The following is a 230686-nucleotide window of genomic DNA, read 5'->3' on the forward strand; positions in this document are numbered from 1 at the left end:
AACTCAATTATAGCATATTGAGAATTTACTAGGAAGTATAACTGACTTTGAGTACGTGAATGATCCGTCTACATTATAGTATGTCAAAAGTTTACTAGGAACTATAAAGTTTAGTAGTAGTTAGTGCCTGTTTTATAATTATAGCATATCGAGAATTCACTAAGAACTATAACCTGGTACCTTCACCCATAAATTACGCTTTAATTATAGCATATCAAGAATTTACTAAGAACTATAACATTATATCCATATTCACACCTCTTAAAATTGTTATAGCATATCGAGAATTCACTAGATGCTAATATCACTAAATTACGATTTATAATTTAGTTGAATATAATAATAATAATTTTTATTTCTTTATAAAGATATTATTTTTATTCATATGCATCGCGAGTACTTGATTTTACTTTAAGTAAAGGAAATGTGAGCGGTAAATTTTAAAATGCCAACATTTCGCTTATCATCAGTAAGATATGATTAAGTATTATAAAATACAATATGCAAAGATATGATATTTTTAATCTAAGGTTTTAAGTATTTTCAATTATGAATAGACATAATAGAATACACTAAGTTAAGGCTTGGTAGAATGCTTCAACACGCGCTTCATGCTGAAACAGTTGTTAAGCTAATTAAGCAATAAAGCGAAAGAAGAAAAAAGGGCGTTGAATGTAAATGAAATAAATAGCTTTAATGCTATTAGAGGAGAAATAAAATCCATTGACGAAACTTTAAAGATGGAAGAAGAACAAAGAAAACATATTGAATGGGTACTGGGGAAAAAAGAGGGCTATGCCACAGAAGAAAAGGAATTAAGAGTATTTAAAGAAGGCAAAAAGATCGATATTGAAGCTAGAGGTAAAGACGTTAATTTAAGCATTGATAAATTAGTCAGAGCAATGATAAGAAACAATTACAAGTATATAAGGACGGTATTAATTAATTTAAAGTAATATTCTTTTATGCGTAAAATTGTCTATTTTACACAAAATAAATAAAAACATAATAAGGTGTGATTACGTTGAAAAAACTTATACTATTATTAATTTTTGTGTTGAGTTTAACAAGCGTATTTTATAAAGATAACTCCTTTGCTATAGAGACAAAACAATATTCAAAAGAAGAAATCTCTAAACTGCCTGAAGATTCGAAAGAGAAAAGATATCAAGATGTAATTATTTGCTTATTTATTCCGTATATGCAAAAGGAAGTAAATAACTATTATCAAGAATATCTAACTGAAATGCCAATAGTTTTCCCGGATAGCGTTGATATAGTAAATATTAAAAGAGAAAGTGGATTTGGATATTTAATTCAATCAGAACTTATAGTTCATCCATTTGTTGGGCCTTACAACACTGTTGGAGATGACAGAATAATAATTGAAACAGGAGCCTATGGATCAGTTAAGATTATTAAATTTGAACATCTTAAAAGTTATGAATTGCCTTGGAATTGGAAACATATAATAAAAAAAGCATATTAATTCTTATATGAAAGTAAATTTGCTATGAATCTATTGCTTTGATAAAGATTATATTCAATTCGTAATTCATTTCTTTCTCTAGTAAATTTATTGCCTATATAAGTTATTATAACACCAGTGCTAGTTTTACTAGAATCGAGCACATATTTAATATTTTTACCATCATAGGTTATCATTCTAATTTGAGGTTCACCTTCAATGGTAAATACTATAACATTAATATGATCTGGCTTGCCTAGTAAGACATTATTAAAAAAAATTAATACAGGTTCTTCATAATCAATTATACCAAATGAATTTATAATTGAACTTATTGTGTATTTAAACATAGGTTCTAACATAATAACCTCTTTTAATTTTAATCATGATTCAATATATATTATTAATACTTTTAATGTGCATAATCCAATAAAGATTATTTTAATCCCCACATATTTAGGTGTATTTTTTTATTGGGGAGGTTGACACTCACAGCCGCTATGTAAACACACAATTTTCCCTAAATGAATTTTTAAGAATAAATTACTTATAAAATATAACATATGTAATATATTAAAGACACTTTATTGTTAAGATATTATAAATAGGGGTTAAAATGAAATCCAAATAGCTTTACCGTCTTCATTATAAATTTTTTCTTTTGAATAAATTATCTTTCCATTGGTTACATCAATATCAACATGTGCAAAATTACCTTTTGGTGATATTCCAAATGCTTCGATTACTAAAAATTCCTTATCGGGTATTTCATAATAAGAAACATAATCAAGGTTAAAATGATATCCTATTGCCCAATCTTTATTGGGAATTCCAGGCTTTAAATTTTTGTGCTCTTTTGCAATTTTTAGTACATCAGTTGAATCAATTTTTATATCAGAATCGTTAATTCCCTTTTTAGGGGCTCTATTTTTATCTTCCATTATCTTAGCTTTACCATGTACTACAAATATATTATATTCAGCATTGGATTTAGTGTCTGTAAAAGCTACATTCCATACAGCACACATTCTATCAGATCCTGATTCTTCTGATGGCTTGACTATTGCGTCAGTACTAATGATTTTTATTAGCTTTGCGTCTGGAGATAATTCATTTACTTTTGCATATGCTATAGAAATTGATTTCTTCAATGTGGTTTTTTCATTTTGTGGTAGTGTTTTAGAAATTAAATTTATACTAATTATTATAGATATGACTAAAATACATATGAAGATCAGGGGACATATATTTTTTCTAGCTTTAAATTTAAACAAAATATCTCATCCAATAATTCAATATTTAATAATTGTTATATATATGTAATCTGTTGAGTTTTATATGATTTTTTATGCAAAAAATTCAAGAAGGGATGGAGGAGCATTTGGCAAGACTAAGTAAAAGTGTGGCGGTTATGAGTAAGAATTGAAATTTTATTTTACAGGTTTTTTGTATATAATTGAGGGTGCAGTGGTGTTGTTATACTTTAGGAAATATAACAACAAATATTTGGGATTAAAATATGTATTATAATGAAAATTATGTGACCGATCAATTTGTCCACTTGAAAGTATCGATATAACTAATGTTAGGACTATATAACAAGGTCACAACTAATTATGTAGTTTTAATTGATAATTACTGATTTTTTAGACCATCTTAATTTATATAATGTAATAAATATTTATATGTGGTGGCAAAGCATTATCATGTCAATAATTTGCCACCAGTTTACAAGTTGTATAAAAATATAGTTTGATTTGTTATAATATAAAATAGTGTTTAGTTTCCCTAAAGGTAGCCATTTCAAAGTGTTAATACGATATAATAAGTTTTAGAATAATGCACTTTGATAATGGTGTTATTAACACGCCTTACGCTGAGACTAATAGTCAACATGAGGAGCGCGTTGTAATACTTTGGAAATTATTTGTATTTGTATAATTTATAAGAGTTTTAATATTTAAATATTGCGGAGTAGATTTAGTTCGGATCTAAATGAAATTTCCCTCAACTTTCCCTTAAGGGAAAAACACAATAAAATACAGTAAATTATGATTTAGTACAAGCTGGCGCTAATACAGAAGAAACTTAGGTATAATAATGAGATTTGATGAAATAAAATATGATTATTATCCACCTACATTTGTATTTCATGCAGATGTAGGTGCAGATTGAGCATCGGAATTGTCTTCGGTATATAATTTTTAAAAAGATTTAAGTAGTATGGGAAAAATGCCTTTAGGGGTGTATAAGATATCTGAGAAACAATTTTCAGAATTATTTAATGGAAAAGTATATCAAGGTTCTGTAAAAAATATCAGAAAGAATGGTGTCAATATTTATTAGATGATTTTATTGATTTAGACAATTCAGAAGAAAAAAAGAAACAATATTTAGATTGGTATGGAAAAGTGTTTGTTGATTGCTAGTATCTAATAAAGAATATGATTTCTAAATAAATACATCTATTTGATAACAAAATCTTAGAAGAAGTGTTAAATTAATAATAAAAGTATTTATTTAAAATTAGCATTTAGATTTATAATAATTGTTTACAATACATTAGAGTATACCCAATATTAAATCCAAGGTCAAAAAATGCCTTGAATTTTTTAGATGGTTGTATTTGCACAATAACAAGAAATATTATTAAGGATTTTCTTTAGAAGGTTTTTCTTTTTTACAATAGCAGTAGAGTAGCACATATTTTTCAAATAAGCATAATCTCGAACTGTGTAATTTCTAAAGAATACAAAATTTATAAGTTCTAGTTCTTCTGTATTTAAATCCTTAAGATCCAACGTTAAATCTTCATAATCACACATTTCACATAACGATGTTTCAGTGGAGAATTCAAGTGAAAAATAGTATTTTTCAACATCATCATGTAAGCTTAGAACATCATTACCTTCAGTAGATCTTTTGGTTTTAACTCTCTTGATTAGATCATTCATATTATTTTTAGTAGCATAGGCAACGAATCTGTGCTTCTCTAAATTATACGTAGAAGCAGATTTAAAAAGTGATTGGTAATATTCTTGGCTAATATCATAAGCGGTATACCCATCAATGAAAGTTCTTTTAAAAATATTATAAATTAATAGTATAAATTCCATAGCTAATCCAGCATTGTCAACTAAAGTTTCAATATAATTAAAATCCATATAAACCTCCCTCTTCAACTAAGAGTTATGAATTAAATAATTAATTTGCATATATTGTGTTTATTATTAAGTTTACCACTACATATAGTATATATGGCTAGATTACATATAACTTATATAGGAGTATAAAAATAATTATATAAGTTAAGATTTTAGGAGTAAATTGTCAAAAGGAGCTTCAGAAGTTTATGAATAATCTCAATGTAAAAATGCTTTATATTGTATTAATTTTTGCATTATATTCTAAAATTTGATACTTTATATCAAATACAATAAACTGTATTATATTTCAAATTTGCAGATCTTTTGTTTCAGGAATATAAACATTATGTTTTTGTAATGCAAGCATATATGTAAATGAAATGATTTATGATGTATAAATGTACTTTCTTTGCCTGTCCATAAAACTATACTAGCACCATAGGTCGACTTCTCTACAATAGGTATTTTCATATTTTTAAATAATTTTTTAAATATATCTATAAGAAATTTTTATAAATATGTATTTTTCAAGTTATACTTTAAAAAAAATAAAGGGAGAATGAAGAATATGATTTATGGTAAAGAATTTTATAAGTATATGAATAAAATGATTAAGTGGAAATTTGGAATATTATATAGAGTAATTCGAAATAAGTATGTTTTTAATAATCATTTAAATATATTTGAAAAATTAGGTGAGTATAGAGATAAGGCTAGAAAAGAAAATGAAATGTTAGAATTACATTTTAATAAACTAAATTTTAATTATGGGACTATGTGTATGGCTGAAGGTGTAGAGGGGGGTGACGAAATAATACTTTGCACTGATTATTATGATGATACAGAATATGAAGTGATTACAATACTTCTTAAGGATAATAAAACATATAAAATTAAAAAATGCAATATAAAAGGTTACTTTTTAGAACTAATTGAAAAATAATATTTATTTATGGAGTAATAGATTGTTAAATAACTAATTTTTACAAATAATTTTTCAAGAAAATACTCTTAGGAATTATAGATTAAAAGGATATTTTCCTGATTTTATTATGTGCTTTAGAGTTAAAGGAAAGCTACCTGAATGAGATCATGACTTCATATTCAAGTTACCAAAGAAGTGGACTACGATTAGATAAAGTAAAGTTATTAAAGATGATTTCGAGAAAGAAGAAATTCAGTGAAAATTTTAGTAAGTTATTTGTAAAAGAAGAAGTATTGAAAGATAATTTATGATTATTTTTCAATACTTCTTTAAGTTATTTTTTTATATAGGTCACTAACAGATATAGAAAGTGCATTACAGATACTCAAAATTTCATAATCATATAATATTCTAGTTTGATTTTCGATTTTTGAAATCATTGTTCTATCAAATTTAAGTCCATTAGTTGACAATCTAGCAGCCAAGAAGTCTTGGGAAATACCTAGCTTACATCTATAAAACCGTATAGATGGACCTAAAATATTTTTTGTTTCTATAATAATCCTCCTTTAGCTATTTTTTTAGTACTATGTATTAATTTTAGTAAATAGGAAATAATAAAGTGTGCTCATTCAGCACACTTTGCAATATTATAAAATTAATTTGGAGGTCATATATGAATGTTTTTATTCCAAAAGTAAAAGAGGCATCAATATTTAAAGAAATTGCACATAATATTATTAATCCGTTAGAAATAATAAGAGAGGCTATAAGTAATTCATTTGACGCAGAAGCACTGAATATACACATAAATATTTGTAGAAATAATAATGGAGATTTTTTAATAATAATTAAAGATGATGGAAAAGGCATGGATATTGATGCGATTCATAAATTCTTTAATTTAGGAGATTCAAATAAGAATAACTTAGGAATAGGTGAAAAGGGGTTGGGAACAAAAACATATTATAAGAGTGATTTAATAACAGTGTTTACTAGGATAAAGAACAAAAAGGTTTATAAAGCAGAAATGGCAAATCCGTGGCAAAAGCTAAATGATTGTATAATACCTCAATACACTATTGAGGAATATAATGAAAAATTTGAATTTAAAAGTGGAACTATGGTCATAATGAAAAATTATAAGATAGATAATCCCGAAAAGTATTTTAATTGTGAAACAATTAAAGATTACATTCAATGGTTTACAGCAGCTGGAAGTTTTAAAAATATATTCGCTAGTATCCCAAGTCTTTATAAAAATATTAAAAATATGCAAATAGCTCCCAAAGTATTTATAAATGATTGTATCTTAAATCAAAATGAAGAAATAATAGGCGTACATATATTTGCTCAACCACAAGAATTACCTGATGAAGACATAAATCAAAAAATATATAGGAGAACAGTAAATTATTGTAGGCATTTTGGACCATTTCATTTAGAAACCAATATAAATGGGGAATATGTATCAGTTGAGGTATATGGGGAAATAGCAGGTATAAATCGTAGAAAGGAAATTTCTAAATTAAAAAAAGGTGAAACTTATAAAGGAAGATTTGGATTATATTTAGCGAAAGATTTTATACCATTTTTAAGAAGAGTTGATTTGCTAAATGATGAACAATATTATCATTATCATATTTTGGTTAATTCACAATGTTTTGAATTAACTGCAGACAGAAATAATTTAGCAAATGAAAATGATCCAAAAGTTAAATGGGTATTGGAAAAAACAAAGGAGATTATAAATACAAAAATAAAACCTATAGCACAAGAATATTATTTTAATTTAAGAAAGAAAGAGGAAGAAGAATATGCAGCAAGGCGTAAGTTCGAATCGATAAATAAAAACTTAAATAACCTTGAAAAACTTGATGATATTTTAATAGACTACATTCCGATTATTAAAAAACCAAATTCTGAATATGAAGTGGCTATGTTGTTCGTTTCATTGCTTTCTAATGACAGAACTAAAGCGTTTATTGGATCCATATTGAAAGTAATTACATATTCCAAGATTGCAGCAACAGATATGATTTGTTTAGATAAAAAAAATAATAATGTTCTAGTAGAAATAGAAAATAAATTAAGTAGTTTGCTTAAACATAAGCACCCTGTAAATACAATTGATTATGTAGTATGTTGGGATGTAGATATTGACTATAATAAGATCATAGAGTTTAACGAAAAGAAAATCATTTTAATGAGTAAAGGAGAAAAAAGTATAATTTTGTGTGATAACAATAAAACAATTGAAATTATTAACTTAAAGAGTGTAGTAAATAAAATATTAACTAGAGATTTAAGAACAAGTTAAAAATGTTTCAATATTATATATTTGTAATTAGTCCTACATGAAGCAATTTTGATAATAAATTCATTGAAAGAGGCAGAGCATTTGTTACTATTGCATATGCTTTTGTTTGTGGCATACAAGGGAGTGATTAGAATATGGCTGATGACAACGAATTATTTAATTTAATCTGTAAATTGCGTTCAAATATGCAAGTAGGTTTTTGAAAAGTATATGAAGAAATGGATAAGTTAGAAGAAGAAATCACTAAGAGTGCTGAAATTATTGCAAATATAGATGTAAAGGTTAGATTACTTGTAGATGGGCAGGTACTATTTAAAGAGTAAGAAGGACATAATAATGATGAAAATAGAACTGTTTATGAATTATGGATTCTCTAAAACGAACTTCTATTGAGGTAAGGAATCTTGTTGAAATTGTTGAAGTTCTCAAAAAAGATACTGGTGAGAATAGAGTAGACATCAAGGTATTAAAAAAACATCAATTTAGGAATAATTAAAGTATTCTACAAAATAATAACCAGAAATATTATCAAGTTTAGTATATAAACAAAGACGGCAGCTGGAACTCCCTAATTCAAGGGAGTTTTTATTGTGTTTAATAATATCACAAGTTTGACTTGTGGTTCGGGCAAGATTTTAGATATAAGTAGAAAGAATAAACTAGATTTGCCGACCAAAACTTAGGAGATAAATTATATATGGACAGATAAAAACTGATATAAGTAAAAAGTGATTGAATATGTACCTATTGAAAAATATAATACCAATTAAGTATGGACTTCAATATTTAGCATTAATTTCATCTTTATATTTCATAGAAAACTAGAAATGAAATATAATATATGAAATAAAATTCTTAGCAAAGCTTGCTTCTGAATGGAATAAGCCAAATGGAATTAAAGAAATAAGAAAAGAAATGATTCCTGACATACTGTTTCCTCTTCCAATATCTAAGGTCCATGGGTTAGGTAAAGTGTCAGTAGCAAAGCTAAATAATATGGGGATATATTATATTAAAGAATTATATAAGATGCCCAAAGAATTTTATATAGAGTATCTAGGCAAGAATGGTATTGAGATATACGATAGAATAAGAGGAATTGATGGTAGAAAAGTTGAGTTAATTCGCGAAAGAAAATCTATAGGAAAAGAAAGGACTTTAAAATTCGACACTAGAAATAAAGAAGAATTGAGAGAATACATTAAAGAATTTTCTTTTGAAATTGAAGAGATTTTAAGCAGAAAAAATGTCAGTGGGAAGACTGTTACACTTAAGTTTAAAACCAAGGATTTTGAAAATCATACAAGAAGTAAAACATTGAATTATTATATTGGTGCTCAGTTTGAAATATATAAAGTTGCAGAGGAACTATTAGATAGTGAGGAATTGAAAGAAGAAGTAAGGCTGATTGGAGTCAGCATATCTTCATTCAAAGAAACAGAAGTGCAGCAAATGAGTTTGCTATAATGAAGTTCGCGCTAGATACTATAGTTAGGTATATAAACAGCGAAAGGAAGGTCATGCATTTGTTCCGGTTGCCAGAATATTTAACCGTGAATTTCCAATAGCAGAAGTTGTCACATTTATGCATGCTCCCGAGACAAGCTCGTGACAGGCAAAAATAATACAACTTCTACTAAGGAAATGTCTGCGGTTAAATATTCAATGCAACACTTTCACAAAAGCATGACCTTCCTTTCTGGCATATACTACATATATAAGATAGTGTTTAACTTTACACTCGTTATCTAGGCGCGAAATAATCAAAGGTATATGTGAAATACTTAAAGTGATAGCCAAACAAAGAAATAGAATACATATATGTGGAGTCAGGCATTGAAAAATGAGCTGTTGGTATGTTTTAATGAGACGTTGTTACATTTTGCTTGTCCAAATAAATTTGGAGCACGCATAAATGGGCACAACGTCCCATTTAGACATACCTAGCGAAGTTTTTCTAGTCCTGCGGAACATATATGTATTCTATTTCGGGTGTTTATCGCTTCACTTTAAGTTCTGCACAATATCAATACCTTATGATTGTGCTTAAAGAGCATATTCAAGAATTGCTCTTAAAACTCCATGCTCTACATTACTTGTAGCTATGTATTTACCATATTGTTTCATGTCTTCTGGAGCATTTTCCATGACAAAGCTATACTCAGCTTCAGCAAGCATTTCTATATCATTGTAATAATCTCCAAATACCATAGTTTCTTCTTTTGATATATTATCAGTATCCATAAGACTCTTTAAAGCAACGCCTTTGTTAACGCCTTTATTTGAAATATCAGTCCAAATTGCAGCTGTTGATACTATATTAAGATCATTGGTTAATTCACTGTCAGTTATATTATTAGTACCTTCTAAATTACAAATACTAATTTTAATTATATCATCATCAATTTTACTTAAATCATCTACAATTTCTAAACTTGTATAATATTTCTTTATTTCAGTCAAATATTCTTCAGAATAATTTTCAATATATGCACAATTTGGAGAGCATACTACCAATGCATTTGCTTTGACTTTTTTAGCTTCACTGATCACATTTTGAACCATATCTTTAGATAAAACACTTTTATAAATTATCTGATTATTATCAACAACTAAAGCTCCATTTTCACAGATAAAAGATAAATATCTTCCTATAGGGCCAAAGTTAGTTTGTAGCGTATAATAAGGTCTTCCGCTAGCAGCAACAAGTTTTATATTTTTTGCTCTTAAACGGTCCAGAATATCAGTAAATCCATCTGGCAAGTGACCATTCTCATCTAGTAAAGTTCCATCCATATCTGTTACAACTAATTTAATCATAAAATCTCCTTCCGATACTTTGAATTTAAAAATATATACATATAGAATGATAACATATATTTGAAAACTAATAAAGTCAATGATTCTACCATGGAAGAGATGTACATATAGATTACATTTTAAAGAATAATTTATAACTTGTTTCACATCCTATAATTAAAGGAAAATCAAATTATTATTTATGAAGGAGAAAGATGAAAAATATTTTGAATAGAAAAAATAGTATTTTTAAAAATATCAATTATCCATTAGCAGCTTTTTTCCTAGTAATAATAATAGGCATATTTACTTTATTTGTTAAACCTATTATTGGTATGGCAGATAATGGGGATTTCTATAGAGTGATAAGTTCAAATGGGGTATATGAATTAAATCCCAATGATAGTGATTTATATAATGGATATTTTTATAGGTATTATGGAATTTATAAATACAATAATGATATAGAAAAAAACTTTATATCAACTCAGGGAATTTTTATTAAGATAGCAGTTTACATAAGCCAGATGTTTAATAAGAATTTCATTTTAGATATAAGATTCATGTCATGGATGTTTTTACTTGCAGAGGCAATCGGAATTTATTTAATTGTAAAAGTATTAATAAATCAAGTTACTGAAGAAAAATATAAATTAATAATAACATTAGTAACCATCTTTATATTTTGTGATACAGCATATTTAGCTTATTATAATTCCTTTTATGGGGAAGCTGTTAACATAAGTTTCTTTCTGCTTAGCATAGGCATTTTATTAAATATGGCAGAATTTAATAAGTTTAGCAAGCTGAATATATTGCTATTTGGAATTTCTTCTTTTATATTTTTAGGTTCGAAGCAGCAGCTTTCACCAGTTGGTATTTTAATTGCAGTATTATGTCTTAGAATAGGATTTAGAAATAAGGAAAAATTATTTAAAGGATTAACTATAGTTTTAGCTATTGGATTTGTAATAAGTTCAATATTGTTCTATAAGCAGATAAGCGGGGATTTTCAATATATTAATGGATATCATGCAATGAATAGAGGAATTTTATTATATGAAGAAGATCCAGATGAAGTCATGAAATTTTTTCATTTAAATGAGCAATATTCATTATTAAAAGATACAACCTTCTATGATGATGTGACTTTAGTTAATTTATATGATAAACAGCTTATAGAGGATTATTATAAAAAATTTACTACAACAAAAATAATATCTTATTATACGACACATCCAAGAGAATTTTTTAAAATGTTAAAAATAGCTTTTGATAATGGATATTCCATAAGGCCTAATGCAATGGGGAATTACGAGAAATCTGAAAACAAAGGCTTTGGGGCTAAATCATACTTTTTTGCAGTATATAGCACAGTAAAAGAAAAGATATTCACAGGAAATATTGTGTTATCAATTATTTTGATAATAGGGTATGGTTATTCTTCAGCTATTAGATATATAAAATCAAGAAAAATCAAATGTCATACTATGATTTTTAAAGAAGAGGTATATTTTTATATATTTCTAGTTGGAGTATCTCAAATTATAATATCTGTTGTAGGCGCAGGAGATGCAGACTTAGCTAAGCATGTTTTCATGTATAATATGAGTTTTGATTTAATCTTAATATACTCTATATCTGTAAATTTACAAAAGCATCAAGTTAAGATAAAATCAAAAAACAATAAATAGATATATATTTTTCAATTCACAATTCATAGTTACGACTAAAATTCTTGCAATATTTTTAGAATTATGATGAAGAATTATTTTTGTAATATATATATTTAAGCTATGAAATTATTTATAAGGCATATGAAAGAAAACAATAAGTAAAATTTGATTTTGCATTCTCTTTCAAGTGTTTTGAACTGGAGGAATGATATGTGGAACCAGTTAATGTAAGAAAAAAGGTTGATATATTAATAACTATACTTATAGCATATTTCTTTGTTTTATGTTTAAGCTATAAAGTTTTTGAATTAGATAATTCTTTTGAAAATTATATTATGCTCGAAGTTGTAATGATAATAGCTCTTGTAAGTTATTATACTAATGTTACCTTAGCATTGGTTGTTACTCTTGCAGTCGATTTTATTTATATGAGTTACAAATTATATTTAAATTTCTGGGGAAATATAAATATTGATTTTTACTCATATTACTGGATTTTTCTAATTCCAAGTACAGCCATTTTAATGTCATTAGTTTCAAGAAATATTTTTGCTCTTCAAACAGAAAATGAAAGCTTAATAAATGAAAATTCAGAATTAGTCATGATAGATGAAGAAACAAATATTAAAAATCAAAGAGCTCTTTTAATAGAGCTGCCAATATATATGAAGCTTAGCACAAGACATAAAATTCCTGTTACCTTACTTATTGTAAAGATTAAGTTTGCAGAAAAACTTAGAAGTATATTAGGAAAAGAAGGGTATAAGCTTTTGCTGATTCAGGCAAGTCAGGTTCTTGAAAAAAGCTTAAGGGAGGAAGATATTAAATATATAATAGATGATAAGACTTTTGGTTTTTTGACAATTACTGATATGAGTGGAGCTAAAGTTGTAAAGGAGAGATTTAGAGAGAACATTAATAAATATGATTTTACTAAAGGATCTCATTATAAGAAAGTAAAGCTAGATATTCAAATTGGCAGTTATACATTTGATAATTCTATAAAAGATCCGTTAGAGCTCATTAGACTGGCAGAGAAGGAATTGGAATATGATATACATGAATAAATGCTTTATTTATAGAGTCATAATAATTTTGATTTGCTTTATAGGCGCTGAGTATTTTATTAACACCATGAAATGTTATGGCGAAAACAGAAAAGTACTTATTTTGTATGATAAAAGTAAGGAGTATGGTAGTGAAAAAAACTTATTGAGTGCGTTAGTTAAAAGTCAGTTATCAGAGGAAAAGGAAATTAGCATATATAAAATAAATATCGATAATCCAAAAGATTTTCAGCAGTATAATGAAATATTCATTTTAAATATAGGAGAAGAAAATCATAGCATAGAGGCATTAAAGGAGAAATTAAAATCATATAACGGAAAGATTAACTGGATAAAAAAATCTTCTGAACTTTTAAATAAAGAAGATTTTAAATTAAAAGCTGAAACTTATTTATATCTTGATAATGTAACTCCATTTAATGATTTAAACAATTTAATCGACGAAGTAGATTATTTAAAAGATAAGGGGATCAAATTTTTTATAGAAGCAGCACCGGTATTTGTAAATGAAGATTTGAAAGCCATGGGCAGATTTTCAGAAGCCTTAAGATATGCACAGGCTAATGGAGGAAAAGTAATACTTAAGTTTCCTATAATTAATTCTAAAGGAGTAAATGGCACAGATACAGGAGGAAAAATAATTGGAGATAAACTTAAAGAAGCCTTTAATAATTATACTAATTATTGGATTTATCCAGTTGGAATAAATGCTGATGAAGATTTGCTTTATAGAAAAGATTTGAAAAATATTTTAGAAGGCACTGATACTTTATTTCTAAATTACAGTGAAGATATTGACGTTGATATAGATAATTATGAAATCAAAGCTTATAGAAATTTTATTCAAAAAGTTGACTTAGACGACTATATTAATAATGAAAAAATAAGAAGTAAAAACGCAATAAAAATAGAAAGTAACTGCAATTTAGAAGAATTTAAAAATAGTGTTAATAAAGTTTTAAGTAAAGAAATTAATCTTATTCCAAGTAATAAAATAAGTTCTTATATAAAGTTTGAAAGTGAAATTAAGAATGATTATGGAAGAGTTTTTCTTAACAATCAAGAGGTAACTCAGGATAGATTTATTAATGCAGAAGAATATGAAAATGCTGTTAACAAAACAATCAATAAAGAAAATCCAATTAAAGAGGATTTAACTCTTACAAATAGAAGACTGGAAGTATTCAGTGGAGCAGCTTTAATAATATTTATAGGAATACTTATAATAAGCAGAAATATAGAAAGAAAAAGGTTTTTTAAATAATGATATGAATATTTTAGATTATTTAGTTATATATTCGCTCGTAGTAATATGGATAACAATTTTTATGAATGTAATATTAGTAATAGCAGGATATATGTATTATTCAAAAGTAAACAAGGAAGATATGGATGAAGAGCTTGAAAGCTATCCATTTGTATCAATATTAGTTCCAGCTCATAATGAAGCTGTAGTAATAAAAAAGACAGTAATTTCTTTATTAGAACTAGATTATCCAAATGATAAATATGAAATTATAGTAATAAATGATAATTCAAGTGATAATTCTAAAGATGTACTTGAAAATCTTCAGAAAACTTATTATGGTAGAAATCTTATAATGATTAATACTGATAATATAATAGGGGGAAAAGGAAAATCAAACGCTTTAAACATAGGTCTTCAAAAAAGCAAGGGAGAAATTTTGGCAGTTTATGATGCAGATAATACTCCTGATAAAAATGCTCTTAAATATTTAGTGCAGACTTTAATAAAAGATAAGAAATTGGGAGCAGTTATTGGAAAGTTTAGATGCAGAAATAAGGATGTAAATTTGCTCACTAACTTTGTTAATATAGAAACTCTTACATATCAATGGATGGCGCAAGCAGGAAGATGGTATATGCTTAAACTTTGCACTATTCCAGGAACAAATTTTGTAGTTAGAAGAGAAGTAATGGAAGAAATGGGAGGCTGGGACACAAAGGCTATAACGGAAGATACAGAAGTGAGCTTTAGAATTTATAGAATGGGATATAAAATAAAATTTATGCCTCTTGCAGTAACTTATGAACAAGAACCTCAAACTATTAAAGTATGGTTTAAGCAAAGAAACAGATGGGCAAAAGGAAATATATATGTGGTGATAAAAAATCTGAAATATTTATTTGGACTAGAGGCAGGAGTAACAAAATTTGATATTCTATATTACACTTTGGTTTATTTCTTTTTTTTATCTGCAAGCGTAATATCAGACTGTATATTTTTGCTTGGAGGAGCAAATTTAATTGAGGTTCATATTGGAGGATATGAGACGATTTTATGGTTTATGGCATTATTAGTATTTGCATTATCTGTAATGGTGGCAGTTTCAACAGAAAAAGGAGAATTAAACGTAAAAAATGTATTGATTATATTTTTAAGCTATTTTACTTATTGCAAAATGTGGGCTATAGTTTCGGTGGCTGGTTTTTACAACTATATAAGGGATGTTGTATTGAAAAAGGAAGCAAAGTGGTATAAGACAGAAAGATTTTCTTAAGGAGGAGCAGCATGAAAAGAGATATTCTAAATAAAGTCATAAGGAACAATGAAAAGCACATCTTTGGGGTATTATTTTTTTTCATGTGTTTTATTCTTTCTACAGCGATTTTGATATTTAATACAGGTGTTGAAGTATTTGCTGCATCTGAAGGAAATAATATAGAAACAACTGAAAGTATAAAAACTTATAGTTTAAGCAATGACATATCCTTTAATGGAACTTTTTCAAGTCATAGTATATATTTTAATGTGGATAAATGGTGGGAAAATACTAAAGCTCAAGTCCAAATAAACTTTTCTATAAATCAATTAATTGATAAAAGTAAAGATTCATATATAAAATTATCCGTTAATGGAACTCCTTTTTATTCTCAAAAAGTTTATTATAAAGCAGATTCAGAGGTTCAGCAGTTAACGGTATCCATACCAAAGGAGCTGATAAAAACTGGATCTAGTGAATTGAAAATAGAAGCTTACTTAAGATTATCAGAGGAGCCATGTGTAGATGATGTCAATTCAGCTAATTGGTTTGTAATAAAAGGTGGTACTAATATAAAAACAACTTTTAACAATATTATTTCTAATAATAAAATAGCTGATTTTCCATATCCATTTTTAAAAAATCAGGATAATGATAGTGATTCAGAAGACTTATTAATTGTAATTCCAGATGATTACACTGATTCAGAGCTTAGTGCTGCATACATCTTAAATTCATATTTACAAAAACTAAATGATACCTATAAAAATAAAATAAGTATAACTAAATATGGAGACTTTCAAAAAGGAGAAAATACCAATACTATATTTATTGGAAAATTTAATAGTTTTCCTAATGAGTATACAGAAGAAAATAATCAAAGTGATGAATGTCTTATAAAAATATCAAATTCATTGTATTCAAAAAATATAAATATTAAAAACATGATGATTTTGTGTAATGATAATGACAACTTAATAAGAGGAGTTAAAGCGCTAGAAAACCAAGAGTTAATATTTCAGTTGAGTAGTGATACTTATAAAGTAAATAAAGATTTAAAGGTAGAGACAGTTCCTGACACTAAAAGTGGAAAAATTACTTTTGACAATATGGGAATTGGTGAAATACAGTTAAAAGGTGTTTTTAGAAGAGAAGCTGGAATAAGCTATAGAATTCCTAAAAATAAGGTTTTTTCTCAAAGCGATAAGCTTAAAATTTTTATGAGATATTCAGATAATCTTGATTTTGATAAAGCTTTAGTTACAGTGTACGTTAATAATACACCTATAGGAAGTAAAAAACTTGATAAGAGTAAGGCTTTAAATGATGAATTGGAGCTTAGTTTACCAAGTGATATAAGTTATACAAACTATTTAGATATAAAGATTGGTTTTGATTTAATTTTAAAAGATACATATTGTGAGAAAAGAGAAGAGGATATGCCTTGGGCTCTTGTTACAAGAGATTCGTATTTATATATTGGTGATAACGATACGGAAGGATATTATTTTTCAAGTTACAGTGCACCATTTGTAAAAGATGAAATGTTTAATGATACTGCAATGATTGTGACTGATAGTCTAAGTTCTAAAGAGATAAATTCATTAGGAAAAGTCATTGGCTTTTTAGGAAAAGATGTTACTTACAACAATGGAGAGTTTAAAGTTATCAGTAATTCAAATGTGACAGATGATGATAAAAAGAAGAATATAATAATCTATGGAACACCAAAAACTAATAAATTGATTCCTGAGGTAAATGATAGATTATGGTTTAAGTATGATGAAAGCTATTCAAAATTTTTATCAAATGAAAAGCTTCAATTAACAGAACCTTTTAGCTATAAGATTGCAAACTTCCAATTTGATATCTCAAAATATAATAGTCAAAAGGCAATGATTGTATTGACCTCACCAGATAATAAAGTATTAGAGGATTCACTAAATTACTTAAGTGTAACGGAGATGTTTCAAAAACTTAATGGAGATTGTGCAATAATAGATGAAGATGGTAATATCAAGACATATAAAATGAAAAAAGAAACTACAAAGCCAGTTTACGAAAAGGTAGAGGAATTAGGTGGCAATGCCAAAATAATGCTTATAATAATAGGTTTGTTTATAATATTTGCAGTAATTGCTATAGTTCTATATTCATATAAAAACAAAAGCAAAGATAGAAATAATGAAGTTAAAATAGAAAATAGAAGAAGACGATTCAATAAAAAATAACAAGTCTATATATTAAGTCTATTTTTCAGCATATAAGTATATTGACTAATAGAACCTATACGAGACCAATATACTTATGATGAAAAATAATTATAGTATTTTGGAGTTGTTATTTTATGTGCCTAAATGCACTCGATTTTTAATTATTTTCAGGTAAATGTTTTCAAAGTGTTGATCGTATTTGAATAAAAATTTAAATATGATAACATAGTAATTGAGGAAGATAATAGTTAAATACTTTATAAACTATATATAATTTACGCCAAAGATTTTATATTATAAGCTTGTAGGATTAACAATGAGATAAATTGATTATCGTAACTTATATAGTTTTACCAAAAATAGATAAATGGGGTGATATAATGAAATATGCATTAGATGTGCATACTCATACTATAGCAAGCGGCCATGCTTACTCAACCTTAATGGAAAATGCAAAAGCAGCTTCGGAGAAAGGAATAAAGGTGCTTGGTACTACAGAGCACGGAATTACTATGCCACATTCTCCACATATATGGTATTTCAATAATTATAAGGTGCTACCAAGAGAACTTTTTGGAGTTACAATGCTTTATGGAACTGAGGCTAACATAATTGATTATGATGGAAGCTTAGATATGGATGATTCAACATTAGAGAAATTGGACATTGTAATCGGAAGTATACATGATGAAGTTTACAAAGTTGGAGATATTACAGAAAATACGAAAGCTTTTATAAACGTAATAAAGAGTGGAAAAGTTGATATAATAGGTCATCTTGGAAATCCAGGAGTTCCAGTTGACTTTGAAGAAGTAATAAAGTGTGCTAAAGAGAATGATGTTTTAATAGAAATTAATAATAGCTCATTTACAACATCTAGAGTTGGAAGTCTAGGAAATTGTACCCAAATAGCATCTTTATGTAAAAAACATAATACTAAGTTAATAATAAATAGTGATGCACATTTTTGTACTCGTATTGGAGAATTTGATGAGGCTATTAACATGCTAGAATCGATAGAATTTCCAGAAGAACTTATAATAAATAATGATCCAAAGGAATTATTATTGAGATTGAAGAAAAAAGGTAGAATAAAAGATTTAGAAGTAGAACAATTGCAATAGAAATTAAACAATAGAATGTATGATAAGCTAAATTCTTAGTGGTCATATAGGCATCTAATTTAAGAATTAGACTTATTAGATGAACCTATTTACAAAGTTGCTAAAACTTTAAGCCCATATCTTCACTAGAAATCATAAATATATTTGTGGAGAAAACATTTGAAAATGAGCTGTTAAAGGTTCTTAGCTGTAGGTTGTTCCGATTTAGCTTGTCAAACTGAAAGTTGGAGCATGCTAAAGTGGATACAACCTGATGCTTAGAACCTTCAGCGATATTTTCATAGCTTTTCGGAACAAAATATTTATGATTTCGGTAAGTTACCACATAAATTTAGTTTTAGAGCTGGATATCTATACATTCTATTTTCTTCATCAATATTTAATTGAAAACTTTTTTTCACCATCTAATATTGGAAGTATATCCAAGTTTATATCGGAAACTCTGGCAAATCCATTACCTTTTTTTACTTCAGACACGAAAGATAAGACATTATTTTCTAGTCCTTGAACTTCAATTTCTACATTGCCATTCATAAGATTTCTACACCAACCAGTTAAATTTAATTTACAAGCTGTAAGTTGAAGAAAATATCGAAACCCAACACCTTGTACTCTTCCTTGTACTATTGCTGAATATCTAATCATGTGTTTATCCTCCTAATTCCTTTATAAGTCTATATTTTTAATCAAATATTATAGTCTAAAAAATAGTGTATATGTTTATATTAATTATATATATTGCAATTAAGTTTTTACATTCTAATCTCAATTAAATAATTGGCTTGTTGAAGTTTTAAATCTAAAATTATTACTTCAGTATATATAATTTAACATATATGTTATGTTTTATTTTTTTATTATATCATAAGGTATCCCAAAATTAGATGAAAATTATAAAAGTATTTATAATTTTCCGAATTTTTAGTATAATGTATATGTATTAGGAAATAATATGAACTGATTACACTATATGGAGGTCTTTACATGATTGAAAAAAGCGTAGTATTAATTAAACCAGATGGAGTTGAAAGAAATATAATAGGAAATATTTTAAGTTGTTATGAAGATAATGGTTTGAAAATAGTATCATTAAAGCTTATGAGAGCCACAAGAGAAATTGCTGAAAAACATTACAGCCAACATAAAGGAAAAGACTTCTATGAAGAGCTTATAACATTTATAACAAGAAGTCCGCTATGTGCACTAATACTACAAGGTGAAGATGCTGTAGCAAGAATAAGAAAGATTAATGGAGCAACTAGTCCAACAGATGCAGAAGAAGGAACAATAAGACATAGATATGCTAGAAGTAAGACAGAAAATTGTGTTCATGCATCAGACACTATAGAAAGTGCAAAAGAAGAAATCGCTTTATGGTTTCCAGAAATATAAAAAAGAGACTTTAAATGAATGAAGAATTGAATATTAGATCTTAAAAGGCTTACTTAGAATATATTTATTCTTTAAAGTAAGTCTTTTTTATATATAAGAGAAGATAGGAATTCCAACCATAAAACCTTAGTATATATAAGTTCTAAATAATATAATTCATTCGCAGTAGAATTATTTGGTTTGCAGTACCTGATAGTTCAATATAAACCCTGATGAATTGAACTTTTTAGAACTTATATGAATAATTGGCTGGTAAATAGACTTGTTATTTTTTTGAATGTGCCTAATATAAAAAATATGATATAATAAAATGGAAAACAGAAATGTTAAGTTTGCAAGGGAGGTAATTAATGAAATTAAGGAAGGCGAGTATTATAGGGGGAGTAGTTTTAGTTTGTCTTATTATAATAATAGTCATAATACTGTATAATTTTATTGGTCCAGGTGCAAAAGATATTAGGGCATCTAAAGCTTTTATGACTAGGTTATATTTAATTAATGCAATAAATACTGAACAAAATTTAGAATCTATAAAATATGAAAGAAGAAGAACACTAAATAGTCAGAATGAATTAGTTCATAGAAGTATAGTAACTCAAGGTTTTGGTATAGATTTAGATAAAGATAATAATGTAATAGGTTTTGCTAAAAAAGAAATTCCGGCAAATGCAACCAAAATTAATTTACAAGATGCTAGAACTTTAGCAGAAGGGTACTTAAAGAATATATATTACGGAGATGTGGTTTTAAAGACAATAAATAGTAATGAGGACTCTAAAAAGCTGCCATATTACTCATTCATATATACAAAACAGGAGAATGGATATCCATTTTATTTCGATGAAATAAAATTAAACATTGATAAAGAAAACGGTTTTCTAGATGGGTACTCTAACTCTACAATGCAAAGGGAATGTAAAGATCCTGTAATAAATATTTCTAGTGAAGAAGCTAAAAAAATATCCGTGGAGTCTTTTGAAAAATATAACAAAGAAACTATAGTTAAAGATGAAACTGATTTAGTTTACGCAGATGATAGAATGGAAAAAGAAAAAAGCCCAGTATATGAAGTATGTTACATTGTAACTATAGATGGTAAAAATGATAAGGGTGCAAATATTAGTTGGAAGTTTTTTATTAGCGCCGAGAGTGGTAATATTTTAAATATATTAAAAGATGGCGCTGAAAAAGAAGTGATTACAAATAAATAAAAAGATAGAGGACAATCTGTGATTTGATTATCCTCTATCTTTTTCATTTTATAGAAATTTAAAATTTAGCAAACTAATAAGTTTTACAATACTTAATTTGTTGTTGGAGGATGCTGGATATTACTACCAGGTCCAGAGGAATTATGAGTATTAGTCTTGTTACTGCCATTACTAGCATTATTAGAATTAGTGTTAGTATTCTCACTACCATTTTCAGCTTCATTTTTTTGCGACGGTTCTGTACTGCCAACGACAGGAGGAGCTAATGTATTATTATTAGTTACAGGAGGAGCTTCGGAATCCCCTGAAGTATCACCTGAACCATTATCTGCCGAATTTGAACGCGTTGAAGACCCGTTATTAAAATTATATCGATTAGTACCAGAGTGTATTGTACAATTTGAAGTTGGTTGCGTTCCATCGATAAATAATTCTTCATAAACCCTGCTTCCTCTGAGGTCAAAATTACAGAAAAGGGTTGAAAGTTCACCAGAATCCTTACAAACGCTAGCTTTTACTATTCCGCTAGGTTCTTCTATATCTTTTACTTCTAAATTTTCATGAGCTTTAGCCATTAATTTTCCCCAAACAACAGCGCACCCACTTGAACTACCATGAAGTTCTTGAGGCTTATCATATCCAATCCAAACAGAAGCTGATAAGTAAGGTGAAAGTCCTGCAAACCATAAATCTGTGGAATTAGAGGTAGTACCAGTTTTACCAGCAACAGGCATATTACCCCACTTTGCACCAGTAGCATTATATTCATTTACTGGTCCTTTTAACATATCATATAGAATATATGCAGCTTGTGGTGAAAAAACTTTTGTTTGTTTTGGTGAAGTATTATCAAGTAAAACTTTACCTGTAGAATCAACTACTTTTGTGTATAGCATAGGCTCTGTATATATACCGTTATCACCAAAACTACCATATGCTGCGGCTAAGATAGATGTATTACCACCGTCTCTGTCACTTGGCGAGTTATTGAATTGTCCTAAAGCAACAGATGCCATTGATGATTTAGAAGCCGCATTAAACTTTAGACCAAGTTTTTCACCGTAGGCAATACCAGTTTTCATACCAATCTTATCTTCTGTTAAAACTGCACCAGTATTCTTTGAGTGAGTAAGAGCATCTCTTGAGGTCATAAGTCCTGAATATTCATTAGGAGAATTTAGAGGATTATAAGGACCATCTTTTGATGGAGAATACTTCTTTCCGATTTCAGGAGGTATTGGTGCATCATTTATAGGTGTTGCAGCTGTTATGATTTTTTGATCAATACCAGGACCATATACTGTTAATGGTTTTGTAGACGATCCGATAGGACGCAAATCATTATAAGCTCTATTTATTGATTGCGGACCTTGTTTACCACGTCCCCCAACCATTGCAAGAACATGACCATTTCTGTAATCCATTATTGTTGCTGATGCTTGTAATAAAGGAACACCATCTTTATCGTAGCTTTCCTTGTTATTAATTCCTAAGTTTTTATAATTATCTAAAGTAGATTGTGTAAAATCTTGAAGCTCTTTATCCATGGTTGTATAGATTTTAAGACCACCATTAACCATTAATTTAGATACTTCTTCATCTGAATATTTGTATTTTTCCTTTAAGTCTTCTTTTACCTGAGATACAGCTGGATATACAAACCATTCATAATTTAATCTATAGTCCTTTTTACTTGATTTAAATACTAAACCGCCATTTTTGACATCGTTAGCTGCCTTGTCATATTGAGCATCGTCAATATATTCAAGTTTATGCATCTGACTTAAAACCGTAAGGGTTCTATTAATGTAAGGGGTTGGATCTTTTTGATTGTTATAAGCGCTATATGAACTTGGAGCCTGAGTAATTCCAGCAAGGTATGCACATTCAATTAAAGATAAATCAGATGTACTTTTGCCAAAATATAATAAAGATGCAGCCTCTACTCCATATACATGACCGCCTAGCGGGATTGTGTTCAAATAAGCTGTTAAAATTTGATCTTTTGTTAATGCCTTTTCTAAATTAATAGCTAAATAAGCTTCCTTTATCTTTCTTTCAAGGGAAACATCATTAGTTAAAATTGTGTTCTTAAGTAATTGCTGAGTTAGCGTAGACGCTCCGTGTAGTCCCTTTTGTCCAGTAACAAATCTCTTTGCATCTAAAAAAGCTGCACCTACAATTCTCTGAATGTCTATTCCATTATGTTGGTAGAATCTTTCATCCTCGATGGATACAAAAGCATTTTTTAAGTTAGATGGTATTTTGCTCGAATCTATAACATAACGTTCCTCGTCAGTCTGCATATTATCCATAAAGTCCCCAGCACTATCATATATACTGGAAGGTTGGTTTAACGTTAATACAGCATCGACATTTAGAGGAGGCGTAGTTTTTATAATAGCAAAAGCATAACCTGCGGATACTACTAACATTGCAAGAAAACAAAATATAAAACCAAAACATATGCCCCTAAAAATTTTTCTTGATTTCTTCTTTTTCTTTTTAGATGGCTTTTTTTTTCGTGGAGCATTGTTTGGGTTTTTCACGTTATCATTAATTGCCATTTTATCCTCCTAAAATTACAAGGTATATAATTTAATAATATTCTATATCATTATAGCATAATTATAGTATGATTAAATAAATAACTCAATAATAAAGGTGTTGACAATGCAATATTATACAAGACGAAAAACGCATAAATACATATCATTTATAGTACTTATTATAGTTATTATTGTCATTTTAAACATAAGCGTAGTATTTTTTGATCAAAGGGTCATGCCCTCTGTGACAGAAATAGCGACAATAATGGCAAAGTCCCAAACATTAGATATAATAAATAAAAAAAGTGTAGATATTTTATCACAGGATTTTAAGTATGATGAGATGGTAAAAATTCAAAAGGACAACCAAGGCAATATAATTTTAATTCAAGCGGATACTGTGAAATTAAATTATATAGCAGCTGAATTATCTACAGAATGTAATAAAGAATTAAGTGATATGAAGAACGCTACAATAAAAGTTCCTTTAGGCTGGATGAGTGATAAAAGTGCCTTTTATAATATTGGTCCTAAGATAAGTGTTGAGATAGAGCCTATAGGAAATATAAGTACAAGTTATGAATCTAAATTTGAAAGTGCTGGAATTAATCAAACTAGACATAAGATATACTTAAATGTTACAGCTAAAATTAGACTTAGATTGCCACTAAGGAATCAAGATGCTGAAGTAAGCACACAGGTTCCTGTTTCAGACACAATCATAGTTGGAAAAATACCAAATACAACTCTTGGATTTCCTACCAATGACCAGAGTAAGAGTGGAGATACAAATTAAAGGTGTAGATAAACAGTATATCTATAGAAAAAAGGTTATAAGAATTCGCCTTATAACCTTTTTTCTTAAAATTAAATTAAACAGTTTGACTCTTGAATTTTATTCCCAATTAAATACGTAAGGAACATTTCTGTAATAATCACCGTAGTTTAATCCGTATCCAACTACAAATACGTCTTCAATTTCAAAACAGCAGTAATCAGGTTGAATATCTACTTTTCTACGAGAAGGTTTATCAAGAAGAACACAAGTCTTTACAGAAGCTGGGTTCAAATCTTTTATGTAATTATAAACGAAATCCATTGTGATTCCAGTATCAACTATATCATCAACTATAAGAACGTCCCATCCTTCAATATTATCAGATACATCATTAACTACTTTAACAGATCCAGAAGATGTTTCGCTATGTCCGTAGCTTGATGTAGTCATAAATCCTATTTTAGCATCTAAATCGATAGCTCTAGCTAAATCAGCAGCATAGATAAAACTTCCACGAAGTAAAGATAAAATGTAAAGTTTTTTACCTTTATAATCCTCAGCAATAGTTTTTCCTAATTCCTTTATTCTTGTATTAATTTGTTCTTCAGAAAAAAGAATGTTACGTTTCTTATCTTCCATGTTAAAAAAACTCCTTTTATATTTATTTTTCAATGCACACATTTACTTAAAAACACACAGCTTATTATTAATAACATATAAGTTCTTAATAACGTAATTCATTCTATTTGGTTTACAAATAACTGATAGTTTAATTGATTTTTGATGAATTAAGTTTTTTTGGAATATATGATATGACCTTAGATAAAGTATTTAAAGGCATTTATATATTGTTGCATATTTTTCAAGTTATGTGATAATTTACTCTAAATTTATAAATTGTATATTGTCAATTGTAGATTATTAAAGTTATAATTAATGAATTAATAGTATAAAATTATATGAAAGTTGTCAAGATAGGGATATGAGGTAAAATAACAAGTTAAAGATGTGAAGAAAAGTTCTTATATGCAGAAAAGTTCAGTATTGTAGCATAGCTACTCTTTTTATAAGTGCATAGCTGTTTTTTATAATGTGTATATTTTGAGTAAAGCAGAGGAAGGTTCACCTCATAGAGAGATATGAGGTGAACCTAACGACGCAGTATGGAACGAAATAGACAACACAATGACTTGCTATTTTCTTTAATATCCCTTGGCTAATGTGAGGTGTTTATTATGATATATGGAAATATTGAAGGAATAAGAAAATCTTTAATAGAAGATTTAGAGAGTATTTATTCTATAAAAAATCTAAAAGATGAAATATGTAATGAAGAAATTTTAAATATTATTTCTAGAATTTCTAGTTTCATTGAAAGAGAAATTAGTGTAGGTATAAATAGAAAAGGAAATGTTACATCTGTTGCAATTGGAGATTCTACATCTGTGGAGGTTCCAATAATTTACATTGAGGAAAAGAGATTATCGGGTGTTAGAGTTATACATACTCATCCAAATGGTTATTGTAATCTTTCAGCTCTAGATTTAACAGCATTATTGAAATTAAAACTAGATGCAATTGTATCAGTAGCTATAGTAGATGGAAAGATAATAGATTTTTCTTTGGGAATGCTTAGTTTATATAATAATAAATTAGAAACAGAAGAAAAAAGTAATCTTTCATTAAATGAAATTATGTCTATAAATATTTTAGATAAAATAAGATTTATAGAAAATTTAATTAAGATTAACGATGTTATAGAGGAAACAGAAGAAAAAGCAATATTAGTTGGTTCTGATACAAAGGAAAGTTTAGAGGAATTAGCAGAGCTTACAGAAGCTTGTAATATACCTGTTTTAAAAACTGTATTCCAAAGCAGAAGTAAAATTGATGCAGCATACTTTATTGGAAGAGGTAAGGTATTGGAGATTGCTTCTATGAGACAGATAGAAAGAGCTAATGTAATAATATTCGATGATGAACTTTCAGGATCTCAAGTTAGAAATCTAGAAGCTGCATTAGGTGCTAAAGTAATAGATAGAACAACGCTAATATTGGAAATATTTGCAACAAGGGCTAAAACTAAGGAAGCAAAAATTCAAGTAGAGCTTGCTCAATTGAAATATAGATTAGGTAGATTACAGGGATTAGGAACTATATTATCCAGAACAGGCGGTGGTATAGGAACTAGAGGTCCAGGAGAAAAGAAGCTTGAAACAGATAGAAGACATATAATGGAAACAATATATGATTTAAAAGATGAACTTAAAAAAATTAAAAGAACTAGAGAAGTACAAAGAGAGAAGAGAAGGAAAGAAAATATTCCTAAAGTATCTTTAGTTGGATATACTAATGCAGGAAAATCAACTTTAAGAAATACACTTTGCGATTTAGCAGCTAAAAAGGAAAATAAGACAAAGGAAAAAGTATTTGAAGCAAATATGCTTTTTGCAACATTGGATACTACAACAAGAGCCATAACACTAAATAGAAAAGGAGTAATAACTCTTACAGATACAGTTGGTTTTGTAAGAAAACTACCTCATGATTTAGTGGAAGCTTTTAAGTCAACTTTAGAGGAAGTGATATTTTCAGATCTTCTATGCCATGTAATAGATGTATCTTCAGATAGTGCAATAGATCAATATAATGCTGTAAATGAAGTTCTAAGTGAGCTTGGGGCTATAGATAAGGAAACGATATTGGTTTTAAATAAAATAGATAAAGCTACTGAAGAACAGAAAGCACGAATTAAAGAATTTGCAGTTGGAAATTTTGATATAATAGAAGTTTCAGCTAAAGAAAAAACAAACTTAGATCAATTACTAAGTTTAATCGAAGAAAAATTGCCATATAATTATAGAAAAGTAGAGTATTTAATACCTTATGAGAAAGGTGATATTCAGTCTTTCTTACATAGAAATGCTAGAATACTTGAAGAAGAATATAAGGATAATGGAACATATATGGTAGCAGAAGTAGATGATGAAGTTTTTAATAAAACTCAGGAATACGCTAAGGTATAAGGTTAACTAATTAAATATAATAATAAATATAGTCCTTCTGTAATATACTTAAAATAAGTATTGTTATAGGAGACTATATTTTATGGAAACAGGTGGACCATTAGATCAGAGAGATCCGAGAAGTGCAAGATCACTAAGAACTGCCCAAAGAGTATTGAATCAGGGAAGTACAGGTGCTAATGCGACTCAAGCAGATGGTAGTGCAAATAATGAAAATGTATCATCAGATTTAAATGATGAATTAAAAGATATGCAGAATCAAGTATTAGAACAGTTATCAAACATGAGTGCAGCAATAGCTCAAATTAGTACAGCTCAAACCAATGTTGCTTCAATTAGAATCGAGCAGATAAGCTTAACTTATTTTACCAGAGAAGTACGTCCTTTACTTGATGCATTATACTTTATTTCTATATCATCTTTAAATATAGCAGGAGTTGCACAGGCAATACAAAATAATACTTTTGGTGAAAGAAAAGAACTGAGGGAATCATTGGAGCTGGTTTATGCAATGAATCATGAACTTAGTCATATATTAGAATCATTAAGCAGACGCATGAGAATTTACATACATCAGATAAAAAAGATGGATAAAGATTGTCCGCCATTTGTAAATAGAACAGAAGATTCTTAAATATTATATTTAAGAATCTTTTTTTGTTCTCTAGGAATTTATATTCCAATAAAATCTGTGGACGAGGTACTCCTTGAGGGTATAACTTAAAAAAGGTTGATTGACTAGTTTTTGTATTTTAAAAAGAATAAAAAAGAAATTGTATTAGCCTGTGATTTTGTTCTTCAAATCTATAGATTTGAATAGTACTGTAAAGTAGTACCTTTAAATAAATATTTCTTTACGTTATAATGTTAATAAGTTTGATGTAAAGTGAAACTAGTTTCAGATGGGGATTAAGTTTTTATCTAAATCCTAATAATTGAACTTATGATCTAAAGGGAACAATCTAAAGAAGCATGCAGCTGTATTTTTCACTTAAATGAAGCAGAAGTGTTACAGATGCTAGCTATCGGATAAATAAAGTGTACAATGTCTTGGTAGAAGAAGGTGAAGTGAAATGTCAAAATCCATATTGGAATATCAAAAATCCTCTGAAAAATTAATAAATGCATTGAAGACTAACAAAAAGGTTTTAGCTGTATTTGCATTTGGAAGTATAGTTAGCGGTGATCTTTGGGAAGAATCCGACATAGATTTATTTATTGTATATAAGGATATATTTGATAATGTTAGGGATATATATTCAGAAATACTAGGAATACCGGTACATATAAAAGTTTTGAATAAGGAGAACTTTTTAGAACTATACGAGAGTAATGGAAATAAGGGAATTATAAGGAATCTACTAATATCTTCTAAAATAATATTTTCAAGAGATGATGAGATTGAGAGTATTTTTAATAAAGCTAAATATAGTTTAGATAAATATAGAGAAACTTGGAACTTGGTGTATTTAGGTAATGTCATAAAAGATATTAGAGTAACTAAAAAGTATTTACAAAATAACAGCGTTTTTACATCTTATGAAGTTTTAATTAGAGCATTAGATAGTTTTGCTAAATTATATTTAAATTTAAATGGATATACTGTAAGTAAAGATGCGGTAAAAATGGCTATAAATTTAAATAATAGATTTAATGTTATAGTTGATAAGTTATTTAATGATAAATGCACAAAGGAAAATATACAAAATTCTGTAGATTATATCGAGAATTTTTTAGATGAAAATATAAATGAGGCAGCTAAGTCTTTATTAGATTATTTATATGAAAAAAATGCATTTTTAAGTTCCTTTGAAATAAAAAATAGTGATAAGTTCAAAGAATTTAATATAAAAATAGAAGACATACTAAAGGAATTATACAAGAGAAATTTAATAATGAAAGATACTAAAAATTTGGATTTGACTTCTAGTGAAAAATTAGTTAGTGAGAATGTGTATTCATATAAGAGTTATGAGGCACAATCAAAAAAATAACAAGCCAATCAGTTAGCCTATTTTCTATCATTGGAAGATAGACTTGCATGCGCTCACTGAGTACTCACAGAGTAAGCAACCATCATCAAAGCACAGATTTGGATGTCTGCTTAACTGATTCACACCAAATTATAGATTTGGGTTCTCTGCTCATCAGAAAAATGCCATAATAGGCCCGCTATGATGGCATTTTACTTTCTTGTCCTATGAAAAATATTCATGGTAATTTTGGACTTGCTATTTGTTTTATGTGCCAAAATAATCTTACAATCAATTAAAGGAGAGTTTTATGGATATTTATAAAGACTTTATGTTTAAAGATGACGATATTCCTAAGTATATTCAAATAGCTAATTATATAAAGAGTTTAATTGATAAGAGGAAGATAAAGGAAGGAGACAAACTTTTAACCATAAGAGAATTATCAAAAAAATTAGGAGTAAATAATGTTACTATAGTTAGTGCATATAATAAACTTAAATCAGAAGGGTATGCCTATCAAAAGGTAGGAAGCGGAAGTTATGCAAAAAGAAAAGAAGTAGCCTCAAATTTTAGAAGAGAATATTCAAATACACTAAAAAAGATATCTGTGGGAGATTTGACAAACGTAATAGATTTTACTGGGGAAACTACAGGAGAAGTGTTATTCCCTATTGATGATTTAAAGGGAATTATAAATGAAGTTTTAGAAAGAGATGGTGCAAATGCATTACTTTCAGATAATAGAAATGGATATACTAATCTTATTTATACTATAAATAAAGTATTTTGGAATAATAAATTAAACAATGAAGACATAATAATTATATCAGGTGCTCAACAGGGAATTGATATTGCATCTAAAGGAATATTAAATATAAATGATAATATAATAGTTGAAAAGCCAACATATGTAGGAGCACTATCAGTATTTAAATGGAGAAAAGTTAATTTGTTTGAAGTGCCAATTGATGAAGATGGGATAAATTTAAATAAATTTGAGAAGATATTACAGAAAAACGAAATAAAGTGTTTCTACACAATGAGTTATTTTCAAAATCCAACTGGAGTAAGTTATAATATAGAAAAAAAGAAGAGAATTTTAGATCTTGCGGAAATTTATGATTTTTACATAATTGAAGATGATTATTTATCGGAACTTATATATGAAAATTCATTGGAATATGTGCCGTTTAAATGGCTTGATAAAAATGATAGGGTTATTTATATAAAAAGTTTTTCGAAAATATTTCTTCCAGGAATAAGATTAGGATACTTAGTTGCACCAGAAGTATTCAGTGAAACTCTTCAAAATTCAAAGCACAATACAGATATAACTACTTCAAGTTTAATGCAGAGAGCCTTGGAATTATATATTTCAAGTAATAAGTGGAAAAAGAATATTAAAAATCTAAATGATGAATATATAAAGAGATATATGCATTTAAAAACAATTCTAGATAGTGAATTTAAAGATATGCTAACATACAAAGATCCCAAAGGTGGATTGAATTTTTATATAACTCTAAAAGATGAATTTAAGATTAATACCAAAGAACTTTTTATGAAACTTAAAAAAAGAAATGTATATATTACTCCAGGAACTATGTTCTTTACATCGCAAAATGATGGACAAGATTCTTTTAGGATAGCTTTTTATCAAACAGATAAAGAAAAGATTGAGAAAGGTATGAAAATACTTAAGGAAGAATTGCTTTTAGCCAAAGAACATAGAGGGGCGGAGTTAAATTAATTAGTGAGAGATTTTTTTCTAATAGTTTTATCTGATGTCTAGTCACTGTAACACTCCTATCTTCTATTAAAGAGGGAGATAACAGTGGCACGACCCTAGACAAGTTCAACTAACCTTCAGTGGGAGATTTACCCTCAAGGGGCACCTAGAAAACTCCATTTGAGGCTAAGTTTCACTTTGTGTTAATATTCTAATATTCTTAAGAATTTTAGAATATATATTTTAAACAATATTATAATATATATTCTGTACAATATATTCTTTAGAATATGCAGTAAAAATGCAGCATGGGAAAGTATTATAATATTTTAAGTATTCAAGTATCTATAAAAATATTTTAGATTAGTATACGTACTATATATGCTGATGATTTAAAATTGAAAAGGAGCTAGATTGATATGTCGTATATTACAGTAAAAGACTTTGGTGAAGATAGATTTGAAGAAAAGAAGTCGGAGTTTATTGGTTATGCAAAAAGGGTAGAAAATGAAGAAGAAGCTAAAGCTTTTATAAATGAGATAAAGAATATGCACAAGCAGGCAAGACATAATTGCTCAGCATATATAATCGGCAGAGACATGAATATTCAAAGATACTCTGATGATGGAGAACCACAGGGGACAGCAGGAATACCAATTCTTGAAGTGATGAAAAAAAGTAGAGTAACAGATTGTGTGGTGGTTGTTACAAGATATTTTGGCGGAATACTTTTGGGGGCAGGTGGTTTAACTAGAGCTTATACAAAAGGTGCCAGTATCGCAATAAAATCAGCTGGCGTTGTGGAAAAGGTTGAAGGTTTGAAATTAAGTTTTGAGATGGAATATGATTTGTTTGGAAAAGTTCAATATACATGCGGTCAAAATTCTTGGCATATAGAAGATACAGAATACAGCGATAAAGTAGTTGTAAATATATTAGCAGAAAAGTTAATGGCTGAAGATGTGGAAAATGAGATTGTAGAAGTTACTAACGGAAAAGTGATAGTTAGAAAAAGTGAAGAGGCTATATATTTTAAAGAAGGAAATAGACTATACTTGAAAATATAATTAGTATACATTTAAATTCTAATGAGATAGATGTTCAGTTATGGCAAAAATCCATAAACTTAATTGCAACATAATATTATACTTTGATAAAGCTTATAAAGAGAATTATTGGCAATAAGATAATTGTGAACTTATGTAAAATGTGGTATAATAGCTGTTGAATTTTGTATTTAAAAGCAAAGATCATTAGTTAAATGAATAACTTGTAATAATAATCGTTACAAATAGATACTATATATATTGCAAGTAGTAAAGCTATATTTAGAATTCTAGTAGATTAAGTGCTAAAATAAGATGAAAATGTAGGAACTTAATTGCAATCTATATTTATAACAATATAGATAATTATTACAAATAAAGTAAGGAGGAAAACATATGTCAGGACACTCAAAGTGGCATAACATTCAAGCAAAAAAAGGCAAGACAGATGCAAAAAGAGGTAAGATTTTTACTAAGATAGGTAAAGAAATTGTGATGGCTGTTAAAAATGGTGGAGCTAACCAGGATATAAATGCAAAGTTAAGAGATGTAGTTGCAAAAGCCAAGGCAGTAAACATGCCTAATGATACTATTTCAAAAGCAATTAAAAAGGCATCTGGGGAATTATCATCAGTTAATTATGAAAATATAGTTTATGAAGGTTATGGACCTAGTGGAGTAGCTGTAATAGTTGAAACTCTTACTGATAATAAAAATAGATCTGCGGGAAATGTAAGAAGTGCATTTACAAAAGGCGGCGGAAACATGGGTACATCAGGTTGTGTATCATTTATGTTCCAAGAAAAAGGTGAAATTGTCATTGAAAAAGAAGATAAAGATGAAGATGAATTAATGATGATTGCCTTAGATGCTGGTGCTGAAGATTTCGCATCAGAAGAGGAAGTATTTGTAGTAACAACTGCACCTGAAGATTTCGGAACAGTCAGAGAAGCATTAGAAGAAAAAGGTATTGAATTCTTAGAAGCTGCTGTAAAGATGATCCCAGATACTTACACAGCAATAGATGAAGCAGATGCTAAGAAGTTCCAAAAGATGTTAGACTTACTTGATGACGATGATGATGTTCAAGAAGTTTACCACAACGCTGAATTCCCTGAAGGATGGGATGAATAGAACATTTTAAGTTACTATAAAAGTGAAGAAATCGCTGGATAATAATATATTTATTAAAATAATAACACTTTCAATATTGATATACATAGTTAATTAATATTGAAAGTGTTTTTTGTTACTTGTAGATTTATTAATTGTAAAAGGAAAGGATAGCTTGGCTGGTACAACAAGCTATCCCTAAACGGTTATTATATTTTTAAAAATAGAAGGATAAATAATTAGTAAGAAATTATCTTACAATGTTATTATAGCAAACAAGTATTACGAAATTATGTAATATATGTTAATTGAGTATAAATGATTTCTTAAATAAAATTAAGGTTTGAGCCAAAGTTTGGTGATTGGTTGGGGGAAATAAAAACAATAGTAGGTTGAACTTAATAAAGATAAAATACAGTTATCTTTGCAGTAAAAAGCAATAATACTTAAGCTATTTCACAAATAATCTATTTCCTTGTAAATTCAATTGTCCAATTTTTTTTAGACTAAAAACCAACATTTTCTAGGGTAGATATGTAAAATGTGATTAACAATATTATTCAATAGTTGTAAATTTTTTGTAAACATGATATTATACATATGTTCTGGGAAGTTTAATTTGCATTTATATTAAATTATCAGATAATGCCTTGAATAATTTCCTAGAGAATGAATTATATTATTTGGGGCTTAGTATACATAGAAATATAGATAGTAATTATTCCAAGTGCTTATATAAAAAATGGCCCAAAATGTTGTGCTACTCAGTAAATAATTATTAATATTTTTAGAAGAAAATTTCACACAAGATAGACCAATTAATGATCATTATGGTATAATTACTATGGCATATATTAGCTGTATTTAATATGTTATGTAAGAAATAAAAGAAAGAGCAAGTATATTTTGTTATAAGGAAACTTTGAACCATATATTTCGATTGGGCACTTTATATATGGTGAGTTAGTAGTGCAACCGACCTTTATATTTATAAAGGCCGGTTTTTATCTTTTTTAAGAGATTTTGTAATATACTTACAAATAGAGCGAGGATATATGAAGATGTATTTTAGTTAATTATGACTAAAATAGAGAAAGAGATTTTTATTATTTTGATATAATTTTAATTAAATATTTTTGAAAAAATGAGAATAAAATACAAGTTTATACACAATAACGTTTACAAAAAAGTTAAATAATATTAAAATATACAATGAGAGGTGATTTTTTGGATTATACATTAATATGTATTTTGGGACTAGTTATAGGTAGCTTTTTAAATGTTTGTATTTATAGAATTCCTATAGAAAAATCAATTGCATTCCCACCATCCCATTGTACAACCTGTAAACATAACTTAAATCCACTAGATCTAGTACCTGTATTTAGCTATATATTTCTTAGAGGAAAATGTAGGTATTGTGGTGAAAAAATCTCTATAAGATATCCTCTTATAGAAATCTTAAATGGATTATTGTATTTAATTGTATACTTAAAGTTTGGATTAGATCTAATCACCATAAAATATTGTATTTTAGTATCCCTTTTAATCGTAATTAGTGCTATAGATTTTGATACGCAGTTTGTATTTACAAGTACTACGATTTTTGGAGGAATAACTAGCTTTTTATTTATATTATTACAATATGTTTTATATAAGAATAATGTTCTAGATTTAATTTTAGGAGGATTACTAGGAGCAATAATCATAGGGTTAATAGTGTTTCTAACAAAGGGAATGGGTGAAGGTGATATTGAAATTGCGGCTGTGTGCGGATTATTCTTAGGAGTTAAAGGAATTTTATTAGGCTTATTTCTAGCAATTATACTAGGTGGAATAATAGGAATAATTGTTTTAATATTAAAATTAAAGAAAGCAAAAGAAAAGATAGCGTTTGGTCCTTTTATAGCAATAGGAAGTTTGATTTCAATGCTTTATGGAGCAGAAATATTAAAGATTTACTGGAACTTGTTATTGTAAAGATACACTTTTTTACAATAACTTTACTTGTGTAAATCAAATAGCAAACTTATACTAATTATAAGGTGTTATACCGCATTTTATTTATAATTGATAGGAAAGGTGAGACTCAGAATGGCAACTGAAAAAAGAAGGCTAGGTAACATTCTTGTAAATGCGGGGAAAATTACAGGATATCAATTGCAAGAAGCATTAAAGTCTCAAAGGACACTAGGGAAGAAGCTAGGAGAAATCCTACTTGATAGTAAGATTATAACTGAAGAAGATATAATAGAAGCCGTAGAACAACAAACAGGAATTAAAAAAGTAGATTTAAATACAATAAATTTTGATAGAAAGGCAATTACATTGATTCCTCAAAATTTATGTGATAAGTACTTACTAATTCCATTTGGATTTGATAATAATAAGATTAAAGTGGCCCTTGCAGATCCGCTAAATATATTTGCTATTGATGATGTCGCAATATCTACAGGATTTGAGATAGAGTCATTTATTTCTAGGAAAGCTGATATAAAGAAATTTATAGGAATATATTATAGTAGCCAACAGGTTAATAATGCGGCTATTCAACTGGCAAAAGAAAGTAATAAAACAATAAAAAATAATAAACAAGCTGTAGATGAAATGAGTGAAGTCAACAGTGCACCAGTAGTTAAAATGGTGGACTACCTGTTTAGAAATTCAGTAGAAATGAAAACTTCTGATATTCATATAGAACCATTTGAAAATGAAATAAGAATAAGATATAGAATAGATGGAAAGCTTCAGACAGTTAATACACTTGGAATAGAAAGTTTAGGACCTTTAGTTACAAGAATAAAGATACTTGCGGGACTTAATATAGCAGAGAAAAGAATACCTCAAGATGGAAGAATAATGTTCGATGTTGGTGGAGCTCAAGTGGATCTTAGAGTATCTATACTTCCAGTAGTTAACGGAGAAAAAATCGTAATAAGAATCTTAAATACCAATGGAGGAGTATTAAATACGAAGCAACTTGGAATGAGTGAAGAAAATATTCATAGATTAAATAGAATAATAGGAAATCCTCATGGAATTATATTAGTTACAGGACCTACAGGAAGTGGTAAATCTACAACTTTGTACTCAATATTAAATGAACTGAACTCTAATAGTGTAAACATAATCACAGTAGAAGATCCCGTAGAATATACAATGAATGGAATTAATCAAGTAAGCGTAAATGAAAAAGCAGGATTAACTTTTGCAAATGGACTTAGAAGTATATTAAGGCAAGATCCAGATATTATCATGATTGGAGAAATTAGAGATGAGGAAACTGCAGAAATAGCTACTAGAGCGGCTATAACAGGACATTTGGTTTTAAGTACACTTCATACGAATGATGCCCCCTCATCTATAATAAGACTTGTAGATATGGGAATTAAGCCATATCTGGTTTCGACCTCTGTTGTAGGAGTTATTGCGCAAAGATTAGTAAGAAAAATATGCAACAACTGTAAGGAAGCGTATGGGGCTAGTGAATATGAGAAAGAAGTGTTAGAAAAAAATATAAACACCCCCTTAACTCTATATAAAGGTACAGGTTGTGGATATTGTAATAATACCGGATATTCTGGAAGAGTTGGTATTTACGAGATCATGGAAATAACAAGAAAACATAGAGAAGCTATTAATATAGGATCTAACTCAGATGCAATAAGAGATATATCGATAGAAAGTGGTATGAAAACTTTAGAAAGTGAGTGCAGAGATTTGGTAATTGGAGGTGTTACAACTATAGAAGAACTTTCAACAGTAGCAAGTTTAGAAAGTGATAACTCATAAGAGTGTAAATATAATTATCATATAGTAAAGCATATGGAAAAATTTAAAGGGGGTGATTATATGGCGAAATTTAAATATAGAGCTATGAATGCTGATGGAGAAAAAATAGAAGGAAGCTATGAGGCTGATTCTAGAGATGAAGTTATTGATTTTATTTCAGGTAATGGATACTATCCGTTAAAGGTAGAAGAAATAACAGAAAGTGCTAGCATAACACTAAACTTTAATAAAAAAGTAAAACTTAAAGATTTAGCCGTATTTTGTAGACAATTTTATACAATGTTAAATGCAGGGGTACCGATTTTAACTTGTTTGGAGATATTAAGTGCTCAGATTGAAAATATCAAATTAAGACAAGCAGTAAAAGAAGTTAATGATGATGTTGAAAAAGGTGAGGTATTATCAGATGCTATGAAAAAACATCAAGATGCTTTCCCAGATCTTTTAGTATCATTAGTGGCATCTGGAGAGGCTAGTGGTAATTTAGATGATATAATGCTTAGGATGGCAACTCATTACGAAAAAGAAAATAAGATAAATAACAAAGTAAAAAGTGCATTAATTTATCCAATAATATTAGGCTTAGTTTCAATTAGCGCTGTAATGTTTATATTGACTTACGTAATGCCAACTTTTACTCAGATATTTGAGCAGAGTGGAACGGTTTTACCGTGGTCTACTAGATTTTTGCTTGGACTTAGTAGTGGAATTAAAGAATACTGGATTTATATAATTATAATAATAGGATTAGGTGCATTTGGAATTAATATTTTCTTAAAAAGTGATCAGGGGGTCCTTATTTCGAGTGATCTTAAACTGAAATTGCCAGTACTAAAAAAGCTCAATCAGATGATTATAGTGTCAAGATTTACACGAACATTATCAACATTAATAGCAAGTGGGATATCACTTGTTGAAGCCTTAAAAATAGTATCAGAAGTTGCCGGTAATAAAGTCGCTGAAATTGCACTTTTAAAAATAAGAGATAAAGTGGTTAGAGGAGAAAGTTTATATTCATCAATGCGAGAAAGTGGGATTTTTCCTGAAATGTTATATTCGATGATTAAAATAGGAGAAGATACCGGATCATTAGATGGTATATTGAATAAAACGGCAGATTTTTATGATGAAGAATTAGAATCGATAATTCAAACGTCTGTTGCTCTTATGGAGCCGATTCTAATAGTAGTGATGGGGCTTATAATTGGGTTTATGGTAGTATCAATAATGATACCAATGTTCGATAGTTACAATCAAATTTAAAATTAGCATTTAGTGCATGATATTTTATTCAACGTGCATTAACATAAATTATATAATAAATTAGGAGGGGTTTTTAATGAACCAATTATTAAAAAGAAAAAATAATGAATTATCATTAAAGAAAAAGAAAGGATTTACATTAATTGAATTAATTATAGTTATTGCAATAATTGCAATATTAGCAGCTATAGCAATACCTAAATTTGGAGCAGCTAAGCATAATGCTGATGTAGCTGCAGATCAGGCTAATGCTAAAATAATCGCAACAGCAGTATCCAATGCAATAGCGCATGGTGATATCCCTGAAACTGCTACTAGTGTTGATACAACAAAAATTACACCATATATAGATGGTGGTACTCTACCTAAACCAAAAACAGGTACATCAGGTGGAGCATTTACTATTACTTATAGCCAAGGTACTGGTGTTGTTGTAACAACAACTGGAACAGGTGGAATTAGAGCTTATCCTGTTTCATAGGATTTATTTAGTTTTGTTATAAACACACATTTGATTACGTGTAAGATTTGAAATAGTAATCTTACACGTAGTCTTTAATATTAAAAATATATTATATTAGTGAAATAAAAAATCCTTATCAAATAAGTATTATGAAAAGTTAGCTGTAAATTGAAATGTCTATAAAAACTAAAAGTAGGGGTATAGGGAGTAAGTGAATATGAAGAATTATCCTAAATGGGAAAAAAACAACAAAGAGATAGACTCTAAAGAAAGAAAAAAATTAATTAACTTTAAAGATTTAGCAAATATAGATATAGGAACTTTAAAAAATAAATTATCAAAAAATCTTAAAAAAGCGAATAAAATAAGTGCCCCACAAAAAAAAAGAAAAGTTGTTGCCTTTGATATGGGGAGTTCTATGATAAAGATTGTTGAAGGTATGTATTATAAAGATGAACTAACTGTAGATAAATATATTACTTTAAAGACACCGAAAGATGCAATTATAGATGGAGAAATAAAGAAAGCAGAGGAATTGTTTCTTAGATTGGAACAAGTGATGAAGGAAAATGGAATAAAAGCAAAATATGCTATTTGTACTAATAATTCTACATTAATTATAAATAGAGAAATTTTAATTCCTAAAGTAGAAGAAGAGGAAATGGACACTGTAGTAAGATATGAAATTCAGCAATATCTTCCTATAAATTTAGAAGATTATATATTACAAGTAACAATTTTAGATGAAGAAGAAACAAATTTATCTAAAAAGATTAATGTGCGTGTTATTGCGTATCCGGAGAAAATAGCTAGAGGATATTATAATCTTATAACAAAATTAAATTTAAAGCCATATGCTTTAGATGTAAATTATAATGCGATAAATAAATTTATTAATTGCATAGATAAAAATAATGAATATGAATATAATTCAAAAGATTCAGTGGCTTTCATTGATATGGGAGCAAGCTTTATCGATGTTAATATATATAAAAATGGAAATTTAGATTTTACTAGGATAATAAAGGCTGGAGGAAATGACCTTGACGAAATGCTAGTAGAAAGGAATCTTGTTAGTTCTGATAAAGTTGATAATTTTAAAGTTAGGAACATAGATTTAGAAGAACCTTTTGAACCAGTTAATATATATGTGAGAGAGACTATAGATGATTGGATAGAAAAAATAGAGAAAATAATTCAGTTTTACAAGAATAAGAATATGGGTGATGAAGTAAGCAGTATAATTATTTTTGGTGGGAGTTCTAAATTAAAGGGAATTGATGAATATATGACTACAAAGCTTGGTATAAAAACTAAAAGAAAAAATGGAATTTCCAAAATTGCCTTTAAGTCAAGTGATGATGGTAAATCTATTGATGATTTTATAAATGTTATAGGTTCAGTTATAAGACTTAGTTAGGAGGCGATAGTGATGAAAGATTTAAATTTTTTTAAACCTTATCAAGGAAAAAATAAGGAAAAGATAAATTCCAAGCTATATGTATATGGAACAATGATTGTAGCAGTGCTTTTAATAATTGGAACTTTAGGTGTTAATACTGTCAAAATAATTCTTTTAAACAGAAGTATAAAAGATTACAATGATAAGCTATCTGCTCCAGAAATACAATCACAATTAAAAGAAGCGGAAACTATAAACAAGCAAATAAGCATACTAAAGCAGTATGATAGCGCAATAGCTGATGTTGCAGTATCCGTAAAGGCAAGAGATAATGTATCAGATACATTGCTAATGGATATAAGCTCAACAGTGCCAAGCGAAGTTTCATTTAAAAATTTGGATATATCAGATAACGTAGTGAATATAAAAGGTGTATCAACCAATAGAAGCGCAGTTGCAGAATTAAAGCATAATCTAAGTTCATTACCAATAATGCAGGATGTATATGTAAATTCAATAAATAATTCTGGTGCGGTAGAAGGAGAGTACTCTTTTGATGTAAAATGCGTGTTAAAGGATGTTGAATAGTATGAGAATAAGTAATAAAGAGAAGATAATGTTATATATTCTAGGAATTATAATAATAGGTTTTATATACTACCAATTTGTATACTCATATCAAATGAACATTATACAAGATAAAATGAAAAATCAGAATGAAATTGAGCAAAAATATACTGAAGCTGAGAATACAATAAATTCAATTGAATCCAAAAAAAGTGATTTAAAAATATTAAAAGCTAAGATAAGTGATGAATCTTTATCATTCTATCCAACAATAAGTGAAGAACATATAATATTGGAATTAGATACTCTATTGAAAGATAGTGGATTAAATGGGGGAATTAAATTCAATCCAGTAATTTCTGATGGTGTAGAAAAAGCTAAGGATAAGGATAATAAGACATTACAAAAAAGTTCAATCCAAGGGATAGTTGATCAATATAACAATGTTGCTGATGACAAAAAAGAGAGTAATAGTAAAAGTGAGAAATCAAATTCAAAGAATAATGTAAGTTCAAGTAATTCTAATAATGATACTTCAGGTGATTCAAAAGATAAAAAGAAAAATACGGTACAATATGTTAAATTTGAAGTGAATTTTGAAGGAAGCTACGATGAATTAAATAAACTGTTAAATACCATTGGAAAAAATGAAAAGAAAATGGTAGTGAATTCAATTAAAATAGACGAAGATACTTTGAACTCAGTAAAAGGAACAATTAATATTGAAATTTATTCTATTCCAAAGATAGATGATGAGTTAGAGAGCTATTTGGACTGGAAGTTAAATAATACTTACGGAAAAACTGTTCCATTTAGCACAGGATCAGCGAATGGTAATGTACAAGCTAATAAAGATACTGGTGATTTTATAGCGTCGGTTAAATCTTCGACATCTGACTTACCAACAGTAATGCTAGGTAAAGCTGATGATAGTTTAAGAACTACTTATATTTATGGGGACAGTAATTCTCAAGAAAATGTAGAAATGATATTGACTCAAGATGGAGATAAGTATTATTACAAATATAAAACATCAAAAGGAACATTCCCAGCCAATTATGATGGAATAGGAGAAGAATTTGTTCCTGCATCACAAAACATAGATTTAAAAATCCAAAGTGAAAATAGAGTTACTTCAAATGATAAATCAGAGCTTAAATTGAAAATAGTAAATAAGACAGATAAGCTATTAAATGTAGACATAAGTGGAGATGATTCGGCAGATCCAAGGGTAACGGTTGAAGGTGATGGAAGTAATATAAGCGTTAATCAGAAGTAGGTGAGGACTTATAAAAAAGAATTCCAAAAAAAAACAAGGATTTACGTTAGTAGAAGTAATAATAAGTATTGCCGTTATAGGAATTCTTTCTGTAGGAGTATATGGTTCCTATATGGCAATAATAAAAACTACCAAGGAAAGTGAAAAAAAACAAGTGGCATTAAATGCTGGAAATAAAATTATTGAGCGAATAAAAGAAGTATCAAATAGTGGAGATATTAAAAGTTCTGATACAGCAATTAGTTTAAGTGAAGGTTTAGTACTGAACAAAAATGCAGATAATGTATTTAATGGAAAACAACTATTGGATTCAAATGGAAAGAATACAAGCAGTAACTGTAAGTATATTGCTTTAGTTAATTTATCTAAAAATGATCTGAGTCTTAATAGTGATTCTAAGATTGGATACCTATATGATGTTACAGTGACCATAACGGACTCGAATAATAATTTATTATTTAATGAGAAATATAACCAAATTATAAAGATTAATTAATATTGGTGGTGGTTAAATGAAAAGGAAGAAGCAAGGATCTACCTTAATAGTTGTAATTATAATTTTTACTTTTGTAACAATAGTTATGACTGCGACTTTATCAATGGCAGCTAGTGGATATAAGGCTAGAGTTATAGAGAGCAAGAGAGTTGAAAGCTTATATAGTGCCGAATCAGGGTTAGATATTGCTTATAATATAGTAGGGCGTACATTTAATTCAGCAGTTGCTTACGCCAATGATCAAGTAACTAGGTTAACAGAAGGAAACGGCGACAATTCTGATCCAAACACTGAAAAATATTCTAAATTACAAGAAGATATAGAGTATTGGAAAAATCGTCAAAAAACAGATGAAGAAACTATAGATGAGTTTAAGAGAAAAAATAGAGAAAAGATAATGAGAGATAATGAATATATAGAATTATTAAAAAATGAAGAATTTAAGAGATCATTTAATTTATTTTTATATATACAAAACAATAATATTATAGATAATGAAAATAATACAGATGAGTTAGCGAAAACAATAGTAGGAAAGAAATATGTTAAAAATATCGATGCTGAATTAGAAAATGATAGGTACAAGCATGTAACTTTTAATACGAATGATGGACAGGATCCAGAGTTACTAGTATATGATTATCAACATCCAATTACAAGTGTAGCTGCTAATGAAGATAAAAGTGGAATTATTTATAGTAGTGGGGACGAGAATATTTCGAAAGGAGCACATGATATTCCACTGCAAGGCGATTATAAATTAACCATTAAGGTTTTTGATAAGCAAGAATATATAGTAAAAGTAACCTCAAATTTTGGAGGAAGTAATTTAAGACAGGTTCAAGCGACTTATACAATAAAAGTTCCAGATTATATGCAGTCTATAAAGAGATATCAAGTTTTAGTTGATAAGCCCTTAATTGTTAATAAGTGTATGAACTTAGAAAATTCGGATAATTTAAATATTAATGGGGATATATTTGTTCAAGGGGAAAAGGACGATTCTGCAGGGACTGGAGAAATAACTTATGATAAATACCTAGGTAGAATTAAAATAAATGAGAGTAGTAATGTTACGTTTAATGGTGATGTTATTACCAGAGGTACCCTCAATGTTGAAGATAATACGGGGGTGAATATAACTGGAAATGTATATGCAGGAAATATATATTTAGGAAAAGTAGCAAAAGGGGATTTAGGATTTGCACAAGGATCCTGGCTTCATATTAATTCTGCTGATAAAGGTAAAGTTTATTTAGATAATGATTTAACATTAAAAGCAAAAGATTCAGAAATAAACATGAATGATTTTTATGGTATTAATGATAAAAATATTAATTATGATGACAAAAATCTAGATTCATCAAAGCGTAATATTATTAATAATGGGAAAAGTGGAACTCAAGATTACCCTAGTGATGTATCAAAATCTTCTAGCAGCATTATTGTTAATGGATATAAAGGTGGATCAAGTGATTCTTCAATAGTTATAAATAATTCAGCTTATATTATGGGAACAGCTCATATTGCCACAGATGATAATTATCAAACAGGAGAATCAGGGGCAGTTAAAGGAAATTATATAGCGTATTCTGTTCCAAATCCTACAAACACATCTGAAAAATTTAAGTATGATAGTCCGCTATACGTTTTAGATGAAGATGATGAAGATAATGTTTTTAATAAAGCAAAACATTTTAAAGATTATTGGGCTAATCCTAGAAAGGCAGATCCTGGTGGAATACAATGGCCAATCAATCCTAGTACTGGACAACCTAATGTCTTCTCTGTAGGTGCCTTGGTTTATAAATCAGGTGATGATGTCTTTGTAAAAGAACCTAATTATAGTATGGGATTAGAAGCAGTAAATGGTGATGTGTGGAAGATGAGAAATAAGTTTGCTGGAAAGGTATATAAATTCGGAGAGGAAGTATCAGAAACATCAGTAGAGAACTATTACGCTAATGGAGAAGAGAATGCAGCTAGCGTATCTGAATTAATAGACTTATCTAATATAATGGATGCCAACTATAAGATGAAAGATCAAGAGAAAAAAACAGAAAAAGCTATATTTAATAAAGATAGTAGAAAAATAATAATTAAAAAATCTACAGGTGAAGATTCAATAGATATTCCTAGTGATTCGAGTATGCCAATAACTATAGAGGCAAAAGACGGAATAATAAATGCAGTTATAGCAACTAATGGAGATGTAACAATTGAAGAAGATATTACATTTAATGGTAGCATTGTTACAAATGGAAGTTTGGGCATTGAAGGCGATGGAGTTACTATAAATAAAAATAATGAAATAGTAAATAGTGTCCAAGCTCAGAATCCAGATCTTTTCCAATCAGTATTTAAAGATGGAAAATACTATAATGAGGCAGTTGATTATGATTTATCTAATTATCTAGATAAAAAATTATGGAAACTTATTAAGTAGGATGTGAATGTAGAAATGAAAAAATCAGGTTTTACTCTATTAGAAGTAGTAATTGTAATGGCATTAACATGTGTTATTTTAGGAATTCTATATTCTATATTCCAAGCTGGTAATAAGGTGTTTTCAGATGCAGATGTTAGAGCGACGCTGCAAATGGAGGCTAGAAACGTTCAAGAAGAATTAACTAATCTCGGCATACAAGCGGCAGATGTAACTGGTGTAAAAATAGGATCATCATATAGTGATTCTGACAATAAAGCTTATGTAGAACAAAAATACTCTGGCTTAAGTTCTAGAAATATAAACGAAATAAAAATACTAGGGTATGGTAAGGATAGTGAATATGCCATTGATCATGATAGTGGGGAATATAAGATAAGCAATCCGCTAACATATGATATTAAATTCGAAAATGGCACATTATATATGATAACAGAAACAGAAGCGGGGACAAGATCAGAGAAAGTGATCGCAAAGCATATAATTAGTTTTAATGTGGAGCCAGAAGATACTAATGATAGTTTTGCAGATGCATCTTCGATTAAATTTAATATTGTATTAAGAAGCCAAAAAGCTTTTAGTAAAGTGCCTGATTATCCTATTAATGTTAAGGTTACTTTTAGAAATAAGAGAAAATAGAAATTGCGTTTATAAAAATAATTGTTACTTCTTGCTGTATATATAAAAATAACAATAGGTTAAATTAGAGAAATGCAGAAACTATATTTTCATAAAAAGATAATTTAATAAAAGGATATAACTAGTAGATTGTAAAACTTGTTATTGTAAATATATGATGTGCAATAATTGGAAGGAGAAGTTTATAATGCGAGTTGCTCATAATTATTTAAATATGAAAAATAGAATAATCAAATTAATTAAGAAAAAAGGATTTAAGCTTTTAAGTATTATTTTAGCAATCAGCTTAATATCTACAATGATATTTTTTAATAATGTAAGATCAATGGCAACTACTCCAGATAAACCAGGGTTTACTATAAGTAATATTAGTTTTGATCCGAGTGAGCCAGAAGTAGGAGAAGATATTGCAGTAAGTGGAAGAATTACACCGACAGATTTTGAAATTCCAGTTCCGCCTAAGGAAATAGTGTTAGTACTCGATGTTTCTGGTAGTATGGATGATATAGGATTATGTTCTAATGAACGAATACATTATTCAGGTGAATATTATCAATATAAAAATGGCGCATGGCGTAAAACTAAAGGTACGACAGATGATTATTGTGCTGAGCATCATAAAGTGGGAGAACATGACAGTACTGCAACTACTAATAAAATAACGCAATTAAAAAATGCAGCAAAAGATTTTATTAAAACAATGAATGGCGTGCCTAATTTGAAAATAGGAATAGTAGCATTCTCAAGTAGAGGATTCGTTAATCCAAATGGCCGAAATTATGGGAATTCATATATCAATTGCGTTGATAAATATAATGATGCTGAAATAACAAATTATAAATTTTCAGATAAGACGATGTTAAATTCTAATGACTCCGAATTAAGTACTATTATAGATAGTTTGGTGGCATTGGGTGGAACTAACACTGGAGAAGGATTAAGACAAGCTGCAAATATATTACAACAAGGAGATAAGAATGCAAATAAAAGCATTGTACTGATGTCTGATGGAATACCAACATATTTTTCTGTTGATAGAAATAATAGTAATAATTATAATTATTATTTAGATATTGATGGTAATCAAGTTGGTAGTGACGCAAAACCATATCTGGGGGGGCTTGGTAACGAAAACGATGAAAATAATAATGAAAGATCTAAAGAATATGCAAAACAAATAGGCGGAAAGCTTAAAGGAATAGCGCAAAATGTGTATACTATTGGTTATGGACTTGGAAGCCATAATAGTGATGGAAACAAAAACATGAATGAAATTCATGAATCGATGGGGGGGAAAGCAAATACATTTTTTGCTACAGACGTTGGAGCGATAGACACCGTATTTCAAAATATAGCTACACAAATAATAAATAACTATGATATCAAGGGAGGAATACTTACTAGTAGAATGTTAGACACTTTTGGTTTAGCGCTTGGAGGTCAAACAGTTTCAATTCCTGATATTAATTATAAAAAGGATGATGCAAATAGTACTGCGAGCACGATAAGGTATCATGCAGAACCTTATACATTTACTTTTAAGATCAAGGCTTCAAAATCCGGGGATTATTCCAATATATTTAAAGACTCATATATATCATTTCCTTGGAATAATGGAACATTCAGTACTGCGATGCCTAACTGTAGTATTAAGGTAGTCGATAATAAATTACCTAATATTGAAGCAAATTTAAAAGAAAAAAATCCAATAGTAAGTTTAGGACAAGATGTTACGGTAACTTATGAAATTAAGGCGAATAGCTTTCAATATAAGGATGACTCAAGGCAGCTATTGCCTAAGGATGTGGTAATGTTGTTTGATACATCTGTTGGAATGAAAGATAAAATTGGGCAATTTATAAATGGTTCCTTTAATGATTTATTAAATAATGTTCAGTTAAAGAATACTCATACTAAATATTCAATTATTACGTTTAACTCTGTGGCAACTATTTGTGACCCAACCAAATACCAAAATTTTAGACCTGATTCAAATTATGATACAACGAATTTGAAAACTGATACAACAGCTATAAACGATTATGTAGTAAAAAATTTGAAATCTTCAGAGTCTACAGATAGAAATATTGGATTAGCTCTGCAAAAGGCAGATGGTGTTTTGAGCGAGGATACAGGGAAAGTAAATAAATATATTCTTTTAATTTCATCTGGGCCAGTGACATATACACCAAATGATATACAAGCACTAAAAGAAAAGGGCTATATTATAATAAGCCTTGCAATAGGCACGCAAAATAGTAGTCAGAATCCGCAGACATTTCTATATGATGTTCACAAAGATTTAGCTGGAGAAGTCAGCGCTTCTTCTTCGGCAAGTGGTGGGAATTACTTTATTAGTCCAGGTACAGATAATAACAATGATATTGCAAATTCTATAATGAGCAATATAGCAAAAAAAATAATAGATATTGGAGACAGACAAAGTTATGTATTTGATGATGTATACTTGAACTTTGAGATGGGAGAAAATTTTAAAGATATACAAGGACTTGAATCTATTGGAAATAGTAAATATAGGGTAAAAGTTCCGAAGGTAGTATATAATTATGATAAAAATACAAATCAATACATTGCAGATCCTATAAATGATATAATCTTTAAATTTAAACCAGGAGGTACGAGCCTTTTATTTGGAAATCTACACACTATTACGTATACAGGTATTACTGGTGGAATTGATAAGAATATCTCAGTTCCAATGATTACAGTTAAAAGTGGAGAAGTAAAGCACGGGGTTTATAAAGGTATCGCAGAAGATACAAAAGTTCCTAATATAGAAGATCCACGAGGTCCTTTTCCGAAAGGATCAGCAGTTACTTTTGGTGCATATATTGATGGAGCCATGAATAATAATACAATTACACTTAAATTTGATTACGGTAATGATCCAAATGCAAAGCCAGTTATAGATTCGTCTAAAATTAAAGTTTTAAAGATAGTAAATGGTGAACCAGTTGATACTGGATACACGAGTTCAATTGAGAATGGCATATATACGTATACTCCATTAGATCTTCCAGAATCAGGTGCAAAGATATTGATATTATACACCGAAGTATTATCAAAAAATGCAAATACAGATACTAAGTATACAAATGTTCTAAAGGGGCCTGGTATACCTGATACGAATGCTACAATAACAGTAGGGAGTGATTTACCAGATCTATTTTAGATACTTGGAAATGATGGAATTATGAGTTGGGAAAAGTTTAACATTTGATAAAAAGGTTTAGGATCTGTTTACTTTACAAAATGCAAATAGTACGTAGCTTGCACACAAACTTCACTAAATTCAGGTTTTGTGGAGTTTGTATTTTTTTGCATTGTATGCTGCATATAATACAATTACCAGAACATCTACAACAATAACTGACATTAATGTTTAATGAATATTAAAGCGTTAAATTATTCATGCTTTAATAATAAATTTATATTTATCACTTTGGCAAGTTAAGCAATAGATAAGGCTGAAATAAAACGTAGCAATTTGATTGAAATATAGATATTAATAGTGAATTAGGATTATTATATTAAGATACACAAATTTATTTAAATAATATCAAATACAAAGGAGGCATGAAATTGGAACTATTAACTAAATTAGAAAAAAGGATAAAGTATGTTTATAATGATATACATGAAATGACTAAAATTAGTGAACTTATTGATTATATCCCAGAAGAGTTAATTGAAAAGGTGGCAGTTTTGTTACTCATTATATGGACTATATCACCAATAGCGGTACTATTCTATAATTTTACGATAAAAGACATGGATAAATCGTTTTTAATATTTAAACAGTATCCTTCTTCAATATATTGGTATGAAATACTTCAAACAATTGGTTTTCTAGGCTGTATATTAGGAGTTATCACTTTTTCAAAAAGTATTTTACAAGCAAAAGTAGAGAAGGTATCTTTACAGAACTATATTAAAAGTAACCTGTTTTATCTACTTTTATTTATGATGCTTATTTGGAGTATTATATCATGTTTGAATTCAGATAATATTGATATCTCGCTTAATGGTACGCTGTATAGAAAAGAAGGTGTCATTACATATTTCACTTACTGCGGAATTTTTTGTTGTGGATATGTAGTAAGAAATAGACGATTAATAAAGATTATTTTCGAATTCTTTACTTTATGTGCAGTGGTATTATCATTACTAACCCTTGTTGATTCTAAAGAGTTAAATAATGCATTGGGATTAACCTCTGATTCGTCTATCTTTTCTCAGTTTAATCATTATGCATATTATTTGTGTATGTCTATAATGAGTGCATCTTTGCTATTTATTACAGAGAAAAAGTCAACTCAAAAGTTGATTTTTAGAATCATAATATTTTCTGTTATTACAGCTGTTTTAATCAAGAATGGATCCTTTGGACCTTACATTGCTGTTATAGTAGGATTAATTTTTAGTATTATTTACTCAATTCTGTTAGACAGAAAAATTTTAAAGCGAGTAGTAATAGTAGCAAGCGTTTTTATAGCTATTACGCTAGGTATGAACATTTCAAATAGTCATACTTACAAAGATTTTTGGACATTAGGCGGAGATATATTTAAAATAGCAGAGAAATCTCCAGATGCTAATAAAGCGGGAACGGGTAGATGGATTCTTTGGGTAAATGGAGTTAGATTCATTTCTGAAAGACCTTTATTTGGTTATGGAGCAGACAATCTTGGTGAGCAATATGCTAAAGTTAATGTTAATACAGATCGTGCACATAACGAAATTATTCAATTTGCTGCAAGTCTAGGTATTCCAGCTGCACTTTTATATATTGCAGCACTAGCAACTTATTTTATGTTTTTTATAAAGAAAAGGAAACAATTTTTGAGGCTAGATATATGTATATTATGCATAGTAATTGCTTATTTAACATCATCAATGTTTGGTAATACAATGTATTATACAAGTCCATTTTTCTTTATGATATTAGGAATTTCAAGCGGAAGACAAAAACTGCTTTTAAAAAGTTTCTCTAGTTATTCAAGAGAATCCGAGAATTTATTTTTAATAAAATCTTAATTTCCCTTTACTAAATAATAATGTATAATAACCATATGTTATAAATTAATTAATATGTCGAAAACATATGGGAGGAAAAATATGAATACAGTTACTTATTTGATTGATATATTTCTACATCTTGATAAATATCTAGGATTCATAATAAACAATTATGGATTTGAAACATACTTGCTGCTATTTTTCATAATATTTTTGGAAACAGGTTTAGTTGTAACTCCATTTTTGCCAGGAGATTCGTTAATTTTCGCTGCTGCTGCTTTTGCTGCTATGGGAATGCTTAATATATATGCATTACTAGGACTTTTAATGGTTGCAGCGATCTTAGGGGATACTGTTAATTATGAGATAGGAAGAATTTTTGGTGATAAACTTATTAATATTGCTGGTGGGAAACTTATTAAGAAAGAACACCTAGACAAAACTAACAAGTTTTATGAAAAGCATGGTGGAAAGACAATAATCTTTGCAAGATTTATCCCAATAGTTCGTACTCTAGCACCATTTGTAGCTGGAATAGGAAAGATGCAATATAGACATTTTATTTCATTTAATGCAATAGGTGGAATTCTATGGGTACTAGTAGTTTCAGCACTAGGATTTTTCTTTGGAAACATTCCAGTAGTTAAAAAGAACTTTGAATTTGTAATTATAGCAATCATATTTATCTCTATTGTACCAGTTATAGTTGAATTCTTAAGAAGCAAGATGAAAAAAGCTAATCAAACAGTATAAAAAAAGCCTAATTAGGGAGTTGAAATACTCTTTAATTAGGCTTTTAACTTACCATCTTTATAGAAAATAACATTATTATATAGTTATAAATTAATAATCACATATTAAAATCATACATTATCAGAAAGAAGGATATACTTTTGTGGAGTGCTGCATTGAGAATGTGGCTTTAGGAGTTTCTTCATTAGAACTTGTTCCATTGTTGCTTGTCCTTAGGAACTAAGGATCATGCAGGAATGGGCACAAGTTCTAATGTTAGAAATCCAAAGTCATATTCTCTAGCAACCGGAACAAAAGTGTATCCTTCTTTCGGTTATATCTATTTTCTAATTAAATGCGTTATATATTGCAGCAATTCCTTTTTCAAAATCATCATTTTCTATACCAACTAGTATGTTCATCTCGCTAGAACCTTGGTCTATCATTCTAATGTTGACTTCAGCATTTGAAAGAGCTGTAAAGATCTTGGCAGCAGTTCCTCTTTGTTTAGCCATTCCACGTCCAACAGTAGCAATCATAGCTAAATTTGGATGGATTTCTATACTGTCTGGGTTGCATGCTCTTTTAATTTCTTCTACAACAACATCCTTTTTGTTTTTCAATTGAGTGTCTTGAATTACAAAGCATACTGTATCTATTCCAGAAGGCATATTTTCAAATGAAATATTATGCTGTTCAAGTATTGATAAAATTTTTCTACAGAAACCAAGCTCTGAATTCATTGAAGCTTTAGATATTGAAATAACTGTGAAATCTTTTTTACCAGCTATACCTGTTACAGTTGTTGGCTTCATTGAGCCATCTGTATTTTTTACGATAAAAGTACCTTCGTCTTGAGGTTTATTTGTATTTTTTATATTTATTGGAATTCCAACTTCTCTTACTGGGAATATTGCATCTTCATGTAATACAGAAGCACCCATATAAGAAAGTTCTCTAAGTTCTGAATAAGTTATTTTGCTTATTGGTTTTGGATTATCTATTATTCTAGGATCTGCCATTAAAAATCCTGAAACATCTGTCCAATTCTCATAAAGGTCAGCATTGATGCTTGAAGCAACTAAAGCTCCTGTTACGTCAGAACCACCTCTTGAAAATGTGATTATGTTTCCGTCTTTATCTGCTCCATAAAAGCCGGGAATTACAGCATTAGAAATTTTAGATAATTTATAATAAAGGGCTGAATCTGTCGCCTTAGAATCTAAAGAACCGTCGCTATTAAAAACCATAACGTCTTTAGCATCAACAAATTGAAAGCCAAGATAGTTAGCAAGTATTAGTCCGTTTAAGTATTCGCCCCTACTTGCAGCATAATCACTCGAAGCCCCTTCTTCAAGATCCTTTTTTATGATGTTTAAATGTTCTGTAATATCAAAGTCTAAATTTAAATCTTTAATGATAGTACAATATCTATCTGTTATATGGTTAAAAACATCATCAAAAGATATTCCAGTAGAAACATGGGCGTGGCAAAGATATAATAAATCAGTGATTTTTGAATCTTTAGGATTTCTTTTTCCTGGCGCAGATGGCACTACATATCTTCTTTCTGGATTTGAAAAGATTATTTCTTTAACTTTTTTAAATTGAGTTGCATCTGCTAGTGAACTTCCACCAAATTTTGTTACAATTGTGTTCATAATTATAGCCCCCATATATATGTATTTTTACATATAAGATTGTAGCAATTTATCTAAAAATGTTCAAGTTAATTATTAATAATGCTAAATGTTTATTTTCTCTTGATCAGTTAGTATTATTTATAGAAAAGAACATATAATAAACTGCAAAGCAGATTAAGGAATGGATATAAAATAAATTTATGGTATAGAAGGTGCTGAGTTTTGCAATTATAAATTAAGTTGTTTATTTATTTATCTGTATAAAAACAAATAGAATGTCTTTAAATCATTAATGAAGAAAATTTATTTAATATAATAAATTATATATACTACGAGAAATAATTCTTCATCATAATTCTAAAAGCATTGCAATAATTTTAGTCGTAACTGTGAAATGTGCATTGTAACATATATATTCTATGAAAAAAATTTATCATAGTTAATAATATTGAGTATGTTCAAATAAATAATTTACATTTAAAGTTACAGTAAGCTGAGTTATTAGTTAAAACTAAAATTTAGAAATTTATCTGCAACATATATTATATGTAGAGAAAATAGTGAGTATCATTAATAACGTTTGACAGAGTAAATATTGATTTGTATAATAAAAATACCAAGTTAAACTTGATTATTTCTTGTTTTCATTGAAATTCAGCGTTGAATAAATCAAGAAAAATAATATAGAAGTAAAGTAAGTATTGTTAACATTATGGTACTGATAATTTAATATGCAAATATTTTATTATTAGGAGTTATATGAATTACAAATTTATATATACTTTGACAACGGAGTCATAGAATTAATAATTCAGATTGATTTCGTTTTTTTTGTTATAAGTTATAAAATAATTTTCTGCAGAAGTTATTTTTTATATTTATCAATTTAATAAATATAAGCTTTAATTTTTAAAGAATATGGTATTGATTTCTTTAAAAATTAAAGTTTTTACTACAAAAATACTTACTTTTTTAAAAAATCTATTGATTTGTTAGAAATGGTGGTATATAATTTACTTATTAAATGAATTGAGCAAAGGCGTTCGATAGATGGTATACCGCTTCTATTGTGCGCCTTTTTTTAGAAAAAAAGGGGGTTTGTAAAATGGCAAAGTACACAAAGGAAGATATCATTAACTTAGTAAAGGAAAATGGAGTTAAATTTATAAGACTTCAATTTACAGATATCTTTGGAACATTAAAAAACGTAGCAATTACAGACAGACAGTTAGAAAAAGCATTAAATAATGAGTGCATGTTTGATGGATCATCTATTGATGGTTTCGTTAGAATTGAAGAATCCGACATGAATTTAAGACCAAACTTAGATAGTTTTGTAATTTTCCCATGGAGACCGCAACAAGGTAAGGTTGCAAGATTAATCTGTGACGTTTATAAACCAGATGGAAAGCCATTTGAAGGTGATCCAAGATATATCCTGAAGAGAGCTATAGCAGATGCAGCTGAACTTGGATATACAATGAATGTTGGACCTGAATGTGAATTTTTCTTATTTGAAACTGATGAAAATGGTAATGCAACAACAAACACTCAAGATAAAGGTGGATATTTTGATTTAGCGCCTACAGATTTAGGAGAAAACGCAAGGCGTGACATGACTTTAGCATTAGAAGAAATGGGATTTGAGATTGAAGCATCTCACCATGAAGTTGCTGAAGGGCAAAATGAAATTGACTTTAAATATGGTGATGCATTAACTACAGCTGATAATATTATGACATTTAAACTAGTTGTTAAGTCTATTGCACAAAGACACGGATTACATGCATCATTTATGCCAAAACCAATTTTCGGAATTAATGGTTCAGGAATGCATGTTAATATGTCATTATTCAAGGATGGAAAGAATGTTTTTGTTGATGAAAATGACAAGAATGGCTTAAGTCCAATAGCTTATAACTTTATAGCAGGATTATTAAAGAATATCAAAGGTCTTGCAGCTGTTACTAACCCATTAGTTAATTCATACAAGAGATTAGTACCAGGATATGAAGCACCAGTTTATCTAGCTTGGTCTTGCAAAAACAGAACAGCATTAATAAGAGTACCAGCAGCTAGAGGCGCAGGAACTAGAGTTGAGCTTAGATGTCCAGATCCAAGTTCTAACCCATATTTAGTATTAGCAGCTTTACTGCAAGCAGGATTAGAAGGTATTAAGAACAATCTACAACCACCAGCAGAAGTTGAAGCAAATATTTTTGCTATGACTGACCAAGAAAGAAAAGCTAACGGAATCGATAACTTACCTAATAACTTATATGAAGCAGTTCAATTCATGAGAGAAAGTGAGTTAGCTAAGTCAGCTTTAGGAGAACATGTGTACAATAATTATCTTGAAGGTAAAGCAGCTGAGTGGGATGATTATAGAACTAAAGTACATGACTGGGAATTAGAAAACTATCTTAATAGATATTAATTTAGTAATACCAATTATTATTAATTAAGGTGGGGATTGCAATGGCTCAAGATGGAAGAATTATTATAGCTTTAAGCAATATTGAGACAGCAAAGAAATTAAAGAGTTTACTAATGCAGGAAGGCTATGAAATCATAGCATTATGTGCTTCAGGAAATGAATTAATTAGATTAGTTATGCAACATTCCCCAGACCTAGTCTTAGTAGGATATAAATTCAAGGATATGAGTTTACTAGATGTTTATGAAACACTAGTAGATGTAACTAGTTTTTTAGCTATCGTAAATGAGCCTTATAAATCATTTATAGAAGAAGATACTGATATATATTGTATTGGTACTAAAATCTCTAATGTTCTCTTAACTAATGCTATAAATTTAATTTTTCAAAGCAAAAAGAGAATCAAGAAGCTGAGAGATCAAGTTGAAAAGTTAGAACATACTCTAGAAGATAGAAAGCTTATCGAAAAGGCTAAAGGTCAACTCATGAAAACTTCAGGACTTACGGAGAATGAAGCGTTTAGATATATGCAGAAGATAAGTATGGATTCTGGGAAAAGAATGAAAGATATTGCGAGTTTAATATTAAGTGAAAATGAATAACTTATAAAATGTAGCAAATACGCGAGTAATTATATTTCAAAAAAGGATGTATTTACTCGTTGTTTGCTACACATAAATGCAATATGATTGTTTTAAGGATAAATAGGTGCCTGATAGATAAATATTTAAGAAGGTACAAATGAATATATTATTATCTCAAGGGGGAATTTTAATGGAAAGAAATAATCCGAATGCACAGGGGTTATATAATCCATGTTTTGAACATGATGCTTGTGGAATTGGGACTATAGTAAACATTGATGGTGAGAAATCTCATGAAATATTATCAGATTGTTTAACTATCCTAGAAAAGCTAGAGCACAGAGGTGGTACAGGCGCTGATGAACATACAGGAGATGGAGCAGGAATATTATTTAATATACCACATAAATTCTTTCAGGAAGAATTGAAATCAAAAGGTATGACTCTCGGAAACGAAGGGGACTACGCTGTTGCTATGGTATTTTTACCACAAGAAGAAAAGGCAAGAAAAGAAGCTATGAGCCTTTTTGAAGATATATCAAAGGAAGAAGGACTTGAACTAATTGGGTGGAGAGAAGTTCAAACAAACCCTTCAATACTTGGAAAAGCATCGCTAGAAGCAATGCCTGCAATAATGCAAGCTTTTGTAAGAAGACCAAATGGAATAAAACCAGGAAAAGATTTTGAAAGAAATTTATATATTGTTAGAAGAAATATAGAAAAAAGAGCAGGATGGATAAGTAAATTCCTAAATGAAACTTTCTACATAGCGTCTTTTTCATCAAAGACAATAGTATATAAAGGAATGTTACTATCTACACAGCTTAGAGAATTTTATAAAGATTTAGAAGATGAAAGAGTTGAAACATCTTTGGCATTAGTACATTCAAGATATAGTACTAATACATTCCCAAGTTGGGAAAGAGCTCATCCTAATAGATTTATGATTCACAATGGTGAAATTAATACACTTCGTGGAAATGTTAATAAGGTTTATTCTAGAGAAACAAATGTTAAATCTAGAGCACTTGGAAAAGATTTAAACAGAGTGTTACCTATCATAAATAAAGAAGGATCAGACTCTGCGATATTTGATAACAATTTAGAATTCTTATATATGAATGGAATGGATTTAACTAGAGCCATTATGATGGCAATTCCAGAACCATGGTATAAGAGTAAAACTATGAGTAAAGAAATGAAAGCTTTTTATGAATATAATGCTACACTAATGGAACCATGGGATGGTCCAGCAGCTATCGTATTTACAGATGGTGAAAAAGTTGGTGCAGTTTTAGATAGAAATGGTTTAAGACCATCAAGATATTATATAACTAAAGATAGAAGACTTATTCTTTCTTCAGAAGTTGGTGCATTAGATATACCAGCTGAAATTGTTGAAAAGAAAGATAGATTAATGCCAGGTAGAATGTTACTTGTAGATACAGTTAAAAAAGAAGTTATAGATGACGAAGAATTAAAGAATGCTTATGCTAATCAATATCCTTATGGAGAATGGTTAAAAGAAAATCTAGTTACTTTAGATAAAATGAATGAAAGTAAGAAGTTCAAGATTGAATATGATAAGGAAACTAGAAAGAAATTAGAAAAAGCGTTTGGATATACTTACGAGGAAGTAAAAACAACAATGCTTCCAATGGCTGAAACTGGAGCTGAACCATTAGCAGCAATGGGCGTGGATGTTCCATTAGCAGTATTATCAAAGAATTCTCAGCCATTATTTAATTATTTCAAGCAGTTATTTGCACAAGTAACTAATCCTCCTATTGATGCTATTAGAGAAGAAATAGTTACAGCTTCTAATGTTTATCTTGGACCAGAAGGAAATATATTAGAAGATAAAGCATCAAATTGTGAGTTGATTAAACTTGATTCACCAATAATTAATGATGAAGAATTAGCTAAAATAAAGGCTTATAATAAAGGAAACTTAAAATCAAAGGTAATTGATATTGTATTTGATAAAGGTGGCTCTTTAGAAGAAGCATTAAATGAAATGTTTGAAAAGGCTCAGGATGCATATGAAAAGGGATATACTATATTTATATTATCTGATAGAAATATAAGTGAGGCAAAAGTTCCTATTCCATCATTACTTGCAGTATCAGCACTTCACCAATATCTAGTTAAAAAAGGGACAAGAACTTCAGTTGCGTTAATACTTGAAAGTGGAGAGCCTAGAGAAATTCACCATTTTGCTACATTGCTTGGATTTGGTGCTTCTGCTATAAATTCATATATGGCTTATGAAAGCTTAAGAGGATTAATTGAAGATGGATTACTTGATTTAGAATATGATAAGGCTGTCTACAACTATAATAAAGCAGTGCTTAAAGGTATAATTAAAATACTTTCAAAAATGGGTATTTCAACAATACAATCTTATCAAGGAGCACAAATTTTTGAGGCTATAGGAATTGGAAAAGAGGTTATTGATAAATACTTTACTAATACTATAAGCAGAATTGATGGAATAGGACTCGCTGAAATTCAAAAAGAAGCAGAGATAAATCACAGAAATGGATTTAAAGAAAAAACTTATTCTGCAGACTTTTCGTTAGATTCACCAGGATATGAAAAACTTAGATCAGGAGAAGATAGTGCTGAAGAGCATTTATATAATCCACTAACTATTCATAAACTTCAAGAGGCTACTAAGACATCAAATTATGAATTGTTTAAAGAATATACTTCTTTAATTGATGATGAAAAAGCTGAAATTACTTTAAGAGGATTATTAGAATTTAACTATAATTCTAAGTCAATTCCACTTGAAGAAGTTGAGCCAGTTTCAGAAATTGTTAAGAGATTTAAGACAGGAGCAATGTCTTATGGATCAATTTCTAAAGAAGCTCATGAAGCACTTGCTATTGCTATGAACAGAATTGGCGGTAAGTCTAATACTGGTGAAGGCGGAGAAGATAAGGATAGATGGACTAAAGATGCAAATGGGGATTCAAGAAGATCTTCAATAAAGCAAATTGCATCTGGTAGATTTGGAGTAACTTCAGAGTATCTAGTAAATGCAGATGAACTTCAAATAAAATTAGCACAAGGAGCAAAACCTGGCGAAGGTGGTCAATTACCTGGAACTAAGGTTTACCCATGGATTGCTAAAACTAGACATTCAACTACAGGGGTTGGTCTTATATCACCACCACCTCATCATGATATTTACTCAATAGAAGATTTAGCTCAATTAATATATGACTTAAAGAATTCAAACACTGGAGCTAGAGTATCTGTTAAGTTAGTTTCAGAATGTGGAGTTGGAACTGTTGCAGCTGGTGTTGCTAAAGGTGGAGCAGAAGTAATATTAATTTCAGGGTATGATGGAGGAACAGGTGCATCACCTAAAAACTCAATCAAAAATGCCGGACTTCCTTGGGAACTTGGACTAGCTGAAGCTCACCAAACATTACTTCTTAACGATTTAAGAGAAAGAGTTAGAGTAGAAGTAGATGGTAAGCTTATGAGCGGTCGTGATGTTGCTATAGCCGCACTTCTTGGAGCAGAGGAATTTGGATTTGCAACTGCACCATTAGTAACTTTAGGTTGTGTTATGATGAGAGTTTGTAATTTAGATACTTGTCCAGTTGGAGTTGCAACTCAAAATGAAGAGCTTAGAAAGAGATTTAAAGGGAAACCAGAATATGTAGTTAACTTTATGTACTTTATAGCTCAAGAATTAAGAGAAATTATGGCGAATCTTGGATTTAGAACTATTGATGAAATGGTTGGTAGAGTAGATAAACTTAAGCAGAGAGAAAACATTCATGGTTGGAAAGCTAAGAATATTGATTTAAGTTCAGTACTTTATACTCCAGATAAATATAAGGGAAAAGTTGTTAAGTTTGATGAAACTAAAAAGTATGACTTTAAATTAGAAAGAGTATTAGACCAAAAGGTATTCCTAAGTCAATTTAAAGATGCTATAGAAAAGAAAGAAAAAGTAAATTTTGAAATTGATATAACTAATACTGATAGAACCCTTGGAACTATTCTTGGATCTGAAATAACAAGAATTAATGGGTCAGATGGATTGCCGGAAGATACTATTACTATTAAGTGTAATGGAGCGGCAGGACAAAGTTTTGGATCATTCATTCCAAAGGGATTAACATTTGAAGTTGAAGGAGATGCTAATGATTACCTAGGTAAGGGATTATCAGGTGGTAAGGTTATAGTATATCCTCCAAAGAAATCAACATTTGTAGCTGAAGATAATATTTTGATTGGAAATGTTGCTTTATATGGTGCAACTTCAGGAAAAGTATTTATAAATGGTATTGCAGGTGAAAGATTCTGCGTTAGAAATTCAGGAGCAACTGCTGTGGTTGAAGGAGTTGGAGCTCACGGATTAGAGTACATGACAGGTGGTAAGGTTGTTGTTTTAGGCAAAACAGGAATTAACTTTGCTGCTGGTATGAGTGGCGGAATTGCTTACCTTTATGAAGAGGATCCAAACTTTAGAATAAATCTAAATGAAGAAATGATTCTATTAGAAGAGTTAAGCTTAGAAGATGAAGAAGAATTAAGGAACTTAATTGAAGAACATGTAAAAGTTACAGGCTCTCCTAAAGGAAATAAAATATTATACAACTTTGAGACAGAAAAATCTAAGTTCCACAAAATAATTCCAAAGGATTATAAGAGAGTAATGGAAACTGTTGAAAAGCATAAGAATCTTGGATGTGATGAGGATGAAGCATTAATTAAAACTTTCCAAGAAATTAAAGGAAATTAGGAGGGTTAGAAAAATGGGTAAACCAACGGGATTTTTAGAGTATGATAGAGAAGTAGGTAAAAATAGAGAACCCAAAGAAAGATTAAAAGATTACAAAGAATTTCATTTAAGTCTTCCAGCAGAAAAGCAAAGTATTCAAGGTGCAAGATGTATGGACTGTGGTGTTCCATTCTGTCAATCAGGAGTTCTATTTTCAGGAATGGTATCGGGATGTCCGCTTCACAATCTAATTCCTGAATGGAATGATTTAGTGTATAGAGGAAAATGGGATTTAGCTTATGAAAGATTAAATAAGACTAATCCATTCCCGGAATTTACAGGAAGAGTATGTCCAGCTCCATGCGAAGCTGGATGTACAGCAGGGTTAAATGGGCCTTCAGTTGCTATAAAGGAAAATGAAAGAGCTATAATTGATACTGCTTTTAAAAATGGGATAGTTAAAGCTAATCCTCCGGTTAAGAGAACTGGAAAGAAAGTTGCTGTAATAGGATCAGGTCCAGCAGGACTTGCTACGGCAGATACGTTAAATAAATGTGGTCACAAAGTTACTGTTTTTGAAAGAAGTGATAGACCAGGTGGATTATTAATGTATGGTATTCCAAACATGAAGCTTGATAAAGAAGTTATATTAAGAAGAATAAATCTTATGGCTGAGGAAGGTATTAGGTTTGTAACTAACGCCAATATTGGTGAAAATTATGATACAAATGAAATATTAGATGAATATGATGCAGTAGTACTTGCAACTGGTGCATCTGATCCTAGGGATCTTGTAGCAAAAGGTAGAGATGAAGTTAAAGGGGTACATTTTGCGGTAGATTTCTTAAAAGCTAATACAAAAAGTCTTCTAGATTCAAACCATGATGATAACAATTATATTTCAGCAAAAGATAAAAATGTAATTGTAATTGGTGGTGGAGATACAGGGACAGATTGTGTTGGAACTTCACTCAGACATGGATGTAAATCATTAGTTCAATTTGAAATAATGGGTGAACCTCTTAAGGAAAGAGGAGATAATAATCCATGGCCAGAATGGCCTAAAGTTCTTAAGGTTGATTATGGCCAAGAAGAATTTATAGATATTTATGGCAAAGATCCAAGAGAATATTTAACTACAGTTACAGGTCTTCATGCAGATAAAGATGGAAATCTTGAAAGTGTTGATACTGTAAAAGTTGAATGGAAGAAGGACGAAAATGGAAGATTTGGTCCAGTGCCAGTTGAAGGATCAGAAAAAACTTATCAAGCCGAACTTGTATTACTTGCAATGGGCTTCACAGGTTCACAAAATTACATTAAAGAAGCTTTTGGTGTTGAGTCAGATGCGAGAAGTAATATAAAGGCAAATGAAAAAGATTTTAAAACCAATGTGCACAAAGTATTTTCAACAGGTGACGCTAGACGTGGACAATCATTGGTTGTTACTGCTATAAATGAAGGAATAAGAGCAGGAATAGCTGTTAATGAGTTCTTAAGAAAATAGTATGGTAAAATAGGAGTGATATTCTAAGTATTTAGAATTATCACTCCTATTTATTTTAAAAATAAAATTAAATTTTAAATTTAGATACAGTAGATAATAATAATCAAGTACTTGTATTCTATGAAGAATATTTTTATAACCTACATGTTATGAATTGTCTTAGGAAAGCAATGTAACACTTGCCATAGATTAGAACAAAACAGAGCTTTTAATTAATAATTAAGAATATTTTCATGAATTTATATTAATTAGCCATATATAATATAAAGGTAACTACTTTTTTAGTGGCAAAATGAATAATCTTTTAAGGAGAAATTGATTGGAGGATATTAATGAAAATATTTAGTAATAACTGTAGACAGATAAGATCTGGTTGGAAGATAATACTTGTTTTCGTATGTTTCTTTGTGTCTACAACTATAATATCAGTTGTCTTTAGCAATATATATAGTGCATTTGTTTTTATGACTAATCCAGCATTGCTGTCAAAGCAAGATGAGGGCATAAGTTATATTACTGAGCAGCTTTTAAGTATGTCTTCTTTTCCAGGAGCATTTTTAAATTTAATGCAATGTATACTAATGATATTCTTTGTAGTTTTATTTTGGAGATTTCTAGATAAAAAGAAAGTTAAAGATATTGGATTAATTAATATAAGAAGAGGATGGAAAGATTTATTTTATGGCTTATTATTTGGTGCAATATCATTTACTATAGTTGCAATTATATTGTTATGTACTAAATCAGTTGAACTAGTAAATAGTTTTAATAGTCCAAATTTTTCGAGAGCATTATTTTTACAACTTATTGTTTTTATATTTGTTGGGGTTAATGAGGAACTTTTTGTTAGAGGATACTGCATGACTGTTTTAAAGCAAACTAACATATCATGGATACCTATTTTAGGATCATCCATAATTTTTTCACTAATGCATTCATTAAATAATGGAATCAGTTTACTTGCATATATGAATTTATTTTTATTTGGAATTTTTATGGGATATTTATTCATAAAGACTAAAAATATATGGATGTGCATAGGGTATCATATAACTTGGAATTATTTTCAGGGCGACATTTTTGGATTTCTGGTAAGTGGAAATGTTACAGACTCTATATATACCATAAGAACTATTAATTCAAATATAATTAATGGAGGAAGCTTTGGGCCTGAAGGAGGAATAGTAGTTACAGCATTACTTTTAGTAACAATTTTAATAACATATAAATTCATACCTTATAGAGCATAAAATGCGTAAAAAATCTACACATATGAAAAGAGTGCGAAGCACAATACGGAACTTAAAAAATGAAAAGAGTGCGAAGCACAATACGGAACTTAACCAAAGTCAACTGAGATTTTGTTCTGTACGTTGTAAATTTTATATTCATAGGGTATACTTAAGATATGCTTTTAACTAAATGAGAAACTAAGTAATATAGAGGTTGAGTGTAATGAACAGAGAATTTAAAAGATATATGTATATTATAGGAACAATTTGTATAATATTTTTAGTAGGATCAATAATTCTACATATTCTTCCATGGCTTCTGATAGCAGGAGTAATAATATATATTGTTATGAAGATAGTGGGATTTTTTAGAGAAAAAAAGAGAAAGAAGAATTTAAATAACTATTATAATAATGATAGAGATAAGGAAGTTTATAGCACTCCTGTAGATGACTATACAACTGGAGAAATTATTGATGTTGAATATGAAGATGTAGATAAAAAAGAAAATTAATATTTTATAATTAAAGCTCAGTTTTGGTAACTGAGCTTTTGTTGTTTAAATAAGAATAATGAAATAACACTTTTAAAAGCAAATAATCAAAAATTAAATAGTGAAAATAAAAGTGACCAAAATAGTGGGAGTATTGAGGTAAAGAAGGATATTAGTAAACATAATAATCCTCCTGTAATTTTAGAAGTAAAGAAAAATATAAGGAAGAAGAAGTATAAGGGGAACAAAGAGAGAAATGAGAGCATTATAGAAGTCTATGATGAGGATCTTTCTAATGATTCTACAGATAAAGGACATGGGGACGATGCTATTTGTTGGCTTAGTGATGGAGAAATCACTTTAGGAGAAGGAGAAACTATAATAGCTGAGTGGTCTTTTGATTAATTGCAATATATATATTTCATCGAAAATATATATATTACAATTGAGTTTTGATATTTTGCCTTAATTAAGCGCTTAACTTATTAGAAGTTTAAATGTGAATTTATTATTAAAACGTATATAATAATGCTAATTGTTTGATAATAGGGCGTTAATATTGTATAATTATTTATAGAAATTAAGATGTCTAAAAGAAAAAAGAAAGTTAGTTTCTAAAGATTTTTAAAGTAAATATAAGCAATATAGGAGGCAATAAATATGGAAAAGATAAAAATTTCAACTCCGTTAGTTGAAATGGACGGAGATGAAATGACAAGAATTATTTGGGGCGCAATAAAAGAGGAATTATTAAATCCTTTTATTGAATTAAATACAGAATATTATGATCTTGGATTAGAGTATAGAAATGAAACTAATGATCAAGTTACTGTAGATGCTGCAGAGGCTATAAAAAAATATAAAGTTGGGGTGAAATGTGCAACCATTACACCAAATGCAGCAAGAGTTAAAGAGTATAATTTAAAAGAAATGTGGAAAAGTCCTAATGGTACTATAAGAGCAATATTAGATGGAACAGTATTTAGAGCACCAATTATAGTAGAGCCAGTAAAGCCATATGTTAGGACATGGAAAAAGCCTATTACAATAGCAAGACATGCTTATGGGGATGTATATAGAGATGTTGAAATGAAAATAGAAGGAAAAGGTAAATGTGAACTTGTATTTACCTCTGAGACTGGCGAAGAAAAGAGAGAGTTAGTACATAACTTTGCAGGTGATGGAGTGGTTCTTGGTATGCATAACCTTAATAAGTCTATTGAAAGTTTTGCAAGAGCTTGCTTTAATTTTGCACTAGATACTAAACAAGATTTATGGTTTGCAACTAAGGATACAATTTCAAAGAAATATGATCATACATTTAAGGATATTTTTCAAGATATTTTTGATGATGAATATAAAGTTAAGTTTGATGAGGCAGGAATTGAATATTTCTATACGTTAATTGATGATGTGGTTGCCAGGGTTATTAAATCCGAAGGTGGAATTATATGGGCTTGTAAAAACTATGATGGAGATGTAATGAGTGATATGGTTGCTACAGCATTTGGTTCACTTGCAATGATGACATCTGTACTTGTTTCACCAGAAGGAAACTATGAATATGAAGCAGCACATGGAACTGTTCAAAGGCATTATTATAAACACTTACAAGGCGAAGAAACGTCAACAAATTCTATTGCAACAATATTCGCGTGGTCTGGAGCCTTAAAGAAAAGAGGAGAACTAGACAGTAATGCTGATTTAGTTAATTTTGCAGATAAATTGGAAAAGGCTTCAATTAAAACAATTGAAGATGGAATAATGACTAAAGATTTATCGTTACTTGCTGAGCATAGTAACATTCAAACATTAAATACCTTTGATTTTATTAAAGCTATAAGAAAGACATTAGAGGAAATACTTTAATTTTCTTTAATATGATTTATTTAATATTTAGAAATAAGTAAAGATAATATTTTCGATATAAAAAATTATAAATAAAAATAGGCTGCGTAAAAATAGAATCCTTTTCTATTTTTAGATAGTCTATTTTTTTTGCTTAGAGTTTGAATGAAGTGTGTATAAATCATAATTTTAATAAATGGATTATTCTAATTGCATAAATTTCATAGAATTAAATAATATATGAATAATTATAAAATTGTTAAAATAATTAAGTGAATTTAACAAAATAAAGCAAAGTGATAGAAATAAAACGTTACCAATTAACAAAAGCACAATTTTGAAAAAAAGTTATTGAAAATCATTTTCAATGCTAGTGAAAAGTGATATTATTATATATAGGAAAGCCAATTAAAATCATTATCAATTGATTGTGAATTTAATTGGCGATGAAATGTAAGGAATTATACATAATTAATTTATGAAAAAATTAGTAAGTTTAATTAAGGGGGAAATATTATGCCATTAATATTAGCTAATAAGGGAAATGAAATGAACATTAAAAAAATTACTGGAAATGATGAAACAAAAAGATTTTTAAATAGTTTAGGATTTGTTACAGGTGAAACGGTTAAAATTATTTCTGAACTTGGAGGAAATCTAATAATAAATGTTAAGGATAGCAGGGTTGCATTAGATAAAAGAATGGCAAGTAGAATTATAGTTTAGGAGGATTTTTATAATGAACACATTAAAAGAAATTAAATGTGGACAAACTGTTAAAGTTAAAAAGGTTGATGGTTTAGGACCTGTTCGTAGACGTATTATGGATATGGGAATAACAAGAGGATGTGAAGTGTATGTTCGTAAAGTGGCACCGCTTGGGGATCCAATAGAAGTAACAGTTCGTGGATATGAATTATCACTTCGTAAAGCTGATGCAGAAATGATACTTGTAGAGTAATTTAATACAAAAAAATATATACCCTAGCTTAGATTAATATGGAAAGGTATATATAGTGATTAGGAGGAATAGAAATGTCAATTAAAATAGGGCTTGCAGGTAACCCTAATTGTGGAAAGACAACTATGTTTAATGAACTTACAGGTTCATCACAATATGTTGGTAACTGGCCAGGGGTAACGGTTGAAAAAAAAGGTGGTAAGTTAAAAGGACACAAAGAAGTCGAAATTGTTGATTTACCAGGAGTTTATTCACTATCACCATATACTCTTGAAGAAGTTGTAACTCGTAATTTTATGATAAATGATAGACCAGATGCGGTGATTAATATTGTAGATGCATCTAATATTGAAAGAAATTTATATTTAACAACTCAGATTTTAGAATTAGGAATTCCTACAGTTGTAGCACTTAATATGATGGATATTGTGGAGAAAAATGGAGATAAAATAGATATTAATAAATTATCAAAAACTCTAGGGTGTCCGGTAGTTGAAACTTCTGCACTTAAAGGAAACGGAGTTAAAGCGGCAGCAGAAAAGGCTATAGAAATAGCTAATTCAAAGAAAAAACCAAATTTCCAAGTGCCTTTTTCAAAAGAAGCTAGAGATGCTTTTGAAGAGATAGAAAGAATTGTCAAGGGCAATATCCAAAGTAAGGATACTAATATTAATTGGCTTTCTATAAAATTATTTGAGCGTGATAAAAACATAATAGATAATTTGAAACTTCCAGAAAACATATTAAATGATATAGAAGCAATAACACAAAAGTATGAAAATGAACTTGATGATGATAGTGAAAGTATTGTTACTTCAGATAGGTATGCATTTATAGGAGATGTAGTTTCAAGTGCCATTAAAAAGAGCAGTAATGGAAAAGAAACAACATCAGACAAAATTGATAAAATTGTTACGAATCGTTTCTTAGCATTGCCAATTTTTGTAGTTGTTATGTATGCTGTATATTACATAGCGATAACAATAGGAACAATAGGAACTGATTGGATTAATGATACATTATTTGGAGAGATAATTCAAGGAAGCGCTTCAGACTGGATGGCAAATGCAAATGTAGCCGATTGGTTACAAGGATTAGTAATTAACGGAATAATTAGTGGAGTAGGTTCAGTAATTGGATTTGTACCACAAATTATACTACTATTTTTATTCTTATCTGTGCTTGAAGATTGCGGATATATGGCTCGTGTAGCATTTATTATGGATAGAATTTTCCGTAAGTTTGGTCTTTCGGGTAAGTCATTTATACCAATGTTGATAAGCTCTGGATGCGGTGTACCTGGTATTATGGCAACTCGTACAATGGAAAATGAGAGAGATAGAAAAATGACAATTATGCTAACTACATTTATTCCTTGTAGTGCTAAGTTACCAATCATAGCTCTAATTGCATCAGCATTTTTCAATGATTCTGCTTGGGTAGCTCCATCAGCGTATTTCTTGGGGATAGTAATGATTATCATTTGTGGAATTATATTGAAGAAAACAAAATTATTTGCTGGAGATCCTTCACCATTCGTTATGGAATTACCACAATATCATGTACCAAGTGCAAAAAGTGTAGTTATCCATATGTGGGACAGGGTAAAAGCATTTATAGCAAAAGCTGGAACAATAATTTTAGTATCTTGTGCAGCAGTGTGGTTTTTACAATCATTTAACTGGTCATTCGAAATGGTGGATGCAGATAATAGTATACTGGCAAGTCTAGGAAATATTATTGCACCTATATTTGCACCACTTGGCTTTGGAAATTGGCAATCAGCAGTTTCAACAGTTACAGGACTTGTTGCAAAGGAAAATCTTGTTGGAACATTTGGTGTTTTATATGGAATAACAGATGCATCTGAAACTGATCCAGCATTAATTAATAATGTTGGTGCAATGTTTACAGCAGCAAGCGGATTTGCATTTATGGCATTCAATTTACTTTGTGCTCCTTGTTTCGCAGCAATTGGTACAATAAGACGTGAAATGGGAAATTGGAAGTGGACATTCATTACTATAGGATTCCAGACAGCAACTGCATATATTGTTGCACTTGTTATTAATCAAGTTGGTAATTATATATTGGGAGTTGGAAGCCTACTTGGAGCTGTAGTTTCTATTATTATTGCAGTAGCTGTAGTATTAATAGTTATAGCGACAGGAAGAAAGGAAGCAAAAGAAAAATTAATTAACACTAATTTAAGTTATACAAAATAATGTTTATATAATTAAATTTAAGCATGACAATATACTTAAATTAAGATTTAAGGAGTGATAACTATGATGGCAACAATTATATTAGCTAGTATTATATTTGGGTTTATGGCATTTGTGATAGGAAAACAAATAAAAAAAGCTAAAAATGGAGAAAGTGGATGCGGATGTGGATGCTCTGGTTGTTCATCAGCTAATGCGTGTCACGGAGTAAAGATAAAGCAAAAATAAAATATTAGCATATATATTTTATAAATGAGTTCTTATATTTTAGCCTTGATTGAATGCTTAACTTATTAGCAGATCAGATATAAAATTATTATTACAGTGTGTAAAAAAGTAGTTGTTTAGGACAACTACTTTTTTGTTATTTTAGAATTTTTACTATATAAAAATTTAAATACATAATGGAAATCTTTTGAATAAATGTATTGACAAAGTGAATAGGATAAACTATAGTATAATTCATATAATCCCTATTGAAATAATAGGGATTAAAAAATAAATGATAATATAACTAATAAAATAATATTATTAGACTATTATATAGATGCTATCATGAATTCTTTAAATGAGATTTAGATGGGGGATTATAACTAAAAACCCACTAAACATATATGAAAAATAATATACTTGAAAGGGGCAAATATTATGAAAAAGAGGAGAATATTAAGTGTTACGCTTTCTATAGCTTTAATAATGGGGGCTTTTATAGGGTGTGGAAAGCAAGAAACTAATAGTGAAAATTCAGACAGTAAAAAACATGTAGAACTTTTGAATGTATCATATGATCCAACAAGGGAATTATACACAAAATTTAATGATAGTTTTATAAAATACTGGAAGGAAAAAACTGGACAAGATGTAACAATAAATCAATCTCATGGAGGTTCTGGTGCACAGGCACAATCAGTGATTGGTGGATTGGAAGCCGATATTGTAACCTTAGCACTAGGTTATGATATAGATGCTATAAGTCAAGCTGGTCTTGTAAATAGTGGTTGGCAAAGTAAATTTAAAGAAAATAGTTCACCATATACATCAACTATAGTTTTCCTTGTTAGAAAAGGAAATCCTAAGAATATAAGAGATTGGGATGATTTAACAAAGGAGGGAGTTTCGATAGTAACACCAAATCCAAAAACATCAGGAGGAGCTAGATGGAATTACTTAGCAGCTTGGGCCTATGCATCGAAAAAGTATAATGGAGATGAAAAGGATATAAAAGATTTTATGTCAAAGTTATATTCAAATGTAGTAGTCTTGGACTCAGGAGCCAGAGGAGCAACAACAAGTTTTGTTGAGAGAGGATTAGGAGATGTACTTATAGCATGGGAAAATGAAGCACTTTTATCACTTAATCAACTTGGAAAAGATCAGTATGAAATAGTAGTGCCATCATTAAGTATTTTGGCAGAACCTCCTGTTGCTGTAGTTGATAAAGTTGTTGATAAAAAAGGAACTAGAGAAGTTGCGGAGGGCTATTTAGATTATTTATATACTAAAGAAGGACAAGAAATAGCAGCAGAAAATTATTACAGACCTAGAGATAAGGAAGTTGCTGAAAAGTATAAAAGCATATTTCCAGAAGTTAATTTAGTTACAATAGACAGTGAATTTGGAGGATGGGAAAAAGCTCAGGAAACTCATTTCTCAGATGGAGGAACATTTGACCAAATTTATATTCCTAAAAAATAAGGATTGCATAGGAGAGGTGATTCCATATTAAATTTATAATTATAAAGACGATTTTAGTTAGATTAGAAATATAAGTAAGAGTTAACAAAATAATAATTTTAAAAACTTACTAAGTAAAATTTAACATTTTTATTTAGTAAGTTTGATTTTTGTTAATAATTAATATTTTTGAGTTGATTTTATTGACAAAAACATAAATTTCCCTTATAGTATATTTCATATAAAGTTTATAAAATTAGTAGGAAATAAAAAAGACATCATATATAATTAATTAAGCTGTGTAATTATAACATCAAGTATTATTTTATGTAATAAATGATATATATGATTTAATTAAGTTTTTATATCATAGTCTTAATTAGATCTTTGATTAATAAAACTTGAGGTGTAAATTTATTACTGAAACGTATGCTAAAGCTTGGTATTTGCTAGGGTATTATCTATTTAAAACCCTACTAAACATATATGAATATTGATTTTTACATATGAGCAATAAATATTTATGAAAAAAGATTGGGGAGAATATTGTGAAAAAAACTGGGATTTTATGTTTAATGCTTTCTATTACATTAATTACTGGGGCTTTTGTTGGATGTGGAAAGCAAGGAACTAATGGCGATAATAGCAAAAAACCAGTGGAACTCTTGAATGTATCATATGATCCTACAAGAGAATTATACACTAAGTTTAATGAAAGTTTTATAAAGTACTGGAAAGAAAAAACTGGACAAGATGTAACCATAGATCAATCTCATGGAGGATCCGGTTCACAAGCGCAGGCAGTTATGGGAGGATTAGATGCTGATATTGTGACTTTAGCATTGGGATATGATATTGATGCCATAAGCAAAACTGGCCTTTTGAATAGTGATTGGCAAAGTAGGTTTAAAGAAAATAGTGCACCATATACTTCAACTATTGTTTTTCTTGTTAGAAAAGGAAATCCAAAGAATATAAAAGACTGGGATGACTTAACAAAGGATGGAGTTTCAATAGTGACACCAAATCCAAAAACTTCAGGTGGAGCTAGATGGAATTACCTAGCGGCTTGGGCTTATGCATCAAAAAAATATAATGGTGATGAAAAATCTATAAAAGAGTTTATGTCAAAGTTATATTCGAATGTAGTTGTATTAGATTCAGGATCCAGAGGAGCTACTACTAGTTTTGTTCGAAGAGGATTAGGTGATGTTCTTATAGCTTGGGAAAATGAAGCTATGTTATCACTACAACAGCTTGGAAAAGATAATTATGAAATAGTTACTCCATCGTTAAGTATTTTAACAGAGCCATCAGTTGCAGTAGTAGATGAAGTTGCTGATAAAAGAGGTACTAAAGAGGTTGCTGAAGCATATTTGAATTACTTATATACTAAAGAAGGACAAGAACTAGTAGCTCAAAACTATTATAGACCAAGAGATAAAGAAGTTGCTGAGGAATATAAAGATACATTTCCAAAGTTGGATCTTGTAACAATAGATGATTCATTATTTGGGGGATGGAAGAAGGCGCAATCAACACATTTCTCAGATGGAGGAACATTTGACCAAATCTATATTCCTAAAAATTAAGAATATTAGATTATAAAGTGAAGATTAATTCAAGTGGGGATGCCAAAAGGAATTTTAGTTGGACTTATACCATCAAGGAGAATCAAATCTAGGAGATCGCCAGTTTTATATCCAACCTAAATAATAAGAAGATAAAAGTGGCTAGGTATCAGAGAAATTCTTAAATATGGTAATTATTTTGTTAGAGTGGGGGATGAATATGAGCAAGACAAAAAGAGTTATTCCTGGATTTAGATTGACAATGGGTTTTTCTCTTGTTTACCTAAGCCTTATAGTTTTAATTCCTCTATCAGCTTTAGTAATAAAGTCAGGTGGAATGGGGTTAGATAAATTTCTTAATACAGTAGTAAACGCTAGAACATTACACGGATATTTAGTAAGTTTTGGTGCAGCATTTATAGCAGCGATAATAAATAGCATATTCGGAGTGATTTTAGCGTGGGTTTTAGTGAGATACGATTTTCCATTTAAAAGATTTATAGATGGAATAATTGATTTACCATTTGCGCTTCCAACAGCTGTTGCAGGTATCTCGCTTACTACCTTATATTCTGAGAATGGTTGGATAGGAAAAATACTTTATTCATTTGGAATAAAATCATCATTTTCTATTTTAGGAATTGTTATAGCTTTAACATTCATAGGAATTCCATTCGTTGTAAGAACAATTCAACCGGTTCTTGAAGATTTAGATGGCCAATATGAAGAAGCGGCAGCAATGCTTGGGGCTGGTAGGGTAAGAACTTTTTGCAAAGTAATATTTCCAGAAATATCAGCTCCATTATTAACTGGATTTGGTTTAGCCTTTGCAAGAGGTGTTGGTGAGTATGGTAGTGTAGTTTTTATTGCAGGAAATCTTCCAATGAAAACAGAAATTGCGCCTCTTTTAATTATGTCAAGACTAGAACAATATGATTATAGCGGTGCTGCGGCTATAGCACTAGTTATGTTAGGCGCTTCATTCTTAATATTATTCGTTATAAATGGAATTCAACTATACAATAGTAAATTAAAGCAGATATGAGGTGAATAGTAAATGAAAAAGACATCCATGAATAGAAGTGAAAATAAATTCTTGAAATATGGTTTGATAGGTATAAGCATAATTTTTCTTATATTAATGCTTATTATTCCATTGATATCGATAATTTCTGAAGCTTTGTCTAAAGGATTTAATGCATATATTAAAGCAATTTCAGATGGATATACTCTTAAAGCTATGAACCTTACATTAATAGCTACGTTAATAGCAACAATTATGAATACTATATTTGGTATATGTATTGCCTGGGCTATAACAAAATTTAAATTTAGAGGGAAAAGCTTGCTAGGAACCTTAATTGATTTACCATTTGCAATTTCTCCTGTTATTGCAGGATTAATATTCGTATTAACTTTTGGAAAAGGGAGCTTTTTAGAAAATATTTTAGTCCCTAATAATATAAAAATAGTGTTTGCTGTACCAGGAATAATATTAGCAACAATATTTGTAACATTTCCATTTGTAGCAAGAGAAATAATACCTTTAATGAACGCTCAGGGAACTGATGAAGAAGAAGCAGCAGCAATGATGGGAGCTAATGGATTTAATATATTTAGAAAAATAACTCTTCCCAATATTAAATGGGGACTTATATATGGAGTAATACTTTGTGCGGCAAGAGCCATGGGAGAATTTGGAGCGGTATCAGTAGTATCTGGTCATATTAGAGGAAAGACAAATACTCTTCCATTACACATTGAAATCCTATATAACGAATATCAATTTTCAGCAGCTTTTGCAGTTGCTTCCATATTGGTAATCATTGCAGTAATTGTTTTAATATTGCGTAATATTGTGGAATGGAAAACTAAAAAGGGGGTATAGCATGTATGTATGTGGAACTAAAGAATATTAATAAAAGGTTTGGGGATTATAAAGCATCTGACAATGTTAGTTTTAGGATAGAGCAGGGAAAATTAATTGGTCTTTTAGGCCCAAGTGGAAGTGGTAAGACTACGATACTTAGAATGATAGCAGGTCTTGAAACCCCAGATGAAGGAGATATCATTATCAATGGAGTTAAAGTAAATGATATAGAACCGGGGAAAAGAGGAATTGGCTTTGTATTTCAAAGTTATGCTTTATTTCGTCATATGACAGTTTATGATAATATAGCGTTTGGCCTTGTAGTACAAAAAGCTAAAAAAGATTATATACATGAAAGAGTTATGGAACTTATAGAATTAATTGGCCTTAAAGGTCTTGAAAAGAGGTATCCTGGTCAATTATCTGGTGGACAAAGACAACGTGTAGCATTTGCTAGAGCACTTGCGCCTAATCCACAGCTTCTACTACTGGATGAGCCTTTTGCGGCAATTGATGCAAAAGTAAGAAAAGAACTTAGAAGATGGCTTAGAGAAACAATATCGAAATTAGGAATAACAAGCATCTTTGTAACTCATGATCAAGATGAAGCAGTAGAAGTAGCAGATGAGATAATAATAACAAATAGAGGTCAAATTGAGCAAAAGGGTAGTCCAGTTGAAATATATAAGAATCCAAAGACTCATTTCGTAGCGCAATTTATTGGGGAATCAAATCTAATAGATGATTATACTAAGCTAAAAGGATTTGAAGTTGTAAACCCTAAAGAAACAAAGGCAATAGTACGTCCTGAGTTTATACAAATTGCTAAAAATGACAAGGAGATTTTGACTCCTCTTGCAGCAGAAAAAGGAATTGTAAAAGGTATTGCATTTAGAGGAAATAATCTTGAAATAGATGTACAGGTAGGAAGCCAAATATTTTATGGATATCGCAGCTTGGAAGATGAAGAATTAAAAATTGGTGAAGAAGTTTTCGTTTTAATCCATAGAGTTTATGCATTTGATGAAAAAAATGCAAATGTTGTGGAAAATAAGATTAAGACAGAAGAAATGTCTGTATTTATTTAGTACGGCACAATCAAAAAATATTGACCTTAAAAAAGGAGATATGATATGAGTAAGAACGTTCAAGTGAAAAAATTAGAAACTGATGTATTAATTATTGGAGGAGGTACTGCCGGGTGCTATGCGGCCTTAACCATACGTGAAAATTCTAATGCATCCGTACTTATCCTTGAAAAAGCTAATATTAAGAGAAGTGGGTGCTTAGCAGCCGGAGTAAATGCAATCAATGCATATATAGTAAAAGGAAGAACTCCTGAAGACTATGTTGACTATGCAAAAAAGGATGCAGATAATATTGTGCGTGAAGATTTACTTCTTACAATGTCACAAGGTTTAAATAAGGTGACAAAAAAGTTAGAGGATTTAGGGCTTGTTATTTTAAAAGATGAAAATGGCGAATATGTGGCTAGAGGAAATAGAAATATAAAAATTAATGGTGAAAATATTAAGCCTATTTTAGCAGATGCAGTGCAGGAACTAAACGATGTCACTGTTATGAATCAAGTTAATGTTATTGATTATATTGTAAAAGATAATCAGATACTTGGGGCTTTTGCAGTTGGTGCAGAAGAAGAAATTCTATATGAAATTAAAGCAAAAAGGGTAATATGCGCAACTGGTGGAGCAGCAGGTCTTTATAAACCTAACAATCCAGGTTTTTCAAGACATAAAATGTGGTATCCTCCTTTCAACACTGGTGCAGGGTATGCTATGGGAATAAAAGCAGGGGCTGAAATGACTACTTTTGAAATGAGATTTATTGCTTTGAGATGTAAAGACACAATTGCACCAACAGGTACAATTGCTCAAGGTGTAGGAGCAAAGCAGGTAAATTCAAAAGGAGAAGTTTATGAAGCAAAATATGGTCTAACTACATCAGAAAGAGTTTATGGAACAGTAAAGGAAAATCAAGAAGGAAGAGGGCCTTGCTATTTAAGAACAGAAGGTATTACTTCTGCTCAAGATGAAGAATTAAAGAAAGCATATTTAAACATGGCACCTAGTCAGACTTTAAAATGGATAGAGTCAGGTAAAAATCCAAGTGAGCAAAATGTAGAAATTGAGGGAACAGAACCATACATAGTAGGTGGACATACTGCTAGTGGATATTGGGTTGATACTAAAAGGGAAACAACTATAAAAGGTCTTTATGCAGCAGGCGATGTAGCTGGTGGATGTCCACAAAAGTATGTTACAGGAGCACTAGTAGAAGGGGAAATTGCAGCAAAGGCAGCAGTTGAAGCAATAAATAATAGTGATGAAAATGTTATTACTTTATCAACAGCTGAAGAAGATTTACTTATAAAGAAAAAGAAATCAGAAGTTGAAAAAGTATTAAACTCTGAAAATCAGATATTTAATTTTGAACAACTTGAAGAAGCAATGCAGAAGGTAATGGATACTTATGCAGGTGGAATTGGAAGTAGTTATCAATTTAATGAAAAGCAGCTTAAACTTGCAATGGAGAAAATCGAGCAAATTGAAAAATTAAGTGAAAGTCTTTATGCAGAAGATATGCATGAATTGATGTTTGTATATGAGTTAAAAGAGAGACTTACTCTTTGTAAATCTGTAATTGCCCATTTAAAAGCGAGAAAAGAAACTAGATGGCATAGCTTTGCAGAAAATCTTGATTATCCAGAGAAAAGCGATGAATGGTTAAAATATGTTAATTCAAAACTTATAGATGGAAAGCTTACAATGTTATATAGAGATTTAGTGGGAAGAGGTGAAACATATGAGCATAGCAATTAATAAAAGTAAATGCATAGGATGCAAAAGATGTTTAGCTGTGTGTCCAGGAAGTCTTATAAAATCAACTGAAGATGGAAAGAAAGTGTATATAAAATATCCTAAAGATTGCTGGGGATGTTCTTCGTGTATAAAAGAATGTCCTACAGGTTCGATTTCATTATATCTAGGAGCAGATATGGGTGGAAGAGGAAGTAAACTTACAGTTAAATTTAAAGAGGATATTGCGGATTGGAAAATTGAAGAAACTGATGGAACAGAGCATTCTATTAAGATAAACCGTAAGGATTCGAATCAATATTAATATGAAACACATAATTCACAATTATCAATGAACAGTTAAGCAGGAAAAGCTTATAGGCTTTTAAAAAATATACACATATGAAAAAAGCAGCTATGCTGCAATCAAGATCATTTATTTTAGAAAAAAGCAGCTATGCTGCATATAAAAACATTAATTGTGAATTGTGAATTGTGAACTATTAATTACAATAAATATATTTAAAAATTTAGATTAGCAAATAGGGGGACTAATATATGAGTGAATTATCACATCTTGATAAATTAGAAGCAGAAGCAATTTATATTATTAGAGAAGTAGCTGCAGAATGTGAAAATCCAGTAATGTTATATTCCATTGGTAAAGACAGTTCAGTTATGTTACATCTTGCAATGAAAGCATTTTATCCTGAAAAGCCACCATTTCCTTTCATGCATATAGATACAACATGGAAGTTTAAAGAAATGATCGAATTTCGTGACAATACAGCTAAAAAATTAGGAATAGAGATGATTGTCCATTCAAATGAAGATGGGATAAAGCAAGGTATTAATCCTTTTGATCATGGTTCAGCTTATACTGATATCATGAAGACACAAGCTTTAAAGCAGGGATTATCTAAATATGGTTTTACAGCAGCCTTTGGTGGTGGACGTCGTGATGAAGAAAAATCTCGTGCAAAGGAAAGAATTTTCTCTTTTAGAAATGAAGCACAAGCATGGGATCCTAAAAATCAAAGACCAGAAATGTGGAAGCTTTATAACACTAAAATAAATAAAGGTGAAAGCATGAGAGTTTTCCCAATTTCAAATTGGACTGAAAATGATATATGGCAATATATAAAGCGTGAAAATATTGATATTGTTCCTTTATATTTTGCAAAAGAAAGACCATGCATTGAGCGTGATGGTAATATTATAATGGTAGATGATGATAGATTAAAGCTATTACCAGGTGAGAAGGTTGAACATAAGAAAATAAGATTTAGAACACTTGGATGTTATCCATTAACAGGTGGTTTTGAATCAGATGCAATTACTTTAGATGCGATTATTGAGGAAACCCTTAGTGCCGTATCATCTGAGAGAACAACTAGAGTTATTGATAGTGAAGCAGCAGGTAGTATGGAAAGAAGAAAGAGAGAGGGGTATTTCTAAGATGAAGAGCTTATTAAAGTTTATAACATGTGGTAGTGTAGATGACGGAAAATCTACTCTTATTGGACATATTTTATATGATTCAAAGCTTTTATATGCAGACCAAGAAAAAGCTTTAGAATTAGATAGTAAAGTTGGAAGCAGAGGCGGAGCAATAGACTATTCTCTATTATTAGATGGCTTAATGGCAGAGCGTGAGCAAGGAATTACAATAGACGTTGCATATCGTTATTTTACAACTGATAATAGAAGTTTTATAGTAGCAGATACTCCAGGACATGAAGAATATACTAGAAATATGGCAGTAGGTGCGTCTTTTGCAGAACTTGCTATTATATTGTTAGATGCAAAGCAAGGTGTACTTGCTCAAACAAGAAGACATGCAAGAATTTGTTCTTTAATGGGTGTAAAACATTTTGTATTTGCAGTTAATAAGATTGATTTAGTAGGATACAGCCATGAAAGATTTTTAGAAATTGAAGAGCAAATTAAAGAATTAGTAAATGAACTTTCATTAGAAAATGTTCATATAATTCCTGTTTCAGCTACAGAAGGTGATAATGTTACAAAGAAATCACAAAATACTCCATGGTATGCAGGAGATGCACTTTTAACACACTTAGAAAATGTAGAGATTGATAGTAAATCAGAAGAAGGTTTCTATATGCCTGTTCAAAGAGTATGTAGACCAAATCATACTTTCAGAGGATTCCAAGGTGAAATTGAAGCTGGAAGCATTTCTGTAGGAGATGAAATTACGACACTTCCTAGCAATGAAAAAGCATTAGTAAAAAGCATTCATATTACTGATAAGGAATCACAAAGTGCAGGAAAAGGTCAATCTGTTACAATACAACTTAATAAAGAAGTTGATGTATCAAGAGGCTGTGTACTTACAAAAGGAACTGATATTACTACAAGCAAGCTAATTAGTGCAAAGATTCTTTGGATGGATGACTCAGAATTAACAGCTGGTAAAGAGTACTTTGTAAAAGTAGGAACTAAGATGTTAACTGGTGTTGTTACAGATGTAAAGTATAAAATTGATGTAAACACAGGGGAGCATTTACCAACCGGTTATTTAACAAAAAATGAAATAGCAGCATGTGATATTTTACTTTCTGAAAAAATAGTTGTGGATAAGTTCGATACACATAAAACTTTAGGAGAACTTATTTTAATAGATCGTATTACTAATATGACATCAGCTTGTGGTGTTATAGAAGATGTTCATAATAATGATGCTAAAAATGGAAAATTTGCGTTTGAATATAATGAATTAAAAGCAAGAGGAGACATTTTTGAAGAATTCTATTATGATACAGAAACTTTATCTATCTTCAAATATAAGCCGGAAGAAAAAACTTACACTGTAGGTGATGAACTTCCAATAGAAGGTGATAGCTATAAATATCCAGAGAACTTTGATTTACTAGTTCTTCGTGATGGAGTAGCAATTGAAGTACGTGATAAGAAAATTGCTAATATTAAATCAATCGATGATTATAAGTATCAAGAAGTTACAGTTATTAATGGTAGAGGGTTTGAAGTAAAAGTAAATTCTAATGAGGAAGTTGCAACATTCTTAAATGAATATAAAGAAACTAACGAGAAAACTCTAGGTGATTTCTTAAATAAATGGGTTGTATTTGAAACTTATAGAAAAGTAGTTTTTCATAGTACTAAATAGAGAATATATACAGTTGTTTTCTTAAATATAGAACGTATAAAATAAATTAGAGAATGCCTTAAAAATGATTAAAAAGTCATTTTTAAGGCTTTTTTGTTTTTTGCTAGTTATAATTATTAAGTTTAAAATTGGAAAAATCAAAATGATATAATATATTATTATGTAAATAATATAAGGAAAAATGTACTATATTCATATTTGTTTTGTTGAAAAAGAAATTATTTGATGATAAAGTTTAATGTAGATGAATAGAGGTGATTAATTTTATGAAACAGAAAATATTAGTGTTTGATTGCAAACCAGGTATGATTTTGGCTGAGGATATAATATATAATGGCTTAAAGTTGGCATCCAGAAATACAATGCTTAATGCATATATAATAGATAAATTGATTAGTCTTGGGGAATATAGTGCTCATATCTATGTTTCGGAAGGAAACAATAACTTGGGCAAAAGTAATATTGATAAAATCAAAGAATTTGAAGCGGACTATGACGTAAGTATATACAATATTAAAGAGGTAATAAATGAATTAATTACAACAGATAATATGAATGCTGAGAGTATTTCTAAAATATCTAAATCAATAATAAAGTATTTAGATGAACCTAATATCACAATTAAGTGTTTAGTTGCGTTAAAGGAAGCAGATGAATATACTTATAAGCATTGTATAAATGTAGCAATATATTCAATGCTCATAGCAAAGTGGATGAATTTATCTTCAGACACAGTTAAGGAAATTATTGAGTCAGGACTTCTTCATGATATTGGGAAGATTAAAATAGACAATGAAATTTTGAACAAGCCAAGTAAACTAACTAGAGAAGAATTTGATGAAATTAAGAAACATACTATTTTAGGATATGATATAATAAATGATTATAATTATTTTAGTAGAAATATAAAAGATGCAATACTTATGCATCATGAAAGAATCGATGGATCTGGTTATCCGTTTGGAAAGTTAGGAAGAGATATTACATTAAATGCAAAGATTGTTGCAGCAGCAGATACATTTGATGCGATGACATCAAATAGAGTATACAAGAAAGGCTTAACACCATTTAAAACATTTGAAATGTTCTTAACTGAAGGGGTGAAATTGTATGATACTTCAGTTATTTTCGCGCTTTTAGAAAATATAAGCCCATATTACATAGGGATGAAGGTAAGGCTTCAAGATGGGAAAATAGGTGAAATTATGTATATACCTCCTAACGATATACTAAATCCGATTATAAAAGTTAACAATGAGCTTATTGATTTTTCAAGAAGAACAGACTTGGATATAGAGAATATATTTGTGTAAGTGGCTAATGATATGCGAATTTATGATTTGAAAATTCATAATATATATGTTGCAATTTAAATTATACATTAATATAATGTATAATTTATTGTTTTAAGACTTGTATATTAAAATAAGTAGTTGATATAATATTTTATCAGAAGGAAGGATTTAGTTTATAATGAATTATCATATAAAGTACGTATATATTTAAAGTGATTTTTTTAGAACGGAAGGATAAAATATTATGGAGATTATTTTTACAATAGTTGGACAAGTGAGCATCATGTATATATTGATGGCAATTGGCTTTATAGTCTATCGTAAGAAATTAATTAATGACGATGGAGCCAAGCAAATATCTAATCTTTTAGTGTGGGTTATTAATCCGATGATTATGTTAACTCGCTATCAAATGGAGTTTTCTGTAGATAAGTTAAAGGAGCTAGGAATTTCTTTTTTGGTTTCTTTATGTGCAATGTTAATAGGGTTTCTTGTAGGAAAAATTATTTTTAAGAAAGATCAGAGAATAGATAAATTTGCAATCGGGTTTGCAAATGCAGGATTTATTGGCATTCCATTAGTTACTAGTATAATGGGAATAGAAAAGGTGTTTTTTTTATCAGCGTACTTAGTTTGTTTTAATATACTGAGTTACACTTATGGCATATATACAGTATCAAATAATAAAAGCTTAATTACACTAAAAAGTGTTTTGTTTAATCCTGGAATAATAGCTGTGGCATTTGGATTGCTTGTTTTTATTTCGCCAGTAAAGTTGCCAAAGCTTTTTTATGATGCTTTCAACTTAGTTGGACAAACCAATACACCTATTGCTATGATTTTACTTGGTACGTATATTGCTAAGTCAAAACTAATTACATTGTTTAATGATAAACATGCTTATTTTGTGGCATTTATAAAACTTATCATTATTCCAGTTATAATAATGATATTATTTAAATTTTTACCACCATATTTAATAGAAATAAAAAAAGTTGTATTAATAGCTATGGCTACGCCAGTAGGGCTTACAGTACCAATGTTTTCTCAGATGTATGGAGGAGATTATGAGTATGGAGCTAAATTGGTTGGCTTAAGCACATTACTATCATTAATTACTATACCAATAATTTTGTATCTGGCAAATGTCATTTGGTAATCTTCTAGCCTATACAATATAGTAATTAATTATAGTCATTCTTATTATGCTATTAGTTAAGTTTGTATATGAATGTGGTTTGGATGAATCAAACACTATAGAATCACCAGGAGTTAGAACATAAGTTATGTTATCCACATTTAAAGATAGCTCACCATCATAAACGATTATATATTCTTGAGTCTTTTCACCATGGGAATTGGATTCGTATGTGCTATTGCCATCTAGTTCTACGGTAAAAAGCTCAAAATTCCTATTTGAATTACTTGCAAAATAGCAATAAACTCTATATTTATTATCAGGAGATTCTTGGTGCCTAGAATCTTCTTTTTTTATTAAAATATCATTTTTTATCGGCTCATCAATAAGGGATGTATATGGAACCCTAAGTCCACCAGCGATTTTCCATATTGTATTAATAGTTGGATTAGATTCACCACGCTCGATTTGTCCTAGCATTACTTTACTGACGCCACAAATATCAGAAAGTTTGCCTAAGCTCAATTGTCTTTCAGTTCTTAATCTTTTCAAATTCCCAGCAATAATATTATTTAAATTCATATTTTCACTCCTTGACAAATATAAAGTACAAATGTAAGATATAGCATAATATAAAGTATAACGTACAATGTATATAATATATATTACGTTTTTATACAAAAAGTATCAAGGGGGCATTTTATGGAATTGGGGAAAATACCAAATGATTCTTTAGAAATAAAGAATAAAAACAACTCGTATTATTTTATTCAGGGAGTGAAAGATTGTATTCCAACTATATTTGGGTACATAAGTTTAGGGCTTGCATGTGGAATTTTGAGTAAATCTTGTGGGTTGACGGTGTGGGAAGCAATGGGAATGAGCGCTTTTATATATGGAGGATCATCTCAATTTATAGCTTCAAGCATGATTTTATCAACTTCACCGATACCTAGTATAATATTTACTATTTTCTTCGTTAACTTTAGACATTTGTTTATGAGTGCGTCAGTAGCTCCATATTTCAAAGAGAATTCAGTCTTAAAAAACTTTTTTATAGGATTGCTTTTGACAGATGAAACTTTTGTAGTTGCATCAACAGAGGCATTGAGGAATAAGAAAATTAATAATTTATGGATTACGGGTTTGAATATTACCGCATATATAAATTGGATTCTTGCAACAGGAATTGGAGTTCTTATTGGCGGTTTTATTCCAGATTATAAGGCTTTAGGGTTGGATTTTGCATTAACTGCCATGTTTATAGGTTTGCTAATTTCATCTGTAAAAGGAAATATAAAGATAAGAAAAGCTTTGATAATTATTATTGTATCTGCCATAGTTTTAATAGTAAGTACAATATATGTATCCACCAGTATTGGTGTCATTATATCAGCAGTTGCTGGTGCTTTAATTGGGGTGGTGATTAAAGAATGAATTTTTATGTATGGAGTGTTATTATAGGTGGTTGTATTGTAACCATGTTACCGAGGGTTTTACCAATAACTATATTATCAAAGATAAAATTAAATAAGAAAGTAGAAGAGTTTTTGACATATGTACCCATATCTATACTGGCTTCATTAATAGTGGCAGAACTGTTTATTACTGATAATAAATTTTTTATTCAAGGAAAATCTCTAGAATTGCTTGCAGCAATACCAACGATAATTATTGCTCTTAAGAAAAATAATTTATTATTAACAGTATTAACAGGAGTTATTTCAATAGCAATTTTAAGACTAATATTTTAATCCGTAAAAACTTGAATTGACTTGATTATAATCTAAGCGTATTATGTTCTATAAATAAATTATAGAACATAATGGATTTTCTTATATGGTGAAGGAACAAATATAATGATGTATAAAATTAAAATAACAGAGAGAACTAGGATTTGTTTAAAGAATAGTGTATTATTTTCTGTTCTGATCAGTATTTTGGCGCAAATATATATTTATCCCTTTAATAGTAGGTTTGTTTTGGGAGTTGGAGTCGTTGTAATTGGACTTATATTTTCTATATCGGAAAATATATATCCTGTTCTAATTGGAATAATAACAGGAACTATAACTGCATCTATTCGTAGCATTGGGTTATTAATGTCATCTTCTAGCTATTCAAATGATATTATAATGCAGTTTATGCCAGCAGCTATTTTTTATATTATTTATGGTATTTTAGGAACTATATTTCTACTAGCTAGGAGAAATAAATCTATAATATATTTATACTTTTCATTAGTAAGTTTTGATATAATATGCAATGTAGTGGAAATACTTGTTAGAAATATATTTTCTATATCTACCATAAAAGTTATTATATTAACAGCACTTGTTAGAGCATTTATACAATGTTCGGCTTTTTTAATATATAAATATCAAAAATTATACTTTAAGACACTAGAGCATCAAAAACGTTATGCTGAATTAAATTTAATGGTGTCAAAGATATATGCGGAGGCTTTTTATTTGCAAAAATCAACAAATGATTTAAATGCTATAATGAAGGAAGCTTATAATTTGTATGAAATGAATAAGGATAATGAAGAATTTTCAGTTAAGGCGTTATCACTTGCACAAAATGCTCATGAAATTCGTAAAAATAATGACCGGGTTCTTAGAGGGATCAATCAATTAGTACAAAATGTTGAGAAGGCAGAGTACATGTCTATGTCAGAGATTTTCTGTATAATATCTGATAATACAAAAAGACAAATAGATAATGTAAATTCTAATATATTTATAAAATTCAAGCTAGAAGAAGATTATTCGATAAAAAGGTATTATGATATATTTGCTATTCTAAATAATTTAATTATTAACGCGATTGAGGCATGCAGTGGCGATAATACGATAAATGTGATTGGGGAAATTTCGCAAAAAGAATTACTACTTGATATTTCAGATAATGGGACAGGTATTGATAAAGATGTACTTCCATACATATTTAATATAGGATTTTCAACGAAATTCGATGAGGAGACAGGAGCGATGTCTACAGGGATTGGGTTATGCCATGTGAAAAATCTTTTAGAGAATTTAGGTGGAAGTATAAATGTTGAAAGTGATATTAATAGGGGAACTAAGTTTTTAGTGAAAATACCGTTATCGAGTATATAAATTATTTTCATAATAAGGGGGCTATTTATGGAAACAACGTTTGTTATTATTGATGATGATATGGCAGTATGTAAAATATTAGAGCAAGCAATTAAAAAAAATAACTTCGGAAAAGTATTATCCATTTTAACGACAGGAAAAGGTGCCAAAGATCAAATAATGAAATTAAAACCTGATATCGTATTGATTGATTTACGGCTACCAGAAGTAGATGGAATTGAAATTGTGAAAAGAACCTTTAGCAGTGGATATACTGGTAAGATTATAATGTTATCCCAGGTTGAAGAAGGCAAAATGATTTCGAACGCTTACAAAAGCGGAATACTTTTCTATATTAACAAGCCAATTAATATGATTGAAACAATTAGCATTATTAATAATGCTAAAAAACAGATTGAATTAGAAAAATCTATATCAATGATTAAAAGTGTAGTTTTTGAGGGCAATACCGAGAAAGATAAAAAAGTTGAGAATGAAGCGGAAATTTATTCCCAAGAAGAAAAGCTATTGCGTATATTTTCTGATATTAACATTATTGGTACTGCAGGAATAGAAGAATTAAAACTCGTAATACTGAATATCATTAATAAAAAGAAAATTAATCCATCTAAGCCTTATCAGCTAAAAGAGATTTATATGGAGGTCGCCAGAGAACTATATGGAGATTCATTAGCAGTTATTAATTGCAGATCTATGGAGCAACGTATAAGAAGAACTATTATGAAGGCTATGGATTCAATAGCTAGTTTGGGATGTGAAGATAGCGATAATAGCATATATAGAGAATATTCAGCATCACTTTTTGAGATAAAGCAAGTAAAACAGGAAATCAAGCATTTAAAAAATCCAATATACGGTCAAGGAAAAATAAATACAAGAAAATTCATTGAGGGTATATTAATAAAAATTCTAGGTTAACACATATATAAACTACAGAAAACTACAGAAAACACAGTATGTTAAAAATCATTGACTAGAGTAATGGAAAAATATATAATTTACTCAAGATTTAAGAATAAGCAATGGAGCTTTGGTATATGCCAGGGCTCTTTTTTTGTATCCTAAAATTTACAAAGTTAGAATTGTTATTGAAATGGAGATAATACTATGGATAAGACAAGTAGTAATTTACAGCAAAAAAATTTGAATACTGCTCAATTATTAGTTAAGTGTTTAGAAGAGGAAGGAGTTAAATATATATTTGGTATTCCTGGTGAAGAAAATCTTGAAGTTATGAATGCAATATATGATTCTTCTATCGAATTTATTACAACTAGGCATGAACAAGGGGCAGCCTTTATGGCTGACATTTATGGTAGATTAACTGGTAAAGCAGGTGTTTGTCTGGCCACACTAGGACCGGGAGCAACAAATCTAGTCACTGGAGTTGCAGACGCACATAGCGATGGGGCTCCTCTTGTTGCAATCACTGGACAAGTAGGAACAGAAAGAATGCATATTACTTCTCATCAATTTCTAGATTTATGTAAAATGTTCGAACCAATTACAAAGAGAACAAAGATGATAGTACGGCCTGATACAGTAAATGAGATTGTAAGAATTGCATTTAAATATGCAGAAAGTGAAAAGCCTGGAGCGTGCCATATAGATTTACCTGTAAATATATCTAAGATGCCTGTTGGTATAAATGAAAAACCATTAGTGAAAAAAGTACCACCAAAGGAATTTGCTGAGTTTGAAACCATTGAGGAAGCGGCAGCTGAAATATTTAAAGCTAAAAATCCAATTATATTAGTTGGAAGCAGCGCAGTAAGGGCCCAGGCCAGTGAGGCTTTAACTAAGTTCGCAACAGATCTAAAAATTCCTGTTATTGCAACAATGATGTCAAAAGGAATTATTCCCTGTGACAATCAGTACTTTATATCTACTATTGGTATTCCACAAAAGGACTATGTAAATAAGGTTATAGAAAATGCAGATTTGGTAATAGCAATAGGCTATGACATTGTTGAATACGCTCCAGTAAAGTGGAATACAAATGGGAAAATTGAAATTATACACATTGATAACAGACCTGCGCATATCAACAAATTATATCAGCCTAAGGTTGAGGTTGTTGGTGATATTTCAGATTCTTTATTAAAAGTTGCACGAAGAACTTCAAGAAAGGAAAAACCGATATATGCATTAAAGATAAGAGATAAAATAGAAATGGAACATGAAAGCTATAGAAATGATTTGGCATTTCCAATGAAACCTCAAAAGATTTTATGTGATGTTAGGAAGGTAATGGGACCAGATGATATTGTAGTTTCAGATGTGGGAGCTCATAAGATGTGGATAGCCCGTCATTACAATTGTTATAAACCCAATACATGTATCATATCTAATGGTTTTGCAACAATGGGTATTGGGGTACCAGGGGCTATTGCAGCAAAACTTATTAATCCAGATAAGAAGGTACTGGCAATTACTGGTGATGGTGGCTTTATGATGAATTCTCAGGAGATTGAAACTGCTATTCGTATTGGAACTCCTTTTGTAACATTAATATTCAATGATAGCAATTATGGTCTTATTAAGTGGAAACAGCTTGACCAATATGGGAAGAGTTGTTATGTGAATTTTGCAAATCCAGATTTTGTTAAACTTGCAGAGGGAATGAATGCAAAGGGATATCGTATAGAAAAAGCAGAGGATTTTATACCAACTTTGGAGGAAGCGTTTAGACAAACAATTCCAGTTATCATTGATTGTCCAGTTGATTATAACGAAAATATTAAATTAACTGAACGATTGAGAGAAATTAATAAAGAGATATTTGATTAATCTCCATAGATGCCAGCGAAAATATTATTTGGTAAGTTAAGGAGGATATATTTTAATATCTTTACAAATAAGGGGGGGAATAAATGATTAAATTAGAGAATATAGTCAAGAATTTTGGAGATATCCATGTCTTGAAAAATGTGAATTTAAATATAAATGAAGGTGAAAAACTGGTCGTAATAGGGCCGAGTGGATCAGGAAAATCTACGTTGATTAGATGTATGAATTATCTTGAGGAGCCGACATCTGGGAAAGTAGTCATAGATGAATATGATTTAAGTCTGAAAAAAGATTTAGCTAAAGTTAGACAATCTACTGCAATGGTTTTTCAACAATTTAACTTATATCCGCATATGACTGTGTTGGAAAATCTTACTTTAGCACCAATAAAACTTCAAAAGGTAAGTAAAAAAGAAGCAGAGGAATCTGGATTGAAGTATTTAGAAAAAGTGGGATTAAAGGAAAAGGCCGATGCTTACCCTAATCAATTATCAGGAGGACAACAGCAAAGAGTAGCGATAGCAAGAGCACTTAATATGCATCCTAAAATAATGTTATTTGACGAACCAACATCGGCGTTAGATCCTGAAATGATACAAGAGGTATTGGACGTACTAATAGGATTATCTAAGGAAAATATAACAATGGTTGTTGTAACTCATGAAATGGGCTTTGCAAAGCAAGTTGCAGATAGAATTATATTCATGGATGGAGGACAGATTATTGAAGAGGCTCATCCAGAAGAATTTTTTTCAAATCCTAAGAATGATAGGGCTAAAGCGTTCTTAAATAAAATTATAAGATAAGAAACACAATTCACAGTGCACAATTATTGAAAAAACTTCTATGAAGTTTAAAAAATTTTTAAATAGGGGGATAAATATATGAAATTGAGAAAAGCATTTTTAGCGTTAGGATTAGGTGTATGTATGATGATGGCTGGCTGCAGTTTATCAACACCAACAAATACAGGAGGAAATACTGCGGAGGCAAAAGAAATACAAGCAATAAAAGATAGAGGGGTATTAAAAGTTGGAGTAAAAGTTGATGTGCCTAAATACGGTTACAAAAATCCACAAACAGGTGAGATGGAAGGTTTAGAAATTGATTTATCAAAAGCAATAGCGAAAAAAATATTAGGAGATGAAAGTAAAGTTGAATTTCAAGGGGTTACAGCTAAAACAAGAGGACCTCTTCTTGATAATGGAGAAATAGATATGGTTGCTGCTACATTTACAATAACGGATGAAAGAAAAAAGAGTTACAATTTTTCAGACCCATATATAAAGGATGGAGTTGGATTACTTGTTAAGAAGAGCCTTGGTGCATCTTCGCTTAAAGATTTAGATGGAAAAACTATTGGAGTTGCTCAAAGTGCTACAACTAAAACTGCGCTTCAAAAAGAAGCAGAAAAGGAAGGAATCACTCTTAAATTCTCTGAGCTTGGTGGATATCCTGAACTTAAGGCAGCATTAGATTCGGGCAGAATAGATTGTTTTGCAGTTGATGCATCTATTTTGAATGGTTATGTTGATGATTCGACAGTAATATTAAATGATAGATATGATCCTCAAGAATATGGTATTGCAACTAAAAAAGATAATACTGAACTTGCGAAGGAAGTAAATGAAGTTATAAATGACATGAAGAGTTCAGGTGAAATAGATAAATTAATTGCAAAGTGGGATATTAAGTAATGAATGGACCTTTTGCAATATTTAAGTGGGAAGCACTTTTTAAAGATTTTAATATATTTCTTGAGGGATTCTTAACAACACTTGAAGTATCAATACTAGGGCTTATACTTGCCTTAATGCTTGGAATTATTTTTGGAATACTTTCTACAAGCAAAATAAAAATTTTTGAGATGATAAATAGAATATATGTAGAGGTAATTCAGAATACACCTCTTGTAATTCAGGTATTCTTTCTATTTAACGGATTGCCATATATAAAGGTTGTATTGCCGGTGTCTTTAATTGGAATACTTGGAGTCGGTGTATACCATGGAGCATATATATCAGAAGTTGTGAGAACTGGTATAACATCAATACCAAAAGGACAATTTGAGGCTGCAAAATCTCAAGGATTTTCCCATACTCAAACTATGAGGTATATAATATTACCTCAAACTATAAAGATTATAATACCACCACTTGCGAATCAACTGGTAAATCTAATAAAGAATACTTCAGTATTAGCTATGATTGCAGGGGGAGATTTAATGTATACAGCTGATTCTTGGTCAAGTGCCAATATGTACTATGGCCCAGCATATGTTATAACTGGAGCATTATATTTTATAATGTGTTATCCACTAGCAATGGTTTCAAGAAGAATCGAACTTAGAGAAAGAAAGAAAGTATTAGTTGATATTGAAGATTCTATAACAGAACAATCCGTTGCAACAGAGGGAGGGCTATAATAATGTCAAGTGTATTTAATCAAGCAAATGTAATGTTTCTTTTACAAGGAATGAAATTAACCCTAATTATAGCCATTATATCAATTGTATTAAGTATGTTTTTTGGAATAATTCTTGCCATATCAAGAAATTTCTCTAAGGGAATTGTGGGGAGAATTGCAACAATATATATAGAGACATTTAGAAATACACCTAATTTACTGTGGATATTATCTATTAGATTTTTGGTTCCAATAAAACCGATGTATTCAGGAATCTTATCTTTTACTTTATTTACTTCGGCGGTTATGGCAGAAATATTTAGAGGAGGAATGAATTCTGTAAGTAGAGGTCAATATGAGGCAGCATATTCTCAAGGTTTTTCGAAGTTTCAAACATTACGATATATAATACTACCTCAAAGCTTTAGGCGCTGCATTCCAACAGTTCTATCACAGTCAATTACTGTAATAAAAGATACATCTTTTCTATGGGCTGTTGGTATAGAAGAATTTACAGGCAAAGGTATGATTCTTATGGGAAGTTTTGTTTCATCATCCCAGATATTCTTATTATTTGGGGCTATAGCTGCAACATATTTCATAATAAATTTTACAATATCGTGTTGCGTTAGAACAATTAAAACAGAGTACTAAGTATAACCTAGTTAATAGATTTGCAGATATTCAACTTTAAATCTAGATTTATGATTTCTAGTGAAGATATGGACTTAAAACTTTAGAAAATTTGTAAGTATTTTTCTGATAAGCTTAAATTGAATAGAGATATAATTTTAGAGAATAATTTAAATTAGCCCTTTAAATTATTCTCTTCTATTATTTTTATGTAAATAATGAAAAATATACTAAATAAATTAGTAATTAGTATGCATTTTTGTTATTAGGAATTTTATGCTAGAATTAGAAATAACTAAAATAAGATTTGATAATAAATTAAAGGTATTTTACAAATTATATTTAATTAACGATGAAGCAATAATTTTAAGGAGGATGTATATGCCTAAAATCATGATAATAGAAGATAATGAGAATATAAAAAAAGAGCTTGTAGAGTTTTTAAAAAGATATGGTTATGAAGCTTATGCACCAGCTAATTTTGAAAATATAGTAAAAGTAGCACTAAAGGATGAACCGGATTTAATTCTATTAGATATAAATCTTCCATATTATGATGGTTATTATATCTGTAAGGAAATAAGGAAAGAAAAGAATATACCTATAATAATAGTAACCAGCAGAGATAGCGAGATGGATGAGATTATGAGTATGAATCTTGGAGCGGATGATTTTATAACAAAGCCATATAATACGCAAATACTTCTTGCAAGGATAACTGCTGTATTAAGAAGAACTCTAGGGAATAATTCGATTTCTGAGATAGTTGAACACAATGGTTTAAAGCTAAATGTTTCTAATGGAAGCGTGATATTTGGAGATGAAAAGATTGATCTTACTAAAAATGAATTTAGGATACTGCTTTGTCTTATGAAAAATAAAGAGTGTATAGTTAGCAGAGAAGATTTAATGGATTATTTATGGAACTCAGACCTTTATATTGACGATAATACTTTGTCGGTGAATGTTACTAGATTAAGAAAAAAGCTTCAGGAAATTGGATTTAAAGATGGAATAGAAACTAAGAGAGGAATTGGTTATATATTACTATGAATATAAAGGAATATTCTATTTCAAAGTTGCCATACATAATAATTAATATAATAATATATTCTTTATTTGCAGCTATAATGAGCATAGCTAAAACACCAGTTGTAATACTATTTGTAGTTTTTGTTATTTGGTTTTTACCACTATCAATATATATAATGATTGAGTTTATAGCGAAAAAAAAATTCTATGATGATATTGTAGGAGTTAGTGGCAAATTAGATAAAAAGTATTTGCTACCTGAGGTAATAAAAAGTCCAAATTATTATGAAGGAAAAGTTATTTATGAAGTATTAAGCGATAGTAATAGGGATATGCATGAGCATGTTAACTTCTATAAAAATCTTCAAAAGGAGTATAGAGAGTACATAGAAACTTGGGTTCATGAGGTAAAAACACCAATATCATCTGCAAGATTAATTGTAGAAAACAGCAATATTAATGAAAAGAAATCATTGGAATATGAACTTAAGAAAATTGAAGAATATATAAATCAGGCTCTTTATTACTCGAGAAGTACAGATGTTAAGAATGATTATATTGTTAAAGAATTTGAAATAAAGAACATAATTCAGGAGGTTATTAGAAATAACAGGCGTGATTTTATTAGCAAAAAGATTTCAGTAAGTATTGATAATATTTATGGGACAGTGGTTACGGATCCAAAGTGGGTAAAGTTTATTATAAATCAGATTATTATTAATTCAATAAAATATAGTAAAGATAAAAATGGAGAAGTGAAAATTTACACAAGTAAAGGTAAAGAGAATATAATATTAACTATTGAAGATAATGGTATAGGTATTTCAAAAAATGATTTAAATAGAGTCTTTGATAAAGGTTTTACAGGGGAAAATGGAAGAGTATATGGAAAGTCCACAGGAATAGGATTGTATTTATGTAAGAAGCTGTGTGAAAAGCTTGGACTAGGGATAACTTTAGATTCAATAGCTGGTCAAGGAACTAAAGTTAACATAATATTCCCTATTGGAGGATTCATGAGTTTTAAGTAAGGCGTATGAAATTGTTATTTTTTGATTATGCCTCATAGAGGCTTAGTAGAATTTTATGTATTTCTAAATTATATAAGACACAAAGTCTAGGAGATTGGTTCCTAGGCTATTTTTGATATTGGGAATAAAAAATGTTTTATAAATGATATTTATTATTTGAAGTTTTTAATTAAATTCAATTAATATTTCAAATTGTTATCTAGATCTTACGAAAATGTAAGTTAACTGAAAGATATTTCAATATGAGAAAAATATCAAAAGCTTTAAAATGTAGTCATGAGGTTAAATAAATTTGGAATGAATAGCGATTATAAAAGTTGCTATAAAAATAGGAGGAAGATTATGGAGAACATTTTAAACATTCAAAATGTAGAAAAATATTATGGGAATAAAGATAATGTCACAAAGGCACTTGATAATATAAGCTTTAGAGTAGAAAAAGGTGAATTTGTTGGTATAATGGGGCCTTCAGGAAGTGGGAAGACTACTCTTTTGAATTGTATATCTACAATAGATAAAGTGACTACCGGATCAATTATGATTGATGGAGAAGATATTACAAGGCTAAAAAGTAAGAAACTTGAAAGATTCAGAAGGGATAAATTAGGATTCATTTTTCAGGATTTCAATTTATTAGATACATTAACAGCATATGAAAATATTGCATTAGCATTAACGATTGCAGGAAAGAAAGGTAAGGAAGTTGATGAATTAGTAAGGAATTCAGCTAAAAACTTAGGAATACTCGAAGTATTAGATAAATATCCTTATCAAATGTCTGGAGGTCAAAAGCAAAGAGTAGCATCGGCAAGGGCAATAGTTAATAATCCAAAACTTATTTTGGCAGATGAACCTACAGGGGCTTTGGATTCTAAGTCAGCTAAATTACTTTTAAATTCTATTGAAACCTTAAATAAAGAATTAGAAGCAACAATTTTGATGGTTACACATGATGCGTTTACGGCAAGTTATGCACATAGGATATTATTCATAAAAGATGGAAATATATTTAATGAATTGGTAAGAGGCGAAGATTCAAGAAAAGATTTCTTTAACAAGATAATAGATATTGTTACACTACTTGGAGGTGATTCAAAAGATGTATTCTAGAATTGCTTTTAATAACGTAAAAAAGAGCTTTAAAGATTATACTATTTACTTTTTAACTTTAACTTTTGCAGTATGCATATTCTATAGCTTTAATTCAATCGATTCTCAGTCAGTAATGGCAGATATGAATTCTGGACAAACGGAATATGTTAAGATGATGGCGCAACTTATTTCGTTTATATCTATTGGAGTCTCTGTTATATTAGGTGGTTTAATAATATATGCCACAAAATTTTTGATTAGTAAAAGAAAAAAAGAATTTGGAGTATATATGATTTTAGGAATGGGAAAAAGAAAAATGTCACGGATATTGCTTTTTGAAACTTTATATATAGGCATAATATCATTGGCAGCAGGACTTTTACTTGGAATATTGTTTGCACAAGTTCTTTCTATATTCACAGCTAAGCTTTTTGCGGTGCAAATGACCAAATATAGTTTTTCAATTTCAATAAGTGCTATACTTAAGACTATATTATATTTTGGGATAATGTACTTATTAGTTATGATATTTAATGTGATTATAGTTTCAAAATATAAATTAATTGACTTATTGCATGCAGATAGAAAGAATGAAAAAATTAATATTAAAAATCCATATATAGCTTTATTTATATTAATAGCTGCACTTATTGTTTTAGGTTATGCTTATTATCTTGTTAATTTATCAGGGTTGAATTTTGATGACAGCAGATTTAAATTATCAATAGCATTAGGGATTGTTGGAACAGCATTTTTCTTTTATGGAATTGCATCGGTTGCATTTTCTGCACTTAGGAAAAATAAGAATTTATATCTAAATGGTCTAAATGTTTTTAATATAAAACAAATTTCGAGTAAATTTAATACTAATTTTATTTCTATGACAATAATTTGTTTAATGTTATTTGTTACTATAGGAACTTTGTCAACTGGATTAGGTGTAAAAAATGCTTCAGAAAGTTCATTAAAAAATCAAACTCCGTTTGATGCATCAGTACAAGTATTTGATAAAAATAATAGTAATAGAATTTCAGTTTTAGATGCACTAAATCAGCTAAATTATAATGTTGATGATAATGCTGACTATGTTGTGATTAGACAATATAAGAATAATATGAGTTCTAGAGATGTATTAGCTAAATATGCACTATCTAGCGACCAAAAAGAGATGTTAAATTTTAAAGTGTTCGATACTACAGATATGATTAAAATTTCAGAATACAATAAATTAAGAAAATTGAAGGGTGAATCTAGTATAGATTTAAAAGATAATGAGATATTAGTGTGTTCTAATTATGAGCCCTTAAAGGGATTACTAGAAAGCTTTATTAAAAATGAGAATTCACTACAGATAGATAATAAGGAATTTAAAATAAAAGATAAAAAAATTGAAACTGGTGCGGTATTAACGTCGCCTTCAAGTGATACTATGTTTACCTTAGTAGTACCAGATGATTTAGTAAATGGAATAGATAAATATGACGAGGTCTTAAATTTAAATTTTATAGGTGATAATAAGGAAGATGCGAAAAAAGAATTAACTACTATATTTAATAATTTTAAGTTTAATGAAAATGAATATAAAAATTTAAACTTTAGTCTCTATGGTGGGACAAGAGAAATGGCATATGACGATAGTAGAGGATTATCGGCAATAATATTATTTGTAGCAGTATATATGGGAATTGTATTTCTATTGTCAAGTGCAGCGGTACTTGCGCTTCAACAATTATCGCAGTGCAATGACTCTATAGAAAGGTATAGATCTTTAAGAAAGATTGGAGCAACAAAGAGCATGATTAATAAAAGTATATTTAAACAAGTTGCTGTATTTTTTATATTGCCTCTAGCTCTTTCAATAGTTCATTCATATGTTGGAATTACTGTAGTAAATAAATACTTAATGGTATTAGGTTCTGGGAATAAAATACAACCGATTTTAATGACAGCATTAATGATGCTTATAGTTTATGGTGGATACCTATATGCAACATATGTGGCTTATAAAAACATAGTTGGGAATGAATATAGCTAGAAAGAAACGTATTGATGTTTTTTGGGAAAAGTTAGTAAATGATAGTATTAATATTTTACTATAATTGCTTCGGTAGACAATTATGTTAAGAGATAGTAAAATCAAATTATAATAACTAATAACTTAACGTAAAAGGGGAATGCCGAAGCGATGGAAGAAAAGTGTTTAGGGGAAATATATAAATCATTTTTAAGTAGTATGCCTTGGCCGGTTTGGATTGAAGGAATTGATACGACAATAATATTTTTTAATAAGTATTATGAAGATATGTATAATATAAAATTAGACGATGTTAAAGGCAAACGAAATAAGGATGCTTTTCCTTTAGAGAAAGCAAAAATATATGATGAACAAATAAATGAGTGCCTAAGACGGAAAAGTACTTATGTTGTAGAAGGTATAGTAAATGACAGTTGTGTTGAGTGTTATATATTTCCCATACTAGACAATGACGGAAATCCTAGAGCTGTAGCAGGTATTATAATTGATATAAATGATAGAAAAATAAGAGAAGAAGAAATAGAAAAACAAAAAAACATATTAAGAACAATAATTGATGCAGTGCCAGAATCTATTTTTTATAAGGATAAGGAAAGCAGATTTCTTGGATTTAATAAGAAGTTTGAAGATTTTTATAAAAAGAGGGGCGTAGAAGAAATAATAGGCAAAACTGATTTGGAGATATACGGTAACTACAATGAAGCTAAAAAATTCATTGAGCAAGATGATAAAATTATGGTAACAAAAAAGGCGACTTATTTTGAGCATAGGATACAAAATGAGAATGGAAGGGAAATAGTTGAGGAAAATGTTAAAATACCCGTTGTAGATAAAGATGGACAAGTGTGGGGATTGGTAGGGTTATCTAGAGATATAACGGAAAGAAAGATTTTAGAAGAAAGATTACGATATTTAAGTGAGATAGATATTCTCACAGGTTTATATAATAGATATAGTTTTGAAGAAAAGATTAAAGAATTGAATCATGAGCAGTATTTACCATTGGGAATAATAATGGGTGATGTAAATGGACTTAAAATAGTAAATGATACTTTAGGACATCTAGAAGGAGATAATTTACTTAAAAGCATAGCTAGGGTTCTTAAAGATATATGCCATCCTAATGGATATGTATTTAGATGGGGAGGCGATGAATTCATAATTCTCATACCTAATTGTAATGAGCTAAAATGTGAAAAAGTTATTAGAAAAATAACAAAAAGATGTGAACAAGCAGATTACAAATTTATGCAGCTAAGCATTGCATTGGGTGAAGGAATAAAGTATTCATTACAAGAAGATATATACGATTGTATAAACAAGGTAGAAGAAAAGGTGTATCGTCAAAAGTTATTAGAAAAGAAAAGTATTAGAAGTTCAATTATGGATTCATTGAAAAAAAGTTTGGAAGAAAAAAACATGGAAACTAACGAGCATACTGAAAGAGTAACCCAATATGCGTTAGAAATAGGAAAAAAATTAAGGTTAAAAATTTCAGAGTTAGATGAGTTAGCGTTAGTTGCAAGCCTGCATGATATAGGCAAAATAGGAGTTAATGAAGAGATATTATTAAAGCCAGGAAAATTGACCAAAGAAGAATTTGAAATAATGAAGACACATACAGAAAAAGGGTATAGAATTATAAATGCATCAAGCGAACTTGGTAATGTGGCTAAATGTGTATTGACACATCATGAGAAATGGGATGGAAATGGGTATCCTTTAGGATTAGCAGGAGAAGAAATTCCTTTAATGGCTAGAATAATTAATGTGGCAGATTCTTATGATGTCATGACCAATGATAGAGTGTATAAAAAAGCAATAGGTAAAGAAGAAGCTATAAAAGAGCTGAAAAGGTGTTCGGGAACTCAATTTGATCCTAAAATAGTAAAATGTTTTATTGATTATGTAAAAAATAACATTGTACACTAAGTCCGATGCTTATAATTAGATAACATTAATTTTATTGAAAGCAAAAAGATAGAATTAATATATATAAAGCTTTGAGAATATAAGAATAAAATATGATTTAGAGGGTATTTAAAGAAAAATATATCTTCTAAGTCATATTTTTTTATTTATTGAAGTGAAATCTGTAGAGGCATTTATACCTCTTGTGGATATAAATTATGAAAAGAGTGCGAAGCACAATACTGAACTTAACCATAGTCGTATGGGATTTTGTTCTTAGTGAATCAAAATTTTATATAGAATGCAAGTATTATGGAAGGTAAAAATAATGATATTTGAAAATTTATTAATAAGAGAAAAGATTTAAATTTTAGGTTATTGGGAGATAATTACTAATATATTTGTTTTTGTATAGAAGGCTTATCTCTAAGCAAATTATATTAAATATTCAAAATGCTAAGAGTTTCGTATGAGTATTTAAAATAGATATATTAAATACTACTAAGGTTATATTAAATTTAGGAGGAAGTAATATGGAGAATAGAGCTAAAAAAGAAGATATAGATTCCATGCTTATTAAATCAGGAAAACATTTCATAACAGAAAGAGTTGTAGGAAAACCTGTTATTTTAGAAGAAGTAATTCTTATACCTGTTATAAGTGTTATGGTTGGTTACGGTATAGGGGGAGAAAAATATAATAGATTTAAAGGAATGAAAGGAGTAGATATTGGCGGATGTATAGGGGTAAGTGCATCTATAGATGCAATTTTGATAATTAGAGATAGTGAAACTACGATAATACAAATAAGAGAAATAAATAATCTAGATGATATACTTAGTAGGATTCCAGACAGAGTTGGAAAATTTAATGTTAATAAAGAAAATGTCAAGGAAGAGATGGATTTTAATTCATAGATACGTGGGAGCCATATAAGTTAGAGTTTATAGAAAAAGCGGAAGAAGTTGAAGATAATTTGGGAATAAAATATGCGGAAGGTGTTTATGCAGGATTTACGGGACATTATTATGAAACAGCTAAGAAAGTTTCGGTGATTTATACAGATGGGTATCAGAAGTTATAAAAGAGATTTGATTATGAATTATAATACTAGCACATTTTAATTAACTGATTCATTTTTATGTTTTTCGTTATAGGAATAAAACAGTCTAATTTATGTATGTTATGCAAATTGGACTGTTATTCGTGTTAGAAAATATATATATTCCACTAATAACTCTACAGTTAAAAGTATAATAAGCCAAGCAGTCGATTAAAGATAGAATGTAGAAACTTAATTGAAAACTATATATTATAAGCAATAAAAGAATACAATTAAAAAATATTATATCTAATTATGTATAAAAAAACAAAAACATTATGGTTATATTTAATATATTTAAGGTATAATGGAAGAAAAAAGTAATGGGAGAATAATGATATTTATGTTAATTAAGGATAAGATTTCGTTACGTTTATTGAAGGCTAAATATTCCTTTAAGTATGAAAGTATTAAAATATGCTTAATATATGCGGTAATTGGTTTTGGATGGATTTTTCTTTCAGAGTTAATAGCTAAATTAATTGTAAATAAGCAGGATAGTATGTTAAAGTTTGGTACGTATAAGGAATTTTCATTTATGATTGTAACTACAGGTATTCTTTATATATTGATAAATAAGTTTCTTGAAAAATTATTTAACACTAAGCAGCAACTTAGAAATAGTTATAAAGAGCTAGAAGTATATGTTCAACAATTGGGTGATTATGAGAATGAATTGAAAATTCAGTATGAGCAAATACGAAAAGATGAAGTGCAAATAAAGGAAATTGAAGAGAAGAGTAGAGCAATTATTAAAGCCATACCAGATATTTTATTTACTTTTGATTTGAATGGCATTTTTATAGATACCGAAGCTAAGGATGAGAATCTATTGATGGTGCCCAAAGAAGAGTTTATTGGCAAGACTATATCAGAAGTTATGCCTAGAGAAATTGCTGAATTAGCTTACGAGAACTTGAATTTAGTTTTAGAAACTGGTGAATTACATAGTTTTGAATACAAACTATTAGGTAGATATTGTGAAATTAGGATGGTTAAATGTGGAGAAGATCATGTTTTAGCTGTATTAAGAGATATGACTGTTAAAAAGGAATTAGAAGAGAGATTAGAATACTTATGCTACAATGATCAATTAACAGGACTATATAATAGAAGATATTATGAGGAGGAGTTAAAACGTTTAGACGTTAAAGAGAATTATCCTTTAACTATTGTTCTGGGTGATGTAAATGGGTTAAAGTTGATTAATGATTCTTTTGGACATGTTCTGGGGGATGAATTGATTAAAAAATCGGCACAGATAATAAAAAACGGATGCAGATCCCATGATGTTGTTATTAGATTAGGTGGAGATGAGTTTGTCATTTTATTACCGAAAACAAATACTTATGAGGTAGAGAAGATCGTTGAAAATATTAATAATCTAGCTAAAAAAGAAAAAATACAAGGTTTGGATATATCTATTTCATTCGGTTATGAAACTAAATGTAATGAAGATGAAATGATTCAAGAAATATTCATAAAAGCAGAAGATTATATGTATAAGAGAAAGCTTTTTGAAAGTTCAAATATGAGAGGAAAAACTATTGATACAATAATAAAAACTCTTAATGAGAAGAATAAAAGGGAAGAACAACATTCTGTGAGAGTTGCTGAGCTGTGTGAACTTATGGGAAAGAATATTGGTCTGCCTAAAAGGAAAATCCAAGAATTAAAAAATGCTGGATTGCTACATGATATAGGTAAAATAGCAATAGAGGAAAATATTCTTAATAAGCCAGAGAGACTTACAGAGGATGAGTATAATGAAATCAAACGTCATCCAGAAATAGGGTATAGGATATTAAGTACAGTGAATGAAATGTCAGAAATTGCAAAGTATATACTTTCTCATCATGAAATGTGGAATGGCGAAGGATATCCAAAAGGCATTAAAGATATAGATATACCTTTTGAATCGAGAATTATATCTATAGTGGATGCATATGATGCTATGACTAGTGAGCGTCTTTATAGAAAAGCATTATCAGAAGAATTTGCAATAGGGGAATTAAAAAGAAATTCAGGAAGTCAATTTGATCCTGAATTAGTAAATGTATTTATTGAAAAAGTACTGAACAAATAACAAAATTACATGATTATCAACTTAGGAAGATTCAAATAGTAATTATTAAAGTATAATACGTGTCATAATTATTAATGGCTGTCGATAAAATCGACAGCCATTAATTTTGAATAATATTGTCATTTCTGATGTGCAGATTTTTCTCACATACTCTTAAAAAGGCAGATGCGTAAAAAAATCTACACATATGAAAAGAGTGCGAAGCACAATACGGAACTTATATGAAAAGAGTGCGAAGCACAATACGGAACTTAACCACAGTCGCCTGCTATTTTTTTATTCCTGTGTATACGAAAATTGCATCCCTTAAAAAAGCGGCGAGACCAGGTTGATCTTTGTCATAATAGGCAGTAAATCTTTCATCATCCACATACATTTGAGCAAGACCTGCATGTGCTTCTTTTGAGTAGCCACTCCAAGAATAGGTTAACCACTGGCGATGTAAATCTGCAACCTTTTGGGAAAGTTCACTAGATGGATCATTAGTTTCAAAAGCCTCTTTTAATGTGTCTATAACTTTAGCGCCTAATTTTTCAAATTCTTCATATTGCTCTTTACTCATATTTTTGAATTTTTTGTTTGATTCATTTATTGCATTATCACCATATTTGGATCTTATTTCATTGCCATATTTTTTTTCATTCTCATCTATTATATTTTGTTTAAATCCTTCAAACTTTTCTTTATCATTCATTATAGTTTTCCCTTCTGTTGAGGCTATTGTTTTATCAACATTAGCTATTAATATATCTAGTTGTTGCCTTTTTATAATAAGCTTTTCACGATGTTCTTTCAGTGCAATACTATTATCAAAGGAAGGTGATAATAGTATTTTTCTAATACTATCCAAATCTACACCTAATTCCTTATAAAATAATATTTGCTGCAATTTATCCACTTCTTTTTTACCATAAATCCGATATCCAGATGAATTAATTCTTGCTGGCTTAAGAATTTCTATTTCATCATAATATCGTAGTGTTCTTGTGCTGACGCCTGCTAATTTGCTTAGTTTTTGCACTGTATATTCCATGTGACCGCCTCCTTACAAGATTAATTTACACCTTTACGTAGCGTTAATGTCAATGGTGTTTTTTGTAATTAATTCAAAAAAATAATATTACATAAATTAATTTTTTGAATTTATTGAAAATTACAAAAAATAAGTGCAAAAATGGATAAATTATGGTAAGATTTTAATAAGGATTATTAGTTGATTATAAATATCAACAAAGGAGAGGGTATATATGAGATGGTTCAATAATTTGAAAATAAAATATAAATTACAGCTTAGCTTTTTTATAATATCTATATTTATTGCCGTAGTTGGAATTATAGGTATACTTAGTGTAAATAAAATAAATACTAATTCTAATTCGCTATATGAGAAAGATTTCAAAACGCTTAAAAATCTACAAGATTTTAACTCAAATACATTACATTCTCGATTAGACGTACTGAATTTATTAAGCAGTGAGGATCCTAGTAAAGTTAGCCAAACAATAAGTGACATAGATGGTTATAGAAATGAAAACAATGAAATACTTAGAATATATGAACAATCAGGCATGAATGAAAATGAAAATAAAATATATAAAGAAATAAAAAGCGATTTAACAGATTATAGAAATTCATCAGATAAAATAATAAGCCTGGCAAGTGGTGGAAATTATGATGAAGCTATGAGTTTTAGCAAAGAAAGTGCAAGTATAAGAGAGAAATTAACTAATAATATTGATAAATTAGTTAAAATTACCGAACAAAAGGCAGCAGATAAAAGCGCTTCTAATAATAATGTAAATAATAAATCCTTTTATTTAATGTTAATAATAATAATTTTAGGTTTTACTACTGCAGTTCTATTAGGCGCTATCATTGCTACAATTATATCAAATAATTTAAAGAAGGTATTAGTATATGCACAACACTTAGAAAATGGAGATTTAACTCAAAAAATAGAAATAAACTCCAAGGATGAAGTTGGCAGCATGGGATTAGCTTTAAATAAAGCAAATGAAAACATAAGAGAATTAATAGGGGTAATAATAGCTGGATCTAATGATATAAGTTCATCAGGAGAGGAGCTATCAGCTACAACACATAAGGTTTCCTCTAAGATGAATAATATAAATGAATCAATTGAACAAATATCTAAAGGAGCTCAAGATCTGAGTGCTATAACTGAAGAAGTAGGTGCATCAGCAGAAGAAATTGGAGAGACAACAAATGAACTTGCTAATAGAGCAAGTGATGCAGCCATTTCAGTAGGCAAAATAAAGAATCGTTCTCTTGAAATAAAAAGAAAAGCTTCAGAGAATATAGAACAAGGGAATATTATCTATGAGGAAAAGAGAACGAATATTATAAAGGCCATTGAAGATGGGAAAGTAGTGAATGAGGTAAAATTGATGGCTAATGCTATAGGAGATATAGCATCACAAACAAATTTACTTGCACTTAATGCGGCTATTGAAGCAGCAAGGGCTGGTGAAAACGGAAAAGGGTTTGCTGTAGTTGCAGATGAAGTAAGAAAACTTGCTGAACAATCATCAGAGGCAGTTTCGAGTATACAAGGGATGGTTATACAGGTACAAGCTGCATTCGAGAATTTATCTCAAAGTGGGGAAGATATACTTAACTATATAGTTCGAAATGTAAAGCCAAGTTACGAATTACTCATGAATACTGGTATTCAATATGAAAAAGATGCTGAATTTGTTAATGATATGACTGAAGAATTTGCATCTTCATCTAATCAGATAAATGAAGTTATAGAGCAAATAAATCAAGCTATGCAAACTGTATCTGCAACAGCAGAAGAGTCAGGTGCAGGTTCAGAAGAAGTATTAAATAGTATTAATGAAATAACATTAGCTGTTAGTGATATTGCAAAATCATCACAAAATCAATCAGAACTGTCACAAAAGCTTAATGAGATTGTGTTAAAATTTAAAATATAATCAGATTTTAATTTTAGTATATAATTTAGAATATATGTTGAGCTATATGAAAATGATAGTTTATAACTATCATATGAGAAATTCTATTTACAACATATATTCTTTCTTCATTTAATAAATATATAAATTTAAATTGAAGTTATAAGAAGAATTTGACAATAAATATTCTTTGTTTTAAAATATTTTCTAGAAAATAAGAGGAGGTAATAACATGATAAAAGAAAATGGTAATATTTCAATCGACACAGAAAACATATTTCCTATTATTAAAAAATGGTTATACTCTGATAAAGATATATTCATCAGAGAAGTTATAAGCAATGCCTGCGATGCTATTAGCAAATTTCAAAGATTAGTTTCTCTTGGAGAAGCTACAATAAATGGAGAAGAACAGTATAAGGTTACTGTATCTGTAAATAAGGAAAAGAAAACCCTTAAATTTATAGATAACGGTATAGGTATGACCGAAGAGGAAGTTAAAAAATATATTAATCAAGTTGCTTTCTCAGGGGCAACTGATTTCATGGAAAAGTATAAAGATAAGATGGATGAAGGTAAGGATATAATAGGGCATTTTGGATTAGGATTTTATTCAACTTTCATGGTAGCTACTAAGGTAGAGATTAATACTTTGTCATTTAGAGAAGAGGCAGAAGCCGTAAAATGGGAATGTTCTGGTGGCACTGAATATGAAATTGGATATTCTGATGAAAGAAAAACAAGAGGTACAACAATAACCTTATATATTGATGATGAAAGTGCAGAGTTTTTAGAAGAATATAAGGTTAGAGAAATAATAAAGAAATATTGTTCATTCTTACCTACAGAAATATATTTAGAAGATGAAAACAAACCAAAAGAAGAACCTAAATATGAAACAAAGAAAAAAGAGGATGGAACTGAATATCAAGAATTAATCGAACCAGAAGAACCAAAACCTTTAAATGATACAAATCCTTTATGGGTAAAAGCACCTAAGGATTGTACAGATGAAGAATATAAGGATTTCTACAGAAAAGTATTTATGGATTTCAATGAACCTTTATTTTGGATCCATTTAAATGTGGATTATCCATTTAATTTAAAAGGAATATTATATTTCCCTAAATTAACTCATGAATTTGAAGCGACAGAAGGTCAAGTTAAGTTATATAATAACCAAGTCTTTGTTGCAGATAATATTAAAGAAGTAATACCTGAATTCTTGTTATTATTAAAAGGTACTATTGACTGTCCAGATCTACCTTTAAATGTATCTAGAAGTTTCCTTCAAAATGATAAGGAAGTTTCAAAGATTTCTAATCATATAGTTAAAAAGGTTGCTGATAAATTAGTTGATTTATTTAAAAATAGCAGAGAAGAATTTAATAAGTTCTGGCCTGATATTCAAATATTTATTAAATATGGTTGCTTAAGAGATCCAAAATTCTATGATAAGATTAAAGAAATAGTGATCTTTAAGAATTTAAAGGGCGAATTCGTAACATTAAAGGATTATCTTGAATCCAATAAAGAAAAGCATGAAAACAAAGTATTTTATGCTAATAATGAAAAGCAACAATCTCAATATATAAAGATGTTTAAAGAGTATGATTTAGACGCTGTAATATTAGATTGCTCACTAGATGATCACTTTATTTCATTCTTAGAAATGCATGAATCAGGAATTAAATTCAAGAGAATTGACTCCGATATTTCAGATACATTAGGAAGTAAAGCAGATGAAAATGATGAAACTATAAAAGCGTTAAATAAAGAAATAGAAGAGTTATTCAAGAATACACTTGGAGATAAAATTAAGAATTTATCTATTGAGGGGTTGAAGAATGAAGAAACTCCAGCGCTTATTTTAGTTTCAGAAGAGTCAAGAAGAATGGCTCAAATGAGTAAAATGTATGCAAAATCAGGAATGAACTTCCCAGGTATGTTTGATGAAGAAAAAACTTTAGTTATAAATAATAAGAATGGAATTATTAAGAAACTATTAGAAGTTTCTAAGAATGAAGCTAAAAAGGAAGAGGTTAAGTTTATTTGTGAGCATATTTTAGATTTAGCTAAAATTGCAAATAAAGAATTAGATGCAGCTGAAATGGATGAGTTTATAAAGCGAAATAATATGCTTTTAAACAAGGTAGTTGCCCTTTAATATATTGTTAATAGAGTTCCAAGTTTAAATACTTGGAACTTTATTTATAGATTCTAAGTATAATTTTTACAATAAAGTCTAAATTTGAAATGGAATTTTAAGTATGATAAAATATTCTAATGTAGTTTTTACATACATTTGCTTAAATGAAGGGGTATTTATATATGAAAAATGAAATTTTTAGACCTAAACTATTACATAGAAAGCGTATTGATAAGTTATTGCTAGAAATTTTTAAAGTACCCATATATTTTATATCAGCGTCTATGGGATATGGAAAATCAATTGCAGTCAGAAACTTTATAGAGAAGAATAAAGAAGCGCAAACAATTTGGCTTGATATAACAAATGATGAGATTGATGATGTATGGATATGGAACAAATTTTGTAATCTAATTAAAAATATTAATTTTAAATTAGGCGATATTTTATATAAGCGTGGGGTTCCTAATAATAACAAAGATGTTTATAAGATAATAGATATAATTAGGAATGAGATAAAACAAAAAACGATTATGATTATTGATGATTGGGATGATGAAAAAACAGTTTATATTAATCATTTAATAAAGATTATAGTATTAGAAGATATACATAACTTGCATATAGTTATAATAAGTAGGAAGAAACCAGCAAATGAGTATGTGGAACTTGAACTAAAACAAAAATGCATGATAATGTGCCAAGATGATATTGCTTTTACCTTTGATGAAACAATAGAGTTCTTTAAGATTAATGGAATAATACTGACGGAATCAGAAAAAAAGGAATTATATGAATATACTGGTGGATGGACTTCAGCTATGTATCTTGCATTAATTCAATATTACAGTCAAAATACATTTGATGATATACCAAAAGCAACAGAGTTAATTAAAATAGCTGTATATGATAAATTTGATGAAGTTACTAAGCAGATTTTATTAAAACTCGCATTGGTTGAGAATTTCACGATTGAACAAGCTGTGTATATTACGGAAGATGAAAGATCCAAGGAGGTAATTAGAAGATTATGTTCCAATAATTGCTTTATAAGATACGACAAGAAGGGAAAAATATATAGACTACATTCAATCCTTAAGAATGCATTAGAAGAAGAATTAGCATTATCAAATGTAGATTTAATGAGAATAAATAGTATTTGTGGTGATTGGTATGCTAAAAATTTTAATGATATATATGCAATGGAATACTATTATAAAGCGAAGAATTATAACCGCATACTGGATTTAATAGAAAGAAATTATACAATAGATCTTACTAATTTATATAAAGAAATTATAAAGCCAGTTTTTAATGAGCTCATCATAAGTGAGAAGATAAAAAGACCTATAGCCTATCTGACCTACTTATTTTTTCATATTCTGTACGGGAATCGGATAGCAGGTGCTAAACTATTGCATGAAGCTAAAGCTATTTACGAAAAGGATAAAAATCTTAAAGACAAAAATCAGATATTAGGTGAAATTGCATTTTTAGAAAGCATATTAGTATTTTATAATGTCAGGAAAATGATAGAGTACCATAAAAAAGCCTACGAGCTTTTTAATGGAGGTGTTTCAAGAATAGCAAACAATAAAATGCCAGCAACTTTTGGATCACCTCATTTTTTATATTTATTTCATAGAAAAGAAGGTCATTTGAAAGAGCTAGTAGAATTTTTTCAACAAGGAATAGGTTATTTTATTCATATATCTAATGGTGGAGCAGCAGGTGCAAATTATCTTATGATGGCCGAATATTTTTATGAAACAGGGGATTCTAAAAATGGAGAACTATTTGCATACAAGGCATTTCATAAAGCTAAAACAAAAAAACAGACAAGCATAATAATTTGTTCACTATTTCTCTTAACAAGGATTTGTGTGAATAAAGATTATAAAAATGAGGTTAAAGATAATTTTTATAATCTAATTAAAGAGTATGAAAATCTTAATATTCCAATCTTTCTTAATGGCTCACAGATAGCTATAGGATATATTGACGGAATCACTGGTAATTTAGAAAATTTAAATAAGTGGATTAAAAATATAGAAAGCAATGAATCAAAAGATATTGTGCCTGTTATAGGAATGAATCATGTTATTACAGGTTTAGCGATGATGCTTAATAATAGTTACATAGAATTAGAAATACAGGTAGAAATTATGTTGGAAGTTTATACAAGTAAAAACAGTGTATTTGGAATAATATATGCATACATATTTGATTCAATTGCAAAGTATAAGTTATATGGAAAAGGGACTGCTAAAAAGTCATTGTTAAAAGCTGTTGAACTGGCAGAAAAAGACTACATTATGATGTGTTTTGTTGAGCTAGCACCTTATATATTACCTTTACTCGAATTCATTGAGAAAGAAAATGATTATGTAAAGTATTTAATTCCAAAGTGTAAAGAATATAATGATGTATATATGAAAAAATATTGCAATATAGAAAAAATAGAGCTGACTCCAAGGGAAATTGAGATAATGAAATTAGTACATCAAGGATATAAACAATCTGAGATTTCAGGTAAGCTAAATATAGCTTTAGTTACTGTAAAAAAACATATTGCATCTGTTTATTGCAAGTTAAATGTAAAAAACAAAACAATAGCAATTAATCAGTTAAAAGAAAAAGGTATAATATAAAATGCTATAAATTAAATCAAAATTATACTTTAGTATAATACACAAATTATTTATATGTATGTATAATTTTCTCATGAGAAATTAATATTGCTTAAAAACTGAATAGAGTTATAAAAGCCAGCAAGTTTAAATATTTAGTTTATTGATGTGTTGGCTATTTTTATTATGTAATACTAATTTTAGAATGGGAGAAGAGAGAGATGATTACAGATTTTAGTAAGATAGCAAGGGAACTTTTTAATTTGGTTGGATCAGAAGAGAATATTTTATTTGTAGAAAATTGTACTACTAGATTAAGATTGAGATTAAAAGACACTAAAAAAGTAGATGTTGGAATTTTAAAAAAGATAGAAGGTGTACGTGGGATTGTAGAGACCAGAGAACAATTTCAAATTATTATTGATAGTATCGTTGCAAAGATATTAATTAGTGAGTTTATTAATATCTATAAAATAAAAAAATAATCTTGCGATAATAGTTTGAATGTATAATAATTTAAATAGAAAATTACATAATGTAATTGGGAAAAACGATAGAAAACGTATAATTACAATCTTTCGATAATTTATGATGAGAAATTATTGAAAGATTGTTTTTATATTTATAATTTGATATAAACAGAAATATAAATAAAAAGAGGGCCAGCAAATCTTTTATACTTTAGTATATTATGATATAATATCTAAGGATATATTTAAAATGGAGGATTTTGTAATGAAACATATAAAAACTATAAACAAAGCAAACATTAAAAATAGTTTATGTAAGCCAGGATGCAAAGAATGTGCAAATTCATGTCAATCAGCTTGTAAGACATCTTGCACAGTTGCAAACTTAGAATGTGAAAACTAGTAATCTTCAAGCAGTAACTATATAGTTACTGCTTACTTTATATGTTTAGGAGGAAAAAGAATTGTCTTTAATACATAAATTTAAACAAGGTGAAAATTATTTTGTTTTAGATGTAAATACTGGTGCAGTTCACGTTGTAGATGAGCTAGTATATGATATATTGGATGATGTTAAATTAAAAAATAAAAAGGAAATATTAGAGGATCTTAAAGGAAAATATGAAGAAGAGGAAATTTCAGAAGCTTATGATGAAATTCAAGAATTAGCAGAAGAAGGGACTCTTTACTCAGAAGATCAGTATGAAGAAATAGCACATAGTTCTATGGATGATAGAGATTACATAAAGGCTATTTGTTTGAATGTGATTCACGGATGTAACCTAAGATGTAAGTACTGTTTTGCTGATGAGGGTGAATATCATGGGCATGGTGGAGTCATGAGTGCAGACACAGCAAAAAAAGCAATTGATTATGTGATTAAGAGAAGTGGGCCAAGAAAAAATATAGAAATAGATTTATTTGGTGGAGAGCCAACTTTAATTATGGACACAATAAAAGAAATAATTAAATATGCTAGGGATAACGAAGAAAAATGGGGGAAGAGAGTTAGATTCACTATGACTACCAATGCTACTCTATTAACTCCAGATATGATGGATTATATGGATAAAGAAATGGGAAATATAATTCTTTCTTTAGATGGCAGAAAAGAAGTCAATGATAATGTTAGAATTAAGCCAGATAAAAGCGGTTCTTTTGATGATATAGTTCCAAATATTAAGGAAATGATTAAGAGAAGAACTAAAGGAAAAACTTATTATGTAAGAGGAACGTTTACAAGAGAAAATACAGATTTCTATGAAGATGTAATGGCGATGGTAAATGAAGGTTTTAGAGAATTATCAATAGAACCTGTTGTGCTTGAAGATGGACATCCTCTTTCAATAAGAGAAGAAGATATTAACACAATATTTGAAAATTATGATAAGTTATATGAGGACATGGCAAGAAGAAAAAGAGAAGGAAATGATGAGTTCAAATTTTATCATTTCAATATAGACCTTCAAGGTGGGCCATGTGTTTACAAGAGAATTTCTGGATGTGGTGCAGGATTTGAATATGTAGCTATAACTCCTCAAGGTGAAGTATATCCATGCCATCAATTTGTTGGAAAAGAAGAATTTAAGTTAGGAAGTATATACGAAGATACTTATAATGTGGAACTAGCTAAGAAGTTTAAAAAAGCACATATATACAATAAGCCTAAGTGTAAAGAATGCTGGGCGAAATTCTATTGCAGTGGTGGATGCCAAGCCAATAATTTTAATTTTAATGGTGACATGAATATTCCTTATGAAATTGGATGTAAAATGCAAAAGAAAAGAATTGAATGTGCAATTGCATTGAAAGCTGAAGAAAATTAATTTATATAATAACAGATTAAAAGAAGGGGAACTCTATTGCCTTTGCTACTGAGAGAATCTTATTTGGGACATACTGATAAAAGTTTTAATAATATGTACTTGTTTCTAAAATGAATTAAAGCAGGTACAGATAAAATAACTTCTAATGTTAAGTAAATGTCTGTAGATAATTTTTTTATCTAGCACTTCGCAAAAGAGTTCTCTTTTTATATAATTAAATTGATGCGATAATTTTTTTTTATGAACACATTGGAATTAAATATAATATATGTTGTAATCGAATTTCTACATTTCAGCTATAACTGAGCACTTGTATCAGTAAAGTTTTAAATGTGAATTTACTATTGCAATGTATAAGAATATAAGGAGCGTAAGTACTTGGAAGAATACATTTTGGAAAATGATTTAAGATTAATTTATAAACACACAGATTCAGAACTATCATCAATTTGTATTTCTTTAAATGCAGGAGCTGGAGTTGAAAACGAAAAGTTTGGAGTAGCTCACGCAACTGAGCATATGGTTTATAAAGGAACAATAAATAGAACTGAGAGAGAAATAAATGAAGAGCTAAGCACTATCTTTGGATTTAATAATGCAATGACAAACTATCCATATGTAATTTATTATGGAACTCTTCTCGGAGAAGATCTACAAAAAGGTGTGGAAATTTTAAGTGATATAATCATTAACCCGGAATTTGGAGAAAATGGATTTAAAGAAGAAATGAATGTTATAAAAGAAGAATTAAAAGAATGGGATGAAGAGATAGATCAGTATTGTGAGGATAATTTATTTTTTAACTGCTTCAGTAATAGGAGAATAAAGTATCCTATAATAGGAACTCAAGATGGTTTAGAGAAGATAACTTTAGACGATATTAAGATGTTTCATAATAAATATTATTTTCCGGGAAATACTTCAATTGTCATAATTTCATCAGTGAAATTTGAGATGATTAAGGAAATTATATGTAATTACTTCGCGCTGTGGAAGAAAAGAAATATCATTCAAGAAGAAATAAACAAACTTAGCAATAAAAATTTGATAGAATATGAGAAACCTCAACTGGGCACTTATAAAAATATAAGAGATGGAATAAGAGCGTGTAAAGTTGAAATGATATTTCCAATTGATGATTTAAGTGAAAAAGAAATTAAGGCACTTAGAATTTTTAATCAATATTTTGGAGAAGGGATTAATTCAATTCTTTATGATGTTTTAAGAACCCAAAATGGCTTAGTATATGATGTACTTACTAAAATTTTAAATGAGAATTATATAAAATTATATAAAATCACATTTAGTACAGCGGAAGAAAATGTAAATAAGGCTATATCTTTAATAGAGGGATGTATAGCAAAATTAGATTCATTAGAAAAAAGATTTAATAGTGAACACATAGAACATTTAATTAAAAGTTTTAAATTAAAAACATTATTTAGGGAAGAGCAAAGTATAATACTAGCCAAAGAGCTTGCGACATATGATTCTATGTTTGGAGATTATAAAATTTATATTAATGAGATTAAAGAAGTGGAGTCGCTAACAAAAGAAATGATTTTTGAAGTAGGTAGTAAAGTATTGAAGAACTTTACAACTCAAATAATTGGCAGAGCATAAAAGGAGGCAGAATTATGTATAGTTTTAAAAATGATTATAGTGAAGGAGCACACTCAAGAATATTAAATGCATTAGTTGAAACAAATTTTGAACAAACTGATGGTTATGGTACTGATAAACACACAGAAAGATCAGTGAATTTATTGAAGAAGAAAATTGACAGAGAAGATGTAGATATACACTTGCTAGTTGGTGGCACACAAGTTAATCTTACAGCTATATCGGCTTTTTTAAGACCGCATCAGGCGACAATAGGAGCAGACACAAGCCATATAAATTGTCATGAAACTGGAGCAATTGAAGCAACTGGCCATAAAGTAATTACAATGACAGCCAACGATGGAAAACTTACTCCGGATTTAATTCAAAATGTTGTAGATTCTCACAGCGATGAACATATGGTCCAACCTAAATTAGTATATATATCAAATTCTACAGAGCTTGGAACTTTATATACGAAAGCAGAGTTAATTGATTTACATGATTGCTGTAAGAGGAATAAACTGTTATTATATTTGGATGGTGCTAGACTTGGGTCTGCACTTGTAGCAGAAGAAAATGATTTGACTTTAGCTGATATAGCAAAATTAGTTGATGCATTTTACATTGGAGGAACGAAAAATGGAGCACTTTTTGGAGAAGCTCTTGTAATATGTAATGATGAATTAAAAGAAGATTTTAGATATTTTATTAAGCAAAAAGGTGGATTGTTAGCTAAAGGAAGATTACTTGGCATTCAATTTGAAGAATTATTCAAAGATGACTTGTATTTTGATATTGCAAAACATGCGAATAAAATGGCACTTATGCTAAAAGGCGCAATAGCAGACAAAGGATATAAGTTTTTAACCGAATCTTTTACAAATCAGCAGTTCCCAATATTACCTAATAATTTAATTGAAAAGTTAAGTGAAAAATACTCTTTTAATATTGAAAGAATAATTGATTCTAATTATACTGCAATTAGGTTAGTAACATCATGGGCAACTAAAGAAGAAAATGTATTAGAATTTATCGAAGATTTTAAAAAAATGTAATTATAACTGAATAAATTAAAAGGCTTGGTATAATTTATTTATAATACTAAGCCTTTTAATTTATTCATCAGGCACAAATTCTAAAATATCCCCAGGTTGGCAATTAAGAACTGTACATATTGAATTTAAAGTGGAAAATCTAATTGCTTTAACCTTGCTAGTCTTTAAATTTGAAAGATTAACAGTTGATATACCTACTTGCTCTGCTAAATTATTTAGCGATATTTTCCTATCTGCCATGACTCTATCTAGTCTTAAAATAATAGCCATATGATTAATTCTCCTTACTATAAGGTTTCATCTGAATCTTTTTGTAATTCGCATCCATAACTAAAAATTTTAGATAGCAATAATATAAACGAAGCTGCAAAAATAATAGGAATGCTATTATTTAGATCTAAATATACGCCTTCAGCTATTATATTTAGTGCAGGATAGGCAATTAAATTAGGAACTATAGCATACGCTATCATAAGAATTCCCACTAATTTAATTTTATTAGCATTATCAACTGAAAAAGGAGTATATTTATTTTCTATATTGTTTAAAATTTTACGTATATTATAAAAAATTAGAATAGCAAAACTGAGCTTAATTAAACCCATAGCTTCAGCAATTATAAATGCTAGTTTTATATTAGTAAAAGGTTGATCTGTAAAATGGGTTACTAATGACTTAGAGATATTGCCTCCAGCAAAAAAATGTAAATTTGAAGGTTTAATAAGGAATTCATCTCTAAAAGAGTTGACTTCAAGAGAATTGCCATATAAAACAAGGACTATAACAGTATATATTAATGAAGATGCAGTAACGAATAAAATTATGTATAAAAATAATTTTACAATGTAATTTATTTTATTACAATGAGTACGAATTGAAGAAATTGTTTTGTTGTTGTTTTCCATATAATCATTCCTTTTTAATTTATGAGTAAATACTATCATTATATATTAACTTAGTCAATAATAATTTAATGCTTATCATTAAAATATTATCGATTTTAGTAATAACTCTAGAACTCTAGTGGTGATTGAAGATAAAGTTAGAAATATAAATATGGAAAATTAATCTGCTAATATGTATAATAGTAAAAATACAAAAAATATTTTATAGATCAATTTTTATGAAAATAAAGAAAACAAAAGGAGTTACAAAATAGTATGAAGAAAGAAGTACCATTATTAAAGGAATTACTTAAATACAATGATGAAGAAAATCTACTTCTTTCCATGCCGGGAAACAAAGGTGGGATTGGATTTGCTAGAGATGAAATTGGAAAAAAATTTGTTGATAGAATGGGATTTTTAGATATAACAGAGGTTGATCCATTAGATAATTTGCATTATCCGGAAGGAATAATAAAGGAAGCTCAGGAGTTACTAGCTAAAACTTATAAGGCTAAGAAAGCTTATTTCTTAGTAAATGGAACCTCGTCAGGAAACTTAGCAGCTATGTTTTCAGCATTTGATGAAGGCGATGAAGTTTTAGTTGAAAGAAACTGCCATAAGTCAATTTATAATGGACTGATTATGAGAAAGCTAAAAGTTAAATATATAGAACCTATTATTGATGATGAATTGGGAGTGTTTTTGCCCCCTGATAAAGAAAGTATATATAAAGCACTAGGGCAGAGCTCAGAACCAAAAGGGATTATACTAACTTATCCAAACTATTTTGGTATTACATATGATATAGAAGATACTATATGTAATTTGAAGGAAATAGGATTAAAAGTTATACTCGACTGTGCTCATGGAGCTCATTTTGGAATAAATAAAAGATTACCAAAATCTCTTGCAAGTTTAGGAGATTATGTGATTTTAAGTGCTCATAAAACTTTGCCAGCCCTAACTCAAGGAGCATATCTTTTAGTAAATGAGGATAATAGTATGATAGACTTTTACATAAAGTCATTTACTACAACTTCTCCATCTTATCTAATCATGGCATCTTTAGATTATGCAAGATATTATTTAGATACATACGGAAAAGACGATTATGAGGAATTAATAAATAAATCTGAGAAGTGGAAGAAAAAGATTAATAAACTAGGAAAAGTTTATATATTAAGGGAAAGTGATATGGATAAGCACCAGAATGGAATGGATGGATATAAAATTGATCCTAGCAGATATATAGTTATTCTTCCTAAAGGATATAATGGACATAAATTTTTAGATTATCTAAGAAATAATAAGATACAGGCTGAAATGAGTTTTTCAAGAGGAGTTGTATTAATCCTGTCTCCATTTAATACAGAAGAAGATTTTAAAATTATATATGAAACTGTTTTGAATCTAGATATGAAAAATGTATCTGGAGAAACGGATATAAAATACTTTAGAGATATTCCTGTTAAAAGATTTGAGCCTTATGAGGTTTTTAGATTAAAAAGTAAGTGGTGTGAAATAGAAAGGTGTGAAGGTTTAGTTGCTAAAGAAGCAATAATACCATATCCTCCAGGAATACCTTTGGTTTGTCCTGGAGAAATAATATCAAAAGATATTATAGCAATGGTAAGAGACTATATTATAAATAAAAAAAGTATAATCGGAGTAAAGAATAACAAAATTCAGATTCTAGATATAAGTTAATATAAATGATGAATCTATAATTTACTTATTGGTATAAGTTTAAATATTGTGTTAAAATATATCTATTTAGAATAATATATATGATGATAATATGTGGGGAGGGATAGACAATTATATATGGAAACAAATATTGTAACCAAACCAAAGAATAAAGTTGATGTGAAAAAGCCTAAGAATTATAAAGTTGTTATGTACAATGATGATTATACAACTATGGAGTTTGTTATTGATGTTCTAGTAGTTGTATTTAATAAAAAGTTAATAGATGCTGAAAAGATAATGTTAGATGTGCATGAAAAGGGTAAGGGAGTAGCAGGAATATATAGTTATGATATTGCAGTTACTAAGGTTTCAACTGCAATGTCAATGGCTAAAGAAAAAGGCTTTCCGTTTAAGCTTACTGTAGAGGAGGCGTAGAATATGAAAATTACGAATGAAGTTAATTTGATATTACTTAAAGCATACCAAGAAGCAAAGGAAAAAAGCAGCGAATATATTACGCCAGAACATTTATTATATGCCGCAACTTTTGATAAAAATGTAGAGTGTGCTATTAAAGAATGTGGTGGGAGTTTAGAGAGTTTGAGATATAATTTGGTAACTTACATGAAAACATATATAAATAAAATTGGTCAAGGGGAACCACAAGAGAGTATAGAGTTTCAAAGAGTTATTTTAACAGCAAATGAACAAATTAGGTATAGTGGAAAAGATGCAATTGATGTAGACCATATAATTTCTGCAATCTTTAATTTAGAAGATAGTTATGCACGATACTATTTAGAACAAGAAGGCGTTACAAGAAGAGATTTACTATATTCTTTGTGTCATAGTATAGAGGAAGATAACCAAAATTCCTATGATGATGAAATGCAAGAAAATTTTAAGGAAAATGAGTCTACTGAGAATGAAAGTAAAGAAAAAGTTGAGAAGAAAAAAGAAGATGCATTTCTAAATAAGTTTACAATAGATCTTATTAAAAAGGTTAGAGAAGAAAAAAATGATCCATTAATAGGAAGAAAAGATATATTGGAGAGAAGTATACAAATCCTCTGTAGAAGGATAAAGAATAATCCTATACATGTAGGTGAGTCTGGAGTTGGTAAGACCGCTATAACTTTGGGACTTGCAAAGTTAATAAGTGAAGACAATGTGCCAGAAAAATTGAAGGGAAGTTCTATGTTTTCTTTAGATATTGGATCTGTAATAGCAGGAACTAAGTATAGAGGAGATTTTGAAGAAAGAATAAAAAGAGTTTTAGACTTGATTAGTAAACAAGATAAGCCAATTGTATATATAGATGAAATTCATAATATTGTTGGTGCTGGAGCACTAAATGGCGGTGCGTTAGATGCTTCTAATTTGCTAAAACCTTATCTTACAGAAGGAAAAATTAGGTTTATTGGCGCTACTACTTTTGATGAATATAAGAAATTTTTTGAAAAAGATAAAGCATTAAGTAGAAGATTCCAAAGAATAGATGTTAAAGAACCATCTATAAAAGAAGCTATACAAATATTAGATGGACTAAAGAAGAATTATGAGGAATACCATAATGTAAGTTATACAGATGAAGCAATTTGTGATGCAGTAACTTTAAGCGACAAGTATATTAACGACAGATATTTGCCAGATAAGGCTGTAGATATTATAGATGAAGCTGGAGCTTATGTTCGTATGCATAATGAGGACTTGAGTGAGCAGATTATAGTTGACAGAAAGACCATTGAGGAAATAATATCAAAAATTTGTAATATTCCAAAGCAAACTGTAGAAAGTAGCGAGATAAGTTCCTTAAAACACTTGGAAAAAGATTTAAAGGAAAATATATTTTCACAGGATAAAGCCATTGAGGAAGTGGTAAGATGCATAAAGATGTCCAGATCTGGATTAAACGATGAAGATAAGCCGGTAGCATCTATGCTTTTTGTTGGGCCTACCGGAGTTGGAAAAACAGAGATTGCTAGATGTTTGTCTAAAACTCTAGGAATAGACTTGATTAGATTTGACATGAGTGAATATACTGAAAAACATTCGGCAGCAAAACTTATAGGATCACCTCCAGGATATGTAGGTTATGAAGAGGGCGGTCTCTTAACGGATTCAATAAGAAAGACACCTCATTGTGTATTGTTACTGGATGAAATAGAAAAGGCACATCCGGATATTTTGAGTGTACTGCTTCAGGTTATGGATTATGCTACACTTACTGATAACAAAGGTAGAAAAGCTGACTTTAGAAACTCAATAATAATAATGACTTCTAATGCTGGAGCAAGAAATATAGGTAAAAAGCTTATTGGTTTTGGAGATAGGGAAGTCAAAGGTGAAGCTATAATGGAAGAAGTTAAAAAGTTTTTCACGCCTGAATTTAGAAATAGACTGGACAAAATAATAGTATTTAATGGAATGACTGATGTTATGGCAGCAAATGTTGCTAAAAAGCAATTAAATAACTTTAAAGATAAATTGAGTTCTAAAAATGTTAAAATAGAATTTAGTGAAGAATGTGTAAATCACATTGCTAAAATAGGTACATCAGAGGAATTTGGGGCAAGAGAAATAGCAAGGGTTATAGCTTCGAATATAAAACCATTACTTGTTGATGAAATTCTATTTGGGAAACTAAGCGAAGGTGGAGAGTGTGTAATTGATTTTGTAAATGAAAAATTTGAGTTAAAGATCAATTAAATCTACTTAAAGTAATGTTATTTAATTATTCTATATGAAAAGATAAATGCAAAAGAGTCCTATACAATATTATCTGGAGAGATTACATGATAATTAAATATAAACTGTATAATAATATGTTTTTGAATAAAAATTATGAAGACAGACATAATATTAAATGATAAAAAGAAATTTTAAAGCAAAAAGAGGAGGTGAACTATTGCAAAGTTATTTTAACTTGAGCAATGGAACATTAGAATGGAAGATAAAACATTAATATGCAAAGATTGCGGAAGAGAGTTCGTTTTCACTGTAGGAGAACAAGAATTTTACAAGGAAAAAGGTTTTGAGAATGAACCAGTAAGATGTCCTGACTGCAGGAGAGCTAGAAAGCAACAAAGCAATAGAAGATAGAAAGTAATAAAGTTTCTATTGATTAATTAAGAAGCATAAGAATGATTGAATCTTATGCTTCTTTTTGTTTAAGATAAATATATTTTTTGGGGTCTATTTTAATTAATTCAATAGAATATATTATGATTAAATAAAAAAATATAAAAAATATATTGAATATATTATACTTTTGCTAGTATAATATAAAGAAAGATTTAAATAGATAACAGTGAAAAATTTATTCATATGATTTTTTTATTTAAAATTCTATATTAGATATAGATACTAAATTAAAAATAATATTTTAAAGATAGTGATAAGGAATAGTATATAGATGGTAAACTTTTAAGAGAGCTAGAGTTTGGTGGAATCTAGTAAGTATAATTTATAGAAGCAGCCTTTGAATTTTATAACTGAGAAATAAAAATTCTGAGAAGATAAGAATTTTTAATTAGGTTATAACGTGTTCCTCACGTTATAGAGGTGGAGTATTTATGTACTCTAACTGAGTGAACAATTTTTTAGTTGTTTATTAGGGTGGTACCGCGAAGTAGTTCTTTCGTCCCTTGTGTGGGATGGAAGACTTTTTTTATTTAAATATATTAAAAACAAGGGGGTTATTTTCAATGGAGGAAATACTTGAAATATTAGAAAAGAATAGTAGATACAGTGATGAACAAATAGCAATTATGACAGGCAAAACTGTTGAGGAAGTTAGAGAAGCGATTAGAGACTATGAGGAGAAAAGTATTATAGCAGGTTATACAACACTTATAAATTGGGAAAATACAGGTAGTGAAACAGTGACAGCATTAATAGAAGTTAAAATAACACCTCAAAGAGGCGTTGGTTTTGATAAAGTTGCAGAAAGAATATATAAATTTTTAGAAGTAAAAGCGTGCTACTTAATGTCTGGGGGGTTTGATTTAACGGTTATTGTTGAAGGAAAAACCATGAAGGAAGTTGCTCTTTTTGTATCAGAAAAACTAGCAGTACAAGAATATGTATTAAGTACAGGTACTCATTTTGTATTAAAAAAATATAAGGATCACGGAAAGATTTTTAAAGAAAAGAAATTAGAAGATAGGGAGGCAATATTTATATGATATTAGAAGATATGATTTTAGACAACGTAAAAAATATGCCTCCATCAGGGATAAGAAAATATTTTGATATAATAAATGAAATGGATGATGTTATTTCGCTTGGTGTAGGAGAACCAGATTTTGTAACTCCATGGAATGTGAGAGAAGCTGGAATTTATTCTTTAGAGCAAGGCCATACTCATTATTCTTCAAATGCAGGATTTATTGAGCTTCGTAGTGAGATATCAAAGTATCTTCATAGAAGATTTAACCTTAACTATAACCCAGAAGATGAAATAATAGTTACGGTTGGAGGAAGTGAAGGAATTGATATAGCACTTAGGGCATTAGTTGGACCTGGAGATGAGGTTATAGTTCCAGAACCAAGCTTTGTTGCATATAAGGGGTGCACTGCATTTACTGGAGCAATAGCTAAGGTTTTGAATCTTAAAGCTGAAGATGAATTTAAACTTACTCCTGAGGCTTTGGAAAAAGCAATTACACCAAGGACAAAGGTAGTTATAATACCGTTTCCCAATAACCCAACAGGTGCGATAATGACTAAAGATGAACTTGCAGGAATAGTAGAAGTTCTTAAAGATAAAAATATTATTGCAATTTCAGATGAAATATATTCAGAACTCTGTTATGGAGAGAAACATGTTTCAATAGCATCGTTTCCAGAAATGCGAGATAAGACTTTAGTTATAAATGGATTCTCTAAATCATATGCCATGACAGGATGGAGGCTTGGGTATATCTGTGGACATCCGATCCTAATAGAAGCAATGAAGAAAATTCATCAATATGCTCTTATGTGTTCACCGACAACTGCTCAGTATGCAGCGATTGAAGCTTTAAAAAGTGGTGATAAAAGTGTGGAAGAAATGTGTAAGGAATATAATAGAAGAAGAAGAGTTCTATTGGATGGATTTAGGAAGATGGGGTTAGATTGTTTTGAACCTCTTGGAGCATTTTATTTATTTCCAAGTATTAAATCTACAGGTATAACATCGGATGAATTCTGTGAACAATTGCTTATAAATGAAAAAGTATTAGTTATCCCAGGAAATGCTTTTGGTGATTGCGGAGAAGGATTTATAAGAGTTTGTTATGCGTCATCAATGGAGGATATTATGGAAGCATTGAAAAGAACAAAGAGATTTCTTGATAAACTAAAAGAAAAATAATAAAAAAGGAGTAGTTCATGTATAAAAATACTTTAGACTACTCCTTTAATGTATATTTAGAAAAGAGTGAAATAAAATTATATTAATAAAAAAATTTGTAAATATATATATCATAATTTATACTAATAGGGACATAGAATGGCTTAAACTGAAGATAAATGGCATGTAGTATTGATAAATATTATAGTGAAATCAATAAAACTGTGAATATTGACATCATATTCCTAATATATTATTATAAGTGTGGAAGCGATACCATAAATAGTTGTACTTGAAAATAAATTGGCTTAAGCCTTAGAAAATAAGAATTGAAGCTATAAGTTAATCTAGACTATAATAATAGTATTTCACGATTTAGTTTTAATAATGTAATAAATATAAAAGAATTATGAAAAAAAATTTGACGAGGTGGGGTGTTATGTCAGTTACTATAAATGATATTGCGAAAAGGGCTAAAGTATCCTCGGCAACAGTTTCAAGAGTTCTTAATAATTCAGGTTATGTAAAAGAAGAAACTAGGCAAAGAATAGTAATCGCAATAAAAGAAATGAATTATACACCTAGTGCAATTGCAAGAAGTTTATCGAAATGCGAAACTAATACTATAGGAGTTATCGTTCCAGATATAACTAATGCATATTTTGGAGAAATTATAAAGGGAGTAAGTGAGAGAGCAGAAAGAAATAATCTGAATATAATTTTGTTTAATACAGATAACTATTTAGAGAAGGAAGTGCGTGCTCTTAAATTACTTAAAGAACAAAGAATTAAAGGAATTATAATGACCCCAGGATTTGGTGAAGAAAAGTTCAATGAAAATTATATAAAAACAATAAATACTCTAAATATTCCTATAATATTAGTTTCGGCTGATGTTAAATTTACAAAATTAAATGGGGTTTTTGTAGATAATATAAAAGGTGGATTTGAGGCAACAAACTTACTAATTAAAGAAGGTCATACTAAGATTGGAATAATGACAGGATTACTAAGTTCGGAACCAGTAATGGATAGATTAGAGGGCTATAAAAAAGCATTAAAAGAAAATAATATTGATTTTTGCAATAAATATGTTTTATATGGAGATTTTAAGTTAGATAAGGCATATGAGCTAACTAAAAAATTACTTGAAGAAAAAGATCGTCCTACAGCATTGGTTGTTTGCAGTAACATGATGACAATGGGTGTTATAAAAGCGTTAAAAGAAGATAATAAAGATATTCCTGAAGACTTAGCTATAGTGGGCTTTGATAAAATTGACTTTTTAGATATCGTAGGATTAAATATTACATATATGGAAGATTGTCCAATTGAGTTGGGCAGGGCATCTATGGATATGCTGGTTGATATTATCAGTAGTACTGAGGCTGATTGTGTAAGAAGAAGGATCATTGCACCACAAATTGTAGTTAAAGGTTCAGAGAAAAAGATATAAGTTTATAGACATAGGCACAAATTGAATACATATTCGTAATATTAAAGTCAACATATTATAAATATAATTAATTAGAAGAATATTTATAATAATTGTTTTATTAAATTTAAATTGTGGATATTATCCATGAGTTTAAATATTAATTCTTATATTTTAGGAGGAAGGTTAATGAAAAAGAGATTATTATCATTATTAGCAGTTTCAGCAATAGCAGTAACGTTATTTGCTGGATGTGGATCAAGTGGAAGCGGTACTAGTACTGCTGACAAAGGAAGCAGCAATGCAAAAGAATATCAAGTTGCTATGGTAACTGATACAGGTGGGGTAAATGACCAATCGTTTAATCAATCTTCATGGGAAGGCCTACAAAACTTCGAAAAGAACAATAAGGGTGCAAAAGTTAGTTACTTAGAATCTAAGCAAGAATCTGATTATGCTACTAATCTAGATAAAGTTGTTGATAGTGGCAATAAATTAGTTTGGGGTATTGGATTCGCAATGTCGGATGCAATATTAAAGGCAGCAAAATCAAATCCAGATGTCAATTATGCTATAGTTGATAATTCATATGGAGATGATACTCCAGCCAATGTAACAGGAGTTATGTTTAATGCACAAGAACCTTCATTTATAGTTGGATATGTAGCAGCTAAAACAACAAAAACAGGTAAAGTTGGATTTGTTGGAGGTATAAAAAGTGGAATTATAGATCAATTCCAATTTGGATATCAAGCAGGTGTACAATATGCAGCAAAAGAATTAGGTAAAGATATTACTGTAGATGTTCAATATGCTGAAAGTTTTTCTGATGCATCAAAGGGTAAAGCAATTGCAAATAAGATGTTCTCTTCTGGATGCGATATCGTATTCCATGCAGCAGGTGGAGTTGGTGTAGGTGTAATTGAAGCAGCTAAGGAAGCAAATAAGTTTGCAATAGGTGTTGACCGTGACCAAGCATATTTAGCTCCTGACAATGTATTAACATCAGCATTAAAACTTGCAAATGTTGCAGTTGAAAATCTTTCAAAAGAAGCTATGAGTGGAAATAAAATCGGTGGAAAAACATATACTTATGGTTTAAAAGAAAATGCAGTAGGAATTCCAACTGAAAATAAAAACATGGATCCAGAAGTTTATAAGGCAGCTATGGCAGTTCAAGACAAAATTAAGAAAGGTGAAATAGTTCCACCTTATAATGAAGATACATTTAAAAGCTTCGGTAAATAAGGATAATTAAATAATATATATGTGTGGCAATGATAAATTTACATTTAAGGTTCTAGAAAGCTATGTGCAATGGCTTAAGTCTAAAATGTAGAGAATGAATTGTAATATATATGGCAGATATGAAATAGGGATGGCTTTGCTAGCTAGTGATTCACTGTTAGCAAAGCATATTATTAATTAAGGGAGGACTTGGTATGGAAATTAGCAAACAATATGCAGTGCAAATGCGTGGAATTACAAAAATGTTTGGTTCATTCTGTGCCTTAGATGATATCAATATCGATATTAAAAGAGGTACAATTCATGCACTATTAGGAGAAAATGGAGCAGGTAAGAGTACACTGATGAATATACTTTACGGATTATATCAAGCTGACCGAGGAGAAATATATCTTAATGGTGAAAAGATAAATATTAAAAACCCTAATATAGCCATTGAAAATGGAATAGGAATGGTTCACCAACATTTTATGTTAGTCGAAAATTTTACAGTAACACAAAATATAGTATTAGGTAGTGAAATTACAAGTAAATTTGGCATATTGGACATGAAAAAAGCCCGCGCGGAAATATTAAACATTGTTGAAAAGTATGGATTAGAAGTAGATCCAGATGCAAAAATTGAAGATATCTCAGTAGGTATGCAACAGCGTATTGAAATATTAAAAGCATTATATCGTGGAGCTGATTTATTAATATTAGATGAACCGACAGCAGTACTTACTCCTCAGGAAATTCAAGATTTAATAAAGATTATGAATAATCTTGTAGCAGATGGAAAAACAATAATTATAATTACACATAAATTAAAAGAAATAAAGGAGTCTTCTGATGTCTGTACAATAATACGTAGAGGTAAATATATCGATACTGTTAATGTTAAAGAGATAACAGGATCAGAGCTTGCCACTATGATGGTTGGTCATGCAGTTAAGTTAGTTGTTGATAAAGAGCCTGCAAAACCAGATGGAGTTGTCTTTGAAATAGATAATTTAACTGTAAAAGATGAAAGAAAGTTAGATGCAGTTAAAAACTTATCACTTAAAGTACATAAAGGTGAAATTGTTGGTATTGCTGGAATTGATGGCAATGGACAAAAGGAATTAATTGAAGCAATTACATGCCTAACAAAATGTGAAAGCGGTACCATTAAAATAAATGGAGTAGAGATACAAAATACTACAACAGAAAATGTTATTAAGAATAAAGTATCAACAATACATGAAGATAGACAAAAGCGAGGACTTGTATTAGATTTCAGTGTTGCTGATAATGTAGTTATAGAAAAATATAAAAGCGAGCCATATTGCAAAAATGGTTTCCTAAATAAAGACGAAATTATATCTCATACTAAAGATATGATAAAACAATATGATATAAGACCTGACAATTGTGAATTAATTCCTGTTAGAGGTTTATCAGGAGGAAATCAGCAAAAAGTTATAATTGCAAGAGAAGTAGCTAATGATCCAGACTTATTAATTGCAGTACAGCCGACCCGTGGACTTGATGTAGGAGCAATTGAATATGTTCATAAAACATTAATAAGAGAAAGAGATAAAGGCAAAGCTGTTCTGTTGGTTTCATTTGAGCTTGATGAAGTTATGAATGTTTCTGATACTATAGCTGTAATTTATGCAGGTACTATTGTAGATACATTTAAGCAAGGAGAAGTGGATGAAAATACAATAGGTTTATTAATGGCAGGAGGTAAAAGAAATGAAAACAGTGGCAAAGATTCTTAAAAAACCAGTTACTTCAACATTTATCGCAATATTTTTTGGCTTTATAGTTTCTGCAATAGTTCTTAGTATTGCGGGGTATAACTCAATAGATGCTTTTAGTGCACTTTTTAATGGTATTTTTTCAAAACCTAAATATATATCCAATACAATTATTAAGGCTACTCCTATTATTTTAACTGGTTTAAGTGTTGCATTTGCCTTTAAAACAGGTTTGTTCAATATTGGAGCAGAAGGTCAATATATAGTAGGTACAATTGCATCAACTATAGTTGGGATTAAATTAAATTTGCCAGCAGTATTAGAAATTCCTTTAGTAATTTTAGCTGGTGTAGCTGCTGGAGCAGTGTTTGGTGGCATTGTAGGAGTTCTTAAGGCGAAATTCGGAATACATGAAGTTATAACCAGTATAATGCTGAATTGGATTGCATTATATTTATCTAATTTCGTTGTATCAACAGATGTATTTCACCAACCAGATTCAACAAGCACTTATATGATCAATGAATCTGGGTTTACTACTATACTTGGTAATTGGAAGACATCTGATGCAGGAATAGAATTTCTTTCACACAACAAATGGTTATCAGAAGTCTTATTAAAAACAGATGTTAATATTGGAATTATTGTTGCTATTATAATGGCTGTAGTTATATCGGTTTTATTATATAAATCGGCAAAGGGATACGAATTACGTGCAGTTGGATTAAATAAAGATGCAGCAGAATTTGCAGGAATAAATGTTAATCGTAATATAATTCAATCAATGGTGATTGCAGGTGCATTATCAGGTCTTGCTGGAGCACTAGCTATTACAGGCACAGCACCTCATAAGTTATCAACTATGGCTGCTTTTGAAAATAACGGATTTAACGGATTATCAGTTGCATTAATTGCAGGAAGTTCACCTATTGGATGTATATTTGGAGGATTGCTATATGGAGGATTACTATATGGAGGTCAATCTGTACAATCTGCTATAGGTGCACCATCGGAAATAATAAATATAATGATAGGTACTATTGTATTTTTCGTAGCATTAACCAAGATTGTACCTGCTTTAGCTGACAGACTTTTAAAGAGAGGTGAAAAGAATGTTAAATAGTATTGCACTATTAATAGGTATTACACTAATGTATTCAGCACCGTTGATATTTGGAGCATTAGGTGGAGTTGTTTCTGAGCGTTCTGGAGTTGTAAATATCGGAATTGAAGGTATGATGACTATAGGTGCCTTTACTGGTGCGGCAGTAGGATATTATTCTGGAAATGCATGGCTTGGATTTTTAGCTGCAGGAATTGCAGGTGGAATAATGGCTTTATTACATGCAGTTGCTTCAATAACATTCAATGCGGATCAGACAATATCAGGTATTGCTATAAATTTATTAGGGGCAGGTTTTTCTTTATTTACATGTAGATTATTATTTGAGGGAGCTACTATGACTAAACCAGTAGCTACTAAATTACCTAAGATATTTGGTGTAGATATTACAGTTTTCATAGCACTTTTAATTACAGTAGTTATATGGTTTGTTCTATATAAGACTAAATGGGGACTACGTATTCGTGCTGTAGGAGAGCATCCAGCAGCTGCAGATACTCTTGGAATAAGTGTAACTAGAACTCGCTATGTATGCGTTCTGATTTCTGGAATACTAGCAGGATTTGGTGGAGCATCTATGACACTTGCAATAATAGCACAATTTACTCCAACAGCAATTAGCGGTCAAGGCTTTATTGCATTAGCAGCAGTTATTTTTGGTAAATGGACTCCACATGGTGCATACGGAGCTTGTTTATTATTTGGATTTGCTCAGGCATTAACAGTTGTATTAGGTGGTGGAAGCTTTGCTATTCCTTCACAAATACTTGCAATGCTACCATACATTCTAACAATTGTAGTATTGATTCTTTTTGTTGGAAAATCAGTTGCACCAAAAGCTGATGGAGTTCCATACGAAAAAGGCACTCGTTAATAGAAAGAAGAAACATTGTTATTTCACAGGACTATGAAAATTTCGCTGAAAGTGCTGAGTGTTAATTCAAATTACAGTTATATATATGTTGCCGAATAATTCTACATCATAATTCTAGAAACATTGAAAGAATTTTAGCCGTAATTGTGAAATGTGCATTGTGAATTGCAACATATATAGTTATAAAATAAATTTAAGGAGTAATGAAATATGAATATAGCTAAATATATAGATCATACAATATTAAAACCAGAAGCAACAGTAGAGGATGTAAAAAAATTATGTAAGGAAGCTAAAGAATACAATTTTGCTTCAGTTTGCGTAAATGGATGTTATGCAAAATTAGTAAGTACTGAACTTATGGGGACTGATGTGAAGACATGTGTAGTTGTTGGATTTCCATTAGGTGCAATGACAAAGGAAGCTAAAGCTTTTGAAACAAATCAAGCCATTGAAAATGGAGCTAATGAAATAGATATGGTAATAAATGTTGGAGCATTAAAAGATAAAAATTATAGTTTACTTAAAGAAGATATAGAAGCAGTTGTAAATGCAGCCAAAGGAAAAGCATTAGTAAAGGTAATTATTGAAACATGCCTATTAAGTGATGAAGAAAAAGTTAAAGCCTGCGAAATAGCTAAGGAAGCTAAAGCTGATTTTGTTAAAACATCAACAGGATTTTCTAGCGGTGGAGCAACTAAGGAAGATATTGCTTTAATGAGAAAGACTGTTGGACCAAATTTAGGTGTAAAGGCATCTGGAGGAGTTAGAGATTTTAAAGCTGCTATGGAGATGATAAATGCTGGAGCAAGCAGAATTGGTGCTAGTGCTAGTATATCTATAGTTAGTGAAAGCAAATAAATTATTATTATAAAATAGTTTAAATATATTAATCATTAATTGAAATGATTTGGTTAAAATTATGGAGGTAAAAAATGAGTGTTCATATTAATGCACCTGAAGGTGCTATTGCAGAAAGCGTATTATTACCAGGAGATCCTTTAAGAGCAAAGTTTATAGCAGAAAACTTTTTAGAAAATGTAGTTTGCTATAATGAAGTTAGAGGTATGTATGGATTTACAGGAACATATAAAGGTAAGAAAATTTCAGTTCAAGGAACAGGAATGGGAATACCTTCAATTTCAATATATGCAAATGAATTGATACAAAGTTATGGAGTTAAAAATCTTATAAGAGTTGGAACATGCGGTGGATATAGCGAAAAAGTTAAGGTTAGAGATCTTATAATAGCTATGTCTGCATCCACAGATTCAAATCTTAATTTAGTAAGATTTCAAGGTAGAACATTTGCACCAACAGCAAGTTTTGAATTATTGAAACCAGCATATGATATAGCAGTTGAGAAAGGCTTTGATCCTAAAGTTGGTAGCATATATAGCTCTGATGTGTTTTATGGTGATGATGATGAAGATTGGAAGAAGTGGGCTAAGTTTGGTTGCTTAGGAGTAGAGATGGAAGCAGCAGCGTTATATACAATTGCAGCTAAATTTGGAGTTAATGCATTAGCTTTACTTACAGTAAGTGATCACTTTGTAACTGGAGAAGTTACAAGCGCAGAAGAAAGGCAATTGACATTTACAAATATGATGGAAGTTGCTTTAGATACTATAGCAAAAATAGAGAATTAATATCAAAGAGTTAAAATAGTAATTTGAAAGAGAAGATTCTTACTTGAGGTTAAAGATAATTAAATACTAGTAATTAGTATTTAATTAAGAGTAAGGATTTTCTTTTGTTATAATAAGAATAAGAATGCTAAAGTGTTAGTATAATAGAAATTTTAAATATATTGTGTTTATAATTAAACTATAATTTAGTTATTAATATATGGGAAATTTTAGTCGCTATTAATTGAAAATAATATATATAAATTGTAATATTGTGTAAGGCTATTTGAAGAAAATTAAGAATGAAAATAGGTGAAGTAAAATAATGAATGTGCAAATATTTGGAACTAAAAAATGTTTTGATACTAAAAAAGCAGAAAGATTTTTTAAAGAAAGAAATGTAAAATTTCAATTTATCGATTTAAATGAAAAATCAATGAGTAAAGGTGAGTTTAATAGTATACTTAGGACAATAAGTATTAACGAATTAATAAATACCAAGTCAAAGGAATACGTAAAATTAAACTTTAATAATATACGAAGTGCAGAGATTAAGGCGGAATTATTATTAAAAAATCAAAAAGTTATAAATACTCCTATAGTAAGAAATGGTAAAGAAGCAACAGTTGGATATAAAGCAGAAGAATGGAATAGATGGATAGAAAACAACTAAAATAATTTTTGAAGATGATGCTAATATACCAATAGTTTCTATTTGATGTCATGTATACTATAGAATTTTTTTTAGAATACTAAAATTGAGATTATTTTAGAAAGGATATGAAGTAGTTATGGCAAAAGCAGGAATGAGAAGACCAGATCCAAGTGAACCACATGGAACAGAAAGCAATCATAAAACACATTATAAAAAAAATGATGTAAAAGATGTTCCAATAGAGATACAGGGAAAAGCTAAGACTGGAAATAAGAAAGCGTCTCCAATAGAATAAAGTATGTATAAAAAGATAATATTAATACAAATATAATGTAAGGATGGAATTTGAATTCCATCCTTACATTATATAAGTCCTAAAAATATTTTTCATGAAGCTAAATACTTATTTTTATAAGTAAAATATATTGGTAAAGTAATTTTACAATTTATAAATCTCATTAATTATGGCTGATATATTATGCATAATGGAATTATAAAATTAAAGTTCAGAAGTCTGAAATATGTATATTATAATAATAAATTTACATTAAGAATGTGGCAAACTAAATGCTCAATTAAGATCAAAATTATAAATTAAATTTTAATATACATGTAGTGTAACATTAGATAGTATATAAGGATATTCTCTCCCTATTATGGAAGGAGTAGAATTAAAATAGATTAAAAACTTATTTTGACAAAATATAAAATATATAGAATAATATAAATAATAAATAAGTTTTTAATCGAATATTGTTTTATAAGTTTAATATAATCTTATTTATATATTGTATTATTGTTCTTATATATTTAATTAGTTTTTTTGGTTATGGATATATATATATCCTATTTATACTTAGAAGCATAAAATTTGTTATACGATGGGTGTGAGTATTGTGGAGAAGAGTACAAAGATAATAAGCTTTAATCAGTTAGAAGAGGGAATGGTAATAGCAAAAAATGTAGAGCAGAATGGGAGTGTATTACTTAGAAAAGATATTTCAGTAACTGAACAAATTATAGAGAAAATAAAAAAATTATATGTTATCGGAAATGTAGAGATATATTGTGAAAATACAGCTACAAAAAGTATTAAAATAGAATTAAAGAAAGAGACACAATGTCAAAAGATTGAAGATGAATTTAATCAAATATCATTAGCATTAAGAAAGACTTTTAGACAACTTGTGAATAATAATGAAGAAGCTTTGAGCGAAGTAAGGGAATTTTCTAGGAAGATTCAAAATGAAATACAACCAGGGAGTTTAGTTATAAAGAATATAGTTCTTTATGGAAGCGGAACAGATTCAATATATAGACATGGGGTAAATGTGGCAGCGCTAAGTGCCCTAATAGGAAAATGGGTAGGATTAGAAAAGGCTAAATTAAATTTATTAGTATATTCAGCAATTCTTCATGATTTTGGAAAGACAAAAATAGCCAGAGAATTATTAATGAAAGAGATAGGACTAACACAAAATGAATTTAATACAATAAAAACACATGCTCAGAAAGGATATATGGTAATTAAAGAACTTTCGTTTTTGGACAAGGCTGTGAGTTATGGGGTGTTGATGCATCATGAAAGGTTAGATGGCTCAGGGTACCCACTTGGATTAAAGGGTGAAGCTATACACCCTTTTGCAAAAATAATTGCTATAGCTGATGTATTTGATGCAATTAACTCTGATAGAGGATATAAGAAGAAACGACTTCCGTTTGAAGCATTACAAATAGTTAAAAACGAAGGTTTGGGAAAGTTGGATTACGAATATGTAAAAATCTTTTTAGAGCATATTATAGATTATTATACAGGTGAAGAAGTATTATTAAATACTAATGAAAAATGCAAGATAATACAGATGAATGTAAATAATTTAGAAAAGCCTTTAATTTTGAAGGGCGAAGAGTTCGTAGATTTAGGGAAAGAAAAAAATTTATATATTAAAGAGATATTATTGTAAAATACAAAATAGACAAAACTTATAATTATCACAAAAATATAATTACTATTTACCAGAATTTAACTGGGAATGGTAAAAAATTTAAAATAAAAATCTGAAAAATAGTATATAATAAGGTAGTTGTTTTAAAAATTTTCTAATAAGTAAATTTTATTTAAAATAGTTACCTTATTTTTGTATATAAATTTATAAATAAATTTATATTTTAACTTGAAATTGTAATAGATTTAAAAGAAGTAATTTATATTAATACTTAAGATAAAATTTGATTTCAAAAATTTTGTAGGTAGGGAGGAGAAGATTATGAATGAAGATAACTTAGCGTTAACAGCATCTTCATACTCAAATTTTAAGGATAAATATCTTGAAATATATATTTCACAAGATAATTACAAGGAAGAGATGATAAATATAGTTGAACCTTATCTAAAGAAAAATCTAAAAAATGGTTATATTTTAGGATCAAATAGTTTAAATCTTTATTACGAAAAATTCATTGTAAAAAATCCTAAGGCTAATATAGTTATTTGTCATGGCTTTGGAGAATTTACTGAAAAATACAATGAACTAATTTATTATTTTATAAAAGAAGGCTACTCTGTTTTTATTCTTGAACATAGAGGGCATGGTAGATCACAAAGACTTGGAATGGACAATTATCAGATTAACGTTGAAAAGTTTGATTATTATATAGAGGATTTCAAAAAGTTTATAGATGAAGTTGTTATTCCGGATAATAGGAATAAGAAGTTGCTATTATTCGCACATTCTATGGGAGGATGTATAGGTACTGTTTTTTTAGAGAAATATAGTAATTATTTTAGTGCCGCAGTGTTAAGTTCTCCAATGCATGGAATTAATACTGGGAAAACCCCTAAGATTTTAGCGAGTATTATTTCTAAGGGAATGAAGCTTTGTGGAAAAGGAAGTTCATATCTTCCAGGCCAGAAGCCATATACTGAAAAAAAGACTCTTTATAGCAGATCCACTAGTTGTAAGGAGCGGTACCAATATCTTCTGGAGAAGATTAACAAGAATGATAATTATCATAGCGGTGGATCATCGGCTTTATGGTATATTGAAAGTTTAAAAGCAACTAAAAAACTAATTAAAAGGAATAATGTCTCAAAAATAATGGTGCCAATACTATTATTTCAAGCTGAATATGATACACATGTTATCCCAAAGGCGCAGAATAAGTTTGCTGCTTATGCTAAAGATTGTAAGGTGGTTCATATGAAAGGCTCTAAGCATGAAGCATATTTTGAAAGAGATGAAATAGCGTTTTCTTTTCTTAATAGGTTACTGTCGTTCTACGATAATAACATTTAATAATTATATAACGTTAAAAGAACAAATTCTATTGATTAGAGTTTGTTCTTTTATAAATTTAAGATATAGTTTATCTTAGAAATTGACTAAGTATATCCTTTGTTGAAAGTTTGTCACCATTAATAATATCTGTATAATCTTTTAAACGTGCATTCTCCTCATCAGTTAAATTTTCATTAGAACGCTTTTTTTCAACTAAACTTCTGAAATCTGTATACTCCTTGTCTCCAAGTTTGCCTTTGATTATGCAATCTATAAGTGAATGTAAAGTTTTCTGTTGCTCTTCTGAAAGATTTTGACCTTTATCTTTACATTTCTTTAATTCAAGCAATTTTTTCCTTTGCTCATTGGAAAGATATTTATAATTTTCCTCTCCAAACACATTAAAACCATTAGATTTATCTTTATGAGCATAGTAAGTAGAAAATTTTAAACCCCCAAGTGAATAAGAAGCTGCACTTGCAACTGTCGGTTTAGGAAGAAATGTTAAACAATTTATTGCCAATAAGGAAGTTATTATGTATTTTATAGCTTTTTTATTCATTTTTATACCTCCGTAGATATTTAATTTCAATAACTAGTATGTGATAAAAATAATAATAATATTTATATAAATTTTCTTATTATAGAAATAAAATATATAAAATTCCAATATGTATTCCTAATTATGTAGAGTTTTTATATAATTAGGAAGGATGTAAATATAAAAATATTATTTGAAATGTTTGTTAATTAGAGGAATCTTGTGTTTGCACAAATATAATTTAATAGATATTTTTCATTAATGGTCAATAATGAAAATACCACATAGATTGATTAATAAGGAATATTACTCATGAAAATAAGATCTATTAATTTATGAATAAGTGGTGTAAAAAAATGGAGTCAAAGTGGTATAATGTATATAAGCTAAAGGGGATGAGATTATGAATTTATGGATTAGGGAAAGCATATTTTACCAATTCTATACACTTGGCTTTTGTGGCGTTTTAGAGCCAGGCAAAGAATATGACAAAAGAAATAGACTGAACAAAATTGAAGAATGGATACCTCATTTAAGAGAAATGAGAATTAATGCTGTTTATTTTTCACCGATCTTTGAGTCAAGTTATCATGGATATGATACCAAGGATTATTATAAAATTGATGAAAGGCTTGGGACTAATGAGGATTTCAAAGAGCTATGTGGACAGCTTCACAAGAATGATATAAAAATAATTTTAGATGGAGTATTTAATCATGTAGGACGAGAGTTTTGGGCATTTAAAGATGTTCAGAGAAACGGAGTAAATTCTAAGTATTGTAATTGGTTTGCAGATTTAAATTTTAATAGCAAAAGTCCAATGGGGGATGAGTTTAATTATCAAAGCTGGAATGGTTGCTACGATTTAGTTAAACTTAATTTAAGGAATAAAGAGGTTATAAATCATTTGTTACAAGCTGTAAGTACATGGATAGATGAATTTGATATAGATGGGTTAAGATTAGATGCAGCTGATAGCATTGATTTTGAATTTTTTAAAGTCTTAAAAAACTTTGTAGAAAGCAAGAAGAAAGATTTTTGGCTAATGGGTGAAGTTATTCATGGAGATTATAACAAATGGGCTAATCCTGAAAGCTTAGACTCTGTGACAAATTATGAATGTTATAAGGGGATTTATTCAAGTCATAATGATAAGAATTATTTTGAGATTGCATACTCATTAAATAGATTATTTGGTTCAGGTGGAATTTATAAGAATCTATGCCTATATAACTTTGTTGATAATCATGATGTTAATAGGTTGGCAAGTACCTTGAAAAAGTCAGAATATATATATAATTCCTATATATTGCTTTATACAATGCCAGGTGTGCCAAGCGTATATTATGGAAGCGAATATGGTCTTAAGGGAGTTAAAGGAAATGGGACGGATTTACCTTTAAGGCCAGAATTGGAACTTGGAAGAATAGATGAGCAAGATAATAAATTGTTTGAATTAGTTAAAAAGTTAGGTAATATTAGAATTAATAGTGAAGCCTTAAAATATGGGGATTATGAGCAAGTTATTGTTAAGAATGAACAATTCGTATTTTCTAGAAATACCGATAATGATAGAGTTTATATAATATTAAATTTATCTGATAAAGAAAGTGTTCTAGAATTTAGGTTACCCTTCGAAAAAGGTATTGATTTATTAGATGAAAATAAAATTGTAATTAATGCTGATGAGGCTAGAATAGTAGTTCCAGCACTTTCAGGCAAGATAATCGCGGAATTAGGAAAATGACATGGAGGTAGTGTCCTAGAATTCAAAGGTATATAGGGTAAATATTATTTGGATGTAAAACATTTAATAAAACTAGTAAAAGGGGTAATAATATAATGAATTTATTAGATAATGATTATAATAACTATGATGGAGATCTTGGTGCAGAATATTCTAAGGATAGTACAAAATTTATAGTTTGGGCACCAAATGCAAATAATGTTCGACTGGCACTGTTTGGAAAAGACGAAAAGAATTATACAAATGCGCCAGAAGAAATATTAGATATGAATAGAGGAATGCAAGGAACGTGGAGCATAGAGGTGAAAAGAGATCTTGATGGTGAGTTTTACAATTACTTAATAACTAATAGTGGAAATGAAAGAGAAGTTGTAGATCCATATGCAAAAGCCTTGGGGGTTAACGGAAATAGAGGAATGGTAATAGATCTTGAAAAAACAGATCCAATAGATTTTGGGAAAGATAGAAAACCAGAGTTAAGCTGCGCAACAGGAGCTGTAATATATGAGGTTCATGTAAGAGATTTTTCAATAAACGAGAATTCAGGAATAAGCTTAAATAAAAAAGGAAAGTATACCGCATTTTGTGAACATGTGACTACAATTCCGGGAAAATATGAGAAAACAGGGATAGATTATTTGGTAGAATTAGGAATAACTCATGTCCACTTGCTTCCAGCATTTGATTATGAAACTGTTGACGAAAGTAAACTAGATATGCCACAATATAATTGGGGTTATGATCCTAAAAATTATTTTGCTCCAGAAGGATCTTATTCAACAAATCCTTTTAGTGGAGAAAAAAGAATTAATGAATTTAAGGAAATGGTTAAAAGTATTCACCAATCTGGACTTCGAGTTGTTATGGATATGGTTTATAATCATACCTATAAAAGTCATGAATCTAATCTTAATCTAGCGGTACCTGGATATTATTATAGACAAGATCAAAATGGAAATTTTTCTAATGGGTCAGGTTGTGGTAATGAACTAGCGTCAGAAAGATATATGGTAAGAAAACTTATTGTTGATTCAGTAATTTATTGGGCTAAAGAATACCATGTAGATGGATTTAGATTTGATTTAATGGGTTTACATGATATTGAAACTATGAAGCAAATCAGAACTGAGTTAGATAAGATTGATAAATCTATACTTATGTATGGTGAAGGATGGACTGGAGGATGGACGCCACTAAGTAGTGAAGAGTCATCAGTAAAGCAAAATGTAGTGAAATTTGATAAAATGCAAATTGCAGCATTTAGTGATGATACTAGAGATTCTGTTAAGGGACATGTGTTTAATATAAATGAGAGAGGATACGTAAATGGTAGAACAGGCCTTGAGGAAAGTATTAAATTCTGCATTGTAGGAGCGACTGGTAAAAAAGGCATTAATTATGATAAAGTTATATACTCCCGTTGGGCATGGGCAAATGAGCCTTATCAATGTATAAATTACATTTCGGCTCACGATAATTATACCTTATGGGATAAATTATATTTAACTAATAATGAATCTTCATTAGAGAAACGTAAGAATATGAACAAATTAGCAGCGGCTATAGTGTTAACGTCTCAAGGAATACCTTTCTTTCAAGCTGGAGAAGAGTTTTTAAGAAGTAAGAGAAATGATGATGGAAGCTTTAATCATGACAGTTATAATGCTCCTGATAGAGTGAATAATTTGGAGTGGGATAGAGCTTATGAATATAAAGAAATTGTAAATTACTATAAAGGATTAATTAAATTAAGAAAGAAATATAAAGCGTTTAGAATGAATTTAAGCGAAGAAATTAGAAAGAATTTAACATTTTTAGAATATGGAGAGGATTTCTATAAAGAAAATGTTGTTGCATATAAGATAGAAGATAACAGTGGGAAAAATTTATGTAATACTATAGTTGTAATATTTAATCCAAATGATGAAGAAGCATTTATAGATTTAAAAGAATGTGGATGGAGTGTCCTTGTTAATAAGGAAAGAGCTGGAGTAGATGAAATTTACGCTATAGAAGGTAATAATATAACTGTTCCTTCAAAGTGTGCATATGTATTAATTAAAAAATGATTTTGATGGAAGGTTTTTGGTGATATAAATGAAAAAAGAACAGTATTTAGTATTTTTAAATGAAATCAATAATGATAAACCAAATGAATTTAAAAAAATAAATATGAAGGAATGTCCGTTCTGTAATAGAGAAACACTTACAGACGTTATTGATGAAGACGGGCCATTTGTATTACTAAAAAATAAGTATCCGACAATAAAAGATACTTATCAGTTAGTTATTATAGAAACTTATGATTGTAATACTGATATGGGACAATATTCTGCTGAATATATGGAGAAGTTAATAAGATTTAGTGTTAAGCATTGGCTAAAAATAGAAAGAAGTGGAGAATATAAATCAGTAATATTTTATAAAAACCATGGGCCAAATTCGGGTGGAAGTCTAAAACATCCTCATATGCAGATAGTAGGCCTTGATGATATTGACTATAAATTAAATATAAAAGAAGATTATTTTGAAGGAATAGAAATTCATAAAAGTGATAATTGTTTAGTGAATCTATCGCATAAGCCATTTAATGGATTTACTGAATTTAATATAATTATAAGTGATGATTTATATGCATTAAATGAGTTAGCCTATAATCTCAGAAAGGTAGTTCACTATCTTTTAAATAATTATTTTGTAAAATGCGATAGTTTTAATATATTTTTCTATCACATGAAAAATAAAATTTTATGTAAGGTTATGCCAAGATTCAGTAGTTCACCATTACTTCTTGGATATGGCATCAGACAAATATCAAGTTGTGAAAAAGAAATAGCTGATAAATTAAAAACAATGTATTTTCAGTAGAAATCTTAAGATATTATTCCATACATATTCAATACATGAATATAATTTACGGATTTAATATTGGAATAATTTAACAATATTTACAGGCAAATAGAGAACTATAAAAAGGTAGCATTATAATTTTTTAATTATAATGCTACCTTTTAGATTAAAATAAATTTTAAAGTACACTTATATATTTAAAGTTAATTGCAAATAATTAGATTATAGAATAAACTTTTGAGGTGTGATAGTATGGAGAATAATGAAATTGGAATCAATGAAACTAGAATTAATAAAAAAATAAAATCTAAATCAATTCCACTGAAGATAATTCCATTGGGTGGACTTGGCGAAATAGGAAAAAACATGACTGCCTTTGAATATGATAATGAAATAATAGTTATAGATTGTGGATTAGCATTTCCAGATGAAGATTTATATGGAATTGATATAGTAATTCCAGATGTAACATACTTAATTAAAAATAAAAATAAAGTTAAAGGGATTTTTATTACCCATGGACATGAAGATCACATTGGTGGATTACCATATGTATTAAAGCAAATTAATGTTCCTATATATGGCACTAGATTAACACTTGGATTAATAGAAGGCAAATTAAAAGAGCATACTATGCTTAGTGACTGTACATTAAATGTGGTTGAACCAGGAGAACTAATAAAATTGGAACAAATAAAAATTGAATATATAAGGAATAACCACAGTATACCGGATAGCTGTTCTATTGCATTGCATACGCCTATAGGAGTAATTGTTCATAGTGGTGATTTTAAAGTGGATTTTACACCAATAGATGGGAAAGTCATGGATTTACAAAGATATGCTCAGCTTGGTAAAAAGGGTGTACTTCTATTAATGGCAGATAGTACTAATGCTCTTCATAAAGGTTACACAATGTCGGAAAAAACAGTTGGAGAAACACTAGAAAATCTTTTCAGTAGGGCTACTGGTAGAATTATAGTATCCACATTTGCATCAAATGTTCATAGATTGCAACAAATTAGTGATTGTTCAATAAAATATAATAGAAAAATAGCTTTTAGTGGAAGAAGTATGGAAAATATATCTGAAGTTGCTATGGAACTTAGATATTTACTTATTCCTGAAGATATGATAATAAGTCTAGATGAGATAAAGAACTATCCAGATGATAAGTTAACTATTGTTACAACTGGAAGTCAGGGAGAATCTATGGCAGGATTATCCAGAATAGCAGCTTCAACACATAGGCATATACAAATAGTGGACGGAGATATGGTTATTATCTCGGCAAGTCCTATACCAGGCAATGAGAAGGCAGTGTCAAACTTAATAAATGATCTGATAAAGAAAGGCGCAAATGTAATTTATAAATCTATAGAAGATATACATGTTTCAGGGCATGCCTGTGAGCAAGAATTAAGGTTAATTCAAGCTTTATTAAAGCCTAAATTTTTTATACCTGTTCATGGCGAATATAAGCACTTAATTACTCATGCTAAAATAGCAGAAAGCATGGGATTAGAGAGGGCTAAAACATTTATTTTGGAAAATGGTGATGTTTTTGAATTAACTAGGAACACTGGAAGGGTATCGGGAAAAGTACCATTTGGAAGGGTTCTTGTAGATGGTATGGGCGTTGGTGATATAGGAAGTATGGTTCTTAGAGATAGAAAGAATCTAGCAGAGAATGGAATAATAACAGTGGTTATAGCTATAGATATAAGAAATAAAATTATAATATCTGGTCCTGATATAGTGTCAAGAGGTTTTGTATATGTAAGAAACTCTGAGGAACTAATAGATGAAGTTAGAAACATAGTTACTAATGTTGTAGAAAAGTGTCTAGAGAAAAATATAACTCAATGGGCAGAAATAAAGAATGGAATAAGAAGAGAAGTTGATAATTTTGTTTATACAAAGATGAAGAGAAAACCAATGATATTACCAGTAATCGTTGAGTTGTAATTAAGTAGTTTTATGAAAAAATAAAGATAATGAATAGTTAAGAAGTATTATTTTGTAGAAGAAACTTTTTAATTAAACAACCACCTATTTTTGGCAAAAACTAGTTTATAAATAAACTAGCTGAAAAGGGTGGTTTATTTATTATTTTAAAATAAATATTTTTAACTTGACTCTAACCTAAGGGTGGAGTTTATAATAAGATAAAAGAAATTCTAATGTAAAATAACTTTTTATAAGTTATTTTTAGAGATTCTATTATATTAAAATTTTGTACGTAAATAAGAGAGGATGAATTGTATGAAAAAGATACCATTTTCGCCACCAGATATAACTGAAGAAGAAATAGAAGCAGTAGGTAATGTATTAAGATCTGGTTGGATTACTTCTGGACCAAAACTTGCAGAGTTTGAGGAAGGAATACAAAATTATATAAATGTTAATAAAGCGTTAGCGTTAAATAGTGCGACTGCTGCAATGGAACTAGTTCTTAAAGTGTTTGATATAAAAGAGGGAGATGAAATTATTTCTACCCCATACACATATACTGCTACTTCAAGTGTTGCCATTCATAGAGGAATTAAGCCTATATATGTTGATGTTAAAAAGGATACTTTTGAAATGGATATAGATAAAATTGCTGATAAGATTACAGATAAGACAAAAGTAATTATGCCAGTAGATATTGCAGGAGTACCATTTGATTATGATGCTTTAAAAAAGGTTTTGAAGGATAAAAATAGAGAAGATATCATGATACTTTGCGATTCAGCACACTCTTTTGGTGCTAAATACAAAGGAGAAACAGTTGGATCTCAATGTGATTTTCACTCATTTTCGTTTCATGCAGTTAAAAATTTAACTACAGGAGAAGGTGGAGCAGTTACGTTTAATGATAATAACTTTGGTGATCATGAGGATCTACTTAAATACATGAGATTCACTGCGATGCATGGACAATCAAAGGATGCTCTAAGCAAGCTAAAAGCAGGTGCATGGGAATATGATATTATAAATGATGGGCTTAAATGTAATTTGACAGATATTGGAGCGGCTATAGGTGTAGTTCAACTAAAAAGATATGAAGAAATGTTAGAAAAAAGAAGACAAATATTTAAGATATACAGCGATATTTTATCAAAAGAAGAGTTTTCAATAATTCCATTTACAAAAGATGAGAACGGAACTGAAACATCATATCATTTATATCTTTATAGAATTAAAGGATTTAATGAGGAAAAAAGAAATGAGGCCATTCAAAAATTAGCGAATATGGGAATAGCAACAAACGTTCATTACAAGCCACTTCCTATGTTAACTCTATATAAAAACCTTGGATATGATATTAAAGATTATCCAAATGCTTATGCACAATATGAAAATGAAATCACACTTCCAGTATATACTACATTATCATTAGAAGATGCTGAATATATAGCAAAAGAAGTTATAAAAGTAGTTAAAGAATTATTATAATTATTTTTATAAATATAAAACAGCCCATACCATAAGGTGGGCTGTTAAATTTTTTTTGAATTTGATGCAATATTTTAATATGTTTTTTAGAAGTTAAACTATAGTTTTGGTAGTTTTATTATATGGATTATTATTAGATTCTGCATCTAATTTACTATCAGTTTTATCTTTTGAATTTTTATCTAATTTATTATTATCTGTGTCTTTTGATTCTTCATTTAACTTATTGTCATCTTTATCTTTGATTTGTTTAAGAGCTAGCTCTGTTTTAGCTTGAATACGTTCAGCACTCTTATTTAGGTCTCCAATCTTTTTAGAAATGGTCATGTTTATATTGGCTATGCTTGCGCCTATTTGCGATAAACGATTGTTATCGTAGCTGTTTTCGATATTATTTGGTTTGATATATTCAGCTTCTATTTTTTGTCTATTATTACTATCCTTTAGTAAATGTATAGTTTTTTGTGAGCCATTAATCTTAATAAGTTCACCTAAGCTAGCAGAAATTATTACGTCGCCTTTTGTTTTATTATCATTTTTGTTAGATGTTTCTTCCTTAGCTTTTTTCTTTGAAATTTCATCTTGTTGCTTTTGAAGCTCTTCTTGTTTTTCTTGAATCTTTAGCTGCTGAATCTGAGAATCAACATCTTTTATTTTTTGGTTTAACTCATCCATTTTTGCTTTTTTTTCTTTTGCATCCATTTCCTTAGCCATCAATGCTTGTTTTTCTTCTTTAAGTGCTTGCTTTTGTTTTAGAAGATTTTGCATTAAGGCACTTTCTTTTTTTTCTTGTTTATTAGTAATACTAGAATTACCATTAACAATATTATTGTTTTTATCATTAGCTGTATTAATATTAATATTTTTAAATAAGTTGGTTCGATTTGAATTTATAGTTATACTGCTCATTGTTACCCCCCCCTATAATTATTTTATCGGAATTATATGGGAAAAAATAAGAGCATAACGTATAAAACATTTAACAATATTAATTGAAATTTATTAGAAAGTTTATGAATCATATCATCTCTTTAAAATTAGGGTTGACTCTACCCTAAGGTAATAGATTAGAATAATGTTATGGAGGGAAATGAATTGAAAATTGGTGAATTTGCTAAAAGATCAGGAGTAACAGTGAAAACATTACTTCATTATGACAAAATTGGATTACTTAAGCCTAGTGAAAAAACTGATTCTGGATATAGAATTTACTGTGAAGAAGACCTATTAAAGCTTCAGCAGATTACAACCTTAAAATTCATTGGTTTGTCATTAAATGAAATAAGTCATATATTACATGAAAGTGGAGAAAACCTAGAGAATATGATAAGTATTCAAAAGAAAGCTTTGGAAGAAAAGAAGAAACATATTGAGGCTGTAATTGATGTTTTTAATAAAGCACAAAATACAGCAAAGAAAAATGGTTTTCTAGATGCAAGTAATTTGATTGATATCATAAAAGTAACTAATATGGAAAGTAGGGTTAGGGAACAATATAAAACAGATAAGAACTTAAATATTAGAAGTAATCTTCATAGCTATAATGTAAATAAAATAGATTTTGATAAATGGTGTTTTAATCAGATAAATTTTTCATTAAACGCAAATGTATTGGAACTTGGATGTGGAACAGGAAAGCTTTGGTTTAAGAATAAAGATTATATAGAGAATACTTTAAATATTACAATATCTGATTTTTCTAGAAGTATGATTAGAATCGCAAGAAATAGATTGAAAGATGTATATAATGATTTTCATTATGAAGAAATTAATGCTGAAGAAATACCTTATAATGATGAAACTTTTGATATAATCATCGCTCAACATATGATTTATTTTGTTCCAGATATAGAAAAGGCTTTAGCTGAGATACAAAGAGTACTAAAGCCTAATGGTGTATTTTATGTGACAGCCAATTCTTGTAATTCTATGAAAGAATTAAATAGACTTTCAGAAAATTTTGCGCCTAATTCTGGATTAGATAACAATGGGTATTCAGAAAGATTTGACCTAGAGCACGGAAGAGGAATGCTTGAAAAATATTTTCATAAAGTAGATGTTGAAATTTTAGATGGTAAAATAATAGTAGATAATGCTGAACCAGTAGTATCATATAAAGCTTCAACGATTCAAGGAAGTTCAATACTTGTTGGTGAAAAGAAGAAAGAATTTACGAAATATTTAGAAGAATATATTAAGAAAAATGGAGATATATCAATAACAACAAAAACATGTATGTTTAAAGCAATGAAATAAGAATATTTAGATTTCAAAGTAGAGAATATATTAGAAAAGAATTAATGGGCAATATATTAATTTTATTCAATTATACGATTGACAGAAAGAATAGCACAATATATAATAAATACGATAATTGGAATGGTGTTTTATATATGGAATGATGAGGTGAGCTTTTTGAACACAGCGATTCTAAGAGGAATAGAAATTTTAAGGTTTGTTGGGCAAAGTGATGAACCCGTAACAATTGCTGAAATAAGTAAATATCTTAATATACCTAAAACCAGTGTATTTAATATAGTTAATGCATTGGTAAGTGAAAAGTTTCTATCAATAGAAAATATGAAATTGAAGAGTTATGAATTAGGGGTAGGAGTTTTTGAACTTGGAAGCCTATATTTAAATAAGATGGAATTAACTAAGATATCTAGTACTTTTTTGGAAAAGTTGTCTAATGGTATTGGAGAAACAGTGTTTTTAGCAGTAGTAAATGATAATGAACTTGTATATTTAGATAAGCATGAATCAAAAGGCACTCTAAGAACAACTGGTAATTTGGGATCTAGAACATCAATGTATTCAACAAGTTTAGGTAAGGCTATTTTAGCAACTTATAATAGTGCGCAGTTAAATAATTATTTTGAACAGATTACATTTATTCCTAAAACTAAGAGTACAATAACGAATAAAGAATCATTAATGGAAAACTTAGATTTAATTAGAGAAAGAGGATACTCTATTTCTGATGAGGAAAATGAGGAAGGATTATTTTGTATAGCTGTGCCTATATATAATAGGATGGGTCAAGCAATAGCAGCAGTATCTATTTCTACGTTAAAGATGAAAATTAATGATGAGCGTATTGGAGTGTGTGCAGAACTTATAACCAAAGTTGCACTGGATATTTCAAAAAAATTAGGATATAAAAAAGAAAGTTTATTTTAATTTTTGAGATGATTTTATCAATCATCTCAAAAAAATAATCAATATATAGAATGACGTTTCAAATATGAAACGCAGGGAGGCTTTATGTTTAAAGGAGTTTATACACCAATAGTGACTATTTTCAATGAAGAAGGGAAGATTGATAAGAAAAGTTTAGAGATTTTGATTGAGAAATTAATAAAAGACGAAGTAAATGGGATTGTCATATTAGGATCAATTGGAGAATTTTTTAATTTTTCTTCTTTAGAAGAAAAAAAAGATTATATTAAGTTTGTATCTAAAGTTATAAATGGGAGAACAAAATTAATAGTTGGAACTGGGGATAACAATATAGAAGAAGTTATCGAATTAAATAAATGTTCTAGTGATGCAAAAGCAGATGCTGCTTTAATTATAACTCCATATTTTTTTGGTTTAGATGAAAATTATATATACGAATATTACTCAACAATAGCTAAGAATACGGAATTGCCTATTATAATTTATAATTTTCCTGCTAGGACATCTATAAACGTATCATATGAATTAGTGTTAAGATTAGCAAATGAATTTAATAATATTGTTGGCATTAAAGATACTACAGATTCTATTAGCAATATTAGAAGGTTCGTCCAAAAAGTCAAGAAAGTTCGTAAGGATTTCTGTGTAATTTCTGGATTTGACGAATACTTAATACCTAACTTATTATCTGGAGGAGATGGTATTATAGGTGGATTAACTAATGTAAATGCAAAATTATTTGTAGATACATATAAAGCTGTTTTAGATAAAGATTTTGAAAAATTATTTATACTCCAAGATAAAATAAATAAATTGACTGAATTGTATGATTTGACAAATCCATTTATAGTAGGACTAAAAGAAGCAGTTAATATATCTTTAAAGTTAGATATGAATACATCTATTAGAAATTATAATATTAAAATAAATGATGATATAAAAAAGAAAATACAAGAAATTATTGAGAAATAAATAGATGATTATTTCTAGAATATACTAAATATTTAAAGTAATTAATTTTTGAAAGGAGATTTCTAATGTTAGAGAATTCTATAACACCAAAAAGTATTCTAGAGCGTAAGCTTTGGTCACAATTTGATTCTCTTCAAATGGGAATGGACTGGGATGAAGACGATATAAAAAAGCCACAAATACTTATTGATGATGTATTTGGGGATAGCCATCCAGGAAGTTCTCATCTTATGGGATTAACGCATCAAGTAAGTATTGGTGTGTATGAAAAAGGAGGGCATCCAGGACAATTTCACGTTACAGATATTTGTGATGGATGTGCTCAAGGACATGATGGAATGAATTTTGTATTAGCTTCAAGGGAAGTTATTGCGGATATGGTAGAAATTCATGGATCATTTGTTTCATGGGATGGAATGGTTTTAATTTCTTCGTGCGATAAATCAATTCCTGCGCATCTTAAAGCGGCTGCACGTATGGATATACCAACTATATTTGTTCCTGGTGGAAGTATGAGACCAGCTCCATATATGTCTACATCTATTAAGGCTGGAGATATTTCTTTAAGAGAAAAGAAAAAAGGTGCTATAACCGATCAAGAAGTCCGAGATTTTAAATTGACTGGCTGTCCGTCTGTAGGAGCTTGTCAGTTTCTTGGTACTGCAAGCACTATGCAATGTATGGCTGAAGCACTAGGTTTAGCGTTGCCAGGAAGTGCACTTGCGCCTGCTACAATGAGAGATATAACAGCAATGTCCAGAAAAGCTGGAAGGCAAATTATGAATTTGGTTAAGGCAAATATTACAACAAAGGATATACTTATTCCAGAAGCATTTTACAATGCAATAGTTGTACATGCAGCTATAGGTGGATCAACTAATGTAATGTTACACCTTCCTGCTATAGCTTATGAACTTGGCATAGAATTAAAACCTGAACTATTCGATGAGATTAATCATAAGATTCCACACATAGGAAACATATATCCTAGTGGAGAGTACCCAACTGAAGCCTTTTGGTTTGCTGGAGGTATTCCTATGGTACAGTGGTTATTAAAGGATTATTTAAATCTGGATGTACTAACAGTAACAGGTAAGACCCTAAGAGAAAATCTTGAGGATATAAAAAATGATGGTTTCTTTGACAGAATAGAAGGATATCTTCATAATTATGGATTAAATCGAGATCAGTTAATAAAACCAGTTGAGACAACAAAGGAAATGGGATCTATTGCAGTTCTGAAAGGAAATTTAGCTCCAGAAGGTGCAGTTATCAAATATGCAGCAGTATCAGAAAATATGATGTATCATGTGGGAGCTGCAAGAGTATTTGATTGTGAAGAAGATTGTCATAATGCTGTAATTGAAGATAAGATTAATCCAGGAGAAGTCTTGATTATACGCTATGAGGGGCCAAGGGGATCTGGGATGCCAGAGATGCTTATGACAACAGAGGCCATAGTATGTGATAGCAGATTAAATGGATCAACAGTTTTATTAACAGATGGGCGCTTTTCAGGAGCTACAAGAGGACCATGTGTTGGACATATATCGCCTGAAGCAGCAACCGGAGGGCCAATCGCGTTAGTAAAAGATGGAGATTTAATTGAGCTTGATATAAAGGAACGAAAGTTAAATATTGTTGGAATCAATGGAAAATCATATAAATTGGAGGAGATAGAAAAAATATTAGAAGAACGAAAAGCAAATTGGAGCCTCCCTAAAACAGGACCAAGAAAAGGGATATTTGGACGTTATACAAGGGGAGCTGTATCAGCAATGAAAGGCGCTTATTTAGAGTAATTATATAATAATAAGCATTTTGTAAACGATTATTGATAAAAAATTAATTTAACATAAAATATCTGAATTTTATAGGGGAAAGTTAAAAATCAAAGTCTATTTACAGAGAGGAATACTTATGACAAATGGAATTATATCAGAAGTTCATTAATTTTTATGATTTAGATAAAAATTATAAATAAATATTTAATTAGTTAAAGGAGAGAAGTTAATAATGAAAATTAAAAATCCAATATTAAGAGGATTTAATCCAGACCCAAGTATTTGTAGGGTAGGCGAGGACTATTATATTGCAGTATCCACTTTTGAATGGTTTCCTGGAGTACAAATTTATCATTCTAAAGATTTAATTAATTGGAATTTAGTTGTTCGCCCTCTAAATAGAATCTCACAACTTGATATGAAAGGAAATGCTGATTCGGGCGGTATATGGGCTCCTTGTTTAAGCTATAGTGATAATAAATTTTGGCTAATCTATACAGATGTAAAAGTTATAAAAGGAATTTGGAAAGATTGCTACAATTATTTGGTTACTTGTGAAACTATTGATGGAGAGTGGAGTGAGCCAGTTAAGTTAAATGGTTCAGGTTTTGATCCTTCTTTATTCCATGATAAAAATGGGAAAAAATATTTATTGAATATGCTGTTTGATAATAGGGTATATAATCATAGATTTGCAGGTATTGTAATGCAAGAATATTCTCCAGAAGAAGAAAAATTAATTGGGGAATCTAAATTAATTTTTAAGGGTACAGATCTTAAATTAACAGAAGGGCCTCACTTGTATCAGATTGGTGATTATTACTATCTTTTAACAGCTGAAGGTGGGACAAAATATGAGCATGCTGCAACAATAGCACGTTCTAAAAATATAGAAGGACCTTACGAAATACATCCAGATAATCCTATTCTTACTGCATGGGACAAGCCTATAAATGAATTACAAAAATGTGGTCATGCATCTATAGTACACACTCACACTGATGAATGGTATTTAGTTCATTTAACAGGAAGGCCACTTCCATCAGATGAAGTTCCTGGCACTGAAGTGAGAGGATATGATAAAGAAACTGGAAAACCACTCCCACATACAGCGCCAAGAGGATATTGTCCACTTGGAAGAGAAACAGCTATCCAAAAACTTGAGTGGATTGATGGATGGCCATATGTAGTAGGTGGTAAAGAAGGTTCAATAGAAATTGATGTTCCTAACATGAAAGAAGTAAAATGGGAACCTAGTTTTAAGGAATTAGATCATTTTGATAATGATAAATTGAATATTAATTTTCAATCACTACGTATTCCATTAACTGAGGATATTATGTCCTTAACAGAAAATCCAGGAAATATGAGATTATACGGAAAAGAATCATTATTATCTAAATTTACTCAGGCCTTAGTTGCTAGAAGGTGGCAATCTTTTAACTTTGATGCGGCAACAAGTGTGTCATTCAATCCAGATACTTTTCAGCAATCAGCGGGTCTTGTATGTTATTACAATACAGAAAATTGGACAACAATTGATGTAACTTGGAATGAAGAAAAAGGAAGAGTAATTGATATTATTTCTTGTGATAACTTTGAATTTTCACAACCGCTAGCTCAAAATATGATTCCTGTGCCAGAAAATGTTGAATATGTACACTTAAAAGTAGAAGTTAGAGTTGAGGAATATAAGTTCCTTTATTCATTTAATGGAGTGGAATGGAATGAAATACCTATAAGTTTTGAATCTAAAAAATTATCAGATGATTACGTAGGTGGAGGAGCCTGCTTTACAGGCGCATTTGTAGGTATGCACTGTCAAGATGTTAGTGGAAACAGCAAACCAGCTGATTTTGATTACTTTATGTATAAAGAATTCTAATAGAATTTTGTAGAAAGAAAAAGTTATTATATTAAACATTCATAAGTAAACGATATTATTCACCAATATTTGTTTTGTACTTTTAATTGTTATCAATAATTAAATTTATTGGAGAAAAATATAAACATTTTATTTGAAAAATTTAGAAGACCCATGCTTGCGGAATTCCGCAAGCAGCTATATAAAAACTATTTATAAGGAGGACAATTATATCAAGAATATTAACGCTTACGCGGATATATGAAACAGAGCAACAACTTTATAAATTAAAAATGGGGGAGGAATTTTAAATGAACATTAGTCAAGCAAAATCTAAGATTTCTGAAAAAATTGGTATTAAAGAAAAGGTGGGATATGCTACAGGTGATTTAGCTTGTAACTTTATTTATCAAACAGTAAGCAGTTACCTACTATTCTTCTATACAGACGTTTTTGGAATTTCAGCTGCAGCAGCTGGATTCATGTTTCTAATTGTGAGAATGTTTGATGCTGTAATGGATCCACTTATTGGAACAGCAATTGATAAAACAAATACAAAATACGGAAGATTTCGTCCATACCTTTTATATGGTGCCTTTCCGTTTGCAGGGGTAGCGATTCTTTGTTTCACAACCCCAGCATTTTCAGATCCTATGAAATTAGTATATGCTTATGTTACTTATATATTATTATCAGTAACCTATTCAATAGTTAACATTCCTTATGCAGCACTTACTTCAGCGATTACTCAAGATAACAAGGAAGTTGTCAGCCTAACTTCTATCAGAATGCTATTCTCAAATACTGGAGGATTAATTGTTTCTTTTGGGGTACCCCTTTTAGCTGGAATATTTACAAATATGACTGGAAAAACAAGCACAGGATGGCAAATTACCATGTCAATAATGGGTATTTTGGGTGCACTTCTACTAATCTTTTGTTTCTTGAATACTCAAGAGCGTGTTAAAATCGATCATTCAGAAGATGCAAAAATTAATGTTAAAGATATTTTTATTCAATTAAAGTCAAATCGTCCACTAGTTATCATATGTCTTTTCTTCATTCTTAATTTTGGTGTTAACTCAATCGTTAATTCTGTTGGAATTTATTATGTTACTTATAATGTTGCAAGACCAGATTTAGTAAAGTGGTATGGTTTAATGGGAACTCTGCCTGCACTAATACTTATGCCGTTAATGCCATCAATGTATAAATGGATGGGGAAGAAAAAATTACTATTTACTGCTTTATTTTTGAAGGCAATTGGATTAATAGCTTTATTTGTTATTCCTGCAACAATGGTTCCACTTGTATTTACAGGACGATTAATCGCAGCATTAGGTACCATCACTGCAGGTGCCTTCACATGGGCGCTAATTCCTGAAACTATCGATTATGGTCAATATAAGACAGGTAAACGTGCAAGTGGTGTTATTTATGCATTAGTTGGATTCTTCTTCAAGTTCGGTATGGCAATTGGAGGAATTGTTCCTGGGTTAATTTTAGCAAAATTCGGTTATGTTGCAAATCACGCTCAAACTGCGACAGCATTACATGGTATTTTAATTACAATGACTGCAATTCCAGTAATATTTGTAATTATTGAACTTGTAGCAATATTCTTCTATAACTTAGATGAAAAAGAACATAAAAGAGTATTGAGTGAATTAAATACAAGAGTATAATTTATGAAAATATTCAACGTCTATAAGAATAAATCTACTTTGTTTAATAGAATGTTAACTGTAGTGTTTATATAAGTTGGAAAAGGAGCGTTTTTTTATATTGAAAATGTATATATATTGTATAAAATATAAGCTCAGATTGATGTTTCTGCGATTATATGCTCCATAATTTAATTTAATTTAATTGGAGCTGCGGTGATTGGTGAAATCTTTTATAATTAATAGTGCATTTTTTATTTCTTCATCAAACGTTCATAGGAAATACAAACAAAACTCCCACTCAAATAATAGATTATATATTAAGATACAGAAATTACATTGTAATATATATGTTAATATAAAAATTTATTTTATCTGTAAGATTAGGTATTGAGAAAAAATATTTGTGTAAAAATACTAGCTATGTTCTGAAACTTCACAAATGTGTCTGGATGAGTACACATGATATTGTCAACTTATATAAAATAATAAAAATATTTAATAATAGGTGAAATACAAAACCTCGCTATAGATATTAAATTTATAGCGAGGTTTTGTGTGTTATAAAGAGGCATGGAATTGCTAAAATTTCATATTTTTTCATATATATCTTGAATTTAGTATATAAGTTGATATAATAGTAAATGAAATTCATTATCAATTAAATAATAAACACGGAAATTGATGGTTATGCGATTTTTAATTTCAGTAATTTATTAATCGGAAAGATCAACTATTTGTGAGTATCAAAAGAAAGATGTATTTTATTATGTGGGAGGAAGCAGGTTATGTACCAAAGATTATATGAACTAATATTAGGAGATCCAATAAATAAGAAAATTAAAAAATCATTCTTAATAATTAATATGTTTACAATAATAAGTATGATTATAATAGTAGGTATTCTATATATATTTTCTTACAAAACTAATTTGTTATATAGAAAATCATATGAAATTTCAGATAATATATCAAATATGAGAATTAGTCTGCAAAAAATAGATAAAAATCTTTATAAAGCAATAGCCGAAGAGGATGGGGAGAAAAAGCAGCAATATTTAGAATTAGTAAATGAAGAAGTGGAAAATTTCAATAGCAATTCTAAAACTTTGAAAGAAACATTACCTGATTATGAATTAATTAATGAGATTAACTCATCTGTAGAATTAGCGTCAAAAAGTAGAAGTGATATAGTGGAATTAATGAATAAGAAAGAGACGTTGTTAGCTTTATCGGCAATGGAAAATACATATTCTCATGAAACAGAGGACATAGCTGATAAAGTGATAAAAGTATATACACAATCTCAGAGACAAACATCTGATTTCTTACATAGGGTAGATATAATTAATAATATAATATTAGGATTTATAATCATCATAATGATTAGTATACTAATAATAGCTTCTACAATAAGCAGTGTGTTGACAAATATATTTATTAAAGGAATCAATAATATAAAAGAAATATCCGAAGAATTATTATATGGAAATCTTAAAGTTGAAAGTAGCTATGAATCCGCAGATGAGATGGGGGAAATGGCAAGTAATCTGATTAATGCTATTGAGATGATAGACTCATATGTAGATGATATTACAACAATTTTAGAAAAAATATCAGTTGGAAACTTGAACATAGAGTTAAAGAAAAATGTACAATATAAATGCGATTTTATTCCAATACAAGAGTCTCTTGAAAGTATTATAAATACATTAAATAGTGATTTTTATGGAATATGCAAGGCGGTAGAGTTAACATCTAATAAATCAGAACAAATCTCGCTAATTACAAAAGAGCTTTCAGATGGAGCTACCAATCAAGCAAGTATAATAGAAAAACTTTTAGATAATTTTAATGAAATATTGACTAAAGTTAGTATAAACGCCAAAAATGCAGAAGAAGCTAATAAAGTATCGGAAAGTACTAAGAATATTGTATCTGAAGGCAATTACAAAATGGAAGAGCTGATGAAGTCCATAGAGGAGATTGCTGGATCTTCTGAGCAAATTTCAAAAATTACAAGTGCTATAGAAAATATAGCATCACAAACAAACCTTTTAGCGCTGAATGCAGCTATTGAAGCCGCGAGAGCTGGAGAAACCGGGAAAGGGTTCGCGGTGGTAGCTAACGAAGTCAAGAGTCTGGCTGAACAATGCTCAAATGCGGTTAAAAATACCAATATATTAATAGAAAATTCTTTATTTGCAGTTAAAAAGGGTGAAAGCTTAGCAAAAGAAGCTTCTAATTCATTACAAAATATAGTAGTTAACGTAGATAATAGTGCTAAATTGGTTAACGAAATATCATTAGCATCACAAGATCAAACAAATGAGATAATGAAAATGACAATTAGAGTTAATGAAATTTCTGAAGTTATACAGATTAATACAGCTAAGGCACAAGAAACTGCGGCATCAACTGAAGAATTATCACTTCAAGCCCAAAATATAGCTGAAAAAATGTCCGAATATAATTTAAAATCAAATTAACGAACAGAGATAATTAAAAAATATAGAAGCAATAAATACCAATGAGTTTTGGTTTTGTGAAAATAAGGGGAAAACAATTAGTAGTCTCAAGAAAAAATGGATAGGTACAGGTGTTTATTATCCAGTCCCAATACATTTACAAAAAGCTTATGAAAAGCTTGATTATGTGGAAGGTGGCATGCCAGTAGCTAAATGTTTATCACGCAGAACACTCGCGATATCGATTTATCAAGAGCTAAGTCTGGAGCAAAAATAATATATGATAAAATATGCAATTTCAAAGATAAAATATGCAATTTCAAATTAGTAATTAACAAGCTTTGATTTATGGTATAATTATTTAGAATTTAATAGAATAGGTTTTGGGAAGGTACATGCATATATGAAAGAAGCAATACTTACAGTAAAAAAAGAATTTATTAAGAAATATAAAAATGGATATCCTTTAATCCTTGAAGAAGCGTTTGATAATATAAAAGATTTAAAAGAGGAAGGTCAAATCATAACTCTTATAGATGAAAAAAAGACCTTTTTAGGAAAGGGGTATTACGGAAAACAAAATAAAGGCTGTGGTTGGATTTTAAGTAACAGTAAAAATAGTAATTTGGATTACAAATTTTTCTATGATAAGGTTAGGAATGCATTTTCCAAAAGAATGAAGTTTTATCATTCAAAAGACACGACTGCGTTTAGAGTATTTAATGGTGAAGGTGATGGAATAGGAGGTCTTACAATTGACTATTTCGATGAATATTATCTTATCACATGGTACAGCAGAGGCATATATACATTTAAAGATAACATAATTAAAGCTATAAAAAGTTTAGTTTCTTTTGATGGGATATATGAAAAAAAGAGGTTTGAAGAAAATGGTATGGTTGTGGATGAAGATAGCTATGTTTGTGGAAGAAGAGCGCCTGAACCTCTTATAGTTAAAGAAAATAAAGTTAAGTTCTCGATTTATTTAAATGATGGAGCGATGGTTGGAGTATTTTTAGATCAAAAGGAAGTAAGAAAGTCTATCAAAGATAAATATGCTAATAATAAAAGAGTTTTAAATACTTTTTCCTATACAGGAGCATTTTCAATGGCGGCTGCAAAAGGCGGTGCTATTACTACAAGTGTCGATTTAGCAAGCCGAAGCTTAGAAAAAACAACTGAAAACTTTACTATAAATAATATTGATTTTACAAAACATGAAATAATTGTTGAGGATATTTTCCTTTATTTTAAACGTGCAAAAAAGGAAAAATTAAAATTTGATGTAGTCATTCTTGATCCACCAAGTTTTGCAACATCAAAAGATAATAGATTTAGCGCAGCAAAAGACTATAAAGAATTGGTTAAATCGGCTATAGATATAACAGAAAACGAAGGTGTAATTATAGCTTCAACAAACTGTGCCACTTTTAATATGAGCAAATTTAAGAAGTTTATAGATGAAGCCTTTAAAGAATTGCATAAAAATTATGAAATTCTAGAAGAACATAATCTTCCAGAAGATTTTGCAGTTACAGATAAATTTCCAGAGGGAAATTATTTGAAGGTTGTGATTGTAAGAATGTACTAAAGAAAGTAAAAGAAAAAGCTAATAAATAAGAGATGATTTTGCATAATCAGCTAAGACAACAATAAAAAAAAGATAAAACCAAAAAACAGACTTTGACCTTCTTTGACTTTTGGAATATAATTTATTTGTAAAAACAAATAAAAAATGCAACAAGAATAATAAATATTTTAAGGAGGTCTTAGTATGTTTGGATTGATACCTTTTAGAACTAATGGATTAGATAAGAAAGGAGTTTCAATTGACGATTTTTTCAGTGGATTTTTCAACGATGATTTTTTTTCACCAATGAGTTTTGGCTTTGAAAATAATCAGAAATTTAATGCGGACATAAGAGAAACCCAAAATGAATATTTAGTGAGTGCGGAATTACCTGGCGTTAAGAAAGAAGATATAAACCTTGAGTATAGGGATAATACTTTAATTATTTCGGCTCTTAGAAATGAAGAGATAAATGAGGAAAAAGATAACTATATTAGAAGAGAAAGAGCTTATGGAAAAATATCAAGGGCTTTTCCTGTTAAGAACGTTGATAGATCAAGAATTTCTGCAAAATTTCAAAATGGAGAATTACAAATTATATTACCTAAATTAAACGAAACTATTAGGGATGACAGTAGAATTTTAATTCAATAGGCTTTATTTAAGTAACTATATTAGAGGAAATTTATATATTAAACAAAATAAAATGAGTAGAGAAGTTAGTTAAGAGATAGTTAGAGAAGATTACAATTATTGTAGGTTCTCGGCTATCTCTTTAATTATGTCCGTTCAATAGAATACTATATTTAACCTATAGCATATTTGTAATTACATGATAGTATACATTAATCATGATCTAAATTACGGAAGGGAGTGCTATATGAATATTATAAATAATCTTTATATTAAATATCTGTCAAGATTTGATGATATACCATATAGAATTAGGTTTAAAAATAATAAAGAATATATTGTAGGGAAAGGTACACCTAAATTTGAAATAGATATTAAGGATGAAATAAGGAAAACTGATTTGATTAGAAGTACGTTTCTTGCTATTGGAGAAGCTTATATCAAAGGCAATATAGAAATAAAAGGTGATTTATTTGAAGTTATAAATGCATTTCTTAGCCAAATTAATAAAGTTTCATCAGATAACAAGTTTATAAAAAGTGCAATTTTTCAGCCTAATTCCTTAAAAAAACAAAAAGGTGAGTTTCAGAGCCACTACGATATAGGAAATAATTTTTATAGCTTATGGCTTGATGATACTATGACATATTCATGTGGATATTTTAAGTCAAATAGTGATAGCTTACATGATGCTCAAATTAATAAAATTCATCATATACTAACAAAGTTAAACATAAAAGAAGGCATGAGCATCTTAGATTTAGGATGTGGATGGGGATTTTTGCTTATTGAAGCTGCAAAAAAATACAGAATTCATGGTGTTGGAATTACATCAAGTGAAGAGCAATATAAAAAATTTAATGAAAGAATAAAAGAAAGAAAGCTTGAAAGTTTACTAGAAGTTAGACTCATGGATTACCGAAGCTTAACTGAAAGTGGGTTATCATTTGACAGAATTGTAAGTGTTGGCATGATTGAGCATATTGGAAGAGATAATTATGAGCTGTTTATAAAAAATATTGATTCTGTTTTAAAACCAAAAGGTTTATGTTTATTTCATTATATTAGTTCATTAAAAGAATATTCTGTAGATCCATGGATTAAAAAGTATATTCTTAAAGGGGCAGTTATTCCAAGCTTTAGAGAGATTATAAACATTTGTAGCAATTATAATTTCCATATCATCGATGTTGAAAATCTTAGAAGGCACTATGTTAAGACTTTGTTGTATTGGAGAGAAAATTTCAATAATAATAGAAGCGAGGTTTCTAAAATGTTTGATGAAGAATTTATAAGAATGTGGGAACTTTATCTCTGTTCATGTGCGGCAATATTTAATAATGGGATGGTAGATATTCATCAACTATTAATCTCGAAAGGCATAAACGATGATATTCCTATGACTAGAGAATATATGTATAATAAATAAAAATTATAGATTATTAACATATGGATAATTCTTTGGAGGTAATACAAGATACTAACATAATGTATTAAGAAGAGTAAGGCAAGATAGATATTTTAGATTACGAACGAGAAAATAGAATAATAGAACAGAATTTTATTTAATGCTAAAATAAATATGTAGAAACTTAATCATAACATATATAGTTATAATGATTAAATTAAAAAAGGAATGATTAAAGTGTTACTAATGATAGATAATTATGATTCTTTTGTATACAATCTAGTTAGATATTTTGAAGAGATTGGAGAAGTTGTAGAAGTAGTTAGAAATGACAAAATTAATTTAGAATGTATTAGAAATAGTAAATATTCTGGTATAGTTATTTCGCCAGGGCCCAAGAATCCTAAGCAAGCAGGTTTGTGTTTGGATATTATTGATAAATTCAAAAATGAAATTCCTATATTCGGAATATGCCTTGGACATCAATGCATAGGGCATTATTTTGGTGGGGAAATAGTTAAAGGTGATAGGCCTATGCATGGTAAAATAAGTGAAATAATACATGATGATATGGGAGTGTTTCACAATATTAGGAATCCATTAAAAGTGACTAGATATCACTCACTAATTATTAATAAGAAGAATCTTCCAAGAGAATTGGTGGTTACGGCAGAGACATCAGACGGCGTGATTATGGGTATTAGACATAATAAACTACCTATATATGGAGTTCAATTTCATCCAGAAGCAGAACTTACGGAAGAAGGCCATAAAATCTTAGAGAATTTTATTTTAGAGTGCAAGAGGTTTAGAGATGATAGATTTTAAGATTAAAGAGCTAAATACATATTATAATCCTTTTTATACATATAATCTTTTTAAAGATAGTCAAGATTCTATATTTTTAGATAGCTCGAAAGAAGATAAACTGTTATCAAAGTATTCTTTTATTGGATTGAATCCATATAAAAAATTTATCTCTAGAGGCAGAAAGGTAACGATTGATAATGAAGAATATGATGATATAGATCCATTTGAAAAATTAGACGAAATTATTGCGGGTTATAAAATTACTATTAAGAGCAACATTCCTTTTGTGAGTGGTGCTATCGGCTATTTTTCTTATGATATAGGAAGAGTGCTAGAGAATCTGCCTAATAACTCAAATGAAGATTTTAGTATGCCGGACAGTATTTTTATTTTCTTTGATAATTTAATAATATTTGATTTACAAAATAAAAAGACTTATATAACTTCAGTTGGACAACTTGAAGAGCCTAAAAGCAGTATACAGAAGATAGAAAAGTGCTTAGAAAATTATATTGAGGGTGTTTTAGCAAATTTAAAAAAGTCAAATAATGAATTCTTTTCGAATTTTAATAAAGAAGAGTATAAAAAATCTATAGTATCGCTTAAAGAATATATTAGAAGTGGAGATGTATATATAGCTAATATGACTAGAAGAATATGGTGTAATAATAGTGAGAAGCCATATGAAATATATAGAAGATTGAGAAATACTAATAAAGCACCATTTTCAGCATATATGAATTTTAAGGATTTTCAAATAATAAGTTCTTCGCCTGAGAGATTTTTATCAATTATAGATGGAAAGGTCCAAACAAGACCAATTAAGGGAACTAGGCCCAGAGGAAAAAATCATGAGGAAGATGAGAAAAATAAAAATGAGCTAATGGATTCAGAAAAAGATAAATCCGAGCTTTTAATGATTGTTGATTTGGAAAGAAATGATCTGAGTAAAGTTTGTAAACTTAGATCAGTAAAAGTCACAGAACTTTTTAAGTTAGAGGAGTATGAAACTGTATTTCATCTTGTGGCAACAATAGAAGGAACATTAAGAGAGGATGTGTCTTCAGTAAAGTGCATAAGAGAGTGCTTTCCAGGAGGATCAATTACAGGAGCGCCTAAGATACGGGCAATGGAAATAATAGAAGAGCTCGAGAAGCTGAAAAGAAATATCTATACAGGCTCTATAGGATACTTTGATTTAAGAGGAAATAGTGATTTTAATATAGTTATTAGAACTATTGTAAAAAAAGGAAATAAAGCATATTTAGGAGTTGGCGGAGGAATAACTTGGGAATCTATTGAAGAAGAAGAGTGGCTAGAGACAATAGACAAAGCTAAAGCATTGATGGAGGTATTATAGTGAGAAGTGTAGTTCATGGTGGTGATAAAGTAATACTTGACGATGGAGTATTTTTTGGGAGAGGAGTATTTGAAACAATTCTTTGTAATGAGAAACCAATATACTTAGAGGAGCATTTACAGAGATTAAAAAAGGATATGTTGAAATTAAATTTGCAGCCATTATTAGAAGAAAAATTTTTAAGAGATCATTTAAGTAAATTGAAGATAAAAGATAAAGTCTTGAAAATAATTGTTACACCTTTAAATATTATAATAACCGAAAGAGAAAATCCATATAAAGATGACGATTATAGAAAAGGAATGTCGTTAACAATTTCAAAGGTGAGACGAAACAGTACTTCACGATTATCCTGTATCAAATCTACATGTTATATAGAAAATATAATTGAAAAAGAGAATGCTAAGAAATTAGGATATGATGATGTAATATTTTTAAATGAACAAGGGAATGTTACAGAAACAAGCTGTGCAAATATATTTATTATAAAAAATAATGAAATTTTTACTCCAAAAAGTGAAGATGGATTATTAAAAGGTATAGTAAGAGATAAAATTATGAAAGAATTTAAGGTAACTAAAAAAAGTATTACTATGGATGATCTAACACACTCAGAAGAGGTAATTATAACAAATAGTATAATGGGAGCAATGTCTGTAAAACAGATTGATAAAACTAAATATAATAGCGAAAAATTTAGACATATATTTAATGAAAATTTGAGGGATTAAAATAATACATATAATTAAAATAAAACATAATTTTTTTTGATTTATAGAAATTTGATCTATATATTTATAAAAACTTGAAAGAATACCTAAATATTTCTTTCAAGTTTTTATATTTAGCAAATTAATATAGAGCCTTATTAATTTGCTAAATTAAAATATATAAATAGGAAGGTTTTTATTAATAATGCCTACCATTATGTAAAAAATGGTAGTAAAGTTGTGAAAACTTTATTATTCAGGAAGTATTTGCTTAGATAAGTATGCTTAATTATGATAATATATATTTAGGCATAATCAAAAAATAATAATTCCATCTGTCAAGTCTATTTCCCATTATAGAGGAAATTCGACTCGCTACGCTCACTGAGTAAGCGATTCACACTAAATCATTTTTATAGGAGATTAACTCATAAATGAGTTAACTAAGTTCAAGAAACTAAATCATAGATTTGGACTTTCACTTATCTGTTTATCAGCAGATTGCACTAATGGGCTTGATATGAGTCCAATCTACACTTCTTCGCTTAATGAAAAATAATCATGGCATTTTGGATTTGTTATTTTATTTCATATGCCTTGTCAGAACTATGAAAATACATAAATAAAATATAGCATGAATTAGTCTAATTGTTATGGAGAGTTTTATGAGAAAAGATAAATACATATTAAATATAATTAATGAGATAAATGGAGTTTTAAGTAAAAATAATTATAGAGAGAACAGATATAATAGAGATATAGCATGGTTTGAAGAACGAAAAAGCATTTATGATGATAACATAATAAGGATTGCTATTATGGGAATAACTAGTAGTGGAAAATCTACTTTAGTAAATGCTCTTCTTGGTGAAAAGATTTTACCTATGGCTATAAGGCCTAGTTCAAGTATTATAATTACAGCATCAAAAGGATTAAAGAGACAAGCTATTATTTATTTTAAAGATAGTAAACCTAAAATATTAGAGACAGAAAATTTAAATGAGGATGCTATAGCAGAATATGCAGATGAGAGCAAAAACCCTGGAAACAAGCTTAATGTCACTCAGATTGATATAAAAACACCCTATTTCATGTTAGATGAAAATATACATATAATTGATAGCCCTGGATTAGATGCATGGAACTTAGAGAATCATGAAAAATTGACATTAGAGATTTTACTTCCGACAATTGATATCTGCATATTTGTAACTACAGTTAAGGCTAATAGTGATGCAACAAATGCTGAAAAAATTAAAATCGTAAGTGAAAAAGAAAAGCAGATAATTCTAGTACAAAATATGATAGATTCAATTGAAGAGAAGATTGGTAAGAATGGAATAGTTGAAGAAGATAAAATTACTATATTAAAAAAGCATAAAAAGAGGGCAGAGAAGATTTTAAGAGAAATTACAGATGACAAAAAAATATCGGAAGTTATTCAAATATCAGCGCTTAATGCACTGAAGGGTATTGTAAATAAGGATGATGAAAGATATGCTAATTCTAATTTTGATATGTTTATTAAGACCATAGAAAACTGTGCGGAAAATACTATTCCAAAGCTTAATGGACAAAGAGCTGAAAGCCTAATAGAAAAAATTGATAATATAATTTCAACTGATGAAAAAATCATAAATGGGAATAACTTGGGTGAAATAGAAGCACTAATAAATGTAAATAATAAAGAAATTGATAATCTTGCGAATAAATTTGAGTGTGCCCAGAATGAAATAGCTGAAAAAATAAAAGAAATTGAAAATGTTATTACAAGGATTATGAATGAAATATCATCTGTGTCATCTGAAAATATTGAAGATTATTTAGATATAGTAGATAGAATTAACAATAAAAATTTATATATTGAAAGCGATATTTTAAGCACTGTTAAGAGGTGTGAAAAAGCTAAAAGGAGAATATATGATAGCCTTAATTTAGATATAAGGTCATCTTATGTTTTGCCGAGTATCGAAAGTAGAAATATCGAGATTAAGCATAAATATGAAGAAAGAACTATGTTATTTAAAAAAGAAGGAGTCCTAAATAAGGGAAAAAGATTATTATCTAATATATTTGATAAGGAGTGGGGATATAAGGAAGTAGGATATGATGAAAGAATAATAGATAAAGATGAGACTATTAAAATGGCTCAAAAAATATGTAGTGAAAATAAGGGTAGATATATAAGTATATTAAAGGAATGGAGTAATCAATATACAAAAGTTATAGATACTTTTTATGAGGAAGTAGCAAGAAGAACAGATGAATTTGAAGAAAAAAAAGAACAAAATATAGAGCTTTATGATATAGGAGAAGTAAATAAGGAGCTAATAGCTATTAAAGGCAAGCTCTCCAATTTAAGAGTTGATGTAAAAAGTGAGGTAGCAGTAACAAATGATAATTATGAAAAAAATATTTCATATAATATTTCAAATATGCATTATAATTTTTACATGTTAAGTAATAAAGTTTTAGAAAAGAATTATCTATTAGTTGGAAAGTATATAAATAAAAAGTGTGAGGAAAAGTTTGAAAATAGAGGACTAAAGCTTTTCTGGACATGGGATATAGATTCTTGCAGAGATTTCATTTCTAGAATTTATGGAATTGATTTAGGTTCGGAAGAGTGTGAAGTAATAAAGAGGGAAGGTCTATATAGATTTGGAGATATAGCTATTATTTATGAATCTGGAAAAGGCACTCTTAAGTTTTATGAAAAACTTAGGAATATAAAAGATATGACGTATAGTATGTTTATTATTTTTAATGGGATACAAATTGGAAATTCTAAAAAGCAGATTTTAGAAAGTAGAAATTTAAACTATTTCTTTAAGGATAATAGCAATTTATCAGTTAATTTAGTAATAGATTCATGCAGAGAATTTATAAATGCAAATAATATAGAGGAGCTACTGATAGAAGTTAAAAGTCTAAAAGATAAGGTGATTAGCAGGTTTAACAGTATAAGACCTGAGTATATATTGATTAATTCTAAAAATCCAATATATAATATGGCGCTAATAGAATTACAAGAGATTCATGAATTTTTGATAAGTGATTATAAAGTTATAAAAGAAAAACTGATTGAAAATCCTTTATCAAGAGGAGCGGAAGAACAAGAAACTATTGAAAAGATTTTAAGCTATTTTTTGAATACCTCTAAAGAGGAAGGAGTATGAATACATAATGGAAGAAAGATCAATTTTGATTCAAAGTGATGAAGTTACAAAAAATATAATGAGTGAAATACAAGATGATATGTTAAGTTTACTTTCAAGAGCATCTAGAAATATGACAGAGGAATTAACGGAGAAATTAAAGCCAGTAGAGAGAAAAATAAATGATTTAAGAGAAAACTTTCAAGAGTTTCAGGAAGAAGAATTTGAAGAAAAACTTGAAGATTTAAATAAGAGCATATTGAAAATAAGAGAAGCGACAGAAAAGAGATTGGAAATAGTAATACAAAAGAGTATAGAAGAGCAAAGCAAGGTGCTGTTTAAATCAATAGAAGAAAGATTGGCAATCTTGGGATTAAAAGTAGTAAAAGATGCAGCAAATAATAAAGAAGCGATTTTAAATAAATTAGATAATATTAATTTGAATAAAATAGAAGAAAAATTAGAAGTGGTTGAAAAATCTATTGAAAATAAAGTTGAATCTCTAGAAAAATCGGTGGAGTATAACTTAATTAATAATAAAAATTCAATTTTAGGAAAAATTAAGGATATTGACAGTAAAATTGAAGATAAAGATAGTATAATAGAATTAATAAATAAATTAGAAAATGAGCTTAATAGCAAGATTGATTGCATACAGGAAGAGGTAGAGTGGGGGAATAAATCATTCTTTTCTAAGATTTTCAGAAGAAGGAGATAATAAATAATGACATATATAAATTTAATAGAAGATGAAAGGTTTTATAGTTTATTAGAAAAGTATATTAATAATGGCAAACAAGGTATAGATTATAATAAATATTTTAAACATTTTATTGAGAATTTAAATAAGAAAGAAATAATAGTTCCAGTTTTGGGAATTCAAGGTGCAGGAAAAAGTAGTTTTTTAAATGCCATATTGATGGAGGAAAATATATTACCTACAGATGTTGATGAAACAACTTGTGTACCGGTTGAGGTCAGATATGGAGAGAATATTGATGAAGCTGTAGTATATTATCTTAATGGAAGAAAAGAAGATATACATATAAATGAATTGGAGAAATATGTACATAACGATTATAATGAAGCTAATAATCTTAAAGTATCTAAAATAGTATTATATAATAAAAACGATATTTTAAAAGATAATATAGTACTTGTTGATTTACCAGGAGTGGGAAGCTTAACGCCACAAAATCAGAAAACTACTTTAGAGTATGTAGACAAGCTAACAGCGGGAATATTTTTGATTAGGACAAATCCTCCTATCACAAGATCAGAGAAAAATTTTATAAATGCTTTATGGCCTAAATTAGCTAATACTATTTTTGTTCAAAATAAATGGAATGATGAAAGCATTGAAGATGCAAATGAGGCAAGAGAACATAACTCAGGTGTATTAAGTAGTATAAGTTACGCTCATAATGAAGAGAGAGAGATAAAAGTTGATATAGTAAATGTTTATGAAGCTGTTAAAGGAAAATTCACTGGAGATGAAGCTGCTTATAATGATTCAGGAATAGTTAATGTAATAGAGAAAATTAAAAATATATCGAAAGAATATAATAAAGATTTAATAAATGTTTTAAATCAAAGAATTAACGAAGCTTTAAGGAACATTAATGATAGGATAACTACTTATAAGACTTTAGCATTAAATGAAGACAAGCAAAATACGCTAGAAAAAGAAGAAAGAATCAAAGAGATAAAAACAATATTATCAGAGAATAAAAGAAATTTAAGAAACTTTCGAACTTATGCAGAAGATGAAATGAATAATATCATAGATAATTCATCTAAAATAATAAAAGAAAACATTGAAAATTTAAGAGTAGAGTTAAGAAGAATTATAAATAAAGGAATAGTTGATGGCAATAGGCTTAGCTTAATATATAAAGAAACATCTGATAAAGCGATAAATAATATAATGGATGAGATTTTGAACAGTATTGGTGAATTTATAAAAAATATAAATAGTAAATTTGAAAATATAAAGATAAAAGGTTTTAATGGAACTTATGAGAATATATCTTTTTTTAATAAAAAGAGTTCAATAAAATATGAAAAGTCAATCCCAGCATTACTTGGGGTATCAACCGGAGTAATTGGAACAGTTGGAGCAGTAGGAATGCTTGGAGGTCCTGTAGGAATTCTGGTTGGAATGGGGATAAGTTTAGCCTTTTCTTTGATTGGAGATCATATGCGAAAAAAAATAGTTGAAAGCAGAGCTCACTATACTTTAAAAGATTTGGAGCCAATGATAGAGGATTTAGAAATATATTTAAAAGAAGAAATAACTGGAGATCTAATGGCAAAACAAAAAGAAATAGATGAATCAATAAAGGCAATGAAAGCAAATCTAGAAAATGTATTTAAGCAGGATATGGAGAATTTGGAAGATCAGTATGAAACTACTTATAACGAAGAAAATATTTTAGAGTTCGAAAAAGATTTAAAAACATTGAAGGAATTAATTGAGGAGTATAAGGAGAAATAAATATTATGAATATTTTTAAAAGCTGCGTTGATAGACAAAGCAGGATTGATAAGGTCGTTAATATTCTTGATAATGATGAAATTACAGCAAAGAACTTATTAATAAAAGATAGAATAATTAATCCAGCTCACTATATTGTTATGTTAGGAGAAACTAGCTCAGGAAAAAGTGCCTTAATAAATAGTATTTTTCAAAGGAAAATACTAGTGGAGAGTGTTAAACCAACAACTGGAGTTGTCACAGAGGTTATAATAGATGAGAATTCTGAAGAGACGTTATTTGCTATAAATAACGATTTAAGCATAGATGTTTTGGATGTAGATAAATTCTCCAATCTTACAGTAAAACCATGTAGTAGTCTAAATAGATTGAGGTATATTGGACCATGCAAAGATCCGAGATACTCTGGAATGAGAATTTTTGATACTCCTGGATATGGATCGCTTGTTGAAAGACATGAAGAAGTTTTAAAGAATTTTATACCAGAAAGTGATTTTATAATATACGTTGTGTCTTATAAGAGTGGAATTGGAGAAGATGATTTTCAGTTTTTAAAGTATGTTGGGGAAATTATCAATGATAATGTAGAAGTTGTACTTGCAGTAAATATGTGCCCACAAAATATAGATGTTAATAATAAGAGAATTCATGAAATTAAAAAAAGTGTTTGTGAGTGTATTCATAAAGATATAGAAGCATTTCTTATTGAAAGTAGTATTGAAAAGAATCCTGATACAGATAAGCTTTGGAATTATATTTACAAAAAAGTTAATGATCCAGATAAAGAAGAAGAACTTTCAGAAACTTTGAAGAATTATCAGGATTACTTATTACGTGAATGTGATATAAAAATTAGTTCTAGAATTGCAGAAATAGAATGTGAAAAAGAAGAAGTAGTGGAAAAAGCTAATGTAATTAAGGAATTTTTAGATAAAAAAGAGGCGATACTAGATATCATAGAAAATGGATTTGTAAAAATAAAATTAAAAGCAGTAAGGCTTATAGGAAAATCCGATATAAAAATCAAGGAAAATATTACGAATTATGTATATGATGAAAGTAAATGGTCAATGAAAGAAGAAACCTTCACCTTAATGCAGCATTACTATGTTCCAAAGCTAACAAATGAGGAAACTGAAAATTTAAATGCTTATATTGAAGATGAAGTTATTAATTTAGGTAGAGAAGTTGAGAATATTCTAAATGCAGAGATCATTAAGCTGAGAGAGAATGTTAAAAGAAGCACACCTTCATATAACAAGGTTGTAGAAGATATTATAGAAAAACACAGAGGGGATTCTATTGAAAGAGCCACAGGAGAAATGTTTAGAACGGCATATAAAGGTAAATTCAATAATTCAGAAAATAATTATGCTGTTAGTAAAAACTTAAAGAAGCTTGCTAGCACATTTGAAAGATCATCTATTGGAGAAACTAATAATAACTTGAATCATTTATTAAAAACAATAAAAGCTACATCATTAAAAGGAATTACCGAATCTTTAAATGTTTTTACAGATTCTATATTCTTTTTATACGACTCCCTAACTTGGCAGAAAAATACAATTGAAATATCTATAAATGCGATAGATAATTGGGCAAATAATATTGAAGGGACTCTAAGAAAATACTTAGATGAACTGAAAGAAATAAGTAAAGAAGAAGTATTAGTTTTATTTGATGAATTAAGTGAGGAATTTACTAATACAAAAGATGAATTGAAAAATATAAGTTCTGAAGAATTAGTTAGATTAAAGAAGGAAATAGAATTTCTATTATATAAATGCATGCTTATAAATCTGACCAAATAAAGGTATCTTAAAAAAATGGAGTGTTTAGAGATGTTAAATTTAGATTTTAGTAAAGCTGAATGGATTAACAGATCTAGTAAATTTGATTTAGAAAATCAAAGGATTATTATTAAAACAGAACCGAATACAGATTTTTGGCAAAGAACTTACTATGGATTTAGAAATGATAATGCACCTGCATTATTACTTGAAACTGAAGAAAATTTTTTTTCCTTTACTATTAAAACTGACTTTAATAGTAGAAAACAATTTGATCAATGTGGAGTTATAATTTATCAAGACGATAGTAATTGGTTTAAAGCGTCTGTAGAATATGAAAATGAAAAATACCAGAGGTTGGGAAGTGTAGTTACTAATAATGGCTTTTCAGATTGGGCAACTACCGACATAGAGGCAAATATTAAGACGATGTATTATAGACTTAGCCGTAGAGAAAGCGACTATTGTATTGAAAATTCTACTGATGGAAAAGTTTTTAAGCAAATGAGAATATTTCATTTGTTTAAAGGTGACAGAAAGATAAACTTTGGTTTATATGCGTGTAGTCCATCAAAGTCATCATTTGAGGCCGTATTTTCAGAAATTAGTATATCAGAATGTCTCTGGGATAAACATGAAGATTAGTAGTTGATAATATAAAATTTTAATAAATACAAATAACGATGTCTATACATAAATTTACATAGACATCGTTATTTGTATTTATATAGAAGTGTTTAAATTTTCAACTTAATAACTAACAAGATAGAATAAAAGCATAAAGTTTATTTTTATAAATAAATTTAATCTAGAGATAATTTCTTACATTAAATATTTTTCCGTTTTTAATATAAACCCTTGGAATTCTATATTTAAGCATACAAAGTATTTCGTAATTGATTGTTCCCATTATTTCTGCGAAATTATCTGCATTAAATTTGAGTCCATCTTGTTCGCCAAGAATTATAACTTCATTGCCAACGTTTATATCACCATTAATATCTGTAACATCAATCATACATTGATCCATACATATTCTTCCGACAACAGGAGCAAATTGTCCATTTATAATAACTTTAGCATTTGGGGCTAGTAATCTAGAATAACCATCTGCATAGCCTATTGGTATAGTAGCGATTAAACTTTTTCTCTCAGTCTTAAAAGTTCTTCCATAACTTATATACATGCCTTTATCCATTTCTTGAACGCGAGTTATAATTGCTTTTAATGTTAATGCTGGTTTTAAAGAAAGATTTTCTTTTTTTACTTCATTTGATGGATAATAGCCGTAAAGTATGATTCCAGCACGAACAGCATCTAGGTAAGTTTTTGGCATGTCCATGATTGCGCCGCTATTAGAGACGTGTTTTATAGGAATTTCTATATTAAGATTTGAAAGTTTCTTTAGCAAATCCGTAAATTTTTCAAATTGTTCATTAGTATATTCTTTATCCTTCTCATCAGAAGTAGAAAAATGAGTAAATATTCCGATTACTTCTAGTCCTTCTAAGGAACAGATTTTACAGATATCATCTATTGCTTTTTCAGTTGGTAGAAATCCTATTCTTCCCATTCCAGTATCAATCGCTATGTGGATTTTAGCTTTTTTATTAACGCTTAATGCTGTTTTTGATAATTCTTTCGCATAATCTAAGTCATATACAGTTTGTTCAAGATCATATTTTATTAATTCTTCGTTTAGATACGAAGGGGTATATCCGAGTATCATAATAGGGGCTTTTATATTATCATTTCTGAGTTCAATTCCTTCTGTTAGGACTGCTACGGCAAGTCTTGATGCACCATTTTCAAGTAAAGTTGGAACCACATCTAAAGCTCCATGACCATAACAATCCGCTTTAACGACCGCGATGACATCTTTATCTTTCGCTAAGTTTTTTATATTTTTCATATTATAAGCTATTGCATCTAAATCTATTTCTGCATATACAGGTCTAAGTATCTTTTGCATTTGCCTACACCTCACAATTATTATTTATATTAAAACTATGTTTAGTATCTTAATCGCTATTGATTATAAACTAATTTAAGTATTCTTACAAAATATATTTTAGTTAATAGATAGAAATAAAAAAAGAACCACTAATGTTAGAATTTATATATACAGTGGTTTTTATGCTATTTTTTACTTGTTTAATTAGGAATTTTTAATATTTTATATGTTCTTTTTGCAAAAATTTATATGGATAAATAATTGTAAATTAACATACATTATTTTACATAGCAAGTTATTTGTGTAATCAATGTTAAAACAAAGGAGAAAATGATTACATGTAGAATAATAGATACTAATAAGAGAAATCTTGACTCATAGTGGTCTTGATATAAAAGGTACTTAATTATATATAATAGGAGGGTGGATGATCATGGTAAATCAAAAAGAAATAAAAAAACTAGATGATATTTTAATTTCTAACAATTATGACAAGACACAAATTATTACTATTATGCAGGAAATTCAAAAGGAATACCGGTACCTGCCAGAAGAGGCGTTGTGCTATATAGCAAAAGAACTTAAGCTTAGTGAAGCTAAAGTATATGGAGTAGCAACATTTTATGAAAATTTCTCTTTAGAACCGAAAGGAAAATACGTGATTAGAATTTGTGATGGAACTGCTTGTCACGTAAGAAAATCAGATCCTATTCTTAGTGAGTTTAGGAGTGAATTAGGGCTTTCAGGGAAAAAACGTACAACCGATGATATGAATTTTACAGTAGAAACAGTATCTTGTCTAGGGGCATGTGGATTAGCTCCGGTTTGTACTGTAAACGATGTAGTACATCCGTCAATGACACCAGAGAAAGCAAAGAATTTGATTAAGCAGTTAAAGGAGGATTTAGCAAATGAGAATTAATACAAGAGAAGAGTTAAATTCTATAAGCTCGAAATATAAAGCTGCTTTAGGTACACAACGTAAGCAAATATTAGTATGTGCAGGAACTGGATGTGTAGCAGGTGGATCTCTAAATATTTATAGAAGACTTAAGGAGATAATAAAAGAAAAGGGATTAGAGGTTACATTAGAATTAAAGGAAGAACCGCATGACAATACTATAGGTTTGAAAAAGAGTGGATGTCATGGATTTTGTGAAATGGGACCTTTAATAAGAATTGAACCGGAGGGGTGGCTATATATAAAGGTAAGTATAGATGATTGTGAAGAAATTATTGAAAAAAGTATTATTAGGAATGAAGTAGTTGCTAGTTTAAGTTATAAGGATGGGGACAAGCTTTATAGTAAGCAAGAAGATATTCCGTTTTATAAAAAGCAAACTCGTGTAGCTTTGAATAATTGTGGTCATGTTAATGCAGAATCTATTGAAGAGTATTTAGCAGAAGGCGGATATAGTGCTACTGCGAAAGCTCTTTTTGACATGACTTCTGAAGAAATTATTAATGAAATGTCTGAGGCACATTTAAGAGGCCGTGGCGGTGGTGGATTTCCTACAGGGAAGAAATGGGCTCAGGTATTAAAGCAGGCGGAATCGGAAAAATATATTGTATGCAATGGTGATGAAGGTGATCCGGGAGCATTTATGGATAGAAGTATGATGGAAGGAAATCCACACGGTGTTATTGAGGGGATGATTATTGCAGGAATTGCAATAAAAGCACACAATGGATATATATATGTTCGTGCAGAATATCCTCTTGCAGTAAAAAGATTGCGAATAGCTATTGAACAAGCTATGGAAAAAGGACTTTTGGGTGATAATATATTAAATTCAGGTTTTGATTTTCATATTCAGATTAACCAAGGTGCAGGGGCATTTGTATGTGGAGAAGGTAGTGCTCTAACAGCTTCAATTGAAGGAAACCGTGGTATGCCTAGAGTTAAGCCTCCAAGAACTGTAGAACAAGGTTTGTTTGGCAAACCAACAGTACTGAATAATGTAGAAACATTTTGCAATGTGGCCCCAATAATTAATAAAGGGGTGCAGTGGTATAAAACTATGGGGACTGAAAATAATTATGGAACCAAAGCGTTCGCTCTTACGGGAAATGTAAATAATACTGGATTAATAGAAGTTCCAATGGGCACAACATTGAGAAAGATTATATTTGATATTGGAGGAGGAGTAAAAGGTGGAGAATTTAAGGCAGTACAAATTGGTGGACCGTCTGGGGGCTGTCTATGCCTTCGTGAAAATCATCTTGATTTAACTTTGGATTTTGATTCGTTAAAGAAAGTAGGTGCCATGATTGGAAGTGGAGGCCTAGTTGTTATGAATGATAAAAATTGTATGGTTGAAATGGCTCGTTTCTTTATGAATTTCACTCAAAATGAATCTTGTGGTAAATGTATACCATGCAGAGAAGGTACTAGAAGAATGTTAGAACTATTGAATGATATAGTAGAGGGTAAAGGTACTTTGGAACACATTGATACATTAGAAGAATTAGCAGAAACTATTTCAGATACCGCGCTTTGTGGGCTTGGAAAGAGCGCAGCATTTCCAGTTAGAAGCACATTAAGATATTTTAGAGATGAATATATAGAACATGTTGTAGATAAAAAGTGCTCAGGAGGTGTATGTAAGTCATTAATTTCATATGAAATTGATAAGGAGAAATGTAGAGGTTGTTCAAAGTGTGCTAAGGGATGTCCTGTAGGAGCTATTACAGGAGAAATAAAGAAATCATATGTCATTGATAAGTCAAAATGCATTAAATGTGGTAATTGTATTGAAGGTTGTACATTTAAGGCGATTAGAGTAATTTAAGGAGTTCTTCAATAATATTATTCTCTTTTTCATTATTTATAATATGAAGTTTATAAATTACAGAAAGGATGGTAAAAAAATATGTCAAAATATATGGTTATTGACGGCAATAGGATAGAATTTGATAGAGAAAAAAATATCTTAGATTTAGTTAGAAAAGCAGGAATTGATTTACCAACTCTTTGTTACTATACAGATTTATCAGTTTATGGGGCATGCAGAATGTGTGTGGTCGAGGATGAAAGAGGTAGCATTTTAACATCTTGTTCTACGCCACCAAAAGATATGATGTCAATTAGAACTAATACACCAAAGCTTCAAAAGTATCGTAAGGTAATTTTAGAATTGTTGCTTGCAACACATTGTAGAGATTGCACTATATGTGAAAAGAATAGCAAATGTAAGCTCCAAAAACTGGCATTACGCTTTGGTTTGACAAACATTAGGTTTAAAAGCATTGAGGGAAAAAAAGATTTAGATACATCATCTAAATCAATCATTAGGGATCCAAATAAATGCATTTTATGTGGCGACTGTGTTAGGATGTGCAATGAAATACAAAGTGTAGGAGCAATTGATTTTGCCCATAGAGGTTCAAATATGGTAGTAAGTCCGGCATTTGGGAAAAGTCTTGCAGATACAGATTGTGTGAATTGTGGACAATGTGCTACAGTGTGTCCTACTGGAGCAATAATTATTAGAAGTGATATTAAAAATGTTTGGAAAGCAATATATAACCCTAAGCAGAGGGTTGTAGTACAAGTTGCTCCTGCAGTGCGAGTTGCTTTAGGTGAAGAATTCGGTATAAAATCTGGTGAAAATGTTATGGGGAAAATTGCTGCAGCCATGAGAAGATTGGGATTTGAAAATATTTATGATACTTCTCTAAGTGCTGATTTAACAGTAATTGAAGAATCAAAAGAATTCTTAAAGAAGTTAGAATCGGACGACAATGAGTTTCCACTATTTACTTCCTGTTGTCCGGCATGGGTAAGATATGTAGAAAATAAATATCCAGAATTATTGCCTTATGTATCTAGTTGTAAATCACCAATGGAGATGTTTGGTGCTGTTGTAAAGGCGTATTTCAAAGAAAAAGATTCTTTAGAGGATAGAGAAACAATATCTGTAGCAGTTATGCCATGTACAGCTAAAAAAGCAGAGGCAGCTAGAGAAGAATTTATAAGCGATAATATTCCAGATGTTGATTATGTAATTACTACAGCAGAATTATGTGCAATGATCAAAGAAATTGGAATACAGTTTAATGAAATTGAGGCGGAATCTTCAGATATACCGCTATCTTTATACTCTGGCTCTGGAGTAATATTTGGGGTTACAGGAGGAGTGACGGAAGCTGTTATTCGTGAAGTTATTAAAGATAACGCTCCAAGAATGTTAAAGGATATAGAATTTATAGGCGTTCGAGGTATGAAAGGGGTAAAAATATGTGAACTTCAAGTTAAAGGTAAACCTATTAGAATAGGCATTGTTAGTGGTCTTAGAAATGCAGAAAGTTTAATTGAAAAAATCAAGAGTGGAGAAGAACATTTTGACTTTGTAGAAGTCATGGCATGTCCTGGAGGGTGTATAGCTGGAGCAGGACAACCTTTTGGATTAATGGAAGAGAAAAATGAAAGAGCAAAAGGATTATACAAAGTAGATAAGGCTACACAAATCAAAAGAAGTGAAGAAAATCCAGTTGTTAAATCTTTATATGAAGGAATGTTAAAGGATAAGACAAAGGAATTATTGCATGTTCATTATGGTGAAAGTAAACATTAAAATCTAAACTCGGCAAAAAATTAATATATATTGCAATAATAGATTTAAGTTTAAAAGTTGAGTAATCCAATTACTCAACTAAGTTCAGAATGTACAGACTCAAGCGTAACGTATGCTTATTAAGCATGATTATAAAATATTAACTTGCTACCTTATAATTAAAGCTATACTTCAAATATGAGTATAGCTTTTTAGAATATATAATGATTATAGCTTAATTGTTTTAGGTCCGCTAGTAAAAGAACTAAATGTTACAATTGCATCTTCAAGATAAAATACTTCAAAGATGTTATCATCTAAACTGTACATCTTTTTTAATGATGGAACCGATTCTAACATAGCTGCTTTTGCTTCTGAACTGGAATCAAAAACTGCTTTTCCACTTAAACGAATCCATTCACCTTTAGGAGAAGTTGTAGATAGTTCAACCTTAGGATTTGCAACTAATTGTTCAAAAACAGATTTAGTATTGTTTGTCGTAAAATACAATTTGTTTTCATATTTCATTACTGCACCAAAAGGACGTACTCTTGGTTGATCACCATCCATGGTTGCGACATAGAAGATAGGGTTGCTAAGCAAAAATTCTAATACTTCATTCATCTTAATTGCTCCTTTAATTTTAATATGTTATAATCTCTTTGTACATAATATAGGTTATTACCATAACTTTTTCAAGTAGGATTATTTTAAATACATAGTATCATAAATATACTAAAGGGAGTACATAATGGAGGAAGATTATAATTTATTTGGTAAGTGTCCGTTTGTAACAGCACAAAGAATTATCGCAGGCAAGTGGGCAATAATGATTTTACATACCTTAAGTACAAAAACACTTCGTTTTGGAGAATTACAAAAATTATTACCTGAATTAAAGCAAGCTACATTAACAAAACAGCTTCGTAGTTTGGAGGAATATGGCCTAATAAGACGTCAGGTTTTTCCACAGGTACCACCTAAAGTTGAGTATTCATTAACCGAGATAGGGAAAGAATTTAAATTAGTTTTGGATAGTATATCTATTTGGGGAGAAAAATATATCGAACATATAAAATTAGCTGAGATTTCGCAGAAATAAATATATAATAAATTAAAAGTGCTACAATTTTAAATATTAGATTGTAGCATTTTTAATTTTTTTTGTGATCAATTACCCATCATGTTGTTTTTTAATATTTAGATAATATTAAATGCTATGGTTTTTCTAACAATGATGTTAACTGAAAGTGTAATAACCATAGATATAGTTAATAGGATCTTCAATAATATATTCAATTTGTTTATGTTAATCAAAGTTAAGTGTAGAAATTTTTTGGAACACCATTAGTAGTCCAATTTACTTTGTAAATATTTATTAGTTAAGTCGTATTAAGTGTAACTATGACTATTCAATAAATTAGTATTCATATTTATTAGTCTTTTTGTATATTATTAGTAAGTTTAAGTTTAGAAAAAAGTTTTTCTCTAGGCTGAGATATGAATAGTAATTTAGAAATCACTGTTAACAACATATTGGTATTAAAAATATAGTGAAATTGGATGGTGAAGAATATGGAAAAAAATTTTCATACTGCAAGAGGTTATGAAAATATAAACTTGGCAAGAAAATTGCTTACTCCGTCTATGGAAGATTATTTGGAAATGATTTACAGATGCAGCATGGAAGAAAAAGTTGTTAGGCTAAACAAAATAGCACAAATGTTAAATGTTCGCGATTCATCGGCATCTAAAATGATGAAAAAGTTTGGAGAATTGTCCCTTATAAAGTATGAAAAGTATGGGGTAATAATTCTGACAGAGGAAGGAATAAATATAGGTAGATACTTGTTAGAAAGACACAATATTGTAAAAAAGTTTTTGGAATATTTGGAGTGTAAGCAAGATATTTTAGAAGAAACAGAATTAATTGAGCATATTATTAGCAGCGAAACTATTAAAAATATAGATATGCTCAATATGTTTTTTGCAGAGAATGGAGATATATTAGAAAAATATCGAAATTTTAAAAAGAGAAATAAAGAATAATGACACATATAACTTTGTGATTCTTTATAAAGAATAGAGTACCTTGTAAGTGAAATGGTATACTTTGAGTATTAAGAAGTATTTAGTAAGATAATATAGGATATATTGTAAAAGAATAATATTCTGGAAAAATAAATGGGTAAATAAAGCATACATTATTTATTACATATATTTGTATAATAATAACGGGGTGAGACGTTATTATGGAAATGCAGAAAAATAAACACAAAAAGCTTTTAATAGGCATTATAGTTTCATGTTTTACTTTACTTGCTATATATTTGGGGCTGGCAATATATTTTATGAACCACTTTTATTTTGGTTCTACGGTTAGTTGTATTAATGTTTCAGGTAAGACTATACAAGAAGTTGATGAAGAAATGCCAAATGAAATTGGAAATTATACTTTGAAATTAAAGGAAAGAGGAAATAATGAAGAACAAATTAATGGAAATGATATAAAGCTAGAGTATAATTCAGATGGAAAGGTTAAGGAACTAAAAGATAAGCAAAATCCATTTGAGTGGTTTGTTTCATTATTAGGCACAAATGATTCTAAGATAACGAATGTAGTTACTTATGATGATGAGTTACTAAAAAAGAGCATTGATAATCTTTCATGTTTTAATAGTAATAACGTAAATGAACCACAAAATCCTAGCTTCGAGTATACAGATGATGGGTATAAAATTATTGATGAGGTATATGGTAATAAAATTGATAAGATGGCATTACATGATAGTATTGTGAATGCAATTCTTAATGGGGAAGCAACATTAGATTTAGATGAAGGTGATTGCTACGAAAAACCTCAATATACTTCAAAATCTCAGGAGGTTATTAATACTAAAGATACCATTAATAAATATATATCTTCTAAGATAACTTATAATTTTGGGGATAAGACTGAAGTGATAAATGGATCTATAATAAACAAATGGATTAATGTAAGTAATAATTTAGAAATTACACTTGATGAACATAAAATTAAAGAATATCTAAGTAATATATTAGAAAATTATAATACAGTTGGTAAGGTAAGAAATTTTGTTACATCGTTAGGAACAACTGTACAAGTTAGTGGAGGAGATTATGGTTGGTTAATTAATAATGATGAAGAAGTAAAGGAATTAATTTCAAGTATAAAAGAAGGACAATCTGTAACAAAGGAACCTAAATATACACAATCAGCAATGTCCCCTGGTGGCAATGACATTGGAAAAACTTATGTAGAAGTAAATATGAGCAAGCAGCACGTATGGTTTTATAAGAATGGTTCTCTAATAGTAGATGGAGATGTAGTTACAGGAAATGTAAGTAATAATACTTCAACACCTACTGGAGTATATTCATTAAAATACAAGCAAAGAGATGCTACATTAAAAGGGCAAGGGTATAGCAGTCCGGTTAATTTTTGGATGCCGTTTAATGGAGGAATAGGAATTCATGATGCAAGCTGGAGATCAGTATTCGGTGGAAGAATTTATTTGACAAATGGTTCTCATGGGTGCGTGAATGCTCCATATTATTTGGCTAATACTATATTTAATAATATTGATGAGAAGACTCCGGTTGTTTGTTATTATTAAGCTATTATAGAGTTATTAATGGAAGAGTTACTAAACTAATGTTAAAAATAAGATCAGCTTTTAGCTGGTCTTTTGTAGTTATTAGAATAATATATTTAACTATAGTGATTTTGTTTAAAGGAGTGGGCTTTATTTGCCTAGAGAAACAAATTTTATTCAACCAGATAATCCAACTGATGAAGAAAGGCATGAAATGTTAAGGATGACATTAGAGGAAGCGAATCGTATTGAAGACTTCAATAATATAGTTGAATTATTAAGTCCACCAAAAGATATTACAACAATTTTACCTCCTGGAAGTTGTAAAGGGCTTAAGGTTGGTATAATAGGTGGAGGTATTGCAGGTTTAGCTTCAGCCTTTGAACTTAGAAAACTAGGTTTTGATATTACTGTTTTTGAAACAGAAGAGAAAAGAATTGGAGGGCGAGTTTACACCTACTATTTTGACGAGGAGAAAAGATTTTATGGTGAATTTGGCGCTATGCGTACACCAGTAGGTCATGAAACAACATGGCATTATATAAATACTTTTGGTATAAAAACAAGGCCATTTATTCAAAATAATAAAAATGCATTATTTTATATAAGACATAAGCGTGCGCGAAATGATCCTCAGGGCAAAAGTGTAATGGAAAATATATACCCGGAATTTAAATTGACTGAGAGGGAAAGAAATACTCCATGGCAGAAACTAATTGGAGATGCACTAGCAAGCAATTTATTAAAAATACCCCCTTCTATAAGAAAGGAATTATTAGAGGTAAAAGAAAATTATTCAGATATAATTAAATATGTTGGTAGCCTCGGAATAAGGGAAGTACTTGAAAAGATGGGATTAAGTGAAGGAGCGATAGAACTAATTTCGGGAGTCGCACCTTTTTTAGGTTCATTCTATTATAATAGTTACTCTGAAAATTTAATTGAAGAATATACTGTAGATTATGCATATAGGTATGAAATTGTTGATGGAGCAGTAAATTTACCACTAGCTTTTTATGATTCATTAATGTCAAAAAAACCAAAGGAATACAATAATATTAGGGATGAAGACTTGGGAAAAATATCTTGGGAAAGTGGAAAGACAGTGAAAAGCATATATAAAATTAATGATATAGAGGATAAAGTAGTGCTAGAATATGAAGATGAGAAGTCTTCTAAGCTTTACAGTCAAACTTTTGATTTTGTTATTTGTGCAATACCTTTCTCAAGTCTTAGGAATGTGAATGTATTTCCTATGTTTAGTACTGAAAAAATGCAGTCAATAAGGGAAGTTTTTTATACATCATCTCAAAAAACTCTTTTTATGTGTAACGAACGTTTTTGGGAAAAAGGAAACGCTAATGAGAAGATAGTTGGTGGAGGATCTAATACTGATTTACCAATTCAAACTATATGGTATCCTAGTCATAATTTTAGTACCAGCGATGGTGGGGCGATAAAAAATAATATGAGTGTTTCTGTTGGGAGAAAAAGAAGTGCTAGGGATGATCAAGGGGTTTTGTTGGCGTCATATAATTTAGGCTTAGATGGAATACGCGTAGGAAGCTTAGATGATAATGCACGATTTGAATTGATTAAAAGGCAAGTTGAGGATGTCCAGGGTCTTCCACGAGGATATCTTGATTATGTAGTAGAAGATCATAAAACTGTTGACTGGGATAGGGAAAAAGGATTTTATGGAGCATTTTGCTACTTTATGCCTCAGCAGCAAAAACTTTTTTCTAATGCGATGGTAAAGCCAGAATATAATAATAGAGTATATTTTGCAGGAGAACATGTTTCGTTAACGCATGGATGGATAGAGGGTTCTGTAAGTACTGCGATGAAAGCTGCAAATAAATTAGCAGAGTACTGTAAAAGTATGTGAGAGTGAGCTACCCTTAAATAGAAATGCATTTTCTATTTATGGTGGCTTTTTTTGGTGAAAAATTATATATTAATAATTTAGATTTTTTAGTATAATAGTAGCGAAGGGAGTAGATATAATGAGAAAAAGAAGAAATAAAAGTAGTAACAAGGTTATACCAGGGGTTATAATTTCTCTCTGTACTTTGGGTGCTATATATTTAGGTATGTCATTATATTCTATTAATCATTTTCACTTTGGAACCGTAATTGATGGGGTTAATGTTGGCGGGCAGACCGTTGAGGGAGCAGAAGAAAAGCTAGCTTCCCAAATGCAATCATATGCATTGGAATTAGACGAAAGAGGAGATGTAAAAGAACAAATTAAAGCTAGTGATATTGGATTAAAATATAATTCTGATAAAATCAAAGAATTAAAGAATAATCAAAGTTCATTTGCTTGGCCTAGTACATTTTTTAAGAAAAATAATTCTGAAGCATCCCAGATAATTATGTATGATGAAGAACAACTAAACCAAACACTAAATAAGCTTTCTTGTGTTAGTAACAAGAAGATAACCCAACCACAAAATGCTAGCCTAAATTATAAAGATGGAGAATACGAGATAGTAGATGAAGTTTTAGGAAATAAGATAAATAAAGATGCTTTACATGATAATGTAGCTAATGCGATCCTTGATGGGAAAACATCAATAGATTTAGATTCAAGCAATTGTTATGAAAATCCTAAATACACTTCAAAGTCAGATGAAGTAACTGCAGCGAGAGATACACTTAATAAATACATAGGATTAAAAATTACGTATGATTCAAATGGCAAAAAAGAAGTTTTGGATGGATCTACTATACATAACTGGCTTGGAGTAGATGACAATATGCAAGTTACAATCAATGAAGATAAAGTTCGGAATTATGTATATAAAATATCTAGCATTTATAATACTTTTGGTAGCACAAGAGATTTTGTTACAGCAACAAAAAAAACAGTACAAGTGAGTGGCGGTAATTATGGATGGATTGTTGATAACTCTAAAGAAGTAAAAGATTTAATAGAAATTATAAAGAATGGACAAGATGTGACAAAGGAACCAAAATATGCACAAAATGCATTTGTAAAAGGAACTAACGATATAGGGAATACTTATGTAGAAGTTAATGTTACTAAGCAGCATGTATGGTTTTATAAAAATGGAGCTCTAGTTGTTGATGATGATGTTGTTACAGGAAATGTAAGTAATAATACAGGTACACCAGTAGGTACATATGTTCTAAATTACAAAGAGAAAAATGCAACATTAAAGGGTGAAGATTATAGTTCACCAGTTGATTATTGGATGCCTTTTAATGGAAATGTAGGTATTCATGATGCTAGTTGGAGAAATGGAGTGTTTGGTAAGCAGATATATTTAACAAGCGGTTCACATGGATGCGTAAATTCACCTTATAATTTAGCAAAAACAATATTTGAAAATATTGAGCCGGGAACTCCAATTATAGTATATACTGAATAATGTACTATTTAATTTATATTTGTTAATAAAATTGTAATATTATTGAAATAGTATAAATAAGTAAAGTTATGCTAATATAAAAGCAGGTTTATAGATTAAAAATCTTGAACCTGCTTTTAATTTTAACATTAGAGAAGGTGTATATTATGGATATAAAAATTCTTGTAGCTGAAGATGACAATATATTTCGTGATTTAGTATGTGATATAGTGAGAAAAGAAGGGTACATGCCTATAGAAGCGTGTGATGGGGAAGAAGCTATTAATATGTTTTTTAATAATAATGATATTGATTTGGTCATATTAGATGTAATGATGCCAGTGTACGATGGGTGGGAGGTTCTTAAAGAAATAAGAGAAAAATCTGAAGTGCCAATAATTATGCTGACAGCATTAGGAGATGAAAAACATGAAGTGTTAGGGCTTAAAAAAGGTGCGGATGATTACATTGGAAAACCGTTTAGCTATGAGATATTCGTTGCACGCTTGAATAACATCGTAAAGAAAGTAAAGAAGAAATTCTCAGACGAAATAGCTGTAGGAAACTTAAGGATATATCAAAGAACTCATAAAGTAGTGATTGATGATGAAGAAATTAAATTAAATCCAAAAGAATATAATCTTTTACTGTATTTAGTTGGAAATGTTAATACAGTTCTAAGCAGAGAGCAGATATTGGATAAAGTATGGGGATATAATTTTGATGGTGATATAAGAACTATAGATACGCATATAAAAACTTTAAGGGCTAAACTTTCGGAACAAGGAGATTGGATAAAAACTATAAGAGGAAGTGGATACATGTTTGAGGTAGAAAAATATGAAAACAATTAAGACAAAATTATTTTATATATTTATGGTTCTTATGATTTCATTAGTTTTAGGTGGGATAATTTTAAATTCAGTTTTCCTAGAATCATATTATATTTATAAAAATAAGGGAGCCTTAGTGTCAGTAAGTCAGAAAATTAAGGATGAATATATGGAAGGTGAAAAAGACAATTATCAATATGCAGACACAATACAAAGTGTTGATAACATTAATACAATAATTGTTGATAATAATTATGATATAAAATACAATTCTATTCATCCTAAATCAAATGATGAAGAAAAACGTCTATCCAAGGAGATTAAACAAACTATTATAGAAAATGAAAAAAGACTTTCGAAAAAGTATGTTTACTATATTGATGAGAAAAATAATGATCAAAGGACAAAATTAGTATTTGTTTCACAAATTGAGAATGGAGATTTTATTATTCTAAAGAAGTCTTTTAAGAGTATTCATGAGAGCGTAGTAATTGCAAATCAATTTTATATATTGGCAGGACTTATAGTAATGCTTATTGGTGCTATATTTATTATTATTTTCTCTAATAAAATAACAAAGCCAATTATAGAAATGAGTAAAATTGCTGAAAATATATCTAATCTTAAATTTGACAAGGTTGTTGATATAGATTCGAAAGATGAAATAGGAAGGCTAGGAAATAGTATAAATAAGATTTCTGACAAGCTTAACAAAAGTATAGATGAGCTTAAGCAAGATGTGGAACGTAAGAAAGAACTTGTAAGGAATATGTCCCACGAATTAAAGACACCAATTGGGATTATTAAAGGTTATGCGGAAGGGCTTAAATTTGGAGTGGCTAATGATAAGGAAACAATGGATAAGTATTGCTATATATTAGTTGAAGAATGTGATAGAATGGATAGGCTGGTTAAAGAACTTTTACATTATTCTATGATAGAAGGTGGGATGATTAGTCTAAATGTTATATCATTTGATGTTAATGAATTTCTATGCAAAATTGTAGAACGATTTAAACCAGCAATCGATGAAAAAAATATTACATTTACCTTAGATTGCATGAAAGATTGTAAAATCCATGCTGATAGAGATCTGCTTGAGAAAGCTGTAAACAATTTTATTACGAATGCCATTGATCATGTGAAAGGCAGAAGAATTATTAATATAATTGCCAAGAAAGAAGAAAATAAAATAAAGATAGGTGTTTTCAATACTGGTGATAATATACGTAAGGAAGAAATAGATAAACTTTGGGATGTATGCTATAAAGTTGACAAGTCAAGATCGAGGAAGTATGGAGGTCATGGCATAGGTCTGTCATTAGTAAGATTGATTGCACACCTTCATGGTGGAATTACTACAGTGAAAAATATGGAAGAAGGAGTATTTTTCTATTTGGAAATACCTGAATAGATTTTCAAATATAAGTTTCTCTCTACTAGCATTTGTAAATATTGTTGTTTTTCAAAATTAAGTAACTAATTGAGTTTTGATATATTTTTACCCTAAATAAAGAAAAGATTAAAGTCATGCATAAATATATATGCATGACTTTTTTGAGTAAGGTATAGTTATATTTAAATTACATGTAAATTGCTAAGATATTTTAGCAAAAAGTGTATACGATTTCGAAAAAAATGTATAAATTCATGGAATAATATTCTTGATAACAAGGACAATCTATTGTATAATACATACTGTTAGTATGCGAACAATATGTATAAAAATAATTCGTACATGGAGGGTTAATATGAAAAAGACTATGTTAGTTTGTTTAGTTGTAGCACTAATGTTAAGTGGTTGCGGTTCGACTAATAACGGAAATACAAGCAATAATTCAAAAACTGCTGAAACTACTTCAGAGCAAGCTAAAAATAAATACATAATGGCTGGAAAAATAGAAGCAAATGATCAAGCGAATATAGCTTCAAAAATTTCAGCAAGAGTTTCAGAAGTACTAGTTGATGTTGGGTCAAAAGTAAATGCAGGTGATACTATAGTTAAATTAGATACTCAAGACTTGCAAGCACAAGTGAATCAAGCACAGGCAGCAGTTGATACTGCAAATGCAACGTTAACTAACGCTATGAATTCTACACGTCCAGAACAAATATCACAAGCTCAAGCAACTTTAGATAGTGCAAATGAAGCTTATGATGTTGCTAAGAAAAACTATGATCGTACTAAAGCTTTGGTTGATGCGGGAGCAAATACTCAGCAACAACTTGAAGCTGCACATCAACAGCTTACAACTGCAGAGTCACAACAGAAATCTGCACAAGAGCAACTAAACATGCTTAATAATGGAGCAACACAAACAAGTATAGATGTTTATAAAGCTCAAGTGGCACAAGCAGAAGCTGCTTTAAAAACTGCACAAACAACATTAAATAATGGAACTCTTACAGCACCGATTTCGGGTGTAGTAAATGCCAAAAGCATTAATGTAGGTGAGATGGCATCTCCAGGTGCAACTCTTGTTTCAATATCTAATCCAGATGCTTTAGTGGTAAATGCATATGCACCTTTAGATATTGCAGGTCAGCTTCAAGAAGGACAAGATGTAGTAGTTAAAGTATCAGAAGTAGATAATGTTGAATTTGACGGAAAGATAACTGTAATAAATTCAAAACTAAATTCACAAAGTAGAAATATTTTGGTTAAAGTTAGTTTATCAGACCCAAATTCACAATTAAAGCCTGGTATGTTTGCTGAAATTGGATTAAAGGAATAAGGGAAGAGGTGACTTGAATATGAAAGGAAAGCGTAAAATATTAATTATTGGAATATTGTTGGTAATTGTGGTAGCATTGGGTAGTATAGGATTCTACTATTGGTATGAAAATGCATACTATGTTTCAACTGAAGATGCAAGAGTTAATGCAGATTTTGTTAGTGTAACTCCACAAATTTCTGGTAAATTACTAGAGCTTAATGTTGATGAAGGAGAGAAAGTAACAAAAAATGAAATACTAGCGCGTCAAGAAATGAATAATCTTCCAGACACAAGTGTAGAACAATCTTTAGTAAGAGCACCTATTGATGGAATTGTAGTAAAGAAGCAGGGAACTGTTGGAGAACTTTTATCAACGGGTCAAACTTTAATTACGTTAGTAGATCCAACTAAACTCTATATTTCTGCTAACATAGAAGAAACAAAACTTGAAAAAGTAAAAGTTGGACAACCGGTTGATATTACTATTGATGAATATGATTCACAAAAGTTTGGTGGAAAAGTAAAAACAATAGGGGAAATATCTAATTCTGCTATATCATTATTACCATCATCAACAAGTGGGACCTTTACTAAAGTAGTTCAAAGGGTACCTATAAAAATTGAACTTGATAATTTCGATAGTAAAATTCTTCCAGGAACTAATGCTGTTATTAAGATTCATATTAAATAATGAGGTGATATAATGGAAGAGAATAATAACGAATCATTAGCAAGTAGTTGGTTAGCATTAGGTGTAGTTATAATAGGTACTTTTATGTCTATACTTGATAGTAGTATAGTAAATATTGCTCTTCCTAAAATGATGGCTGTTTTTGGAGTATCTTTAGATGATATAAAGTGGGTGTTAACATCTTATACATTGGCACTTGGTGCGATTATACCACTTACTGGATATTTGCAGGAAATTTTAGGAGCTAAAAGAATATATGTATTTGCTTTAGCGATGTTTACGGTCGGGTCTATGTTATGCGGTCTTTCTTGGAGCAATACAAGTATGATAGCATTTCGTGTTCTCCAAGCTATTGGAGGAGGAATGATAATGCCAGTAGGAATGTCAATAATATATCAAATATTTCCTCGAGAAAAGATTGGATTAGCACTTGGATTTTGGGGAATAGCTGCGATGGCAGCACCTGCAATAGGACCTACTTTAGGTGGATATATTATCGAAAAAATGGACTGGAGACTTATTTTCAATGTTAATGTTCCAGTAGGGATAGTGGGAGTAATATTGGCTTTGATTTTATTAAAGGGCACAGAAAGGAAACCTTTTAAATCATTTGATATAGTTGGATTTTTGTCTTCTACTGTAGGGCTAGTAAGTATACTATATGTTCTAGGTGAAGGCTCGTCAATTGATTGGTCGAAACTTGAAAATCCAATTCTGATGACCCTTGGATGTTTAAGTCTTGTATTATTTATAGTAAATGAATTAACTCATCCGGATCCATTATTAGATTTAAGAATTTTTAAATTATTTGATTTTACAATTAGTCAAATTATAACTAGTGTATTAACTCTGGCAATGATGGGTGGTGTTTACGTATTACCATTATTTTTACAGAATATAAGAGGATATACACCTATGGAAGCCGGATTAATAATGTTGCCGGGAGCTCTGGTAATGGGAATTATGATGCCTCTTAGCGGTAATTTATTAAATAAAGTTGGCGTAAAAGCACTGGTTATACCTGGACTTATAATACTTGCAGGCGCTTCATATGAACTTGCAACAGCTATAAACATGAATTCGAGTAAAGACTATATCATACTTGTTAATTGTATAAGGTCCATTGGAATAGGATTGAGTATGATGCCGATTAGTACTACCGGGATGAACGTTGTTCCAGCACATTTAATTAGTAGAGCATCAGCTCTTTCAAATACCTTAAGACAGGTGGCTGGTTCAGTTAGTGTTACTTTAATGTCTACTCTTATACAAGGAAGAAATGATTATAATTATGCAAAGTTATCAGAACAAATTAATGTATATAATCCAACTTCTAATAGCACAATAAGTACATTAACTAAAGCATTTATGGGAATGGGAATGGATACAAATACTGCTAGAGCTTCTGCAGTATCTTATATAGTAAAGATAATTCAAGGCCAAGCTTATGTAGATGCTATGTCATATTCAGTTATAGTAACTGTTGTTATAGTATTCGTGACTATATTTTTAGCTTTATTTATGGGTGGAAAGAAAGCGCCTAAAAAAGAAAATAAAGAAGGTGAAAAAAATGAACCGACAGGAGGGGCCCTCATCGCCGAATAATGAATTATATCAAAAACAAGCAGATGAGATTATTGATGTATTTAAGAATATTAAGAAGACATTGAATTGTAGGTTTGAAAAGATCGCAAAAGATTGCGGATTTACAGCACCTCAATTAAATGTTATATTTCATTTATATATGATGCCATCGATAACCCTAAATGAATTAAGTGATCATATGGGATTAACTAAAAGTACAGTTTCAGGAATAGTTGATCGTCTCGAAAAACAAGGAGTTGTGACAAGAGAAATACCAAAGGAAAATCGTAGAATTGTAAGGCTGTCAATTTCAGAGGAATTTAGGAAAAACAATGATATTTGCAAAATGAAAAAAGAGTTTATATCAAATCTTATACTAAATTCTATAAAAAATACAGATCCGGAAGAAGTAGAAAAAATAATTTATGGATTAAAACAATTCAGCATATTAGTGAATGATAATTAAAAAATGGGAAAGCACTTTATTCATATAAAACTGTTTCAGGACAGTATTTATGAATGGAGTGTTTTTTTATAAAAGTTACAAAAAGTTAAAGTATAACTAATTTAAAAATTTTTTTATTTGGTTTAGAATTCTTTTTAGGATTAATGCTCATGGCAACTTTAAGATGATGAGTGCTAAAAGTTTAGTATTTAGCATACCTGAGATTTCATTATTTTTCTTTAAGAAGATAATTGAGATATATCAATCTGATAGATTTAAAGAAAAAATTATTTGTAGATTTTAATCAAGTTAGCAATATAATTAAATAAAAGCTGATTTTGTCGAAAATATATACAAAGGCAAAAGTATAGTATATTATTTTAATATAAAAATTAAAATAATATAAGTGGGAGAGAAAAGTTTATGTCTGAAAAAAACAACAAAAAGATTGTTTGGTATACCTTAGCATTTATGGCTTTTTCGACTGTTTGGGGTTTTGGAAACGTTATTAATGGATTTTCTGAGTATAATGGTCTTAAGTCAATTGTATCTTGGATACTGATTTTTGCTATTTATTTCGTGCCGTATGCACTGATGGTAGGAGAGTTGGGATCAGCGTTTAAAGAATTTGGTGGTGGTGTCAGTTCGTGGATTAACGAAACCATAAGTCCTAGAGTTGCCTATTATGCAGGATGGACATACTGGATTGTTCATATGCCTTATATTTCACAAAAGCCATCAAACTTTATGATAGCAACAAGTTGGGCTATATTTCAAGATAAAAGAATTAGCAGTATGGATACAAAGTTACTACAAGTAACATGTTTGGTAATTTTTTTAGTTGGACTTTATATAGCTTCTAAAGGATTAAATCCGTTAAAAAAATTGTCTACACTTGCAGGAACATCAATGTTTGTAATGTCAATTTTGTTTATTATTTTAATGGTAGCTGCACCTGCTATTACTAATGCGCATTTAAATTCTATCGATTGGTCTATAAAAACGTTTATGCCTGCATTTGATATGAAGTTTTTTACAGGTCTATCTATATTAATTTTTGCAGTTGGCGGTTGTGAAAAGATTTCACCGTATGTAAACGAAATGGATGATCCTGAAAAGGGATTCTCAAAAGGGATGATTGCATTAGCTATTATGGTAGCTGTATGTGCAATTTTAGGAACAATTTCTCTTGGAATGATGTTTGATTCAAGTAATGTGCCTAAAGATTTAATGACAAATGGAGCATACTATGCATTCCAGAAGTTAGGAGAATACTATCATCTAGGTAATTTATTTGTTGTGGTTTATGCTATTACTAACATGATTGGACAGTTTGCGGTATTAATTATATCTATTGATGCACCTTTACGTATGTTACTTGATAGTGCGGATAAGAATTTTATTCCTGAAAAAATGTTTATAAAAAATAAATATGGCACATATAAAAATGGCCATAAATTAATTTTAATAATTGTTTCAATTTTAATAATAGTTCCAGCCTTTGGTATTGGGAATGTAGACGAGCTAGTGAAATGGCTAGTGAAATTAAATGCCGTGTGTATGCCACTTCGTTATTTATGGGTATTTGCTGCTTATATTGCATTGAAAAAAGCAGGAGAAAAATTCAAGCCAGAATATCGATTTGTAAAAAACAGAACTGTTGGTATGATAATTGGAGCATGGTGTTTCGTATTTACTGCTTTTGCATGTATTAGTGGTATGTATACAGCTAATAAATTTCAATTAGTGCTCAATATTATAACTCCTTTTGTATTACTTGGGTTAGGATTTATAATGCCGTATTTTGCACGGAAGAACAATAATTAATTATATAATTGAAATATTTGGCTCTAAGTGATATAGCTTAGGGCTATTTTTTATAAAAGAAGATGTTAAGTAATCAGAAATTTTGAGGAATTTTTAATAACGGAGAATCAACAAGCTGCGGTAAATAGAAAATTTAAAGGTTTAATAAGTGATTATAGAAAGTGTATAGAATTTCAAAAAAGAAAGCTGATGAATTTAAAAATATATTTAAAAAGTCTTTAAAATTGATAAAATTTTCAGTATTATAATAAGTGAATGCTAACATTTTAATTATCCTCCATGGTATTTAGCCTGCTTAATAGCAAGTATGACTTGGAGGATAAAACTTGTTTGTTTAAAGATTAAATAATACAGCGTGCTAGATTGGCAAGATTAGAAAATACTTTTGGAAAGTACTTTTAAGCTGTAAGATATTAGCATTGGGAGGAAATATGTCAGATATTAAAGAGTTGAGTTTTAATGATACAAGTAGTTCAACAAAATCACTAGGAGAGCAAACTTCAGAAAGAATTGTGCAGCTTATTATAGATAATGATTGGAAAGCTGGAGATAAATTGCCTAATGAATATGATCTTGCAAGTAGTCTTAATGTAGGAAGAAGTACTATAAGGGAAGCTATAAAGGCTTTGGTTTCACGAAATGTTCTGGAAATTAGACGTGGAGCTGGAACTTTTATTTCTGAGAAATGTGGAATTGCTGATGATCCGCTAGGATTAACATTTGTAAAAGATAAATATAAATTAGCCCTTGATTTATTGGAAGTAAGATTTATGATAGAGCCGGCAATAGCATCTATAGCTGCTACAAAAGCTACTGATGAAGAAATTGAACGAATGTCTAACTTGTGTGACGAAATAGAAAGCCTTATCTTGAAAAATGAACCATATCTAGAGAAAGATATAGAATTTCATACTGCAATAGCTAAGAGTAGCAAGAATTTGGTTATGGTTAATTTAATTCCAATAATTAATAGATCTATTACTATATTTATTGATATTACAAATAGAAAATTACGTAGTGAAACAATAGAGACGCATAGGGAAATTTTTAATTCAATTAAGGAACATAATGCTAGCGGAGCGCATGATGCAATGCTCTTACATTTAGTATATAATCGAAGAAATATCAGAAGCATTATAACGAAGGAAAAAAATTATTAATTATTTGGCATAGATAAAATACATCTGTTCTTATTTAAAGAGGAGATGTATTTTTATTTATATCCTAAATACATCAGATGAATGTAAGCGTTAAATATGTTTTTTAATAGATGTTTACGGATTTTTACTTATAAAATTAAAAAAATTGACAAATACATCGGATGTGATATTATAAATACATCAGATGTATTTGAACGATATTAAATAATAATTAAGGAGAGAAGCAGTATGATTAGTCAAGAAGTAAGAAAAATTGCTCCAGAGATGGATCCACTTCGAAGAGGAATGGGGTGGACGACAGAAGATTTGGCGAAGCCACAAATTATAGTAGAAAGCACATTTGGAGATAGTCACCCAGGGAGTGCTCATCTCTTGAAATTTTCTGACAAAGCAGTTGAGGGAATTACACAATCAGGTGGGAAAGGTGCTAGATATTTTGCAACAGATATTTGTGATGGAATGTCACAAGGACATGACGGAATAAACTATTCTTTAGCGTCTAGAGATATATTAACATCATTAATAGAAATACATGCTAATGCAACACCATTTGATGGAGGTGTATTTATTTCAAGTTGTGATAAAGCAGTTCCATCACATCTTATGTCAATTGGAAGATTAAACATACCAGCTATTATGGTCACAGGAGGTGTAATGGAGGCTGGTCCTGATTTATTGACACTAGAACAAATAGGCGCGTATAGTGCAATGTGCCAACGTGGTGAAATCTCAGAAGAAAAATTAACTTTTTATAAAGAAAATGCATGTCCGTCTTGTGGAGCGTGTTCATTTATGGGAACAGCAGCTACAATGCAAGTAATGGCAGAATCTCTTGGATTAATGCTTCCAGGTAGTTCGTTAATGCCAGCAACATGTGGAGATTTAGAAGAAGTGGCTTTAAAAGCCGGTAGACAAGCTGTTGAACTAACTAAAATGAATCTTCGCCCAAAAGATATTGTTACAATCAAATCTTTTGAAAATGCTATATTAGTACACGCAGCTATATCAGGGTCGACTAATTCGCTATTACATTTACCTGCTATAGCTCATGAATTTGGATTATATGTTGATGAAGAGACTTTTGATAGAATACACAAAGATGCACATTACTTACTAAACATACGACCTGCTGGAAAATGGCCTGCACAATATTTTTATTACGCAGGTGGTGTGCCAGCAATAATGGAAGAGCTAAAGCATTTGCTTCATTTGGATGTGATGACTGTAACAGGTAAAACTTTAGGTGAAAACTTAGAAGAATTAAAAACTAATGGATATTATGAGAAGTGCAATGAGTATCTTGAAAAAGTGGGATTAAAAAAAGAAGATGTTATTCGTCCATTTAATAATGCTATTGGTACTAATGGTTCTGTATCGATATTAAAGGGAAATATAGCACCAGAAGGTGCGGTAGTAAAACATTCCGCTGTTCCTAAAGAAATGCATGAGGCCATACTAAAAGCAAAACCTTTTGATAGTGAAGAAGAAGCTATTGATGCAGTCTTAAAAAAAGTAATTCGTCCAGGGGATGCAGTTATTATAAGATATGAAGGGCCAAAAGGTAGTGGAATGCCAGAGATGTTCTATACAACAGAGGCAATTTCTTCAGATGAAGAATTATCGGCAAGTATAGCATTAATAACAGATGGTAGATTCTCGGGAGCTTCTAAAGGACCAGCAATTGGACATGTATCACCTGAAGCAGCAGTAGGGGGACCGATTGCACTAATTGAAGAAGATGATTTGATTGAAATTAGTATTCCTAAAAGAGTATTACAGATCGTTGGTATAAAGGGAAAAAAATGCAGTAAAGAAGAAGTGGAGAAAGTCTTTGAAGACCGTAGAAAGAATTGGAAACCACGAAAATCAAAATACGAGTCCGGAATTCTAAAGATTTTTTCAGAACATGCAGTATCACCAATGAAAGGCGGATATATGAAATAGATTAAAAAGGGGAAAGGAAAACTATTTATTATGTAATATATAGATTAAAATCTTTCCACATTAAGTGATATTTTTATTTAAGTTGAGCCTGTAAAGATAATATAAAGTAAGGGGTATAAAATGAAATTGATAATATAACACAGAAGATACTGTCAGAAGTATAATGGTGATTATGGATTTGATTGGATTGATTGTGCATTATAGTTAATTTTGTTAAATGGACTTTTTTAACACATATAAAATATTAAAAAGGAAAGAATAATTCACGTACTAGTGAATTATTCTTTCCTTTGTTATGTTGTATTTAAAAGATATATTGTATCAAATAATGAAAATAATGAGCTGTGGGAAAAAATAAAAACATGTTGTTGTTTTTATGATATAGTATTAGATACTAGGTGTATAAATAGAATAGAGGAAATATTAAAAAGTTAAAATATACTGAAATTTAAAATATGTTTGAAGGCGGTACCTGAGAGTAAAGTGAATTGTATTGAATTACGGAAGAAGTTTTTTGAAACGGCAATATTCCTGTGACAGAACGAGGAGAGACATGTGAAAAAGATGATGAAATACATATATGGATTTATTATATAATACTAACAGCACGTTTTTGCATAATGCCATGAATTTGTATTAGCGTTAAAAAATACATACTTCAATAATAGTAAATGGAATTTTAAAGTGATATAATTTTGAAAAAGAACTATTGTCAAATGATATGTTATAGCAATTTGGGAGGAAATCTATTATGGAGAAAAGACTTTATCTATCAGCAACAGATAAAAAGTTAGCAGGTGTATGCGGTGGAATAGCTGAATACTTTGGACTTGATTCAACATTAGTCAGAATTGTATAGGCAATTTTGATTGTTTTTGCAGGATCGGGGCTACTCTTATATATAATTTGTGCATTAATAATACCAAAGCAACCATGATAATAATCAAAAGAAAAATTTAATTTAAGAAAATGTATGAGTAAGCAATTTTAATAAAATAATAACTACCTAACGTGGAGGAAACAAATGGATAAAATAAATAGCTTGATAAAGAATACGCAACTACATTTAACAACCAATACTATAGTTTTAATAATAGTGGCAATTATTGCCCTTTATATATTAATTAAAGCAATAGCAGGCATTATAAGAATAGCAGCTCTTATAGGCGTGTGCTGGTTTATATTGATGTCTATTCAAAGTACAAATCTTATTAATATACCAGTTATAAGAGAAGCTTATACAACCGTGGAGAAAATAATTCCATCAAAAGAATTATGGACAGAAGCTTTGGATAAAGCAGGTAAAATAAATAAAGTAGTTAATGATTTAAAATGATAAATGTTTTTTTATTCTTTTATCATGGGAAAGCTAATTTAAAAATATAAAAATTAACATTGTAATAAATTAAAAATACTTTTAGGGAGTGAAGTGCATGAAGACATCAACTCATAGAATAGCGATTCCTTCTATTTTAGAGGTAGGAAAAGGAAATATAAATAATGTAGGTAATTTGATTAAGAAAGCTATGTTTAAAAATGTTTTAATATGCTTTGGTGAAGGCCTAGAGGAATTATTTGGAGATTCTATACGCAACTCTTTAAAAGAAGCCAATATAGTTATCTCGCGAATAGAAACTATATCAGATATAAGTTTCGAAAAAATTAGTATAAAAGCTTTTGAAATATCAAATGACGTAGAAGCTTTAATTGGAGTCGGTGGAGGAAAGGCTATAGATGCTGTTAAGTATATGAGTTTTTTGAGGAAGTTACCATTTGTTAGTATTCCAACGTCAACTTCTAATGATGGTTTTTCAAGTGCAGGTGCATCTCTTTTAGTTAATGGCAGGCGGATGTCTCTGCCGGCTAAAACTCCTTATGGAATAATTGTAGATATCGATGTTATTAAGAGTGCACCGGATAAATTTATATATTCAGGAATAGGTGATTTAGTTTCAAATATTACTGCATTATATGACTGGAAATTTGAAGAAGAAAGTGGAAAAGTAATTATTGATGATTTTGCTACTATGATTTCTAAGAAGGCGGTTAATAGTTTTATACGAACTGAGTTTAATAACATTAAAGATGATTTGTTTTTAAAAGAATTGGTAGATTCATTAATCCTGAATGGTATTTCGATGGAGATAGCAGGCAATAGTTCGCCAGCTTCAGGATCAGAACATCTAATATCTCATGCATTAGACAAATTTTTAGAAGTACCTCAGCTTCATGGAATACAGGTTGGAATTGCAACATATATCATGGCAAAAGTACAAAATCATAGATTCGAAAGAATATCTAAGATATTAAAAGAAACAAACTTTTTTGAGCATGTAAAAACTTTAGAAATGAAAAAGAAAGATTATAAGAAAGCCATTGATATGGCTCCATCAATAAAGCCTAATAGGTATACGTATATTCACGTAGATGAGAATAGAATTCATGCTAAAAAAATTATAGATGAGGATGAAATTTTAAACTATGTATTGATATAATTTTTTCTTGAAAAGGATGAAATATAAAGAAAATAAATAGAGATTAGGTATATGAAAGGTATATAGAAGCAATGATAAAATTTGAATAAAAAAGTGTCTCGGGGTAATACTAGATTTAGAGTTAGTATGATTCTAAATGAGGAGGAACTTTTAATGGAAAAATTAAAAAAAGGTGAGCATGAAAAAGCTATGGAAAAAGCAAAAGAGATGCTTGATAAAGGATGCGGGATGGGAGATATATTGGAAGAAACAAAACTAAGTGAAGAAAATGTAATGAAGGCAAAAAGAAAGTGGGAAGATCAATCTTAATATTTATTTTTAAATGATAAATTAATTATATGTATTATTTATAACTACAAATTAAGCAACTAAAATAAATGCTTAGTTAGTAGTTATATTTTTTTTATAGCTTATTGGATATTTACATATAAGACTCATGTAATAATTATAAAGCAGTATGTATAGAGTTTTATGATGAGTGAGTAAAGTATTTATTAATAAACAAAGAAAAAGTGTGAATAAATATTCATTTTAATTGAATATGGTGTATAATATAGTTATAAATAAAGAAATTGGGGAAGAAATATGAATAATATTACATATAAATTTATAAATTATAAAAATGAAGAATTTAAAGAAGTATCGGAATTAAGATTTAGAATACTTTTTCAGCCATATAGTAAAATTGATAAATATGATTATGATGAATTGGATTGTAATAGCATACATCTGGTGGCACTAAATGAAGGATCAGTTGTTGGTTATTCAAGAATGACTAGCTTTAATGGGGTGGGGAAAATAACTAATGTAGTTGTTAATCAAAAATATATTGGTGGAGGGATTGGGATTGAAATGTTAAGAATGCATAAAATTAAGGCTAAGGAATTTAATATTAAATGTTTATATTTAAATTCGAGATTGAATACAATTGATTTTTATAAAAAAGTAGGATTTAGGTGTATAGATAATACTTTTTTATCAGAAAAAAGTGGATTGATATTACAGCCTATGTATTTTAAAATAAACTGACATAAGAAAACTCTTATAATGGAATCAAACCTATCGTTATATAAATTCGGAGTTAATAGATTATATAAATAATGGCAATAATCCTAGTAAGATTATTGCCATTATTTTTACATATAAAATATTTAGATATTATCTTAACAGCTTTTTCTGACATGTCTTGATTTCTTTATGTCTAAATAAGAATCTCCAGGAATATGCTCAATGAATTTAAGAAATTTAATAATCTTTCTATCTTTCTTCAATGATTCAAGACTGCGATAGTGTGCTGCTAATTCACGGTTTGTGAAAAGAGCATGAATTTGCCTATGACAGGTTGAACATAAAGATAGCGTTTCAAATTTTTCTCCGCCTTTTTGTAAGGGAATTAAGTGATGTTTTGTAATGCTAGAAACATTTCTGCTGCATAATTCACATATATGGTTTGATGCCATAAAATCCTCCTCTTATCTATTAGCTTTACAATTCGATTATATCAAATTAATAAGTGAAAGCAAAAGAATTAAAAGTAATACCATTATTATTTTATTAACAATTATTCCGTAAAATTACAAACTTATAGAAATACATTTTAATAAGAGTTACTTGTATATCTAAGTCATGCTGTCAATGATAATCAGGGTTTTTGTTGAACTGTTTTTTAATATAAGTTAAAGATCTGAGATTGTAATAATTTAAAGCTAAATTAGGAAAACTTTAAGTGTACTAAATTTACATTTATGATTCTGTAAGGTAAGTGATCAATTACGGCTAAAATATAGAAATTTAATTGTAATATATCATAATGATAAAGTTGAAAATAATTCACTAAAAAGAAGAAATGAGTGATAAGAATAGATGTATTCGTATTCATAGAACGGATTCTACAATTTTCTTCAATATATGCAATGATTAGAATATTGCTTTTGATTTCATTATTACATACAATATTTTTCGTATGATAATATAGGGGGAAAATAAATGCTTACAAAGTTTTTAGATATTTTATTAGGAGAACCTTTAGCCAATGAACAAGGAAGTAGTGAAAAGTATAATATTCCTTTTGGATTAGCAATTATGGCAAGTGATGCAATATCATCTGTAGCCTATGCTGCTCAAGAAATTCTTTTTGTTTTGATAGTTCTAGGCGTATCAGCATATCAGTGGTTAACATGGACCTCTTTTATGATTATAGGATTATTAATAATATTGACAATTTCTTATATTCAAATCATTAGAGCGTACCCTCAAGGTGGCGGAGCATATAAAGTAGCAAGTGAAAATATAAGTAGTAAGGCAGGTTTAGTTGCAGGATCAGGACTTATAATCGATTATTTGCTTACGGTTGCAGTTAGTGCCAGTGCAGGTGCAGACGCTATTATTTCTGCATTTAGTAGTTTGTCAAATTACAAAGTTACTTTTGTTTTAATTATAATTATAGTTCTGACTATTTTAAATCTAAGAGGTATAAGTGAATCTTCTAAAATTTTTGCTATACCTACATATATTTTTATAGTTAGTATGATTTTTATGATACTTTATGGTTTGTTTAAGTATCTTGTATTAAATATTCATCCATCGCCAATATATCCCACTCCATCAAATACAACAGGAACTTTATCAATTTTTCTTATTTTAAGAGCATTCTCTTCGGGGTGTTCAGCTTTAACTGGTTTAGAATCAGTAAGTAATTCGGTTCCTAATTTTAAAGAACCAAGTACTAAGAATGCAAAGATTGTCATGATATTGCTGGGCTTTTTAATATTTTTTATATTTGGAGGTACATCAATACTTGCTATATTCTATACAGCTGTGCCAATAGAGAATGGACCTACAGTTGTTTCGCAAATAGCTACTGCTATATTTGGTAATGGACCAATGTACTATGTGGTGCAATTTAGTACTGCTATAATTTTACTTATGGCATGTAATACGGCTTATACAGGTTTTCCAATGCTTATGTATATAGTTGGAAAGGATGGATATGCACCGAGACAATTTACAATAAGAGGGAAAAGACTCAGCTTTTCTTTTGGAATAATTGCATTATCATTTGTAGCTTGTTTTTTAGTTATTGTATTTAAAGCTGACACACATAGATTGATTCCGCTATATGCAATAGGAGTATTTACATCTTTTACTTTGGGCCAATTTGGTATGGTAAATCATTGGAGAAAAGACAAAGAAAAAGGTTGGGTTAAACGTGCTATAATTAATGGCTGTGGTGCTTTTGTTTCTTTAATAACAACAATAATAATCCTGGTTGAGAAATTTAGTGAAGGCGCATTTATAGTAGCGATTTTAATTCCAATTATAATTTTAATTCAATTAAGAATAAAACACCATTATGACAAAGTTGCTAATGGTTTAAGTATAAGTCAACTAAATTTAAAGAAGGTTGATTTTAGAGTAAAGTATACTCATATTGTTGTAGTACCAATAGCTAGTTTAAATAAGGCAACTATAGGTGCGCTTCAATATGCTCAAAGTATAAGTGATAATGTTATTGCAATTAACATTTCAACTGATAAGATAGCAATGGAGAAATTGAAGGCTAGATGGGATGAATTGGATACAGATATATTGCTTGTGTCAAAATATTCACCTTATAGAGCTGTGGTTACACCTTTACTTAAAAACATAGAATTAATTGCAAATTCGGCAGCAAATAATGAGAAGATAACAGTAATAGTGCCTCAATTTGTCACTAATGAACGCTTTGGAGAGGTTCTACATAATCATACAAGTTTCTTTATTAGAGAAACGTTATTAAAACATGATAATATAATTGTGTCTACTTATCCTTATCATTTGCTAGATGAGGATATAAAGCAAAGTAAGTAATTATTAATTATAGAATTAAGCTGTAGAAAAGCGTGCTACATTGCTGTATGAAGCAATGTAGCACGCTTTTTATCTTTAGACATTCTTGTGATAGGTATTTGGACGATTTAGCATTTAAGGTGCTAATTTTTGCAAGGCAATGATAAAACTTTATAATTATCTTTTTACTTTAGTACCAAATAATTGATCCCACATATTTAAAGCGTCCATGATTTTAGATGCGTCCAACTGGGTTGATGTTGGAAATGTCTTAATAGCATCATCGTAAGATTGTCTCATTGCTGGTTTTATCTTATTTTGACTTTCCTTAGGCGCTGAATCAAGAGACACATCCTTAACAGAAGGCCCTGGATAAAAATAACCACTATCATATGTTATGGCTTGCATTTGTGGTGTCATAAGCCATTTCATTAGCTTCAAAACTGCCTCTTTTTGATCATTGCTAAGTCCTTTTGGTAAAGCCATATACTGAGCATCTGCAACTAAGGTAGTGTTATTTAAAAAGAAGCCTTGATAATTTTGGGGAATACCACCTGTAATTCTTTGATTCATATCCCATCCCAGCTGACTAGATACTATCCATCTTTTACCATCGTTTAATTCGGAAAATGCTGTACCGGTTTTAGCTGGATAATAATCTATGTATTGATTCAGTTCTTTAAGGTAAGCCCAAGTCTTGTCCCAAGTTTTAGGATCTTTAGGGTCTTTATCTCCAAGAATATATGGTAGTCCTTGAAGAAAAGTTCTTCCAGGTCCTGAGCCAGCCGGCCTTGCATATGTAAATTTACCAGGGTTAGCTTTAGCAAAAGCTAAGAGCTCATCAGGTGTTTTGGGAACATCCTTAACTGTATCTGGATTATATGTAAAAATTGGACCACTAGGTGAATATACATAAGTTATACCATAACCTTTTACTAAATCATATGCAGCTTTGGCACCAGTAGTATAGTTATTCTCTAAGTCAGGAAAATTACCTCCATAAGTTGACGTGATATTTTCTATAACATCTCTATCCATACAAGTAGAGAGACCATCAATTCCAGTGAAAATTAAATCTGTTTGCATATTCTCAGATAGAAGCTGGGACTTTAATAGAGATGGAACTTCTAGTGCGGTAGATTTTTTTACCACAATATCGCCTATTAAATCTGGATTTTCAGCCTTAAATTGATCTATAGCATCTCCAACTAATTGCATACTTCCTGAAACATCAATTATATTTAAGGTAATAGGCTGTTTTGTTTTAGACATATTTTTTGAACCACAGCCAGTTAACATAGTTATCATAAAAACTATTACTAGCGTAATATTTAAAAATTTCAACTTTTTCATAATTATCCTCCATTTTAACTCACATAATGTTTTGAGATTTCATTTATTTTAAATATACAATTATACTATATAAAAAATAATTATAATTTAAATTTGTCTACTTCATTCATCATAGAGTTTGTTAAATCTGATAGAGTTTGAGCTGAAGTTGCTACATCGCCAAAAGATATATTTATTTGTTGTATTGAAGCTGATATCTCTTCTGCAGAAGCTGCATTTTCTTCAGATACTCCAGAAATATCTAATGTTTTAGAAACTATAATATCTTTTTCGACGTTAATATCATCAATGGATTTCTTTATATTATCAACTCTAGGTAATATGGTATTTATAGCATTAAATATTAAAGCGAAAGATTTTATGGAATCTTCAATAAGTGTTGATTGATTATTTAAACTATTTTTACCTAAATCAGTAGTTTTAACGGCTACTTGGGCTTCTTTATTTATATTTAAAATTAATTCACTTATATTACTAGCAGATACTTTAGATTGTTCAGCTAATTTTCTGATTTCGTCTGCAACTACAGAAAATCCTCGTCCAACTTCTCCTGCACGAGCAGATTCGATTGCAGCATTTAGTGCTAGCAAATTAGTCTGTTCAGCAATGGAATTAATAATATTAGTTATATTATTGACTTCTTCAACGTGATTATCTAAATCAACAACTTTAGTTCTTACAGTGTCAAAAGACTCGTTTACATCATTTATGGAATCAAATAAAAATCTAAGTTTAGAATTACTTTCCTCTGCCATTGCATTAATGTTATGTATATTTGAGTTTACATCATTAATAGATGAAACTATTTGATCTAAAGAATATGCAAATTTATCTAAAGATGTATTTACATTTATTAAATTACTTGATTGATCAGTTGCAGCAGTAGCTACTTCTTGAACTGCAGAATTAATTTCTAATGCAGACGAGGACATTTCATCTGAAGCCCCTAGTAAGCTTGTTGCTTGAAGGTTTACGACATTAGTTGAATTTTTTACTTCTTTAATCATTTCTGAAATATTTAAGATTGTCTTACCAAGTGATTTTTTCATTTTACCAAATTCATTATTATAATTAGAATCTATTTTAATACTAAAATCACCTAGAGAAACATCATCTAAATCTGATATTATTTCTTTTATAGATTTTCTTATAACTAAGATTATCGAAGAAGAAACAAGCATCATTAAAATAAAACCAATAATGAAGGTAATAAAGAAAATTTTTGTACTTCTAACATATAAATTAACATTATCATTATAAAGGTTGCTGGCTGTATTTGAACTATAAGTTACAAGATTATTAAGGAAAAGCTGCATTTCTATTCCAAGTTGATTGAACTTTTCTAAATCTATTCCATATAGCTTATTACCTTTTTCAAGATCTTTTATTTGCGAATAATATTTTTCGGAATCAGTTTTAAACTCATTTAAATTATTTTTTTCTATAGAACTTAAAGATAATGCTTCATATTCCTCTACCATTGTATTAATAGCTTTGTAATCAGCATCTATTGTAGCTACATCATCATTATTAAAGTCGGAAATAGAAATCCTATTTACATTTAATCTAATATTTAAGAATGTTTGTCGAATTTCCTCTGTTTTTAAGATTCTTACTAAAGCACTTTCATACATAAGGGATGAATTTGAATTAATAGTTTTCATGTTATTATAGCCGACTATAGCAATCGATAGTGATACGATTGTAGATAAAATAACCATTAAAATAATACTATTGATGACCTTAATGTTTCTCAGCATAATTTTCTCCTTTCAATATGCAATTAATTATTACAGTGATATTATATAGAAAAAATTGACACTTAAAAATCTAAAATTTACTGTTTTAGCAAAATATATGCGCGAATCATGGCGTTTGCTGTCAATTACTTCTTGTTTCTCACTATATCATTAAAAAAATATATTGAAAAAATATTAAATATTTTATTGACATTGTAAACGGTTATGATAAAATAAAAACATAACTGCCATACAAGTATGGTAGTATGAACTAATATTGATTTTTTAAATACATATGATAAAATATAAATATAACTACCATACAAGTATGGTAGAAGTTAAAAGTAAGGGAGAATATAAAAATGGCTTTAGAAGTAAATAAAAATACAACAAGTAAAACTATATATTATAAACTTAGAGATGAAATAATTAATTTATATCTTGAGCCTGGTACTAGTATTTCTGAAAAGGAACTTTCAGAAAAATATAGTGTAAGTAGAACTCCCGTAAGAGAAGCGCTTGTTCGTTTAGCTCAAGAGGGATTGGTAAATATTTATCCTCAAAAAGGTACGGTTGTTTCTTTAATTGATTTATCTGCTGTTGAGGAAGGACGATTTTTGCGTGAACATTTAGAAAGAGCAGTTGTAAAGGAAGCGTGTAAAGAATTTTCACAAGAAAATGTACTAGCTTTAGAAATGAATTTGAAACTTCAAAAAATGTATATAGAAAATAATGATTATAAAAAGTTATTTGAGGCAGATGAAGAATTTCATAAGATAATTTTTGAGGGAAGTAATAAAAAAAGAGTATGGAACAGTATTAATGATGGCAGTACTGAGTTTCAAAGAATTCGTATGCTTAGATTAGTAACTAATTCTAGCTGGGACAATATTTATCTTCAGCATAAAGAAATTTTTAATGCTATAAAAAATAAGAGCCCAGAGACAGCAGAAGACTTTATGAAGGAACATTTAAATATGGTTACTTTTGATAAAAATAAAATAAAAGAGAAGTATCCTAATTATTTTAAATAAAGATTTATTTGAGTTTTAATATGATTAAAGCTGTTAAATAATCATGCAATACTAAGGCTATTATTTTAAATTAAGGGAGGTGAGGCTTATATATAAGCAGCGTTAAATTTAAGAGTATTAATTTTATATATGTTTTGCGATATTATATATTGGAATTATAAGTAAATGAAATGACAGGAGGGACATTACTATGAAAATGGGTTTTAGATGGTACGGCGAAGGCAATGATACCGTTACACTTGAACAAATAAAACAAATTCCTGGAGTTGGAGGAATTGTTTGGGCTCTTCATGATATGGCAGCAGGTGAAGAATGGCCAATGGAAAAGATTCTTGAAGTAAAAAAATCAGCTGACCAATATGGATTTAATATGGATGTTGTTGAAAGCGTTAATGTTCATGAAGACATTAAATTAGGTTTACCAACAAGAGATAAATATATAGAAAATTATAAAAAGACAATAGAAAAGTTGGCTAAGGTTGGAGTTAAAGTAATCTGCTATAATTTTATGCCTGTATTTGACTGGCTTAGAACAGATTTATTCAAGAAAGCAGAAGATGGATCTACAGCTCTTTTTTACGAAAAAGCAAAGATTAAAGATATAGATCCAATGGAATTAGTTAATAAAATAGCATCTAATCCAGATCTTACAATGCCAGGTTGGGAACCAGAAAGATTAAAGAATTTATCTCAGCTTTTTGAAGCATATAAGAATGTAACAGAAGAAGACTTATGGAATAACTTAAAATACTTCTTAGAACAAATTATTCCTGTAGCTGAAATCAATGATATTAAAATGGCAGTTCATCCGGATGATCCACCTTGGCCAATATTTGGGTTACCAAGAATAGTTAAGAACAGAGATGATTTAGCAAGATTATTAAAGCTTGTTGATAATCCATATAACTGCTTAACACTTTGCAGTGGAGCTATAGGTTCAGATCCTAATAATAATGTGCCAGCAATGATAAGAGAATTTGGTAATAGGATTGCTTTTGCTCATATTAGAAATGTTAAGATTTATGAGAATGGTGATTTTATTGAAACATCTCATAGAACTTGTGATGGTTCATTAGATATATGTGATATAGTTAAAGCTTATCACGAAGTTGGATTTACTGGATATGTAAGACCAGACCATGGAAGACATATTTGGAATGAGAAGTGTAGACCAGGTTATGGACTTTATGATAGAGCACTTGGAATTATGTATTTATGGGGAATATGGGATTCTCTTGAAAGAAATAAATAAAAGAGATAAACTAAAATTTTGATTAAAAAAATTTTGGCTCATAGAATCTTAAGATACAAAAGATAATTAATAGTATTAACTTTATTAGCAATAGTTTTAAAGAGGTGAAAAAAATGAATAACGCCAAAATAGTACTAAGTAAGGAAAGCATCAAAGATAGTGATTTATGGGAAAAAGCTGGGATTGAAATTCCAAAGTTTGATTATGATAAGATGTCAGCATCAACTAAAGAAAATCCTACGTGGATTCATTTTGGAGCAGGAAACATATTTAGAGGATTTATAGCAATGCTACAACAGGAACTTTTAAATACTGGGAAAGTTGAATCTGGTATTGTTGCTGTAGAAGGATATGACTATGAAATTGTAGATGAAATTTATTCTCCTTATGATAATTTGAGCTTACTAGTAATTATGAAACCAGATGGTAGCTTAGAGAAAAAAGTAGTGGGAAGTATAGGCGAAGGCTTAGCTGGTGATTACTTAAGAGAAAAAGATTGGAATAGGTTAAAAGAGATATTTTCAAATCCATCTTTACAAATAGCAAGCTTTACAATAACAGAAAAAGGTTATAGTGTTAAGAATTTATCACAACAAGATACAACAGATGGTCTAGAGCATCCTGTAAGTATTATAGCTAAAGTTGCATCCCTAGCATATGTAAGATATCAAAATGGGCAACTTCCAATAGCTTTTGTAAGTATGGATAATTGTTCAAAGAATGGTGAGAAGCTTCACAATGCAATGGAAACAATGATAAAGAACTGGATTGAGAATGGATTAGTTGATAAAGGGTTCCTTGAATATATCAATGATACTAAAAAGGTATCTTTCCCTTGGAGTATGATAGATAAGATTACACCTAGACCATCTCAAAGTGTTAAGAATACATTAGAAGCAGTTGGTTTTGATAGCACTAAGATTGTAACAACTAGCAAAAATACTTATATTGCACCTTTTGTAAATGCAGAAGGGCCTCAATATCTTGTAATAGAAGATAACTTCCCAAATGGACGTATGCCTTTAGAAGATGCAGGTGTATTTTTAACCAATAGAGAAACTGTGGAAAGAGTTGAAACAATGAAGGTAACTACTTGTTTAAATCCACTACATACTTCTCTAGCAGTTTTTGGATGTTTACTTGGATTTGACTTAATTGCAGATGAAATGAAAGATCCAGCTTTAAAGAAGTTAGTTGAAAAGATTGGATATGAAGAAGGAATGCCAGTTGTGGTAAATCCAGGAATATTAAATCCAGAAGATTTCATTAAAGAAGTAGTTGAAGTTAGACTTCCAAATCCATATATACCTGATACACCACAAAGAATTGCTTCAGATACATCTCAAAAAGTTGGTATAAGATTTGGAGAAACAATTAAAGCCTATGGTAAGAGAGAAGATTTAGATGCTAAAGAACTTAAATATATTCCTCTAGTTATAGCAGGTTGGTGCAGATATCTAATGGGATTAGATGATAATGGTAATGTTATGGAATTAAGTCCAGATCCTTTATTAGATGAACTAAGAAAATATGTAGCGGATATAAAATTAGGTTCTACAGAATCAGTAGAAAATAGTTTAAAACCAATACTAATAAATGAAGAAATTTTTGGAGTGAATCTTTATAATGTAGGTTTAGGAAAGAAAATAGAAGGTTATTTCAATGAATTAATTTCAGGTGCTGGTGCTGTTAGAGCAACTTTAGAAAAATATTTAGAGTGTAAATAATCAGAGATGATACTCGAAGATTCAAAAAAATAAACATTTTTATCATTCTTCATTTATTATATTCTGCCAAATAGTATAAGCGAAGAACGATAAAGAATGTTTAAGAAAATTAATATGAAGTACATTATAACATAAGCAATGCTAATTAACAACCTTGCACTTATACTAAAATGAGGATATAAAATTCTTAGTTATTATAAGGTAAGGTAGTTAAATTAGCGAATATAAAAATATAAGAATCCAAAACATAATAATAAGATTAATATATAAAATTGAAGAAAACGTTGTAGTAAAGTATTGTATAGATACAAATTACAATAATGTGCGTGAATTTATTTAGTGTGTGTTATTAGCACAAATATTCAATACGTTATAAATATGAAATATTTATTTGAAAGTAGGATGACGAATATGAAAAGTTTCATGGATGAAAATTTTTTACTATCTAATCAAACAGCTATAGATTTATATCATAATTATGCTAAAAATCTTCCTATTATTGATTATCATTGCCACATTGATCCAAAGGAAATATATGAAAATAAAAAATTCGGTAATATAACTGAAGCTTGGTTATATGGTGATCATTATAAGTGGAGAGCTATGAGGAGTAATGGCATAGATGAAAAATGCATCACAGGAGATGGAAGTGATTATGATAAATTCTTGGCATGGTCACAAACTATACCTATGTCTATCGGGAACCCTCTTTATCATTGGACTCATTTAGAACTTCAAAGATTCTTCGGAATATATGAGCCACTTGATGAAGATACTGCTCCTGCGATTTGGAAAAAAGCTAATGAATTACTTAGTGGAGATGGATTTAATGTTAGAGATTTAATTATAAAATCAAACGTTGAAACTATATGTACAACAGATGATCCTATTGACACTTTAGAATATCATATAAAAATTAAGGAAGATGCTAGCTTCAATGTAAATGTTTTACCTACTCTTAGACCAGATAAGGGAATTGAAATCAGTTTAGATGGATTTGTTTCTTGGGTAAAGGATTTAGAAAAAGTATCTGAAATATCGATAGATAATTATGATAAATTTTTAAAAGCTCTTGATTCAAGAATAAGATTTTTCCATTCAGTTGGATGCAGAATAGCAGATCATGGTATAGATGGTGTAGTAGTTTATGCAGATTCATCAAAAGAAGAAGCAGCAGCAATATTTACTAAAGCATTAGAAGGTAAAACTATAAGCATTGATGAAGAAAAGAAGTATAAAACCTATACATTAAGACACGTATTTAAGCTTTACCATGAGTTGGGATGGACTATGCAGCTTCATATTGCGGCTCTTAGAAGCAATAATACAAAAATGCTTGAAAAAATAGGAGTGAATACAGGCTTCGATTCAATTAATGATGAAAGTATAGCTTATCCACTTTCTAGACTTTTAGATTCTGTGGATAGAGAAAATTCTCTTCCAAAAACTATTTTATATACATTAAATCCAAAGGATAATTATGTTCTTGGAACTATGATAGGGAATTTTCAAGGAGATGGAATTCCAGGGAAAATGCAATTTGGTGCAGCTTGGTGGTTCAATGATAATAAAGATGGAATGATTGAACAAATGAAGGCATTAGGAAATCTTGGATTATTAGGGCGTTTTGTTGGAATGTTAACTGATTCTAGAAGTTTCTTATCATACACTAGACATGAATACTTTAGAAGAATTGCTTGTAATTTAATTGGAGAATGGGTAGAAAACGGAGAAGTGCCTAAAAATGATAAATTACTAAAAAGAATTGTTCAAGGTATATGTTACAACAATGCAAAAGAATATTTTGGATTTGATGAAAAATAATTCGGGAACACTTAATTGATGAAAGTGAGGAAAAATATATGTCAAATAATAATAGAAAAATCACGATAGCTAGAGGCGTTGGTTATGGACTAGTTGATTTAATGGGTGGTGGAGCATTCACCATTATTGGAGCTTTCTTACTATTTTTCTATACAACATTTGCAGGATTAACACCGATAGAAGGTGCTTCTATTATCGCTATTGCTCGTATAGTGGATGCAGTTGCTAGTTTATTTATCGGTAGTATATCTGATAATTTTTATAAAACTAAGCTTGGAAAGCTTTTTGGTAGACGTCGTTTCTTCTTATTAATCGGAGCTCCGTTGATGGCGGATTACGTATTACTATGGGTAACAGGAAGAAGCTATGCATTCTATTTAGTTACTTACTTGTTATTTGAAATAATTGCAGCAATGGTATTAATTTCGTGGGAAACATTACCAGCTGAAATGACAAAAGATTTTAATGACAGAACTAAATTATCAGCATCAAGAATGTTTATTTCGGCAACAGGTACATTCTTAGCTACTTTTGTTCCAGGAAGATTAATAGCTTTCTTTGGTGACAAGAGTCCTCAAGCATATTTCATTAATGGATTAGTTTTTGCTATTATATATGCAATATGTATACTTATATCACATAAAGTAACATGGGAAAGAGACCTTACACCTGAAATGGAACAAGAATTATTAAATGGTTCCACAAGCAAGAGTTTTGGCGAACAATTAATGACTATTGTAAAGGTTGCTGGTGACTATGTTTCTACATTTAAGATTAGAGCTTTTAGACAACATTTAGCAATTTATATATGTTCATTTACTGCTAAAGATTTATTCAATTCAGTATTTATATATTTCTGTGTATTCATTTTAGGTGTTTCATCTACTACTGCTGCTAATGTACTTTCACTTAGCATCATTGGTATTCCTGTAACAATCTTAGGCGGGTTCTTAATGATTAAAGTTGGACCAGGTAACTTATATAAAATGGCTTATTCAATTATGATTGTATGTTTATTAGCATTCTATGGACTATATGTAGGTCATTTAGGATCAAATATCGTTCTACTATTTGTAATTGGAACTATTTATCAAGTTGGAAGAAGTTTATTAGAATTTACTCCATGGAACGTATTTCCATTCATTCCTGATGTTGATGAAATGATTACAAGACAAAGAAGAGAAGGTCTTTTTGCAGCAGTTATGACATTTACTAGAAAAAGCAGTGTGGCAATAGCTACATTTGTTATAGGTGTTGTATTGCAAGAAAGTGGATTTGTTAAAGGACAGGCAACTCAATCACCACAAGTTGTATCAACTATAGCTACTCTTTTAGCCGTTGGATGCATATCTCTGCTTATAATTGCATTAATTTGTGCTGCAACTTTCAAACTTAATAAAAGAACACATGGTATATTAGTGGATGAAGTTGAACGTCTAAAAAATAATGGATCAAAAGAAGAAGTAACTCAAGAAACAAAAGCAATTGTTGAAAACCTTACTGGATATAAATATGAAAATGTTTGGAAAGAAACAGTAGTATAAGTTAGTTCTTTTGATTAATAAAATAGTAATATGCTAAATTAGCAAGAAATCATCATAATCTCTAGATACGTTTCAATTTAATTATTATAGCTGTCTTAAAATAGAAAATAAATTACTATTTTAAGGCAGTTAATTTTAAGTTCAACTTTACTAAAAATATAATTCTGGTAGTTTTTATACTTGCGTGTAAGAATATAAAAGATACATCTTAGATAACTATTTGTACTATTAAATGTAAAAATACTATTAATATATATTTATAAAAAAATTTAGGTTAGGAGATTTTAATATGAGTAATAAAAATAATTGTCTTTATTGTGATAAGGATGAAAAACTCGATAATTTAATGATTGAAATATGTAAGCTTGAGGTGTCAACACTTTATTTATTTAAAGAACAAAGCCATAAAGGAAGATGTATTGTTGCCTATAATAAACATGTGAAAGAATTATTTGAATTAGATGATAAGGAATTAGAATTATATATGAAAGATGTTACGAGAGTGGCGTCCGCGATTAAAAGAACTTTTTCACCGGATAAAATAAATTATGGGGGATATTCAGATACACTTCCTCATCTTCATTTCCATTTAGTTCCTAAGTATAAAGATGGCTATTCATGGGGAGGAGTATTTGAAATGAATCCTCAGAAAAAATATTTAAGTGATGAAGAATATGCGCAGATGATTAATCTCATAAAAGGAAGTTTATAGTTTATATATTTTATGCTAGCTATTTCAAAGTAGAGAATAGATATCTATTTTGAAATAGCTTTTTTACAATTAAAATATAAAAAATGTAATTAATATGGGGATAATTCTGCAGCATATGGAAAAGAAAATAGATTTATCGGAAACTTATATTAAAAGTTTTGTAGTCAAGTTTCTTCCACAACAAGTTTAGGAGGTACAGATATTGAATTATCCCCTATAGATATTTATGATATATGTTCTTTTTTAAGAAGGCATAAAGCAAAAAAGTCTTAAATATATTGAATATATATTATAAACTAAAAATTTTATTGCGATTAAATTTGAATTGTTTGGAGTTAAAATGAAGTTAAAGTGGTATTATCAGTGGAAAGTATATAGGATAAATTGAAATAAGATTCGAGAGATACAAATAAAGTGGGGAATACCTACTTTGAATTAAGAATAATGATTAATATATTTGTTTCATAAAGAATAAGTATAATTATTTCTAATCTTATAATTATTAGAGTTTTTTAGAATTAAAATAATAAAATTTTACCTAATAGATTTATGTAAAACATTGAATCTATTTCCTTATTATGTTATAATTTAATGGTTGAAAAAAATTTATATTCAAAATAGGTTTCTTAGTCTTTATGATGTGATAAAGACTTACTATATACACATCATTAAGCTATGCATAATTCTCAAACAATACTGTGTACTTTTCTAAGCCTGTGCTATGTTGAAATCTCGCAGCTAAATAAGAGAATAGTTAACAAGAAATCTATGAAGTATTTTAGATTATTTCCGGTTTTTTATAAACCAGTGAGTAGTCTCTTTTGTTAATAATAGAATATATATTTTATTTAGTTTGTTTAAAGTTCAATAAAATATGTATTCTAATTAAGAAATATAGAGAGGGTTGTATTATTATGTGGATAAAGTTCTTAATGGAATATTTTAAGTCACCAAGAACTGTTGGAGCTGTAGCGCCTAGTTCTAAAAAACTTGCTGAAAAAATGGCACACGATATTGATTTTGATCATGCAAAATGTATTGTGGAGTATGGTCCAGGAACAGGGGTATTTACTGACAGACTAATGAAAAAAATAAAGGATCATACTATGCTAATGCTTGTGGAATATAATGAGGAATTCTGCAGAGAATTAGAGGAGAAGTATGGTGATTATAATAATGTTATAATAGTAAATGATTCAGCTGAAAATGTAGATAAATATTTAAAAGAATATAATATTAAAGAAGTAGACTATGTTGTTTCAGGATTACCATTTGCAAGTTTGCCAAAGAATATGTCAAATAGAATATTAAAAAAGACAAAAGATATATTAAAAAAGAATGGATTATTTATAACTTTTCAATATACATTGCTTAAAAAGGGATATATAGGAAGTTACTTTGAAGATATAAGTTTAGAAAGAGTTGTATTAAATATACCACCAGCATATGTTCTAAAATGTCAAAATACCTAAAATGATCAACATAATTTTAAGTTATGTGATAAATTTTCTCAATAAGAGCGGTAAACTTACTTTAGAAAATAAGAATTTTGATATACGGAACTATAAGTTTTGAATTAGTATGCTAATATATTTTTTTTAAAATAAGAGTTTTTAATATTTAATTATGTCAATAAAGCCCTCGATGTATGTTGAGGGTTTTTCATTTGTTGTTTATTCAATGATGTAAAGCTTTAGAAAGTAAGGAGACTTAGTAGTTATACAAGATTCTGGGGGTGTTGAAATGTTGAGTTAGTAAAGTTTTTGAGAATAGAAATTGTGATATAATAACACTAGATTTAAATCAGAGACATATTTTGTTTTAGTTTGATGTAGGAAGAGGAGCGAATTATATGAAAAGCCTATGTGTAATTGGGAGTTTAAATATGGATTTAGTAACTACCGTAGAAAATTTTCCTATAGCAGGGCAGACTGTTGTAGGTAAAGAGTTCAATACATTTCCAGGAGGGAAAGGCGCAAATCAAGCAATAGCACTAGGTAGATTGGGTTCAGATGTGCTTATGGTAGGGAAAATAGGGGAAGACATATATGGAAGAAAGTATCTAGAAGTTTTAAAAAACAATAATGTTAATTATGATGGAGTAAGTATTGAAAAGGGTATGTCTTCTGGAGTGGCAGTGATACAAGTAAGTAATAATGGAGAGAATAATATAATTGTTGTTCCAGGAGCTAATGCAGAAGTTGATATAAAGTATATTGAAAGCCAATGGAGTTTGATTGAGAAAGCAGATATATTTTTATTTCAATTAGAAATTCCGTTAGAAACAGTAATTGGAACTATGAAAAAACTAAAAAAACAAGGTAAAACGGTAATACTTGATCCAGCACCGGCGGTACATCTCCCTGATGAAATTTTTAAATATGTGGATTATTTAACACCAAATGAAACAGAGTTGGAAACTCTAATTGGAAGAAAGATAAATAATGAAGAAGATCTTGTAGAAGCGTCACAAATATTATTTAATAAGGGAGTAAAGGTTATAGTTGCTAAATTGGGAAGTGATGGTGCTGCAATTATTAAAGAAGATAAATGTATTAGAGTTTCAGGATTTATTGTTGATGCAGTGGATACAACAGCAGCGGGAGACTCTTTCAATGCAGGATTTGCTTTTGCGCTAGCAAAAGAAAAAGAACTGAAAGAATGCGTGAGGTTTGGAAATGCTGTAGGAGCTATTTCAACAACTGCACTAGGAGCCCAAGAGGCTATGCCAACTTTTGAAAGAGTTGAGGAATTTATTAGAGGTAGATAAATTTATCAGAAAGATTAATTATAAAAATTATTTCCATTGAGATATTTATTCGTATAATGAGATAATTAATTTGCCGGTAAATATAATGGAAAGTGGATGATTATATTGAAAATTAATAAGAGGTGGTTATTAGCTTGAATTTAAGCTAATAATCCTACTAATAAAATAAGGAGGCTTATATCCTCCTTTAAAAACTTTTTAGATATCTCTAGAAAAAGGTCTATTTGTGATCAATTAAAAAATTTTTTTAGCTTATACTCACATAAAGTATAAGCTTGAATAATATATATTATATGGATTATTTAGGAAAAACTAAATGATCTAAAATTCAGATGAAGGAGGATATTTATATGAAGATTTTATTAAATGAAAGTGTTGAGGTTCTTTTAAAATAATTGAATATTGCTGAAAGCCATTATAGAAAATTTTATAATTATTTCTTTGGGATATTTATAGAGTAATGAAAGTAGGGTATGCTTACTTTTTATTTGTTGTGCTTTCAAAAGAGTATTAATCATCATCTGAAGAATTTATATATCTAGGCAGAATACACGAGGGTTATCGTGTTTTTTTTTATTGCATTTTTTAAGCATAAGGAAGTACTAGACAATAGTAATTATCTAGCATTTTATGTGTAATCCCATGGATGATTAATTAGTATCCATGGGATTTTTTTATCTGAATCTAGTTATAAAAAGTAATAAATCTAATTTTTATTATAGGAATTATTAGGAGGTGGTTTCAATGAGAAAGTTAAAAAACGTAGTATTATTGAATATTGAAAATTGCAAGGAGGAAATCGAGGGTGTGTTACAAAAGCGGAAAGGATATCCTGCTGGAAAAGCTTTTGAGAGAGCTTCAAAAGTATATTCAAGGAGAAACCATTTATATTCCTAAGACTGAAGAAAGAAAGGCCTGGGGAGAAAATAATGGTACTAGAAGAGCAATAAGAGAAAGAAATTTAGAAATATATAAATTATACAAAAAAGGCAAAAAAGTTTTTGGTATTGCAGAGGCATATAATTCAATTTGTGGTAAGAGTAAACTATTAGTGTGGTGCTAATTTGTTGTTAAATAAGCTGTTCCCAAAAATCTTAAAAATATTAAAGAAGGAGTGAGTTGTATGGAATATCATGAAGCAGAATTTAAGGAGTATTTAAGGAAAGGAATTATAAAAAATACGGAATGAAATTTAGAATTAGTAGAGGTAAGAGAAATATGAAAAATGAAAATAGAATAGGGAATTTATTTGTTAATTTAAAACGAAATGCTAAAGCTTGTATTGTAGCAATCTTTAATTTTATGCCTAAAGGTACCATAGAGAGTTTTGATTATTACAAGTTTAAAAAGTTAAAGTCTAACGATTATGAGGAGTGCAGGAATAAAATTAGTATTCAGATGCAAAGAGATAGACTTTTATTTTAGCATTATAATCATAGAGTTTTAAATTTTAAAGTATTAGAAGGTATAATTAACGTTTTAAGATTATCTGATATATCAATAGGTCAGCCATAGAATAGTAAGTAGAAATGGTTGGCCTAATTTTATTTATAATTTAAATATATTATGTCCATAGTAACCGTTCTTATTTAACATAAAGAAATATATTATCTTAGTGCTAATAATATTGAATGAATTAAAAAAACAAAGAATGTGAATGGGGGTAGATGATTACAAAAAATGTTTATCTATATATAGACAAAACAAATAAAAGTCTGTAATATATTGAGTGGAAAGTAATTATATTGAAAGGGAGTGAGATTAATGGATATAAAATCAAATGAGTCATTCTGGAATGCAACTATAAGTGAACTTAAAGATGGAGTTATTGAAGAAGATGATGGATATAGGTGTATAATTTGCGAAGAGGGGTTTCAAAAAGGAAGAATATATGAAATAAATTCAAAACTGTATGATGCGAGGAAATCAGCAGAATTACATCTTAAAACAAGTCATGGTTCAATGCTTGAATATTTATTAAATATGAATTCTGTTTTTACTGGAATATCAGATGTTCAAAGAGAATTTATAAAATTAATTGCGTTAGGATTATCTGATAAAGAAATTTCGGAGAAACTTAAGGTAGCTCAATCAACAGTAAGAAATCATCGGTATAAATTAAGAGAAAAGGAAAAACAAGCAAAATTATTTTTGACTATGATGGATTTGCTTTCAAAAAGTATAAATAAGAAAATTAATAAATTGGGTAAAGAGACTATATGTGATGCTTATAAGACAGCAACTACTTTAGATGATAGATATAATATAACTGATAAGGAAAAGAAGAATGTAATTGAAACCTACATGAACGAAAATGGAGGTTTAAAGAACTATCCGTCAAAAGAAAAGAAAAAGATTATTGTATTAGAGGAAATATCAAGGAATTTTTCAAAAGGGAAGCAATACTCTGAAAAAGAGATAAATAGGATTTTAAAGAGAGTATATGAGGATTATGTAACCATTAGAAGAGCTTTAATAGAGTATGGTTTTATAGAAAGAAAAAATGATGGAAGCAGTTATTGGGTTAAAGAATAGATATTTATATGTAAGATGTATTCAAAAGCTCGTATACTAAAAATGTAAATCATCAAGATGATAATAGATATAATTTTTGATATAATAGTTTATAGCAAAACTAGTAAAGGGGGGGATATATATGGCAATTGGCAGAAGTAAAGTAGTAATAGTTGGAACAGGTTCTGTTGGGGCAGCGGTAGCATTTGATATGGTAATGAATTATATTTGTGATGATTTGACATTGATTGATATAAACAAAGAAAAATCATGGGCTGAAGCAACAGATTTACAGCATTCTCTTGGATATAGTGGAAGTAGGATGAGAGTAAAAGCTGGAGAGTATGAAGAATGTAAGGATGCAGATATAGTTATAATTGCAGCAGCATTACCTTATATTACGGGGCAAACGAGATTAGACATGCTAGAAAAGGCCGCAGGAATAATGAATAATATAGTACCGAATATTATGAAAAGTGGTTTTTTCGGTATGATTGTTGTAATAACAAATCCTGTGGACGTTATGTCATACTATGTACACAAGCTTTCAGGTTTACCATCAAATAAGGTTATTGGAACAGGGACAGCGTTAGATTCAGCACGATTGAAATATCATTTAGCCGATGTTATGAGTGTTGATCCACAAAGTGTTCATGCTTTGTGTATGGGAGAACATGGAGATTCTCAGATCATTCCATGGAGTCAAATTACAGTTGGGGGCAAAAAGTTTTTAGATATAATTAATGATAATAAGATAAGATTAAAATGTTTTGATTTAAATTCAGTAACGGAAGATATTAAAAAGATAGCATATCGTATTGTAAATGCTAAAGGTGCAACTACTTTTGGCATTGCAGCAACTACCGTTCAGATTGTAAAAGCAATATTACGAGATGAAAATAAAGTCATTCCTGTATCTGCTATGCTTAATGGAGAGTATGGCGAAAGTGGCACATATGCAGGTGTTCCAGCAGTTTTAGATAATCAGGGAGTGAAAGAGCTTGTTGAATATCATTTAAGTGAAAGTGAAAAGGTAGAATTAAAGAAATCTATTGGAATTATTAAAGACTATAAGAAAAGACTTAAATTATAAAATATAATATTGAATATCTTCGTGTGGAAGAAACTAAAGATGTATTCATAATAAGCATTAATGGAGTTTTGAGCGAGAGAAAATAGTTTTTAATATAATAGTATAGAATGAAAGCATTTCTGTTTATAGAAATACTTTCATTCTATAAAATTTTATTTGCAACCGTTCTTCAATTTATTATGTTATGATTTTAATAAAGTACATTTAATTAAAATCTATTAGTTAAATAATTCTATAATTCCAAGGCTTATAAGTAATATTCCTGAAATTAATGGAGCAAATTTACCTAAGAAGTTGCCTAAAATATGGTTTCCAGCACTTTCACCAAGCTTAAGGGTGCAAATACTTAATATAAATGTTAATATGACTGTAAGTGCTATATTAACGCCTGTTACGCTGGCAGCAACGCCTGTACCAAAGTTATTAAATGTTAATGCAAAGGCTACTAAAAAGGCCTCTTTTTTATCTATATCTCCTGAGTGATCTAAATCTGATTTTTCTGCATATTCAATCATATCATTAGTATTTTTTAAAGCAAGTTCTTTTAACTTTTTATTATTTGTAAGTTTAAAAATACTTTGGATTACAAAGTATAATCCTAGAATTATAATAATTCCAGCGCCTAAATTATTTGCTAAAAAGCTTGGTAAAAATTTAGATACATATATGCCAAGTAACATAGATAAAAATGTTCCAGTAGAAGTTACAAGCGCTATTATAAGATTTGCAGTTATGCCTATTCTTATTTTTTTTATTCCATATGCAATACCTATAACTAAATTATCTAAGTTAGAAGATAAACTAAATAATAAAGCAGATAAAATTAATATCATATATGTCATTCCTTCTTATTAGTACTTATATTTAATATATGGTTGTGAATCCGTGGGGTGATTAAGAATTTTTAAGTACATTTAGGATTTTGTTATCCATATTTATTAAATACATAAAGATATTTAAGTTATATTTTATAAGATGCTTATATAAAAAATGTTTAAATTAAACTAATAGTAGAGGGGGAAAACTCTTCTAAGGTTTTGAACCACTGAAAAGAAGAGCTTTTATCTTTTAACATATTAATAGACTTAATCACAAAATGCTCCTGGAATATTACTATTAAGCTTGGCCAGTAAATGTTAAATATAAGAGAACTATATTTAGCGATATGATTATAAAAGCTATGATGATACCTAAAATTCTTACCCAATTACGATTTGCCATAATACCCATTAAATCTTTACGTCTAGCTATAGTTAACATTTGTATTATCGGAAATGGTAATATAAAACTAAGTGCTACTTGGCTTAAAACAAGGGCGTTCATTGGATTTATTCCAAGTGCAATTATAGCTAATGCAGGCATCATAGTTATAAGTCTTCTGACATTAATCGGTATACTTAAATTAACAAAACCCTTCATAATTGTTTGACCTGCCATAGTACCAACAGCAGAGGATGATAAACCTGATGCAAGCAGCGCTATTCCAAAAGCTCCACTAGATAATGAGCCTAGCAAAGGCTGTAATGATGCATGAGCTTGCTCCATTGTATCAACAACTAATCCATTTTTATTGAATACAGCGGCAGAGACAATAACCATTGCCGCATTTACTATAAAGGCAATATTCATAGCTATTGTTACATCAATTTTTTCCATTTTTAAATGTTTTAGCTTTCCTTCAGTTGATGTATCAGTCCCTCTATGCTGAACTAAATGTGAATGCAAGTATATTACGTGAGGCATAACTGTTGCACCAAGCATTCCTACTGCAATCAATAATGCATGACTATTTGGTAATGATGGAATTATTGTATGAATGCCTACTTGAAACCAATCAGGTTTGGCAAGAAATAATTCTATTGTATAGGCAATACAGATTATTGCAACAAGAACTGATATTATTATTTCTATAGCTTTTTGCCCATACTTTTCCATATAACAAATAAAGAATGTTATTATTCCTGTGATAAGCCCCGCATATATCATTGGTATATGAAACAATAAATACAATCCTAAAGTTCCACCTAGAAATTCTGCTAAGTCAGTTGCCATGGCACCTATTTCAGCAATAATCCAAAATATCCAATTTGTTTTTTTAGAAAATACTTTGGCGCACATTTCAGGAAGATTATGACCTGTAGCTATTCCTAATTTTGCAGACATTATTTGTAAAAATATAGCCATTAAGTTACTAAATAAAATTACCCAAATTAATGCATAACCAAATTCTGATCCACCACTAATATTAGTGGCAAAGTTCCCAGGGTCTATATATGCAACACTTACAATAAAGGCTGGACCTAAATACTTTAACAATTGTTTAAACTTACTTATTCTAGCACTCTTGCCTCTTTTAAATGGCAAAAATCCAGTAACAGATACATCAGTGCTTCTTAAACCTCTTTCGTTCTCCAAGAAAATACATCACCTTTCTCACTTAATTTTTTATGTGTCTAATTTTCTTAATCTTATATGTAATTAAAATAGTTATTATCAGTTAACTTTCTTAGCCTAGTCTAAATTATTTTATATTATAAGTTATGCAGTAATATTCTAAATGTTACATTAAAGTAACTTTTTCGCCATTAAGGCATATAATTTATTAAGTAGATTATTATAGGAAGTGGGTGAAGATATGGCTAAAAATGATTTCTATACTTTCAGCGAATATATGAAGAAAGAAGATAGAAAACTAACTGCATCGATGGAAGATTATCTTGAGATGATATATAGATTGTCATTAAATAAAGGATATTTAAGAATTAATGAACTTTCAAGCGCGCTTAATGTTCAGCCTCCTTCGGCTACAAAAATGGTACAGAAATTATCAGAGGAAAGACTTGTGAAGTATGAGAAGTATGGGATTATAATACTTGAAGAAAGCGGAAAAGAACTTGGAGCCACACTTCTTAACAGGCATCATACTATTGAAAACTTTCTGAGAATACTTGATATTCCTGATAAAGAAATATTAGAGGAAACGGAAAAGATAGAACATACCATAAGTAAAGAAACATCAAAATGCTTTCAGGACTTTGTACAATTTATAGAGAGTAATCCGAGTATAGGTAAAGCATTTAAGAAATACAGAGAGTCTGTAAAATAGAATGGTTAATATTGATTATATAGTATCAATAAAAATAAATCAGGTAACAAATTAAATCCTAGAGAATAAGGATTGATTTATTATCTGGTTTATTTACGTTTTTTTGTTTGGGTTTAAAGCAAATATAATTCATATTCCTATACATAAGTAAGAGGCTAATATTCGCCATATTAAAGATAGCTGTTACAATTATATTATATTTTGTTTTTTGTAATTCCTTATTATATATTCTAATAGAATATGTAAAGAATATATAATTAAAGAATAAAAGGAGAGAATTTGTGATGATAAAGTGTAATAATCTTTTTGAAAATAAAAATATTGAAGTTGTAGAATCAAGAGGAGGCGTTAAGGTTCTTGAATACAAAAAAGATTTGAGTGTAAGTACTGCAACTGCAATGGCCGCATATTTTGCTTCAGAGATGAATGTTAGAAAAAGACAGGTTTTAATCGAGTTGAATGGTAATGCGTATACAATCAGTTCGGGAGTAATGCAGTGGACAGCTGGATCTGTGAGCATGGCTGCTGATATTAAGGGAATAGGTGATTTTTTTGGAAAAGCTATATCATCAAAGATAACAAAAGAGTCTGCCATTAAACCCAAATATCAGGGGAATGGTTTATTAATGCTAGAACCAACATATAGGCATATTTTACTTGAGGAAGTTTCAGAATGGGGCGGTATGGTTTTAGATGACGGACTTTTTTTTGCATGTGAATCTAAGGTCCAGCAAAAAATAGTTGCAAGGACAAACATTTCTTCGGCTATGCTTGGGAATGAAGGACTATTTAATTTATGCCTAAAAGGCGAGGGAATAGCTGTGCTAGAAAGTCCTGTTCCAAGAAGCGAGTTAATAGAATTCATATTAGATAATGATGAAGTAAGGATTGATGGGAATTTTGCAATTGCTTGGTCTAATTCTTTAGATTTCAGAGTTGAAAAATCTAGTAAAAGCTTAATTGGATCTGCAGTTTCAGGAGAGGGATTAGTTAACGTATATAGAGGAACGGGAAAAATACTTATGGCTCCTGTATCGTAAAAATAAAGATGTGAATATCTAATAGTAAAGGATTAGTAAGAAATATTATAATTACTAATCCTTTTGCTATTAAGAATTCAAAAAGCAAATCAAAAATAATGTTTATTTGGAATTAATAGTAAACATAAGAATGTAAAAAGTTAATAGAATAATAAATATGAAAATTAAGATTGATTAAAAACTAATATTCGGAATAAATTTACATACGAGGAATTATAGCTATATTATTAGACTTTTTTTATCGAAAATATATGAAAACACGAACATTAGATAAATAAAAATAAAAAAAATACATAAAATATTTAATTTACTATTGATTTATAGTCCAAAGTATTGTAGCATTAAGTATGTAAAATAAAGAGCTATATATTACGCACTGAATATATTACATTTTATTTATTCTATGCTTTAACATTCGATGATTGTATGGAAATTCAAAAAGTAATTTATTAGTATGTCATATATAAATAATGAAATTTTACCCGTATATGCTTGAAAATAAGGTTCAAGCGTTTCTACCGGACTACCGTAAATTGTCTGACTATGGGTGTTTATAGGTACTTGTTACTTATAAGCCCCTTTGTAAAAAACAAAGGGGCTTATATTTTACAAGAAATCTTTAAATTCTTGTTATTATCTTTTATATTTTTTTCAACGTTAGTGCATCCTACTAACAGATGTATTATTTTGGAGTAGCAGTGTTAATTTGTGTAGCTCAAAAATAGGAGGAATCTATATTGGACAATGTGTTAAAAAAATCGGTAAAAACAACGGAGGAGAATGGTATGTTAGAAAAAATATTTCATTTATCAAAAAATAAAACAACTGTTAAGACAGAAATGCTAGCAGGTTTAACAACATTTTTAACTATGGCATATATCTTAGTGGTAAATCCTAGTATTTTAAGTCAATCAGGTATGGACATATCAGCAGTATTTACTGCAACGGCATTGGCTTCTTTTATTGGTACTGTAATTATGGCCCTTATTGCTAATTATCCATTTGGTATGGCACCAGGTATGGGATTAAATGCTCTTTTTACATTCACAATTTGTTTAGGTATGAAGTTCTCTTGGCAAACAGCTTTAGCAGCTTCATTGATCGAAGGATTTATATTTATGGCGCTTAACATATTTAAAATTAGACAAGTGATTATTGATAGTGTTCCGCCAACATTAAAATATGCAATTAGTATTGGGATTGGTTTCTTTATAACATTTATAGGTCTTCAAGATGCTAAGATGATTGTTGCTAATCAGGCTACATTAGTTGGAATAGGAAATTTAAAAGATCCAACAGTTCTTTTAGCTGGTCTAGGTGTTATTATAATATCAGTATTATATTATAAAAATATAAAAGGTTCATTCATTATTGGAATGTTTTCTGTATATGTATTGGGAATGATTTTTGGAGTTGCTAAGGTACCTACAGGAATAATATCTATGCCACCATCAGTTGCTCCAATATTTATGCAATTTGATTTTAAGAGTGCAATGGTAATTGGTATAATACCAGCGATTCTTTCTATGTTATTTATAGATGTTTTTGATAGTATAGGAACTTTAATTGGTTTAGCTTCAAAAGCTGGGTATTTAGATGAAAAAGGTAATGTTAAAAATGCAGATAAAGTTTTAACAGCTGATGCTATTGGCTCTGTAGTAGGAGCATGTTTAGGAACATCCACACCTGTTGCATTTGTTGAATCAGCAGCTGGTATTGCTGAAGGTGGAAGAACAGGACTTGCTGGGCTTACAATAGCTGGATTATTCTTCTTATCATTATTTTTCTCACCAATTTTAACGGCTATACCAGGGTTTGCTACAGCGCCTGTTCTAATAGTTTTAGGTGCAGTAATGATGGAACCAATAGCAAAGGTTGATTTCTCAGATTTCACTGAAGGAATGCCTGTATTCTTAACATTGATATTGACTCTTTTGACATATTCAATTACAGATGGGTTAGCATTTGGCTTTGTTTCTTATGTGTTAATAAAATTATTCACAGGTAAATCAAAAGATATTCCTGTACCAATGTACTTTATTGCATTAGCATTTGTAGGATTGTTCGCACTTATGTAATAATAAATAGAAGCCCCATGGTGTAAGAGAATACACCATGGGGCTTTTTTATATCAAAGATATTTTTTAAGAACGCCTGAAGATTTATGAATCCATACGTAATTTGATATATTCCTTAATATATTTTACACATTTTTCGAATCCTAGTTTGCTGGTATCGAGAGATAAATCATAGTTTTTTACGTCTTCCCACTTATTACCTGTATGGTAATAGTAGTAGTCACGCCTATACTTATTTAATTTCTTGATTTCTTTAATTGCTTCTTTTTCTGAAGCACCAAGAATATCCATTTCATGCTTAATGCAGTAATTATATGATGCGTGAATAAAAATTTTAAACACATTTGGTTTATCTTTTAAAATATAATCAGCGCAACGTCCTATTACAACATAAGATTCTTTGTCGGCTAATTCACGTAATACCTTAGCTTGATAGTTAAACAAATTATCATTTGAAGTAAAGTCATTACTTTCAGGTGGGATTAATTCGCCATTATAGACTTTCTTTGAAACCTTATATAACAAACTATTTTTTACACCTTCGTCTGCATTAGCAAATAATGATTCATTGATACCGCTGTCATCTGAAGCCAAACGTAATAACTCACGATCATACATATTTATACCAAAATCTTTAGATAACATTTTTCCTATTGTTGTCCCACCGCTTCCACAAGTTCTTGTTATTGCAATTACAAACTTATCCATATAATCTCACTCCTTCCCTATATAGAAATTATACCATATTTTATTAAATTACTCTCGTAAATATGATGGTCCTAAAGAGGGGTTACGTAATAATTTAGATGAGATATTTTAATGCAACTTCTAGCTGTCAGAGAGGGTGTGCTGGATGATATTAAAAAAAGCATGTATATCTTCGATTAATATCAAGAAAATCACTCGATTTAAATCTAGTGATTTTCTTGATATTTAAATTGAATTATATTAAAGGAAATGAAAGAATTATACATGGAAAGATACATATGGGTGAGTGGTAAAATGTATTGTTAAATTATTCAAGTGCTGCTTGAGCTATCTGAATATCCTCATCAATGCTTCCACCGCTAACACCAATAGCGCCAATGATATTTCCATTACTAACAATTGGTATTCCTCCACCTAAAATACAAAGTTCACCATGCCCAACATTTTCTAAACCATAAAGCGGTTTGCCAGGGATCACTAGATCATTAAGTTTTTCAGTAGACATTTTTAAAGCAATGGCTGTATATGCTTTGCTAAAGGAAACTTTAATACTTATTAAAAGTGAATCATCCATTCTATGTTGAGCAATAAGATTTCCGCCATCATCGACGATTGTGATAACAACTGGAACATTTATTAATTCAGCCTTCCTTTCAGACTTTTCAAGAATTTCTTTTGCCATTTTTAGAGTTATCTTATTAGTTTTTAATGAACTAATTAAATCATTTGATATCTTTTTTATTAAGTCTTCATTTATCATTTTAATCACTCCTATAAATATAGAATGTAAATATTATTTTGTATATATGTTTTTATTAAGTTAATTTGATAATATTATATAGCTTAACTTACTTTGTTACAGGTAAATTGTAATTGTAAAATATGCAAAATTCAGACTGTATTGAAATTTACATATTTTTAGTTACAATATCGTTATTAATAGAGTTTAAGAATATGTTACGATTATAAACAGAGAAGTATAAGTGAAACTTTTCATGTGGAATTTTATACTCAAGCTGAATTTAGTTGAATTAATCCAGGAGCGTATAGTCGTTAACCACGCTTGAAAAAGAGAGTGTTACGGATACTAGCTATTGGATAAAAATAATTGTATTTAATAGTACAATTTCCTAGAGAGGATGAGAAGAATGAGATTAAATGATTTAGATATAAATAAAACCGATTTAATGAGAATAATTCAAGAAACTGTTCCAGGGAAACAAATTACAATGGCTCATGTCATTGCAAGTCCAGACTCTATTATTTATAAGAAGCTAGGATTAGACCCTAAAATTGATTATAACAGGGCAGCTATCGGAATTCTGACTGTTACTCCAAGTGAAACTTCTATAATAGCAGCAGATATAGCAATAAAAGCATCGGCAATAGAGATTGGATTTATTGATAGATTTAGCGGAACCTTAATTATAACAGGAACAATTTCAGATGTGGCAATTGCTTTAGAGTCTATTTTAAATTATGCAAAAAATACATTAGGATTTAATGTGTGCAATTTAACAAAAGCATAGGTGGTTTTATGAGAAAGATTATGTTAGTTGGTAGAACCGGCTGTGGTAAAACTACTTTGACTCAGGCTTTGAAAGGAAAAGAGATTATATATCATAAGACACAATATGTAAATAATTTTGATGTAATTATAGATACTCCTGGCGAATACGCTGAAAATAAAAAACTAGCACGAGCGTTAATACTATACTCCTATGAAGCTGATGTAATTGGACTTTTAATGAGCTCTCTTGAAGAGTATTCACTTTATAGTCCGAATATTGCTGCAGGGGCTACTAGGGAAGTTGTTGGAATTGTAACTCAGATTGATAATAAAAATGCAAGACCAGATTTAGCCGAATCATGGTTAAGACTAGCTGGATGCAAAAAGATATTTCATATAAGTTCATATACTGGAGAAGGAGTACCAAATCTTTTGGATTATTTAAAAGAAGATGGGGATATAATGCCTTGGGAAAAGTAATGTAGTATTAGAAGGTCTTAAATTTACATGTAAATGTTTAGAATTTGCAAATTTATGCGAGGAGAGATTTTAATATGAGAAAAATTTTAATGTTAGCAGGTGATTTTACTGAAGATTATGAAGTTATGGTTCCATATCAAGCTTTGGAAATGATAGGGTTTAAGGTTAATGTAGTTTGCCCAGAAAAGAATGAAGGGGAATATATAAAGACTTCAATACATGATTTTGAAGGACATCAAACTTATACTGAAAAACCTGGACATAATTTTCTGTTAAATATGTCTTTTGATTATTTAAAATTAGAAGAATATGATGGCTTATATATAACAGGTGGAAGAGCTCCAGAATATCTTAGGCTTAATACAAGAGTTATTGATATTGTTAAGTACTTTATGGAATTAAATAAACCAGTTGCTGCTATCTGCCATGGAATTCAAATTTTAACGGCTGCTGATGTAATTAAAGGAAGAAAGCTAACAGCTTATCCTGCTGTTAAGCCAGAAGTAGTTATTGCTGGAGGAGTTTTTATAGATAAAAATCCAGATGAAACAGTTGTTGATGTGAATCTAATAACCTCACCAGCCTGGCCAGGAAATACAGCTATTTTAAAAGACTTTTTAAATGCTCTCAATGTGAAGATTCAATTATAGATAAACGGCATGTAACTTAGAATCATGTGATAGCTTACCGAAATAAGAAACATTGTTGTTTCACAGGACTACGAAAATTTCGCTGGAAGGTTATAAATATCAGGTTGCATCCATTTAAACTTGCTCCAAATATTCATTTTGACAAGTTTAAATGGAACAATCAGCCATTAATAATTAATAATCTTCAGCAGCTCATTTTCAAGTGCCTGCTGCATAAAAATGTTTCTTATTTCTTGTATATGTATTCAGATAAAGATTTATCATACCCGCCTATCTCAATTATGAGTTTAATTTATAATTTAAAATACAGATCACCTTCTCTTTCGGTCAGTTTATAGAATACGTCTAATTCACATGCTAGTTATTTATGTGAATTTTGAGGTGGTTTTAATTTTACAATATTTTAGTTTGTATTGTATTACAACGATTTCATAAGTCTAATATATAATGAACTTGCACGAAACGAATTTTTACGATCTATTGAGGAGGGAATTATTAATGATATCTAAAGGGTTTTCAAAACCAACTGAAAGAGTTGAAAGATTAAAAAGAATGATTGTGGATGCAATCCCGTTTGTAGAATCTGAAAGAGCGGTCCTTGTAACAGAATCATATAAAGAAACAGAAGGTCTATCTCCTATATTAAGACGTGCTAAAGCCGTAGAAAAAATATTTAACAATTTACCTATTACTATTCGTGAAGACGAGTTAGTAGTTGGTGCAATTACTAAAAATCCACGTTCTACTGAAATTTGTCCAGAATTTTCTTATGATTGGGTAGCTAAAGAATTTGACACAATGGGAGCAAGGGTTGCAGATCCATTCCAAATTCCAAAAGAAACAGCAGCGGAATTAAGTGAAGCATTTAAATATTGGGAAGGTAAAACTACAAGTGCACTTGCTGATTCTTACATGTCTCAAGAAGCAAAAGACTGTATGGCAAATGGAGTATTTACTGTAGGAAATTATTTCTATGGTGGTGTAGGACACATTTGTGTTGATTATGGAAAGATTTTAAGAAAAGGGTTTAAAGGGATTATTGCTGAAGTCATTGAAGCAATGAGCAAAATGGACAAGAAAGACCCTGATTATATAAAGAAACAACAATTTTATAATGCTGTAGTAATTTCTTATAGTGCAGCAATAAATTTTGCACATAGATATGCCCAAAAAGCTAGAGATATGGCAGCTGTAGAATTGAACCCAACTAGAAAAGCAGAATTGTTACAAATAGCTGCTAACTGTGAAAGAGTACCTGAAAATGGGGCAACAAACTTCTATGAAGCTTGCCAATCATTCTGGTTTATTCAAATAATGGTTCAAATTGAATCTAATGGACACTCAATTTCACCAGGGCGTTTCGATCAATATATGCATCCTTACCTTAAAGAAGATAAAAATATTTCAAAGGAATTTGCTCAAGAGTTAGTTGATTGTATTTGGATTAAGCTAAATGATATTAATAAAACTCGTGATGAAATTTCAGCTCAAGCTTTTGCAGGCTATGCTGTGTTCCAAAACCTATGTGTTGGTGGACAAAATGAAGAAGGTCTTGATGCTACAAATGAAGTATCCTATATGTGTATGGAGGCAACAGCTCATGTTAAATTACCAGCACCTTCATTCTCTATACGTGTATGGCAAGGAACTCCAGACGAATTCTTATTAAGAGCTTGCGAAGTTGCAAGATTAGGACTTGGCGTACCTGCTATGTACAATGATGAAGTTATAATTCCTGCATTAGTTAATAGAGGTGTTACTCTTAGAGATGCACGTAATTATTGTATTATCGGCTGCGTTGAACCTCAATGTCCAAACAAGACAGAAGGATGGCATGATGCAGCATTCTTTAATGTAGCTAAGGTATTAGAAATTACATTAAATAATGGTAAAGTAGGCAATAAGCAATTAGGTCCTATCACAGGAGATATAACAACATTTAAGAGTATCGATGATTTCTATGCAGCATTTAAGAAGCAAATGGAATACTTTGTTTACTATCTTGTTGAAGCAGATAACTGTGTTGATTATGCTCATGCTGAAAGAGCGCCATTACCATTCTTATCAGCAATGGTTGATGATTGTATCGGAAGAGGTAAATCAGTTCAAGAAGGTGGGGCAATTTATAACTTTACAGGACCACAAGCTTTTGGTATAGCAGATACAGGAGATTCCGTATATGCAATTCAAAAACATGTATTTGAAGATAAAACTATTGCAATGGATCAATTAAAAGCAGCATTAGATGCAAACTTTGGACATACTGGCGTTAATGCAGTTAGTACAAGCAATAACAATGCTGATGTTACTGAAATGCAGATATATGAAGCAGTTAAGAGAATATTAAGCAATTCTGGATCAATTGATATATCTGAAATTCAAAGCAGAATCTCTTCAGAATTTACTTCACCTAAAACAACAGTTTCAGGAGATTTTGATAATATAAGAAGACTTCTTGAAAGTACTCCTTGCTTTGGTAATGATATAGATGAAGTTGATATGGTTGCTCGTAAATGTGCACAAATATACTGCTTCGAAGTTGAAAAATATACTAATCCACGTGGAGGACAATTCCAAGCTGGAGTTTACCCAGTATCTGCAAATGTATTATTTGGTAAAGATGTTGGGGCATTACCAGATGGTAGATTAGCTAAGACTCCTCTTGCTGATGGTGTATCTCCTAGAGCAGGTAAAGATTGTGCAGGTCCAACTGCAGCAGCAAATTCTGTTGCTAAGTTAGATCACTTTGTAGCATCAAATGGTACACTTTATAATCAAAAATTCTTACCATCTGCAGTTGCTGGAGATACAGGATTACAAAACTTTGCTTCTGTAATAAGAAGTTACTTTGATCACAAAGGTATGCATGTTCAATTTAATGTAATTGATAAGCAATTATTATTAGATGCTCAAA

General features: G+C 29.4%; 185 protein-coding genes, 2 pseudogenes, 2 riboswitches and 1 other annotated feature (1 of these 190 cut by a window edge). Of the genes and pseudogenes, 164 read left to right on the top strand and 23 right to left on the bottom strand.

The features are described 5' to 3' along the window. Positions 1 to 668 precede the first annotated feature (668 nt). Positions 669 to 956 carry a hypothetical protein gene (locus T483_RS0119640; RefSeq protein ID WP_026888357.1) on the top strand — a complete coding sequence of 96 codons (288 nt, stop codon included), beginning with the start codon at positions 669 to 671 and terminating at the stop codon, positions 954 to 956. A 68-nt stretch (positions 957 to 1024) separates the two neighbouring features. Then, positions 1025 to 1489 (top strand): DUF3888 domain-containing protein, encoded by a 465-nt coding sequence (locus T483_RS0119645; RefSeq protein WP_026888358.1) that lies wholly within the window; start codon positions 1025 to 1027, stop codon positions 1487 to 1489. On the opposite strand, the gene T483_RS0119650 is transcribed toward T483_RS0119645, so the two are convergent. The 3 genes from T483_RS0119650 to T483_RS0119665 form a co-directional block, all read right to left on the bottom strand. Further along, positions 1486 to 1830, bottom strand: coding sequence for a DUF4362 domain-containing protein (locus tag T483_RS0119650; protein WP_026888359.1), 345 nt, complete (start codon positions 1828 to 1830; stop codon positions 1486 to 1488). The genes T483_RS0119645 and T483_RS0119650 overlap by 4 nt on opposite strands. 249 nt (positions 1831 to 2079) lie before the next feature. Further along, entirely contained in the window at positions 2080 to 2619 is a 540-nt protein-coding gene (locus tag T483_RS0119655; protein WP_155268519.1) for a hypothetical protein, read from the bottom strand. Between the two features lie 1461 nt (positions 2620 to 4080). After that, positions 4081 to 4632, bottom strand: coding sequence for a sigma-70 family RNA polymerase sigma factor (locus tag T483_RS0119665; protein WP_026888361.1), 552 nt, complete (start codon positions 4630 to 4632; stop codon positions 4081 to 4083). A 550-nt stretch (positions 4633 to 5182) separates the two neighbouring features. On the opposite strand from T483_RS0119665, the gene T483_RS0119670 reads away from it, so the two are divergent. From T483_RS0119670 to T483_RS29545, 4 genes and pseudogenes are all read left to right on the top strand, one after another. After that, positions 5183 to 5557: a hypothetical protein gene (locus T483_RS0119670; RefSeq protein WP_026888362.1), complete on the top strand. Its 375-nt coding sequence runs from the start codon at positions 5183 to 5185 to the stop codon at positions 5555 to 5557. Between the two features lie 149 nt (positions 5558 to 5706). Continuing rightward, entirely contained in the window at positions 5707 to 5850 is a 144-nt protein-coding gene (locus tag T483_RS31905; RefSeq protein ID WP_155268520.1) for a hypothetical protein, read from the top strand. Between the two features lie 365 nt (positions 5851 to 6215). Beyond that, a complete protein-coding gene (locus tag T483_RS0119675; protein ID WP_026888363.1) occupies positions 6216 to 7859 on the top strand; it encodes an ATP-binding protein in 1644 nt (547 codons plus the stop codon). 849 nt (positions 7860 to 8708) lie between these two features. Beyond that, a pseudogene (locus T483_RS29545) lies at positions 8709 to 9326 on the top strand (DNA polymerase IV); the annotation flags it as partial. A gap of 579 nt (positions 9327 to 9905) precedes the next feature. On the opposite strand, the gene T483_RS0119695 reads toward T483_RS29545, so the two are convergent. Further along, positions 9906 to 10679, bottom strand: coding sequence for an HAD family hydrolase (locus T483_RS0119695; RefSeq protein WP_026888364.1), 774 nt, complete (start codon positions 10677 to 10679; stop codon positions 9906 to 9908). A gap of 194 nt (positions 10680 to 10873) precedes the next feature. On the opposite strand from T483_RS0119695, the gene T483_RS0119700 reads away from it, so the two are divergent. From T483_RS0119700 to T483_RS0119725, 6 genes are all read left to right on the top strand, one after another. Beyond that, positions 10874 to 12352, top strand: a complete 1479-nt coding sequence (locus tag T483_RS0119700; RefSeq protein WP_026888365.1) for a hypothetical protein — start codon at positions 10874 to 10876, stop codon at positions 12350 to 12352. 194 nt (positions 12353 to 12546) lie between these two features. Further along, positions 12547 to 13401 (top strand): diguanylate cyclase domain-containing protein, encoded by an 855-nt coding sequence (locus tag T483_RS0119705; protein ID WP_026888366.1) that lies wholly within the window; start codon positions 12547 to 12549, stop codon positions 13399 to 13401. Then, the gene (locus T483_RS0119710) at positions 13394 to 14665 is read left to right on the top strand and encodes a DUF2334 domain-containing protein (RefSeq protein WP_242841895.1); all 1272 of its coding nucleotides are present in this window, start codon (positions 13394 to 13396) and stop codon (positions 14663 to 14665) included. The genes T483_RS0119705 and T483_RS0119710 overlap by 8 nt, the downstream gene beginning before the upstream one ends. A 4-nt stretch (positions 14666 to 14669) precedes the next feature. Beyond that, entirely contained in the window at positions 14670 to 15923 is a 1254-nt protein-coding gene (locus T483_RS0119715; protein ID WP_026888368.1) for a glycosyltransferase, read from the top strand. Between the two features lie 11 nt (positions 15924 to 15934). Beyond that, entirely contained in the window at positions 15935 to 18136 is a 2202-nt protein-coding gene (locus T483_RS0119720; protein WP_026888369.1) for a cellulose biosynthesis cyclic di-GMP-binding regulatory protein BcsB, read from the top strand. A 362-nt stretch (positions 18137 to 18498) separates the two neighbouring features. After that, entirely contained in the window at positions 18499 to 19242 is a 744-nt protein-coding gene (locus T483_RS0119725; RefSeq protein ID WP_026888370.1) for a phosphatase, read from the top strand. A gap of 372 nt (positions 19243 to 19614) precedes the next feature. Here T483_RS0119725 and T483_RS0119730 read toward each other — a convergent pair whose 3' ends face one another. Then, positions 19615 to 19887 (bottom strand): acylphosphatase, encoded by a 273-nt coding sequence (locus T483_RS0119730; RefSeq protein WP_026888371.1) that lies wholly within the window; start codon positions 19885 to 19887, stop codon positions 19615 to 19617. Positions 19888 to 20226: 339 nt separating this feature from the next. Here T483_RS0119730 and ndk point away from each other — a divergent pair, with 339 nt between their 5' ends. Both ndk and T483_RS0119740 read left to right on the top strand, forming a co-directional pair. Beyond that, positions 20227 to 20634 carry a nucleoside-diphosphate kinase gene (gene ndk / locus T483_RS0119735; RefSeq protein WP_026888372.1) on the top strand — a complete coding sequence of 136 codons (408 nt, stop codon included), beginning with the start codon at positions 20227 to 20229 and terminating at the stop codon, positions 20632 to 20634. A 350-nt stretch (positions 20635 to 20984) separates the two neighbouring features. Beyond that, positions 20985 to 21845 carry a YcdB/YcdC domain-containing protein gene (locus T483_RS0119740; protein ID WP_026888373.1) on the top strand — a complete coding sequence of 287 codons (861 nt, stop codon included), beginning with the start codon at positions 20985 to 20987 and terminating at the stop codon, positions 21843 to 21845. Between the two features lie 92 nt (positions 21846 to 21937). On the opposite strand, the gene T483_RS0119745 is transcribed toward T483_RS0119740, so the two are convergent. After that, positions 21938 to 24412, bottom strand: coding sequence for a transglycosylase domain-containing protein (locus T483_RS0119745; RefSeq protein WP_026888374.1), 2475 nt, complete (start codon positions 24410 to 24412; stop codon positions 21938 to 21940). A 106-nt stretch (positions 24413 to 24518) separates the two neighbouring features. On the opposite strand from T483_RS0119745, the gene yunB reads away from it, so the two are divergent. Continuing rightward, positions 24519 to 25190 (top strand): sporulation protein YunB, encoded by a 672-nt coding sequence (gene yunB / locus T483_RS0119750; protein ID WP_026888375.1) that lies wholly within the window; start codon positions 24519 to 24521, stop codon positions 25188 to 25190. Between the two features lie 99 nt (positions 25191 to 25289). On the opposite strand, the gene hpt is transcribed toward yunB, so the two are convergent. After that, positions 25290 to 25811, bottom strand: a complete 522-nt coding sequence (gene hpt / locus T483_RS0119755) for a hypoxanthine phosphoribosyltransferase (RefSeq protein WP_026888376.1) — start codon at positions 25809 to 25811, stop codon at positions 25290 to 25292. A gap of 596 nt (positions 25812 to 26407) precedes the next feature. On the opposite strand from hpt, the gene hflX reads away from it, so the two are divergent. The 20 genes and pseudogenes from hflX to T483_RS0119850 all read left to right on the top strand — a co-directional run bounded on the left by hflX (position 26408) and on the right by T483_RS0119850 (position 52202). Further along, a complete protein-coding gene (gene hflX / locus T483_RS0119760) occupies positions 26408 to 28198 on the top strand; it encodes a GTPase HflX (protein ID WP_026888377.1) in 1791 nt (596 codons plus the stop codon). Positions 28199 to 28280: 82 nt separating this feature from the next. Continuing rightward, a complete protein-coding gene (locus T483_RS0119765; RefSeq protein ID WP_026888378.1) occupies positions 28281 to 28832 on the top strand; it encodes a hypothetical protein in 552 nt (183 codons plus the stop codon). A gap of 439 nt (positions 28833 to 29271) precedes the next feature. Beyond that, positions 29272 to 30192: a nucleotidyltransferase domain-containing protein gene (locus T483_RS0119770; RefSeq protein WP_026888379.1), complete on the top strand. Its 921-nt coding sequence runs from the start codon at positions 29272 to 29274 to the stop codon at positions 30190 to 30192. A 289-nt stretch (positions 30193 to 30481) separates the two neighbouring features. After that, on the top strand, positions 30482 to 31924 hold the full coding sequence (locus T483_RS0119775) for a PLP-dependent aminotransferase family protein (RefSeq protein WP_026888380.1): 1443 nt from the start codon (positions 30482 to 30484) through the stop codon (positions 31922 to 31924). Positions 31925 to 32322: 398 nt separating this feature from the next. Then, positions 32323 to 32970 (top strand): YigZ family protein, encoded by a 648-nt coding sequence (locus T483_RS0119780; RefSeq protein ID WP_026888381.1) that lies wholly within the window; start codon positions 32323 to 32325, stop codon positions 32968 to 32970. Positions 32971 to 33345: 375 nt separating this feature from the next. Then, positions 33346 to 34083, top strand: a complete 738-nt coding sequence (locus T483_RS0119785) for a YebC/PmpR family DNA-binding transcriptional regulator (RefSeq protein WP_026888382.1) — start codon at positions 33346 to 33348, stop codon at positions 34081 to 34083. Positions 34084 to 34969: 886 nt separating this feature from the next. After that, a riboswitch (cyclic di-GMP riboswitch) is annotated at positions 34970 to 35052 on the top strand. A 237-nt stretch (positions 35053 to 35289) separates the two neighbouring features. Next, positions 35290 to 36042, top strand: coding sequence for a prepilin peptidase (locus T483_RS0119790; RefSeq protein ID WP_026888383.1), 753 nt, complete (start codon positions 35290 to 35292; stop codon positions 36040 to 36042). A gap of 114 nt (positions 36043 to 36156) precedes the next feature. Beyond that, on the top strand, positions 36157 to 37854 hold the full coding sequence (locus T483_RS0119795) for a GspE/PulE family protein (protein WP_026888384.1): 1698 nt from the start codon (positions 36157 to 36159) through the stop codon (positions 37852 to 37854). Positions 37855 to 37914: 60 nt separating this feature from the next. Then, positions 37915 to 39117 (top strand): type II secretion system F family protein, encoded by a 1203-nt coding sequence (locus T483_RS0119800; RefSeq protein WP_026888385.1) that lies wholly within the window; start codon positions 37915 to 37917, stop codon positions 39115 to 39117. Positions 39118 to 39193: 76 nt separating this feature from the next. Beyond that, a complete protein-coding gene (locus T483_RS32515) occupies positions 39194 to 39598 on the top strand; it encodes a prepilin-type N-terminal cleavage/methylation domain-containing protein (protein WP_026888386.1) in 405 nt (134 codons plus the stop codon). Positions 39599 to 39797: 199 nt separating this feature from the next. Further along, positions 39798 to 41000, top strand: a complete 1203-nt coding sequence (gene pilM, locus T483_RS0119810) for a pilus assembly protein PilM (protein WP_051560473.1) — start codon at positions 39798 to 39800, stop codon at positions 40998 to 41000. Positions 41001 to 41012: 12 nt separating this feature from the next. After that, positions 41013 to 41570, top strand: a complete 558-nt coding sequence (locus T483_RS0119815; RefSeq protein WP_026888388.1) for a PilN domain-containing protein — start codon at positions 41013 to 41015, stop codon at positions 41568 to 41570. Between the two features lies 1 nt (position 41571). Then, positions 41572 to 42828 carry a hypothetical protein gene (locus T483_RS0119820; RefSeq protein ID WP_026888389.1) on the top strand — a complete coding sequence of 419 codons (1257 nt, stop codon included), beginning with the start codon at positions 41572 to 41574 and terminating at the stop codon, positions 42826 to 42828. Positions 42829 to 42838: 10 nt separating this feature from the next. Beyond that, a pseudogene (locus T483_RS32675) lies at positions 42839 to 42922 on the top strand (type IV pilin protein); the annotation flags it as partial. A gap of 18 nt (positions 42923 to 42940) precedes the next feature. After that, positions 42941 to 43324, top strand: a complete 384-nt coding sequence (locus T483_RS0119825; protein ID WP_026888390.1) for a hypothetical protein — start codon at positions 42941 to 42943, stop codon at positions 43322 to 43324. A 16-nt stretch (positions 43325 to 43340) separates the two neighbouring features. Further along, positions 43341 to 45770, top strand: coding sequence for a hypothetical protein (locus T483_RS0119830; protein WP_026888391.1), 2430 nt, complete (start codon positions 43341 to 43343; stop codon positions 45768 to 45770). 15 nt (positions 45771 to 45785) lie between these two features. After that, positions 45786 to 46409, top strand: coding sequence for a type II secretion system protein (locus T483_RS0119835; protein WP_026888392.1), 624 nt, complete (start codon positions 45786 to 45788; stop codon positions 46407 to 46409). A gap of 214 nt (positions 46410 to 46623) precedes the next feature. Next, positions 46624 to 49602 (top strand): vWA domain-containing protein, encoded by a 2979-nt coding sequence (locus T483_RS30255; RefSeq protein ID WP_196244901.1) that lies wholly within the window; start codon positions 46624 to 46626, stop codon positions 49600 to 49602. 410 nt (positions 49603 to 50012) lie between these two features. Further along, positions 50013 to 51467, top strand: coding sequence for an O-antigen ligase family protein (locus tag T483_RS0119845; RefSeq protein WP_026888393.1), 1455 nt, complete (start codon positions 50013 to 50015; stop codon positions 51465 to 51467). A gap of 81 nt (positions 51468 to 51548) precedes the next feature. Next, on the top strand, positions 51549 to 52202 hold the full coding sequence (locus T483_RS0119850; protein ID WP_026888394.1) for a DedA family protein: 654 nt from the start codon (positions 51549 to 51551) through the stop codon (positions 52200 to 52202). A gap of 326 nt (positions 52203 to 52528) precedes the next feature. Here T483_RS0119850 and T483_RS0119855 read toward each other — a convergent pair whose 3' ends face one another. After that, positions 52529 to 53842 (bottom strand): aspartate kinase, encoded by a 1314-nt coding sequence (locus T483_RS0119855; protein ID WP_026888395.1) that lies wholly within the window; start codon positions 53840 to 53842, stop codon positions 52529 to 52531. Between the two features lie 1087 nt (positions 53843 to 54929). Between T483_RS0119855 and glnA the strand changes: the two genes are divergently transcribed. The 22 genes from glnA (at position 54930) to T483_RS0119965 (ending at position 83391) form a co-directional block, all read left to right on the top strand. Then, positions 54930 to 56261: a type I glutamate--ammonia ligase gene (glnA, locus tag T483_RS0119860; RefSeq protein WP_026888396.1), complete on the top strand. Its 1332-nt coding sequence runs from the start codon at positions 54930 to 54932 to the stop codon at positions 56259 to 56261. A gap of 41 nt (positions 56262 to 56302) precedes the next feature. Beyond that, positions 56303 to 56863: an ANTAR domain-containing response regulator gene (locus T483_RS0119865; RefSeq protein ID WP_012060362.1), complete on the top strand. Its 561-nt coding sequence runs from the start codon at positions 56303 to 56305 to the stop codon at positions 56861 to 56863. A gap of 172 nt (positions 56864 to 57035) precedes the next feature. Next, positions 57036 to 61613: a glutamate synthase large subunit gene (gene gltB / locus T483_RS0119870; protein WP_026888397.1), complete on the top strand. Its 4578-nt coding sequence runs from the start codon at positions 57036 to 57038 to the stop codon at positions 61611 to 61613. A gap of 13 nt (positions 61614 to 61626) precedes the next feature. Then, on the top strand, positions 61627 to 63099 hold the full coding sequence (locus tag T483_RS0119875) for a glutamate synthase subunit beta (protein ID WP_026888398.1): 1473 nt from the start codon (positions 61627 to 61629) through the stop codon (positions 63097 to 63099). A gap of 332 nt (positions 63100 to 63431) precedes the next feature. Further along, positions 63432 to 64349 (top strand): CPBP family intramembrane glutamic endopeptidase, encoded by a 918-nt coding sequence (locus T483_RS0119880; RefSeq protein ID WP_026888399.1) that lies wholly within the window; start codon positions 63432 to 63434, stop codon positions 64347 to 64349. Between the two features lie 205 nt (positions 64350 to 64554). Continuing rightward, positions 64555 to 64845 carry a hypothetical protein gene (locus T483_RS0119885; protein WP_026888400.1) on the top strand — a complete coding sequence of 97 codons (291 nt, stop codon included), beginning with the start codon at positions 64555 to 64557 and terminating at the stop codon, positions 64843 to 64845. Positions 64846 to 65484: 639 nt separating this feature from the next. Then, a complete protein-coding gene (locus T483_RS0119890; protein ID WP_026888401.1) occupies positions 65485 to 66693 on the top strand; it encodes an NADP-dependent isocitrate dehydrogenase in 1209 nt (402 codons plus the stop codon). A 495-nt stretch (positions 66694 to 67188) separates the two neighbouring features. Further along, positions 67189 to 67398, top strand: coding sequence for a FeoA family protein (locus T483_RS0119895; protein ID WP_012060355.1), 210 nt, complete (start codon positions 67189 to 67191; stop codon positions 67396 to 67398). A gap of 13 nt (positions 67399 to 67411) precedes the next feature. Beyond that, on the top strand, positions 67412 to 67633 hold the full coding sequence (locus tag T483_RS0119900) for a FeoA family protein (protein ID WP_012060354.1): 222 nt from the start codon (positions 67412 to 67414) through the stop codon (positions 67631 to 67633). 74 nt (positions 67634 to 67707) lie between these two features. Continuing rightward, positions 67708 to 69858 carry a ferrous iron transport protein B gene (gene feoB, locus T483_RS0119905; protein ID WP_026888402.1) on the top strand — a complete coding sequence of 717 codons (2151 nt, stop codon included), beginning with the start codon at positions 67708 to 67710 and terminating at the stop codon, positions 69856 to 69858. A gap of 63 nt (positions 69859 to 69921) precedes the next feature. Continuing rightward, complete coding sequence (locus T483_RS30635) at positions 69922 to 70086, top strand: FeoB-associated Cys-rich membrane protein (RefSeq protein ID WP_080697088.1); 165 nt, start codon at positions 69922 to 69924, stop codon at positions 70084 to 70086. 420 nt (positions 70087 to 70506) lie between these two features. Next, a complete protein-coding gene (locus T483_RS0119915) occupies positions 70507 to 71553 on the top strand; it encodes a sulfate ABC transporter substrate-binding protein (protein ID WP_026888403.1) in 1047 nt (348 codons plus the stop codon). A 527-nt stretch (positions 71554 to 72080) separates the two neighbouring features. After that, positions 72081 to 73124, top strand: a complete 1044-nt coding sequence (locus T483_RS0119920) for a sulfate ABC transporter substrate-binding protein (protein WP_026888404.1) — start codon at positions 72081 to 72083, stop codon at positions 73122 to 73124. A gap of 199 nt (positions 73125 to 73323) precedes the next feature. Next, complete coding sequence (gene cysT / locus T483_RS0119925) at positions 73324 to 74148, top strand: sulfate ABC transporter permease subunit CysT (protein ID WP_026888405.1); 825 nt, start codon at positions 73324 to 73326, stop codon at positions 74146 to 74148. Between the two features lie 12 nt (positions 74149 to 74160). Continuing rightward, a complete protein-coding gene (cysW, locus tag T483_RS0119930) occupies positions 74161 to 74991 on the top strand; it encodes a sulfate ABC transporter permease subunit CysW (protein WP_026888406.1) in 831 nt (276 codons plus the stop codon). Between the two features lie 5 nt (positions 74992 to 74996). Then, on the top strand, positions 74997 to 76061 hold the full coding sequence (locus tag T483_RS0119935; RefSeq protein ID WP_026888407.1) for a sulfate/molybdate ABC transporter ATP-binding protein: 1065 nt from the start codon (positions 74997 to 74999) through the stop codon (positions 76059 to 76061). A 45-nt stretch (positions 76062 to 76106) separates the two neighbouring features. Next, the gene (locus tag T483_RS0119940) at positions 76107 to 77813 is read left to right on the top strand and encodes an adenylyl-sulfate reductase subunit alpha (RefSeq protein WP_026888408.1); all 1707 of its coding nucleotides are present in this window, start codon (positions 76107 to 76109) and stop codon (positions 77811 to 77813) included. Then, positions 77797 to 78114: a 4Fe-4S dicluster domain-containing protein gene (locus tag T483_RS0119945; RefSeq protein ID WP_026888409.1), complete on the top strand. Its 318-nt coding sequence runs from the start codon at positions 77797 to 77799 to the stop codon at positions 78112 to 78114. The genes T483_RS0119940 and T483_RS0119945 overlap by 17 nt, the downstream gene beginning before the upstream one ends. Before the next feature lie 233 nt (positions 78115 to 78347). After that, on the top strand, positions 78348 to 79247 hold the full coding sequence (gene cysD, locus T483_RS0119950; RefSeq protein WP_026888410.1) for a sulfate adenylyltransferase subunit CysD: 900 nt from the start codon (positions 78348 to 78350) through the stop codon (positions 79245 to 79247). Between the two features lies 1 nt (position 79248). Then, complete coding sequence (locus T483_RS29555; protein ID WP_080697091.1) at positions 79249 to 80937, top strand: sulfate adenylyltransferase subunit 1; 1689 nt, start codon at positions 79249 to 79251, stop codon at positions 80935 to 80937. Between the two features lie 266 nt (positions 80938 to 81203). Further along, positions 81204 to 82250 (top strand): HD-GYP domain-containing protein, encoded by a 1047-nt coding sequence (locus T483_RS0119960; RefSeq protein WP_026888411.1) that lies wholly within the window; start codon positions 81204 to 81206, stop codon positions 82248 to 82250. Between the two features lie 226 nt (positions 82251 to 82476). Next, positions 82477 to 83391, top strand: coding sequence for an AEC family transporter (locus tag T483_RS0119965; RefSeq protein ID WP_026888412.1), 915 nt, complete (start codon positions 82477 to 82479; stop codon positions 83389 to 83391). A gap of 9 nt (positions 83392 to 83400) precedes the next feature. Here the strand turns inward: T483_RS0119965 and T483_RS0119970 are convergent, their stop codons facing one another. Continuing rightward, a complete protein-coding gene (locus tag T483_RS0119970) occupies positions 83401 to 83952 on the bottom strand; it encodes a helix-turn-helix domain-containing protein (RefSeq protein WP_026888413.1) in 552 nt (183 codons plus the stop codon). Positions 83953 to 84072: 120 nt separating this feature from the next. Here T483_RS0119970 and T483_RS0119975 point away from each other — a divergent pair, with 120 nt between their 5' ends. The 16 genes from T483_RS0119975 to T483_RS0120055 all read left to right on the top strand — a co-directional run bounded on the left by T483_RS0119975 (position 84073) and on the right by T483_RS0120055 (position 102610). After that, positions 84073 to 84807, top strand: coding sequence for an AzlC family ABC transporter permease (locus tag T483_RS0119975; RefSeq protein ID WP_026888414.1), 735 nt, complete (start codon positions 84073 to 84075; stop codon positions 84805 to 84807). Further along, positions 84804 to 85124, top strand: coding sequence for an AzlD domain-containing protein (locus tag T483_RS0119980; protein WP_026888415.1), 321 nt, complete (start codon positions 84804 to 84806; stop codon positions 85122 to 85124). The genes T483_RS0119975 and T483_RS0119980 overlap by 4 nt, the downstream gene beginning before the upstream one ends. Positions 85125 to 85352: 228 nt before the next feature. Then, positions 85353 to 86492, top strand: coding sequence for a sensor histidine kinase (locus tag T483_RS0119985; RefSeq protein ID WP_242841896.1), 1140 nt, complete (start codon positions 85353 to 85355; stop codon positions 86490 to 86492). A gap of 27 nt (positions 86493 to 86519) precedes the next feature. Further along, positions 86520 to 87410, top strand: coding sequence for a response regulator (locus T483_RS0119990; protein ID WP_026888417.1), 891 nt, complete (start codon positions 86520 to 86522; stop codon positions 87408 to 87410). A 189-nt stretch (positions 87411 to 87599) separates the two neighbouring features. Continuing rightward, positions 87600 to 89282, top strand: a complete 1683-nt coding sequence (locus T483_RS0119995; RefSeq protein WP_026888418.1) for an acetolactate synthase large subunit — start codon at positions 87600 to 87602, stop codon at positions 89280 to 89282. 83 nt (positions 89283 to 89365) lie between these two features. Next, positions 89366 to 90088, top strand: coding sequence for an amino acid ABC transporter ATP-binding protein (locus T483_RS0120000; RefSeq protein ID WP_026888419.1), 723 nt, complete (start codon positions 89366 to 89368; stop codon positions 90086 to 90088). A gap of 78 nt (positions 90089 to 90166) precedes the next feature. Further along, on the top strand, positions 90167 to 90979 hold the full coding sequence (locus T483_RS0120005; protein WP_026888420.1) for a transporter substrate-binding domain-containing protein: 813 nt from the start codon (positions 90167 to 90169) through the stop codon (positions 90977 to 90979). Next, complete coding sequence (locus T483_RS0120010; protein ID WP_026888421.1) at positions 90979 to 91707, top strand: amino acid ABC transporter permease; 729 nt, start codon at positions 90979 to 90981, stop codon at positions 91705 to 91707. The genes T483_RS0120005 and T483_RS0120010 overlap by 1 nt, the downstream gene beginning before the upstream one ends. A gap of 2 nt (positions 91708 to 91709) precedes the next feature. Further along, positions 91710 to 92342: an amino acid ABC transporter permease gene (locus T483_RS0120015; RefSeq protein WP_026888422.1), complete on the top strand. Its 633-nt coding sequence runs from the start codon at positions 91710 to 91712 to the stop codon at positions 92340 to 92342. 360 nt (positions 92343 to 92702) lie between these two features. Then, entirely contained in the window at positions 92703 to 93374 is a 672-nt protein-coding gene (locus tag T483_RS0120020) for a response regulator transcription factor (RefSeq protein WP_023973148.1), read from the top strand. Beyond that, positions 93371 to 94384 carry a sensor histidine kinase gene (locus T483_RS0120025; protein WP_026888423.1) on the top strand — a complete coding sequence of 338 codons (1014 nt, stop codon included), beginning with the start codon at positions 93371 to 93373 and terminating at the stop codon, positions 94382 to 94384. The genes T483_RS0120020 and T483_RS0120025 overlap by 4 nt, the downstream gene beginning before the upstream one ends. 342 nt (positions 94385 to 94726) lie before the next feature. Beyond that, a complete protein-coding gene (locus T483_RS0120030; protein ID WP_017211416.1) occupies positions 94727 to 95494 on the top strand; it encodes an ABC transporter ATP-binding protein in 768 nt (255 codons plus the stop codon). Next, positions 95484 to 97511 carry an FtsX-like permease family protein gene (locus tag T483_RS0120035; RefSeq protein ID WP_026888424.1) on the top strand — a complete coding sequence of 676 codons (2028 nt, stop codon included), beginning with the start codon at positions 95484 to 95486 and terminating at the stop codon, positions 97509 to 97511. Before T483_RS0120030 ends, T483_RS0120035 begins: the two co-directional genes overlap by 11 nt. Before the next feature lie 150 nt (positions 97512 to 97661). Then, positions 97662 to 99443, top strand: a complete 1782-nt coding sequence (locus tag T483_RS0120040) for a sensor domain-containing diguanylate cyclase/phosphohydrolase (RefSeq protein ID WP_026888425.1) — start codon at positions 97662 to 97664, stop codon at positions 99441 to 99443. A gap of 512 nt (positions 99444 to 99955) precedes the next feature. Further along, positions 99956 to 100339 carry a GerW family sporulation protein gene (locus tag T483_RS0120045; protein WP_026888426.1) on the top strand — a complete coding sequence of 128 codons (384 nt, stop codon included), beginning with the start codon at positions 99956 to 99958 and terminating at the stop codon, positions 100337 to 100339. Between the two features lie 528 nt (positions 100340 to 100867). Continuing rightward, positions 100868 to 102610 (top strand): HD domain-containing phosphohydrolase, encoded by a 1743-nt coding sequence (locus tag T483_RS0120055; protein ID WP_155268521.1) that lies wholly within the window; start codon positions 100868 to 100870, stop codon positions 102608 to 102610. Positions 102611 to 102878: 268 nt separating this feature from the next. On the opposite strand, the gene T483_RS0120060 is transcribed toward T483_RS0120055, so the two are convergent. Beyond that, the gene (locus T483_RS0120060) at positions 102879 to 103643 is read right to left on the bottom strand and encodes a MerR family transcriptional regulator (protein ID WP_026888428.1); all 765 of its coding nucleotides are present in this window, start codon (positions 103641 to 103643) and stop codon (positions 102879 to 102881) included. 214 nt (positions 103644 to 103857) lie between these two features. Here T483_RS0120060 and T483_RS0120065 point away from each other — a divergent pair, with 214 nt between their 5' ends. The 8 genes from T483_RS0120065 (at position 103858) to T483_RS0120100 (ending at position 115284) form a co-directional block, all read left to right on the top strand. After that, positions 103858 to 105570, top strand: a complete 1713-nt coding sequence (locus T483_RS0120065; RefSeq protein ID WP_026888429.1) for a methyl-accepting chemotaxis protein — start codon at positions 103858 to 103860, stop codon at positions 105568 to 105570. Between the two features lie 211 nt (positions 105571 to 105781). Continuing rightward, complete coding sequence (htpG, locus tag T483_RS0120070) at positions 105782 to 107716, top strand: molecular chaperone HtpG (protein ID WP_026888430.1); 1935 nt, start codon at positions 105782 to 105784, stop codon at positions 107714 to 107716. A 164-nt stretch (positions 107717 to 107880) separates the two neighbouring features. Beyond that, complete coding sequence (locus T483_RS0120075; protein ID WP_026888431.1) at positions 107881 to 110349, top strand: helix-turn-helix transcriptional regulator; 2469 nt, start codon at positions 107881 to 107883, stop codon at positions 110347 to 110349. Positions 110350 to 110549: 200 nt separating this feature from the next. Beyond that, positions 110550 to 110813, top strand: coding sequence for a PTS transporter subunit EIIB (locus T483_RS0120080; RefSeq protein WP_026888432.1), 264 nt, complete (start codon positions 110550 to 110552; stop codon positions 110811 to 110813). A gap of 250 nt (positions 110814 to 111063) precedes the next feature. Further along, the gene (gene scfA / locus T483_RS29560; RefSeq protein WP_035790399.1) at positions 111064 to 111201 is read left to right on the top strand and encodes a six-cysteine ranthipeptide SCIFF; all 138 of its coding nucleotides are present in this window, start codon (positions 111064 to 111066) and stop codon (positions 111199 to 111201) included. Between the two features lie 61 nt (positions 111202 to 111262). Continuing rightward, entirely contained in the window at positions 111263 to 112624 is a 1362-nt protein-coding gene (gene scfB / locus T483_RS0120090) for a thioether cross-link-forming SCIFF peptide maturase (RefSeq protein WP_026888433.1), read from the top strand. Between the two features lie 378 nt (positions 112625 to 113002). Further along, positions 113003 to 114247 carry a M16 family metallopeptidase gene (locus T483_RS0120095; RefSeq protein WP_026888434.1) on the top strand — a complete coding sequence of 415 codons (1245 nt, stop codon included), beginning with the start codon at positions 113003 to 113005 and terminating at the stop codon, positions 114245 to 114247. A gap of 14 nt (positions 114248 to 114261) precedes the next feature. Next, on the top strand, positions 114262 to 115284 hold the full coding sequence (locus T483_RS0120100) for a threonine aldolase family protein (protein WP_026888435.1): 1023 nt from the start codon (positions 114262 to 114264) through the stop codon (positions 115282 to 115284). 60 nt (positions 115285 to 115344) lie between these two features. Here the strand turns inward: T483_RS0120100 and T483_RS0120105 are convergent, their stop codons facing one another. Together T483_RS0120105 and T483_RS0120110 are read right to left on the bottom strand one after the other, a co-directional pair. Continuing rightward, a complete protein-coding gene (locus tag T483_RS0120105) occupies positions 115345 to 115554 on the bottom strand; it encodes a helix-turn-helix domain-containing protein (RefSeq protein WP_026888436.1) in 210 nt (69 codons plus the stop codon). A 17-nt stretch (positions 115555 to 115571) separates the two neighbouring features. Continuing rightward, positions 115572 to 116189, bottom strand: a complete 618-nt coding sequence (locus T483_RS0120110; RefSeq protein WP_026888437.1) for a DUF2975 domain-containing protein — start codon at positions 116187 to 116189, stop codon at positions 115572 to 115574. A 255-nt stretch (positions 116190 to 116444) separates the two neighbouring features. Here T483_RS0120110 and T483_RS0120115 point away from each other — a divergent pair, with 255 nt between their 5' ends. The 17 genes from T483_RS0120115 to T483_RS0120195 all read left to right on the top strand — a co-directional run bounded on the left by T483_RS0120115 (position 116445) and on the right by T483_RS0120195 (position 135178). Beyond that, positions 116445 to 117878, top strand: coding sequence for an aminotransferase class I/II-fold pyridoxal phosphate-dependent enzyme (locus T483_RS0120115; protein WP_026888438.1), 1434 nt, complete (start codon positions 116445 to 116447; stop codon positions 117876 to 117878). 117 nt (positions 117879 to 117995) lie between these two features. Then, a complete protein-coding gene (locus T483_RS0120120) occupies positions 117996 to 118295 on the top strand; it encodes an ATP-dependent Clp protease adaptor ClpS (protein WP_026888439.1) in 300 nt (99 codons plus the stop codon). 3 nt (positions 118296 to 118298) lie between these two features. Then, on the top strand, positions 118299 to 120569 hold the full coding sequence (clpA, locus tag T483_RS0120125; protein WP_026888440.1) for an ATP-dependent Clp protease ATP-binding subunit ClpA: 2271 nt from the start codon (positions 118299 to 118301) through the stop codon (positions 120567 to 120569). Between the two features lie 237 nt (positions 120570 to 120806). Then, positions 120807 to 120962 (top strand): zinc-ribbon domain-containing protein, encoded by a 156-nt coding sequence (locus tag T483_RS0120130; protein WP_026888441.1) that lies wholly within the window; start codon positions 120807 to 120809, stop codon positions 120960 to 120962. Positions 120963 to 121245: 283 nt separating this feature from the next. Next, positions 121246 to 121511 (top strand) — a binding site (T-box leader). A gap of 56 nt (positions 121512 to 121567) precedes the next feature. After that, positions 121568 to 122047: an Lrp/AsnC family transcriptional regulator gene (locus T483_RS0120135; RefSeq protein WP_026888442.1), complete on the top strand. Its 480-nt coding sequence runs from the start codon at positions 121568 to 121570 to the stop codon at positions 122045 to 122047. After that, positions 122044 to 123216, top strand: coding sequence for an aminotransferase class I/II-fold pyridoxal phosphate-dependent enzyme (locus T483_RS0120140; RefSeq protein ID WP_026888443.1), 1173 nt, complete (start codon positions 122044 to 122046; stop codon positions 123214 to 123216). The genes T483_RS0120135 and T483_RS0120140 overlap by 4 nt, the downstream gene beginning before the upstream one ends. A 418-nt stretch (positions 123217 to 123634) precedes the next feature. Beyond that, entirely contained in the window at positions 123635 to 124651 is a 1017-nt protein-coding gene (locus T483_RS0120145) for a LacI family DNA-binding transcriptional regulator (RefSeq protein WP_026888444.1), read from the top strand. A 168-nt stretch (positions 124652 to 124819) separates the two neighbouring features. Then, positions 124820 to 125878 (top strand): BMP family lipoprotein, encoded by a 1059-nt coding sequence (locus tag T483_RS0120150; RefSeq protein WP_026888445.1) that lies wholly within the window; start codon positions 124820 to 124822, stop codon positions 125876 to 125878. Between the two features lie 194 nt (positions 125879 to 126072). Then, on the top strand, positions 126073 to 127623 hold the full coding sequence (locus tag T483_RS0120155; protein ID WP_026888446.1) for an ABC transporter ATP-binding protein: 1551 nt from the start codon (positions 126073 to 126075) through the stop codon (positions 127621 to 127623). Then, entirely contained in the window at positions 127598 to 128725 is a 1128-nt protein-coding gene (locus T483_RS0120160; protein ID WP_026888447.1) for an ABC transporter permease, read from the top strand. The genes T483_RS0120155 and T483_RS0120160 overlap by 26 nt, the downstream gene beginning before the upstream one ends. Further along, positions 128715 to 129599, top strand: a complete 885-nt coding sequence (locus T483_RS0120165; protein ID WP_026888448.1) for an ABC transporter permease — start codon at positions 128715 to 128717, stop codon at positions 129597 to 129599. The genes T483_RS0120160 and T483_RS0120165 overlap by 11 nt, the downstream gene beginning before the upstream one ends. Before the next feature lie 210 nt (positions 129600 to 129809). Continuing rightward, the gene (gene deoC / locus T483_RS0120170; RefSeq protein ID WP_026888449.1) at positions 129810 to 130460 is read left to right on the top strand and encodes a deoxyribose-phosphate aldolase; all 651 of its coding nucleotides are present in this window, start codon (positions 129810 to 129812) and stop codon (positions 130458 to 130460) included. A gap of 74 nt (positions 130461 to 130534) precedes the next feature. After that, entirely contained in the window at positions 130535 to 131248 is a 714-nt protein-coding gene (gene deoD / locus T483_RS0120175) for a purine-nucleoside phosphorylase (RefSeq protein WP_026888450.1), read from the top strand. Positions 131249 to 131552: 304 nt separating this feature from the next. Continuing rightward, a complete protein-coding gene (locus T483_RS0120180) occupies positions 131553 to 131900 on the top strand; it encodes an arsenate reductase family protein (RefSeq protein WP_026888451.1) in 348 nt (115 codons plus the stop codon). Between the two features lie 118 nt (positions 131901 to 132018). After that, positions 132019 to 132177: a hypothetical protein gene (locus tag T483_RS31710; RefSeq protein ID WP_012060297.1), complete on the top strand. Its 159-nt coding sequence runs from the start codon at positions 132019 to 132021 to the stop codon at positions 132175 to 132177. A gap of 601 nt (positions 132178 to 132778) precedes the next feature. Next, positions 132779 to 133846 (top strand): HD-GYP domain-containing protein, encoded by a 1068-nt coding sequence (locus tag T483_RS0120190; protein WP_026888452.1) that lies wholly within the window; start codon positions 132779 to 132781, stop codon positions 133844 to 133846. A gap of 303 nt (positions 133847 to 134149) precedes the next feature. Further along, positions 134150 to 135178: an alpha/beta fold hydrolase gene (locus tag T483_RS0120195; RefSeq protein ID WP_026888453.1), complete on the top strand. Its 1029-nt coding sequence runs from the start codon at positions 134150 to 134152 to the stop codon at positions 135176 to 135178. A 70-nt stretch (positions 135179 to 135248) separates the two neighbouring features. On the opposite strand, the gene T483_RS0120200 is transcribed toward T483_RS0120195, so the two are convergent. Further along, a complete protein-coding gene (locus tag T483_RS0120200) occupies positions 135249 to 135722 on the bottom strand; it encodes a hypothetical protein (protein ID WP_026888454.1) in 474 nt (157 codons plus the stop codon). A gap of 382 nt (positions 135723 to 136104) precedes the next feature. Between T483_RS0120200 and T483_RS0120205 the strand changes: the two genes are divergently transcribed. From T483_RS0120205 to T483_RS0120225, 5 genes are all read left to right on the top strand, one after another. Beyond that, a complete protein-coding gene (locus T483_RS0120205) occupies positions 136105 to 137448 on the top strand; it encodes an alpha-amylase family glycosyl hydrolase (RefSeq protein ID WP_026888455.1) in 1344 nt (447 codons plus the stop codon). Between the two features lie 95 nt (positions 137449 to 137543). After that, entirely contained in the window at positions 137544 to 139517 is a 1974-nt protein-coding gene (gene pulA, locus T483_RS0120210; protein WP_026888456.1) for a type I pullulanase, read from the top strand. 28 nt (positions 139518 to 139545) lie between these two features. Next, a complete protein-coding gene (locus T483_RS0120215) occupies positions 139546 to 140316 on the top strand; it encodes a DUF4931 domain-containing protein (protein ID WP_026888457.1) in 771 nt (256 codons plus the stop codon). Positions 140317 to 140550: 234 nt separating this feature from the next. Continuing rightward, on the top strand, positions 140551 to 142266 hold the full coding sequence (locus tag T483_RS0120220) for a ribonuclease J (protein WP_026888458.1): 1716 nt from the start codon (positions 140551 to 140553) through the stop codon (positions 142264 to 142266). Between the two features lie 297 nt (positions 142267 to 142563). After that, positions 142564 to 143739: a DegT/DnrJ/EryC1/StrS family aminotransferase gene (locus T483_RS0120225; protein ID WP_026888459.1), complete on the top strand. Its 1176-nt coding sequence runs from the start codon at positions 142564 to 142566 to the stop codon at positions 143737 to 143739. Between the two features lie 93 nt (positions 143740 to 143832). Here T483_RS0120225 and T483_RS0120230 read toward each other — a convergent pair whose 3' ends face one another. Further along, positions 143833 to 144648 (bottom strand): FlxA-like family protein, encoded by an 816-nt coding sequence (locus T483_RS0120230; RefSeq protein ID WP_026888460.1) that lies wholly within the window; start codon positions 144646 to 144648, stop codon positions 143833 to 143835. A gap of 186 nt (positions 144649 to 144834) precedes the next feature. Here T483_RS0120230 and T483_RS0120235 point away from each other — a divergent pair, with 186 nt between their 5' ends. The 19 genes from T483_RS0120235 to T483_RS0120320 all read left to right on the top strand — a co-directional run bounded on the left by T483_RS0120235 (position 144835) and on the right by T483_RS0120320 (position 170255). After that, on the top strand, positions 144835 to 145995 hold the full coding sequence (locus T483_RS0120235) for a MerR family transcriptional regulator (protein WP_026888461.1): 1161 nt from the start codon (positions 144835 to 144837) through the stop codon (positions 145993 to 145995). Between the two features lie 78 nt (positions 145996 to 146073). Further along, a complete protein-coding gene (locus tag T483_RS0120240) occupies positions 146074 to 146922 on the top strand; it encodes an IclR family transcriptional regulator (protein ID WP_242841897.1) in 849 nt (282 codons plus the stop codon). 84 nt (positions 146923 to 147006) lie between these two features. Further along, the gene (locus tag T483_RS0120245) at positions 147007 to 147894 is read left to right on the top strand and encodes a dihydrodipicolinate synthase family protein (protein WP_026888463.1); all 888 of its coding nucleotides are present in this window, start codon (positions 147007 to 147009) and stop codon (positions 147892 to 147894) included. Positions 147895 to 147959: 65 nt separating this feature from the next. Continuing rightward, complete coding sequence (gene ilvD / locus T483_RS0120250) at positions 147960 to 149696, top strand: dihydroxy-acid dehydratase (RefSeq protein ID WP_026888464.1); 1737 nt, start codon at positions 147960 to 147962, stop codon at positions 149694 to 149696. Positions 149697 to 149907: 211 nt separating this feature from the next. Then, the gene (locus tag T483_RS0120255) at positions 149908 to 151563 is read left to right on the top strand and encodes a glycoside hydrolase family 43 protein (RefSeq protein ID WP_026888465.1); all 1656 of its coding nucleotides are present in this window, start codon (positions 149908 to 149910) and stop codon (positions 151561 to 151563) included. 290 nt (positions 151564 to 151853) lie between these two features. Next, a complete protein-coding gene (locus tag T483_RS0120260; protein WP_026888466.1) occupies positions 151854 to 153227 on the top strand; it encodes an MFS transporter in 1374 nt (457 codons plus the stop codon). A gap of 767 nt (positions 153228 to 153994) precedes the next feature. Then, positions 153995 to 155695: a methyl-accepting chemotaxis protein gene (locus T483_RS0120265; RefSeq protein ID WP_026888467.1), complete on the top strand. Its 1701-nt coding sequence runs from the start codon at positions 153995 to 153997 to the stop codon at positions 155693 to 155695. Positions 155696 to 155726: 31 nt separating this feature from the next. Then, on the top strand, positions 155727 to 155951 hold the full coding sequence (locus T483_RS31205; protein WP_278247466.1) for a DegT/DnrJ/EryC1/StrS family aminotransferase: 225 nt from the start codon (positions 155727 to 155729) through the stop codon (positions 155949 to 155951). Positions 155952 to 156077: 126 nt separating this feature from the next. After that, a complete protein-coding gene (locus T483_RS0120270; protein ID WP_026888468.1) occupies positions 156078 to 157265 on the top strand; it encodes a class I SAM-dependent rRNA methyltransferase in 1188 nt (395 codons plus the stop codon). A gap of 183 nt (positions 157266 to 157448) precedes the next feature. Then, positions 157449 to 157898 (top strand): Hsp20/alpha crystallin family protein, encoded by a 450-nt coding sequence (locus T483_RS0120275; protein WP_026888469.1) that lies wholly within the window; start codon positions 157449 to 157451, stop codon positions 157896 to 157898. A 226-nt stretch (positions 157899 to 158124) separates the two neighbouring features. Beyond that, positions 158125 to 159306, top strand: a complete 1182-nt coding sequence (locus T483_RS0120280; protein ID WP_026888470.1) for an SAM-dependent methyltransferase — start codon at positions 158125 to 158127, stop codon at positions 159304 to 159306. A 216-nt stretch (positions 159307 to 159522) separates the two neighbouring features. After that, on the top strand, positions 159523 to 160113 hold the full coding sequence (locus T483_RS0120285; protein ID WP_026888471.1) for an anthranilate synthase component II: 591 nt from the start codon (positions 159523 to 159525) through the stop codon (positions 160111 to 160113). Then, positions 160100 to 161455, top strand: coding sequence for an aminodeoxychorismate synthase component I (gene pabB, locus T483_RS0120290; RefSeq protein WP_035790405.1), 1356 nt, complete (start codon positions 160100 to 160102; stop codon positions 161453 to 161455). Before T483_RS0120285 ends, pabB begins: the two co-directional genes overlap by 14 nt. Beyond that, entirely contained in the window at positions 161455 to 162186 is a 732-nt protein-coding gene (locus T483_RS0120295; RefSeq protein ID WP_026888473.1) for an aminotransferase class IV, read from the top strand. The genes pabB and T483_RS0120295 overlap by 1 nt, the downstream gene beginning before the upstream one ends. A 644-nt stretch (positions 162187 to 162830) precedes the next feature. Then, positions 162831 to 165344, top strand: a complete 2514-nt coding sequence (locus tag T483_RS0120300) for a dynamin family protein (protein ID WP_026888474.1) — start codon at positions 162831 to 162833, stop codon at positions 165342 to 165344. 7 nt (positions 165345 to 165351) lie between these two features. Further along, entirely contained in the window at positions 165352 to 166041 is a 690-nt protein-coding gene (locus T483_RS0120305) for a hypothetical protein (protein WP_026888475.1), read from the top strand. Between the two features lie 6 nt (positions 166042 to 166047). Beyond that, the gene (locus T483_RS0120310) at positions 166048 to 167820 is read left to right on the top strand and encodes a dynamin family protein (protein ID WP_026888476.1); all 1773 of its coding nucleotides are present in this window, start codon (positions 166048 to 166050) and stop codon (positions 167818 to 167820) included. A gap of 5 nt (positions 167821 to 167825) precedes the next feature. Then, positions 167826 to 169631, top strand: coding sequence for a dynamin family protein (locus T483_RS0120315; RefSeq protein ID WP_026888477.1), 1806 nt, complete (start codon positions 167826 to 167828; stop codon positions 169629 to 169631). Positions 169632 to 169661: 30 nt separating this feature from the next. Then, positions 169662 to 170255 (top strand): DUF1349 domain-containing protein, encoded by a 594-nt coding sequence (locus T483_RS0120320; protein ID WP_026888478.1) that lies wholly within the window; start codon positions 169662 to 169664, stop codon positions 170253 to 170255. A gap of 163 nt (positions 170256 to 170418) precedes the next feature. On the opposite strand, the gene alr is transcribed toward T483_RS0120320, so the two are convergent. Next, a complete protein-coding gene (alr, locus tag T483_RS0120325; RefSeq protein ID WP_026888479.1) occupies positions 170419 to 171582 on the bottom strand; it encodes an alanine racemase in 1164 nt (387 codons plus the stop codon). Positions 171583 to 171997: 415 nt separating this feature from the next. Between alr and T483_RS0120330 the strand changes: the two genes are divergently transcribed. From T483_RS0120330 to T483_RS0120340, 3 genes are all read left to right on the top strand, one after another. Continuing rightward, positions 171998 to 172486, top strand: coding sequence for a complex I 24 kDa subunit family protein (locus T483_RS0120330; RefSeq protein WP_026888480.1), 489 nt, complete (start codon positions 171998 to 172000; stop codon positions 172484 to 172486). Continuing rightward, positions 172476 to 174356, top strand: a complete 1881-nt coding sequence (gene nuoF, locus T483_RS0120335; RefSeq protein WP_026888481.1) for an NADH-quinone oxidoreductase subunit NuoF — start codon at positions 172476 to 172478, stop codon at positions 174354 to 174356. Before T483_RS0120330 ends, nuoF begins: the two co-directional genes overlap by 11 nt. A gap of 81 nt (positions 174357 to 174437) precedes the next feature. Continuing rightward, a complete protein-coding gene (locus tag T483_RS0120340) occupies positions 174438 to 176141 on the top strand; it encodes a [FeFe] hydrogenase, group A (protein ID WP_026888482.1) in 1704 nt (567 codons plus the stop codon). A gap of 207 nt (positions 176142 to 176348) precedes the next feature. Here T483_RS0120340 and T483_RS0120345 read toward each other — a convergent pair whose 3' ends face one another. Beyond that, positions 176349 to 176744: a pyridoxamine 5'-phosphate oxidase family protein gene (locus T483_RS0120345; protein WP_026888483.1), complete on the bottom strand. Its 396-nt coding sequence runs from the start codon at positions 176742 to 176744 to the stop codon at positions 176349 to 176351. A gap of 127 nt (positions 176745 to 176871) precedes the next feature. Between T483_RS0120345 and T483_RS0120350 the strand changes: the two genes are divergently transcribed. The 19 genes from T483_RS0120350 to T483_RS0120440 all read left to right on the top strand — a co-directional run bounded on the left by T483_RS0120350 (position 176872) and on the right by T483_RS0120440 (position 197839). Then, positions 176872 to 177222, top strand: a complete 351-nt coding sequence (locus T483_RS0120350; protein WP_026888484.1) for a winged helix-turn-helix transcriptional regulator — start codon at positions 176872 to 176874, stop codon at positions 177220 to 177222. 473 nt (positions 177223 to 177695) lie between these two features. Continuing rightward, positions 177696 to 178169: a metal-dependent transcriptional regulator gene (locus T483_RS0120355; RefSeq protein ID WP_026888485.1), complete on the top strand. Its 474-nt coding sequence runs from the start codon at positions 177696 to 177698 to the stop codon at positions 178167 to 178169. Between the two features lie 203 nt (positions 178170 to 178372). After that, positions 178373 to 179758, top strand: coding sequence for a L,D-transpeptidase family protein (locus T483_RS0120360; RefSeq protein WP_026888486.1), 1386 nt, complete (start codon positions 178373 to 178375; stop codon positions 179756 to 179758). 133 nt (positions 179759 to 179891) lie between these two features. After that, a complete protein-coding gene (locus tag T483_RS0120365) occupies positions 179892 to 181625 on the top strand; it encodes a flavin monoamine oxidase family protein (protein ID WP_026888487.1) in 1734 nt (577 codons plus the stop codon). A 118-nt stretch (positions 181626 to 181743) separates the two neighbouring features. Next, positions 181744 to 183135, top strand: a complete 1392-nt coding sequence (locus T483_RS0120370) for a L,D-transpeptidase family protein (protein WP_026888488.1) — start codon at positions 181744 to 181746, stop codon at positions 183133 to 183135. Between the two features lie 146 nt (positions 183136 to 183281). Then, positions 183282 to 183968, top strand: a complete 687-nt coding sequence (locus T483_RS0120375) for a response regulator transcription factor (protein WP_026888489.1) — start codon at positions 183282 to 183284, stop codon at positions 183966 to 183968. Further along, entirely contained in the window at positions 183955 to 185361 is a 1407-nt protein-coding gene (locus tag T483_RS0120380; RefSeq protein ID WP_026888490.1) for a sensor histidine kinase, read from the top strand. Before T483_RS0120375 ends, T483_RS0120380 begins: the two co-directional genes overlap by 14 nt. Before the next feature lie 337 nt (positions 185362 to 185698). Further along, positions 185699 to 186682 (top strand): efflux RND transporter periplasmic adaptor subunit, encoded by a 984-nt coding sequence (locus T483_RS0120385; RefSeq protein ID WP_026888491.1) that lies wholly within the window; start codon positions 185699 to 185701, stop codon positions 186680 to 186682. A 19-nt stretch (positions 186683 to 186701) separates the two neighbouring features. Further along, positions 186702 to 187355, top strand: a complete 654-nt coding sequence (locus tag T483_RS0120390; protein ID WP_026888492.1) for an HlyD family secretion protein — start codon at positions 186702 to 186704, stop codon at positions 187353 to 187355. Positions 187356 to 187367: 12 nt separating this feature from the next. After that, complete coding sequence (locus T483_RS0120395; RefSeq protein ID WP_026888493.1) at positions 187368 to 188960, top strand: DHA2 family efflux MFS transporter permease subunit; 1593 nt, start codon at positions 187368 to 187370, stop codon at positions 188958 to 188960. After that, positions 188926 to 189405, top strand: coding sequence for a MarR family transcriptional regulator (locus T483_RS0120400; RefSeq protein WP_026888494.1), 480 nt, complete (start codon positions 188926 to 188928; stop codon positions 189403 to 189405). Before T483_RS0120395 ends, T483_RS0120400 begins: the two co-directional genes overlap by 35 nt. A 402-nt stretch (positions 189406 to 189807) precedes the next feature. Next, positions 189808 to 191211, top strand: coding sequence for an APC family permease (locus T483_RS0120405; protein ID WP_026888495.1), 1404 nt, complete (start codon positions 189808 to 189810; stop codon positions 191209 to 191211). Between the two features lie 431 nt (positions 191212 to 191642). Next, the gene (locus tag T483_RS0120410; RefSeq protein ID WP_026888496.1) at positions 191643 to 192371 is read left to right on the top strand and encodes a FadR/GntR family transcriptional regulator; all 729 of its coding nucleotides are present in this window, start codon (positions 191643 to 191645) and stop codon (positions 192369 to 192371) included. 228 nt (positions 192372 to 192599) lie between these two features. Further along, positions 192600 to 194315 (top strand): dihydroxy-acid dehydratase, encoded by a 1716-nt coding sequence (gene ilvD / locus T483_RS0120415; protein ID WP_026888497.1) that lies wholly within the window; start codon positions 192600 to 192602, stop codon positions 194313 to 194315. Between the two features lie 751 nt (positions 194316 to 195066). Beyond that, positions 195067 to 195174: a PspC domain-containing protein gene (locus T483_RS32680; protein ID WP_431603159.1), complete on the top strand. Its 108-nt coding sequence runs from the start codon at positions 195067 to 195069 to the stop codon at positions 195172 to 195174. Between the two features lie 165 nt (positions 195175 to 195339). Then, a complete protein-coding gene (locus T483_RS0120425) occupies positions 195340 to 195651 on the top strand; it encodes a hypothetical protein (RefSeq protein WP_026888498.1) in 312 nt (103 codons plus the stop codon). 97 nt (positions 195652 to 195748) lie between these two features. Next, positions 195749 to 196810: an iron-containing alcohol dehydrogenase family protein gene (locus tag T483_RS0120430; protein ID WP_026888499.1), complete on the top strand. Its 1062-nt coding sequence runs from the start codon at positions 195749 to 195751 to the stop codon at positions 196808 to 196810. A gap of 153 nt (positions 196811 to 196963) precedes the next feature. Then, complete coding sequence (locus T483_RS31715) at positions 196964 to 197119, top strand: hypothetical protein (RefSeq protein WP_196244902.1); 156 nt, start codon at positions 196964 to 196966, stop codon at positions 197117 to 197119. 276 nt (positions 197120 to 197395) lie between these two features. After that, positions 197396 to 197839: a GNAT family N-acetyltransferase gene (locus T483_RS0120440; protein ID WP_026888500.1), complete on the top strand. Its 444-nt coding sequence runs from the start codon at positions 197396 to 197398 to the stop codon at positions 197837 to 197839. 134 nt (positions 197840 to 197973) lie between these two features. On the opposite strand, the gene T483_RS0120445 is transcribed toward T483_RS0120440, so the two are convergent. Beyond that, positions 197974 to 198270 (bottom strand): HNH endonuclease, encoded by a 297-nt coding sequence (locus T483_RS0120445; RefSeq protein WP_026888501.1) that lies wholly within the window; start codon positions 198268 to 198270, stop codon positions 197974 to 197976. A 526-nt stretch (positions 198271 to 198796) separates the two neighbouring features. On the opposite strand from T483_RS0120445, the gene T483_RS0120450 reads away from it, so the two are divergent. Then, a complete protein-coding gene (locus T483_RS0120450; RefSeq protein WP_026888502.1) occupies positions 198797 to 200659 on the top strand; it encodes an APC family permease in 1863 nt (620 codons plus the stop codon). 156 nt (positions 200660 to 200815) lie between these two features. Here the strand turns inward: T483_RS0120450 and T483_RS0120455 are convergent, their stop codons facing one another. Then, positions 200816 to 201991 carry an ABC transporter substrate-binding protein gene (locus tag T483_RS0120455; protein WP_026888503.1) on the bottom strand — a complete coding sequence of 392 codons (1176 nt, stop codon included), beginning with the start codon at positions 201989 to 201991 and terminating at the stop codon, positions 200816 to 200818. Positions 201992 to 202071: 80 nt separating this feature from the next. Then, positions 202072 to 203751 (bottom strand): methyl-accepting chemotaxis protein, encoded by a 1680-nt coding sequence (locus tag T483_RS0120460; protein WP_026888504.1) that lies wholly within the window; start codon positions 203749 to 203751, stop codon positions 202072 to 202074. A gap of 341 nt (positions 203752 to 204092) precedes the next feature. On the opposite strand from T483_RS0120460, the gene T483_RS0120465 reads away from it, so the two are divergent. The 12 genes from T483_RS0120465 (at position 204093) to T483_RS0120520 (ending at position 218200) form a co-directional block, all read left to right on the top strand. Next, positions 204093 to 204764, top strand: coding sequence for a GntR family transcriptional regulator (locus tag T483_RS0120465; RefSeq protein WP_026888505.1), 672 nt, complete (start codon positions 204093 to 204095; stop codon positions 204762 to 204764). 190 nt (positions 204765 to 204954) lie between these two features. Continuing rightward, positions 204955 to 206016 (top strand): mannonate dehydratase, encoded by a 1062-nt coding sequence (gene uxuA, locus T483_RS0120470; protein ID WP_026888506.1) that lies wholly within the window; start codon positions 204955 to 204957, stop codon positions 206014 to 206016. Between the two features lie 113 nt (positions 206017 to 206129). Next, positions 206130 to 207743 (top strand): mannitol dehydrogenase family protein, encoded by a 1614-nt coding sequence (locus tag T483_RS0120475; RefSeq protein WP_026888507.1) that lies wholly within the window; start codon positions 206130 to 206132, stop codon positions 207741 to 207743. 411 nt (positions 207744 to 208154) lie between these two features. Continuing rightward, positions 208155 to 209567 carry a glucuronate isomerase gene (gene uxaC / locus T483_RS0120480; RefSeq protein ID WP_026888508.1) on the top strand — a complete coding sequence of 471 codons (1413 nt, stop codon included), beginning with the start codon at positions 208155 to 208157 and terminating at the stop codon, positions 209565 to 209567. 38 nt (positions 209568 to 209605) lie between these two features. Next, complete coding sequence (locus T483_RS0120485) at positions 209606 to 211111, top strand: MFS transporter (RefSeq protein WP_026888509.1); 1506 nt, start codon at positions 209606 to 209608, stop codon at positions 211109 to 211111. Between the two features lie 289 nt (positions 211112 to 211400). Beyond that, entirely contained in the window at positions 211401 to 211823 is a 423-nt protein-coding gene (locus T483_RS0120490; RefSeq protein ID WP_026888510.1) for an HIT family protein, read from the top strand. 914 nt (positions 211824 to 212737) lie between these two features. After that, positions 212738 to 213295, top strand: a complete 558-nt coding sequence (locus T483_RS0120495) for a class I SAM-dependent methyltransferase (protein ID WP_026888511.1) — start codon at positions 212738 to 212740, stop codon at positions 213293 to 213295. A 380-nt stretch (positions 213296 to 213675) separates the two neighbouring features. Continuing rightward, on the top strand, positions 213676 to 214593 hold the full coding sequence (gene rbsK / locus T483_RS0120500) for a ribokinase (RefSeq protein ID WP_026888512.1): 918 nt from the start codon (positions 213676 to 213678) through the stop codon (positions 214591 to 214593). Positions 214594 to 215398: 805 nt separating this feature from the next. Beyond that, positions 215399 to 215656 (top strand): CD3324 family protein, encoded by a 258-nt coding sequence (locus tag T483_RS29570; protein WP_051560477.1) that lies wholly within the window; start codon positions 215399 to 215401, stop codon positions 215654 to 215656. A 122-nt stretch (positions 215657 to 215778) separates the two neighbouring features. Further along, the gene (locus T483_RS0120510; RefSeq protein ID WP_026888513.1) at positions 215779 to 216018 is read left to right on the top strand and encodes a hypothetical protein; all 240 of its coding nucleotides are present in this window, start codon (positions 215779 to 215781) and stop codon (positions 216016 to 216018) included. A gap of 339 nt (positions 216019 to 216357) precedes the next feature. Beyond that, on the top strand, positions 216358 to 217128 hold the full coding sequence (locus tag T483_RS0120515; RefSeq protein WP_026888514.1) for a DUF2087 domain-containing protein: 771 nt from the start codon (positions 216358 to 216360) through the stop codon (positions 217126 to 217128). Positions 217129 to 217249: 121 nt separating this feature from the next. Then, entirely contained in the window at positions 217250 to 218200 is a 951-nt protein-coding gene (locus T483_RS0120520; protein ID WP_026888515.1) for an L-lactate dehydrogenase, read from the top strand. A gap of 218 nt (positions 218201 to 218418) precedes the next feature. Here T483_RS0120520 and ytaF read toward each other — a convergent pair whose 3' ends face one another. Beyond that, the gene (gene ytaF, locus T483_RS0120525; RefSeq protein WP_026888516.1) at positions 218419 to 219033 is read right to left on the bottom strand and encodes a sporulation membrane protein YtaF; all 615 of its coding nucleotides are present in this window, start codon (positions 219031 to 219033) and stop codon (positions 218419 to 218421) included. Positions 219034 to 219316: 283 nt separating this feature from the next. After that, on the bottom strand, positions 219317 to 220615 hold the full coding sequence (locus tag T483_RS0120530) for an Nramp family divalent metal transporter (RefSeq protein ID WP_026888517.1): 1299 nt from the start codon (positions 220613 to 220615) through the stop codon (positions 219317 to 219319). 220 nt (positions 220616 to 220835) lie between these two features. Between T483_RS0120530 and mntR the strand changes: the two genes are divergently transcribed. From mntR to T483_RS0120545, 3 genes are all read left to right on the top strand, one after another. Beyond that, positions 220836 to 221306 (top strand): transcriptional regulator MntR, encoded by a 471-nt coding sequence (mntR, locus tag T483_RS0120535; protein WP_026888518.1) that lies wholly within the window; start codon positions 220836 to 220838, stop codon positions 221304 to 221306. Between the two features lie 284 nt (positions 221307 to 221590). Next, a complete protein-coding gene (locus T483_RS0120540; RefSeq protein ID WP_026888519.1) occupies positions 221591 to 222346 on the top strand; it encodes an AIM24 family protein in 756 nt (251 codons plus the stop codon). Between the two features lie 462 nt (positions 222347 to 222808). Next, a riboswitch (purine riboswitch) is annotated at positions 222809 to 222910 on the top strand. Positions 222911 to 223131: 221 nt separating this feature from the next. Next, the gene (locus T483_RS0120545; protein ID WP_035790465.1) at positions 223132 to 224424 is read left to right on the top strand and encodes an NCS2 family permease; all 1293 of its coding nucleotides are present in this window, start codon (positions 223132 to 223134) and stop codon (positions 224422 to 224424) included. 84 nt (positions 224425 to 224508) lie between these two features. Here T483_RS0120545 and T483_RS0120550 read toward each other — a convergent pair whose 3' ends face one another. After that, a complete protein-coding gene (locus tag T483_RS0120550) occupies positions 224509 to 225132 on the bottom strand; it encodes an AAA family ATPase (protein WP_026888521.1) in 624 nt (207 codons plus the stop codon). Between the two features lie 307 nt (positions 225133 to 225439). Continuing rightward, on the bottom strand, positions 225440 to 225892 hold the full coding sequence (locus T483_RS0120555) for a GlcG/HbpS family heme-binding protein (RefSeq protein ID WP_026888522.1): 453 nt from the start codon (positions 225890 to 225892) through the stop codon (positions 225440 to 225442). Between the two features lie 388 nt (positions 225893 to 226280). On the opposite strand from T483_RS0120555, the gene T483_RS0120560 reads away from it, so the two are divergent. From T483_RS0120560 to T483_RS0120575, 4 genes are all read left to right on the top strand, one after another. Continuing rightward, complete coding sequence (locus T483_RS0120560) at positions 226281 to 226661, top strand: BMC domain-containing protein (RefSeq protein WP_026888523.1); 381 nt, start codon at positions 226281 to 226283, stop codon at positions 226659 to 226661. Between the two features lie 8 nt (positions 226662 to 226669). Then, entirely contained in the window at positions 226670 to 227122 is a 453-nt protein-coding gene (locus T483_RS0120565) for a EutP/PduV family microcompartment system protein (RefSeq protein ID WP_026888524.1), read from the top strand. Positions 227123 to 227196: 74 nt separating this feature from the next. Next, on the top strand, positions 227197 to 227772 hold the full coding sequence (locus T483_RS0120570) for a DJ-1/PfpI family protein (protein ID WP_026888525.1): 576 nt from the start codon (positions 227197 to 227199) through the stop codon (positions 227770 to 227772). A gap of 498 nt (positions 227773 to 228270) precedes the next feature. Continuing rightward, positions 228271 to 230686, top strand: partial view of a glycyl radical protein gene (locus tag T483_RS0120575; RefSeq protein WP_026888526.1) — the 5' portion only. 119 nt of this gene lie beyond the right edge of the window; only the first 2416 of its 2535 coding nucleotides appear in the window; the start codon lies at positions 228271 to 228273; the stop codon falls past the right edge of the window.

It is taken from the genome of Clostridium beijerinckii HUN142 (assembly GCF_000621745.1).
Lineage (GTDB): Bacteria > Bacillota > Clostridia > Clostridiales > Clostridiaceae > Clostridium > Clostridium beijerinckii_A.

Coding starts and splice junctions, on each gene's coding strand:
- T483_RS0119650 (WP_026888359.1), bottom strand. CDS start 1,830: ATGTTAGAACCTATGTTTAAATACACAATAAGTTCAATTATAAATTCA.
- T483_RS0119665 (WP_026888361.1), bottom strand. CDS start 4,632: ATGGATTTTAATTATATTGAAACTTTAGTTGACAATGCTGGATTAGCT.
- T483_RS0119670 (WP_026888362.1), top strand. CDS start 5,183: ATGATTTATGGTAAAGAATTTTATAAGTATATGAATAAAATGATTAAG.
- T483_RS31905 (WP_155268520.1), top strand. CDS start 5,707: ATGACTTCATATTCAAGTTACCAAAGAAGTGGACTACGATTAGATAAA.
- T483_RS0119675 (WP_026888363.1), top strand. CDS start 6,216: ATGAATGTTTTTATTCCAAAAGTAAAAGAGGCATCAATATTTAAAGAA.
- T483_RS0119695 (WP_026888364.1), bottom strand. CDS start 10,679: ATGATTAAATTAGTTGTAACAGATATGGATGGAACTTTACTAGATGAG.
- T483_RS0119700 (WP_026888365.1), top strand. CDS start 10,874: ATGAAAAATATTTTGAATAGAAAAAATAGTATTTTTAAAAATATCAAT.
- T483_RS0119710 (WP_242841895.1), top strand. CDS start 13,394: ATGAATAAATGCTTTATTTATAGAGTCATAATAATTTTGATTTGCTTT.
- T483_RS0119715 (WP_026888368.1), top strand. CDS start 14,670: ATGAATATTTTAGATTATTTAGTTATATATTCGCTCGTAGTAATATGG.
- T483_RS0119720 (WP_026888369.1), top strand. CDS start 15,935: ATGAAAAGAGATATTCTAAATAAAGTCATAAGGAACAATGAAAAGCAC.
- T483_RS0119725 (WP_026888370.1), top strand. CDS start 18,499: ATGAAATATGCATTAGATGTGCATACTCATACTATAGCAAGCGGCCAT.
- T483_RS0119730 (WP_026888371.1), bottom strand. CDS start 19,887: ATGATTAGATATTCAGCAATAGTACAAGGAAGAGTACAAGGTGTTGGG.
- ndk (WP_026888372.1), top strand. CDS start 20,227: ATGATTGAAAAAAGCGTAGTATTAATTAAACCAGATGGAGTTGAAAGA.
- T483_RS0119740 (WP_026888373.1), top strand. CDS start 20,985: ATGAAATTAAGGAAGGCGAGTATTATAGGGGGAGTAGTTTTAGTTTGT.
- T483_RS0119745 (WP_026888374.1), bottom strand. CDS start 24,412: ATGGCAATTAATGATAACGTGAAAAACCCAAACAATGCTCCACGAAAA.
- yunB (WP_026888375.1), top strand. CDS start 24,519: ATGCAATATTATACAAGACGAAAAACGCATAAATACATATCATTTATA.
- hpt (WP_026888376.1), bottom strand. CDS start 25,811: ATGGAAGATAAGAAACGTAACATTCTTTTTTCTGAAGAACAAATTAAT.
- hflX (WP_026888377.1), top strand. CDS start 26,408: ATGATATATGGAAATATTGAAGGAATAAGAAAATCTTTAATAGAAGAT.
- T483_RS0119765 (WP_026888378.1), top strand. CDS start 28,281: ATGGAAACAGGTGGACCATTAGATCAGAGAGATCCGAGAAGTGCAAGA.
- T483_RS0119770 (WP_026888379.1), top strand. CDS start 29,272: ATGTCAAAATCCATATTGGAATATCAAAAATCCTCTGAAAAATTAATA.
- T483_RS0119775 (WP_026888380.1), top strand. CDS start 30,482: ATGGATATTTATAAAGACTTTATGTTTAAAGATGACGATATTCCTAAG.
- T483_RS0119780 (WP_026888381.1), top strand. CDS start 32,323: ATGTCGTATATTACAGTAAAAGACTTTGGTGAAGATAGATTTGAAGAA.
- T483_RS0119785 (WP_026888382.1), top strand. CDS start 33,346: ATGTCAGGACACTCAAAGTGGCATAACATTCAAGCAAAAAAAGGCAAG.
- T483_RS0119795 (WP_026888384.1), top strand. CDS start 36,157: ATGGCAACTGAAAAAAGAAGGCTAGGTAACATTCTTGTAAATGCGGGG.
- T483_RS0119800 (WP_026888385.1), top strand. CDS start 37,915: ATGGCGAAATTTAAATATAGAGCTATGAATGCTGATGGAGAAAAAATA.
- T483_RS32515 (WP_026888386.1), top strand. CDS start 39,194: ATGAACCAATTATTAAAAAGAAAAAATAATGAATTATCATTAAAGAAA.
- pilM (WP_051560473.1), top strand. CDS start 39,798: ATGAAGAATTATCCTAAATGGGAAAAAAACAACAAAGAGATAGACTCT.
- T483_RS0119815 (WP_026888388.1), top strand. CDS start 41,013: ATGAAAGATTTAAATTTTTTTAAACCTTATCAAGGAAAAAATAAGGAA.
- T483_RS0119820 (WP_026888389.1), top strand. CDS start 41,572: ATGAGAATAAGTAATAAAGAGAAGATAATGTTATATATTCTAGGAATT.
- T483_RS0119825 (WP_026888390.1), top strand. CDS start 42,941: ATGGCAATAATAAAAACTACCAAGGAAAGTGAAAAAAAACAAGTGGCA.
- T483_RS0119830 (WP_026888391.1), top strand. CDS start 43,341: ATGAAAAGGAAGAAGCAAGGATCTACCTTAATAGTTGTAATTATAATT.
- T483_RS0119835 (WP_026888392.1), top strand. CDS start 45,786: ATGAAAAAATCAGGTTTTACTCTATTAGAAGTAGTAATTGTAATGGCA.
- T483_RS30255 (WP_196244901.1), top strand. CDS start 46,624: ATGAAAAATAGAATAATCAAATTAATTAAGAAAAAAGGATTTAAGCTT.
- T483_RS0119850 (WP_026888394.1), top strand. CDS start 51,549: ATGAATACAGTTACTTATTTGATTGATATATTTCTACATCTTGATAAA.
- T483_RS0119855 (WP_026888395.1), bottom strand. CDS start 53,842: ATGAACACAATTGTAACAAAATTTGGTGGAAGTTCACTAGCAGATGCA.
- glnA (WP_026888396.1), top strand. CDS start 54,930: ATGGCAAAGTACACAAAGGAAGATATCATTAACTTAGTAAAGGAAAAT.
- T483_RS0119865 (WP_012060362.1), top strand. CDS start 56,303: ATGGCTCAAGATGGAAGAATTATTATAGCTTTAAGCAATATTGAGACA.
- gltB (WP_026888397.1), top strand. CDS start 57,036: ATGGAAAGAAATAATCCGAATGCACAGGGGTTATATAATCCATGTTTT.
- T483_RS0119875 (WP_026888398.1), top strand. CDS start 61,627: ATGGGTAAACCAACGGGATTTTTAGAGTATGATAGAGAAGTAGGTAAA.
- T483_RS0119880 (WP_026888399.1), top strand. CDS start 63,432: ATGAAAATATTTAGTAATAACTGTAGACAGATAAGATCTGGTTGGAAG.
- T483_RS0119885 (WP_026888400.1), top strand. CDS start 64,555: ATGAACAGAGAATTTAAAAGATATATGTATATTATAGGAACAATTTGT.
- T483_RS0119890 (WP_026888401.1), top strand. CDS start 65,485: ATGGAAAAGATAAAAATTTCAACTCCGTTAGTTGAAATGGACGGAGAT.
- T483_RS0119895 (WP_012060355.1), top strand. CDS start 67,189: ATGCCATTAATATTAGCTAATAAGGGAAATGAAATGAACATTAAAAAA.
- T483_RS0119900 (WP_012060354.1), top strand. CDS start 67,412: ATGAACACATTAAAAGAAATTAAATGTGGACAAACTGTTAAAGTTAAA.
- feoB (WP_026888402.1), top strand. CDS start 67,708: ATGTCAATTAAAATAGGGCTTGCAGGTAACCCTAATTGTGGAAAGACA.
- T483_RS30635 (WP_080697088.1), top strand. CDS start 69,922: ATGATGGCAACAATTATATTAGCTAGTATTATATTTGGGTTTATGGCA.
- T483_RS0119915 (WP_026888403.1), top strand. CDS start 70,507: ATGAAAAAGAGGAGAATATTAAGTGTTACGCTTTCTATAGCTTTAATA.
- cysT (WP_026888405.1), top strand. CDS start 73,324: ATGAGCAAGACAAAAAGAGTTATTCCTGGATTTAGATTGACAATGGGT.
- cysW (WP_026888406.1), top strand. CDS start 74,161: ATGAAAAAGACATCCATGAATAGAAGTGAAAATAAATTCTTGAAATAT.
- T483_RS0119935 (WP_026888407.1), top strand. CDS start 74,997: ATGTATGTGGAACTAAAGAATATTAATAAAAGGTTTGGGGATTATAAA.
- T483_RS0119940 (WP_026888408.1), top strand. CDS start 76,107: ATGAGTAAGAACGTTCAAGTGAAAAAATTAGAAACTGATGTATTAATT.
- T483_RS0119945 (WP_026888409.1), top strand. CDS start 77,797: ATGAGCATAGCAATTAATAAAAGTAAATGCATAGGATGCAAAAGATGT.
- cysD (WP_026888410.1), top strand. CDS start 78,348: ATGAGTGAATTATCACATCTTGATAAATTAGAAGCAGAAGCAATTTAT.
- T483_RS29555 (WP_080697091.1), top strand. CDS start 79,249: ATGAAGAGCTTATTAAAGTTTATAACATGTGGTAGTGTAGATGACGGA.
- T483_RS0119960 (WP_026888411.1), top strand. CDS start 81,204: ATGAAACAGAAAATATTAGTGTTTGATTGCAAACCAGGTATGATTTTG.
- T483_RS0119965 (WP_026888412.1), top strand. CDS start 82,477: ATGGAGATTATTTTTACAATAGTTGGACAAGTGAGCATCATGTATATA.
- T483_RS0119970 (WP_026888413.1), bottom strand. CDS start 83,952: ATGAATTTAAATAATATTATTGCTGGGAATTTGAAAAGATTAAGAACT.
- T483_RS0119975 (WP_026888414.1), top strand. CDS start 84,073: ATGGAATTGGGGAAAATACCAAATGATTCTTTAGAAATAAAGAATAAA.
- T483_RS0119980 (WP_026888415.1), top strand. CDS start 84,804: ATGAATTTTTATGTATGGAGTGTTATTATAGGTGGTTGTATTGTAACC.
- T483_RS0119990 (WP_026888417.1), top strand. CDS start 86,520: ATGGAAACAACGTTTGTTATTATTGATGATGATATGGCAGTATGTAAA.
- T483_RS0119995 (WP_026888418.1), top strand. CDS start 87,600: ATGGATAAGACAAGTAGTAATTTACAGCAAAAAAATTTGAATACTGCT.
- T483_RS0120000 (WP_026888419.1), top strand. CDS start 89,366: ATGATTAAATTAGAGAATATAGTCAAGAATTTTGGAGATATCCATGTC.
- T483_RS0120005 (WP_026888420.1), top strand. CDS start 90,167: ATGAAATTGAGAAAAGCATTTTTAGCGTTAGGATTAGGTGTATGTATG.
- T483_RS0120010 (WP_026888421.1), top strand. CDS start 90,979: ATGAATGGACCTTTTGCAATATTTAAGTGGGAAGCACTTTTTAAAGAT.
- T483_RS0120015 (WP_026888422.1), top strand. CDS start 91,710: ATGTCAAGTGTATTTAATCAAGCAAATGTAATGTTTCTTTTACAAGGA.
- T483_RS0120020 (WP_023973148.1), top strand. CDS start 92,703: ATGCCTAAAATCATGATAATAGAAGATAATGAGAATATAAAAAAAGAG.
- T483_RS0120025 (WP_026888423.1), top strand. CDS start 93,371: ATGAATATAAAGGAATATTCTATTTCAAAGTTGCCATACATAATAATT.
- T483_RS0120030 (WP_017211416.1), top strand. CDS start 94,727: ATGGAGAACATTTTAAACATTCAAAATGTAGAAAAATATTATGGGAAT.
- T483_RS0120035 (WP_026888424.1), top strand. CDS start 95,484: ATGTATTCTAGAATTGCTTTTAATAACGTAAAAAAGAGCTTTAAAGAT.
- T483_RS0120040 (WP_026888425.1), top strand. CDS start 97,662: ATGGAAGAAAAGTGTTTAGGGGAAATATATAAATCATTTTTAAGTAGT.
- T483_RS0120045 (WP_026888426.1), top strand. CDS start 99,956: ATGGAGAATAGAGCTAAAAAAGAAGATATAGATTCCATGCTTATTAAA.
- T483_RS0120055 (WP_155268521.1), top strand. CDS start 100,868: ATGTTAATTAAGGATAAGATTTCGTTACGTTTATTGAAGGCTAAATAT.
- T483_RS0120060 (WP_026888428.1), bottom strand. CDS start 103,643: ATGGAATATACAGTGCAAAAACTAAGCAAATTAGCAGGCGTCAGCACA.
- T483_RS0120065 (WP_026888429.1), top strand. CDS start 103,858: ATGAGATGGTTCAATAATTTGAAAATAAAATATAAATTACAGCTTAGC.
- htpG (WP_026888430.1), top strand. CDS start 105,782: ATGATAAAAGAAAATGGTAATATTTCAATCGACACAGAAAACATATTT.
- T483_RS0120075 (WP_026888431.1), top strand. CDS start 107,881: ATGAAAAATGAAATTTTTAGACCTAAACTATTACATAGAAAGCGTATT.
- T483_RS0120080 (WP_026888432.1), top strand. CDS start 110,550: ATGATTACAGATTTTAGTAAGATAGCAAGGGAACTTTTTAATTTGGTT.
- scfA (WP_035790399.1), top strand. CDS start 111,064: ATGAAACATATAAAAACTATAAACAAAGCAAACATTAAAAATAGTTTA.
- T483_RS0120100 (WP_026888435.1), top strand. CDS start 114,262: ATGTATAGTTTTAAAAATGATTATAGTGAAGGAGCACACTCAAGAATA.
- T483_RS0120105 (WP_026888436.1), bottom strand. CDS start 115,554: ATGGCTATTATTTTAAGACTAGATAGAGTCATGGCAGATAGGAAAATA.
- T483_RS0120110 (WP_026888437.1), bottom strand. CDS start 116,189: ATGGAAAACAACAACAAAACAATTTCTTCAATTCGTACTCATTGTAAT.
- T483_RS0120115 (WP_026888438.1), top strand. CDS start 116,445: ATGAAGAAAGAAGTACCATTATTAAAGGAATTACTTAAATACAATGAT.
- T483_RS0120120 (WP_026888439.1), top strand. CDS start 117,996: ATGGAAACAAATATTGTAACCAAACCAAAGAATAAAGTTGATGTGAAA.
- clpA (WP_026888440.1), top strand. CDS start 118,299: ATGAAAATTACGAATGAAGTTAATTTGATATTACTTAAAGCATACCAA.
- T483_RS0120130 (WP_026888441.1), top strand. CDS start 120,807: ATGGAAGATAAAACATTAATATGCAAAGATTGCGGAAGAGAGTTCGTT.
- T483_RS0120135 (WP_026888442.1), top strand. CDS start 121,568: ATGGAGGAAATACTTGAAATATTAGAAAAGAATAGTAGATACAGTGAT.
- T483_RS0120140 (WP_026888443.1), top strand. CDS start 122,044: ATGATATTAGAAGATATGATTTTAGACAACGTAAAAAATATGCCTCCA.
- T483_RS0120145 (WP_026888444.1), top strand. CDS start 123,635: ATGTCAGTTACTATAAATGATATTGCGAAAAGGGCTAAAGTATCCTCG.
- T483_RS0120150 (WP_026888445.1), top strand. CDS start 124,820: ATGAAAAAGAGATTATTATCATTATTAGCAGTTTCAGCAATAGCAGTA.
- T483_RS0120155 (WP_026888446.1), top strand. CDS start 126,073: ATGGAAATTAGCAAACAATATGCAGTGCAAATGCGTGGAATTACAAAA.
- T483_RS0120160 (WP_026888447.1), top strand. CDS start 127,598: ATGAAAACAGTGGCAAAGATTCTTAAAAAACCAGTTACTTCAACATTT.
- T483_RS0120165 (WP_026888448.1), top strand. CDS start 128,715: ATGTTAAATAGTATTGCACTATTAATAGGTATTACACTAATGTATTCA.
- deoC (WP_026888449.1), top strand. CDS start 129,810: ATGAATATAGCTAAATATATAGATCATACAATATTAAAACCAGAAGCA.
- deoD (WP_026888450.1), top strand. CDS start 130,535: ATGAGTGTTCATATTAATGCACCTGAAGGTGCTATTGCAGAAAGCGTA.
- T483_RS0120180 (WP_026888451.1), top strand. CDS start 131,553: ATGAATGTGCAAATATTTGGAACTAAAAAATGTTTTGATACTAAAAAA.
- T483_RS31710 (WP_012060297.1), top strand. CDS start 132,019: ATGGCAAAAGCAGGAATGAGAAGACCAGATCCAAGTGAACCACATGGA.
- T483_RS0120195 (WP_026888453.1), top strand. CDS start 134,150: ATGAATGAAGATAACTTAGCGTTAACAGCATCTTCATACTCAAATTTT.
- T483_RS0120200 (WP_026888454.1), bottom strand. CDS start 135,722: ATGAATAAAAAAGCTATAAAATACATAATAACTTCCTTATTGGCAATA.
- T483_RS0120205 (WP_026888455.1), top strand. CDS start 136,105: ATGAATTTATGGATTAGGGAAAGCATATTTTACCAATTCTATACACTT.
- pulA (WP_026888456.1), top strand. CDS start 137,544: ATGAATTTATTAGATAATGATTATAATAACTATGATGGAGATCTTGGT.
- T483_RS0120215 (WP_026888457.1), top strand. CDS start 139,546: ATGAAAAAAGAACAGTATTTAGTATTTTTAAATGAAATCAATAATGAT.
- T483_RS0120220 (WP_026888458.1), top strand. CDS start 140,551: ATGGAGAATAATGAAATTGGAATCAATGAAACTAGAATTAATAAAAAA.
- T483_RS0120225 (WP_026888459.1), top strand. CDS start 142,564: ATGAAAAAGATACCATTTTCGCCACCAGATATAACTGAAGAAGAAATA.
- T483_RS0120230 (WP_026888460.1), bottom strand. CDS start 144,648: ATGAGCAGTATAACTATAAATTCAAATCGAACCAACTTATTTAAAAAT.
- T483_RS0120245 (WP_026888463.1), top strand. CDS start 147,007: ATGTTTAAAGGAGTTTATACACCAATAGTGACTATTTTCAATGAAGAA.
- ilvD (WP_026888464.1), top strand. CDS start 147,960: ATGTTAGAGAATTCTATAACACCAAAAAGTATTCTAGAGCGTAAGCTT.
- T483_RS0120260 (WP_026888466.1), top strand. CDS start 151,854: ATGAACATTAGTCAAGCAAAATCTAAGATTTCTGAAAAAATTGGTATT.
- T483_RS0120265 (WP_026888467.1), top strand. CDS start 153,995: ATGTACCAAAGATTATATGAACTAATATTAGGAGATCCAATAAATAAG.
- T483_RS0120270 (WP_026888468.1), top strand. CDS start 156,078: ATGAAAGAAGCAATACTTACAGTAAAAAAAGAATTTATTAAGAAATAT.
- T483_RS0120275 (WP_026888469.1), top strand. CDS start 157,449: ATGTTTGGATTGATACCTTTTAGAACTAATGGATTAGATAAGAAAGGA.
- T483_RS0120280 (WP_026888470.1), top strand. CDS start 158,125: ATGAATATTATAAATAATCTTTATATTAAATATCTGTCAAGATTTGAT.
- pabB (WP_035790405.1), top strand. CDS start 160,100: ATGATAGATTTTAAGATTAAAGAGCTAAATACATATTATAATCCTTTT.
- T483_RS0120300 (WP_026888474.1), top strand. CDS start 162,831: ATGAGAAAAGATAAATACATATTAAATATAATTAATGAGATAAATGGA.
- T483_RS0120305 (WP_026888475.1), top strand. CDS start 165,352: ATGGAAGAAAGATCAATTTTGATTCAAAGTGATGAAGTTACAAAAAAT.
- T483_RS0120310 (WP_026888476.1), top strand. CDS start 166,048: ATGACATATATAAATTTAATAGAAGATGAAAGGTTTTATAGTTTATTA.
- T483_RS0120315 (WP_026888477.1), top strand. CDS start 167,826: ATGAATATTTTTAAAAGCTGCGTTGATAGACAAAGCAGGATTGATAAG.
- T483_RS0120320 (WP_026888478.1), top strand. CDS start 169,662: ATGTTAAATTTAGATTTTAGTAAAGCTGAATGGATTAACAGATCTAGT.
- alr (WP_026888479.1), bottom strand. CDS start 171,582: ATGCAAAAGATACTTAGACCTGTATATGCAGAAATAGATTTAGATGCA.
- T483_RS0120330 (WP_026888480.1), top strand. CDS start 171,998: ATGGTAAATCAAAAAGAAATAAAAAAACTAGATGATATTTTAATTTCT.
- nuoF (WP_026888481.1), top strand. CDS start 172,476: ATGAGAATTAATACAAGAGAAGAGTTAAATTCTATAAGCTCGAAATAT.
- T483_RS0120340 (WP_026888482.1), top strand. CDS start 174,438: ATGTCAAAATATATGGTTATTGACGGCAATAGGATAGAATTTGATAGA.
- T483_RS0120345 (WP_026888483.1), bottom strand. CDS start 176,744: ATGAATGAAGTATTAGAATTTTTGCTTAGCAACCCTATCTTCTATGTC.
- T483_RS0120350 (WP_026888484.1), top strand. CDS start 176,872: ATGGAGGAAGATTATAATTTATTTGGTAAGTGTCCGTTTGTAACAGCA.
- T483_RS0120355 (WP_026888485.1), top strand. CDS start 177,696: ATGGAAAAAAATTTTCATACTGCAAGAGGTTATGAAAATATAAACTTG.
- T483_RS0120360 (WP_026888486.1), top strand. CDS start 178,373: ATGGAAATGCAGAAAAATAAACACAAAAAGCTTTTAATAGGCATTATA.
- T483_RS0120370 (WP_026888488.1), top strand. CDS start 181,744: ATGAGAAAAAGAAGAAATAAAAGTAGTAACAAGGTTATACCAGGGGTT.
- T483_RS0120375 (WP_026888489.1), top strand. CDS start 183,282: ATGGATATAAAAATTCTTGTAGCTGAAGATGACAATATATTTCGTGAT.
- T483_RS0120380 (WP_026888490.1), top strand. CDS start 183,955: ATGAAAACAATTAAGACAAAATTATTTTATATATTTATGGTTCTTATG.
- T483_RS0120385 (WP_026888491.1), top strand. CDS start 185,699: ATGAAAAAGACTATGTTAGTTTGTTTAGTTGTAGCACTAATGTTAAGT.
- T483_RS0120390 (WP_026888492.1), top strand. CDS start 186,702: ATGAAAGGAAAGCGTAAAATATTAATTATTGGAATATTGTTGGTAATT.
- T483_RS0120395 (WP_026888493.1), top strand. CDS start 187,368: ATGGAAGAGAATAATAACGAATCATTAGCAAGTAGTTGGTTAGCATTA.
- T483_RS0120400 (WP_026888494.1), top strand. CDS start 188,926: ATGAACCGACAGGAGGGGCCCTCATCGCCGAATAATGAATTATATCAA.
- T483_RS0120405 (WP_026888495.1), top strand. CDS start 189,808: ATGTCTGAAAAAAACAACAAAAAGATTGTTTGGTATACCTTAGCATTT.
- T483_RS0120410 (WP_026888496.1), top strand. CDS start 191,643: ATGTCAGATATTAAAGAGTTGAGTTTTAATGATACAAGTAGTTCAACA.
- ilvD (WP_026888497.1), top strand. CDS start 192,600: ATGATTAGTCAAGAAGTAAGAAAAATTGCTCCAGAGATGGATCCACTT.
- T483_RS32680 (WP_431603159.1), top strand. CDS start 195,067: ATGGAGAAAAGACTTTATCTATCAGCAACAGATAAAAAGTTAGCAGGT.
- T483_RS0120425 (WP_026888498.1), top strand. CDS start 195,340: ATGGATAAAATAAATAGCTTGATAAAGAATACGCAACTACATTTAACA.
- T483_RS0120430 (WP_026888499.1), top strand. CDS start 195,749: ATGAAGACATCAACTCATAGAATAGCGATTCCTTCTATTTTAGAGGTA.
- T483_RS31715 (WP_196244902.1), top strand. CDS start 196,964: ATGGAAAAATTAAAAAAAGGTGAGCATGAAAAAGCTATGGAAAAAGCA.
- T483_RS0120440 (WP_026888500.1), top strand. CDS start 197,396: ATGAATAATATTACATATAAATTTATAAATTATAAAAATGAAGAATTT.
- T483_RS0120445 (WP_026888501.1), bottom strand. CDS start 198,270: ATGGCATCAAACCATATATGTGAATTATGCAGCAGAAATGTTTCTAGC.
- T483_RS0120450 (WP_026888502.1), top strand. CDS start 198,797: ATGCTTACAAAGTTTTTAGATATTTTATTAGGAGAACCTTTAGCCAAT.
- T483_RS0120455 (WP_026888503.1), bottom strand. CDS start 201,991: ATGAAAAAGTTGAAATTTTTAAATATTACGCTAGTAATAGTTTTTATG.
- T483_RS0120460 (WP_026888504.1), bottom strand. CDS start 203,751: ATGCTGAGAAACATTAAGGTCATCAATAGTATTATTTTAATGGTTATT.
- T483_RS0120465 (WP_026888505.1), top strand. CDS start 204,093: ATGGCTTTAGAAGTAAATAAAAATACAACAAGTAAAACTATATATTAT.
- uxuA (WP_026888506.1), top strand. CDS start 204,955: ATGAAAATGGGTTTTAGATGGTACGGCGAAGGCAATGATACCGTTACA.
- T483_RS0120475 (WP_026888507.1), top strand. CDS start 206,130: ATGAATAACGCCAAAATAGTACTAAGTAAGGAAAGCATCAAAGATAGT.
- uxaC (WP_026888508.1), top strand. CDS start 208,155: ATGAAAAGTTTCATGGATGAAAATTTTTTACTATCTAATCAAACAGCT.
- T483_RS0120485 (WP_026888509.1), top strand. CDS start 209,606: ATGTCAAATAATAATAGAAAAATCACGATAGCTAGAGGCGTTGGTTAT.
- T483_RS0120490 (WP_026888510.1), top strand. CDS start 211,401: ATGAGTAATAAAAATAATTGTCTTTATTGTGATAAGGATGAAAAACTC.
- T483_RS0120495 (WP_026888511.1), top strand. CDS start 212,738: ATGTGGATAAAGTTCTTAATGGAATATTTTAAGTCACCAAGAACTGTT.
- rbsK (WP_026888512.1), top strand. CDS start 213,676: ATGAAAAGCCTATGTGTAATTGGGAGTTTAAATATGGATTTAGTAACT.
- T483_RS0120510 (WP_026888513.1), top strand. CDS start 215,779: ATGAAATTTAGAATTAGTAGAGGTAAGAGAAATATGAAAAATGAAAAT.
- T483_RS0120515 (WP_026888514.1), top strand. CDS start 216,358: ATGGATATAAAATCAAATGAGTCATTCTGGAATGCAACTATAAGTGAA.
- T483_RS0120520 (WP_026888515.1), top strand. CDS start 217,250: ATGGCAATTGGCAGAAGTAAAGTAGTAATAGTTGGAACAGGTTCTGTT.
- ytaF (WP_026888516.1), bottom strand. CDS start 219,033: ATGATATTAATTTTATCTGCTTTATTATTTAGTTTATCTTCTAACTTA.
- mntR (WP_026888518.1), top strand. CDS start 220,836: ATGGCTAAAAATGATTTCTATACTTTCAGCGAATATATGAAGAAAGAA.
- T483_RS0120540 (WP_026888519.1), top strand. CDS start 221,591: ATGATAAAGTGTAATAATCTTTTTGAAAATAAAAATATTGAAGTTGTA.
- T483_RS0120545 (WP_035790465.1), top strand. CDS start 223,132: ATGTTAGAAAAAATATTTCATTTATCAAAAAATAAAACAACTGTTAAG.
- T483_RS0120550 (WP_026888521.1), bottom strand. CDS start 225,132: ATGGATAAGTTTGTAATTGCAATAACAAGAACTTGTGGAAGCGGTGGG.
- T483_RS0120555 (WP_026888522.1), bottom strand. CDS start 225,892: ATGATAAATGAAGACTTAATAAAAAAGATATCAAATGATTTAATTAGT.
- T483_RS0120560 (WP_026888523.1), top strand. CDS start 226,281: ATGAGATTAAATGATTTAGATATAAATAAAACCGATTTAATGAGAATA.
- T483_RS0120565 (WP_026888524.1), top strand. CDS start 226,670: ATGAGAAAGATTATGTTAGTTGGTAGAACCGGCTGTGGTAAAACTACT.
- T483_RS0120570 (WP_026888525.1), top strand. CDS start 227,197: ATGAGAAAAATTTTAATGTTAGCAGGTGATTTTACTGAAGATTATGAA.